Source organism: Mycobacterium sp. URHB0044, from assembly GCF_000620625.1.
GTDB lineage: Bacteria > Actinomycetota > Actinomycetes > Mycobacteriales > Mycobacteriaceae > Mycobacterium.
The window spans coordinates 1-230686 of sequence record NZ_JIAW01000010.1 but is presented as its reverse complement, the minus strand read 5'-3'; the positions used below and the strand labels follow the sequence as shown (position 1 = coordinate 230686).

Genomic DNA, 230686 nt, shown 5'->3' with positions numbered 1-230686 from the left:
TCACCCCACCCCGCTGATCGGCCGTCCGCTGCCGCGCTGGGTGAGGAGATTCAACGCATCCAATTGCGGCACGGCTATACCGTCGACGAACTCGCATTGCCACCAGATCCCGCGGCAGGTCGAGAAGAACCACGGGTGGTGGCTGCCGGCGCCCGCCGCCACGTCGGCAACCTTCCGCTGGAGCTGACCACCTTCGTCGGTCGCCGCGGCGAGCTGGCCGAGGTGAAGGGCCTGCTGTCGACGTCGCGTCTGGTGACGTTGACCGGAATCGGCGGTGTTGGCAAGACCCGACTGGCGCTGCGCGCCGCGGCCGAAGTACGGCGGGACTTCCCCGACGGTGTATGGCTGGTCGAGCTTGGTGAGCTGCACGACGGGTCGCTCCTGGTGGACGTCATGGCGGAAAGCCTTGGCATACGCGATGAGTCGACGCGATCGTTGCGCGACGTACTCGTCGACTTCCTGTGCTCGCGGAAGTTACTGCTGATCCTGGACAATTGCGAGCAGGTGGTGGAGTCGACGGCCAAGCTGACCGAGACACTGCTTCGCGCCTGCCCGGAACTGCGGATCCTGGCCACCAGTCGCGAGGCGCTCGGCATCGGCGGGGAGGCGGTGCTGCGACTGGCACCGCTGGCGTTCCCGTCCTGGCCTGGCGAGCCGACGCCTGGCACGCTGCCCGACTTCGATGCGGTGACGCTCTTCGCCGACCGAGCCGCGGCGGCCGTGCCCGACTTCCGGCTCGGCGACGACAACACACCGACGGTGGCGCGGATCTGCTCCAGGCTGGACGGGTTGCCGTTGGCGATCGAGTTGGCAGCCGCCCGGCTGCGAGCCATCTCGACCACGCAACTTCTCGATCGGCTCGACGACCGCTATGCCCTGCTGACGCAAGGCAGCCGCGGTGCACCGACGCGGCAGCAGACGCTCAGCTGGAGCGTCGGTTGGAGCTACGACTTGTGCACGCCCGCGGAGCAGCGGCTGTGGGCCGAACTGTCCGTGTTCGCCGGGAGCTTCGATCTCGAAGCGGCAGAAGGCATTTGCACGGGCGACCTAGCCCCTGGCGAATTGCTGGACCTGGTGTCGGCGCTGGTGGACAAGTCCATCCTTTCCCGAATCGACGCGGGCGGCGCGACCCGGTTCCGGATGCTCGAAACCCTGCGGGACTACGGATGCGGCCGAATCGAGGGTGACGGTGGCCTCCTGGAGCTGCATCGGCGACACGCCGATTGGTTCCGGCGATTCGTACGCGATGCTGCGGCCGACTGGTTCGGTCCGCGGCAGGTGCAGTGGATGCAGCGCCTCGACCGCGAGGCGCTCAACATCAGGGAGGCACTGGAGTTCAGCCTCACCGACGCGCCGGAGACCGCTCTTCAGATCGTCGGCACCATCCACCCCTTCGGAGTGGCCCGCGGGCGCTTCACGGAGATTCGGCACTGGCTGGACCGCACGCTGGCCGCCACACCGGCCGAGCCGACCGCAGACCGGATCAACGCGCTGTACGGGGCCGTCGCGATTGCCGCACTCCAGGGTGACCTGCCGGCCGCGGTAGCGTGGCTCGAGCAGGCGCAGACCCTCGTCGCGCAGATGTCCGACGTCGAAGCGCGCGGAAAGGTCGCCATCGCCGAGGGGTTCGTAGCGTTGGTCAGCGGCGACAGCGACCTCGCATGCGACCGATTCGAGGCTGCACTGTCCTGCATCGACGAACCGAGCCTGCGAGTTTCGGCGATGATCTTGCTGGGCTGGTGCCTCGAATTCTCCGGCGAGATCGGCCGCGCACTCCTCTGGCAGGAGAAGGCGCTTGCCGTCGCCGAGTCCCACGACGAGTCGGTCTACCGCGGATATGCGTTGTGGTCATTGGGAATTGGTTGGTGGAGGCACCGCAAACCCGACCGCGCCGCAGAACTGCTGAGGGACGCGCTCCGCCTGAACGAGGTGGTGGACGATCCGCGTCAGGCCGCCGCAAGCCTGGAGGGCCTGGCGTGGATCGCCGCGGAGAAGGACGACACCGGGCGCGCCGCCGTCTTGATGGCCGCCGCGCAGGGGCTGGGCCGCATCGTGGGTGCGTCCACGGTGGTGTTGCCGCACCTTCAGGTCTTCCACGACCAATGTGAGCGGCGCACGAGGGAAGCGCTCGACGCGGAGGCACTCGAGGCCGCCCGTCAGGAGGGCTGTGCGATGAGTTTCGAGGAGGCGGTGGCCTACGCGGTTGCGGAATCCAGCTAGCGGCGTGTGACACCGCCGCAACGGGGTATGCGCTCACAGATGACCGCACTACCGCCGGATCCCGATCCCGAAGACACCCCAAGCCTCGAGCCTGGCGGAGGCGTCGCGCCCGGGGCGACTCCCCCGGAGTCGGCACAGACCTCTGGCCTATCGGCGCCGGACCCGACCCCTACCCGCAGACTCACGCCAACGGCGATCGCCAGCCTCGTGGCGATCGCCCTCTTCGTCCTCTTGTTCGTGGTGATGGGAGTGCTGCTCGTCGTGGGCTGGTTCTGACGATCGGCAGAAGCTCAGCCTTCCGCGGGCTTGTAGAAGTACTCGCGCCAAGCCGTGATCTTTCCATCGGTCACGGTGTATGACCCCATGACCGGCCAGCTCATCTGCTTTCCGTCCACGGTCCAATGGTCCGTGCGCTCCATCAACACCACGTTCCCGTCGACGGCGAGATACCTGACCTCGAGGTCGACGCACGTCCCGCCCGCGAAGAACACCTTCATCATCTCGCGGATCGCATCGCGCCCAGCCAGCTTCGGCCAGTCTGGTCCGATGTCGAAGGTGGCGTCTTCGGCGAAGTGACTCATCACTTCTTCGACGTCGTTTCTCCCCCATGCGGCAATTTCAGCGCGCACGATCTCCTCGGCGGTCGTCATTCTCCCGTTTCCCCTCTGTCGCAGTACATTCGGAGCCCTTCGTGATTGAAGCAGTCGTTCAAGACAACACCAACGGCAGCTGTTCCCAGCCTCGAACCGTCGACGTAGGAGACAGGTTCGCGGCGTCGAGGTCCACGTCCCACTCCGGGAATCGCGTCAGCAGCTCGTCGAGTGCGATTCGGCCCTCGAGTCGTGTCAGTGCCGCACCCAGGCAGAAGTGCGCCCCCATCCCGAAGGTGAGGGGCGAGACCACCTTTCGGTGGATGTCGAAGCGATCCGGGTCGGGATAGACGCGGTCGTCGCGATTGGCCGCACCCGCCACGAAGAGGATTGCACTACCAGCCGGCACGCTCTGGCCATGGATTTCCGCGTCGCTCGCGACGTATCGTCCGATGTGCGGGGCGGGCGTCTCGTAGCGCAGGATTTCTTCGATGGCGTTCGGTATCAGTGACCGGTCCGCCGCGAGTTCGCGGCGCTGGTCGGGATGTTCGGCAAGGATTTTCGCCGTCCAACCGATCAACCGGGTAGTCGTTTCGTTTCCTGCACCCGCGACGACCTGGACGTAGGCGAGAATCTCGGCGCGCGTCAGGCGGCGCTGGGTCCCGGTCTCGTCCACGAACTCGGTGTGCAGCAGCTCGCTCATGATGTCGTCGGACGGGTGGTCCACCCGCCAGTCGAGGTAGTCGGCGAATACGCCACTTCGAACGATGTTGTCCTGCTTGAACTTCATCGCCTTTCCAGGTGCCACCCGCAGATTGGCATCGCTGCGGTCGCGGATCTTTTCCTGGTCGTCCTCCGGGATGCCCAGGAGCATCCCGATGACGCGCATGGGCATCTGTGCGGCGAACTCGGCGATCAGGTCGAACCGCTTCTCGCCGATCAAGGGATCCAGGCAGGCAGCTGAGAAGGCCCGGATCTTGGGTTCCAGCGAGGCCACGGTCTTCGGTGTGAACATCTTCGACACCAGCTTGCGGTGGATGGTGTGCGTCGGCGCGTCCTCGTAGATGACCAACCCGGGCGGCATCTCGATGCCCGACTTGATCAACTCGAGGATGTTGCCGCGGCTCGACTTGAACGTGTCTCGGTCGGACAACCCCTTCGCGACGTCTGCGTGCCTGCTCACGGCGTAGAAGTCGTGCTTCTCGTTGTAGTACAGCGGCGCTTCCTCGCGAAGCCTGCGGAACGTCGGATAGGGATCCCGGTTGATGTCGAGGTCGTATGGGTCGTAGTACACGTCGTTGACCTCAATTGCGCTGATTGGCATCTAATTACGCCCCCATCCCGCCGTCGACGGCGATCGCCTGGCCGGTGAGGAAACCGGGTGCGTCATCGCAGAGCCACACGGCGATGTCGGCGATCTCACCGGCCTCGGCGAGACGTCCGATGGGCGCCGCAGAGATCAGATTGTCGATCACCTCCTGCGACATGGACCTGCGGAACATCGGTGTGTCCACGGTGCCTGGGCAGATCGCATTGACCCGCAGACCCTGGCTCGCGTATTCGCGCGCGGCGACCCTGGTCAAACCGACGACGCCGTGTTTGGCTGCGGTGTAGGCCGACACGGTCGGTGCGGCCCGCAAGCCCGCCACCGAAGCGCAGTTGACGATGGACCCTCCGCCGGCGTCGATGATCGCGGGAATCTGGTAGCGCATGCACGACCAGGTGCCGGTGAGGTCCACGGCGATCACCCGATTCCAGTTCTCCATCGAGCCTTCGGCCGTCGGTTTGCCGTGCTCGCCGTCAATACCTGCCGAATTGAACGCGGCGTCGAGGTGACCGTACCTCGCCACCGTCTGCGCGACGGCGTCGGCGACGGTTTCGTCGATGGTGACGTCGCACTCGACGAACGAGCATGTCCCCCAGGCGCTTAGCTCCGCCTCGGCCTTGGCGCCGGCCTCCGCATCGACGTCGGCCAGCGCCACTGCGTAGCCCCGCCGCACGAATGTCTCCGCCGCTGCCCGCCCGATGCCCGAGCCTGCGCCGGTGACAAACACGACCTTCTGATACTGCGCCGTCGGCACTGTTCCTCGTTTCTGGGTTGTCATCGAGCTAGCGGGTGAGCATGCTGCTGAGCTCGAGATGCGGTCTACCGACCGCTCCGTCGCGCAACCGGTCGATGACCGACACTCCGTCGCGAATCACGACCCGCAACGCTTCATCGGGTCGAGCCAGCAACGACGGGTCCTCGACGGGGTCTCCGTCGACGATGACGAGATCTGCCAGCGCGCCAGGCTCGATCACCCCGACCCGGGCTGGCGGATCCATGAGCAGCTGACCGGCATTCGCCGTACCCCAACTGAGCACGTCTTCCGTCGAGAGACCTGCGATCTGGCTGTAGTAGGCGAATTCGCGACCGTAGTTTCCGACCTGATGGTCCAGCGGGTCGTCCTCCATGACGTCGCGGAACACGCCGCTGTAGTCGTCACCGATCAGGATTCGGACGCCAGCCGCCTGCGCCAGCGGCAACATGGCCCGCACGTGGTCGTACTGTGCTTGCGTCACCCCGTAGTCCGCGGCATAGCCGAGTTCGAGCAGGCTCCGGAGGAAGATGAGGCTCGGTACCCAGAACGTTCCGGCTTCCGCCATCGCCGCGATGACCTCTTCGTCGACCTCGTCTCCGTGATCGACGACGTCGAGTCCGAGTTCGATGCACTCCATGATCATCGCCTTGTCGGCCACGTGCGCGCGGACCTTCGCACCACGTTCGTGGGCGGCGCTGATGATTGCGGCAATTTCGGGGCGAGACATGTTGCGCGTAGTCCGATTCGGCTGTCCGTGGCCGGCGCTGGCGAAGATCTTGATGGTTTCGGCGCCGCGGTTGATCTCGGTGCGGACGAGCTTGCGCAGGTCGTCCGGACCGTCGGCGCAGACGTCGGTTCCCGGCGTTTCGTACGCCTTCCACCATCGGCCCCCGTTGTTCATGTCGCCGGTGGTGCCGAGATGGTGCCCGCACGCGCGGATTCGGGGGCCCGGAATGATGTCCTCTTCGATGGCCATCTTCAGTTGAGCGTCGATGTCGTTGGAACACGAGGCGCCCGAGAAGCCGGTGAACCCGCTCTCCAGCAGCACGCGGCAGGTCCGTACGCCGATCGCCATCAGGACGCCCGGCGGGCGTTCCTTGCCGAGCCGGTCACCGTCGGCGATGTTGAACTTGTAGAAGTCCGAGTGCAGATGACTGCTGATCAGGCCGGGCAGCAACGTCATGCCCGCGGCGTCGATGGTCTCGGCGGGCGACGCAGGCGCCGCGTCGTCGACGGCGAAGATCGTGTTGCCGTCGATCGTGACGCTGTGTGTGCCGGGGAGCAGCCTTCGGCCGTCGAAGACCTTGGCATTCGTCACTACCAACATGTTCGTCCTCCGAATTACTCTGCGGCCCTGCCCCGCCGGCTCAATCGCCAGTCCGGGGGAAACTGCCCGTCGTTGTCCTTGACGGTGTCGGTCAGGTTGTCCAGCGTCCCCTCGTCCAGCTCCATGCCGCGCGCACCTGGGTCGGGCCGAAGTTGATCGAGAGTGGATTCGAGCAGGCCGGCGACGATGCTGCCCATGTACTCACCCTGGTGCTGCTTGTAGATCTCGAAGAAGGTCTTCTGCGCGAAGACGGTGTCGGTGGGCCGACTGCGCGAGCAGGCGAGCGCATACTTGTCGGTCATCGCCTCGAGCTCGTCGAACGGCACCACCGCGTTGATGAAGTTGCAGTCGTACATCTCCTTGGCGGTGAACGGCCGGCCGGTGAACACCATCTCCATGAACTTGCGCGCGCCCATGGTGTTGCACCACTGCCATTGCCGCGCAGCGAATCCCGCGTACCGCCACGCGGCGTGGCCGAACAGGGAGTCGTCGGAGGCGATCACGATGTCGGCGTCGGCGGCCTGGTAGAAGTGCCAGCCGTAGCAATACCCACGCACTTCCAGGATGCTGATCTTCTTGAAGTCCTGCAAGCTGCGCATGCCGGCGCTCGGATCGGTGTAGAACTGCACCGTCGATGCCCGGCGTCGGTAGGAGCCCACCGGCGGATAGGTGACGTCCGCGTCGTCGGGGACCCGCACGGCACGGTTCATGCTGACGCCGCCGCGACCGGCCATGGCATCCAGCAGTTCGCTGAGGTCGGCGCCGCTGCCCAGGTTCGGCCCGTTGGCCCGGATCACCAGGACCTTCACGTCATCGTCGATGCTGGCGTTGTGAATCAGGTCGGCGTAGCGGTGCTGGGCGCCGATGGTCATGGCGTTGAGCTCGTCGGCGCGATCGAGGGTGATCGTCGCAATCTTGGTCCGCGGATCCTTGTGGTACAGCACGATGTCCTCGGCCGAGGGTCTGCCATTGTGCTCCGTCATGTGCCGCGTCTCCCTTGTCCATGTTCGTCGACGTGCCGAAGTCCGAGTGGTTTCATCCGGCAGCCGAACTGAGGTGGTGTGGGTGCGACGACCCCTCGACGTGCGCCGCGATCATGTCGGTCAGCTCGAGGACCCGCACCTTTCCGGTGGGTGTCCTGGGTATGTCGTCGTGGGTGACGAAGACGATCTTGCGTGGAACCTTGAAGCTCGACAACGTCTTTCGCAGTGACTCCTGCAGCCCTGCCTTCGTCGGGCAACTGCCTTCGGCGGGAATGACCGCTGCAGCCACGAGTTCGCCGAGCTCTGCATCCGGCAACCCGGCGACGACGGCCAGCTCCACGTCCGGCAGCGCGTTGAGCGCCGCCTCCACCTCGAGACGAGATACGTTGGCGGAGTTGGTCTTGATCATGTCGCTGGTTCGGCCCACGAAGAACGCGTAACCGTCGCCGTCGATCCGCACCAGATCGTTGGTCGGGAAGAACCCGTCCGGAGTGAAGACGGCATTCCGGTGCACCTTGTAGAACCCCGTCATCAGCGCTCCCCCGCGCAATTGCAGTTCACCGACCTCGCCGGCAGCCACCACGGCACCCGTTTGTGGGTCGACCACGCGACGTTCGATGCCGTTGACGGCGCGGCCCGCAGCGCCGGCCTTCGACTCCGGCAGCCGGGTGGTCACCGGCTCGGCGCTGTGCGGCGCGAAGCTCTCGGACATGCCCAGCATGCGGCTCTGCAGATGCGTCGGGATCGATTCGCCGTTCTCGTCCCGGGTCGGTCCGGTGGTGATCTTGACGGCATCGAGCGCTATGCCGCGAATCTTGGCCAGCGATTCGAGTTTGGCGCGCATGTGCCAGACGACGATGTTGGTGACCCGGTGGCGCTCGACGGTGTCGAGGACGACGTCGATGTCCGGGCTGCTCGAGTACACCAAAGTGCTTCCGGTGCTGAGCACCTGCAGCGCCGCCGAGATGCCACCCATCCAGAAGGACGGCAGCAGAGACAACGTGCGATCGGCGCTTCGGACGTCGAAGTAGGTGGCCAGGACCGGAGGCTGGCGGGCCACGGCCAACTGGCCGTGCACCACCGCCTTCGGGGTCGCGGTGCTCCCGGAGGTGTAGACGACGAACGCGTCGTCGCCGGGCACCACCTCCGCCTCGACCGCTGCGAGCAGAGCGGCGTCCGGCGCGTCGGCGTCGTCGGCCATCGCCAACAGCTCCTCGACCGCCCGGGCCCACGGCAACCCCTCGTTGTCATCGAGCCAGACGGAGCGCAGATAGGGCGCCTCGGGTAGACGCAGCGGGTGTGGTTTCGCCTCGACGAGTCCGGCCAGCGCAGCCTGGAGACTCACTCCATAGTCACGGGAAAGGAAGCGGCGCACACCGATCAGGATCTGGGCGTCACTCGTCCGCACGATGTGGGCCAACTCGCTTGGCGTCGTCAGCGTGCTGATCAGCGTGACCAGAGCACCGATGCGCAAGCCGGCGTAGAAGGCGGTGAGGAACAGCGCGCCGTCGGGAGCCAAGACGGCTATGCGCGTGCCCTTTCCGGCACCGGCTGCCAGGAGTGCACGTGCCATTCGGGCAGTGCGTTCATCCAATTCTCGGTAGGTCAGCACGTCACCGGCGTGGATGAGGGCATCGTGGTCGGCGCGCGCGGCGACCACCTTGGCGAACAATTGCGGGAACGTGTCCGCCGGCTCGTGAACGTCCATGGACGGTCAGAACCTGGTGATGGGATCGGCGCCGTCCCAGGCTTCGGCGGCGGCACGCATCGCGGCGAATCCTGCGTCGCGCACCGGACTCGGCTCGAGCAGCTCGACCATGAACCCGAGCGTGGGCGTGGTGTCGACCCAACAGGTGCGGCTATTGCCGATACGGCCCTCGAAGGCCAGTTCCGCTCCCCCGTCGACGTAGGCGTCACGCTCCGACTCGTAGTCCTTGCAAACCAGCGCCATGTGGTGCAAGCCCGATTGCCCCTCCTCGAAGACGTCGCGGAACACCCCAGGCTCGTCGTTGTCCTGGCACACCAGCTCGATCTGCAGATCACCCGCGTACGCGATGGCGGCGGTTACAGCGGGGAACTCGGCGGGCGCTCCTCGGTGCCGCCCGTCGGCGCAGCCCACGCCGTCGAACCAGAAGAACGGGCCCACACCGGCACTGCGAGACCAGGATTCGATGGCGCCGCGAAGGTCGGGCACCACCCAGCACACCTGCATGAAGTGCCGGTTCGGGAACGGGACTGTCGTCAACGGAGTCCTTCGCCGATCAGCGGGAAGCGCTCATCGTTCAGCGGCTGCCACGGCACCATCTCGGTGGTGTCGAAGTTCGGGCACGGCGATCCGTTCCAGCACGCGTCGGCGGGCTGAACCACGAGCAGGTAGCCCCAGCGGGGACGGTCCATCGTGTTCGCCCCGGCACCGTGGATGGTGAGATGGGTGTGCACGGTGACGTCGCCCAACTCGTAGGTCATCTGCTCGCTCATCTCCAGGTCACGCAACTCCGGGAACACCCCGAGCGCGTCGTCGCCGCCGTAGGTGGTGTAGTCACCCAGGACCCCGACGCGGTGCGACCCGCTGACGAACGACATGGTTCCGGCTTCTGGACCGTAGGGCTCCAACGGAATCCAGAACGTCATGCCTCCAGTCCGGTCGACGGCGAAGGTGATGTAGTCCTGGTGGAAGGCCGTTGCGCCGTTGCCGCCATGCCGGGAAGTCTTGGTCGACGGTAGCTTCGGCACGAAGAAGTCCGAGTAGTACCTCATGCCGACGGGTGCACCGTCATCGGCGCGGCGCCGCAGCAACAGCGTTGCGCTCTTGCCGATTTCGTCGATGACGGGCCGCAGGACCGGGCTTGCCAGACCGCCGCTGCGCTCGGCGTTGAAGTATGCCAACGCTCCCTTGGCTTCGCCACCGGCGGCGGGAGACATTCCGGCCTTCAGCGGGTTGCTGTCCGCGTCGTCACCCATCTTTTCGCGGGCGAGGTCCAACATCTTGGCCAGCACTTCGGGATCGACGAAGCGCTTCAGCTTCACCCAGCCGTACTCGTGCAGGTGCTCGACTTCCTCGGAGGTGACGAGGCGACAAGGCAACTTCAGGTCCGTGGTGTCATCCATGGTGGCGTTCATCTCCTCGTAGGCACGGGAATTGGCGAGCTGCGGAACCGGCAGCCTCAGACGAAGATTCCCGGCCCGGTCCGGAAGGCGTAGAGACCGACCACCGCATCCTCGGGCAGCTCGTAGGGCGTGCTGACCTCGTCCACCGTGGGCCCGATGCGTTCGGCGACCTTCGTCACCTTGTCGCGGTCCAGGCCGTACAGGTCGATGGCGGTGTCGCCGAGGAACCGTCGCGTGTACTTCGGATCGACGTCGGAGAACGTGAAGCGCATCGCCTCTCGCGTGTCGGGAAAGGTTCCCTCGGCATGCGGATAGTCGTCGCCCCACATGACGTTGTCGACGAGGTCGTTCTCGACCGCCATCTTGGCTTCGGCGTTCGACATGAAACTCGCACCGATGAAACAATTTTGGCGGAAGTACTCCGACGGTGGCTTCGGCAGTTTGGCGCGGATGGCTGCACCGGTCGGGCCGTGGTAGAGCCCGTCCATGTCCGCCATGGTGCTGGGCGCCCAATCCGCCCACTGTTCGGTGAGCACCAGTTTGAGATTCGGATAGCGCTCGAACACCCCGCCGAAGATCATCACCCACAGGCCGCGACGGGTCCGGAACGGTGTCTCCATCATGTACATCATCTGGGCGCCCTGGCCCTGATACGGGTAGTGCTCACCGCCGCCACCGTGTGTGTTGACGGACAGTCCGGTCTCGTTGCAGGCGGCCCAAAGCGGTTCCCACGCAGGGTCGTTGAGCATCGGAAAGTCGCCCCGCGGCGCAGGGAGGTTGATGCCCTTCAGCCCGGCGTCGGCGGCCCACTGGACCTCCTTAGCGCATGCACTCAGGTCGGAGATCGGGATGTGGGCGATCCCGGCGTGGCGTTCCGGGGCCAGCGACACGAAGTCGGCCAGCCACCGGTTGTAGATCCGCACGCCGACCTTTTCGAGATAGTCGTAGGCGGTGTCTCCCCAGCTGATCAGGCCGGTGGTCGAAAACGGGATCGATTGTCCGTTGAGGCCGCCGTGGAAGATGACGTCCGCCGCCACGCCCTGCTCGTCCATGTCGGCGATGCGCGCGTCGTGGTCCTGCAGGCCGGGCGCAAGGCTGTGCTCGTAGCTGCGTTGCAGGAAGCGCGCACCGATCTGATCGGCGTTGCGGATGCCTGCCTGCTTGCCGAACTGTTCCGCCTCGGCTTGCCCGAGCTCGTCCACCTTGGGCCGGCTGGCCTTTTCGGCCTGGGTCTTGCCTCGCTCGGCCTGCGACTTGCCCAGCGACCAGCTTTGCTTCCCACCGGATTTGGCCTCCGACGACCGCCACGACAACAGTCCCTGGCTCTCCATCTCCGTCACGAAGCGATCGAAGTCGTCCAAGTGCTTCGCGTCGCAATACGGGCGCAGCTGATCCTTGACCGACGGGCCGACGTGGCTGTCGATCGACACCACGACGTAGCGCTGGTCATCGGCGGCGCTGCCGACGGAGCCGGACTGAACTCGTGACATCTCTTCCCCCTGGCTTCTGGTCGATGCGAGTGGCTGTGGCTGGGCACCTGCACAGCTCGTTGAAGAGATCTAAGCAACATTCACCAGCTTTTGCAACGGTGTGGCATTTTTGACCCGATGTGGCAAAACACCGTCCGAACTCGCACGCTTACGTCGAGTGACTAGGGTTCTGACGATGGCATCGCGGGTTCAGGAGCGGACTAGTCGGCACGTCCTCGACGTCGCGCGGGCCTTCATCGAGGTCCACGGCGTTGAGCAACTTTCGATGCGCCGGCTAGCCGACGAAGCAGCAGTCAGCGTCCGCACGCTCTACAACCACTTCGGGGACAAGGAGGGGCTGCTCACCGCGCTCGTGCAACGGTCGCTCGACTCCATCGACGTCGCCGTTCACCACCTGACCGCGACCGATCCGATCGAACGGATCTGGGAGGCGATCGCCGTCTCGATCGACAAGACCGTGGCCGAGGTACCCAAGGCGGTCGTTCGCGCCGTCGTCATGGACGATCGCCTCCTCGACCTGGTGAACGTGCACTGGACGGGGTGGGACCTGATCGTCTCCGAGATCGGCGCCGCGACCAAAGCTGGTGTGCTGCGGCCAGATATCGAGCCGGCGGTACTTGCCGAGCATGCGGCGATGGTGTTGTTCCACCTGCAACGCCGCTGGACCTCCGGCGAGCTCGACGATGCCGGACTGCGCGCCGGCGCGCTGCATGCGTTCGACATCTGCCTGCTTGCCGTCGCTCAACCACGCGCGCGGCCGCGGATCCTCCGGCATGCGCAGTCGCTCAGCGGTGATCGACCTCGGCTCGCCGGGGCCTGAACGTCACTTCGAGCGAAGCGGGCTCAGGATGTCGTTTGTCGAGGGAACGTCGGCGCCGTCGACGTCCAGGACGGCGTCGATGTTCTCGGCGATGGCTTCCGCCGTCAGCGCGCGACTGCGCAGACCCTTCGCAGCGACGAAGGCCAACCGCGCCACACCGCCCATTCCGACTTGGAGCACCTCGCCGTTGAGCTGACATGCCTCGTGAGCCAGGTAGGCGACCGCCGGCGCGCACAGTTCGGGCGGCATACTGGCGTTGACCTGCGCCATCTTCTCCGGTGACATCCCGTGGAGGGTCGAGAGATTCTCTACGTGGTCGGCGGATAACCGGGTGTAGGCGCGGGGGGCGACGGCGTTCACGCGAATGCCCGCGGCCAACCCTTCGGTCGCGAGGTTTCGCGTCAACCCGTAGACGGCGCCCTTGGCCGATGCATAGCTGGTGAGCCCGGGTACGCCGCCGAGCATGGCCTCCGACACGGTGTTGACGATCCGGCCGTACCCGGCGGATCGGAAGTGTGGCCATGCCGCCCTGATCACGTAGAGCGCGCCGAAGAAGTGCACGTCGAGCATGGCGCGGAACTGATCGATCGACAGCTCGTCGAAGGTCGCGGGGTCGTGGATGCCCGCGTTGTTCACCACGATGTCCAACCGGCCGAATGCGTCGATTGCGGTGTCGACGATGGACGTCGCTCCCCGCTCGTCGGCCACCGACGCGCAGCACGCGACGGCGTCGCCTCCGAGATCGGTGATTTCCCTGGCCACTTCGTTGGCGGGTGCCGACGACGTGCCGTGCCCGTCGGGGTCCACGCCGTAGTCCGCGACGACGATGCGTGCGCCCTTCGCCGCCAGCAAGTGGGCGTAACCGCGGCCGATGCCGCGTCCGGCGCCGGTGACGATCGCGACGCGCTCGTCAAAACGTAACTCAGACATGCCTTTTCCCTTCGACACATAGCAGGCTGGCTCGCGACCATACTCCGTCTGCGACCTCGACATTCTGGTGATGCGAGAACACCGCACGGAATACGTTGTGCACCAGTCGGATTTGTCGCCCATTTCGCGAGCACCCTTGACCGGGCACCCGCTGGCCTGCTAAGCAGGTGCCCAGCGACCATCCCTCAGGAGACCATCCGTGTCAACCGCACCGACCGAAGCCGAGCTGTACTACGACCCGTACGACATCGACCTCAACATGAACCCCTACCCGGCATTCGCCCGGTTCAGGGAAGAGGCCCCGCTCTACTACAACGAAAAGCACGACTTCTACGCACTGAGCCGCTACGACGACGTCAACAAGGCGACCATCGACCACGACACGTTCATCTCCGGGCGTGGTGCACTTCTGGAGATCATCAAGTCGGGCATGGAGATTCCGCCGGGGACACTGATCTTCGAGGATCCGCCGATCCACAACATCCACCGCAATCTGCTGTCGCGGGTGTTCACGCCACGCAAGGTGCTGGCCCTCGAACCCCAGATCCGGGAGTTCACGACGCGCTGCCTGGATCCTCTGGTCGGGTCCGACCGATTCGACTTCGTCAACGATCTCGGTGAACAGATGCCGATGCGCGTCATCGGCATGCTGCTGGGCATCCCCGAGGACCGGCAGCAGCAGATCACCGACCACGGCGAGGAGACCCTCAACAAGGACAAGGTCGACGCGCTGGCCACCGGCGAGGTCTTCGCGGAGTTCATCGACTGGCGGACCGAGCACCCATCCGACGACATCATGACCGACCTGCTCAACGCCGAATTCGAAGACGAGACCGGCACGGTGCGCAAGCTGCGCCGCGACGAACTGCTGCTGTACTTGACGGTGATCGCGACCGCCGGCTCCGAGACCACCACCCGGATGCTCGGCTGGGCAGGCAAGACCCTGGCCGAAGTTCCGGATCAGCGGCGCGACCTGGTGGCCAACCACGGCCTGATCCCCCAGGCGATCGAAGAGATCCTGCGCTGGGAGCCGCCCGCGCTGCAACTCGCCCGCTACGTCACCCGCGACGTCGAGTACTACGGCCAAACCGTGCCGGAAGGTTCGGCGATGCTGCTGCTGGTTGGCGCGGCCAACCGCGATCGCCGCCGGTTCGCGCCGGACGGGGACGTCTTCGACATTCACCGGCAGCACCTTTCGCACCTCACCTTCGGCGCGGGCACCCACTTCTGCATGGGCAACGCCTTGGCCCGGCTGGAACTTCGCATCGCGCTGGAGGAGATCCTCAAACGCTTCCCCGAGTGGGAGGTCGATTGGCCCAATGCGGTGCCGTCGGAGACCGCCGCGGTTCGCGGCTGGGCCGCCATGCCCACGTTGTTACCCTGACCTGGAATACCCCTGGGGCCGTAGAGGACTCGCATTGCATCGCATACTGCTCAGCACGTTGATCATCGACGCCCCGTCGGACGTACACGAAGAGACGGCACGGTTTTGGGCGGACACACTCGATGCCGAGGTGGTGACCCCGCGGGGCGGCAGCGACTACCGCATCCTCGAGGGCGCGTCCAACGACTTCCGACTCGTAGTCCAGAACGTGCACTCCGACCGGGCAGGCGTGCACCTCGACATTCACACGGACAATCTCGCCGCGGAGGTCGGGCGCTTGAAAGGCCTCGGCGCGACGGTCGTCGACGACTCCTTCGCCAATCACCCCGGGCAGTGGGTCATCATGGCCGACCCGTCCGGCAAGCAATTCTGCGTGGTCTACGCGCTCAACCCGTTGCGTCCCAAGGAAGACCGGGATGCGTTCGAACGAAGGGCGAAACCGGTCAACTGACCCATCGAACGGTCGACGGCCGCTGGCCGCGAGACTCCTGAGTCACACTCGTGCCGCCAATATATCTAGCGTGCTAGTATCTAGAGCATCAGCAGATGGTCTGCTAGGGAAGTGGTCGGACTGTGTCACAGGCATCTCGTGATCACTTGGGTCAGCAGCTGTCGTTTGCGTTGTACGGGGCCGCCAACCGGATGATCCGCCTGCACAAGCCGTTCCTCGAACCGCTGGGTTTGACGTTTCCCCAGTACTTGGCGGTATTGGCGCTGCTGGATGACGCACCGGTTCCGGTCGGCACCTTGGGCGCCCGCCTCGACATGGACACGGGCACGATCACGCCCTTGGTCAAGCGCCTGGAGGCCATCGGAATGGTGACGCGGACGAGGGACGTCGCCGACGAGCGGAGGGTGTTCGTCGATCTGACCGCCCGTGGCCGCGCGCTCGAACCCGAGATCCGAGGCATCACCGACCAAATCAAGACAGCGTGCCAGCTCACCGACGCGGGCATCGACGACCTTCGGCGCACTCTCGAAGGACTCGCACACCCCGCGGTCGACTAGGCACCAGAGAAGGGAAAAGGCATGAACCCCAACGATTCAGCCACGGCGGCTGCCGTCAAACCCGACCTCGGACAGTTCGGCGTGTGGACGGTCAACCCGGTCTCCGCGGAGGTCGCCGTTGAGCTCGAGAGCCTGGGCTATGGGGCGGTGTGGGTCAGTAGCTTCGCGCCCGACGACCTGTCCTGGGTCGACCCGATCTTCGATCGGACCACCACGTTGAAGGCCGCCACCGGGATCATCAACATCTGGACTTCTTCGGCCGGACCCGTGGCGGAGGCGTTTCACCGCCTCGAACATCGTCACCCGGGGCGATTCGTGCTCGGCATCGGCGCCGGCCATCGCGAAGCCATCACCCAGTGGGAGAAGCCGTTCGACGCACTCAATGCCTATCTTGACGACCTGGACCGCTACGGTGTGCCCGCTCACCGCCGCATCCTTGCCGCACTCGGCGACGGGATCCTGAAGCTGTCAGCGCGACGCGCGGCCGGCGCGCACCCTTATCTCACGACTCCCGAGCACACTGCTCGGGCCCGCAACGTGATGGGGCCAGCCGCCTTCCTGGCCCCGGAGCAGAAGATCGTGCTGTCCGACGACGCCGAGGAGTCGCGCGCATTGGGCCGTGACGCACTCGACCTGTCGCTCGGCTTCGCCAATTACCGCAACAGTTGGAAGCGAATCGGCTTCTCCGACAACGATCTAACCAAACCCGGCAGTGACGAACTGGTCGATGGCGTCATCGCCCACGGCGCCGCTGATCAGATTGTTCAGCGCCTACATCAGCACATTGCAGCCGGTGCTGATCACGTCGCCATTCAGGTCATCGGCACAACGGATGTGTTGCCGGCATTGACGACTTTGGCTCCGGCACTTGGCCTATCGCCGCACCAGCGCTAACCCTCAACACGAGAATCCCCAAAAAGAAACGGCACATACCATGACCACCCTGGGCATCATCGGAAGCGGCAACATCGGATCGGCCGTTGCCCGGTTGGCGGTAGCCGCCGACATCGACGTCATCGTGGCCAATTCGCGAGGACCCGAGAGCATCGCGGATCTGGTCGACGAGCTCGGACCACACGCGACGGCGGGCACGATCGAAGACGCAGCGCGTGGCGGCGCGGCCGTCCTGCTCAGCATTCCGATGTCCGCCTACGGGAAACTCCCCGAGGGACTGTTGAGCGGAAAGACGGTGCTCGACACCGGCAACTACTATCCCTCGCGCGACGGCCGCGTCCCCGAACTGGACTCCGGTCAGTACACCCAACTTCAGCTCGCCCAGAAGTTGCTGCCCGGCGCGATCCTGGTGAAGGCATTCAGCAATATCCTCTCCAACCACATCCCCGAGCTGGCTCGACCATCCGGTGCGTCAGACCGGACCGCGTTGCCCATCGCCAGTGACGATGCCGGCGCGCTCGACGTAGCAGCGGATCTCATCGACCGCCTCGGATTCGACACCATCAACGTCGAACCATCCTCGCAGACATGGCGTTTCGAGCCCGAGTCGGCCGGCTACACCCAAATCTACTTGTCAGATCCGACCGTATCGTGGGAGAAATTCACGAGCACCCCGGGTGCGCCCGTCTCCAAGGACACGCTGCGCGCAGCACTGGCTTCCGCCACGCGTGTCAACGTGGCCGACCGGACGGTCTGACCGGCGATGCCCGACAACGAGACTCGCGTCAAAGCAGAGCGGGAACAGTTTCTCGCCGAACCCCGTACCGCAGCGCTGTCGGTGAGCCTCGGTGCATCACGCGGACCCCTGACGGTGCCGATCTGGTATCAGTACAGCCCCGGCGGGGAACCATGGATTTTGACCGGTGCCGGCACCCGAAAGGCGCGATCGATCGAGGCGGCCGGATTCTTCTCGCTCATGGTGCAACGGCTGGAGCCGACCAGACGTTACGTGGCGGTCGACGGCGCGGTCAGCCGGATCGAGCCCGCCACCGACGACCAACTCGTCGAGCTGACCCGGCGCCACCTCAGTGGCGACGCGGCCGACCGCCACATCGACTTCCTCAGGAACCGCGGCGAAAACCTCGCGATCTCGATGCGCCCAGAACACTGGCTGTATTCCGACGCCGAATCGTTCTGATTCGTCGGGCGCTAGGCCGGCAGCAAACCCGCCTCACGGTAGCTGTCGGTCAAGGAGTCAGGTGTAGATCCAATCCCAGTGGCGGACGTTGGTTTTTGCGAGCCACCCGTCGGCCACTGCGAGAGGGACGGCGCCGACGGAACAGACTCTGGCGGCTGAAGGCCATACCCCGACTGCGGACCGGGCGGTGGGCCATAGACCGGCGACTGCGGACCGGGCGGTGGGCCATAGACCGGCGACTGCGGACCCGGCGGTGGACCATAGACCGGCGACTGCGGGCCGTACACCGGGATCTGCGAGCCGTAGCCGGGCGCCGAATGGGCCGAGCCAGCCAGAAGCGCGGCCGCAACGAAGGCCGCAGCCTCGTCGGTGTACTCGGGGACATAGCCCTGCGTGTGCCCGCTCCAAGCGTTGCCGGGACCTGCGTGGCAAATCGGATCGCTGGGATTGCACAGGTCGATCGCCTTGGCACTGAGCGGCGAATTCTGGGCCGGCGGCGGTCCGTCGGTGCGGTCGGCCACATTTCCGAAAGTAGCCACCGCCGCAATGTTTTTCACGTACTCAGGTGGTAGCGGATCGCCCCAGTTGATACCGTCGAAACCAGCCACGATGTTGACCACACTCGCACCCTGCGAGTAACCACCCAAGACGATCCTGGTGTCGGGACACGAAGACGCGGTGGACTTGATGTGGGAGATCGCGTCTTTGGCGCCATCGCCGCCGTGCCGCTGAGTGATGGTGGCTTTGTAGTTCACCGCGTAGGCCCTGATGTTCAGGCCGTTGGTCTGCTGGCGTAGCGAATCGACGAGGGCGTCGCCGACCCGCCCCATACCGGGTGGCTCGTCAGTGCCGCGAGCGAAGACAACCTCGGCGTCGGGACAATCGTCGGCAGACGCCACAGCTGCTGTGTCGGGGATGACGAGCGGGGTCGAAAGGGAAAGCAGCGCCGACGCGCCAAGGCCGACCCAGCGAAGCGCCTCCCGCGCCCTGACCGAGCGGCAGCTACGCACGCGGTGGATCAACATTCTGAAATCATACTCGGCGACCGAGCGAATTAGGCACCGCGACCTGCGGATGGGCTCCGTGCGGGTGCGGGCATACAGATTCCATGCTCGGCGGAACCGATGTTCAGCAAAACCTTGCCTCGGATGTTGGCGACCGAGCACAGGCGAACCCGTCGACGTTGTCGCGCCGGATGTCCCCGCCACTCAAACGTCATCGGTGGCGACCAACTCGCACGGTGCCGGAGTCCCGCAGAACCCGACAGCAACCGCGGAACTCGACACAGATTGTCGTACGGCGCTTGTCGAGGTACGTGAAATCACTTCACGTGCCGGTAGAGGAGCGAACGGCGTCAGGGTCCGCTTGCTGAGCGCACTGCAGCATCGATCAACCGACGCGATGAGTTTTCGTCCGCATTCCGGTCACCACTCACATGACAGACAAACTCTTCACCGGACTCCACTGCGTCGCCGTGCCCGTCAGCGATCAGGATCGGTCGAAGGCGCTCTTCGAGGGCATGGGCTTCACCACCACGATGGACACGCATCTGCAGCCCGGCTTCCGCTGGATCGAACTGGCACCGTCGGCCGGTGGCCCGTCGCTCGCACTCGTCGCTACCGGGGACCAGCTTCCGACGGGAATCGACACGGGAATTCGACTCATCACGGACGACGCCCGCGCCGCCCACACTGCGCTTGCCGCAAAGGGACTCGAGGTGGGCGATATCCTCGACTGGGAAACGGCACCACTCATGTTCAGTTTTCGCGACCTCGACGGCAATCGCTTCTACGTCGGCCAGTCCAGCTGACTCCCCGAATTCGACCGGACCGTCGTCCCCAAAGGAGCAGCGATGAAGACGAGCACACGTCGTGCAACGACCGTGGCGATCGCCGTCCTCGCCATCACCACGGCGTGTTCGCGCGCGTCCTCCGAACCCCCTGCTGACGGGACCGGCGAGTCATCGGCGTCGAGCACCACGTCGGAGACCGCGCGCGCGTCGATCCCACCAGCAGTGTCACGGCCACTCACGGATTTCGTCGAGAACGCGTACTACCACTCGTTCGCAACACCGGGCGGTCAGATCCAGTGCCGCGTCGGGGACGATTCGCTGGCCTGCCAGTTCGAGGGGCATGGGGATTCGCTCACCGTCGCCGACAGTGCGCTGTGCGGGTTCTACCCCGGCTTGGAGCAGGGCCACACGCGGAGATTCGTCTTCTCCGGGGACCGGCCGCAACCGTGCGCGACCATCATCCAGGGCGAGGGGTTCGACTCTCCGCACACGTTGGACTACGGGCAGTCGGTGACATTTCCACTGTCGCCGGGGCGCACGGTCACCTGCGCGTCTGCCGTCGACGGACTGACCTGCACCCAGGCTGATGGGACCGGATCGCGGGGCTTCCATCTCACGGTCGACTCGTTCACCGTCATCTGACGCCGCCACCGTCGGGGGCCGCGACGATCAAAGGTGACACGAGGCCATCATTCATGCGCTGACGAGGTCCAACCAACGCCGCATCACGGTGGCCTCGGCTGCGCCGAAATGGGCACCCTGCAGGCCTTTGTCGCCGCGCTGGGCGGGCACCTGCGGATCGTCGCGCGGAGTTCGCGACCACTCTGTCGAGCTGACTGAGTGAATGTCCCAAAAGTGTTCCCCAGCCCATGAAAACGGCCCTCGGAGAATCTCACGGGACCGTTAGCTACCAGGAACCTTCGCGTATTGCTCGTTCGACCGAGGGCTTCTCACGTACCGTGCGGCGGCCACCACGAATTGCGTGTTGACCGAATGGCGTCGACGAGCGCGGTGACTGCTGGCAGTTGGTCGGGCCTGAACGGCCAGAGCCCGATCTCGCGACGTGCGAAGTCTACGGTCAGCACCGTCCCGTCGATCCGGCAGTCGATCATCAGCGCGGCGTGATAGCGCATCGAGCCTTCGCGATATGGAGTGAAGATCTCGAGCACTCGACCGTCGAATGCAGCAAGCCAGTTGTCGATGGGTGCTTCGATGGCACTGCTCATGTGGCGAGCGTAGGTCAGCAAGGTGGGCGATCGATGGCACGACGCGTTCCGCAGGCTCGGACGCCAAGCGGACGTGACCTGTCCCGACAGAAATTGATCAGTATGGTCAGGTACACAAATCCGCCGGCAACAGAATGAAAACGGCCCCCGGAGTAATCTCCGGGGGCCGTTTCCATCTAGTAGCGGGGACAGGATTCGAACCTGCGACCTCTGGGTTATGAGCCCAGCGAGCTACCGAGCTGCTCCACCCCGCGACGGGTAAACAAAAGGTTACCCAAGGTCCGGCTCACTACCAAATCGCGCCCTGACCAGCCGCGAGCGTGCGTGAACTGCTGCCGACCACGGTGTGTCGAGCAGCAGACGCGCACGCTCGCGGGGCATTACTTCGCGTCCCGGTACGCCGCGATGGCATCGTCGAGCCGCTGCAGCGCCTCGCCGTACTCGGCGAAGTTGCCGCTCTGCTGAGCCGTCCGGATCCCATCGAGCGCCGAGTTGACGTCCTGCAGCGCAGCGGCTTTCGCGGCCGACAGCTGTACCGCTCCCCCGCCCGGCACCGCCGCGACGGGCGTCGGCACCTCAGGCGCACGATTCTGCCCTGGCGGCGGCGCAGCGGGCGGCTGCCCGTTGCCCTGCGGTGACGCCGGGGGCGCCGGCTGGCCCGCTACCGGTGCCGGGCCCGTGGCCGTGGCACCCGCGCCGGGCCCGAACAACTCGTCCAGCGCATCGCTGACCGTTGGGCCGTAGCCGACCTTGTCGTTGTACATCATCGCCACGCGAATCAGTCGGGGATACGACGACGCCGCGTCACTGGCCCCCGGCGAGGCGTACACCGGCGCCACGTACAGCAGTCCGCCCTGCGCGACGGGCAGGGTCAGCAGGTTGCCCCATCGAATCCGGTTCTGATTGTCCCTGCCGATGACACCGAGGTCCTGACTGACCGCGGTATCGGTACTGATCGCGTTGAACGCCAGCTTGGGACCGTTGACCTGACCGGGAATCGTCAGCACCGTGATCTTGCCGTACGTCGCCGGATCGGAACTCGCGCTGATGTAGGCCGCCAGGAAGTCCCGTCTGAACCGGTTCATCGCACTGGTCAACTGGAATGACGCCGAATTGTCGTTCTGCGCAATGTCCTTGGCGACGATGTAGTACGGCGGCTGGTAGCTGCTCGCCGTCGGGTTGGGATCCAACGGCACGTCCCAGAAGTCCGACGTCGAGAAGAATGTCACCGGATCGTTCACGTGGTACTTGGCCAACAGCGCGCGCTGCACCTTGAACAGGTCCTCGGGATAACGCAGATGCTTGGCGAGATCGTCGCTGATCTCACTCTTCGGCTTCACCGTTCCCGGGAACACCTTCATCCAGGCCTGCAGCACCGGGTCCTGGTCGTCCTGGGCGTACAGCGTGACCGTGCCGTCGTAGGCGTCGACCGTGGCCTTCACCGAGTTGCGGATGTAGGACACCTGCTTGTCCAGAGCCAGCCGGTTGAGCGCCACCTCGCTGGAATCCGCAGTGGCCGAGGACAACGACGTCAACTCGGAGTACGGGTAGTTGTCCAGCGTGGTGTAACCGTCGACGATCCACACCATCTTCTTGTTCACGATGGCCGGGTACACGCTGCTGTCGGTGGTCAGCCACGGCGCCACCGCCTCCACCCGGTCGGCCGGGTCGCGGTTGAACAGGATCCGGCTGTTGGAGCCGATCACGTTGGAGAACAAGAAGTTCCGTTCCGCGAACTTCGCGGCGAACACCGAGCGCGACAGCCAGTTCCCGATCGGCACCCCACCGGAGCCGGTGTAGGTGTAGTTCTTGGTCTCCGTGTTGGTCTCGTAGTCGTACTCGCGGTCGGTGCCGTTGCGTCCGACGATCGCGTAGTCGTCGGCCGCGCTGGCGATGACCGGGCCGAAGTAGATGCGGGGCTGATCCAGCGGCGCCGGGCCGGGCGACACGACGGTTCCGTTCGCACCCACCACGCTGGCCAGGAACTCCGGATAGCCGCCGTTCTGGTTCGGGTCGTTGGCCACGCCGCGCACCGTGTTCGCCGGCGAGGCGATGAACCCGTTGCCGTGGGTGAACACGGTGTGCCGGTTGATCCAGTCGCGCTGGTTGTCGATCAGCCTGTCCGGGTTGAGTTCCCGGGCCGCGACGACGTAGTCGCGCAGCGCACCGTCCGGCCCGTTGTACCGGTCGATGGCCAGCTGGTCGGGGAAGTTGTAGAAGTTCTTGCCCTGCTGGAACTGCGTGAACGCGGGGCTGACGATCGTCGGGTCGAGCAGCCGGATGTTCGACGTCGTGGCCCGGTCGGCCGCCACCTGCTGGGCGGTGGTGGAGCTGTTGCCGCTGTAGTCGCGGTAGGTGACCTGCTTGTCGGTCAGCCCGTACGCCTGCCTCGTGGCGGTGATGCTCCGGCTGATGTACTCGCTTTCCTTCTGCGCCGCATTGGGTTTGACGCTGATCTGCTCGACGATCAGCGGCCAGCCCGCACCCACGATCAGCGACGAGAGCAGCAACAGCACCACGCCGATGGCGGGAATCCGCAAGTCGCGCAGCACGATCGCCGAGAAGACCGCCACCGCGCAGATCACCGCGATGGCCAGCAGGATCAGCTTCGCAGGCAGCACCGCATTGATGTCGGTGTAGCCTGCACCGGTGAACGGCTTTCCGCCGCGGGTGTGGCTGAGCAGCTCGTAGCGGTCGAACCAATAGGCGACCGCCTTGAGCAGGATCAGCGTGCCGCCGAGCGAGATCAGCTGGATGCGCGCCGACCGGCTCAGTGCCCCGGTGCGACCGGCCAGCCGGATGCCCCCGAACAGGTAGTGGCCCAACAGGTTGGCGACGAACGCCAGGAACGTCGCGACGAACAGGTAGCTCAACACCAGCCGGTAGAACGGCAGGTCGAACGCGTAGAAGCCGAGGTCCAACCCGAACTGCGGGTCGGTGACGCCGAAGCTTCCACCGTGCAGGAACAGCTGCACCCGGACCCAGTAGGTCTGGGCGACGATGCCCGCCAGGATCCCGATGGCCACGGGGACGCCGATGCCGATCAGCCGCAGCCGCGCCATCACCGCGGTGCGATAGCGGGCCACCGGATCATTCGGGCCCCCGGTGGGGACGAAGACCGGCCGCGTTCGGTAGGCCAGCGCCAACGCGGCGAACACCACGGAACCGATCAACACCGCCCCGACTACGAAGACGGCCAATCTAGTGACCAACACCGTGGTGAAGACGGAGCGGTAACCCAGCTCACCGAACCACAACCAGTCCACGTAGGTGTCGACCAGGCGTGGCCCGATCAACAACAAGACGACGACGGCCAAGGCAATGGCGATCAGAATCCGGCTACGCCGCGTCAGTTTCGGCATCCTCGCCGCGGGCCGCATACCCACTCGTCAACTCCGCTCTCGGGGGTGTCTACTTGCACACGTCGCCCTTCCGACGTGCCACAACTCTACGCACTGGTCGCCAAGCGACTTCTCAGCAATGGGGAGGTTCGCCACCGGCGGAAACCGCGTGCAACGCATCTACTGCCGTAGTGAGAGTGTCGACCTTGATCAGCTGCAGGCCGTCGTCGTGCGCCGAACGCGCCTCGTCGCAGTTGTCCGCAGGCACCAAGAAGATCGAGGCGCCCGCCTCCTGCGCGGCGACCATCTTGTGGGTGATGCCGCCGATCGGTCCCACCTTCCCGTCCCCGGAGATGGTGCCGGTGCCTGCGACGAACTTCCCGCCGTTGAGGTCGCCGGTGGTGAGCTTGTCGACGACGGCGAGGCTGAACATCAGCCCCGCGGAGGGGCCGCCGATGTTGGCGAGGTTGAAGTCGATGGTGAAGTCCGCCCACGGCGCGTCGAGCACACCGACGCCGAGGAAGCCGTAGTCACGGTCCTCGTTCTTGCCGAGCGTGATCGTCGTGGTGCCGACGCCGTCACCCTTGCGGCGGTAGTCGATCACCAGTTGGTCACCGGGTTTCGTCGCCTTCAACAGCGCGGTGAACTCGTCGAGGTTCGCGATGGGCTTGTCGTTGACCATGTCGATGGCGTCGCCGGACTTCAGCTTGCCCGCCGACGGCCCCGGATCGGTGACGTTTTCGACGGTGACCGCCATCGGGTACTTGAGGTAGGACAACGCGGCGTACTCGGCGCTGTCCTCCGACCGCCGGAAGTCGGTGTTGTTGGCCTCGTCGATCTCGTCCTTGGACTTGTCCGGCGGGTAGACCAGGTCGCGCGGCACCAATTGGTCGCGGCCCGACATCCACAACGCGAGCGCCTGGCCCAGCGTGATGCCGTCACTCTGCGACACGGTGGTCATGTTGAGGTGCCCCGACGTGGCATGGACGGTGGTGCCCTCGATGTCGACGACCTGCTTGCCGTCGACCTCGCCGAGCGTGTCGAACGTCGGACCCGGCCCCAACGCGACGAAGGGCACGGTCACCGCGGTCAGCAGCCCGAGGAACGCCACGATCGGCGCCAGCGCCACGACGAGGGTCAGAATCCGCCTGTTCACGACGCCCACATTAGGGCTCTGCTCAGCCAATCCCCCGGTCGCAGTGCTCTCCCCGGCATGCGGGGCAACACTCGACAGCGCGAATTCACTCTCAGCGTGACCCGCCGCCCCACCTGGCGTCGTGACGGTGAGTACGGTTGAAGCATGGCTGACCTGCCCTTCGGCTTCTCCCATGGGGACGACCCCGACCGCGACAAGCCCGAGAAGGACCCGAAATCGGGCTCGCCGTCCGATCCGTTCGGGTTCGGCGGGGCCGGCTTCGACATGTCCGACCTGGGCCAGATCTTCACCAAGCTGGGTGAGATGTTCAGCGGCGCCGGCAACGTGATGGGCTCCGGCGCGCAGTCCGGTCCCGTCAACTACGACCTGGCCCGGCAGCTGGCGTCCAGCTCGATCGGATTCGTCAAGCCGGTACCGGAGACCACCACCAAGGCCATCGCCGACGCGGTACACCTCGCCGACACCTGGCTCGACGGCGTGACGGCGCTGCCCGCAGGCACCACCAAGTCGGCGGCGTGGACGCCGAGCGACTGGATCGACAACACGCTGAACACCTGGAAGCGCCTCTGCGATCCGGTGGCCGAACAGATCTCGGGAGTGTGGGCATCGACGCTGCCCGAAGAGGCCAAGAGCATGGCTGGACCCCTGCTGGCGATGATGTCTCAGATGGGCGGCATGGCATTCGGTTCACAACTCGGCCAGGCACTCGGCACGTTGTCGCGAGAAGTGTTGACCTCCACCGACATCGGGCTTCCGTTGGGCCCCAAGGGCGTGGCCGCGCTGATGCCCGACGCCATCGAGGCGCTCGCCGAGGGCCTCGAACAGCCGCGCAGCGAGATCCTGACGTTCCTTGCCGCGCGCGAAGCGGCGCACCACCGGTTGTTCAGCCACGTGCCGTGGCTGTCGACCCAGCTGCTCAACGCCATCGAGGCGTTCGCCAGGGGCATGAAGGTCGACACCAGCGGGCTCGAAGAGTTCACCCGCGGGTTCAACCCCGAGTCACTCACCGACCCGTCGGCCATGGAGCAGCTGCTCAACCAGGGCATCTTCGAACCGAAGGCGACGCCCGAACAGGTCGCGGCGCTGGAGCGGCTCGAGACGCTTCTCGCGCTCATCGACGGCTGGGTGCAGACCGTCGTGAATGACGCACTGGGCGAACGCATTCCGGGGACGTCGGCAGTGAGTGAGACCCTGCGTCGACGCCGCGCGACCGGCGGACCCGCCGAGCAGACGTTCGCCACGCTGGTGGGGCTGGAGCTTCGACCGCGCAAGCTGCGCGAGGCCGCGGTGCTGTGGGAGCGGCTGACCAAGGCCGTCGGCGCCGATGCCCGCGACGCCGTGTGGCAGCACCCCGACCTCCTTCCGAGTTCCGAGGACCTCGACGACCCGTCCGCGTTCATCGACGGCATCCTCGGTGGCGACACCAGCGGCATCGAGCAGGCGATCGCCGATCTGCAGGACGACGAGAAGAAGAAGGACGACGACGAGAAGGACAGCGGCGAGTAGAGCTCAGGCTGCAGCCTGTGGATAACTAAAACGGCCGGGCCGCGTTGCGTGGCAGAGTCGTCACGTGTTGCGCCATACGCTCGATCCGGCGATGCCGGTGCTGCTTCGCCCCGACGGTGCCGTTCAAGTCGGATGGGACCCTCGACGCGCCCTGATGGTCCATCCGCCCGACGGGTTGTCCGCCGCCGCGTTGGCCGATCTGTTGCGCGTCATGCAGTCCGGCATCACGATCACCGATCTGCAGTCCCTCGCGGTGAACCGGGGCGTCGCCGATGCGGCGGCCGTGCCGGAACTCGTCACCTCGCTGGTCACCGCCGGGGTCGTCACCACCGCGCCCCCGCCCGCGCGATCGGCGTCCATCCGCATCCACGGCCGCGGGCCGTTGTCCGATCTGTTGGCCGGCGCACTGCGCTGTTCGGGAGCCAGGGTCCGGCACAGCAGCCTCAGCCACGCCGGCGTCCGGCCGGGCACCACCGACCTGGTGGTGCTGTCGGACTATCTGGTCACCGGCCCGCGGGTGGTTCGCGATCTGCACGACGCCCGCGTCCCCCATCTGCCGGTGCGGGTGAGGGACGGCACGGGCCTGGTCGGTCCGCTGGTGATTCCCGGCATGACCAGTTGCCTGCACTGCGCCGACCTGCACCGCAGCGACCGCGACGCCGCGTGGCCCGCCCTGGCCGCGCAACTGCGCGACGCCGTCGGCAGCGCCGACCGGGCCACCATGTTGGCTACCGCCGCGTGCGCGCTCAGCCAAGTCGACCGCGTCCTCAAGGCCATCCGCGAGGTCGGCGACCCGCGCCGCGCCGGCGATCCGCCCACCACGCTCGACACGACGTTGGAGTTGGACGTCAGTACCGGTTCCACGGTGCGTCGCCGCTGGTCACGTCACCCGCGGTGTGAGTGCTGACGCAATTCGCCGGCCAGAGTTGACGGGTGTTCAGGTAAGTCGTGGATGATGGTCTGGTGACGGACATCAAACGTGGGCGTGCCGCGCGCAACGCCAAGCTGGCGTCCCTTCCCGTCGGCATCGCAGGCCGCGCCGCGCTCGGCTTCGGCAAACGCCTGACCGGCAGTTCGCGGGACGAAGTCAACGCCGAGATGATGGACAAGGCCGCACAGCAACTGTTCACCGTCCTCGGTGAACTCAAGGGCGGCGCGATGAAGGTCGGCCAAGCCCTGTCGGTGATGGAGGCCGCGATACCCGAGCAGTACGGCAAGCCGTACCGCGAGGCACTGACCAAGCTGCAACGGGAAGCACCGCCCCTCCCGGCGGCCAAGGTGCACAGGGTGCTCGACGCCCAGCTCGGCACCAAGTGGCGCGAGCGGTTCAGCTCGTTCGACGACACGCCGGTGGCGTCGGCCAGCATCGGCCAGGTGCACAAGGCCGTGTGGTCCGACGGCCGCGAGGTCGCCGTCAAGATCCAGTACCCCGGTGCCGACGAAGCGCTGCGCGCCGACCTGAAAACCATGCGGCGGATGGTCAGTGTGCTGCGGCAGCTCTCCCCGGGCGCAGACGTGCAGGGCGTTGTCGACGAACTGATCGAGCGCACCGAGATGGAACTCGACTACCGGCTCGAGGCCGACAACCAGCGCGCCTTCGCCAAGGCCTATGACGGCCATCCGCACTTCGTCGTGCCGCATATCGTCGCGAGTGCGCCGAAGGTGGTGATCCAGGAATGGATCGAGGGCATCCCGATGTCGGTGATCATCCGCGAGGGCACCCAGGAACAGCGGGACCTGATGGGCGCGCGACTGTTCGAACTCACCTACGACGCGCCACGGCGGCTCGAGATGATGCACGGCGACGCGCATCCCGGCAATTTCATGCTGCTGCCCGACGACAAGATGGGCGTCATCGACTTCGGCGCCGTCGCACCGCTACCCGGCGGGATTCCCGTCGAAATCGGTCAAGCGACGCGCTACGCGCTCAATGACGACTACGACAACCTGCTGGCCACCATGCAGAAGATCGGGTTCGTCCAGCAGGGCGAGCAGGTTTCCAAGCGCGACATGGACGACATGATGCGCCAATACGTCGAGCCCCTCGAAGCCGACGTCTTCCACTACACCCGCAAGTGGCTGCAGAAGATGACGGCGGTCAACATGGATCGCTCGGTCGCGCAGATCAGGGCGGCCAGACAGATGGACATCCCAGCCAAGCTGGCGATTCCGATGCGCGTGATCGCGTCGAACGTGGCCATCGCCTGCCAGCTCGACGCGTACATCCCGACCAAAGCGCTTGCCACGGAACTGATTCCGGGGTTCGCCGACGAGGCTGCCTAGCGACCTACGCTAGGCAGCCTCGTCTGCTAAGCCGCAGCGGGGCTCTCGGTCGGGTTCTTGCGAGGCCGGCCACGCGGACGCTTTTGCGCCACGATGCTTCCGCGGTCGATGATCTCGCCGCCCCAAACTCCCCAGGGCTCTTGACGTTCCAGTGCCGAGGTCAGGCACTCACGCCGGATCGGGCAGTCAGTGCACAGCGCCTTCGCCCGCTCCAGTTCGTTGGGACTCTCGGCGAACCACAAGTCTGGATCACCGACATGACACGGCACCGTCAGCCTCCCGCGGCATGTCCGGATTGACATGTCTCTCCTGCTTCCTGGTCGTTACTTCTTGGGCCATCTGTCTTCTGATGGATCCTGCGACCAAGATTTCGGAGCTTCCGAAAACAATGGCCACGGATCCGGGTCTCGGGTCCGTGGCCTTTTCGGCTTTTTCGAGGCTTACCTAGGTAATGCCTCGATTCACGGACGCGACGGTCGCGGCGGCGCGCTGGCGCTTGGGCGGCATAATCGCCTGGGCGCCCAACGTGGCGTGCGCGGCGGCGGGGTGCGCCGCGGCAGCGGCGGATCCAGTGACATGGAGGGGCCACGACATGCCTGCAACGCCTACGCCGGAGAATTCATTGAAATTCACCATGATCTTGGTCCCCTCCTTTCTGTCTGCTGGGACGCCCCACGGGGCGTATCTGAGGTTAGACGCTAGCACGCAAAACTGACAAGCAATTTTCTGACCTGCGGTTTTGGCATGATCTTTGCGATAGGTGGCAGTTTCACGAGCGCTTCCGGACGAGCTCGAGAACGTCGGGTCCGTACTGCTCGAGCTTGCGCGCACCGATGCCCGGAATGGCGACGAGCGCGGCATCGTCGCCCGGCAGCGTCTCGGCGATGGCGATCAGGGTGTTGTCGGTGAACACGACGTAGGCGGGCACGCTCATCTCCTTGGACATGCGCAGGCGCCAGTCCTTGAGCTCGGCGAGCAGTTCTTCGTCGATGTCCGACGGGCACGTCTCGCACCGCCGCAGCATCACCGCGGTCGGGGTGTTCAGTGCGCCGTTGCACACGCGGCACTTCGGGGTGGGGCCACGTTGCCGACGGGCCCGGCTCGGTGCGGTATCCGAGCCCAATTGTGGCGCAATGCCATTGAGGAAGCGCGACGGCCGCCGGCCCTGCCGCCCGCCCGGTGCCCGAGCCAGTGCCCAGCTGAGCGCCAAATGGACACGGGCCCTGGTGACCCCGACGTAGAGCAGGCGGCGCTCCTCTTCGACCGCCTCACTGTCCGGGCCGTGCGCGAGCGCGTGCGAGATGGGCAGTGTGCCGTCGGCCAGACCGACCAGGAACACCGCATCCCACTCCAGCCCCTTCGCGGCGTGCAGGGACGCCAGCGTCACGCCCTGCACCACCGGTGGGTGGCGCGCGTCGGCGCGCTGCCGCAATTCGCTGACCACGGCGCGCAAGTCGAGTGTCGGCCGGGCGGCAACCTCCTCGTCGACCAGTTCGGCCAGCGCGGTAAGCGCCTCCCAACGGTCGCGGGCCTTGGTTCCCGCCGGCGGCTCGGCGGTCAAGCCCAGCGGTTCGAGCAGTTCGCGGACCAGCGGCGCCAACTCCGCCCCGTCCCCCGCGCCGCGCTCGGCCGCGCGTTGCAGGGCCAGCAGTGCCTGCCGGATCTCCTGCCTGCTGAAGAAGCCCTCGCCACCGCGCACCTGGAATGCCACGCCCGCTTCGGTGAGCGCTTCCTCGTACACCTCGGACTGTGCGTTGATGCGGTAGAGCACCGCGATCTCGGCGGCGGCGGTACCGGAGGCGATGAGCCGCTTGATCGCCTTGGCGACGGCGGTGGCCTCGGCGACCTCGTCGGGATGCTCGTTGAACGTCGGCACCGGCCCGGCGTCGCGTTGGCCGACGAGGTGCAGCTTGCTGCCTGCCATCCGGCCGCGGGCGGCCGCGATGACCCGGTTGGCCAGCGACACCACCTGCGGCGTGGACCGGTAGTCGCGTTCCAACCGGACCAGCGCCGCCTCGGGGAAGCGCCGCGTGAAGTCCAGCAGGTAGCGCGGCGTGGCTCCGGTGAACGAATAGATGGTCTGGTTGGCGTCGCCGACGACGGTGAGATCGTCCCGGTCGCCGAGCCAGGCGTCGAGCACCCGCTGCTGCAGGGGCGTGACGTCCTGGTACTCGTCGACGACGAAACACCGGTAGCGGTCGCGGAACTCCTGCGCGACGGCGGCGTCGTTCTCGATCGCGGCGGCGGTATGCAGCAGCAGATCGTCGAAGTCGAGCAGCGTGGTTCCGTCGCGGCGAGCCTTCAGCGCCTCATAGCCGGCGTACACCGCCGCGATCTTGGCCGCGTCGAACGGGATGTCGCGACCGACCTCGGCGACCGTGGCCGGGTACGCCTCCGGACTGATCAGCGACGCCTTCGCCCATTCGATCTCGCCTGCGAGGTCACGGACGTCGTCGGTGCTGGCCTGCATGGCGGCACGGTTGGCGGCCTGCGCGACCACGGCGAACTTGCTGTCGAGCAGTTCCCAGCCCGTGCCGCCGACCAGGCGCGGCCAGAAGTACTGCAACTGCCTGCGCGCGGCCGCGTGAAAGGTCACCGCCTGCACCGAGCCGGTGCCCGCCCCGGACCCGGTGTCGATTTCGGTGTCCAGAGAACGCAACCGGGCCCGCATCTCCCCCGCCGCGCGTGAGGTGAACGTCACCGCCAGCACCTGGCTGGGTGCGACGTGACCCGCAGCCACCAGGTAGGCGATGCGGCGGGTGATGGTGCGGGTCTTGCCCGTACCCGCACCGGCCAGCACGCACACCGGACCGCGGGGCGCCTGAACCGCCTCGCGCTGCTCGTCGTCGAGGTCGTTCAGGAGGGTGGCGGAGGGAGCCTCGAGCGGCATGGCGTCCATCTTGGCAGGGCGTTGTGACAATTGCCGCCGCGGCAGGCGGTCAGGTCGGGGCATGTATGCGGGGTCGGATATGTTGAACCCCTTATGAGTGCTGCACTGACCATGTATACGACCTCCTGGTGTGGCTTCTGCGCCCGGCTCAAGATGGCGCTGAAGGCCGAGGGAATCTCCTGGAACGAGGTCGACATCGAAGCCGAACCGGCGGCGGCCGAGTTCGTGATGTCAGTCAACGGCGGGAATCAGACCGTGCCGACGGTGAAGTTCGCCGACGGTTCGACGCTGACCAATCCGAGCGCGAAGCAGGTCAAGGCCAAGCTCGGCGGTTAGCCGGGGCTTTTCTCAAGCCTTGAGGCGGTTGGTGCCGAAGATGACGGCCGACCACACCGACAGCGCGATCGCCATTCCCCACAACGCGGCGAGCGCCGCGAGCGCACTGACGTCACCGCTGCCCAACAGGCCGATGCGTTCGACCTGCACCATCCAGAAGACCGGGTTGATCCGGCTGACCAGGTCCCAGGCCGGCGGCAACTGCCGAACGGAATAGAAGATGCCGCCGAGAAATCCCAGTGGCAGCAGGATGATCGACTCCATGGCGTAGACGTGGTCGAGGGATCTGGCGAGGCTGCCCGCGATGACGCCAGTCTGTGCGGCCACCACCAACACGCCGAGCGTGCCCAGGACGAACACGACGGGCCGCGCGATGCCGCCGTGGGTCAGCGGCAGGCCGATCGCCAGCACCCCGGCACCGACGATCACGCCGCGGGCGATCCCGCCGGTCACCAGGGCGGCGTTGATCTCCCACCACCGCAGCGGGCTGGCGAAGACGTCATTGATGTAGCGGTCGCGGCGCGCCTCGAACAGGCTCGTCGTTCCGTTGAAGAACCCAACGTTCAGGATCGCCTGCGCGAACAGGCCACCCAGGATGAACTGGCCGTAGGGCACGCCGTCGGGGCTGTCGACGTGACGGCCCAACACCGAACCGAAGACGATGACGAACAGGATCGTGGACAGTACCGGGCCTGCAATCGAGTACAGCCAAATGTTGAGGAATCGCAACACCTCTCGCTCGGCGAGCCAGAGGAACGGTGCGCGTTCGGCGCGAAACGGTTCATCGTCGGCGCGAAGCGCGACGGCGTCGACCTGGCTCACGCGGTGGGCTCCGCTGCGATGACCCGTGAGTAGACCTCGGAGATGTCGCGTGCCCCGTACTGCTTTCGGAGGGAGGCCGCCGATCCCCGTGCCACGATCCGGCCGGCCCGCAACAGTGCGATCTCGTCGCACAGCGTCTCGGCCTCCTCGAGGTAGTGCGTGGTGAGGAGGATCGTGGTGCCCGCGGCGTTGAGGCCCTTGACGAAACGCCATATCTCGGTGCGTAATTCGACGTCCACCCCGGCCGTCGGCTCGTCGAGGATCAGCAGCCGCGGTCGGTGCATCAGCGCGCGGGCGATGACGAGGCGGCGCTGCATGCCGCCGGACAGTTCGTAGCCCCTGCGGTCGGCCTTGTCGTCGAGCCGGAACAGTGCCAGCAGTTCGTCGGCACGGCGCACGGCCGTCTTCCGCCCGATGCCGTGATACCCGGCGTGGTAGATCAGGAGTTGCCGGATCGACAGAAAGCGGTCGACGTTGATGTCCTGCTCGGCGAGCCCGATGAGGCGGCGTGCCTCCCTGGTCCGGTGGTCGTGGCCGAAGACGGTCAGCTGCCCCGCGCTCGGCTTGACGATGTTGCACACCGAGCCGATCAGGGTCGTCTTGCCCGCTCCGTTGGGACCGAGCAGACCGAAGAATGCGCCGTCGTCGATCTGCAGATCGAGGTCCGACACTGCCGTGAAGCCACCGGCGTAATTCTTTCGTAATCCCTTGATGTTCAGGGCAGGTGGGCCGCCGGCGCGGCCGTCTCGGGTCGACACGCCGGAATCAGGAAACGTCACACCCCGAAGTGTGCATGGTCGGAGCCGAATTGGTTGGCCGGGGCCGCGAGGCCGTAATGCTCACGCAACGTGGCACCGCGATAGTCCTCGCGGAACAGGCCCTTGCCGCGAAGGATCGGCAGCACCTGTTCGATGAAGGTTTCCAGCGTGGACGGCAGGGCCGGCGCCATGATGTTGAAGCCGTCCGCGGCGCCACCCTCGAACCAGGCGATGATGGTGTCGGCGACCTGTTCGGGTGTTCCGATGAACGTGAAGTGCCCGCGTCCACCGCCCAGCCGGGACAGGATCTGCCGGACCGTCAACTTCTCGCGCACGGCCAACTCGATGATCAGGTCCGACCTGCTTTGGGAGCCTTCGAGTTTCGGGCGGGCCAGGATGAAGTCGGGCAGCGGCGCGTCGAGCGCGAACACCGACGGGTCGGTGTCGAAGTTCCATGCCAGCTGGCGAAGGCCGTATTCGGGGATGCGCAGCTCGTCGAAGCGCTGCGCCAGTGCTCGCGCCTCCGCCTCCGTCGAGCCGATGAACGGCACGATGCCCGGCAACACCAGCACGCCGTCCGGGTCCCGGCCCACGGCCTTCGTGCGTGACTTGATGTCGCCGTAGAAGTCGGCGGCCCGCTCAAAGGTCTGGTGCGCGGTGAAGATCGCCTCCGCGTGGCGGGCGGCGAAGTCCTTGCCGTCCTCGGAGGAGCCGGCCTGCACCAGCAGGGGGTGTCCCTGCGGCGGTCGTTCGACGTTGAGCGGGCCCGCGACCTTGAAGTGCTTGCCTGCGTAGTCGACGGCGCGGATCCGTTCGGGGTCGGCGTACCGGCCCGACGCCTTGTCGGCGACGACCGCGTCGTGCCCCCAGCTGTCCCACAGCGCCTTGGCGACGTCGAGGAACTCGCCTGCGCGCGCGTAGCGGGTGGCGTGGTCGGGGCGGGTCTCGAGGCCGAAGTTGGCAGCTTCGTCAGCACCGGCCGAGGTGACGATGTTCCACCCGGCCCGCCCCCCACTGACGTGGTCGACGGACGCCAGCCGCCGCGCCAGGTTGTAGGGCTCGTTGTAGGTCGACGACACCGTCGCGATCAGCCCGATGCGACTGGTGTGCTGGGACAGCGCCGTCAGCAGCGTCAGCGGTTCGAGCTGGCCCGGCGGCCGGAACTCGCCGGTGCCGGTGAGCGCCGGACCGTCGGCCAGGAACAGCGAATCGAACTTGGCGGCCTCCGCGAGCTGAGCCAGCTCGATCCAGTGCTGCAGATCGAAGTCGGCACGCGGATTGCTCTCGGGCAGCCGCCACGCCGCCTCGTGGTGACCGGCCTCCATGAGGAAGGCGTTGAGGTGCAGTTCCCGCTGCGTCGTGCCCATCAGGCGGCCTTGCTGCTGTCGAAGCCGTCGGGCAGCAGATTGTCGGCAATGGTGTTGACGTCGACCTGCTTGGTGATCTCCCCCGCCTCGAAGAACGCGTCACTGAGCGCCTGCTCGGCCTTCAGGTCTTCTGGCAGGAACTGGGTGATCTTGAACGGATAGGAGTCCACGGTGGTCCTGGCGTCCTCGATCGACACGCCCGTCTCCTTGGCGATGGCCTTCGCATACTGATCGGGATTCTGCTGCGCCCAATTGAATTCGCGTCCGACGCGGGCAAGCACGTCGGCGAGGGCAGCACGCCGGACCGGATCGTTGAGCGACTTGTCGCTCGCGACGTAGTAGTTGTTGACCTGGTCGATCGGCGGGACACCCTTGGCGATGATCCGCGCACCATTGCTGATCGCGAGCGCCGACTGCGGGTTCCAGATGGACCACGCGTCCACCTTGCCGGTGTTGAACGCCGTGCCGCCTGCCGCCGGGCTGAGGTAGACCAGCTCGACGTCCTTGGTCGTCAGTCCCGCGCTCTTGAGCGCCAGCAGCGCCAGGCCGTGCGCCGAGCTGCCCTGCGGAACGGCAAGCCGCTTGCCCTTCAGGTCGGCCAGCGTTTTGATCGGCGAGTCCTTCGGCACGATGATGTTCTCCGGTGCCTTGTTGGGATCGGCGCCCCGCTGGACGGCAACGATCTTGAACCCGAACTGCTTCGCCGCTCCTGTGATCGGCGGTACGTCGCCGACGGAGCCGAGGTCGATGTCGCCGGACACGGCGGCCTGCACCAGTGGTGGGCCGTAGTCGAAGCGGGCGAACTTCACCTTGTAGGGCGCATCGTCGAACACGCCGGTGATCTTCGCCAGTTCCTCGTTGCCGTCGCCGCCGTTGTCGCCGATGGTGAAGGTGTACTGGCTCCATTCCGGATGGCTGCCGCTGCCTCCCGAGCCGCTCAGCGGCCCCTTCGACGCTTCTGGCGCATTGGACGATGAGCAGGCGGCCAGTACGGTCGCCGCCGCGAGCAGCACGGCGGCGCCGACGAGGCGAATGGGTCTGCGGGACATGGGTTCTCCTGTGTTTCGAGGGGGTGAAGCGAGAGGGTTCAGTGCTGGCTGGCGAGGCCGAGGTCCGCGAGCAGCGAGGCCCGGAGTTCCTCCCTGGCCACGCTCGCCTCACGGGCGGCCGCCGACAGCTGCACCCGGTGGGCGTTGCCGATGCGTCCGTTGCTCATGACGACGATGCGGTCGGCCAGCGCGATCGCCTCGTCGACGTCGTGGGTGACCAGCAGCATGGATGCGTGATGCTTGCGGCGCAGTTCGCGAACCAGATCGTGCATCCGCAGCCGGGTGATCGCATCCAGCGAGGCGAACGGCTCGTCCAGCAGAATGAGTTCCGGCTCGGAGACCAGCGCGCGAGCCAACGCGACGCGTTGCGCCTCACCGCCGGAAAGTTCTCTGGGCCAGGCCTTCTCGCGGCCTGCCAGGTTGACCTCGCTGAGCGCCTTGCGCGCCCGCTGATCGGCATCGGAGCCGCGCAGGCCGAGCGTGACGTTGCGCAGCACGCGTTGCCACGGAAGCAACCGGTCGGCCTGGAACACGATCGCCCGCTTCGCGGGAACCTCGATCCGTCCGCCGTCCGGCTTGTCCAGCCCGGCTAGGAGGCGTAGCAGCGTGCTCTTCCCGCAACCCGAAGGACCGAGGAGGACGACGAGTTCCTCGTCACCGATCGTCAGATCGAGATGATCGAGGACGTTGCGGTCACCGAACGTGCGAACCACGCGTTCGACGAGCACACCGGTCTGCTGACGGGGTGCCTCGGCGATGGCGCTGCTCACGTCGCCTCATAGCTTGGGCGCCAGCGCAGCAGGATCCGCTCGAGCGTGCGGACCAGCTGGTCGGCGACGAGGCCGAGGATCGAGTAGATCACCAAGCCGACGAAGACCTTGTTGGTCTGCAGGTACGTCTGGGCCTGGGTGATGAGGAAACCGAGCCCCTCGTCGGCGTTGACCGTCTCGGCCGCCACCAGGCCGAGGATGCTGTAGGCGAGCGAGAAGCGCAGGCCGACAAGGAAACCGGGAAGCGCGCCGGGCAACAACACGCGGCTGACCACGCGCCAGGAACCAGCGCCCGTGGTGCGGGCCATCTCGATCAGACGCTGGTCGACACCGCGGATCGACGCGAAGAGGTTGAGGTACATCGGCACGCCTGCGCCGAACGCGATCAGCAGGATCTTCGTGAGCTCGTCGATGCCGAACCACACGACCATCAGCGGCAGCACCGCGAGCAGTGGGATGGTGTTCAGGATCTGCGCGAGTCCGTTGAACAGGTACTCACCGCTGCGCAGGAAGCCGCCGAGCACTCCGGTCACGATGCCGACACTCAGGCCGAGCGCGAGGCCAATCCCTGCCCGCTGCAAGGAGATCGCGAGATCGGGGCCGAGGACCCCGTCGCGCCACAGGGTCACGGTCGTGGCGATGATGTCGGTCGGCGCCGGTGCGTAGGTCGGCTGCAACACGCCCGCTTGGGCGAGGATCTCCCAGACGACGAGGATGACGACCGGAGTCGTGTAGATCCCGAGCGGCCAGCGCAGCCGCTGACGCAAGGCGCCAAAGACGTTCTGGTGCCTGATGCTTCCCGGCACGAAGACTTCCCGCGTTGCCGATGGCGTCGGCGCAGCGGGCGGCAGCCTCAGGGCGACCGCCGGATTCGTGGCCACACTCACGTCGGTCATGGCGCGTGTCCTTCGGCCGACGCATCCCCGGATTGGCCACATCTGGTGGCCGCCATCGATCGCGTCGTGTTGATGTCCTGATCACCATGCCGCAACCGTGGCCGCTTGCCGACCCATCAAATCGGCGGGATTCTATTGCGTCCAGCGGTTAGGCAGGGATACTCGCGATGTCGGAAGCCAGCGGCGCGATGGCACCGATGATCTGCTCGACGATGTCGGCGGGCACACCTGCAGCGGCCAGACTTTCGGTGAGGTGCCCTGCCACCAGGTTGAAGTGGTGCATGGTGATTCCGCGACCCCGGTGCACCTGGCTCATCGACGCGCCGGTGTACGGCTCGGGCCCGCCGAGCGCGGCAGCGAAGAACTCGACCTGCTTCCCCTTGAGTCGGGCCATGTTCGTCCCACTGAAGAAGCCGGCCAGTTCCTCGTCGTCGAGGACGCGCGAATAGAAGTCCTCGACGACCGTCTCGAGTGCCTCGCCACCGCCGATCTGCTGATAGATGCTGGGCATCGTCAACCCCTTTCGTGTGTGATGCCATCAGCAGACGACACGCCGATTGCTGTGTCGTTGTGCCGTGGTAGCCCCGGCGCTACGGGGACCTCACCGCCGTCATGTCCCGTCGGTGAGGTCGGCTCGGTGCTGCCCGACGGTGTCACCCCCGGCTGGCAAGATCGTCGTCCGTGACAGATCGACCGCCGCCGCCCATGAACGCCGACGAACGCGCCACGCTGGAGGGGTGGCTCGAGTTCTACCGCAGCACCCTGCTGCTGAAGTGTGACGGCCTCGACGATCCGGCATTGCGAACGGCGGCCGCACGACCGTCGCCCTTGACCCTGCAGGGCCTCGTCCAGCACCTGGCGGAGGTGGAACGCAACTGGTTCCGCCGCGTCCTGGCCGGCGAGTCAGCGCCCCCCATCTACGAACGGGGCGCCGATGATTCCCCGCACGACGGCGGCTTCGCCGTCTCCGAACACACGCCGTTCCGTGCCGCGGTGTCCACCTGGCAGGACGAAGTCGCCCATGCCCGCGCCAACTGCGCGGCGAGCGGGTTGGACGACACCAGCCCGTTCATGGGCACCGAGGTGAGCCTGCGGTGGATCTACGTCCACATGATCGCCGAGTACGCGCGCCACAGCGGCCATGCCGATTTGATCCGCGAGAACATCGACGGCGCGACGGGTGTCTGATCGAAGGCGAGGAGGCTAACTCACTCCTTCCACTTTCAACATATAGCGCACAGGGGGGCTTGCGGCAAGACCCCGGGTGTACCTCAAACTGGCTGGCCGAAGCCGGAATCTGAGGAAGTTGGGGGGACGAAATGCGGATGCGCGCACTGCAGCTCGGCGCGGAGGTGGCGGCGTGAACCACTTGACCACCAGCGCGTTCGACCTGCCCGACCGCCTCGCCGCCAAGGCCGACCCAGCCCTGATCGCGAACGACGAGCGGCACTTCGCGGCCATCGCGACGAGCCTCGAACAGACCATCGCGGACCTGTCCCACCGCCTCGATGCGACGCGGAAGGCGCCCGGCCGCTTGGGCCAGGAGGCCATGGAGCGCGACTTCGAGGTCCACCGCCTGAACACTCGGCTGCGCTCCCTGCGCCGCTTCGGTTTGGACCTGTGCCTCGGCCGCGTCGTCCGCGCGGACGATCCCGAGCCGCTGTACATCGGGCGGCTCGGCCTCCTCGACGGCGCAGGAAACCAGCTGTTGATCGACTGGCGATCGCCCGCGGCCGAGCCCTTCTTCGGTGCCACCCACGCCAACCCGATGGGCCTGGTCAGCCGGCGTCGGTATCGCTGGAGTTCCAGATCGGCGGACGGGCCACGGATCACCGACTACTGGGACGAGGTCTTCACATCGGACGGGTTGCACAACCACGCCGCACTCGACGACCAATCCGCCTTCATCGCCAGCCTCGGCGCCAATCGGTCACCGCGGATGCGGGACGTGCTCGGCACCATCCAGGCCGACCAGGACGCCATCATCCGGGCGGGATCCAGCGGTGCTCTCGTCGTCGACGGCGGTCCCGGTACCGGCAAGACCGTCGTCGCCCTGCACCGCGCCGCCTACCTGCTTTACGCCGACCCCCGACTCCGACACGGCCTGCTGTTCGTCGGCCCGCACCAGCCCTACCTGAACTACGTCGCCGACGTCCTTCCCAGCCTCGGGGAGGAGGGCGTCCAACTCTGCACCCTGCGCGACCTCGTCGCCGAGGGCGCCGCCGCACGGATCGAAGCGGACCCGGACGTCGCCCGCCTGAAGTCGTCCACGCATCTGGTCAAGGCCATCGACGCCGCCGTCAGGTTCTACGAACAGCCGCCCACCACCGCGATGACGGTCGCGACCGAGTGGTCCGCCATCCGCCTCACTCCCGAGGACTGGGCCGAGGCATTCGAAGCGCCCGAACCCGGCACTCCGCATAACGAAGCGCGGGAACAGATTTGGGACCGGCTGCTCGAGATCCTGATGGACAAGCACGACGACGACGTGCCCGCCGCCCAGCTGCGGCAGTCGCTGCTGCGCAACGACGAACTGCGCACGACCGTCGACAACGCGTGGACGTTGGTCGAGGCCGCCGACCTCGTCGGAGACCTCTGGTCGGTGCCCGCCTACCTGCGCAAGTGCGCGCCCTGGCTGAGCCCCGACGACGTCCGCAAGCTGCAGCGCGCGCAACCCCAACGGTGGACGGTGTCCGATCTGCCGCTCCTGGACGCCGCACGGCAACGTCTCGGCGACCCGCAGGCGGCGCAGCGTCGGCGCCGGCGGCAGGCCGCCACAGCGGCGCAGCAGGCGCGGATGGCCGACGTCGTCGAGGACCTCATCGAGTCCGACGACTCGGAGATAATGGTGATGTCGATGCTGCGGCGTCCGGATTTCCAGCAGAGCCTGGTCGACGAGAACGCACTGCCGAGCATCGAACCCGACGATCTCGCCGGTCCGTTCGCGCACGTCGTCGTCGACGAGGCTCAGGAACTGACCGACGCCGAGTGGCAGATGTTGTTGCTGCGCTGCCCGACTGGCAGCTTCACCATCGTCGGCGACCGCGCCCAGGCCCGGCACGGGTTCACCGAGACGTGGCAGGAGCGGCTCGAGCGGATCGGGCTCACCCATGTCGACATCGCCTCGCTGAGCATCAACTACCGGACCCCGGAGGAGGTGATGACCGAAGCCGAGCCCGTCATCCGGGCCGAGATCCCGGACGCCAACGTGCCGACGTCCATCCGCAGCAGCGGCATTCCCGTCGTCCACGGATCGACGGCGGATCTGGGCTCGGTCATCGACAGCTGGCTGACCGCCAATGCCGAGGGCATCGCCTGCGTCATCGGCCGTGACGCGCAGAGCTTCCCGGCGACGTCGCGCGTCCAGTCCCTGACCCCGGAGCTGGCGAAGGGGCTCGAGTTCGACCTGGTGGTCCTCGTCGACCCGGAGACGTTCGGCGCCGGCATCGAAGGGGCCGTCGACCGCTACGTCGCGATGACCAGGGCGACGCGCCAGCTCGTCATCCTGACGAGCACCTGACGGCTCAGTCCAGCGCTGCCCAGGACTCGATGATCTCCCTGGCGATGGAAATCGAGCCGGGTAGCAGCAATCGCGACGACGAATCGCTGCTCCAGTCACCGTGTTCGAGGGCCTCCCGAACCTGCGCCCGGGTGAACCAATCCGCTTCGGCGATCTCGCCGTCGTTGAACGCGAACTCCTGCTCCGGGTCGCCGATGGCGTGGAAGCCCACCATCAGCGAGCGCGGGAACGGCCACGGCTGGCTGCCCAGGTAGCGCACGTCGGATACGTTGAGACCGACCTCCTCGGCGATCTCGCGGACGACGCACGCTTCGAACGATTCGCCGGCCTCCACGAATCCGGCGAGCAGCGAGAAGAGCCGCTCGGGCCACAACGTCTGGCGGGCCAGCACGCAGCGGTCGTGCCCGTCGTGCACCAGGCAGATGATGGCCGGGTCGATCCGGGGAAACTCCTCGTGACCGTTGACCGGGTTGACCCGCGACCAGCCGGCCTTGGCCGACCGGGTCGGCGAGCCGTCCACCGCGCTGAACCGCGCGCTGTCATGCCAATTCAGCAGCGCGGTCGCGGTCGACACCAGCTGGGCACTGACGTCGTCGAAGATCGCACCGGCCCTGCGCAAGTCGAGAACCTCCGACTCGGCGTCTGGGTCGTCGGGCGCCTCCAACGCGCCCCGTATCCCCCACACGTGCCTGCCATCCTCGAGCCGGCCGAGGAACACCGCGTTGTCGGCGGGGGCGTCGGACAGTTTCGCCGCGCTGCCGAGCACCACCTTGCCGCCGGAGATCAGGACCTGGTTGCGCCGGTCGACGCGCAGCACCAGCGCATCCGACCAGCCTGCGATGGCGGCATCGACGTCGGTGCGCAGGACGTCCGCGCGGTCGGCGCCCACCCGGGACAGCAGTGGGACGTTGCGCAGCTGGAAGTGGGCCATGCCGCCGGTTATCTCGCCCGTCACCGCTCGGCGTCCGCGCTGCGGATGTACAGCAGCCGATCGCCCAACTCCATGGCGTCCACCTCGGGCTCGTCGACCCGCAGCAGCCTGCCGTCGCGGACCACACCCAGCACGATGTCGCCGAGGTGGCGGGGTGACCCACCGACCTCCGTCGTCTCGACGGGGCGTTCGGAGATCGCGAAGCCGGCGTCGGGGGTCAGCAGATCCTCCATGACCTCGACGACGGACGGGGTCGTGGTGGCGATGCCGAGCAGCCGTCCCGCGGTTTCCGAGGTGACGACGGTGGTGTCGGCGCCCGACTGCCGCAGCAGATGCTGGTTCTCCGCTTCCCGTACCGCCGCGATGATCTTGGCGTTGGGCGCCAGCTGGCGGGCGGTCAGCGTGACGAGCACGGCGGTGTCGTCGCGGTTGGTCGCGACGATGATGGACTTCGCGTGCTGCGCGCTGGCCAGCCGAAGTACCTCCGAGTCGGTCGCGCTGCCGCGCACGGTCACCAGACCGGCGCTCTTGGCCCGCTCCAGCGCGGCGGGGTTCTCGTCGACGACGACGATCTGGCCCGCCGCGACGTCGTCGCCGATCATCGCGGCGACCGCGGTCCTGCCCTTGGTGCCGTAGCCGACGACGACGGTGTGATTGCGCACGTTCTTCCTCCAACGCTGAATGTCGAACGCCTGCCGCGACTGGGTGGTCAGCGTCTCGACCGTGGTACCGATCAACACGATCAGGAACGCGATGCGCAGTGGCGTGACCACCAGGACGTTGATCAGCCTCGCCGACGGGGTGAACGGGGTGATGTCGCCGTAACCGGTGGTCGACAACGACACGGTCGCGTAGTAGAGGCAGTCCAGCAGCGACAGTTCGTTGTCCTGCACGTCACGGTAACCGTCGCGGTCCAGGTAGACGATGAGGACGGCCGCGAACAGCGCCAGCAGCGCGTACAGGACGCGCATCATGATGCGACGCGTGGGACTGACGAACGGCTTCGGAATGTTGAGCACGCCGACCAGGTCGGCGTCCGGCCTGGACGTCAGGTTCTGATCGATCGCCTCCAGCTGACGACGCAACCTACCCTTGGCCACGAGGGCCCATCATCCGCCGGAGGCGCAGCACAGCACAATGTAACCATGACCTCCCCCACCTCAGCAGTCGACGGCGTGCCCAGCCAGGTTCCCGCCCAGCGGATGGGCGCAATGCTGATCGGCATGGGTGTGCTGCACTTCGTCGCACCGAAACCGTTCGACAGCATCGTTCCCGCCGCATTGCCCGGCAGCGCCCGGTTCTACACGTTGGCGTCGGGTGTCGCGGAGGCCGCGACCGGCGCGGCGCTGCTGGTCCCGCGCACCCGCAGGCTCGGCGCGCTCGCGGCCGTCGCACTGTTCATCGGCGTCTTCCCGGCGAACGTCAACATGGTCCGGCTGTGGTGGTCCAAGGGCTGGCCGGCCCGCATCGGCACGATCGCGCGGTTGCCGTTGCAGGTGCCGATGATCATGCAGGCGCTCAAGGCGTACCGCAACGCGCCGCGCTAGGCGACCTCCAGCAGGGCCGCCAACTCGTCGGCCCCCGCTAGCTGATCGGGGGCCACGGTCACGCCGCTGCGCACGTAGTGGAAGACCGCCCGCACCGACGACACCGGCACGTCACGTATCGCGGCCCACGCCAGCCGGTAGACGGCCAGCTGAATCGCGTTCTGTTGCAAGGCCTCCGGTGTGGCAGGCGCTTCGCCGGTCTTCCAGTCCACCACCGTGACGCCGCCGTCGTCGTCGGCGAACACCGCGTCGATCCGCCCCCGCACCACGGTGCCGCCGAGCACCATGTCGAACGGCGTCTCCACCTCGATCGGCGACCGCGTGGCCCACGGCGACACCGCGAACGCGGCCTGCAGCTCCGCGAGGTCCTCCCCCTCGGCACGCCCCAGGTCGCCGTCCACGGCCCCGGGGAGGTCGTCCAGGTCGAACAGCCGCTCGGCGTGATAGAACCGCTGCACCCAGTCGTGAAACGCCGTGCCCAGCGCCGCATGCGGGTCGGGTCGGACCGGCAATCTGCGCTGCAGCCGCGCAGGCGCCCCCTCGGGGTCGCGGCCGATGTCCACCAACGCGCTCACCGACAATTGACCGGGCAGCGCGACCGGCGGACGTTCCAGCGCCCGCTCGCGCTCGGCCAGCAAGGCGTCGACGTCCGCGGCCCAGCCGTCCACGTCGACCGGGTCGCGGCCGGTCCCGGACTCCACGTCGGCGGCACCCGCCAGCACCGACGCCACCAATGCGGCACCCCGATCCACGTCCGGCCGGGCCGCGCCAGCCGGGTCGGTGGGCCAAGACCGCTCGGTCACCTCTTCCTGCAAGGGGTTTCGTTCGCCGTCGGCCGGGTCGGGCGCCCAAGTGTCGATGACTCCACACGGATCGCCCTCGGCCGCAGACCGCTCGATCACGTCGCGGATCTCGACGAGGAATTCCGAGGGCCCCCGTGGCTTGAGTTCGGTGGCACCCCAGTGGTGCCCCGACAACACCAGCGTGTCCTCGGCCCGCGTGAGGGCCACGTACAGCAGCCGACGCTCCTCGTCGACGCGACGCTGATCGAGCCGACGCTTGTGCTCGGTGATCTTGTCCGACAACGCCTTCCGGTCATTGACGTCGCTGGTGTCGAGGACCGGAACGCCGTGCTCGGACTCCGTCGCCCGGTCACCGCGCAGCAGCGGCGGCAGATCGGCCGGGTCGGACAACCAGGTGCGCGGCGATGCCGTGGAGGGGAACACCCGGCCGCTCAGATGCGGCACGGCCACGACCTGCCATTCCAAGCCCTTCGCGGCGTGCACGGTCAGGATCTGCACGCGGTCGTTGGAGACGGTGAGCTCCGCGGGAGCCAACCCGTTCTCCACGTCCATGGCCGCATCGAGGTAGCCCAACAGGGCAGGCACGGACGCTCCCGGGCGTGCGGCGAAGTCGGCCACCACGTCGGTGAACGCCTCGAGGTGTTCGGTTCCGCTCCACCCCGCCGATACCGACTGTGCCGCACGGACTTCGGCGTCGACGCCCAGCATGCGCCGCACCTCGGCGACGACATCGGGCAGCGGATGATGCAGCTGCCCGCGCAGCGCGGTCAGCTCGCGGCCCAATGCCACGATGCGCCGGTGCCCCTCTGGCGAGTATCGCTCCCGCGGCCCCGGATGCCCGATGGCATCCGCCAGACACGCGGTGTCCGAGTCGGGCGCGGCGGCGGCCACGATCTGCGCGACGGATCCACGGTCGGCCGCCCGGCCGGGATCGTCGAGTTCGACGGCCCGGCGCCACAGCGCGGCGACATCCGCGGCCCCCAGCCGCCAGCGCGGCCCGGTGAGCACCCGCATCGCGGCGGCGCCGGCCGTCGGGTCGGCCGCCAACCGCAACATGGCCACCACGTCGGCGACCTCCGAAATGGCCAGCAGCCCGGCCAATCCGACGACCTCGACGGGCACGCCACGCGCCGTCAACGCGTCGGCAATGGGTACCGCGTCGGCGTTGCGCCGCACCAGCACCGCGGCCGTCGGTACCGCAGTGCCCGCCTCGCGTGCGCCGTGATAGATCCGGGCCAAACCGTCTGCCAGCCAGTCCCGTTCGCTGACCACGTCGTTCAGCAAGGCACACCGGATGGTGCCGGGTTGCGCGCCGGGCCGCGGCAACAGCTCCCGCACGGCCACCGAGCGGCGCCGCGCCGCCGACGACACCGCGTTGGCCAGCCGCAGCGCGCGGGGCGGGTTGCGCCAACTGGTCCTCAGCTCCAGCGTCGGCGCCGGAGTGCCGTCCGAAAGGCAGAAGTCCGTGGTGAACCGCGGCAGGTTCGTCGCCGATGCGCCCCGCCAGCCGTAGATCGACTGGATCGGATCGCCGACGGCGGTCAACGCCAGATCGTCGTCCACCCCGCCGCCGAACAGCGCGGACAGGGCGACGCGCTGCGCGTGGCCCGTGTCCTGGTACTCGTCGAGCAGCACCACCCGGTAGCGGCCCCGCAGTTCGGCTCCCACCTCGGGGAAGGACGCCGCCAGCTGGGCGGCGGACGACATCTGCATGCCGAAGTCCATGACGTTCTCGGCCCGCATCCTGGCGTGCAGCGCGTCGACCAGCGGGACGAGTTCGGCGCGGTCGGTTTGCGTGGCCAGCATCTTCAGCAGCGACTGGTTGGGGCCGGTATCGCGCTGGCGCGGCCCCGCAGGCAGCGTGTGCACCAACCGCTCGAGTTCGAGGTGGGTGTCGCGCAGTTGATCGGTGTCGACCAGATGTTCGGCGAGCTGACCCGACAGGCGCAGCACCATCGCCGTGACCGCGGCCGGTGACTTCTCGGTGTCCAGCGGGCCGGGATGGTCGCACACCACGCGATAGGCCAACTGCCACAACTCGGTTTCACCGATCAGTCGGGTGGCAGGCTCCACCGGCAACAGCAGACCGCGCTCGCGCAGCAACGTCCCCGCGAAGGCGTGATACGTGGCCACCGTCGGGTGTTCGTCGACGGTCTCGCCCGGCCCGCCGGGAATCAGGCCCGCGCCGGCGAGGCGGGCCAACCGGGTGCGAACGCGGCGCAGCAGTTGGCCCGCCGCCTTGCGGGTAAAGGTCAAGCCGAGCACCTCACCGGGCCCGGCATAGCCGTTGGCGACCAGCCACACCACCCGCGCGGCCATGGTCTCGGTCTTGCCTGCCCCCGCCCCCGCGATCACCACCAACGGTCCCGGCGGCGCGGCGATGACGGCGGCCTGCTCCTCCGTCGGGGCGAAGATGCCGAGCGCCTCGGCCAGTTCGGCGGGGCTGTAGCCGGCGGTCACGACCGACCACCGATCGCCGCCTGCGCCGGACAGATCGCCCGCACCGGGCAGTGCGCACACCCGGTGTTGATGCGCGCCAGGAACTCTGGGCCCTGCGTGGCCGCCGCGGCCTGCCGCACCGACTCGCGCAGGAGTTCGCGTCCCTCGGCGGTCATCGGGTCCTGTTCGCGTTCGCACGGCCCTGCCGAGCCGATCTTGCCCAGGTAGACCAGCCGCGCCCCACCCGCCTGATCGCCATCCGGCACGAGCCCTTCGGCGATCGCCAACTGGTAGGCGGCCAACTGAGCGTGGCGTTGCGCGTCGTCCTTGCTGACCGGCGTCTTGCCGGTCTTGACGTCGACGACCACCAGCCGCCCCTCCGCGTCGCGCTCCAACCGGTCGACCCGGCCACGCACCCGCACCCCGGGTTGTGACCCTTCGGCGGGCACCACGACGCCGTCGACGTCGACCTCGGCGCCGGCCTCGGTGAACTCGTGCCGCGTCTGGGATCGCCAGCGGACGAACGCGGACAACATGGTGCGGTGGCGTTCCAACTCGTTGGCCGAGTGCCACTGCGAATCGAATGGCAGCTCCTCCCAATGCCGTTCGAGTTCGGCGATCATCTGCGCCTCGCTCTTGTCGGAGTCAGCGACCAGCGCGTGGATCAACGACCCGAGCGCCGAGCGCACGTCGCGGCCATCCGCACCGCCGTGGCGTTCCAACATCCAGCGCAGCGGGCAATCGGTCAGCGTCTGCAACCGCGACGGAGACAGCGTCACGACGTGACCCTCGCCCGACCACAACGGCTCGTCGGTCGACAGCGGCGTCGTACCGTACCACTGCGCGGGGTCCGCGCCCTCGATCCCGGCCGCCGCCAGACGCGCCAATTGCGTTGCCGCGCAGACCCGTGACGCCTCGTCGACCGCTTCGGCCGGCGCGCACACCACCGCGCGCAACCTGCCGACCAGCGCGGCAGGCGCCAGCACTCGCGGCGCGTGCACGGGCGCCGTGTCGGCCTGCACCGCGTCGGTGGCCAGCGCGGCGAGTTCGGCGCAGAACGGGGACGGCAATTCCGACCCGTCCCCCTCGTCGCCGTCGACGGCCGTCACGACCACGTGCGAACGCGCCCGGCCCAAGGCCGAGATCAGCAACCTGCGCTCCTCGGCGAGCAGCGGCGCCCGCGTCGACATGGCGCCGGACATCGGATCGGCGACACCGTCGAGCAGGTCGATCAGATGTTGCGTGGCGAGCACCCCGCCGCGGGGAATGGTGTTGGGCCACAACCCTTCCTGGAGTCCGGCGATCACCACGACCTCCCATTCGCGCCCGAGCGCGGCGTGGGCGCTGAGCACGGCGACGGATTCACCGACGCGCCGCTCGTCCCGGCCGCCTGCGGGCAACGCCATGGCCCGCACGTGGTCCACCAGACCGGTCACCGACGCGCCGGCCGTGCGTGACACGAACTGCTCGGCGACGTCGAACAGGGCCGTCACGGCGTCGAGATCACGGCCCGCCTGGATGCCGCCCTGACCGCCGCGTTCGGTCGACGCCAACCAGCGCCGCTGCAGGCCGCTGTGATGCCAGGCATTCCACAGTGTCACCCGGGGATCCCGCCCCGCCGCTTCACTTCGTCCGGCCGCGGTGAGAACCGCGGCGACGCGGCGCAGCGGCCGGGCCAGCTGATCGGGCAGATCGACGGGACGGCCGTCGAGCGCCTCGACGAGCAGATCAGCGAATTCGCGCGGTGGCTGGCTGCCATCGGCCCTGCGCAACGCACGACGCAACTGCCGCAACGACACCGGGTCCACACGGCCGATCGGTCCCGTCACGAGCGCCATCGCCCGCTCGCCGTCCAAGCCGTGCACGGCGACCTCGAGAACCGTCAACAACGCGGCCACGGCGGGATGTTCGGCGAGGGCCGCGCCGGACGGCTGATCCACCGGCACGCCCGCCGCACTCAGCGCCCGGGCCAGTGCCGCTCCCGTTCGCGGCACCGACCGCACGATCACCGCCATCTCCGACCACGGCACGCCGTCGACCAGATGCGCGCGGCGCAACGCGTCCGCGACGAGCGCCGACTCGGCGTGCGGTGACGCCGCGATCCGCACGCTCACCGAACCGTCGCGCTCGTCGTCCCCGGTGATGTCACGGGCGGCATCGGCACCGGGCAGCCGCCGCGCGATGCCACTGACCGCGCGGGCCACGGCAGGTGCGCACCGGTGCGACCGCGTCAGCACGACGGCGGGCACCTCGTCGTCACGCAGCAACTCGGGATCGGCGCCACGGTAACCGAAGACCGACTGGTTGGGATCGCCTGCGATGACACTGAGTTCCGCGCCTGCCGCGAGCACCCGCACCAGCCGCGCGGCCTGCGGGTCGAGGTGCTGCGCGTCGTCCACCAGCAGCAGCCGGACGCGAGCGCGTTCGGCGGCCAGGAGCTCCGGGTCGGTGGCGAACGCCTCGAGCGCGGCACCGACGAGTTCTGCCGCACCAAGGGCGGGCACGGTGGCCTGCGGCGCCGCCATGCCCACCGCGGAGCGCAGCAGCATCACCTGTTCGTAGACCTGAGCGAACCGGCCCGCGGCCACCCACTCCGGCCTGCCGGTCCGGCGGCCGATGCGTTGCAGCTCAAGCGGATCGACGCCGCGCTCCGTGCAGCGGGCCAACAGGTCACGCAGTTCGGTGGCGAACCCGACGGTAAGCAAGGCGGGCCGCAGTGCGGCAGGCCACCGAACGGACGCATCGTCGCCGTCGGCGAAGTCACCGGCCAGCAGTTCGCGGACGATGCCATCCTGTTCGGCGCTGGTGATCAACCGCGGAGGCGGATCGCCGTTGCGCCGGGCCGCCTGACCGAGCACCGCGAACGCGTACGAATGCACGGTGCGGACGAGTGGCTCGCGCACCGCCACCGGACCGGCGGTGCCCTCCCCCAACAGCGCCGACGTGATGGCGGCCCTGGCCTGCATGCCGAGACGTGCCGAACCGGTCAGCAGCAGAACGGATTCGGGATCGCAGCCCGCACTGATGCGGGCTGCGGCGACGCGAGTCAGTAGATGCGACTTGCCCGTACCCGGCCCACCGAGCAGGCGCACGCTGCCGTGCAGACCGGACTCGGTCAGCGCTGCGGGCGACAGGTCGGCGTGCGAAGTGGGCATGACGGAATGACACCACGGGGGTCCGACAGATTTTGGTCCCGAGCCGCCTGGCAGCATCGACGCCGTGACCGATGCGCTGAACACCTACCGTTACGGCCCTGCGGGGACTCCGCGGATCCTGGCCATCCACGGCCTGACCGGCCACGGCCAACGCTGGGAGACGCTGGCCAACCGGTACCTGCCCGAGTTGTCGATCGTCGCCCCGGATCTGATTGGCCACGGGCGGTCGTCGTGGAACGCACCGTGGACGATCGAGGCCAACGTGGATGCACTGGCCGCGTTGCTCGACGCGGAAGGTGGCAGCCCGGTCGTGGTGGTGGGGCACTCGTTCGGCGGCGCGGTGTCGCTGAGTCTCGCTGCGGCACGACCGGATCTGATCGACGGGGTGGTGCTGCTCGATCCCGCCGTCGGCCTCGACGGTGCGTGGATGCACGAGGTTGCCGACGCCATGTTCGCCTCACCCGACTACACGGACCGCGACGAGGCACGTCAAGAGAAGGTGTCCGGTTCGTGGGGTGAGGTCGAGCCCGCCGAGTTGGAACGCGACCTCGACGAGCACCTGATGGCGCTGCCGAACGGCCGAATGGGCTGGCGGATCAACATTCCGGCGATGATGTCGTACTGGAGTGAGCTGAGCCGGCCGTTCACGTTGCCGCGCGACGGAACGCCGACGACGTTGGTCCGCGCCACGCGCACCGACCCGCCGTACGTCACCGACGAACTCGTCGCGGCACTCGACGCGCAGCTCGGGTCCGACTTCACACTCGTCGAGTTCGACTGCGATCACATGGTGCCCCATGCCAAACCGGCGGAGACCGCGGAGTTGATCCGCCGACACGCGGTCTGACATGGCCGCCGTCACCGACGAACAGGTCGAGAGCGTCCGCGCACTGGTGGCGGCCATTCCCGCGGGACGTGTCGCGACATACGGCGACATCGCCGAAGCCGCAGGGCTTTCCAGCCCGAGGATCGTCGGGTGGATCATGCGCACCGACTCGTCGGACCTGCCGTGGCATCGGGTCATCGGCGCGTCTGGCCGGCCCGCCGCCCACCTGGCCACCCGGCAGCTGGAGCTACTCCGGGCCGAAGGCGTGCTGGCAGTCGATGGCCGGGTGCGGCTCGCCGAAGTTCGGCACCAGTTTTAGAGCACCAAGCGGACCAGCGCGGCGGTGCGCGCCAGGCCGGGGAACGCCGCAGCCGTCGACCGTGGGTGCAGCGCATGGACCGCCAACCGGAACATCAACGCCCGCAACAACATCTGCGGCCACTCCGGCAGCGACGTCCACCGCTCGACCAAGCCGTCGTCGGCGTCACCCCAGGACAGCGCGTCGACCACCACCACCCCGGCCGCCCAGGACGCCGGCCGCCAGTACGGCGTGATGTCGGTGATGCCGGGCGCGGTGGTACCCGCGAACAGCACGGTGCCGTACAGGTCGCCGTGCACCAACTGGCTCGGGCTGCGGGTCGGCTTGCGCAGTGAGGCGAGCTGGTTGATCAACTCGATCGACCGCTGCCCATCCGCCGAACCCGGCGCCACCCGTGCTCCCGGCGGAAGCGTGTGCAGCGGCCGGTCCTCCCACGCCGCGCGGTCGGCCGCGATGAAGACGTCCACGTCCGACCACGGCACCGACGGCGGCTGGGTCAGGAAGCGCGGTCGCTCCAGACGCGCGGTGGCCTCGTGCAGCCGCACCGCGGCCGAGACGACCTCGTCGTGGCGCGGCTCGGGCGTTCCGGTGACGAATGTGTCGGCGCGCCAACCGGCCACCACGTAGCGGCCGTCGGTGGAGCGCACCGGGCGGGCCAGCCGAACCCCGTCGACGAAGAGCGTCTCCCGCACCTTGGCCGACCATGCGGCGCGGGCGTGGTCGGCCACCATGGACAGCACGACCTCGCCGCAGCGCCAGCCCCCTTCCCAGCTCGAGCCGAGAAGGGTCGGCCGAAGTCCGGTGAGGCCGAACGCCACCAGCACATGTTCAGGCGGCGGGTCGACGGTCACAGAGCTCAGACTAAGCGGTGCTCCGGCTAACCAGCCGTCAGTACATGACCATGTCGGGTTCGAGTTGCTTGCCCCAGGCGACGATTCCGCCCTGCACGTGCTTGGCGTCGGAGAAACCGGCCTTCTTCACGATGGCCAGCACCTCGGCCGACCGCACGCCGGTCTTGCAGTAGAACACCGGGGTGCGGTCGACCTGCAGTTTGGCCAGCGCCTCACCCGTTTCGAACGCGCCCTTGGGGATCAGTTCCGCACCCGTGATGTGGTTGATGTCCCACTCGACGGGCTCGCGGACGTCGATCAGCGCAAGCGGCTTGCCGGCGTCGAGCATCTCGCGCAACTCGCGCGGGGTGATCGTGGAGTCGGCGGCAGCCTCCGCGGCGGCGTCGGACACCACACCGCAGAACGCCTCGTAGTCGATCAGTTCGGTGATCTTCGGCGTCGAGGGATCCTTGCGAATCTTGATGGTGCGGTACGTCATGTCGAGCGCGTCGTAGACCATCAGGCGGCCGAGGAGCGGATCGCCGATGCCGGTCAGCAGCTTGATGGCCTCGGTGCCCATCACCGACGCAATCGACGCGCACAGGATGCCCAGCACGCCGCCCTCGGCGCACGACGGCACCATGCCCGGCGGTGGCGGTTCCGGATAGAGGTCGCGGTAGTTGAGGCCCAGACCGTCGGGGGCGTCCTCCCAGAACACCGACACCTGGCCCTCGAACCGGTAGATGGAGCCCCACACGTACGGCTTGCCCGCCAGCACCGCGGCATCGTTGACCAGGTAGCGGGTGGCGAAGTTGTCGGTGCCGTCGAGGATCAGGTCGTACTGCGAGAACAGGTCGACGGCGTTCTCGGGTTCGAGGCGCACCTCGTGCAGCCGCACGTCGACGAGCGGGTTGATCTCCTTGATGGAGTCCCGCGCGCTTTGCGCCTTGGACCGTCCGATGTCGGACTGGCCGTGAATGATCTGGCGCTGCAGGTTGGACTCGTCCACGACGTCGAACTCGACGATGCCGATGGTGCCCACACCGGCGGCGGCCAGGTACAGCAAGGTGGGTGAACCCAGCCCGCCTGCCCCGATCACCAGAACGCGGGCGTTCTTGAGTCGTTTCTGACCGTCCACCCCGAGGTCGGGGATGATCAGGTGGCGGCTGTAGCGGGCCACTTCTTCGCGCGTCAGGTGGGCCGCTGGTTCTACCAGCGGCGGCAAGGTCGACACCGGGATCTCCTCATTTCGAAGTCTGCCCCTTGACGAATACGCCAAGCATCGTTGTTCAACGGTAATCCCCGCATGAACCTTCCCGCCAAGCCCGTGTGTTCGTCAGGCGATGGGGTACGGCCAGGGATTGAAGCGGCAGGTCTTGCCGTCGGGCTTGACGGAGCCCGGATCGAACTTCGCGTCATCGTCATTGCTCGTGGAGAACGTCTGTTGCATCATCACCGGCGCGAGCGCACCGTTCTCGCCACACGGCTCGTGCCGCTGATACCCGACGGCGTGGCCGACCTCGTGGTTGATCAGGTACTGCCGATACGAGCCGACGTCCCCCTGAAACGGTACGGCGCCGCGCACCCAGCGCGCTTCGTTGACGAAGACGCGGGGCTGGTCGACGTAGGCGGGGTTGTAGCACGACGACTCGAGCGGGATGTCGTAGCCGCACCCCTCGCGGACCGTCAGCGGCGAGGTCAGCGACACCCTGAAGTCCGGCTCCCCGGTGTCGATCCGGGTGAACGCCAACTGCGGATTGTGGGTCCAGCTCTTGGGATTGGACAGCGTCTCGCTGACCATCCGCGCGAATGCCTCGTCGCCACCGAACGCCGTGGTGTCGACCCCGTCCTCGACTTCGACCGTGTACGTGAACGACTTCACCGTGCCCTCACCGATCTTCGGCGTCGACCCGGGCACGACGTGCCACGTCTTGGCGCCCGCCTCGGTGTACGGGCCGCCGTCGGGCAGGATGCCGGTCGGCAGGCTCGCGTCGAACTGCGTCATGCCCTTGGGCGGCGCCCCGATGATGGCGGTGCTGGCGGGGTTGATGGTCGGTGGCCCCTGAATCGGGCCTTCCGCCTCGGCCGGCTGCGTCGTGCCGGTGCCAGTGAGGGTTTGGTAGACGACCACTGCGGTGAGCGCGACGAGCACGGGCAGCGCATACGCGCGCCAACCGTAGGTCGACACGAAGCGGCCCAGCCAGGTCTGCTTTCGCCACTGCTGGTGTTCGTCGCGGTTGGACCGCGTCCGACCCGAATCGCTCGCGACCGGATCCCGCTGCGCGCGCAGCGGCTCCCGCCACTCATTGCGCAGCACCGGTACGCGCCCGCCGCCTCGCTCGCCCCCGCTATATCCCCCGTCGCTTCGCTCGCCCCCGAAACGTTCTCCGTCGCCTCGCTCGCCCGCGCCTTGATATGCCCCGTCGCTTCGCTCGCCCCCGGCTCGATATGCCCCGTCGCTTCGCTCGCCCGCGCCTCGATATGCCCCGTCGCTTCGCTCGCCCCAGTGACGACGCCCCGGGTCGTAAGTCACCGAACCAGGATGGCACAGAGCGGTGCGCCCCTGCGGTTCCGGCGCGCCACCCGGGCGGCGCTGCGCGCCAGATCACGCGCTCACTCAAGTAGGGGTAGTAGTGTCGATTCGATGATCAGCCGGGTCAGATCGGCTCCTGCCCGGCACGCAGCACGTATCCCAGATTGAGGACTGATGAGCGATCTTGCCAACGCCTCCGGGAGGCGACGCGCTCAGTCGGCGACCGGTGACGGCGCGACTGGACGCGCCCCCGGCAACCGACGTGGCAACCGGCTGCCCCGCGACGAACGCCGCGGCCAGTTGCTCATCGCCGCAAGCGAGGTGTTCGTCGACCGTGGCTATCACGCTGCGGGGATGGACGAGATCGCGGACCGGGCGGGCGTCAGCAAACCGGTTCTGTATCAACACTTCTCGTCCAAGCTGGAGCTCTATCTAGCGGTGCTGCAACGACACGTCGACAATCTGGTGTCCGGCGTACGGCAGGCGCTGCGGACCACCACCGACAACCGGCAGCGGCTACGTGCCGCGGTGGGCGCGTTCTTCGACTTCATCGAGCACGACGGCCAGGGCTACCGGTTGATCTTCGAGAACGACTACGTCACCGAACCGCAGGTTTCCGCCCAGGTGAAGGTGGCCACCGAATCCTGCACGGACGCCGTCTTCGACTTGATCAGTCGCGATTCGGGGCTCGAGGCGCACCGCGCGCGGATGATCGCGGTCGCCCTCGTCGCGATGAGCGTCGACTGTGCGCGGTACTGGCTGCACAGCGACCGACCGATCTCCAAGGAGGCCGCGGTCGAGGGCACGGTGCAGTTCGCCTGGGGCGGCCTGGCACACGTGCCGCTCAGCCGCGGCTAGTGATCGTTCGTTAGGACTTCTTGACCGTCTCGGCCAGGATGCCGAAACCGACGCGACGCGAGTCGGATGCGCCGATCTCGACGTAACTGATCTTGGCGACCTGCACCAGGAAGAGCCGGCCCTTCTCGTCGGTCAGGCTCAGTACGCCCGAGTCTTTTCCCAGCGCATCGGTGACCAACTTCTGCACCTCATCGTGTGTCTGCGCGCTGCTGAAAACCAGCTCGCGCGGGCTGTCGGTGACACCGATCTTTACCTCCACGCTGCACCCTTTCCGTTCGTGTGCGTTCTACCTGGAGAAGGCTAGTGGACGCCGAGACCCCGTGACGCCACGGTCACTTCGCGGTCCGCGAACATCACGATCGCCGTGGGCGAACCGAGTCCGGACCGTGACCCAATGCCGCGCGTGCCAACAACATCCGTCACTTTCGCCCCGATAGCATCAGCCAAGTCATCCTCCGAACCCGGACCCCACCAACCCGGAAAGCGTCATGAGCAGGACATATCCCCCGCATTCTCCGTATTCGGCAACCACGCGAACGCGACGAACCGTCGAAACCCCCGAGCCGTACCCGCTGCGCTACGGAAACTACGGCGGTCCCGAGCGCTACGCCTCGAGCGTCGACGAGACCGAGGTGCTCAACGACGTCGAGGATTACGACGACTACAACGATGCCGACTACGACGATGACGGCTACACCGAATACCGCGATCCGATCGACCGCCGGTGGATCTGGGTTGCCGGCGTCGCCGGGGCGATCCTGCTCATCGCGGTGATCTGCACGGTGGTCATCCTCGGCGGCGGTGACAGCGGCTCGGTGTCGAAGACCATCGCCCCGCCTGCGGCGACCACCAGTCAGGTGCCCACGTCCACGGCGCCGCGGGTGGCCACGTCGGCCCCGCTTCCCCCGCCACCGGCACCGCTGACGCCCGAGACGGTCACCAGCGTCACGCCGGCGCCTACGGCAGCTGCCGAGCCCGCACCGACCGTGTCGGCGCCGGCCCCCAGCACCATCACCTATCAGGTGACGGGGAGTCGCCAACTGCTCGATCTGGTCACGGTGATCTACACCGACGCCCAGGGCGCATTGCAGACCGACTTCAACGTGGCACTGCCGTGGTCGAAGACTGTGGTGCTCAATCCGGGAGTCACGTTGGGTTCGGTGACCGCGACCAGCGTCGGGGGCCAGCTGAACTGCTCGATCACCGATGCCGGCGGCGCCGTCGTCGCGGCGCAGGCCACCAACTCGATGATCGCCAGCTGCACCAAGTAGCGGGGCTCAGGCGAGGCCGAGCTCCCGCATGCGGGAACTGTGCGTGCGCTGCAACCTGTCGAAGAACTCGGTGAGCCTGACCAGTCCCTCACCGGACGACACCACGAGGTCCACGAGTTCGTCGTGGTCGGCCAGCACGAACTGGGCCTGAGTGATGGCCTCGCCGAGCAGTCGCCGCGACCAGAGGGCAAGGCGGTGGCGCTGCTTGTCGCTCGCGGTGACCGCGGCCTTGACCTCGCCGACGACGAACTGGGAGTGACTGGTCTCCGACAGCACGGCACGGACCACGTTGGCCGCCTCGTCGGGAAGCGCATCGGCGATCTCGAGATAGAAGTCAGCAGCCAGTGCATCACCGATGTACGTCTTGACCAGTGCCTCCAGCCAGGTGCTCGGCGTGGTGAGGCGGTGGTAGTTCTCCAGCGCGGACGCGTACTTCGTCATGGCGGGCACCACGTCGACCCCGCGGCGCTCCAGCGCGTCGCGCAGCATCTCGTAGTGCGACATCTCCGCGGCCGCCATGCTCGCCATGTTGATCCGACCAGCCAGATTGGGCGCCATCCGCGCCTCGTCGGTGAGCCGGTAGAAGGCCGCGACCTCGCCATATGCCAGCAGCGCGAACAATTGGTTGACGCCGGGATGGTCGACCGACACGCCCGGTGTCACGGGGTTCACCGTCTGGTCGGGCGGGGTCGAAGTCATGGCTCAACTCTAGACGGCGAGCAGCGCGCTACCCGCTTCGCAAAGCGGGAGAGCTATGATGTAGCTGGATGCGGCTCTCTTCCGAGCTGGCCGCCCCCAAAGAAATGTGCGTGCACGGAGTTGGCTCGCCTCCTCGAAGGCCAGGGCCCGGTGCTTTCTCGTCAGACTCGTGCGCGCTTGAACGCCGCGAGGAATGACTATGAAAGGTTACGTCGGCAACGCATGACTTCATCTACTGAGACAACCAATACCGAAACCACTGAGACGGTCGAGCCCAAGACGGCCACCTTCGCCGAACTCGGCGTGCGCGAGGAGATCGTGCGCGCGCTCGCGGAGAGCGGCATCGAGCACACCTTCGCCATCCAGGAGCTGACGCTTCCGCTCGCCCTGTCCGGCAACGACCTCATCGGCCAGGCCCGCACGGGCATGGGCAAGACGTTTGCGTTCGGCGTGCCACTGCTGCACCGCATCGTCACCGACGCCGAACGTCCGCTCACCGGCGCGCCGCGCGCGCTGATCGTGGTTCCCACCCGCGAGCTGTGCCTGCAGGTCTTCGACGACCTGGCCAACGCCGCCAAGTACCTCAAGGTCGGCGACCGCAAGCTGTCGGTGACGTCGATCTACGGCGGACGCCCCTACGAGCCGCAGATCGAGGCGCTGCAGAAGGGCGTCGACGTGGTCGTCGGCACCCCCGGCCGCCTCCTCGACCTCGCGCAGCAGGGACACCTGCAGCTCGGCGGACTGTCGGTGCTGGTGCTCGACGAGGCCGACGAAATGCTCGACCTGGGCTTCCTGCCCGACATCGAGCGGATCCTCAAGCAGATCCCGACGGACCGGCAGGCGATGCTGTTCTCGGCGACCATGCCCGACCCGATCATCACGCTGGCCCGCACGTTCATGAACCAGCCGACGCACATCCGCGCCGAGGCTCCCCACTCCAGGGCCACCCACGAGAACACCAAGCAGCACGTGTTCCGCGCGCACGCGCTGGACAAGGTGGAGATGGTCAGCCGCGTCCTGCAGGCCCGTGGCCGCGGTGCGACGATGATCTTCACCAGGACCAAGCGCACAGCGCAGAAGGTCGCCGACGAGCTGGCCGAGCGCGGCTTCAAGGTCGGCGCCGTGCACGGTGACCTCGGTCAGGGCGCCCGCGAGAAGGCACTCAAGGGCTTCCGCACCGGCGATGTCGACGTGCTCGTCGCCACCGACGTCGCGGCGCGCGGCATCGACATCGACGACATCACCCACGTCATCAACTACCAGATCCCCGAGGACGAGCAGGCCTACGTGCACCGCATCGGCCGCACCGGCCGCGCAGGCAAGACCGGCATCGCCGTCACGCTGGTCGACTGGGACGAGCTGCCCCGCTGGACGATGATCGACAAGGCGCTGGGCTTGGACACCCCCGACCCCGCGGAGACCTACTCGAACTCGCCGAACCTCTACGAGGATCTCGACATCCCCACCGACGTCACCGGCACGGTCGGCGACGCGAAGGTATCGAGCCAGCGCCCGAAGCGGGAGTCCCGCGACGGTGACCGGCCGAAGCGTGAATCCCGTGACGGCGACCGGCCTGCCCGCACCCGCGACCGCACCCGGCAGCGCACCCGCGGCGGTAGTTCCGCCAGCGGGCACGTGGAGAACACCGAGCAGCAGGCCCCGGGCGCCGACGGTGACGCCGCTCCCGCCGGCGACGGCAGCCCGGCACGCCGCAGGCGCCGGCGTCGCCGCCCGAACAGCACCGCACCCACCGCCGGCTAGGCGGGGCAACTCCACTCGATGGTCTCTCCGGAACGCCGCACCAGGGCTGACGTCCTGGTGGCGCTGGCGATCGCCGCGGTCGTGGTCGTCACCGCCGGGTTGATCTGGTGGACCAGCGATGCGCGAGCGACGATCAGCCGTCCCGCCGCAACGCCGGTCCCCGCGTTCAAGTCCGCCCGTGACGTCCCCACCACGCTGCGGCAACTCTGGACCGCCGCCAGCCCCGCGACCACACAGCCGGTGTTGGCGGCCGGCAGCGTGGTGACCGGAGCCGGACGCCAGGTCGACGGTCGCGACCCCGCGACCGGAGCGGTCCTCTGGAGCTTCGCGCGGGACCAGGACCTGTGCGGGGTCACGTCGGTGTATCAGTACGCCGTCGCGGTCTATCCCGACGCTCGCGGCTGCGGCCAGGTCAGCACCATCGACGGCAAGACTGGCAAGCGCGGACCGACCCGGACGGCGTACGCCGACCCCGAGGTGCGGCTCTCGACCGACGGCACCACCGTGCTATCGGCCGGTGACAGCCGGCTGGAGCAGTGGCGTTCCGACATGGTCAGGATGAACAGCTACGGCGCGCTGGACGCCCGCATCAAGCCCGACGTCCCCGCGCAACCGCTGTGCCGACTGGTGTCCGCCGCGGCGAGCCCGTCGGCGGTGTCGGTGATCGAGTCCTGTCCCCAGCAGCCCGACGAGCGGCTCACCCTGCTGCGCCCGGACAAGGAAGAAGACCAGCCGCTGACGAAGCACGTCGCGCTGCCGGGGGTGCCCGCGGATTCCGATGCGCAGGTGATCGCCGTCTCCGATACCACTACCGCGGTGTACCTTCCGACGCCGAAGCCCACGGTGAACGTCATCGACGAGACCGGCACCACCGTGTCCAGCACGTTGATGTCCAAGCCTGCGTCGTTCGATGCGACCATGACACGGGCGGGTGACCTGATCACCTGGTGGACGGGTGACAGCGTGATGGTCTTCGCCGCCAACGGATTGCGCTACGAGTACACCGTCAGCCCCGTAGGCGGTCAGGCGCCGGTGGGTCCCGCGACGATGTTGGCTGGCAAGCTGCTGGTTCCCGTCACGACCGGCTACGACGTGTTCAATCCCGACACCGGGGCGGGCGAGAGTCACATCTCGGTGAGCCGGCCTGCCGCGTCTGCCCGGGTGGTCCCCGCGGTCGCCGGATCCACGCTGCTCGAACAGCGCGGCGACACCCTGGTGGCGTTGGGCGCCGGCTAGACCTCCGGGCTGAAGTTCTCCAGGGGCTTGCCCGACTTCCAATGCTTGAGCAGTGCCGCGGCCAACTCCCGATAAGCGTTGGCACCCTTGTTCTTTCGTCCAGCAAGTACCGACGAGCCCGACGCGCTTGCCTCAGCGAACCGCACGGTGCGCGGAATCGGCGGCCCCAGCACCACTAGGCCGTAACGGTCCGCGACGTCGAGCAGGACGTCGCGACTGTGCGTGGTGCGCGAGTCGTACAGCGTCGGCAACGCGCCGAGCAACTGCAGGTCGGCGTTGGTGATCTGCTGGACGTCGGTAACCGTGCGGAGGAACTGGCCGACGCCGCGGTGGGCCAGCGTCTCGCACTGCAACGGCACGATCACGTCACCGGCGGCCGTCAACCCGTTGAGCGTCAGCACGCCCAGCGAGGGTGGGCAATCGATGATCACGACGTCGAAGTCGCCGGAGATCTTGGCCAGCGCCCGCTTCAGCGCGTATTCACGCCCCGCTCGCATCAGCAGCATCGCCTCGGCGCCCGCGAGGTCGATGTTGGCCGGCAACAGTGTCATGCCCTCCACGGTCGGCACCAGCGCGGCGTCCGGTTCGACGTCGCCGAGCAGCACCTCGTGGATGGACACCGCCAGCTTGTCCGGGTCCTGACCGAGCGAGAACGTCAAACACCCTTGCGGATCCAGGTCGACGAGCAGGATCCGCTTGCCCTGCTCGGCCATCGCCGCGCCCAACGACGCCACCGTCGTCGTCTTGGCGACCCCACCCTTTTGATTGGCGACCGCCAGTACCCGCGTCATATTCTCCCCGTCGCTTCGCTCGCCCGCAAAAATCTCACCCCGTCGCTTCGCTCGCCCTCCGACACGTTCATCCAAGCACGCGCCCGGGGGGTCGGGCCCGCCGTGCGGCAGAATTCGCGGAGTGAGCATCCAACGGCATCGTCTCCTGCTGCTTCGGCACGGCGAGACGGAGTGGTCGAAATCCGGCAAGCACACCAGCCGCACCGATCTCGACCTCACCGACGAGGGTCGCGAGCAGGCCAGGCTGGCCGCCGAAGCACTCGGCGAGCTGCAGCTGGAGGATCCGGTGGTGATCAGCAGCCCGCGCCACCGCGCGCTGGTAACGGCCGAATTGGCCGGCCTGAAGGTCGACGAGGTGTCCCCGCTGCTGGCGGAGTGGGACTACGGCGACTACGAGGGCACCACCACCGAGGACATCCGCAAGGCGGTACCGGACTGGCTGGTCTGGACGCACGGCTGTCCCGGCGGTGAGACTGTCGCGCAGGTCTGCGAACGTGCCGATCAGGCCATCGCGATGGCGCTGGAGCGCATGGAGTCGCGTGACGTGATCTTCGTCGGGCACGGCCACTTCTCGCGTTCGGTGCTGACCCGGTGGATCGAACAGCCGCTCTACGAGGGCATTCGGTTCTCCATGGCGGCGGCGTCGATCGGCGTGTGCGGATTCGAGCATGGCGTGCGTCAGATCACCGCGCTCGGCCTGGCCGGTCACGTCAACCCGTGTCTACCGAGGTGACCGGCGAACCGTCCTTCGTGATGGCCGGCCGCGCCGGCGTGGTGGTCGCCGATGGTGTGCACACCGCATATCCGTCCCTCGACGACGCCAGGGCCGCTCTGGCCGCGGGTGACGCACCGATCGTGTTGGGCGCCTTGCCCTTCGATACGACGCGTCCGACCGCGCTGATGCGGCCGCGGGAAGCGCGCTTCCTCGACGCGCTGCCCGACTGGCCGCGACGGGACCTGCCTGCGGTGCGGGTCGCCGAGATGCTGCCCTACCCCGACGTGCATCACGCCCGCGTCGCCGAGGCGATCACGCGGTTGAACGATCCACGCTCAGGCCTGCTCAAGGTGGTCCTCGCACGGGCCCTGCGCCTGGTCGCCGACGGCCCGCTCGACGTGCTCACCATCCTCAGCCGCCTCGCCGAAGACGACACGGCCAACGCGTATTTCGCCGATCTCACCCCCGCAGGCGGAGATCACGCCGGCACCGCGCTCGTCGGCGCAAGCCCCGAACTGCTGGTGGCGCGCACCGGCGACGTGGTGACCTGCCGGCCGTTCGCGGGGTCGGCACCCCGTTCGTCAGATCCCGCCGCGGATCGGGCCAACGGCGCCGCGCTGGCCGAGTCGGCCAAGAACCTGCACGAGCACCAACTCGTCGTCGACGAGATGCGCAAGGTGCTCGATCCGCTGTGCGTCGACTTGTCGATCGCCTACCCGCCGGAGCTCAGCAGCACGTCGACGGTGTGGCACCTCAGCACGCCCATCACCGGTCGATTGCGCGAATCTTCCACGACGGCATTGGATCTCGCCGTCGCCTTGCATCCGACACCGGCGGTGGGCGGCGTGCCCACCGTGGCGGCGGCTCAGCTGATCAGCGAATTGGAGGGCGACCGCGGCTTCTATGCCGGAGCGGTCGGCTGGTGCAACGCTGCCGGCGACGGACGCTGGGTGGTGTCCATCCGTTGCGCCCAACTGTCCGCCGACCGGCGCAGCGCCGAGGCTCGCTCGGGTGGCGGCATCGTCGCCGAATCCGACGCCGATGAGGAAGTCGCCGAGACCACCACGAAGTTTCGAACCATCATGTCAGCGTTGGGAGTACCTTCATGATCCAGATTCGCCGTGTCCGGCCCGGTGACGAGGCAGAGCTGACCGCCATGGTGCACGAGCTGGCCGAATTCGAACACGCCGCGGCCGAGTGCGTGGTCACCGAATCCCAAATGCGCACAGCGCTTTTCGGCGACGCGCCGTCGGTACAGGCACACATCGCCGAGGTCGACGGGCAGCCCGCTGCCTGTGCGCTGTGGTTCCGCAACTTCTCCACCTGGGACGGCGTGGCCGGCATCTACCTCGAGGACCTGTTCGTCCGGCCCCAGTTCCGCAGGCTCGGCCTCGGCCGCAAGCTGCTGTCGACGTTGGCCCGCGAATGCGTGGAAGGCGGCTACACCCGGTTGTCGTGGGCGGTGCTGGACTGGAACGTCAACGCGATCGGCCTGTACGACGCGGTCGGCGGGCGCCCGCAGACCGACTGGATCACCTACCGGGTGTCGGGACCCGAGTTGTCCGCACTCGCGGGTGACTGAACCGCCAACCACTCCAGGGTCGGCCTGCTGAACAGCAGTACCAGGACCAACACCGCGACGATGGCGATGGGCACGCCGTAGAGCCACTGTTGTGAGCCGACAGCCATGTACCAGGCGACCGGCAGGAGCAGGAGTTGGGCGAACACCGCGATCCCTCGGCCCCACCGGCGGCCCGTCCACAACGCCCAGCCGGCCGCGAGTACGGCGGAGCCCATCACGACGAACCACCCCGCCGTGCCGTACCCGCTGAAGCCAGGAGGGTCCTCGGAGCCGCCCAGGTGGAGCACCACCAGCACCGCGGCCACGATGACGGCAGCGGCGCCCTCGAGTGCCACCAAGGCACCGGCCTGACGCACCGTCGCCGGTGCGGGAACGATCACGACGGCCAGCCTAGAGCTTGGCGACGGTTAGGCTGACGTCCCGTGCGTGCCGTGCTGATCGTGAACCCGAACGCGACATCGACCACCGCAGCGGGACGCGATCTCCTCGCGCACGCGCTGGAGAGCAGGGTCAGCCTGACGGTCGTCCACACCGACCACCGCGGGCATGCCATCGAGATCGCTCGTGACGCCACCCGCGACGGAATCGACGTGGTGATCGTCCACGGCGGCGACGGCACGGTGAACGAGGTGGCCAACGGCATCCTCGGCGATTGCGGCAGCCGCGGCCCCACACAGCGGCAGCCGGCGGTGGGGGTGGTGCCCGGCGGTTCTGCCAACGTCTTCGCCCGCGCGCTCGGCATCAGCGCCGACCCGATCCAGGCGACGAATCAGCTCATCGACGTTCTCGGCGACTATCGCCGCGGAGTGCCCTGGCGGCGCATCGGGTTGATGGACTGCGGTGAACGCTGGGCAGTCTTCACCGCGGGCATGGGCGTCGACGGTGACGTCGTCGCCGCCGTCGAGGCTCAGCGGGAGAAGGGCCGCAAGGTCACCGCGTCGCGCTACATCCGCGTCGCGGTGCGCGAAATGCTGGCCAGCGCTCGGCGGGAGCCGTCGCTGACCGTGCACCTGCCCGGTCAGGAGCCCGTCGACGGCGTGCACTTCGCATTCGTGTCCAACTCCAGCCCGTGGACCTACGCGAACACCCGACCGGTGTGGACGAACCCCACCACGACGTTCGAGACGGGGGTTGGCGTCTTCGCCGTCACCAGCATGAACGTGTGGGCGAATCTGCGGCTGGTGGGTCGGATGCTGTCCCGTAAGCCCCGGCTCGAGGCCAAGCATCTGGTCCGCGAGGACGACCTGGCGTGGGTCCGGGTGGCGAGTGAGGCGCCCGTGGCCTGTCAGATCGACGGAGATTACGTAGGTCTGCGCGAAACGATGACGTTCACCGCCGTACCGGATGCTCTGGGCGTCGTTGCACCGCCCGCAATAACCTCTTGACCTGGAGTTATGCGTTCACAGGATTCAATTAAGGGCGCAAGTGGGTTTAGTGTAGTACAAACGGGTAAGGGTTCTGGTAACGCATTGCCCCAGTGACATTGCACACGTGTTAACGCGCTTCTATTGACATCTGTTAAGCCTGTGGAAGCATCGGATGCAACAGTGCAGAAACATTCCGAATGCACGCGTTAACAGCCGAAGAAAAGCTCGTGCGTCTTGCTGCGCACACGATAAGGAGTTGGAAGCTATGGATTGGCGGCACAAGGCGGTCTGTCGTGACGAGGATCCGGAACTGTTCTTCCCGGTAGGGAATAGCGGCCCGGCGCTCGCTCAGATCGCTGACGCAAAGCTTGTCTGCAACCGCTGCCCGGTGACGACCGAGTGCCTCAGCTGGGCCCTTGAGTCCGGCCAGGACGCCGGCGTCTGGGGCGGCATGAGCGAAGACGAACGCCGCGCCCTCAAGCGCCGCAACGCGCGCACCAAGGCGCGTACAACCGTCTAGCTCTACCGCGATCTACCAAACTTACGGCCCCGGTGAAAACCGGGGCCGTAAGTCTGCGTACGCCAAGGCAACCAACGGTGGTCGGTCATTGCGCCAGCCGGGTGCGTCTGCCAATCGGCACGCGCAGCACCACTTCGGTGCCTCCGTTGGGTGCTTGGTGCATCCCCAGTGAGCCGTCCAATTCCGCACCCACGAGGGTGCGCACGATTTGCAAACCCAACCGGTCCGACTTCTCGAGGCTGAATCCCTCCGGAAGTCCGCGACCGTCGTCGTGCACCACGACGTCGAGCCAACGCGCCGAGCGCTCGGACCGAATCGTCACGCAGCCCTGTGGGGTCGACTCGTCGTAGGCGTGCTCGATCGCGTTCTGCACCAACTCCGTGACCACCATGACCAGCGCCGTGGCCCGGTCGGCGTCGAGCATGCCCAGGGCGCCTTCGCGGACGATCCGGATGGGGGTGTCCACCGATGCGACGTCATTCATGATCGGCAGGATTCGGTCCACGACCTCGTCGAGGTTGACCTCCTCGTCCACCGACATCGACAACACGTCATGCACCATCGCGATCGACGACACCCGTCGCACCGATTCGATGAGCGCCTCGCGCCCCTCCGGATTGTTGGTGCGGCGGGCCTGCAGACGCAGCAGCGCCGCCACCGTCTGCAGGTTGTTCTTCACCCGGTGATGGATCTCACGAATGGTCGCGTCCTTGGACAGCAGCGCACGGTCGCGGCGCTTCACCTCGGTGACGTCGCGGATCAGGACGGCGGCGCCGGTGGCCTTTCCGTTCGCCACCAGCGGCAGCGTGCGCAGCAGCACGGCCGCACCGCCCGCGTCGACCTCCATGCGCATGCTGGAGCCACCTGCCAGCGAGTCCCTCACGTGGTTGGCCAGCTCCTGCGCCTCGAACGGGTCGGTGATCAGTGGCCGGGTGACGGTGACGAGGTTGTGCCCCTCGAGTTCGGCGGCCAGACCCATGCGGTGATAGGCCGAGATCGCGTTCGGACTGGCGTACTCGACTCCTCCCCCGCCATCCAGCCGGATGAAGCCGTCGCCCACGCGCGGGCTCGAGCGCGACATCGCCAGATCCCCGACGTTGGGGAAGGTGCCCTCCGACAGCATGTGCAACAGGTCGCGGGCACAGTCCAAATACGCGCGCTCCAGGGGGCTGGCCTTGCGCCGGTCGGCCAATGCCGTCTGATGGGTGAGGACGGCGACCACCTGGTCGGCGTGACGGACCGGGACGGCCTCGACGTCGAGCCAGACGCCGTCATGCGAATTCCCGTGCGAATTGCCCTGTCCCGCGTCACTTTCCCGACCGATGTGGCCAGACTCGAACGCGGCGAGCACCACCGGCATGTCGTCGCCCGTGTTGAGGGTGCCGACGGCGTCGGCCAGCACCACGGTGGGCGCGGTATTGGGCCTGATCTGGGCGACGCACACCAGATTGCCGTCGTCACGGCGCACCCACATGAGGTAATCGGCGAAGGAGAGGTCGGCCAGCAGCTGCCATTCGCCAACCACCGCGTGCAGGTGGTCCACGGCGCTGCCGGGCAGGACGGTGTGCTCGGCGAGGAGATCACCGAGCGTCGACATGGGTGTCCTTCAGGGCGCTCGGCGCCCTAGCTGATGACGGCGATGAGGTCGCCCGCCTGGATGACGTCGCCGACGGAGACCTTCACCTCGGTGACCGTGCCGGCCACCTCGGCCAGTACGGGAATCTCCATCTTCATCGACTCCAGCAGAACCAGAGTGTCGCCCTCGCCGATCTGATCGCCCTCGCTAACCACGACCTCGAGCACACTGGCCACGATCTCTGCGCGAACGTCCTCGGCCATCTTCACTCCACTCGTCTTTCTCAGGTCGCCAGGGTTTCGGGCGACCGTGGAACACCTAAGCAGTGCTGCGCGTACATCGAACCACAGGATCGGATTTGTAACCGCACACCCGGGTCATGAGAGACTGTGTGTAAGCAACTGACTCGACGGAGGACCATCATGGCCAAGCGTGGCCGCAAGAAGCGTGACCGGAAGCACACCAAGGCCAACCACGGCAAGCGGCCCAACGCCGGCTCGAAGTCGGTGCGCTAACCGCGGTAGATGGTGGTGCGGCTGATCTCGATCCGCAGCCGCTGCCGGAGCCGATCCGGCGCCTTGTCACCGCTGCACTTCGTGGCGATCAGTCGCTTCACCCGCTCCTCGACGCCGTATTGGCGAAGGCACGTCGGGCATTCCTCGAGATGATGACGCAGCTTGTCGCGCGTCTCGGTGGTGCATTCGCCGTCAAGGAGCGTCCATACCTCGGCGATCACCGCCGCGCATTCGGGATGCTCGGGGTCGACCGGACCCACCGGCGGGCGGAAGTCGTGATCCTCGGGGCGCGAGAAGTCGTCGCTCATGACGTCACTCCTTCCGGCGTGTCGAGCTGCTGACCTCGTAGGAAGCCACGATCTCGCGCGACGTCCGCCAGCAATTCACGAAGCTGTTTGCGGCCGCGGTGCAGCCGGGACATCACCGTCCCAATGGGGGTATCCATGATCTCTGCGATCTCCTTGTACGGGAACCCTTCGACGTCGGCGTAGTACACCGCCATCCGGAAGTCCTCCGGCAGCGCCTGCAGCGCCGCCTTGATTTCGGTGTCCGGCAGCGCCTCCATGGCCTCGACCTCGGCCGACCGCAATCCGGTGGACGAATGCTCGGCGTTCGCCGCGAGCTGCCAGTCGGTGATCTCCTCGGTGGGATACTCCGCCGGCTGACGTTGCTTCTTGCGGTAGCTGTTGATGTACGTATTGGTGAGAATCCGGTACAGCCACGCCTTGAGGTTGGTGCCCTCGCGGAACGAACGGAAACCCGCGTAGGCCTTGACCATGGTTTCCTGCAGCAGGTCTTCGGCGTCTGCCGGGTTGCGGGTCATCCGCAGGGCGCCACCGTAGAGCTGGTCCAGTAGAGGAATCGCGTCACGCTCGAACCGTGCGGTCAGCTCGGCGTCCGTCTCCTCGGGCGCGGCGGGTATCGACCCGTCGACGTCTGTCATCTGAGGCGACACCGTCCCTTCCATAGCGGCCCCTTCGAACGGGTCCAGCAGGTCCACCGGACGTTCCAGGCAAGCCGTGTGCACAAGTTCCCCTTTCTGATCCTAGAGGTTGGGTCCGACGGAATTCGGCCGACGGCGCTGACTGCCTCCAACAACGGCATCGCGGTATGCAGTTGTTCCCGTTACTAAGGTGAGCCGGTGGCCAGCGCAGCGACTCCCGCCCTCGCCGCGCTGGTGAGCGCGGGAGTGCCCCACGAGGTGCTGCGATTCCATCACGATCCGCGCGCCGAGTCCTTCGGCGAGGAGGCCGCCAACGAACTCGTCGTCACCGCGGGCGTGCAGCCGGACCAGGTCCTCAAGACGCTGGTGGTCTCGGTGCCGCGCGGCCTCGCGGTGGCGGTGCTCCCGGTGCCGTCCAAGTTGTCGCTCAAGGCCGCCGCCGCGGCGCTCGGAGTGCCGAAGGCGGCCATGGCCGAACGGGCCGCGGTCGAACGGTCCACCGGCTACGTGCTGGGCGGTGTCTCGCCGCTGGGACAACGCAGGCCCCTCCCGACCGTGGTGGACGCCTCCGCGATGGCGTGGGACCGGGTGCTGTGCAGTGCGGGCAAGCGAGGTTGGGACGTGGCGCTGGCGCCCGGTGACCTCGTACGGCTCACCGAAGCGGTGATCGCCGACATTCGCGCATCGTAGGGTGACGCCATGTCGCTCTCTGGGAAGACCATGTTCATCTCCGGTGCCAGCCGCGGTATCGGGCTGGCCATCGCCAAGAAGGCCGCCGCCGACGGCGCCAACATCGCGCTGGTCGCCAAGACCGCCGAGCCGCACCCCAAGCTCGAAGGCACCGTCTATACCGCTGCCAAGGAGATCGAGGAGGCCGGCGGTCAGGCGCTGCCCATCGTCGGCGACATTCGCGACGGCGACTCGGTGACGTCGGCCGTCGCCAAGGCGGTCGAGCAGTTCGGTGGCATCGACATCTGCGTGAACAACGCCTCGGCGATCAACCTCGGCTCGATCGAGGACGTGCCGCTGAAGCGCTTCGACTTGATGAACGGCATCCAGGTGCGCGGTACCTACACGGTGTCGCAGGCGTGCATCCCGCACATGAAGGGCCGCGAGAATCCGCACATCCTGACACTGTCGCCGCCCATCCGGCTGGAGTCCGAATGGCTGAAGCCGACCGCCTACATGATGGCCAAGTTCGGTATGACGTTGTGCGCCTTGGGAATCGCCGAAGAGATGCGTGAAGCCGGCATCGCCTCCAACACGCTGTGGCCTCGCACGCTGGTCGCCACGGCGGCAGTGCAGAATCTGCTGGGCGGCGACGAGGCGATGGCCCGGGCACGCAAACCCTCCGTCTACGCCGACGCGGCGTACGCGATTCTCAACCGACCCGCAGCCAGCTACACCGGTCAAAGCCTGCTGTGCGAGGACGTGCTGTTGGATTCGGGCATCACCGACCTGTCTATCTACGACTGCGTACCGGGCTCGGAATTGGGCGTCGACCTCTGGGTCGACACCCCGAACCCGCCGGGCTACACGGGGTCCTGACGCCGTGTCGTCTCCCACGGTCTGGTCGTCCGGCCGCTACGAGTCGGTCGCCGAGCGCATCGCACCCATCGCCACCGAAGTCGTCTTCGCCGTGCATCGGCGCCGACCCCTCGGTGACGCCGCGTTGGCCGATCTCGCCTGTGGCACCGGAAATGCCGCCCTCGCCGCCGCAGGCCTCGGCGCACGGGTGACCGCCCTGGACATCACTCCGGACCTGATCGCGATCGGCGCGCAAAAGGCTGCCCGCGCAGGCCGAACCATCGACTGGCTCACCGGCGACGCCGCCGACACCGGGCTGCCCGCGCACGAGTTCGACGCAGTGGTGTCGAACATTGGGATCATCTTCGTCGAACCCACCGCCCAGGCTGCCGAGTTCGGCCGCCTGCTCGCGACGGGCGGCGTTCTCGGGTTCTCGTCGTGGGTGCGCGATGTCAACAATCCATTCATGAGCCCGATCGTCGCGGTTCTCGGTTCGAGCCCCGAACCGGAATACACGCCCGACCAATGGGGCGATCCCGACGTGATCGCCACACGACTGGCGACCGACTTCGTCGACGTCGAGATCGAGAATGCCTCGCTCACATGGCGATTCGACTCGATGGACGCCGCGTTGGGCTTCATGACTCGCGAGTCACCGATGCACGTCGCCCTGCTGAACAACCTCGACGCCGCACGCAGCGACCAGCTACGGGCAGCGTTCGAGGCCACGCTGCGAACGCACGTGACGAACGACGGTGTGGTGTCGTTCGAAACCCCGTACGTGGTGGTGACCGCCCGGCGACGGTGACCGCTACAGCAGCGTCGCCTGCTCGGGTTCCGGTTCGGCGGGCTCGATGAGCTCGGGGCCGTTGTTGCGGACGCTGTTCACCAGCCGCGACACCTGGCGGATGGCGATCCGGTCGAGGTCGCCGTGGCCGCGCAGCAGGCCCTCGTCGATCGGCGCGTCCGGATCCAGCCAGCGGTCCCAGTCGCGTTCACTGATGGTCAGCGGCATCCGGTCGTGGATCTCGGCCAACGGACCGGCCGCGTCGGTGGTGATGATGGTGCAACTCATCAACGGTGGGCTGTCCTTCGGCCCATCCTTGGGCCGCCACGTGGTCCACAAGCCCGCCATGAACAAGGGCTCACCGTCGGTGCCGTACATGAAGAACGGCGTCTTCGGCGCCTTCTTGCCGCCCACCTCTCCGCTGGGCCGCCACTCGTACCAGCCGTCCATGGGGACCAGACACCGCCTGCCCTTGGCCGAGGTGCGGAACGCCGGCGACGTGGTCACCTTGTCGGCCCGGGCGTTGATCAGCAGTGGGCCCTTGGTGTCCGGCGCGCCGTCCTCACCACTCTTGACCCACGGCGGGATCAGGCCCCAGCGCATCAGCCGCACGCGGCGCGTCGACTCGTCGTCGGGCTCGGCGTGGCGCTTCACCACGGTGCTGATGGTCGTCGTTGGCGCGACGTTGTAGTTCGAGGAGGGCGGATCCTTCGCCGCGTTCGTCGCCTCGTCGATCGCCTTGATCTTCTCGGCCAGCAACGCCGGGTCGGTGGTCACCGCGAATCGCCCACACATGCATCCCATGGTGGCAGACGGCACCGACGGTTAGCTCGCGAGATCGGTCACGCTGGGAGACGTGTTCGCGCCGGTGATGACCACCCCGACGCGCTCGTCCGGCTCGGGCCGATAGGCGCCGGACAGCAGGGCCGCCACACCGACCGCTGCCGCGGGTTCGGCGATCACCCGCAGCGTCTGCCACAGCTGCCGCTGCCCCTCGGCGATCGCGTCGTCGGAGACGAGCACCACCTGGCTGACGTACTTCTCGGTGATCGGGAAGACCAGCTCACCGACCCGTTTCGGCGCGAGCGCGTCAGCCGCGATGCCCTCGGTGGGAGCATCCACCGGCCGGCCCGCCGCTCTGGCCATGCTCAGCGTTGGCGCGCCCTCGGGCTCCACCCCGACGACGCGCACACTGCCCGCGTAATACGCCGCGACGCCGCCGATCAACCCGCCGCCGCCGACGGGCACCAGCACGGTGTCCAGCTCGGGCGCCTGCTCGGCGAGCTCGACGGCGAGGCTGGCTTGCCCAAGCAGGGTTTCGGTCTGGTCGAACGCGTGCACGGGCAGCGCACCGGTCGTGGCGGCGTGGTCGGCACTGGCGACGAGCGCATCGGCGTAGCGGTCACCGCCGACCACCAGGTTCGCGCCGAGCTGCCGAATCCGGTCGACCTTGGCGGGTGCCGATATCGACGGCACGAAGATCGACGCGGTGATGCCGAGCCGGTGCGCCGCGTACGCGACGGCGACGCCGTGGTTCCCACCCGACGCGGCGACCACGCCGGCCGGCCCGACCTCGCGCAGCACGAGGTTGGCGAAGGCCCCCCGCGCCTTGAATGATCCCGAGCACTGCAGCTGTTCGAGCTTCAGCACCGTGCTGCCCGTACCGGTACGGGTGAACGCGCCTGCCCCGATGTCGATCACCGGCGTGCGCCGGAGATGGCCGGCGATGGTGCGGTACGTAGCGTCGATGTCCGAGCGTGTGAGCACGCCTTGCAGTGTGCCGCTGATCGCGCAGAGACTCGGCGTCGGGGCGCCGACCTGGTGGCAGGATGTACCGCGATGGAATCCCTGAACGCCTGGCCGGCCCCCGTCGCGGCGAAACCCGTGCATGCGACGGTCACCGTGCCCGGATCCAAGTCCCAGACCAACCGGGCGTTGGTGCTGGCGGCACTAGCGGGGCCACAGGGCACGTCGACGCTCGGCGGCGCGCTCCGCAGCCGCGACACCGACCTCATGATCGGCGCACTGCAGGCGCTGGGCGTAGCGCTCGACGTGGCGGGCACCGAACTCTCGGTCAGTGGTGCGATCGCCCCCGCACGCGGTGCGACGGTCGACTGCGGGCTGGCAGGCACGGTGTTGCGCTTCCTCCCGCCGGTGGCCGCGCTGGGCACCGAGGTGGTCACGTTCGACGGCGACGAGCAGGCCCGGTCCCGGCCCATCGCTCCCCTGCTCGACGCCCTGCGTGCGCTCGGTGTGGCGCTGGACGGCGACGGGCTGCCGTTCCGGGTGCACGGCAGCGGATCCGTGGCGGGCGGCACCGTCGAGATCGACGCGTCGGCATCATCGCAATTCGTCTCCGGATTGCTGCTGTCGGGCGCCACGTTCACCGATGGGCTGACGGTGGTCCACACCGGCGAGTCCGTACCGTCGGCGCCGCACGTCGCGATGACGGTGTCCATGCTGCGCGAGGCCGGGGTCGACGTCGACGACACCCTGGGCAACCGGTGGCACGTCGCCCCTGGCGCGGTCGCGGCGCGACACTGGGCCATCGAGCCCGACCTGTCCAACGCCGTGCCGTTCCTGGCCGCGGCGATCGTCACCGGCGGCGTCGTGCGAATCCCGGGTTGGCCGCGCGTCAGCGTGCAACCCGCAGGCACCATCATCGAACTCCTCGAGAAGATCGGAGCCGTTGTCCGGCAGGAGGATTCGTACCTCGAGGTGACCGGACCGCAGGCCTTCGGCGGCTTCGAGGCGGACCTGCACGACGTCGGCGAGCTCGCGCCGTCGGTCGCGGCGATCGCCGCGCTCGCGCAGCCCGGGTCGGTGTCGCGTCTTGGCGGCATCGCACATCTGCGCGGCCACGAGACCGACCGGCTGGCCGCACTGACGGCGGAGATCAACGGCGTCGGCGGTCAATGCGAGGAGTCGGCGGACGGCCTGGTGATCACCGCGCGGCCGCTGCACGGGAATGTTTGGCGCTCGTATGCGGACCACCGCATGGCGACGGCGGGGGCCATCGTCGGGTTGCGGGCGGTCGGTGTGGCCGTCGACGACGTCGGCACCACCGCCAAGACGCTGCCCGACTTTCCGCGGATGTGGGCGGACATGCTGACCGGGCAGGTGCCCCAAATCCCTTGAAGTCCACCGACTACGACGAGTCCGACGTCCGGGTACGCGCCGGCCGGGGCTCACGGCCGCGGACGAAGACCCGACCCGGGCACGCCGACGCCCAGGACGCCATGGTGGTCACCGTCGACCGGGGCCGGTGGGGATGCGCGCTCGGTGGCGACCCCGACCGCGTCGTCACCGCGATGCGGGCGCGGGAACTGGGCCGGACCCCGATCGTCGTCGGAGACGACGTCGGCGTCGTCGGAGACCTGTCCGGCAAGCCCGACGCCCTGGCCCGCATCATCCGGCGCGGCGAACGCCGAACCCTGTTGCGCCGCACCGCAGATGACACCGACCCCACCGAGCGCGTGGTGGTCGCGAATGCCGACCAGTTGCTGATCGTCGTCGCGCTGGTCGATCCCCCACCACGAACCGGGTTCGTCGAGCGGTCGTTGATCGCCGCATACGCCGGTGGATTGACGCCGATCCTGTGCCTGACCAAGACCGATCTGGCACCACCAGAGCCGTTCGCGGCCCAGTTCGCCGGGCTGGACCTGATCGTGGTGACCACCGGCCGAGACGCCCCGTTGGAGCCCGTCACCGACCTGCTCACCGGAAAGTCGACGGTGCTGCTTGGCCACTCCGGGGTCGGGAAGTCGACGCTGGTGAACCGCATCCTGCCGCTGCAGCACCGGGCCACCGGCGAGGTGTCGGGCGTCGGCAAGGGCAAGCACACGTCGTCGCAGTCGGTGGCATTGCCGCTGCCGCAATCGGGTTGGGTGATCGACACGCCGGGCGTGCGGTCGTTCGGCCTGGCCCACATCGCCCCGGACGACGTGCTGCTGGCCTTCTCCGATCTCGCCGAAGCGATCGACGACTGCCCGCGCGGGTGTGGTCACCTGGGCCCGCCCGCCGATCCGGAATGCGCGTTGGACACGTTGACCGGCGCGGCGGCCGATCGGGTGGGCGCGGCGAGGCGACTGTTGGCGGCGTTGAAGGAAGGTTGATGGAGTTTCTGCAGCGCGCCCGCGATGGGTACGACGCGATGGCCGAAGGGTATGCAAAGCAGTTCGGGAACCACCTCGACGGGAAACCGGTGGAACTGGGCATGTTCAGCGCCTTCGCGAGCCTGGTGCGGGCGACGGGCAACACCGCCGTCGTTGACATCGGCTGCGGGACGGGTGTCGCCACCGGGATGCTTCGCGAACACGGGCTCGAACCGACCGGTGTCGACCTGTCCCCCAACATGATCGAACAGGCCCGCCTGCGCCTTCCCGACGTCTTGTTCGCCGTCGGTTCGATGACGGATCTCGACCTGCCCGACGACCAGTTCGGGGGCGTCTGTGCCTGGTATTCGACCATTCACGTGCCAGATTCGCATCTGCCGCAGACGTTCTCGGAGTTTCGCCGGGTCCTGGCCCCTGGCGGCTTCGCGCTCCTCGCCTTTCAGGTCGGCGACCAGCCGCGTCACTTGACCGAGGCGTTCGGCGCGTCCGTCGACGTGTTCTTCCACCGCAGAAGGCCCGCCGCCGTGGCCTCCGAACTGGCCGCAGCCGGGCTGCCCGTGTACGCGCAGACGGTCCGCGAATCGAACGGCGACGGCGTGGAGTCGACGCCGCAGGCCTTTCTGATCGCCAGGAAGCCCGTCGCCGGCCAGAACCGCGCGTCGGCCAGACTATAGGCGTGACTCCGATACCCACGATCGAACTGAACGACGGCGCACGCATCCCACAGCTGGGCTTCGGCGTCTACAAGGTGGCGCCGGACGAAACCGCCGACGCCGTGCGCACCGCGCTCGACATCGGCTATCGCCACATCGACACCGCCGCGATGTACCACAACGAGCAGGGTGTCGGTGAGGGCATCCGCGCCGCGGGCGTCGACCGCAGCGACGTGTTCATCACCAGCAAGCTGAACAACGGCTTTCACGAACCAGCCGATGCGCGAAGCGCTTTCGCCGCTACCCTCGCCGCACTGGGCACCGACTACGTCGACCTGTACCTGATCCACTGGCCGTTGCCCACGCTCTACGACGGCGACTTCATCTCCACGTGGCAGACGCTCGAGGAGTTCGCCGGAGACGGCCGAGCGCGCAGCATCGGCGTGTCGAACTTCCAGGTCTCTCATCTGCAGCGGTTGGCCGCCGCCACCGACACCGTCCCTGCGGTCAACCAGATCGAGGCGCACCCGTACTTCACCAACGCCGCGGTCCGCGACTACGGCAGGCAACACGGCATCGTCACCGAGGCGTGGTCACCGATCGCCCGCGGCAAGGTGCTCGCCGACCCAGTGGTGACGCGCATCGCCGAGGCGACGGGCAGGACGCCCGCCCAGGTGGTGCTGCGCTGGCACGTGCAGCGCGGCGACGTCGTGTTTCCCAAATCGGTCTCGCCGCAACGCATCGCGGAGAACTTCGCGGTGTTCGACTTCGAGCTCAGCGCCGCCGACCTCGAAGCGATCAGCGCGCTCGACCGCGGTGAGGCCGGCCGGATCGGCCCCAATCCCGACACGTTCGACCTGATTCCCGACTGACCCGACCCCCCACGCGAAACTGCGGGGAGATCGCGATACGTCCAAGAATCGCGATCTCCCCGCAGTGTCGAGGTGAGAAACGGAGGCTAGGCGGCCGCCTCGGCGCGGCGCGCACGCTTGGTGGCGCGCTTGTCATGTCGCCAGGCCCGCACCGTCGAGATCGCGGTGTTCAGGCCGCGGCGGCGACCGGTGACCGGATCCGTCGCGGCGAAGCCGGGCTCCAAGGCGTCGAACATCCGCTCACTGCGAGTCTCCGGCGCATTGTCGCGGGTGTCCTTGAGGAACTTGTCCGGCAACGACAGCTTCGCGATGGTGCGCCACGTCTTGCCGTACTGGACCGCGAAATTGCCTGTGGTGTAGGGCAGGTCGTACTTGTCGCACACCTGGCGCACCCGCACCGCGATTTCCTCGTACCGGTTACTCGGCAGATCAGGGAAGAGGTGGTGTTCGATCTGATGCGACAGGTTGCCGCTCATGAACCGCAGCGCCGGGCCGGCGTTGAAGTTGGCACTGCCAAGCATCTGCCGCAGGTACCACTGACCCTTGCTCTCGCCGACCATGTCGGTCTTGGTGAACTTCTCTGCGCCGTCGGGGAAGTGGCCGCAGAAGATCACGGCGTTGGCCCACACGTTGCGGATGACGTTGGCCACCGCGTTGGCCTTCAGCGTGGATTTGAAGGTCGCCCCGGGCGACAGCGACGTCAGCGCAGGCCATGCGACGTAGTCCTTGGCCACCTGCCCGCCCGCCTTCACGCCGAACTCCCGCACGCGAACCATGGTCGCCTTGCGGTCGTCGCGGCCCTTGGAGATCTTGCCGAGTTCGAGATGCTGCAGTCCGACGCCCCACTCGAAGCCGATGGCCAGCAGGGTGTTGAACAGCAGGTTGCCGTAGAGGTTGAACGGCTTCCACTTCGCATCGCGGGTGACCCGGATGACGCCGTAGCCGACGTCGTCGTCCATGCCGAGGATGTTGGTGTACTTGTGATGCATGAAGTTGTGGGTGAACCGCCAGTGCTTGGACGCCCCGCTCATGTCCCACTCCCACGTCGAGGAGTGAATCTCGGGATCGTTCATCCAGTCCCACTGGCCATGCATGACGTTGTGGCCGATCTCCATGTTCTCGATGATCTTGGAGACGCCCAATGTCACGGTGCCCGCCCACCACGCCGATCGGCGCGAACTCGCGGCCAGCATCAACCGGCCGGCGACTTCGAGGGCTCGCTGCGCGGCGATGGTGCGACGAATGTATTTCGAGTCGCGTTCTCCCCGGGAGTCTTCGATGTCCTGGCGGATCGCATCCAGCTCAACGGCCAGACTCTCGATGTCGGCTTCGGTCAAATGCGTGAAGGCCGGTACGTCAGTAATTGCCATCTTTTCGCCTCCTTTCAATACCTACGCTACCGTAACCTACGACTCCGTAGGTTACTAGCCAGTAAAAGTTAGACGTCCAGGACACAATCGCCGGACGCTGCGGAAATGCATGTCTGTATCCGGTTGCCCGGCTCGTGCTCGACGCCGCTGCGCAAGTCGCGGACGTGGCCATCCACCAGTTCCACGACACACGATTGGCAGATGCCCATCCGGCAGCCGAACGGCATCCGGACTCCGGCGGTCTCGCCCGCGTCCATCAACGGCGTTGCGGCGTCCACCGTGATGGTCTTCCCGCTGCGGGCGAACTGGACCGTGCCACCCTGGCCGTGCGCTGCCGCCCGCGACACCGCGAACCTCTCCAGATGCAGACGATCCTTCAGGCCTGCCGCCGACCACGTCTTCTCGGCCTCGTTCAGCATGCCCTCGGGTCCGCACGCCCAGGTCTGGCGCAGCTCCCAGTCGGGCACTTCGTCGGCGAGCCGAGACAGATCGAGACGGCCCTCGGTACGGGTGGTGCGCAGCCGGAGCTGATATCCGTCGTGCGCGTCAGCCAACTGTGCGAGCTCCGCGGCGAACATCACGTCGGATTCCGTTGGCGCCGAATGGACGTGGACGACGTCGCCGAGCTGGTCCCGACGGACCAGGGTGCGCAGCATCGACATGACGGGCGTGATGCCCGAACCTGCCGTGAGGAACAGCACGGACGGCGGCGCTGGATCCGGCATGACGAAGTTGCCCTGCGGGGCGGCCAGGCGGACCACGGTGCCCGGCGACAACCCGCCGACGAGGTGGCTGGACAGGAAGCCCTCCGGCATCGCCTTGACCGTGATGGTGATGGTCTTGGCCGAACGAACCGTCGGCGCCGAGGTCACCGGACTCGACGTCAGCGAGTAGGACCGCCACCGCCAACGGCCGTCCATCAAGACACCGATGCCGACGTATTGACCGGGTTCGTAGTCGAAGGAGAAGCCCCACCCCGGCTTGATCACCAGCGTTGCCGAGTCCTCGGTCTCGCGGCGCACCTCGAGGACGCGGCCGCGCAACTCCCGCGCCGACCACAACGGGTTGGCCAGCTTCAGGTAGTCGTCGGGCAGCAGCGGCGTGGTGATGCGTTCGGCGATGGACCGCAGCGCGTGCAAGGCGGGATGCCGATCCGCACCTGCGATGGCGGGCCGCACGGTGTCGACCACGTTGGCGGAAATCTTGATCTCGTTCTTGGCCATGAAGGCTCCTGCTCACATAATCGCGTAACTCCGAGGCCGGAGTCTGGGGCCCGATGGATTTAACCTACGGTACCGTAACTTACGGTGTCGTATCTAGGCCTGCACCAAGAACGATCAGTGCGCCAGCGTGTTCTTGAACACCCGGCCGTCCTTCATGATGACGTTGAAGTTGCGAGCGGGGTCCGCGACCAGCCGCAGGTCAGTCAGCGGGTCACCATCCACCAGCAGCAGGTCGGCCAGCGCGCCCTCGGCCACCACACCCAGCTTGCCCTTGTACGGGCTGCGCTCGCCCGACATCGCGAGAAGCTCGGCGTTGGTGCCGGTGGCCATCGTCAGCGCTTCCGCCGGCGTGAACCATTTGTCCAGCTCGGCGAGCAGCGCACCCTGCCGGGGAGCCAGCTGCGGCGAGAACAGGATGTCGGTCCCGAACGCCGTCTTGATGCCGTACTTGCGCGCCAGCCGGTACACGTTGTCCACGCCGGCAATCACTTCACGAGCCTTGGCGGCTTCCTCGGATCCCGGCGGGAAGGCGCCGATCATTTCCTCGGGCAGCGGCTGCGTGCTGAGCCAGATGTCGTTGTCCGCCAACAGTTTCGCGGTGGCGTCATCCATGAGGTGACCGTGTTCGATGCAGCGCACGCCCGCCCGAACCGCCTGGGCGATGGTGGCCGGGGTGTAGGCGTGCACGGTGACGTAGGTGCCCCAGTTGGCTGCTGCCTCAGTGGCGGCGCGCAACTCGGGTTCGGTGAAGGTGATCACGTCGAGTGGGCTATGCGGTGACGAGACGCCGCCGCCGGCGGTCAGCTTGATCTGAGACGCACCGAGGAAGAGCTGCTCCCGGGTGCGCATCCGCAGCTCGTCGGGTCCGTCGGCGACCATCGTGGCGCCCAGCTCCTCCTGACGCGAGGGCGGCCCCCCTGGCGTGCGCGGAAGGTCGGCGGGCGTTCGGAAGTCACCGTGTCCGCTGGTCACGGTGATCATCGCGCCGGATGGGAAGATCCGTGGACCGTCGATCACGCCTTCATCGATCGCCTGCTTGAGGCCGAAACTTGGACCCCCGAGATCGCGCACCGTGGTGAAACCCCGCAGCAGCGTGTCCTGGGCTTCGGCACCGGCGAGCAGGTTGACGTAACCGGGATCGGATGACATCACCTGGGCGGGCGAGGGCCGCACGAACATCGTGTGCCAATGGTTGTCGATCAGACCCGGCATCAGGGTGCGGCCGCCACCGTCGATGACCGTGATCGCCTCACCGGGCTCCGTCGGCAGCGGATCGGTGGAAATCCGGGCGATCCGGTTGCCCCTCACCAATACGTTCGACGGCGCCGACAAGTGGTCGCTGTGACCGTCGAAGACGCGGACGTTGCGGAATTCGGTGGCACGCGCCTCCGGCCCCGTCGCGGGAACGGCCGGCGACGTCTCCGGCGGCTGTTCGGGCGGCTCCGACCGACTCGACGAGGTATCACCATCCCCGGCAGTACAGCCGAACGTGGCGAAGACGAACACGAGAGTCGCGACCAGGCGCAGGTTCCTCATCGACACCCTCCCCGTCCGTCGGTGTGGCGCTTAGAGCAGCTCGAGCAGGAACGGCAGCTCCTGGCTGGCGTACCAGGCGAGGTCGTGGTCTTGGGCGTCGCCGACGATGAACTCCGAGTCCTCGTCTCCGAGATCGGCGGCGTCGACGGCCTCGACGGCGGCCAGCACGGCCGGCTCGGCCGCGGCGTTGTCGAGGTAGGTCGCGACCACGTCCGCGATGCCCACGGGACCGGCCAGGCGCACCACCGCGTCGTCGAGATCCGGCCGGGCGGTGACGTCGTCCACCTCGGCGACGAGAACCGCGCGCCTCGGCGGGAGTCCAACTTCAGTGCCCTCCGCCGCCAGTAGTCGCAGCGACGCCAATGCCGCCTCGCGCAACGCCACCTCGCCGAGTTCATCGTCGTCACCCTCGGCGTAGGACTCCCGCAACGTCGGAGTCACGGCGAATGCGGTGCCGCTGCGCGCGTGCATCGACCCGTCGGCGACGAGCTTCTGCAACATGGCCAGGGTCGCCGGGATGTAGACGCGCACCAGGCGACTGTAGCGGCACTAGCCCCGAACGCCGATTAGCGTGCAGCCTCCAGCAATTCGTCGAGCGATTCACGCAACAGAACGGGCAGCACGTCCACGTCGCTCATCGCGTCGCGGTCGGCGTTGATGCCGAAGTACAGCATGCCGTTGTAGGACGTCACGCCGATCGCCATCACCTGGTCGTGTAGCAGCGGTGGCACCGCGTAGGTCTCCAGCAGCTTGGTTCCCGCGAGGTACATCTGCTTCTGCGCGCCAGGCACATTGGTGATCAACAGATTGAACTGTCGCGCCGAGAAACTGGTCGCAACGCGAATTCCCATGGCGTGCAGCGTGGGTGGACCAAACCCCGACAGCGTGACGATCGTTCTGGCGTCGACGAGGCTGGCCGCGGTCGGGTGCGATTCGGTGGCATGGGCGATCTGCGACAGCCGCACCACCGCGTTGCCCTCGCCGACGGGCAGGTCGACCAGGAATGGCGACACCTCGCTGATGGCCTGACCCGGCCCGACCCCGTCGAGCTCACCGTCGGGATACACCGACATCGGCGCCATCGCCCGCACCATCGAGGCCGACGTCACCGGCTCGCCGCGTGACATCAGCCAGTACCGCAGGGCGCCTGCCACGACGGCGAGCACGACGTCGTTGACATCGCAGTCGTAGCGGGCGCGCAGTTGGCGGTAGTCCTCGAGCTGGTGGCTCGCGACGGCGAACCGGCGGTTTCGCGACACGGTGGTATTCAGTGGGCTGCTGGGTGCGGTGCCGCGCGCGACCGTGCGGGCGACGTCGGCGAACCGGCGCCCCACCTCGGCCAGTTGCCCGCTGTTGGTGACCACGTCCGTGACCGCGGAGCGGACAGCGGCGAGCTGGGTGGTCGGCCGGGTGACCCATTCACCGACGGCACCGGCCGTCAGCCGCGCGTCGCTGGGCTCCCGCGCGGGAATCCAGATGTCCTCCCCGAACTCGGGCGGCTTCTGGGTCCGATCGGCGATGACGTGCCCGATCTCCAGCGCCGTCATGCCGTTGACGAGCGCCTGATGCGACTTCGTATAGAGGGCGATGCGGTTCTTCGCCAGCCCCTCGACCAGGTACATCTCCCACAGCGGACGTGACTTGTCCAGCTGCCGCGACCCGAGTCGCGCGACGAGATCGTGCAGTTGGGCGTCGCTGCCCGGCGACGGCAACGCCGAACGCCGAATGTGATAGGTGATGTCGAATTCGGGATCGTCGACCCACACCGGCCGCGCCAGGCCCAGCGCCACCTCGCGCACCTTCTGGCGGTACCGCGGAATCTGCGGCAACCGTTGCTCGACGGTGGCCAGCAGGGTCTCGTAGCTCAACCCGCTGCGCGGCTTGCGCAGGATCGAGAGCGAACCCACGTACATCGGCGTTGACGAATTCTCCAGCCTGTAGAAGGCCGCATCGGACGCCGACAACCTCGTCACCATGACGGCGCTGGCCTCCCCCTTGCTCGACGTCTGAACCCCGTCACGGTAACCGGAGAAACACCTGCCCTGCATCACGGGTGCACGAGCGTGTCCGCGCCCCGTGGGATCATGAGAGCATCTGCGACTCTCCAGCAGATGCCCTCGTGTTCACCCCGACTGCTGGAGACCCACCGTGACCGCATCACGTCTACCCGTTGCTGACACATCCCCCGTCGCTTCGCTCGCCCCGCAGACATCCCCCGTCGCTTCGCTCGCCCCGCAGACATCCCCCGTCGCTTCGCTCGCCCCGCAGACATCCCCCGTCGCTTCGCTCGCCCCGGCAAATTCCTTCACCTCGCCGATCATCGACTACGAACCACCGCTCGTCGGCACGGCCGCCGTGTGTCCACCGCCGCGTCCCGCAGCGCTACACAGGCACACCCCGCGGCGGCTGCGGCCGGTCCCCGCTCCCCCGGCCCGCGAGTCACCACCACCACGCGCCGCGGCCGTCTTCACCGACACCGCGCTGCGGCGGATCCTCGAAGTGATCGACCGGCGCAGGCCCGTCGCCCAACTGCGGCCGCTGCTGGCGCCGACGCTGATCGACGCCGTCGTGGCGATGACGCGAACCAGATCTTCCGACGGCGCCGTGTTGCGCCGGGTGCGGATGCGCACGGCGGCCGACGCCGACGGTGAGGCAACGGCGGCCGAGGTCTTCGCCACCTACACGCGGGGGTCCAGGGTGCGGGCCATCGCCGCCCGGATCGAGATCGTCGGAGGGCGTTGGCTCGTCACGGCGTTGCAGATCGGTTGACGAACGCGGCCGTCCTAGCCCCGTCGGGCCTTGGGTACGTCGCGCCCCTGCTTGCGCGCGGCCTCACGCCGCTCCCGGCGCGAACCGCCGTTCGTCGGCGCGGCGTGCCTGCCGCCTTGACGCTGCACCTCTGCGGAGCCGTCCTCGGATGGCCCGGTGTAGGTCAGCGGCGGCGCGTCGCCGTCCTCGATTCCCTTGACCCGCAACGCGGGCGGCGGCTGCTTCGGACGTTCCTCGGTGGCCACGGCGCCAGAGCTGGCCTCCTGCGCCTTCGCTGCCGCGTCCGCAGCGAACTGCGCGAGGTTCGGCGGGGCCGCGACGGGGGCAACGGTGGGTGCCGCCGCCGCCTGGACCTGGGCGTTGAACAACAGCCCGACCGACTCTTCCTTCAGCCCGTCGAGCATGCCCATGAACATGTCGTAACCCTCGCGCTGGTACTCGACCAACGGATCGCGCTGGGCCATCGCCCGCAGCCCGATGCCCTCCTTGAGGTAGTCCATCTCGTAGAGGTGTTCGCGCCACTTGCGGTCCACGGTGGTCAGCAGGACGCTGCGCTCGAGTTGACGCATCGCGTTCTCGCCGCCGATCTCGGTCAGCTCCGCCTCGCGGACCGCGTACGCACGCTCGGCGTCCGCAATGAGCGCGTCGAGCAACTCGTCACGGGTCAGCTCACCGGGCTCGCCAACGGCGCCGCCGTCGATCAGGTCGTGATGGTCGATGCCGACGGGATAGAGCATCTTCAGCGCGGTCCACAACGCCTCGAGATCCCAGTCCTCGGAGTAGCCCTCCGCGGTGGCGCCGTCGACGTAGGCGGTGACGACGTCGACCAGCATCTTGTGGGCCTGGTCCTGGACGTCCTCACCCTCCAAGATGCGACGGCGCTCGGCGTAGATGACCTTGCGCTGCTGGTTCATCACCTCGTCGTACTTGAGGACGTTCTTGCGGACCTCGAAGTTCTGCTGCTCCACCTGCGTCTGCGCGCTCTTGATCGCGCGGCTGACCATCTTGGCTTCGATCGGCACGTCGTCGGGCAGGTTCAGCCGATTGAGCAAGGACTCCAACGTCTCGCCGTTGAACCGTCGCATCAGCTCGTCACCGAGCGACAGGTAGAACCGCGACTCGCCGGGGTCGCCCTGGCGGCCGGAACGACCGCGCAGCTGGTTGTCGATGCGTCGCGATTCGTGCCGCTCGGTGCCCAGCACGTAGAGGCCGCCGGCCTCGCGCACCTGATCGGCTTCTTCCTCGACTTCGGCCTTGATCTTGGGGAGCACCTGGTCCCAGGCGGCTTCGTAGTCCTCGGGCGTCTCGACGGGGTCGAGGCCGTTGTCGCGCAGCCGCTTGTCGGCGAGGAAGTCGACGTTGCCGCCGAGCACGATGTCGGTACCGCGGCCGGCCATGTTGGTGGCGACCGTGATTGCACCGCGCCGCCCGGCCTCCGCGATGATGCCGGCTTCCTGCTCGTGGAACTTCGCGTTCAACACGTTGTGCGGCACCCGCCGCTTGGTGAACTGCTTGGACAGGTACTCCGAGCGCTCCACGCTGGTGGTGCCGATGAGGACCGGCTGGCCCTTCTCGTACCGCTCGACCACGTCGTCGACGACGGCGATGTACTTGGCCTCTTCGGTCTTGTAGATCAGGTCGGACTGATCGGTGCGGACCATCGGCCGGTTGGTCGGGATGGGCACGACGCCCAGCCCGTAGATCTCGTGCAACTCGGCGGCCTCGGTCTGGGCGGTGCCGGTCATGCCCGAGAGCTTGTCGTAGAGGCGGAAGTAGTTCTGCAGCGTGATGGTGGCCAGCGTCTGGTTCTCGGCCTTGATCTCGACGTGCTCCTTGGCCTCGATGGCCTGGTGCATGCCTTCGTTGTAGCGCCGGCCCAGCAATACACGGCCGGTGAACTCGTCGACGATCAACACTTCACCGTCGCGGACGATGTAGTCCTTGTCGCGCTGGAACAGCTCCTTGGCCTTGATGGCGTTGTTGAGGTAGCTCACCAGCGGTGAGTTGGCGGCCTCGTAGAGGTTGTCGATGCCCAGTTGGTCCTCGACGAACTCCACGCCGATCTCGAGCACGCCGATGGTGCGCTTGCGCAGGTCCACCTCGTAGTGGACGTCCTTCTCCATCAGCGGCGCGATCCGCGCGAACTCGAGGTACCAGTTGGAGGCGCCGTCGGCGGGGCCGGAGATGATCAGCGGGGTTCTGGCCTCGTCGATCAGGATGGAGTCGACCTCGTCGACGACGGCGAAGTTGTGCCCGCGCTGCACCATGTCCTCGACCGAGTGCGCCATGTTGTCGCGCAGGTAGTCGAATCCGAACTCATTGTTGGTGCCGTAGGTGATGTCGGCGGCGTACGCGACCCGGCGCTGGTCGGGCGTCATCTGCGCCAGGATGACGCCGACGTCGAGACCAAGGAACCGGTGCACGCGACCCATCCACTCGCTGTCGCGTTTGGCCAGATAGTCGTTGACCGTGACGACGTGGACGCCGTTGCCGCCCAGCGCGTTGAGATAGGCGGGCAGCACGCAGGTCAGCGTCTTGCCCTCGCCGGTCTTCATCTCCGCGACGTTGCCGAAGTGCAGGGCGGCGCCGCCCATCACCTGAACGTCGAACGGGCGCTGGTTGAGCACCCGCCACGCGGCCTCGCGGGCCACCGCGAAGGCCTCGGGCAGCAGGTCGTCGAGATCGGCACCATCAGCGACGCGCTTCTTGAACTCGTCGGTCTTGGCGCGCAGCTCGGCGTCGGACAGCTTCTCGACGTCGTCGGACAAGGTGTTCACATAGTCGGCGACCTTGCGGAGGCGCTTGACCATGCGGCCTTCACCGAGACGGAGCAACTTCGACAGCACGCTAACTTCCCCTAGGGGCTCGATGGAACTAGTGGTTCGACAAAAGTCCATCGTAGGTGACTGGCCGAAGCAGCCAGCGTAAGCAGGCCAGATGGGCCGTCCGGGTCAGGCGAGAGCGATCACGCCAGCCGGATCAACCCGTAGTCATAGGCATGCCGCCGGTACACCACGGATGGCTTGTCGCTCTCCTTGTCGTGGAACAGGAAGAAGTCGTGGCCGACGAGTTCCATCTCGTAGAGGGCATCGTCGACGGTCATCGGCCGGGCGGCGTGCTCCTTGGTGCGCACGATCCGGCCGGGTTCGTGGTCGTCGACCGCGACGTCGGCCGCGGGCACCGCCTCGTAGGCGGGCGTCGCGTCGTGGCTGGGCGCCTCGTCCTGCAGCGGAATGGTGGCGGTGGCCTCGGCCACTGATACCGGCCTCTTGTCGCCGTAGTGGATCTTGCGCCGGTCCTTGCTGCGGCGCAGCCGGTTCTCCAGCTTGCAGACCGCCCCCTCCAGAGCTGCGTAGAAGCTGTCGGCGCAGGCTTCGCCGCGCACAACGGGGCCCCGACCGCGGGCGGTGATCTCGACATGCTGGCAGTTCTTGCGTTGACGTCGGTTCTTCTCGTGGTCGAGTTCGACGTCGAACAGGTAGATGGTGCGGTCGAAGCGCTCCAGGCGCGACAGCTTCTCGGAGACGTAGGTGCGGAAGTGATCGGGGATCTCGACGTTTCGGCCCTTGACGACGACCTCGGCGCGAAGCGCGGCTGCGGGCTCGTCATCGACCATGACCATCGTCGAACGGTCGGTTTCCACGGATTGTGTTGACATACTTGGCAACTCGTTTCTCTTCGGCGTCGCACGCTCAGCGTGCCCGGCTAGTGAAGGAACCGCACCGAAGGGCCGTGCTATCGCCGCCCACCGGCGCAAGGTGTCGAGGACTCACCTCCTACCGCGGTCAGGCGATGTGGCGCTGGTGTGATCAACGCCTCCGTGAGTTATTCACGGGTGGTTGGCCCCGACGGTAGTCCGTGTTCACCTGCCAGTGCCACTAATTCCGGGCACGTGTTTTGAACTCTTCACGTCGAGCTGACATCGCGGTAATTGCCGTCGCCGTCGATCGCTCCGGCCGTGCGGGTCAAGCGTGTGCGATGGCCAGGACGGCCGCGACCCGGGCGCCCGCGGCGTGCAGCACCCGCACCGACTCGTCCGCGGTGGCTCCGGTGGTGACCACGTCGTCCACCAGCAGTACGTCGCCGCGGATCTGCCGCCGCAGCACGACCCGGCCTGCGATGTTGCGCTGCCGGTCGTCCGCCGAAAGCCCGACCGAGTCGCGGGTGAACGCGCGGATCCGCAGCGCGGCCGACACGGTCGTCCCGTTGGGCGCCGAGGCCAGCGCCATCCTGGTGACGGGGTCTCCGCCTCGGCGCCGGGCAGCCGACCGGCGGGTGGGTGCGGGCACCAGGGTCAACGGTGTCTCGACGATGCCCCACGCCAGTAGCCGATCCAACCCGTCGTGCAGCGCCGCGGAGAGTGGTCGGATGAGGTCGGTGCGGCCCCGTTCCTTGGCAGCGACGATGGCTTCGCGACGGACGCCGGCGTAGCGGCCCAACGCGAAGACGGGCACGCCCGGGTCGAGCCGCGGCGTCACCAGGGCCGGCTCGTCGGGGGCGACCGCCAGCGCCCGCGCGCAGTTGTCGCACCACCGGGTGGACGGCGCGCCACAGCCACCGCACTCGATCGGCAGGACCAGGTCGACCAGCACTCCCGCAGTGTGCCCGTGGGGTCTGACGGTTCGCATCCGAGGCCGCTGCCGTATCACTTACGGTTGCGGCGTCAGTCGTGCGGGCGAAGTGGAGGCTTCAGTGACCGAGAACGGAAGCGTGCGGACGGCACTCGTCATCGGCGGTGCGTCGGGCATCGGGTGGGCGACGGCCAAGGCCCTGGCGTCGGACGGCTGCCGGGTGACGGTGACCGACCTCAACGCCGACGGCGCCGCGGCCCGCGCGACGGAACTCGGGCCGGCCCATGCCGGCGCGGGGGTCGACGTCACCGACGAGGACTCGGTGGCGGCCCTGTTCGAGAAGACCGGCCCGCTGGACGTCGTCGTCACCACGGCCGGCTTCAGCAACATGAGCCTCATCGTCGACATGCCGGTCGACCAGTTCCGGTCCGTCGTCGACGTCTGTCTGACGGGATCGTTGATCGTCGCGAAGTACGCGGGGCGTCAGCTGCGGGACGACGGTGCGCTGGTGTGGATCTCGTCGCTCAACGCCCGCCAGCCCGCCGCGGGAATGAGCGCCTACTGCGCCGCCAAGGCGGGACTGTCGATGCTCACCCAGGTCGCGGCCTTGGAGTTCGCGTCACGCGGCATCCGCGTCAACGCCGTCGCGCCGGGCTTCGTGCTCACCCCGCTGACCGAGGGCGCGGCGATGATTCCAGGAACGGTCGAGGACTATGCGGAGAACACCGCGCTCGGCCGCACCGGCACACCCGAGGACATCGCCGAGGCGGTGCTGTTCATGACCAAGTCGCCGTGGCTGACCGGTGAGGTGCTCGACCTCAACGGCGGTGCGCACCTCAAGCGTTACCCCGACGTGATGGGTCGCCTGCACCGGTTGATGGCGGGCGCGTCCGAGGCTTGACGCGGGAGGCTCAGCCCGGCAGCACCGGCAGCGCCCCGGCGATCATCAGCGGCCGGACTTCGGCCCACGCCGGATCGTCTTCGGCTGCGGCGCCCGAAAGCTGAAGCACGCCACGCTGATCGGCCACGTACACCGTCGACGGGTTGGCCGCCACCGTCGACACCGGAGCCAGCAGGTTGCGGCTCGGACCGTCGGAGTTGACGCCGTCGAGATTGACGTAGGACACCGGATGCTGGGAATCCGTGCGGCTCACCACGATGTCGTCGCCGGTGCGCCAAGACAGCGACACCGCGGTGTCGCCAAGGCCGAAGCCCAGCCGGCGCGGGTAGGTCAGGGCGTACTGGCCCCCCTGGGTCTGCTCGACGCTGGCCAGGATGACCTGACCGGCGATGACCATCGCGGCGCGGGTCCCGTCCCGTGACAGTTGCAGTTCGGCGATCGGGCCAGGGAAGCGCACGGATACGGCGGTGACGTCGACGGGGATTCGGGCGGGCAGCCCCGAAGCCGCCTCCTGGATCACCCGCACGACGTTGTTGCCGTCCACGACGACCCAGACTGCGTCGTCGAGCGACCAGCTGGGCCGCGACACCGTCCGTCCGTCCAGGGCTTGGGCCGCAACGCCGCCCACCTGTCCGACCCACAGCGACGACGCCATGTCGGGCGCGCCCGGCCGCAGCGTCACCACCGACGAGGCTTCCTGCCCGCTGCGGGACAGCGACGCGGCCGTCTGGTTCGGCATCTGCCCGAACGAGCCGGCCACGCGCGGGGCCTTCTGGCCGTCCATCGACACCATGGACCCGCCCACCAGGGCGTGCAGTCCCGCGGCGGCGCCCGCGTCGGCGCCGGGGTCGGTGGCCGCCACGTCCGAGGTGTTCCACCCGTCGGCGAACCGGTCGTCCAGCGCGGCGCCGTCGGCGTTGAGCACGTAGGGGCCGTTGATGCCCGCCCGTGACAACGTCCAGATGATCTGGGCCGCAAGCAATTGCCTGCTGTGCGGGTCGGTGGTCGACAGGTTCTCCAGGTCGACGCGCGCGCCGCCGTAGCCGCGGCCCACTCCGGTCTTGCCGCCGTCGGCGCGCGTGACCGGACCGCGCAGGCGCAGCGGCGGACCGAGCAGGTTGCGCACCGTCTTGTCCATCTCGGGCCGCGGACCGGAGACCAGCTTCGTCACCAACTCGGTGGCCAGCAGGTCCGGATCGGATACCGCCACGTAGCGCGGGTCGGGCACGACGGTCTTGCCGGTCGGGTCGACGAAGTACAGGGTGTTGCGCTTGTAGGTCTGCTGGAACTGCTGCCAATCCAGGAAGACGCCGTTGGGCAGGCTGTCGATGCGCCAGCCGCCGGGCGTCTTGACCAGTTCGATGGGGCCAGGATCGGGCAACGCGCCCTCGCCCGTCTCGAACACCCCCATGTCGGAAAGCGAGCCCAGGATGTCGGCGCGCATGTGGGCCGAAACCCGTTCCGGGCCGCGGGTTTCGACGAACACCACGCGGTCGATCAGCAGCGCGCTGCCGGCGTCGTCCCACGATCGTGACGCCGACTCGGTGAGGAACTGCCGCGCCGCGAGGTGACGGTTCGCGGGATCTGCGGTGGCCTTGAGGAATTCGCGCAGCAGCACGTCGGGATCCATGCCCGGCGTCGGGGTGGGCAGGCTGGGCGGGGCCGGCCGGTCCACGGTGCCTATGGCCTGCGGGGCCGAGGAGCTCGGCACGCCCGCACACCCTGCCGTCGTGAACACCATCAGCAGCAGCGACGCCACCGCCAGGAAGCGTCTCACGCCCGCTCCCCCGCCGGTTCGCGTTTGGGAGCCTGCCGACGCGGGGGCCGGTCGGGCCCAACGGGTTTGAGCGGCAACGGGCTGGTGGTCACCTTGTGTCCGCGCACCAGCGGCAGGGTCAGTCGAAACGACGCGCCCTTGCCCGGTTCACCCCAGGCCTCCAGCCGGCCCTGGTGCAGCCGGGCGTCCTCGATGCTGATCGCCAAGCCGAGGCCGGTGCCGCCGGAGCGTCGCACGCGTGATGGGTCGGACCGCCAGAAGCGGCTGAAGACGAGCTTCTCCTCGCCGGGACGCAGGCCGACGCCGTAGTCGCGCACCGTGACTGCGACGGTGTCCTCGTCGGCGAGCATCCGGATCCGCACCGGTTTGCGCTCGGCGTGGTCGATGGCGTTGGCGATGAGGTTGCGCAGGATCCGTTCCACCCGACGGGGATCGACCTCGGCGATGACCTCGGTCGCAGGCAGGTCGACGATCAGGTCGACGCCGGCGTCGTTGGCGAGATGGCCGACGTTGTCGAGCGCGCTCTCCACCACCGAGCGCAGATCCTCGGATTCCACCGACAGCTCGGCGACGCCGGCGTCGTGGCGGGAGATCTCGAGAAGGTCGTTGAGCAGCGTCTCGAACCGGTCGAGCTCGCTGACCATCAACTCCGTCGACCGCCGCAGCGCCGGTTCCAGGTCGTCGCTGTGGTCGTAGATCAGGTCGGCGGCCATGCGCACCGTCGTCAACGGCGTCCGCAGCTCGTGGCTGACGTCGGAGGTGAAGCGCCGCTGCAGGTTTCCGAACTCCTCGAGTTGGGTGATCTGTCGCGACAGGCTCTCGGCCATGTCGTTGAACGACACCGCCAGCCGTGCCATGTCGTCCTCGCCGCGCACCGGCATCCGCTCGGTGAGGTGCCCCTCGGCGAACCGCTCGGCGATCCGTGACGCCGACCGCACGGGGAGCACGATCTGACGCGCCACCAACAGCGCGATGGCCGCCAGCAGGCCGAGCAGCACGATGCCGCCGGTGACCATGGTGCCGCGCACCAGGGCGATGGTGCTCTCCTCGTTGTTCAACGGAAAGATCAGGTACAGCTCGAGATTCGTGACCGGTGACGAGGTGGGGCTGCCGACGATCAGGGCGGGCCCGTTGAAGCCGTCGGTGTGCACGGTTGCGTACTGATAACTGACCTGACCGGCCTTGACGAAGTCGCGCAACGTATTGGGCACCTGGGCGACGGGACCCGCTGCGGTCGCCGCCCGAGGGCCGTCGCCGGGCACCACCAACACGGCGTCGAACGCGCCGGCCAAGCCGGCACCCGAGTCGGCCTTGCGGTCGATCAGCGTGTTGCGGGCCAACTGCAGGCTGCTATCCAGCGAGCGGGTCTCCTCGCCGCCGACGATGCCGCTGACCGTATTGCGGGCCCGCTCGATCTCCTCGGTCGCGGCGCGCACCTTGACCTCGAGGATGCGGTCGGTGACCTGACTGGTCAGCACGAAACCGAGGACCAGGATGACGGCCAGGGACAGCCCGAGGGTCATCGACACCACGCGCAGCTGCAGTGAGCGGCGCCACGCGAAGCTCAACGCTCGACTAAGCGCTCCGAGCCCGCGCAGCATTGGCGCCGAGCGACTGCGGATGCGCCGCCTCGAGCCCCAAATCATGGGGGTCCGGCCTTGTATCCCACTCCTCGAACGGTGAGCACCACCTGCGGGTTCTCCGGATCCTTCTCGACCTTCGCCCTCAACCGCTGGACGTGCACGTTCACCAAACGGGTGTCAGCGGGGTGTCGGTACCCCCACACCTGTTCGAGCAGCACATCCCGAGTAAACACCTGCCGTGGTTTGCGCGCCAACGCCACCAACAGGTCGAACTCCAGCGGCGTCAGCGAGATCTGCTCGTCCATCCGAGTGACCTTGTGAGCGGGGACGTCGATGTCGATGTCGGCGATCGACAGCATCTCGGCGGGCCCGTCGTCGTTGCGACGCAGCCGTGCCCGCACCCGCGCGACGAGTTCCTTCTGCTTGAACGGCTTCATGACGTAGTCGTCGGCGCCGGACTCCAGACCCAGCACCACGTCGACGGTGTCGGTCTTGGCGGTGAGCATCACGATCGGCACACCCGAGTCGGCGCGCAGCACCCGGCATACGTCGATGCCGTTCATGCCGGGCAGCATGAGATCGAGCAGCACGAGATCGGGCCGCAGCTCGCGGACGGCGGTGAGGGCCTGGGTGCCGTCGCCGATGACCGCGGTGTCGAACCCTTCCCCTCGCAGCACGATCGTCAGCATCTCGGCGAGCGATGGGTCGTCATCGACGACCAGGATCCTTTGCCTCATGGTGTCCATGGTGTCACCGAATCGCGATAAAGCCGGGATACCACACCGCGTGTTTTGCCCGCTGGGGCCGGTCAGCCGGCCAGGGTCCGCGCGAGTTCCAGTGGATCGACGTCCGGTCCGGCCACGACCCAGCGCCCGCCCCAGTCGGCGGCGGCCAGCGCGGCGTACGCCTCGTTGGTGCGGCGCTGCAGGCCGTCGTCGCGTTCGTAGGCGTCGCGGGCACGGTCGGCGTCGGTGTCGGCACGGTTTTGCGCCCGTTGCGCGGCCAGCTCGGTCGGCACCGCCAGCAGCACCTGCCAGTCCGGGATCGGCATGGCGAACCTGTCGAACTCGAGGGCGCGCACCCACTCCACCACGTCGCCGTCGACGGGCTGGTGCAGCCGCGCAGCGCTGTAGGCGGCGTTGGAGGCGACGTAGCGGTCGAGGATGACGACGTCGTACTCGGCGCACAGCCGGCCGATCTCGTCGCGGGCGTCGGCCCGGTCGAGGGCGAACAGCATCGCCATGGCGTAGACGGATTGGGCCAGGTCGCCGTGCGCGCCGTGCAAGGCCTCGGCGGCCAGATCGGCGTGCACCGATTGCTTGTAGCGCGGGAACGCCAGGCTCGTCACCGACCGCCCGGCCGCTTCGAAGCCGGCACGCAACCCCTGGGTAAGGGTGTTCTTGCCCGCGCCGTCGACGCCTTCGATCGCGATGAGCACGGGCGAAGCGTAACTGCCGCATCGGACCCCCCTTGACCGCCGATAGGCTTTCCTCAGCCAGCCGTCTAGTCACTGGAGGTCCGTCGGGGTGGGGCAGTCGGTCGAGGTCGTCGTGTCCGAGTTGCACCTCGCAGCAGCACGTCTGGACGACGCCGCGGGCCGTCTGCGGGACGGTTTGGCGAGCGTGGACGACGAGACCAAGCAACTGCTGGGCTCCGGCTGGAAGGGCGGGGCGGCGTCGGCGTACGGGCCCGTGTGGGACCAGTGGCACAGCGGGGCGGAGCAGGTCGTCACGGGCTTGCAGCGGATGTCGGAGCTGTTGACGATCGCAGGCAAGGAATACGCCAGGACCGATGAGTCGGGCGCCGAGGCCATCGGCTCGACGGTTCAGGGTTCGAATGGGTCGACGGGCAGCGGCGGCGGTAGCCCAGCAGGTGGCCCGCCCGACCTCGGGCTGGGCGACGGCGGTGGCGCGAGCAACACCGGTGGCGCAGCCGCGACGGGACAGTCGGCTGGTGGCGTGCAGCAGGCGATGTCGTCGGCGTCGCAACTGGGACAGGCCGCCGTCCAACCACTCACTCAGGTCGGGCAAGCGGCCGCCGGTTTCGTGCAGCAGGCCGCGCAACTGGCGGCGGGGCTGGCGCAGCAAGCCGCCCAGGCTCATGACCAAGGCGACGCGTCTGCCGAGAAGGATCCCGAAGGCGCGGCGGGCGATGGACGCGAGCGTCCCAATCAATCCGAGAAGCGTGACGGCGAACCCGACAGTGCCGCAGCACCTTCCGGTGACCTATCGGTCGGAACCGCGCCGGTCACGCCTCCATCCGCCGATCGCGGTGCCCCGACGCCGTCGAGCGACCAAGCGATCAAGAGGACGCGATGAGTGAGCTGATAGTCGACTTCGCTCAGATGCTGGCCGCCATCGATCGCATGCAGAAGTTCCAAAAAGACGTCACCGAGGTCCTCTCCGACGTTGACCAGGCCATGGCCAAGTTGCGGGCGACGTGGCACAGCGAGGCGTCGGACCAGCAGGCGCAGGCACAGCAGCAGTGGGATACGGGCGCCGAGCAGATGAATACGTCGCTCGAGCAGTTGAAGAAGATCGCCCAGGCAGCGGAGAAGAACTACGCGGACGCGGTCAAGAAGAACGGGGAGATGTGGGCGCAGTAACCGCCGGCCGGATCGAGATCGATCCGGAGGTGCTGCTGCGTGCGGGCCAGCGGATGAGTTCGATTGGCACGCAGCTCGATGCGCTGTCGACTGCTCTTGGCGCGGCGCTGGGTAGTGGAATCGCTTCGGGGTGGGATCCGGCCGGGGCCCACTTCGGGTTGACCTATGGGGACGATGCGCAGAAGTTCGCCGATGCGCTGGCCTGGGCAGCGAACGCCTTCAAGTCCACCGGGCGCCGCGTGGAGGCGACGGGTTACAACTACAAGAACGCCGACGCTGCGTCGACCATCGGCGGAGGCGGGCCCATGGGCTCCGTGGGTCCTGAACCGAGTGAGACGAAGGCAGTCGACGCGCCTACGGGCCCGAGCGGGGCGATCGTCACCCCGCCGGCGAAGTGGTGGCTGATCGAGGGGTTTCTCAACGCGATACCGGGGATAGGGCCATTTGCGGGCGCGGTCATGACGTGGCCGACGGGCAATCCGTCGCTGATGCACCTCACCGCGGCACAGTGGAAGAACTTTGCAACCGGCCTGTCTGCGTTCGACACCGAGCTCACCGAGTTGAAAGCCGCACTGTCGCAACTACAGATCCCCGAGGCGGGGCAAATCGGGAAGGCGCTCGGGGCGATCGGTGAGCAATTGTCGGGGATGTCGACGCTCGCGTCCGCCATCGCGACAAACACCGACGATTTCGCCAACGGCGTGCAGAAGACCCAGGACGCCATCCGCCGCCTCTTGGACAGGATCTCCCTCGACGGTCTGGTGGACTCGATCACGGGCATCTTCACCGGCGAAGCTGACGACATCCTGCGCCAGGTCGCCGACGACGTCGGCACGGTCCTGGAGAACTTCCAGAACGAGGTCAAGGGAATCGTCGGACTGCTCTCCGATCTCACCAAGGCCCTCGGCGACGCGTTGGACGTCTTCCAGAAGTACGTACGCGAGGCTTTGGTCGCAACGTTCGGCGATGAAGTGGGAAACGCACTCGCCGACGGCGTCACCTACTACACCGACTTCCAGCTCGGTGTGGTCAACGGCCTGATTGGCACCGTGTCGGGTTTGGTGTCGCTGGCCGATCCCGACACCTGGAAGGGCATGGCCGAGATGGCCATGTCGGTGGCAGAGGATCCATCGACGCTCGACGACGTGCTGCTGAACATGGGCAAGCAGTTCATCGCCTACGACCAGTTGACGGGTGACCACCCGGGCAGGGGCGTCGGCGAAGCGGGGTTCAACATCGGAATGCTCTTCGTTCCCGGCGGCGCGGCGACCAAGACGGGTGCCATTGCGAAGGGCCTCAGGTACGGCAGCAGACTTGCTGAGGAGGGACGACTCCCCAGGCTCTCGGACCTGCCCGGGTTGGGACGCGGCGACAGCAACCTGCCGACATTCGAGAACGTCCCAGGGGCCGGGCCTGGGCGTCCGGAGATCCCCGAGTTCAAGCCAGGGGCGGTCCCCGACTCGCTCGTCGGCCCGTCCACACCCAACGGCATCGACGCGCCCAAGTCACCAGCGGGCGTCGGCGCCCCGGCCGGGCCGCCCGACCCGCCGGGACCCTCGGGCACGCCGGGAGGCGGCAACGGTCACGGATCCGGCGGGGGCGCTGGACCACCCGATCCGCCGGGTGGGCAGCACGTCGGTCCGTCGGATTCGGGGCCGGGGCGTGTGGACGGACCCGCTCCGACGTCTAGTTGGCCGGGTCCCGTTGACCCACCGCGTGTTTCGGAACCGTCGACGCCCAGCCACGCGCCTTCTCCTGGTGACTCGACGCCACCCAGCACCCAGCATGCGCCCGAATCGTCGAGCCCTACGCCTGATAGCGGCAGGTCCCCATCCGAATCCGGACCGGCACCGTCAGAGCACTCGCCGGCGATCCCGGAATCACACGGGAATGGTGTGGCCGAGCCGAGGGCCGACGGCAACTACGCGCCGAGCGAGAGTCACCAGCCAGCCGACGGCAACACCGGAGGGCCGGGCAACGGTGCCCAAATCCCCGCCGACCATCAGCCTGCCGCTCACACGCCCACGACCGAATCTCCGGCAGCGCACGAACCGACACACGCGCCGGGCTACGCCGACGCCCGGCCGCATGAGCCGGCAGCAACCGGGCCCACTCCCATGGCAGGCGGCATGCCGATGGCGCCGCACACCGGGGGTGGGGTGCACAGCCCGTCGGACGGCCCGGCCAACAAAGGGCCGAACTCGGAGTCTCCGACACGCACGCCCGAATCCAAAGCACCGCAGGCGGGTTCATCGGAGATTCCGCGGACGCCGACGCCGGCCAGTGCGGGACCAGGCCCGGGGAGCACTCCGGCAGCACCTGTCAGTCCGGCGTTGGGCAACACCCCGTCCGCACCGGTCAGTCCCGCAGCGGCACAACACCTGTCGCCGGCAAGTGAGACCGCACGTCCGGGTACGGAGTCATCAACGCCGAAGTCAGGCGACGGTACGCGAGATGGCGCGCCGCCATCGCACCCAACCTCTCACGCCACACCAAGTGCGCCCATCGCCCATCAGCCCGATCCTCCTGGTTCACATCCGAACCACGACGCCGGGAACACACCTAACCAACCCACGAATCCTCCTGGACCCGTAGGCAACCCGGCGGATGCGCGGACGTATGGGCCGGGTGAGCTTCGGCGTGTGGAGAATCCCGCCTACCAGCGTGCGGTCGAGGATGCACTCCGAGACCAACAGGGCAACTACATCGCCCACGCCGACCCGAGGACGAACGACTACGGACAGCTCGTCAACGATGGCGGACCGTCAGTTCCGGGGCGCGACAACAACTGCCTCGATAGCTCGCTCTCGGCCCTCTCCTCGTTCAGGGGAGATCCGACAGTCTCCGCCCCACGGCATCCAGATAGGTTGCCCGACGGCACGATCGACAGGCGATCGGGTGAACAGGGCGGGCTACGCCGGGCAGAGGACTGGCTCGGTGGCGGGCTGCTCGAGTTCAAACACATCCCTGAACACACGTTCTTGAATCCCACCATCGCGGACCACTTCAATGCTCTTCATCAGTACATCGACAATCTCGGGCCGGGGTCGTCCGCCTTGGTCGTCAACGGTTGGCATGCGCGCGATTTCCATACCGGGGACCGCCTTTACCACCCCGATGGCAGGCCGGTCACTGACGGTTCTCACGCAACGGTCATCGTGTATCCCGAAGGAGCAAGCCACCCCGTGTGGTGGGACCCCCAGCAAGGGATCACCTCCGATCATCCACCTGCCTGGATGGTCGAGGAATCGTCGTACCTGAATTTCACTCCGATCGAACCCAGTGGAGGAATGCACCATGGTGGAACTGGAAACCAGGGAACAAGCGCTGGCATATCTGGCGCAGATGTCGCCCACCGAGACGTTCCAGGTGCGACAGATCCCGCAGGGATGGGTGGCGACGAAAGTCCTGAGCCCAGAACAGATGGCGACGGGCCAGGCGGTGGGACTGGGCCGTCTGGTGATCGATTCGGAGACGGGGATCGTGTATCAGTACCCGAGTTGGTCGGAGAGGATGGTGGCGGACGCGTACACGACGTTCAAGCAGACGGGGATCAAGCGAGCGGGCAGCCAGATCTATCCGTACCTGTGGACGATCACGGTTCAGCGCATCCAGGAGAACGACCAGACGATCACGTACCAGCTGACGGCGGAGTCACTGACCGATCCCCCGGAACCGACCCAACACCACCCACTCACGATCGAGAAGCGCACCCTGGCAACGGATCCGACGGACTGGTTGTCGAGCGTGGCGATGTCGCACGCGGAGTGGATGAGCCGTCAGAACCAGGGAGTGTGGCCGGAAGTGGACACGACCCAGGTGTAGCCCGCGACGGATCTGCGGGCGATGCCTGGAGACCGGACCCCGCTGCCAAGAGCGGCACGGGGCAAATGCTGGAAACGGATACACATTCCTCAGGCCGACCGGCTCACGACATGCCAACGGCTGATCCCCACGCGCCGACTGGTGCGGGCAATGGGCACGTCGAGCATGCGCCGGATTCCGCTGGTGGCTCAATTGATAACGCAGAATCACGTCGACTTGATGTTGAACCAGCGGACCGTACAAACCGCGACCCAGATAGCTTGCATCCCGCGGGAGCGGAACATCAGGCGGGCGCGCCAGAACATCCGGCGCATTCGCCGGATACCATCCTTCGCGACTTGCGCCCATGGGACCTAGAGCGTGTCGAACGTGCAATAGACCCCGACGGAGTCGAGCAGGACCTTCTCGCTCACAAGGCGCCGCCCGAACTAGCCAGAAGCGCACTCCAAAACCCGTACGTTGGCATGTCGCCCGAAGATATCATTGAGAGATATTGGGATCCCGAACGCAATACCTGGAATTGGCCGCCACACTCCGGATTTCGAGATGGTAGCCACGATGTCGCACGCGCATTCCCAAAAAACCTCGTCCTCGATCGAATCGGTTTGGTGACAGATTGGACAGGCGACTTCTTGTCTTCCGCAGGCGATAGCTACCCATCTCGCGCGCTCGCACCGGGAACGTCAGGCGACTACCACCTCTTCCAAGGCACTGGCACCCCACTCCCTCCGGAGTGGGAGCTGCATTTCGGCGAGGCTGGACCCGCATTCGACCAGCCGGGCGGAAGCACACAGTGGGTAGTCGTCGACCAGGAGGGCAATCACGTTTTGATCGACCAACTTGTCAACGAAGGTTATCTGAGGCGCATTCCGCGCCAAGCGTAGGAAGATCATGTCGGTGGAGCCAATGAGTCTGTCACGAAGCAGTGAACTACCCGCGGTGCTTACTGCGCTGGAATTCGTCCGGGCCGTCCAACGGTGCGCTGGAACAACGCCACACGACAGTCCCGAAATCACACAAGAGCGGCTGAACTTTCGACTCAATTATCAGAAGGGTCTCGACGAGGGTTGGACCCGTTGGGCCGAGACCGGCGATTGGTCGGCTTACGTCATTGCACCGACAGAGCAGGGTCTTTTCGAAGTTCTCTTCGCCCGATTGCCAGAGAGAACCGGTGCGCGTAGTGAATCGTCTCGCGCGGTCTTCTCGACTCTGACGGATGCGGCCAAGTTGGTTATGGTCAGTGTGCTCGACTCCGTGCGAACGAACTTCGGACTGGACTCCCTTTTCGTGATCTTCCGGTCGCGCGGTCTCGACGACCGCTTGGTCAAGAGTTCCGCGCACGCGTCGGAGATTGCACCGTTGGTCGCTCGACTGTCTCCCGAACGAGCACAGCTTGCCGACCAAATACAGCGCATCTCTCTGAGGGAGGACCCATCAACGGCGGCACTCGGATTTCCCGGTGTCGAGCCATATATGAACGTGCTTCCACTTTCACTGGGCGAAGTCGCGGGCGCCCTCATGTCGGGTTTGCCCGCAGAGGTTGCGGAATGCGTGGATACATTCATCGCCGACCGCGATGCTTAGTTGCACGCAGTGCGGAACCTCTAGCCAGGGCTTTCAGCTGTGAATCTGACTGAGCTGGCGCGCGTCCTGACCGCGATAGGGATCGCCTCGGAGGCCTTGGCTCTCGGTGGTCGCGCGGATTATTCGTGGTGTGTCGAGCACTCTTCTGATGGTGCCTGGGAAGTTTATTGGTACGAGCGCGGTAATAAGAACGACCTAGCCCGCCTAGCCACTGAGTCAGATGCGTGTTTCCAGCTGCTGGGCCGGCTTTCTTACAGTCAGCTGCTCGCGGGGACTATCGGCCCCAAATAGTAGTCGCGGGTTCATGGCGAACGGAGGCGCCCGCTTGCCGACCGTTCCATGGCTCCCGTACTGCGAGCCAGCACCCCACGTTTGAAGGCAGGGAGGCCGGAACACGATGACTAGCCCTACGGACGCCGCGGGATTCCAAGATCTTGTCGAGCACTACAACGGGTGGCGTGCGATCTACCGACGAGCGGGCAAGCCACCTCGAAATGAGCCAGCTTGGGTAGACGGGGCGCTGTGGCTTCGCGACGGGTATCCGCATCCCGACTGGACTGCTTTCGTGATCGAACCACAGGTCGACGGATTCAAGGTTTACCAAGCATCGACTGAGCGCCGGATCGAACCGGTTCTGAGTTATCAGGGTTTCTTTTCACGGCTACAAGACGCTGGAAAATTCGTGATTGCTGCGGTCGGCGACTACTTGCGAATCCATTGTCGACTCGATCCAATCAGCTGGATTTGGATGGATCAGGGTCTGCACCCCGGGGTCGAAGAAGACGTAATGAGCGACAGTGAAGTCAGGTACCGACTTCGCAGTGATCATGGCGTTTACTGCATCATGATGCTGGGAGATCGCCCAGTAGCCACATCCTGCCCATGACATTCGACCAGTTGACGGCTGCAGGGGTTCCCCGACGACGTCGTTTGATGCTCCTTAGCTCGCAAAGTCGCGGTAGTAAACCAACGGTGAGCTTTTCGGCCCGGCACCTAGCGTCCGAGCCCTCACCACAGTCGCTCGTCCGTGAGACCACCGACCACGACGACAACGGGTAGCGAGAGCACCAACAACGACGCCAGCACAGCCGGCAGCGTCATCGCACCGAGCATGGCGGTCTCAGCACCGATCACCGCGGCGGCGAACAGCTGCAGAATCCTCACCGCGAGGAACTGGCGTTGCCGCAGAACCGATTTGAGCGTCCGGCGCGGCAGTCGGTGCATCACTCGGGTATGGGTCACCAGCAGCAACACAGCCCCAACGCCGGCGACGATCCGCGGGATGACCGTGGCATTGCCGCCCTCGTGCAGGTTGTACGTCGCGATCACCGCGATCGCCACGATCAACACCAGCCAGATGGACCGGCGCAGCACGCCGGTGAGCACCACACCTACGTTCTGGCGCACCACGTCGCCATACGCTGGGTCGAGCCGTCCGGCGCCCAGAAATCCGTAGATCGCGCCCCATCGCCGCCCACGCGCGTACTTAAGCCTCGCCAGATTGTGCACGGCGGTAGCGTCTTCGGGGTTCAGCTGCAGCGCTTGCCGATAGTCGGCCTCGGCCGGATCGATCTGACCGAGGTCGACGTAGATGTCGCCACGGAGGTTCAGCGCGTCGACGTCGAACGGGTTCAGCCGAAGCGCGTCATTGATGGCCGTCATCGCCTCGGCCGGGTGACCCGCTTCCTCCAGCAGTCGCGCGTAGTTGTGGTGCGCCAAGTCGCTGAGGGGATGAGTCGTCGCCGTACGCCACGCCATCCAGAGCGCCTCGGGTATTCGGCCCTGCAATTCGAGTGCGCGAGTGTAGACGCGCATCGCGTACTCGTTCTCGGGAGCAACGGCAAGTGCCGCATGCGCGCTGATCGCACCCGACGCGTAGTCGGACTGGCCCAGCTTGGCACGCGCGTACGCCGTCAGCAGTCGAGGATGCTGCGGGTCGGTGGCGAGCGCAGCGCGCAGCGTGTCCTCGGCGCGCCGGTAATGACCTGTTGAGAGGTAGGCGTCGACGACGTTCAGCACCGAGTCGGCATCGCTGAACGGTGCCGTCACGAATCCTCCACCATCGCCGACTCTCATTGCCGCCGTTGTCGATCCTAGTCGGCGTCGGCACGGTGATCATGCAGCAGATTCTTCCGTCACGTCACCAGAGGTAGATCGCCAAGATCCCACCGAACATCACCACGAGCCACGCGTCGGTCGCCGCACGCAGCCACGCCGGCGCCGTCCGCACCTCCATGAACTCCCGAATGATCAAGCGTGACTTGATCAGCGCCATCGCGAGGACGGCCACCGTGATCGGCACGCTCGCCACCACGGATCCGTGCTCGCGTCCCGGCGCCAGCGCCCAGGACGCGCACGTCAGCCCCGCGAGGGCCAGCCAGACGACGGTCAGCCGGTTCTTGACGGAAAGCACGTTCACCTCATCACGTAGAGCAGGCCGAAGATGACGATCCAGAGCAGGTCCACCATGTGCCAGTAGGTGGCACCCGTCTCCACCATGGACGGCCGGCGCTTGGCCGGGTTGCGCAGTTCGGCGACGACCACGCCGAGGAACACCAGCCCGAGCAGTACGTGGAAAAGGTGGATGCCGGTGAGCATGTAATAGAACATGTAGAAGTCGTTGTGCGGAAACGTCAGTCCCGCATTGATCTTCGCGCCCCACTCGTATGCCTTGACGATCACGAACAGCACCCCGCACCCGCCGCCGCACCACGTCATCGTCAGCGCCCGGCGGTACTCCCCCGCCCGGGTCGCAACGACGCCGTTGGCGACGAACCACGAACTGGTCAACAACAGCAACGTGTTGATGGTGCCGACGGTGAGGCTGAGATGACGCTGCGAGTCCAGGAACAACTGATGCTCCTGGTTGCGGTAAACCATGAAGATCAGGAAGTAGCCCCCGAAGATGACGAGATCGCCGAGCACGAACACCCACATGCTGCCGTCAGCCGGAAGGTGCGTCTCACGGCCCGAAGGGGTTTCGACCGTCTCCGTCACATTGGCCATGTCAGTCCTGGATCCGCTCGTCGGTTGATTGGCGGTTGATCGCGGTGCGCATCAGCCAGATGATGCAGACCTCCCACAGCACGAAAACCACCGTCCCCATGTAGAAGCTGATCGAGCCGTTCCACGCCAGTGGTCCCGACTTGAAGATGAACACCGGCCCCGCGAGCAGCTCGGTGACGATCATCCAGATCGACATGTAGGCAAGCCATTTGGGGAAGATCTCGTTGCGGTCCAGAAAGATAGCCAGCGCAAGCACCATGTTCTGGGTGGCGAAGCAGCCCAGTGACCCAACGAACGACAACAAGCACCAGTCGTAGAGCATCACCATGATCTCGGGATCACGGTCCGGCCGAAATGCCGCAGCCACGAACGCGAACGCCGGGAGCACGCAACCGGGGATGGCGCCGACCACGAGGGACGCGATGTATGCATAGGCAAACACCGGCGCCACCGACATTCGCTTGATCAACAGTGCGATCAGTCCGTTGGCCACGGCGGTGAATCCGATGACCAGCATCAGGATGCCGAACCCTATCCGGATGGTCAGCGAATGGTCGTGGAAGAACGCCACGATCTGGTCGGGTCCGACGTCCGGCCGAGGTGGCGGCATCACCCTGGTGAGGACGACGAAGATGAGCCCGAAGACGTTGTAGAAGATCGGGATCGTCCACCACGCGATCCGTTGGTCGATCTTCGGAATTCGGGTCCAGTGCCGGGCCACCGCAGCGGGCGTCTCGATCGACACCGCTCCACTCACTGCGAAACCCCTTGCGTCAGCATGTCCTCAGAGTCGGCGGGTTCTCCTTCGGCGGCTTGTCGGTTGATCGCCGACCGCAGGACGACGAACATCACGGCGACGTTGAGGACGAAGGCCCCGATCCTGAGCCAGAAGGACACCGCGCCGTCCCAGGCCAGCGGACCCGTCGTGAAGATGACCGCGCAGGCTGCAGGCGTCATGGCTGCGGCGGTCACGATGTTGACGTAGGCCACCCAGCGGGGAAATATCGGCTGGGCCCGCGCGTCGAGCAGGATCGCCAGTGCCAGACAGAGATTCGCCACGACGACCATGCCGACCGGTGCGATGAAGATGAGCCAGGCCATGTCGTTCAGCAGCAGGACGAGCTCGGGATTGCGGTCGGGTCGGTATGCAGCGATGAGCCAGAAGATGTCAGCTATCGCGAATAGCGTTGCGCCGCCGGCAATGCCGCACAGGTAGCAGTACGCGAGGAGATGGCTTGGCAGCGCCATCCGCTTGATCTGCAGCACGATCGTCATGAAGAACGGGACGAGCATGATGGCGCACAGGTTGAACGTGATCATGCTGAACCGGATCATCGCCGCGTTCTGCTGGTAGAACTTCGCCACGTCCTCGGCGGGCGCCTGTGGCGACATCGGCGGCAGGAACCCCGGAAACGACACGAACGCCAGGAGCAGGATCGCGCCGAAGACCGGTGTGATCCACAGACTTATCCGCTGAGCCCGAACATCCACGTCCCGACACTCCGTCCCGCCGACCGCTAGCCGATCGACTATCCCGCAGAGTAGCCGATCGGCTACCCTCGCGACAAGGGCGTCAGAAGGTGCCGCAGTTCGGGGCGGTCGGCACGCCGTTGAATCGGCCGGCGATCCACTGCATCGCGGCTTCCCCGTCGACGAGCATCGGCAGCGCATGGTTCACCACCAGCTTGTTCAGGAACGGTGGCTGCTCATTGGTGCGGAACTCCACGTCGACCCCCTGCGCGCACCAGTCCCGCCCGAGTTGATTGGCACCGGTCCAAGGCACCAACGGGTCGAAGCGGTTGCTGTTGATCAACACCGGCGAATTCGGCTTCAAATGCCCGATGCGTTGCATGTCGAAGAGCGTCTTGAACGGCTCCTCGTTGACCAACTGGACGATGTCCTCGTTGAAGTACGGCTGCAGGTGCCTGAACATGAACTTCGTGACGGTCTCCGCGATGCACTGGTCCTGCACCTTGTTGAGCAGATCCGCGCCGCGCGGAGTCATCTTGTCGCGGATCGTCTGCTCGAACTCCGGATACGTGGTGATGACGGAGTTCAGCGCGTAGCCGACGACGCCCACCAGCGCGCTGCCGTCGGCATAGGGAAAGAGTTCCTTGAGATCTGCCGGCGGCGCGCCCGCGTAGGTGCCGACGACGTGCAACTCGGGAGCGTAAGACGGCGCCAGCTCGGCCGCCGACGCGGCCGCGCCACCACCCTGCGAATATCCCCAAAAGGCAAGCGGCCCATGCGGATCCAGCGACGTCCCCGGCAGCCGCATCGCGGCGCGTCCGGCATCGAGCATCGCGTTGCCCTCGGCGACCCGGTTGACGTAGGTGTGCAGCCCTGGCGTTCCGAGGCCCTGATAGTCGGTCATCACGATCGCGAAACCGCGGGCCACCATCGTCGAAACGAAGAGTTCCTCGTAGTTGAACGCCAGGTCCAACCACGGCGCCCAGTGGATGCCCTGGTTGAACTGCCGCGATGGCGCGCACTGATCACCCTGCCCCTGGGTGCCGGGGCCGTAGACGATCAGCGGCCGCGGGCCCTGTCCGGGCCAATCGTTGAACGGCTCGAAGTAGGTGCCCGTCACGGCCATCGGGTTTCCGCGAGCATCGGTGCTGCGGTACATGATTCGTGTTCCGGTCGCCATGATCGCGCCCAGCTGACCCGACGGCTCGAGCACCAACCGTGACGGTTCGGTGCGAATCAGGTCACCAGGCTGACCCGGGGGCAGCGGGTCGGGCGGGGTGTAGAACTCGGCGTATTCGTCTTCGTTGAAGTACGGATCGTGGCCGTCATTGCTCGGGTCCGCCCGCGCCAGCGGCGTAATGCCAAGCGTGAAACCAAGAACGACGACGACGACGAACCCCACGAATCCCCGACCCACCCGGGAACCGTAACAGATCCAGTATGACCAACGGGGCATTACCTACTTATGGGTAAGGTCAACCCCGCCGCTTACCCTCAAACGCCGAAACTGCGGGCAGATCGGCCTTTTCGGCGTTTTCGCGATCTGCCCGCAGCTTCGAGGCGTTGCTAGAGAGGGAACTTAGTAGCGGTAGTGCTCCGGCTTGTACGGGCCGTCGACGTCGACGTTGATGTACTCGGCCTGCTCCTTCGTGAGCCGGGTCAGCGTTCCGCCGAGCGCCTCGACGTGGATCTTGGCGACCTTCTCGTCGAGGTGCTTGGCCAACCGGTAGACCTCGTTGTCGTACTCGTCGTTCTTGGTCCACAACTCGATCTGCGCGATCACCTGGTTCGAGAAGCTGTTGCTCATCACGAACGACGGGTGGCCGGTCGCATTGCCCAGGTTCAGCAGGCGTCCCTCGGACAACACGATGATCGAGTGACCGTCGGGGAAGACGAACTCGTCGACCTGCGGCTTGATGTTGATCCGGCGGATGTCCTTGTCACGCTCGAGGCGTGCCATCTCGATCTCGTCGTCGAAGTGCCCGATGTTGCCGAGGATTGCCTGGTGCTTCATCGACCGCATGTGCTCGAGGGTGATGATGCCCTGGTTGCCGGTCGCGGTGATGACGATGTCGGCCCAGCCGATCGCCTGCTCGACCGTCTTGACCTCGAAGCCGTCCATCAGCGCCTGCAGGGCGTTGATCGGATCGACCTCGGTGACCGCGACGCGAGCACCCTGCGCCTTGAGCGCCTCCGCGCAACCCTTCCCGACGTCGCCGTAGCCACAGACCAGCGCGGCCTTGCCGCCGATCAGCACGTCGGTGCCGCGGTTGATGCCGTCGATCAGCGAGTGCCGGGTGCCGTACTTGTTGTCGAACTTGCTCTTGGTAACCGAGTCATTGACGTTGATCGCCGGGAACGCGAGCTCACCGGCAGCGGCGAACTGGTAGAGCCGCAGCACGCCAGTGGTGGTCTCCTCGGTGACGCCCTGCACCGACTCGGCGATCTTGCTCCACTTGGTCTTGTCGGTCTCGAACCGCTTGCGGATCAGCGCCAGGAACACCTTGTACTCATCGGACGCGTCGTCCTCGGTGGGCGGCACGACGCCGGCCTTCTCGAACTGCGCGCCGCGCAACACCAGCATGGTGGCGTCACCGCCGTCGTCGAGGATCATGTTGGCCGGCTCGTTCGGCCAGGTGAGCATCTGCTCGGCGGCCCACCAGTACTCCTCCAGCGACTCGCCCTTCCAGGCGAACACCGGGGTGCCCTTGGGCTCCTCCGGCGTGCCGTGCGGGCCGACGACGACCGCAGCCGCGGCGTGGTCCTGCGTGGAGAAGATGTTGCACGACGCCCATCGAACTTCAGCACCGAGGGCGACCAGCGTCTCGATCAGCACCGCGGTCTGCACGGTCATGTGCAGCGAACCCGAGATCCGCGCGCCCTTGAGCGGCAACACGTCGGCGTATTCGCGGCGCAGCGTCATCAGACCGGGCATCTCGTGCTCCGCCAGCCGGATCTCCTTGCGGCCGAACTCGGCCAGGCCCAGATCGGCCACCTTGAAGTCGATGCCATTGCGGACATCGGGAGTGAGCCGCTGCTCGGTCGTCGTCATATGGGTTTCCTTTTCCTGCGCGCGTAGCAATTAATTAGCTTGGTTACACATTAGCGCGCGCAGCTGAGGGGGTTTTTCCGTCGGCGCGGGCTAATCCGTGTCGATCACACCGTATCGTTCGGCAAACGGCGTCATGAGCCGGGCTAGGTCTCTGGCGACGTCGTGGTCGGCCTCCGGGGGCATCGACACGTAGCTCATCGCCAGCCGGACGATGGCCCTGGCCAGCACTCCGGCGTCTTCGTCACTGCAGCGCACCCAGCTGTGCATGAAGGTCTCCGTCAGCCGCTGCGAGGCACGGGAGATGATCGGCGCGCTGTCGGTGGTGATGAGCTGCAACAGGTCGGGCTTGGTGGTGCCGGTCAGAAGCGAGATGACCAGCGGGTCGGCCGCCGACTCCATGAAGAAGTCGCGGAAGCCCTGAAGGAACGCCGCGTAGACGTCCCCGATGTTGCCTCCGATCGCGTCCTCGATCTGATCCACCAGCCGGTCGGCGAGCCGCAGCGCGTAGCCCTGCGCAAGACCTTGCCGCGATCCGAATTCGTTGTAGATGGTCTGCCTGCTGATGCCCGCGGCCTTGGCGACGTCGGAAAGGGTGATCGACGACCAGTCGCGGCTGAGCAACATTTCCCGCATGCCGTCCAGGATCGAATCGCGCAGCAGCACCCGCGACGCTTCGGCGTATGGGATGCGCTGCGCGGTTCGTGGGTCGCGCGGGCTGATCACACGCGCAACGCTATCTCTTCCCGTCGCTGCGCTCGCCCAAGCCACCGTCACACCCCGTCGCTCCGCTCGCCTCGGCAAGTCACGAGCCTGCGACCTCCACCATCTCGAAATCCGACTTGGCCGCGCCGCAGTCGGGGCAGCTCCAGTCGTCGGGGATGTCGTCCCAACGGGTACCGGGCGCGATGCCGTCCTCCGGCCAGCCCTTTTCCTCGTCGTACTCGAATCCGCACTGGACGCAGACGAACAGCTTGTAATCCATGTTTCTTCCTTCCTGTGTCGACTCTGCGGTGAGGGCGAGCGTTACTCGCACTTTCGCGCCACAAGCGCAGAGTCAATGGGTCTATACGGTTTCGAAGTCGACCTTCTCGCGTACTGCGCAGTCGGGGCAGGACCAGTCCTCGGGTATGTCACTCCAGTTGGTCCCGGCCGGGAACCCTTCTCGCGGTGCGCCTTTCGCTTCGTCGTAGACGAAGTCACAGCCGGGGCACCGGTAGGCGCTCACGCCTCTGCCCCGTACTTCGCGAGCACCTTGTCGCGCATCCGCGGATGAATGTTCACCCGGCTCAGGTCGCCGTCGTAGTGGTCGAGCACCCGGTGGTCCATCACGCGGCGCCACAGCGGCGGGAAGTAGGTCAGCCCAATCATCGATGCGTAGCCGCTCGGCAGGTTCGGTGCACCCTCCATGCTGCGCAGCGTCTGATAGCGCCGGGTCGGGTTGGCGTGATGATCGCTGTGGCGCTGCAGGTGGTACAGGAACAGGTTGGTCACGATGTGATCGGAGTTCCAGCTGTGTGACGGCGCGCACCGTTCGTAGCGACCGCTCTCCAGCTTCTGCCGCAGCAGGCCGTAGTGCTCGAGATAGTTCACGGTCTCGAGGAGGGTGAACCCGAAGACCGCGGAGATCATGACGTACGGGATGAGTGCCAGGCCGAAGACCGCGATCAACATCCCGTAGAGCACCACCGACATCGCCCATGCATTGAGCACGTCGTTCGACCAGTGCCAGGGGCTCTTGTCCTGCCTGCGCAGGCGGGCGGCCTCCAGCTCCCATGACGACTTCAGGCTGCCCCACACGCTGCGTGGCAGGAACTCCCAGAACGTTTCCCCGAAGCGCGCCGACGCGGGATCCTCCGGCGTAGCCACTCGCACGTGGTGTCCGCGGTTGTGCTCGATGTAGAAGTGGCCGTAGCAGGTCTGCGCCAACGTGATCTTGGCCAGCCAGCGTTCCACCTCGTCCTTCTTGTGGCCGAGCTCGTGCGCGGTGTTGATGCCGACGCCCCCGAGCATCCCGACTGACAGCGCCAGACCAATCTTCGCAGCCCAACCCAGGCCGCCGTCGAAGCCCAGCCAGGTCAGGTCCGATGCCGTGAACAGGTAGGCGCCGAAGATGAGGCTGGCGTACTGGAACGGGATGTAGAGATAGGTGCAGTAGCGGTAGTACCTGTCGTTCTCGAGCCGCTCCATCACCTCGTCCGGCGGATTCTGCCCGTCGGGGCCATATCGCAGGTCGAGTGCCGGCAGCACGACGTAGAGCAGGATCGGGCCGATCCAGAAGGGCACCTGGGCCGCTACGTGCCAGCCGAGGTGGTTGGACGCCCACACCAGCGGCAGCATCACGAACAACGCCGTCGGCGCGATCAGGCCCATGAGCCAGAGGTACCGCTTCCTGTCACGCCATTGGTCGACGGCGGGCCCGGATATCTCGGACAGATCTGATGCCATCGCTGGCTACCTCCTTTGAGAGCTGCATCACTGTTCCAGGTTGACGATACGCGCGGATTTGTACTATGTCTAGACACAGAGCGGCTCTTTGTAAAGCGGTGGGTCATTGTGCGCAACTTCGGGTCAGTGCCGCGCCCGCTCAGTACTGTCGGGGGCCATGCAGCGGTATGGAGCTCGCGCCGTGGTGATCGGCGCCAGCCTCGCCGGCCTGTGCGCCGCGCGGGTGCTGTCGGACTGCTACGCCGAGGTGACGCTCTACGAGCGTGACGATCTTCCCGATGAACCAGCGAACAGAGCAGCGGTGCCGCAGGGCAGACACGTCCACCTCCTGATGGCCCGCGGCGCCATGGAGTTCGACGGGCTCTTCCCCGGCCTGCTCGACGACATGAAGGCCGCCGGGGTGCCCGTGCTGGAGAACCGGCCTGACTGCATTCACTTCGGGGCCGCCGGCCACGTGCTCGGCACCAAGGCGACCTTGCGCGACGAGTTCACGGCCTACGTGCCGAGCCGGCCGCACCTGGAGTGGCAGATTCGACGCCGCACCTTGGCAATTCCCAACGTGGAGCTGGTGCGCTGCGGCGTGGCAGAACCGCGGTTCGACCCCGTGCAGGGCCGGGTGACGGGTGTGTTGCTCGACGGCGATGACGGTTCGAACGCGGTGCCTGCCGATCTGGTGGTCGACGCGACCGGGCGCGGAACCCGCCTGCCTGCTTGGTTGGGACAGTGGGGATTCCCCCGGCCTGCCGACGACACCATCGACGTCGGCATTGGTTATGCCACCCACCAGATTCGCATCCCGGACGGTCTGCTCAAGGAGAAGGTGGTCGTCGCGGGCGCCTCCCGCAACCAGCCGCTCGGGCTCGGAATGCTGTGCTACGAGGACGGCACGTGGGGCCTGACCACGTTCGGCACGGGCAAGGTCGCGCCGCCGCAGAACTTCGACGAGATGTGCGCGCTGGCCGACGAGATCCTGCCGCCGCACGTGAGCGCCGCTGTGCGGCAAGGGAAACCGATCGGTGACGTCGCGTTCCACAAGTACCCGGCCAGCAGATGGCGCCGCTACGACAAGTTGAACCGCTTCCCCCAGGGCATCATCCCGTTCGGTGATGCGGTCGTGAGCTTCAACCCGACGTACGGCCAGGGCATGACGATGACGTCGCTACAGGCCGGAAACCTCCGCACGGTGCTCCAGTCCGGGACCGACGACCTCGCGGCGCGGCTGGCCACGGCAACGGCGAAGACGACGTACCCGGTGTGGACGATGAACGCGATCGGCGATCTGGCCTTCCACAATGCGGGTGGTGAGGCGCCACGGTGGCACATGCTCGTCGGCAATCTGTTCGACCAGTTCCTCGGCGCCGCCGAGGCGGATCCCGTTCTCGCCGAATGGTTCCTGCGTCGGTTCAGCTTGCTGGACAGCTTGTACATGGTGCCGTCGGTGCGGCTCGTTGGGCGCACGATCCGGCACAACGCGCGCCTCTGGCTCGCCGAGAGGCGAACGCGACCCACTACCGAGCTGATCAGACCCGGACTTCGCGCGCGGTAGCCGTCTCGTCGGCGGGATAGAACTGCGTCGCCCAACGCCGAAGTGACCGGAATCCCTTGCCTTCCGACGTGGCGAGTGCCGGCGGGTCGGTGTAGCGCTGGTGTTGCCAGATGTTCAGGTCGGCAAGGTACTGATTGTTGGCCATGCGTTGGCGGCGTTGCAGCGACGACGGCTGGTGCGGGCTCTCGTCGCCAGGAAGCCGGTCGAGCCACACGCTGGAGCGGATGTCGGAGGTCTCGTCGTCCACCGGCGTCACGGTGACGATGGTCCGCATGTTGTCCGGTCCCCAAAACTTCGCCATGCCAACGCCGATGCCCACGTTGACGGCCTGCACGCCCCCGATCATGGCGCCGTTGGGCGTCAGCACCGTCGCCTCCTTGGTGCCGCCGAACAGCATCTCGAAGTCCGCGTAGGCGATTGGCCCTTCGAACTCCTGCCGGGTGAACTCCGGCACGTTGGCGGCTCGGTGGACGAACTTGAAGTGGGCGAAGTCGACCCCGTTCTCCATCACGTACTGCGGGTGCAGTTCGAGGCGTTCGTGGTGCAGGACGCCCTCCGGGTAGGCGAGGTAGTAATCCTTCGCGGTGCGGCCGTCATCGTAAGCATCGAAGACGTCGGGCACCTCGAAGTACGGCTCGCATCCTTTGAGGTCGTGCCAGACGTAGACGCTTTCATTGCGCTCCACCACCGGCCACGTCCGGATCTTGCGGGCATTGTTGGGCCGGTCCTGATAAGGGATGCAGACGTTGCGGCCCTGCTGGTTCCACTCCCACCCGTGGAATGGGCAGACGATCCGGTCGCCTTCGACATGTCCGCCGAAACCCAGGTGCGCACCGAGGTGCTCGCAGTAGGCGCCCATCACCGTGAGCGAGCCGTCGCCGGCGCGCCATGCGATGAGCTCTTCGCCGAAGTACTTCATCTTGTGGATCGCGCCGGTCTCGATCTCGGCGGACCAGGCGACCTGGAACCAACCGGTCGGCTTCATCGACAGTTCGGGCTTGGCCATCATTGGACCTTTCGTTGATCAGAGGATGTCTGGGTGGCGAATTTGCCGTCCGGGCGGGCGAACTCGTCGATCAGGCGGCGTAGGTGAAGTTGGGCCATGGCGGCGTCACCGCCGATCACCGCCTCGACGATCTCCTCGTGCCGCGCGTGCAGCCACGCCAGCACGGGCTGAGGATCATTGCCCGGGGCGAACTGGCTCAAACACAGTTGCGTGAGCACCTCGACGAACAGCTCCAGCGCGCGATTGCCTGCCTGCCGAGCGATCTCCATGTGGATGTTGGGCAGGTCCTGCCAGACATGGGAGCGGTGCTGGTCCTCGCGGCGCAGCACCGCGCGGAGTCGTTCGGCGCCAACGGGTTCGATACCGGCGGCCAACTTCCTGATCGCGAGTTGCTCGAGGGCCAGCCACACCGCGAACAACTCGTCGCGTTCGACACCGACGTGCTCGAGGTGACGCCGGGCTGCGTCGGTGACCAGTCCGCGGTCGGGCGTCGTTACGGACAAACCGCCGCCCGGCCCACGTCGGACCCGCGCCAAGCCTCGCGCCTCCAGGATGCGCGACGCCTCCCTGACCGCGGCGACGCCGACTTCGAATCTCGTGGTCAGTTCGGATTCCGAGCCGATCAGATGTCCCTCGCGCCAGCCCTTTCGGCGAATTTCTTCCTCGATCTTGTTCGCGAGCTGTGCGCCCAAGGTGCCGCCGACGTCCTGGGTTGATTGCGTCACCACCTGCGTCACTCGAGGCCTCCTGCTAGCCACTCATTGCGGATCTCGGCCTCGTGCTCGTTGAAGTCAGGCGGCTGGGCCAGTCCACTGCCGGCCCGACCATCGCTGCCCAACCATCGGACTGCCGTCGTGACGAGCGGCCACTCGCCGGGCTGACCCTCGATGATCTTGCGGTCGGCGAAGTGTTCGGTCGCCATGAGCGCGGGAACGTCGTAGACGGGGCCGCCGGGGACGTCCCAGTCGATGAAGCGTTGCAGCCACTCCTCGGAGCGGGCCTTGGCGAACTCGGTTTCCAGTTCACCGCGTAGCAGCGTGTCGTCATCACCAAAGGCGATTTCGGCACCATCGTGGTACTTGATCAGGTCCGCCCTTCCGATTCCTTCGCAGAACCGCCGCCAGAACTTGGGTTCGAGCGTCCCAAGCAGGACCGGGCGGTCGTCGCTGGCCAGATACGTCGTGTACAGCGCCTGCGACGGTGTATTGCGCAGTGAGAACGGCTCTTTCGTTTGTGTGTTCATCGCCAGTTCGGTGCGGTGCGACTCGACCAACGCGTCCCAGCACGACACGTCGATCCATTCGCCGGGGCCTCCCGCGCGAACCGACACCAGCGCCGCACACACCGCCATGGCGGCGGACAGCGTGCCGAGTTCGTTGGCCCAGCTGGTATAGGCCGCGGCGCGGTGCGGTTGGCCGTCCTTCCAGTCGACGGTGAGTCCGTCCCCGAGCGCGTCGATGTTCAGACCGTGCGCGGGCAGTTGGGACCAACTCCCGTCTTGCCCGAAACCGGTGATGGAGCAGACGATCAACTCGGGCCGCTGGGTACGCAAGGCAGCGAAGTCGACGCCGACCCGGGCCCAGAAGCCCGCCAGCTGGTTTTCCACCACGACGTCGGCGGCGGCGATCAGTGCGAGTATCAGCTCGCGTCCCTCGTCAGTCTTGACGTCGACGCCGATGGAGCGCTTCCCCCAGTTCTGTGCCATGTGCTGCGGACTTTGCCCGTCGTCACCATAGGGCGGGATCAACCGGATGCGGTCGCCGCGCGGCGGCTGCTCGACCTTGACCACGTCTGCGCCGAGAGCGGCGAGCCTGCCGGACGTCAGCGCCGCCGGGACCAGGATCCCGAGGTCGAGGACCTTCACGCCGGCCAGTGGTGCATATGCGTTCACTTCACAACCTCTGTCTTCTCGCGTTCGACGGGCAAGCTGCTCTCCCGGAGAGCCGGAAGTACTTCCTCTGCAAGGTGATCCATGCAGCTTCGCCACGCGACGGGGTCGCGAGGACCGGCGAAGATGACCGTGTCGGCTCCGGCATCGCGATACTCCAGCAGCCGCGACGTCACCTGAGCGGGTGTACCAGTGACCAGGTAGCGATCGGCCAGTCCACTGAAATCCTGCTGGTAGGTACTGCTCGTCGCGGCCACTGCGTCGCGTCGTGCCACCGCGGCATCACGATCGATCGAGCCCCAACAGAAGATGGCCCCGCGTACGCGGTCGGATCTGCCTGCCGCGGCTGCACATTCGCGTACCGTGGTGAGGCTGTCGGCCAGCTGATCCGGGCTGTAGAGGTACGGCATCCATACATCCGCGAAGCGCCCGGCCCGGCGAAAGGCCGCGCGCCGCCGCCCGCCCACCCACACCGGTGGTCCCGGCACCTGCACGGCCGCAGGGTCCAGCGCCAACCCGGGGACCACCGTCCACCTGCCGCGGAAGTCGAGTCGCTCGCCGCTGAGTAGGCGCGAGACCACTTCGAGGGCTTCGTCGGTACGTGGCCCACGTTCGGCCACCGGCACGCCGACGGACTCGAACTCGGGCGGATACTCGCCGCCAACCCCGACGCCGAGGTCGAAGCGCCCGTTCGACACCTGGTCGAGCGTTGCCGCCAGCTTCGCCGCCAGGACCGGCGGGTAGACGGGAAGGATCGTCAACGCGCTGAGCAACCGAATGCGTTCGGTCGCACCGGCTGCGGCTGCAAGGGCGACGAAGGCGTTGGGTGTCGCTCCGTGGAAGAACAGGTGCTCGCCGCAGGCGAGGTAATCGAATCCGGCCTCCTCTGCCCACCGCGCGGTGGTGACGAGTTGCCGTTGATCCGGCGTCAAGGAGATGCCGACGCGCATGCTAATTCCGCTCTGTCATGGGACGGGAAATGGTCATGGGGCGCTGCTGAGCTCGAGCGCATAACGGGTACGCAATTCACGCTTGAGGACCTTGCCGGTAACCGTCTTCGGCAGGGCTTCGGCGACGAACACGTGCCGCGGAACCTTGAATCGGGCCAGTTCCTCGCCGCAAGCGGAGATCAACTCCGACCCGTCGATCGTCATCCCTGCGTGCGGAACCACGACGGCGGTGACGGTTTCGCCCCATAGCGGGTCCGGTAGACCGATCACCGCCACCTCGGCGACCGCCGGATGTCGTTGCAGAACCAGCTCGACCTGCGTGGAGTAGACGTTCTGGCCGCCCGAGACGATCATGTCCTTCTTGCGGTCGACCAGGAAGACGAACCCCTCGTCGTCCTTCGTGACGACGTCGCCGGTGTGCAACCAACCGCCGGCGTAGGCCGCGGCCGTCGACTCCGGGTCGTTCCAATACCCTCCGAAAGTCAAGTCGCCGCGGATGATCAGCTCACCGGGTTCGCCGGGCGCGGTGTCGCGCATCGCGTCGTCCACGACGCGGAGGCCGATGAAAGGCAACGCCCGCCCGCACGAGGTGAGCAGCCGTTCCTCTCCCGAGAGCGCGCGTACGTGGTCGTCCGGCGAGAGGGCCGTGACCCAGCCGGTCGATTCGGTTTGACCGAATCCCGTGACGAGCACCGGACCGAGCCGATCGATCAGTGCCCTTGCGACGGTCGGCGGCATCGGCATCCCGCCGTAACCGACGCTTCGCAGCGACGAAAGGTCGTGCTGGTCGAGGTCGGGGTGATCGAGGACGAAGGCCGCCATGGTTGGAGCCAACGAAGTGAGCGTAATGCGTTGCTGGTCGATCGTTTTCAGGAAGGCACCCGCCTCGAAGGTGGGCATCAGCGTGATCGGGACGCCGCAGGCATGATAGGTCGGCACCTGGAATGCCGATACATGACAGAGCGGGAACGTCATCAGATACCGGTCGACGTCCCGCGGGTGTACCGAGAGCATGGTGCCCGCTGCCGCGGCGATGATCCCACGATGCGTGATCTGCGCCCCCTTGGGGAAACCGGTTGTCCCGCTGGTGTACACCAGCCACGCGGGGGTGTCGTCCGACACTTCAATCGGTGCGTCAAATGCGCCAGCCGCGGCGATCGCGGCGTCCAACGAGCGGTCCTGGTCGTCCGCATTGCCGATCACCAGGACGTGGTCGAGGGCAGCCACGTCGTCGAGGAACGGTCGGATCGACTCCAAGAGTTCGGGGTCGACCAGCAGCACCCTGGCGTCGACCGCATTCATGATGTCGACCCATTCCCTGGGATGCAGCCGATAGTTCAGCAGCGTCAAGATCATGCCTGCGGAGGGCACGGCATACAGTGCCTCGACGTACTCGGGGACGTTGCGCGCCAAGATGGCCACTCGATCACCCGTGTCCGCGAGTTCCGACAGTGCACCGGCCAGCCGAAGCATCCTCGCGTTCAGCTCGGCGAAGGTCCAGTGGACGTCGCCAGCGATGACGGCGGCCCGGTCGGGCCAGTTCGTGGCGGCGTCCGCCAACAATTCACCGATCAGCATGCGACGCACCGGACGACGTGATGGGCGAGCTCACGTGGGGCGGTGAACATTGGTTCGTGTCCGGAGTCGATCGTGACCACGGTGTCGACGCCACCCAACTCGCGGATGAACTTGCGCTGCAGGCGCGGCGGCAGTGCCCGATCATGCTCGGTCAGTATCCAGCTGGTGGGCACGCTCGGGGGCAGCCGCACCATCGACGTGCCGGTGACGAGCGCCGAACTCTCCGCGCAGAGGTTGGCTCGCATGGCGACACGTTGCGCAGGGGTGGCCCGGTTGCCGAACATGTACCGCACCAACGCCCGCGGGGCCTCGATGATCGGCGCTCGTTCGACGATGCGCCGAGCGAATCGGTCGAGCGGAAATGGAAGGGTTTGCAGGACGCTGCGTCCCGGTGGCGGCATGCAACATGCCACGAAGACGACGCGCTGCACACGGTGCACGCCGAGGCGGTGCACGAGTCCGGGTATGACGACACCGGCGAGCGAATGACCGACGATCACCACAGGGCCGCCCCCGGGCCCAACGCGTTCGGAGATCTGCTCGGCCAGGCTGTCCACGCAGCCTTGGCGGGTCAGGGTGGCCAAGTCGCCGGGAATGTCACGGCGTCCCGGCAAATCCACTGCGAACGCCTCGGTGGAGGGCAGGAGCTCCCGGATGGTGGTGATGGTGTCATCCCAGCACCGTCCGGTGTGCACTCCGCCGTGGATGAATGCCACCGCGGCAGGTGTCGCGGAACCGTTGGTCATGGTGTCGCCGCTACCGGTTGCGCGTGGGTTTCCAGTTGGGGGCGTCGGTTTCGCGATCCCAAGTGGCCGAGGTGTTTCCGCGTTCGCGAAGCTTGAACTTCTGCACCTTGTTGGTCGGTGTCATGGGTAGGGCGTCGAGCACGTCGACGTAGCGGGGCACGAAGAAGTACGGCGCCTTGGCATCCATGAACTTGCAGAACTCGAGCGGATCGATGTGCTGGCCCTCGTGGGCGACGAGGCAGATCTTGAGCTCCTCCTCGCTCGCGAAGTCCTCGACCGCGACCCCCACCGCCGCAACCTGGGCCACCGCTGGGTGTTGGCGTGCAATGTGTTCGACTTCGAAGGTCGACGTGTTGCGTCCCTTGTGCCGAAGCGAGTCCTTCTTGCGGTCGACGAAGAACAGTTCACCGTCCTCGTCGACGCGGCCGAGGTCTCCGGTGTGATGCCACATGTTGCGCCAGGCGGTGATGGTTTCTTCGGGTTGATTGAAGTAGCCGGAGTACAGGGCGTACGGCTCGTTGGGCCGCACGCAGATCTCCCCCACTTCGCCGACCGGTACGGGGCGGTCGTCGTCGTCGAGTACCGCGGTCTGCACCGGGTCGCCGTCGCGTACGTATCCGCAGGAACCGGGCTTCAACCCTGGCATGTCACTGTGATACGTGGTGGCGCCCATGATTTCGCTTTGCCCGTAGCCGCCGAACACGCGATCGATGCCGAAGCGTTTCATGAAGGGCTCGAGAATGGCGGGGATCACGGGGTTCGTCATCATCGTGCGCAAGGGGTTGTCGGAGTCGTCGGCGCGCTCCGGCGCATTCCACAGATAGAGGTGCATCGTGCCAAGCGTCATCACGTGGTTGGCATCGTAGAACCGCACCCGATCCCAGAAGTTCGACACCGAGAACTTCTTGTCGATGCACGCCGCCGAGCCAGAAACCAGCGCCGGGTAGATGTTCATGATCCAGCCGCCGGAGTTGTACATCGGCGTACACCCGTAGAAGCGCTCACCCTCGCGGATTCCGTCGCGGAACACCTCATTGTGCCGTCGGCTCCACAGCAGCCAGCTGTGATTGCTCTGCATGACGCCCTTGGACTTGCCGGTGGTCCCCGACGTCCACAACACCGCCGTGGTGTCGCCGATGCGAGTGTTCAGCTGGCCGGGAAACTCGGGGCGGCCATCCAGCGAAGCCAGCTCGTGGAACGTCGCTCCCCCGGCCGGCGGGAGGTCTGTCGAACCGTTGATGATGACGTGCTTGAACGACACGGCACTCAACTCGTTGACCAAGGGCAACAGGTGAGCGTCGACGACGAGCACGTCGGAGGCGATGTCCATCAGGTTCGACGCGAGCCATTCGCCACGATAATCGACGTTGGCAGGCGACCAGATTCCGCCAAGCATGTTCACTGCGAACGATGAGATAACTTGCTGCGCAGAGTTTTCCATGAAGAATGCGACGGTGTCGCCGCGGCCGATGCCCATCTCGGCAAAGGCCGACGCGCGCCGTTTCGCCAGCGTGTGGACGTCGCCGTAGCTCCACTGGGCTGCGTCGTCGACGAGGAAGGGCGCATCACCCCGGCACTCGGCCTGGAGTTGCAGCACGCCGATCACCGATTCCGGTTCAGCGGAAGTGGGCGTCACTCGACCTCTTAACTCCGGTCATCAGCCGGATACCTTCGATGTCTCTTTGTAGCGCACAGCCGGAAAGAGGTCAATAGTTCGCCGATATGGGCAATACCATCGACGGATCTAGTGCACGGGCGCGTCGGTGATCCCCGAGGCGTCGTGACCGGTCCAGAACGACGACCAGGTGGGGTTCGAGCCCGGCAGGTTCGGCGGACCGGACGGGATGTCCCAGCCGTCGAACGCCACGGACTGGGGTTGATCGGTCACGTCGGCGGCATACCAGTGGCGCTCGCGGCGGCGGCTGAACAGCCACTGTCCGTCCATCTTTCGATAGTCGTCGTCGTACCGGATCGCCATCACGACCCACTGCTGACCGACCTCGTGTTCGGCGCGACAGTAGACGTGACCTCGCGCCGTATCGGGACCGAGCAGTTCCACCCGATGCCCGACGATCTGGTGGATCGAGCGGTAGAACCACCGCAGCTGGGGAGTGATGACCTCGCGAAGTGCTTCCCGTCCCGTTGCCTCCCGCCCGACGTGGACGTCGGGCACGAACAGCGCAAGCCAGGAATCGACGTCGCGCGCATCCACCGCGAGCGCATAGCGGATGGGCAGCTGGTCGATTTCGAGGCGGTCCTCGATGCGGGCGATGCGGTCGAGGAGGTCCGCGTCACTCATCAGGCCCCGCCGGTCAGCATGAGCGTTTGGGCCGACATGTAGGTCAACTCGTCGGACGCCAGTGCCACCACCGCCCTGCCGATGTCGAGTTCCGGGTCACCGACCCGCCCGAGCGGGATGCGGGCCTGCATGCGCGCGAACCGCTCGGGACTGCCGTCACGGAAGCTCTCCGCTGCCGGTGACAACGCATTCGGCACGATGACGTTCACCCGGATGCCGTAGCGTCCCCACTCCCTGGCGGCCACGCGGGACAGCCCACGGATTGCCTCCTTGGCCATCGCGTAGGAGCCGAAGGTCGCATTGCCCTCGATCGCCGTACTGGACCCGAAGTTCACGATCGTGCCGCCGCCGCGCTCGCGAAGATGCGGCAGCGCTGCCTGCATGGCATACAGGGTGCCGAGGGCGCCCGTCTGCCAAGCCAATTCGACGTCGGCGTCGGTGGTGTCCTCCAAACTGCGCTGAACGGAAGTCTGCGCATTGTTCACCAGCACGTCCAGCCCGCCGAACGCCTCGACCGTCGCGCTCACCGCCTGTGCGACCTGCGACCGCACACTCACATCGCACGCGAGTGGAAGTGCCTCGCCGCCAAGCGCTCTGATCTCTTCCGCAACGGCCTCGCACTTCGCCAGGGTCCGGCCCGCGACAGCCACCATCGCACCCTCCTTCGCGAGGGCCAGCGCGACACCGCGGCCGATCCCCTGACCTGCGCCGGTGACCAGTGCGACGTGTCCGTTCAGTCGATCCGTCATCACGTGCCTAGGCGTTGGCCGTGGCGACACCGAATGCCTGGCCTGCACCGTAGGCCTCGAGGAAGTCCGACATGTAGGGCGCGTGACACAACATGCCGCCGTCGACGTTGATGGCGATTCCGGTGATGAACGCCGCGTCGTCGGAGGCGAGGAACGCGACCGCGGCCGCGATGTCCTCGGCCTTGCCGAGCCGCGGCACCAGGGTGTTGCGTTCCATGATCGGCAACATTGCGTCGGGCACGTTTCCCTTGTTGCCGTCAGTCCGGATGAGGCCGGGATTGATGGCGTTGCAACGGATTCCCTGCGACCCATAGATCGTGGCGACGTACCGATTCAGACCGAGGATCCCCGCCTTCGACGTCCCGTAGGCGATGTTGGACAGGTCACCGAAGACCGCGGAGCCGGATGCGGTGAGAATGATCGAGCCGCCGCCCGAGCGGATCATGTGCGGTATCGCGTACTTGCAGCCGGCCAGGTAGCCGCGCAGATTCACCTCCATCGTCTTGTCCCACACCGAGAAGTCGATGTCCACCGGGTTGGTGTCGTTGCCGATGACCTCGGGGGCCATGATCGCGGCGTTGTTGTGCAGGATGTCGAGGCGGCCGAACCGGTCGACGGTGCGTTCGACGAGGTGTTCCACCGATGTGACGTCACCTGCGTCGAATTGGATGCCGACCGCGGCGTCGCCGATCTCGGCCGCCAGCAGCTCGGCGCGGGAGCCGTTCAGGTCGCCGATCGCCACGCGGGCGCCTTCGGCCACGAGACGCCGCGCGGTGGCGGCGCCGATTCCCGACGCGCCTCCGGTGACGATGGCGACTTTGCCCTCGAGCCGTCGAATGGATGTCATGCTGCCTCCTTGGATCGAATCCCTATAGAACGTCTGTTAATTCGCGGATGAGTGCCGACTTCGACTTCGCGCCGACGATGCGTTTGACGACGGTGCCGTCGGTGATCAGGCACAGCGCCGGTATCGACTGAACGGAATAGGCATCGACCAGTGCGGGGTTGTCGTCGATGTTCACCTTGACCACCGCCAGCCGGCCGGCGAAGTTCTCGGCGATCCCGTCCAGGATGGGGGCCATCATGCGACAGGGGCCGCACCATGGCGCCCAGAAGTCGACCAGTACGGGGACGGCACTGTCCGTCACCGCGGCGTCGAAGTCGTCGTCCGTCAACTCCGCTACCGTCACGGTGCCGCAACCTCGGACGGCGCATCGACCGTAAAGCCACGACTGCGCAGCTCTTCGACCGCCTCTTGCAGGTCAGGTGAGTATCCGTAGACGTCCTCGGTGGGATAGAACTGGCGCGAACTCGCTTCTTCGCCCGGGTCCAGGCCGAGGGTGATGGTGGCCTTGCTCGCGGTGGTGTGCATCGAGAGCAGCACGATGTCGACGAGTTCCTTCTCGGAGAAGTAGGTCAGCGCGTCGTCCCACAGCTCGTCGGTGAAGAGTCCCGGATTCGTGGCCAGCGCAGAGGTGATCCGCAACGCCGCCTTGACGTCGCCGGCCAGGTTGCTCTCCTCGAAGTGCCCGAGCGCATCGACCATGTCTTCCTCGAGGCCGTTCTGCACCGCGATGGTCTGGCGTGCATTCTGGCAGTACTGGCAGTCCTGATACTTCGCGTTGTAGAGCCGAATCAACTCGTGCAGAACGGGATTGAGCCGGAAGGACCGCTTCGTCTGAATGGGAATGCCGGCCAGCCGACTGAGTTCGACCGGAATCGCGATGGCCGCGGCGGGGCTGCCGTCATCCTCGCCCTGCATGAAGAAGCCTTCGAGGAGTTCGGCCGGGATGCGTGGAGTCGTTGACATCGATCCGCCTTTCTATGCGGCTACGGTCTGGACGAGTGCGAAGTCGGGCATCGTCGGCGGGACGACTTCGGCGGGCTCGATGGCGAAAATGGCGTTCGCACGGGCGAATTGGTCCACCACGCTGAGGGCTTTGCAGAAGTAGACGAACTCCTCGGGGCTGAGCGCAGTCAGTAGGCGCTCGACGTCCTCGTCGGTGATGCTGCTGGACTGAATCACCCACTGTTCGGTGAACTCCAACGCCGTCCGCTCGCGGTCGGTGAACAGCGGCGACGTCGGATAGTCGGCCAATGCCGCGACCTTTTCCTCGGGCAAACCCGCATCGGTGGCGGGTGAATAACGCACGCTCAGGTCGAAGGAGCTTTCCACCATTTGTGCCACCCGCACCCGACAGAGCTCGACGAGCACCGGGTCCAGGTTGCCCAACGCCTTGCGGTAGTCGGCCATGAACAATTGGTAGTAGTCGTCGCGGCGGCCCCAGACGCGGTCGAGCTCCGTCGGGCCGATTGCCAAATCCTTGACGCGGGTCATTGAATCTCCTGCGGATAACCGAACCCTGTGATGTGCGACCTCGATGAGGTGCACTGTGATGGCGGTAACTATACGATATAAAGTTAACACCGTCAACCGCCTCTGACCAGGGATGGTGCTACGCTAAGCACCGCCTTGTCGGACGCGGGGCGAAGCCGTCGATGACGTATGGAGCCGACCGGACATGGAGTCGAGAGAGAATCTGGTGCTGAGCGCGCCGGAAATCGTTCGCGTAGCGCTGGCGCTCCTTCGTGCCGGACAGGCGCCGATTTCGATGCGGAAACTCGCCGCCGAGTTCGACGTGTCGGCGACCGCGCTGTACCGCTACTTTCCCGACCGCCGATCGTTGTACGAGGCGCTTTCGGATGAGGTCATCAAGGAAATCGTCGAGGCCGACAAAGGCGGCGAATGGACGGCGCGACTGCGTGCGCTCATCGTCGCCCAACAACGCACGTTGACCAGAGCGCCTGGAGTCGCCCAGTTTCTCTTCGAGAATCAGGACAGCGTCCCCGCGATGCGTTGGATGAACGCGATCCTGCGCGTGCTGCTCGACGCCGGCTTCGCTCCATCCCGAGCCGTCCGCGCGCTCACGACGATCATCTTCTACGTGAATCCGGCGTTCTTCGTCGGAGAGGACGGCCAACCGCGTGGCGAAACCGTACGGGGCACATCGCCGTTGTTTCGGTCCGAGCACAACCGAGAGAGGTTTCCTGCATTGGCAACCGTCGTCGACGAGCTGGCCGAACTGTCCTACGAGGACCAGTACGTCGTCGGCGCCGATCGACTGATCGCGGGCCTTGCCGCCGAACTCAGCCAACCGCCGACGTCTGAACATGCTCCGCCGGCCCGTGACTGACGCGCTGGTGAATCCCGTTGCTGGTCAACTCATCCCCCGTTTCGAGCCCGCCGGTGTGACTACGTCGTCGAGGACTCGTGCGGACCGCCGGACACTGTGCGCCAAGGCGCAGCCGCCAGCGCACGAAGCAGGCGAGGAGCACTCCGAGCGCGCCGAGCACGGCGATGTCGAAGACCCACCAGAGTGCGGAGTGCGACCACAGTGCCTCATCGGGCACCAAGGGGGCGATACGACGAAGATCAGCCGTGGCCGCGGTCGCCGCGAATCCCCAACGCGCAGGCATCAGCCAGGACAGCTGGTCGAGGACGACACGGCCACTCACCGGAATCAACCCGCCGGAGAACACCATCGAAGCCATGATCGATACGACCAGCATCGGCAAGACCTGCTCGGTGGATCTGGCCAATGACGACAATGCCAGACCCAGAATCGCCGCGACGATTGCGGTGGCGGCCAGCGTCAGATACAGCTCCAGGACGGCGTTTCCAGCCACTACCGCACCCTGCGTAGGCCCTCCCTTTCCCAATACTGAGATGGCGGTGAGGATCGCCGCCTGGACGGCGGCAGCGACACTGAAGACGGCAATCTTTGCGCCGAGATAGGCACACGCCGAAAGGCCGACCGATTGCTCGCGGCGAAATATCGCGCGTTCACCGATCAAGTCGCGGATCGTCAGGGCAACACCCATGAAGACGGCACCGGTATTGAGCAACATCAGGATTTGCGCCGGTTCGTCGGGCACGCGGCCGTGCGGATCCGCCACGCCCAGTCCGGCGTTGCCGGGAACCAAGAGCGTCAACGCACCCAGGACGAACGGCAGCAGCGCCAAGAAGGCAAGGTAGCCGCGATCCGCCACGATCAGGCGGACTTGCCTGCGCGCCACCGTCGACAGCTGCCGCAGCAGCCCCGTCTGCGGTTGCCGCACCGGAGGTGACCCGGCGGCCGGCGGCGGACAGGCCAGGGAGAGAGCCGCGACCGTCCCCGAAGTTGTTGCCATGTCGGCATCCGCACTGACCTGAGTGAATATGTCGGCCCAATCCGTGGTGCCCATCGCCCGGAAGAGTTCGTCCGGTGGACCGCAGAACGCGGTCTTGCCCCCGGGGGCCAACAACAACACTTGGTCGCACACGTTCAGATAGGTCAGCGAATGTGTCACCACGAGGACGACTCGGCCCGCATCGGCGAGCTGCCGAAGCATCGTCATGACCTGACGGTCGAGTGCCGGATCCAAACCGGTCGTGGGTTCGTCGAGGATCAGCAGTGACGCGCCGGTGAGCAATTCCATTGCGACGGAGGCGCGTTTGCGCTGCCCGCCCGAGAGGTTGTCGATGCGTGTGCCGGCGTGCTCGGTCAGGTCCAGTTCGTCGAGCGCCCGGGCCACCGCACGGCGCCGGTCCGCCCTGGTGTTGTCGGGCGTCAATCGCCACTCCGCGGCGTAGCTCAGCGCTTGCTCGACGGTGAGTTGACGGTGGACCACGTCGTCTTGCGGCACCATGCCGATGCGAGCCCGCAACGCGCCGAACTGCTCGTGCACGTCGTGCCCATCGAGCGTCACGGCGCCGATCGTCGGCTGGGAGGTACCGCCGATGAGCTTCGCCAACGTCGACTTGCCCGCGCCCGACGGGCCGATGATCGCCGTGAGGGTTCCCGGCCGCGCCGAAAAGGAGATGTTGTTCAACAACGCGAGCCGTTGTTCGACCGTGAGGCTGACGTCATGAACGTGCAGGGACCGGCGGTGACGGGAACGAGGCTTGGTGCGTTCGGTAACCACGCCGGTGTCCGCACAGTCGCCGATGCGGACGATCATCCCGTGTTCCAGCCTGATGCTGCTAGTCATCGAGCGCACCCCTCATCGAGCGATCCATCCGCGCACGGGAAGTCCGACAAAACATGTGAGTAGCTAATTTTCGCCCCGATCATAGGACTGTGATGGCAGTCACTATACGGTATATAGTTAACAGCGTCAACTGCCGGTTGCCAGCAAGGAAGCAGCGATACGGATCCATCGTTTGGTCTCTACGGCACGCACATGGATGAATTCAAGAGATCTTGAATTCACCTCCCCCGGCACCGCCGGAGGACCAGCCGGTGGCCGGCCGCGCGGAGTCCTAGAGTCCTACCGTCGCCCGGAACAACTTCGTCGGCTCTTCGGCGAAGAGCCGGATGGGCCCGTCGTCAGCCGCCACCCAGGCGGCCGCGCCCTTTTCCAGCCTCAGCACGTTGGTCTTGGCGTGCACCGTCACGGCGCCCTCGGTACACAGCAGGATCTGCGGCCCGTCGTGGTGTGCGGGAGCGTCGACCTCGTGGCCCAGTGCGTCGCGGTCAAGTCGCAGCACCGATACCGCGAATTCTGGTGCAGGCGTGGCGTAGACGAGCTCCATGCCGTCACCGACCACCGCGGGGCGCAGCGCCGACTCATCGGTCGGGGTGAAGTCCAACACCCGCAACAGCTCGGGAACGTCGACGTGCTTGGGAGTCAAACCGCCCCGCAACACGTTGTCGGAGTTGGCCATCACTTCGAAACCCACCCCGTGCAGGTACGCGTGCAGGTTGCCGGCGGGCAGGTAGATGCCCTCGCCGGGAGCCAGGCTGATGCGGTTGAGCAACAAGGAGCACAGCACGCCCGCGTCGCCGGGATAGCGTTCACCCAGTTCGAGCACCGTCTTGGCTTCTGCGGTGAATGTCGTTTCCCCCGAACGGAGATAGTTCACGGCACCGTCGAGCACACCGGTCACCAAGACGTCCAGATCGGGTTGCGGCGCAGTGATCCACGTCGTGAAGAGTGCGCGCAGTCCGTCGGCTTCGGAACCGGACAGCAGGGCGATGAACGGGTCGAGGTCGGATACCGCCAGCGCTCGCATCAGCTCGACGCTGCGCGCGACGGGGCGGAAACCTGCGAGCGCCTCGAACTGGCTCAGCGCCACGATGAGTTCGGGCTTGTGACTGCGGTCGCGGTAATTGCGGGTCGGCGCCGTCACCGGGATGTCCAGGCGGTCCTCCCGGGCGAAGCCCTCCACGGCCTGCTCTGCGCTCGGATGCGCCTGCAGCGAGAGCGGTTCGTCGGCGGCCAGCACCTTGGCCAGGAACGGCAAGGCGTCGCCGAAGCGCGACCTGGTGGCCGAACCCAACTGCCCTTCGGGGTCGGACTTGATGACCTCGAGCAGCGATTGCTCACCACGTTCGGTCTCCAGCTGTGCAGGGTCCCCCGGGTGGGCGCCCAGCCAGAGCTCCGCTTCGGGATGCGCTGTCGGACTTGGCCGTCCAGTGAATTCAGCGAGCGCAGTGCGCGAACCCCATGCATAGGTCCGCACCGCGCCACGTAGCAGGTCCACTATTCCTAACCTCGAACCAGTCGCAGGTAAACCGCTGCCATCTCCAAGCGCAGCGCCAACGTCGCCAGCTGTTGCTCGAGGCGACGGCCCGTCGGCGTGGGGACGTCCGGAACGTCCTCCGCGCTGACGACGACGATGCCCTCGTATCCCGAGACCTTCGCCGCGATCGCGGACCGCTCGTCGTCGACCGCCAGCACGAGTGCGCGTAGCCGCGTCGGAAGTGGCCCGTCGAGTTCCTCGTCGTGGTACAGCGACGTCTCGTAATCATCTGCGCCACTCGCGATTCCGCCGCGCAGCGCCACGGCGAGGTCGGCGAGTCCAACGGCCGCAACGGGTTGGTGGCCGACTCGCAACAGCACCGCGCCGGCGTGTCGGGCCAGTGCCAGGGTGGCCGCGTTGTCACCGGCCACCACGACGTCACGCCCGCACATGCGGTCGGCGAGCGTCTTGGCGGGATTGGTGAACAGCTCACGTCCTGCGCTGTTGCCAAGCGCCTCGGCGTCGAGTTCGTCTGCCAGCGCGGCGATGTCGACCTGCATCCCCGGATCCACGACGCGCAGGGTGGCCAACCCGGCCGCGAAGTATCGGACGAAGGCGAAGCCGTCCGGGACCTGTAGTCGCGGCGCAAGCACCACCGCGCGGCCTGCGGTCACATCCTGCAGAGGGCCCTCGTCGGGCGCCACGACGATCACGCGCGCGCCCCGCCGGACGCCGGTCGCGGCGGCCGACACCAGCACCGGATCGAGCGCATCGTCACCCGCAACCACCAAGACGTCCAGCGCGCCCACCCAGGCCGGCACTTCCGGTGCGACGACGATCGGTGCCGCCGTCGAGCCACCGAGAGCGGCAGCAAGGACCAGTCCAGCCGTCTCGGCAGGCCCACGGCTGGCCACCCAGATCACGGTGCGCGGCGGCATGTCGGACCGCAGCGGATCGAGCGCGCCCTCGTCCAGCGCCGCGGCCGTCGATCGAACCTGTGCGCCCGCCATCGACGCGGCGCGCAACAGACCCTCGCGGTCGGCGGCGATCAGCCCCTCCGCGTCGTCGAGATCGATTGCCGCTGCCCGTGCACGGGGATCTGCGCTCACGTGGCCGTCCCGGTTTGAGCGGCAATCAGTTCCCCGACGTGCTCGACGATCTGCTTGACGTCATCGGTGCTGCGGGCCTCGACGTTCAACCGCAGCAGCGGCTCGGTGTTGGAGGTCCGCAGATTGAACCAAGTGCCGTCACCCAGGTCGACGGTCACGCCGTCGAGGTGGTCGATGGAGTGGATGCGACTGCTGTACGACTTCAGCACCGCCTCGACGCATGCCGGCGCATCGGCAACGGTGAAGTTGATCTCGCCCGACGCCTCGTAGCGCTGGTAGTCGGCCATCACTTCCGACAGCGGCCGATCCTGCTCACCGAGGGCGGACAGCACGTGCAGCGCGGCCAGCATGCCGGAGTCGGCACCCCAGAAGTCACGGAAGTAATAGTGCGCGGAGTGCTCGCCACCGAAGATCGCACCCGTCTCGGCCATCAGCGCCTTGATGTAGGAGTGGCCGACGCGCGCCCGCACCGCGGTGCCGCCCCGTTCGACGATCAGCTCCGGCACCGCCCGCGAGGTGATCAGGTTGTGGATCACGGTCGCTCCGATTTCACGGCCGAGCTCGCGAGCGGCGACCAGTGCGGTGACCGCCGACGGCGAGACGGGGCGCCCGAGTTCGTCGACGACGAAGCAGCGGTCGGCATCCCCGTCGAAGGCCAGGCCGATGTCCGCCCCGGTTTCGAGGACGTGCGCCTGCAGGTCGACGAGGTTGGCCGGATCCAGCGGGTTCGCCTCGTGATTCGGGAACGTACCGTCGAGTTCGAAGTACAGCGGCAAAAGCGTGATGGCCGCGATGGGGCCCAACACGGCGGGTGTGGTGTGACCGCCCATTCCGTTGCCCGCGTCGACGGCGACCCGCAGTGGGCGGCCGACGGAGACGTCGACCAGCGATCGCAGGAACTGGCCGTAATCGTCGAGCACGTCGCGATCGCGGATCACGCCGGCGGGCCCGTCGTACTCAGGCACCCCGTCGATCACCTCGCCACTGATCGTGACGAGTCCGCTTTCCTTGCCCACCGGCTTGGCGCCTGCCCGACACAGCTTGATGCCGTTGTAGGCGGCGGGGTTGTGGCTGGCGGTAAACATGGCGCCGGGGCAGTCCAACAAACCGGACGCGAAGTACAGCTGATCGGTGGAGGCCAGGCCGATCCGGGTGACGTCCAGGCCCTGGGCCACCACGCCCTCGGCGAACGCGTCGGCAAGCGTCGGCGAGCTGGACCGCATGTCGTATCCGATGACCACCTGGTCGGCACCGGGCGACGTCTCGTCGCGCACCAACCGCGCGAACGCGCCACCTACGTCGGAGACGAACGCCTCGTCGATCTCCTCGCCGACCAGACCTCGCACGTCATAAGCCTTGATGACGCGGTTGACAGCCGCAGCGGGCCGAGACATAGATCTCCTTGGAATCCCCTAGCAGGAAAAGCTCCTGGCGCCAGCCTATCGGCTCGCCAATCCTGGTGCCGACGGTCACACCCGGCGTGGTTCGAATCGACTGTGGATGTTATTCGGCGGGGTCCGGCAAAACGCGTAGGTGCCCGCGCCGGCGACCGTTCTGCTCCGCGCGGGGCGCCGCGGGCGCCAACAGTGCACCGCCGTGGACGCCCGTCGAGGGGTCGGTGAAACCGGCGGTGACGGCGCCCATCGGCGAACCGCCGTCGCGCCCCTCCCGGACCGCGTCGGCCAACGCCACCAGGTCGTCGTCATCGCTGTGAGTGGGCAGCGGCCCGGCGTGCCGTACGAGCTCCCAACCACGCGGGGCCGTGATCCGGCTGGCGTGCAGGACACACAGATCCCAGGAGTGCGGTTCCGAGACGGTGGCCAGCGGACCGACGACCGCCGTGGAGTCGGAGTAGACGAAGGTCAGCGTCGCCACGCCATAGTGCGGGCACCCGGGCCTGCAGCAGCGACGGGGAACGTTCACGCAAGCGAGGCTATCGCGCGGCGACGTCACGAGCGGACGACACGCGCAGCCGGGTAGTGGCCGATCTCCAACCGTTACGATCTGCCCATGGCCGACCCACGATCACGCCGTGGCCGGGACATGCGCGGCCCGCTGCTGCCGCCGACCGTGCCAGGTTGGCGCAGCCGAGCCGAGCGCTTCGACATGGCGGTGCTGGAGGCCTACGAACCGATCGAACGGCGTTGGCAGGACCGCGTCTCGACATTGGACGTCGCGGTCGACGAAATCCCGAGGATTTCTCCGAAGGACCCCGACAGCGTGCAGTGGCCGCCCGAGGTGATCGCCGACGGGCCGATCGCGTTGGCACGGCTGATCCCTGCCGGGGTGGATGTGCGGGGCAATGCCACACGCGCACGAATCGTATTGTTCCGCAAGCCGATCGAACGGCGGGCGAAGGACACCGCCGAACTCGCCGACCTGCTGCACGAGGTGCTGGTGGCTCAGGTGGCCACCTACCTCGGCGTCGAACCCTCCGTCATCGACCCGACGATCGACGACGACTGAGCTCCGGCCGCAGCCGGACGGGTCAGATGATGCCGCGCTTGAGGCGGCGGCGTTCGCGCTCGGACAGGCCGCCCCAGATGCCGAACCGCTCATCGTGGGCCAGCGCGTAATCGAGGCACTCGTCACGCACCTCGCAGCCCAGGCAGATGCGCTTGGCCTCGCGGGTCGAACCGCCCTTCTCGGGGAAGAACGCCTCGGGGTCGGTCTGCGCGCACAGCGCGCGTTCCTGCCACTGTTCGTCTTCCTCGATTGCCGGATCGGGCTCCATCGGCACGGGCACGACGCTCAACTGAGGCCGCCCCTCCGCGATGGTCTGAGCCGGCCCTGTATTGATATGCGGGGTGGCGCCTATTGAGCCGAGCATCCGACTGTCAAATCGGACGACACGATCGAAATCAACGTGCTCATAAGACATCTTCCGCCTCCTCATCTAGTGCCGTAGATCCCCCTGGAGCCCCACTACTGAGCTGTGTGACGCCTTCAATTCGAACATGTGATCGAATCTCGGTCTGCGACACCGGAACCGGCCGGCCAACCGGGAAATGACACTGATGTGATTAGACACGTGTTAGCTGCACCGGTCAAGCGCTAGAACGGAATTTCATACCATCCCGTGACCGAAAATCGGCGCGTCGGTTATCCGGCGTGTCGTCAAAACGACCCCACGGACGACGCTACTGCAGCACGAGGGCCTAGTCTCGGTCGATGTGAAGGTCTGCGTTCTGGTCGGCGGCGTCGGTGGCGCCAAGTTTCTCCTCGGCGTCCAACAGTTGCTGGGGTTGGGGCAATTCGCTGGCGCAGGCACCGGTCCCGTTGGCGACCACGAACTCACAGCAATCGTGAACGTCGGTGATGACGCATGGATGCACGGCGTGCGGATCTGCCCCGACCTAGACACGTGCATGTACACCCTTGGCGGCGGCATCGATCCGGTGCGGGGTTGGGGGCACGCAGACGAGACGTGGAACGCCAAGGCCGAACTCGCCGCATACGGCGTGCAACCCGACTGGTTCGGCCTCGGCGACCGAGATCTCGCCACGCACCTGGTCCGAAGTCAGATGTTGCGCGCGGGCTATCCCCTCTCCCAGGTGACCGAGGCGTTGTGCAAGCGCTGGCAGCCCGGCGCGCGCCTGTTGCCCGTCACCGACGACCGCTGCGAGACCCACGTCGTGGTTTCCGATCCAGAAGATCAGTCGGGCACTCAGCGGGCGATTCACTTCCAGGAGTGGTGGGTGCGCTATCGCGCCCAAATCCCCACGCACGGCTTCGCCTTCGTCGGCGCAGAGGACGCTTCGGCGGGCCCAGGCGTCACCGACGCCATCGCCGAGGCCGACGTCGTATTCCTCGCGCCGTCCAATCCGGTCGTCAGCATCGGCGGCGTCCTGGCCGTACCCGGCATCCGGGCGGCGTTGCGCTCGACGCCCGCGCCCGTCGTCGGTTACTCCCCCATCATTGCGGGAAAGCCGTTGCGCGGGATGGCCGATGAGTGCCTGTCCGTGATCGGCGTCGAAACCACCTCTGCGGCCGTCGGGGCCCACTACGGCGCCCGATCGTCGGTCGGCATCCTCGACGGCTGGCTCATCGACGAAGGCGACGAGGCGACGGTCGACGGTGTCGAGGTGCGAGCGATACCACTTCTGATGACCGATCCGAAGGCGACCGCCGAAATGGTGCGCAGCGGACTGGAGTTGGCGGGAGTGGACCAGTGAATGCCGACCACGGCTCCGCCGACATCATCGAAATCCTGCCCGTGCCAGGGCTTCCCGAATTCCGGCCGGGAGACGACGTGGCGACCGCCATCGCCGCCGCGGCGCCGTGGCTGCGCAACGACGACGTCGTCGTGGTCACCAGCAAGGTGCTCTCGAAGTCGGAGGGCAGGATCGTCGCAGCGCCGACGGACCCGGAAGAGCGGGATGCCCTGCGCCGCAAACTGATCGACTCCGAGGCCGTGCGCGTACTGGCCCGCAAGGGCCGCACGTTGATCACCGAGAACGCCATCGGATTGATCCAGGCCGCCGCGGGCGTGGACGGCTCCAACGTCGACGCCGCCGAATTGGCCCTGCTGCCCGTCGATCCCGACGGCAGCGCGGCAGCGCTGCGGAGTCGGCTGCGCGAACTGCTTGGCGTCACCGTCGGCGTGGTGATCACCGACACGATGGGTCGAGCCTGGCGCAACGGCCAGACCGACGCCGCCATCGGTGCCGCAGGCGTTGCGGTGCTCCACGGCTACGCGGGCGCCCACGACCAACATGGCAACGAACTGCTCGTCACCGAGGTGGCCGTCGCAGACGAGATCGCGGCCGCCGCAGATCTGGTGAAGGGCAAGCTGACCGGCGTCCCGGTCGCGGTGGTCCGCGGCCTGAAACCCGGCGACGACGGCTCCAACGGCCGCACCTTGGTGCGCGCGGGCGAGGAGGATCTGTTCTGGCTGGGCACCGAGGAGGCGTTGGCCCGCGGCCGCGAGGAAGGCCTACGCCAGGCGCAGCTGCTGCGGCGCTCGGTCCGTCGGTTCACCGCGCAGCCGGTCGACCCCACCACCGTGCAGGAGGCCGTGAGCGAGGCGCTCACCGCGCCGGCCCCGCACCACACCCGCCCGGTGCGGTTCGTCTGGATCCGCGACCACGCCACCCGGGTGCGGCTGCTCGATCGGATGCGGGACCAGTGGCGCGCCGACCTGACCGCCGACGGACGGGCCGCCGACTCCGTCGAACGCCGCCTCGACCGAGGGCGGATCCTCTACGACGCGCCAGAACTCGTCATCCCGGTGATGGTGCCCGATGGCGCCCACGCCTATCCCGATGCCGCGAGAACGGCCGCCGAGCACACCATGTTCACCGTCGCCGTCGGCGCCGCGGTGCAGGCGCTCTTGGTGGCGCTGGCCGTCAGGGGCGTTGGCAGCTGCTGGATCGGCTCGACGATCTTCGCTCAGAACCTCGTGCGCGAAGAACTCGATCTGCCAGCCGACTGGGAGCCGCTCGGCGCCGTCGCGATCGGCCATCCCGAAGAGCCGGCAGGGCCACGGGATCCGGTGCCGACGACCGATCTCCTGATAGAGCGATGAGCGCTCGCGCGAAGAGCAGAACGCACCGATGACACTGCACGACTCGGTCGTCAGCACGCTCACCCATTGGCCGGCACCCGATTTCACGCAGGACTCGCTGCGCCACGCCATCCTGAGCTTCGTCCTCGCTCGCCCCGACGCGTGTCTGCGAGAGTGCGTGCCGGGCCACATCACCGCCTCGGCACTGGTGCTCGATCACACGGGCACGCAGACGCTGCTCACCCTGCATCCGCGCCTGGGCCGCTGGGTGCAACTCGGCGGGCACTGCGAAGCCGACGACGCGGACATCGCCGCCGCGGCGCTGCGTGAGGCGACGGAGGAATCCGGCATCGCCGGGCTCACCGTCGACTCCGTGCCCGCGGCGCTGCACGTGCACCCCGTGACGTGTTCGTTGGGGGTGCCGACGCGCCACCTCGACGTCCAGTTCGTCGCCCGCGCCGCCGAGGGCGCCCAGATCACGTGCAGCGACGAATCGCTGGATCTGCGGTGGTGGCCGTTGGACGGCCTGCCCGAGGGGGCAGACGACGGGCTACGACAGTTGGTGCGGGCGGCTCAGACGTCCGTGGAGTAGCGAATTCCGCCGTCGGGGATCTGCACTCCCGGCCACACCCTCGCTCCGCGCAGCAGCTCGCACCGCGCCCCGATGCTTGCGCCGTCGCCGATGACGCCGTCACGGATCAAGGCGCGCGGGCCGATGCGGGCGCCGAACCCGATGATCGACCGTTCGATGACCGACCCCGCCTCGATGCGCGCCCCGTCGAAGATCACCGCGCCGTCCAGCCGGACGCCGGGGCCGATCTCCGCACCGCGGCCGACCACGGTTCCGCCGATCAAGAGTGCACCGGGTGCCACGGCGGCTCCGTCGTGCACCAGTTCCTCGCCCCGATGGCCCTTCAGTGCGGGCGACGGCGCGATGCCGCGGACGAGATCGGCTGAGCCACGGACGAAGTCGTCGGGAGTGCCCATGTCGCGCCAGTACGTGGCGTCGACGTAGCCGCACACCTTGAGGCCTTCCGACAGCAGCGCCGGGAACACCTCGCGTTCGACGGACACCGCGCGCCCGGTGGGGATGCGGTCGATGACCTCGCGCTGGAAGACGTAGCAGCCCGCGTTGATCTGGTCGGTTGGCGGATCCTGTGTCTTCTCCAGGAACGCCGTCACACCACCGTCGGAATCCGTTGGCACACAACCGAATGCGCGGGGATCGCCGACGCGCACCAGGTGCAGGGTGAGATCGGCTTCGCGCTCGTAGTGGCTGGCAAGCAGCGCGCCAAGGTCGGAGCCGGACAGCACGTCGCCGTTGAATACCAGCGCGGTGCCGTACCGCAGCTTCGACGCCACGTTGGCGATGCCACCGCCCGTTCCGAGCGGCTGGTCCTCGACGACGTAGTCGATCTCCAGGCCGAGCTTGGAGCCATCGCCGAACTCGGCTTCGAACACCTCGGCCTTGTACGAGGTGCCGAGCACGACGTGCCGGATGCCGGCATCGGCGATGCGGGAGAGCAGGTGCGTCAGGAACGGCAAACCCGCCGTCGGCAGCATCGGCTTGGGCGCGGACAGCGTCAGCGGACGCAGGCGGGTGCCCTGCCCGCCGACCAGAACGACCGCGTCTACCTGAGACGGATCCACGGAAGTTGCCACGTCATCGCCTTCCTTTCGCCAGCTTGCGCCGAGAGCTCCCGACCACTATCCGAGCGCGAGCGGCGAGAGCCGACCTGATGGCCCATCGCAGCGGCGCCTGCCACCAGCCACGATGCCGATCGGCGAGGAAAGTGTAGGTGCTTTCGTGATGCGCCGCCAAGTTGCGGGCTGGATCGCGACCCGTGGCATGTCCCTTGTCGTGCAAAATCTCCGCCGACGGCACATACACGTTCAACCAACCGGCCCGTTCGAGGCGATCTCCCAGGTCCACGTCTTCCATGTACATGAAATACCGCTCGTCGAAGCCACCGACCTCCTCGAACGCGGCCCTGCGCAGCAAAAGGCAGGACCCCGACAACCAGCCGACGGCGCGTTCGCTGGGCTGGAGACGCTCCTGGCGGTACGCGGCGGTCCACGGGTTGGATTTCCAGAACGGTCCGACCACGGCGTGCATGCCACCGCGGAGCAGGCTGGGTTGGTGACGAGCGGACGGATAGACCGTGCCGTCCGGATCGTGGATCAGCGGGCCGAGCGAGCCGGCCCGGGGCCACCTGGTGGCCGCGTCCAACATGGCGTCGATGCTGTGCGGACCCCACTGCACGTCGGGGTTGGCCACGATGAAGAACTCGGAGTCACCCGAGATCGTGGGATCGGCGAGCACCTCGGCGACCGCGCGGTTCACGGCGGTGCCGTAGCCGAGGTTGCCACCGGTGCGCAGCAACCGCGTGTTGGCATGACGCTCCAGGGCTTCCTCGGGGGCGCCGTCGGTGGAACCGTTGTCGGCCATCACCACCGTGACGGGCCGCTCCGTGGCGTGCGACAGCGTGGCGAGGAACCTGTCGAGATGCGGCCCTGGTGAATACGTCACCGTCACCACGACCAGTTCGTCACTCACGGCGTAAAGGGTAGCGGGATGGGCATCGGAGTCCCGCTTCGTGCCGCGCCCGTCAGCGCGCCAGCACCCCGGCCGTGAACTTCGGCTGCCAGTCCGAGGTGAGAAGCGCGCCGACGTTGGACTCGCGGTCGCCGCGGTTCGCCGTGTCGGTGTCGCGGATGCTGTAGATGAAGGCGGGGCCGCTGTAACCGGTCGCCGCGGCCGCGGCGAGCACGTCGGTGATCTGCTTGGCCTGTTCCTGCGGGCTGACGCCGTCGGCGCAGTCGCAGGTGGGAGCCCCCAACTCGGTCATCCAGATCTTCTTGCCACCGTCACCGTTGCCTGCCATGACGTCGTGCATGGCGCCGACGTCCGACCAGCCGTTCTCGGGATTCGCCGCAAGACCGGTGGGAAAGACGTAGGGGTGCGCCGCCGCGGCATCGAAGCTGCCCTTGGCACCCGCTGCGTACATCTTCTCCAGGAACGCCGGCGGCGACTCCTCGCCCGGCAGTCGGCTCAGTCCGGCGAGGACGACGGTGCTGCCTGGCTGCACCGCCTTGATCGCCGGGTAGGCGGCCTTCACCAGCTCGGTGTAGCGCGGGGCGTTGCGCGGCGTACCACCGAAGAACAACGGGAGGTTCGGCTCGTTCCACAGCTGCCAGTTCGACACTTGCGCGCCGTACCGCTGCACCACGGCGGTGGCGAAGTCGGCGTAGTCGGACGCGTTGTTCGGCGGTGTGGTGAAGTAGCTGCCCGGTGGCCGGGCCCAATCCGGCGAGTAGGCGATGACGCCGAGCACCCGCAGGTTGCGCGCCGCTGCGGCGTTCATCACGACGTCCTGCTGGCCCCAGTTGTACTGGCCCTTCGCCGTTTCGATGTTGGTCCACGGGATGAGCACCCGCAACCAGGTCGCGTTGGTCTTGGCGACGGCATCGAGTTCGCGGTTGACGTCTTCGGCGCCGAGCCACGTCATCTGGGCCCCGTCGCCGAAGCCGTAACCCGCTGCCGGGATGACAGGTGGCGCGGCACTTGCCGTCGGTGACACGGCGAAGCCGACGACGACCGCCAGACACGCCAAGAAACTTGCTGCCCGTTTCGTCATGACCAGAAAACTACCGCACCGGCGAATTCGTCACGCCTCCCGAACGGCCGCCGTGGCGGGCGAAATTCAGCCAGGCGAGGACGCCAGCGCCGCCGCGAGCGCGTCGCGCCACGGCCGTAGCGGGGTCAGGCCCGCTGCTGCGGACCGGCGACCGGACAGCGCGGAGTACGCCGGTCTTGGCGCGGGGCGGGGAAACCGGGCGGTGTCGACCGGACGCACCCGTGCCGGGTCGGCGCCGAGCAGCTCGAACACGGCCTGCGCCTGTTCGAAGCGACTGGCCTCGCCCTGATTGGCGGCATGCAGCACGGGTTCGGAGATCGTGCCATCGGCGACCTCGAGCAGCGCCGCCGCCAGGTCGCCCACATACGTGGGCGTACCGATCTGGTCGGCCACCACGTCCATCGTCTCGTCGCCGGCCGCTCGCCGTCGCACGGTCGCCACGAAGTCGCCACCGTCACCGCCGGAGAAGATCCAGGACGTGCGGACGACGTGGGCGTCGGGCATCGCTGCCAGCACCGCGAACTCACCCGCAAGCTTGGTCTCGCCGTAGACGCTCAGCGGGCCCGTCTCGTCGTCGATCTCGTACGGTCGGGGCTCGCCGCCACCGAAGTCACCACTGAATACGTAGTCGGTGGAGATGTGCACCAGGCTTGCCGCGACACGCGCGCAGGCGTGGGCCACGTTCTCCGCGCCCGTGACGTTGACGGCGCGCGCTCTTTCGGCGTCACGCTCGGCGTCGTCGACCTTGGTGTAGGCGGCGCAGTTGATCACCACGTCACCCACGGAGATGTGCCGCTCGGGCGCCGTCGCGTCGGTGACGTCGCACTCCGACGACGTCAGGGCGAGCACGTCGCGCCCCTGCTGCGTGGCCTGAGCTGCCAAGACGGAGCCGACCAGGCCTCCTGCCCCGATGATCACGATCCTCTGCGACATGGTTGAAGAGTCTGGCACGCCGACCCGCCCTACCCGCTCTGCGGCCGCCTCGCCAGTAGCCTGGGCTGATGCCAGGTCGCCTCGTTCGCACCGTTGCCGTCGTCTCGGCACTGGTCGTCGTCCTCGGCACGGGCGTCGCCTGGAGCAAGATCCGCTCGTTCGAGTCCGGCATCAACCACATCTCCTCGGCGTCGCTCGGTGGCGGCGGCGAGGACGGTGCCATCGACATCCTGCTGGTCGGCATGGACAGCAGGACCGACGCGCATGGCAATCCGCTGTCGGCCGAGGAGTTGGCCATCTTGCGGGCCGGTGACGACGTGTCGACCAACACCGACACCATCATCCTGGTCCGCATCCCCAACAACGGGAAGTCGGCCACCGCCATCTCGATCCCGCGCGACTCCTACGTCGAGGCGCCTGGTCTTCGCAAGATGAAGATCAACGGAGTCTTCGGCGAGGTCAAGCTGGACAAGATGAAGCAGCTCGTCGAAGAGGAAGGCATGGATCCCGCGCAGGCCGAGCCGCAAGCGAATGCGGCGGCCCGCGAGGCGCTGATCGCGACCGTCGCCAAGCTGACGGGGGTGACCGTCGACCACTACGCGGAGATCGGCCTGCTCGGCTTCGCGCTGATCACCGATGCGCTCGGCGGAGTCGATGTCTGCCTCAAAGACGCCGTCTACGAACCACTTTCGGGTGCCGACTTCCCTGCCGGCTGGCAGAAGCTGGACGGCCCGCAGGCCTTGAGCTTCGTCCGGCAACGGCACGACCTGCCACGCGGTGACCTCGACCGGGTGGTGCGCCAGCAGGTCGTAATGGCATCGCTTGCCCACCAAGTGATCTCGGGCAAGACACTGTCCAGTCCGGCCACGCTCAACCGGCTGCAGGACGCCGTCCAGCGCTCGGTGGTGATCTCCGATGGCTGGGACATCATGGACTTCGTCACGCAGCTGCAGAAGCTGGCGGGCGGCAACGTCGCGTTCGCCACGATTCCGGTCCTGCAGGAGGACGGCTGGAGCGACGACGGCATGCAGAGCGTCGTTCGGGTGGATCCGGAACAGGTGCACACCTGGGTGTCGGGCCTCTTGCAGGACCAGGACGAGGGCAAGACCGAAGAGCTGGCCTACTCGCCGGCGAAGACCACCACGGAAGTGGTGAACGACACCGACATCAACGGTCTCGCCGCCTCGGTGTCGGAAGTGCTGTCCAGCAAGGGCTTCACTCCTGGCGACGTCGGCAACACCGAGGCCGAACACGTCTCGCGCAGCCAGGTCCAGGCAGCCAAGTCGGACGATCTCGGCGCCCAGGCCGTCGCGAAGGAACTGGGCAACCTGCCGGTCGTCGAGGATGCCACGGTGGCGCCCGGATCGGTGCGGGTGGTGCTTGCGGCCGACTACACCGGCCCCGGCTCCGGCCTCGGCAACGAGGACCCGTCGGCCGCCGACACCCAGACCGCCGACCCTGCCGCCGCCGAGTCCTCCGAAGCCCCTCCCCCGCCGTCGCCGATCATCACCGCGGGTTCCAACGATCCGGAGTGCGTGAGCTGAGCACCGTCAGTGCCGCGGTGCTCGATCCGTTGCTGCGCAACAACCCCGCCGGGCCACGCATCACCTACTACGACGACGCGACGGGCGAACGCATCGAGCTGTCCACCGCGACACTCGCCAACTGGGCGGCCAAGACCGCCAACCTCCTGCGCGACGAACTGGGCGCAGGCCCGGGCAGTCGTGTCGGCATCCTGCTCCCCGCGCATTGGCAAACCGCGGGCGTCCTGTTCGGAGTCTGGTACATCGGCGCCGAAGTCGTTCTCGGACAAGCCGATTGCGACATCGCTTGCTGCACACCGGCGCGCCTCGACGAGGCCGACGCCGCCGTCGGAGCGTCCGGCGGCGAGGTGATCGCCCTGTCGCTGGACCCGTTCGGCAAGCCGGTTCCCGACCTCCCCTTCGGCATCACCGACTACGCCACGTCGGTGCGGGTGCACGGAGACCAGATCGTGCCCGAGCGTCAACCGGGTCTCGCCCTGGCCGGGCGGTCGACGGACGACGTTCTCGCCGCGGCTCGGACGTCAGCCGCGGCAAGGGATTTGACGGCGACCGACCGCATACTCTCGACCGCCGGATGGGATACACCAGACGAGCTGATCGACAATCTGCTCGCGATCTACGTCGCCGGCGCATCCCTCGTGCAGGTGGCCAATCCGAATAGCGATCCCGACGCGCAGGCGCGGCGCAGGCTGACCGAGAAGGTCACCCGCGGGTAGCCGTCACCGGGCTCACTTCAGCAGCGCACGTGACATGACGACGCGCTGAATCTGGTTGGTGCCCTCGTAGATCTGAGTGATCTTGGCGTCGCGCATCATCCGCTCGACCGGGAAGTCCACGGTGTAGCCGTAGCCGCCGAACAGTTGCACGGCATCGGTGGTGACCTCCATGGCGACGTCGGAGGCGAAGCACTTGGCCGCCGAGGAGATGAACCCGAGATTCGGCTCGCCGCGCTCGGCCCGCGCCGCGGCGCTGTAGACCATCAGCCGGGCGGCCTCGATCTTCATCGCCATGTCGGCGAGCATGAACTGCACCGCCTGGAAGTCACTGATCGCCTTGCGGAACTGCTTGCGCTCCTTGGTATATGCGATCGCGGCATCCAGGGCGCCCTGCGCGATGCCCACGGCCTGCGCCCCGATGGTCGGGCGGGTGTGGTCCAGTGTCGCCAGCGCGGTCTTGAACCCGGTCCCCGGTTCACCGATGATGCGGTCCCCAGGAATCCGGCAGTTCTCGAAGTACAGCTCGGTGGTGGGCGATCCCTTGATGCCCAACTTGCGTTCCTTCGGCCCGACGACGAACCCCTCGTCGTCCTTGTGCACGACGAACGCCGAGATCCCGTTCGCGCCCTTGTCGGGATCGGTGACCGCCATGACCGTGTACCAGGTGGAGTGACCGCCGTTGGAGATCCAGCACTTCGACCCGTTCAGAATCCAGTCGTCACCGTCGGCCTTGGCCCTGGTGCGCATGGCTGCGGCGTCGCTGCCGGCCTCCCGCTCGCTCAATGCGTACGACGCGGTGGCCTCCCCCGCGCCGATGGACGGCAGCACCTGCTTCTTGAGTTCCTCCGAGCCCTTCATCAGCATGCCCATGGTGCCGAGCTTGTTGCAGATCGGGATCAGCGACGACGACGCGCACACGCGGGCGACTTCTTCGATGACGATGCACGCCGCCACCGAGTCGCCCCCCTGACCGCCGTACTCCTCAGGAATGTGGATCGCCGAGAAGCCCGAGGAGTTCAGAGCCGCGAGCGCTTCGTCTGTGTAGCGCGCCTTTTCGTCGACGTCGGCCGCGTACGGCGCGATCTCCTTCTCGCACAGATCACGCAGCACGGTGCGCAAGTCGTCGTGCTCCTCCGACAGCTTGAAGACGTCGAATGAGGGGTTACCGATGGCCATGAGAACTCCTTGCTACTCGCCGGTAACTTTACCTGGTGCTGCCGCGTCGCCCAGCAGCCGATCCCGCAGCGCCGCGTCCTTCTGCAGCACCATGGCCTCCAGATCGGCCTGGAAGCCCTCCATGCGGGCGCGCAACGCGGGATCCGACGAGCCGAGGATGCGTACCGCCAGCAGACCCGCATTGCGGCCGCCGCCGATCGACACCGTCGCGACCGGTACGCCCGAGGGCATCTGCACGATCGACAGCAACGAATCCATGCCGTCGAGGCGCGCGAGTGGCACCGGTACGCCGATCACCGGCAGCGGCGTTGCGGCGGCGACCATGCCGGGCAGATGCGCTGCGCCACCCGCTCCGGCGATGACGACCTCGAGGCCGCGGCCCGCCGCGTTCCGCGCGTAGTCGAGCATCCGACCGGGCGTGCGGTGCGCCGACACCACGCCGACTTCGAAGGGCACGTCGAACTCGGCCAGCGCGGTCGCCGCGTCTTCCATGACCGACCAGTCGCTGTCGCTGCCCATGATCACGCCAACTCGAGGGCTAGGCATGTTCGTCCCATCCATCCGTCCACTCACCGTGCGAGAGGTAGTGCGCGGCGCGTGCCGCCCGCTCCCGTAATTCCGCCACGTAGTCTTCGTCGGCGGCCGATCCGTCGGGCGCCCCGAGCAGGTTCACGTGCCCGATCTTGCGCCCCGACCGCTCCGACTTCCCGTACAGGTGCACCTTGGCGTCCGGCATCCGCGCGAACAGGTGATGCAGCCGCTCGTCCATGCTGATCGCCGGCGCAGTCGGCGCGCCGAGCACGTTGGCCATCACGGTCAGCGGCGCGATTGCACCCGTCGCGCCGAGCGGATAGTCCAGAACCGCACGCAGGTGTTGTTCGAACTGGCTGGTCCTGGATCCGTCCATGGTCCAGTGCCCGGAGTTGTGCGGGCGCATCGCCAATTCGTTGACCAGCAGCCCGCCGTCCTTGGTCTCGAACAGCTCGACGGCCAGCACGCCGACCACCCCGAGCTCCTCGGCCAGCCGCAGACCCAGAGCGCCTGCGGCACGACCCAACTCGGGATCCAGGGCGGGCGCGGGCGCGATGACCTCGACGCAGATGCCGTCTTGCTGGACGGTCTGAACGATCGGCCAGGCCGCGCCCTGCCCGAAGGGCGAACGGGCCACCAGTGCGGACAGTTCACGCCGCATGTCGACGCGTTCCTCGACGAGTACCGCCACGCCGTCGGCCAGATACCGGCCCGCTGCCTCACGCGCCTCGGTGACGTCACGGGCGAGGATGACGCCGCGGCCGTCGTAGCCGCCGCGCACCGTCTTGACGACGATCGGGCCGCCGACCAGCGCGGCGAAGTCGTCGACGTCGTCGACCTTCGTCACCTCGGCGAACCGCGGCACCGGCGCCCCAAGCGCGTGCAGTCGTCGCCGCATCACCAGTTTGTCCTGCGCGTGGATCAGCGCCTCCGGCGGCGGAGCCACCTTGACGCCCTCGGCGACCAACTTCTCGAGCAGCTCGGTGGGCACGTGTTCGTGGTCGAAGGTCAACGCATCCGCGCCCTTGGCCGCTGCGCGCAACGCATCGATGTCGGTGTGCGCGCCGAGCACCACGTCGGGGCTCACCTGAGCGGCCGGATCGTCGGGAGCAGCAGCGAGCACGCGCAGCGTCTGGCCGAGCGCGATTGCCGCCTGATGGGTCATCCTGGCCAGCTGGCCGCCACCGATCATGGCTACGACTGGGGGTGCACTCACGCTGCTATGTTGTCACGGCCGGAACCGGCCGCCACCTGCGCGGGTACACGTCGGGTGCCGGATTTCCGTAGACTGCGCTCTTGTGTCTTTCACTGATGCCACCATCGCGCGGCTGCCGGGTGTGATCCGGCCATACGCCGAACAGCATCACGAGCTGATCAAGTTCGCCATCGTTGGTGGGACGACGTTCATCATCGACTCCGCGATCTTCTACACGCTGAAGTTGACGATCCTCGAACCCAAGCCGGTGACCGCCAAGATCATCTCGGGCATCGTCGCGGTCATCGCGTCCTACATCCTGAATCGGGAATGGAGCTTCCGCGACCGCGGCGGGCGGGAACGCCACCACGAGGCGCTGCTGTTCTTCGGCGTCAGCGGTGTCGGCGTGCTCCTCAGCATGGCCCCGCTGTACTTCTCCAGCTACGTGCTACAGCTCCGGGTGCCCGACGTATCGCTGACCATGGAGAACATCGCCGACTTCGTCTCGGCATACATCATCGGCAACCTGCTGCAGATGGCATTCCGGTTCTGGGCGTTCCGCCGTTGGGTGTTCCCCGACGAATTCGGCCGCAACCCCGACAAGGCGGTCGAGGCGACGATGACCGCAGGCGGCATCGCCGAGGCGATCGAGGACGGCTACGAGAGTCGGGCTCTGAAGGATCAGGACGGCACGGTCACGCCGCTGCGCGGCAGGAAGGCCCGCAAGTCGGATCAGCTCGGCGATTCCTCGGAACCGAGGGTGTCGAAGACTTCGTGATAGAGCAGGGAGTGCACCTGCTCGACGCGCGGAATGTCGTGAAACTCTAGGGGATCCTGGCTCGCCGATTCGATGATCAGCGTGCCCGTGCGCAGCATCCTGTCGAGCAAGCCGTGCCGGAACTCGACGCTGTTGATCCTCGCCAGCGGGATGTCGATCCCGGCGCGGGTCAGCAGGCCGTGGCGGAACATCACCCGGCGGTCGGTGATGACGAAATGCGTTGTGCGCCAGTTCAGGAATGGCCACAGGACCAACCATCCGACGATGATCAGCCAGACCGCTCCGATCACGGCCATCACGACGTTCTTGGCCGTGCCGCTCCAGTCGGTCTGGTTGACCACCGCGGCGCCGAACGCCGCAAGTGCGGTCGCGAGCAGAAGCACGAGGACGGGTCCGATCAACCGCTTCCAGTGCGGATGCCGGTGCAGCACGACGCGCTCGTCGGCGGCCAGCACGTTATCCGGGTATCCCACGGTGCGACTCTACCCAGACCCGGCGCTCTCGAAGGGCCGAAGATGCACGATGTCTCCCGCCGCCACCACGACTGTCTCGTCGCCGCTGTCGATGCGCAGTCGGCCCTGGTCGTCGACGCCCGCCGCGTCGCCGATGATCTCGCGGTTCCCGGGCAGCGTGGCGCGGACACGCATGCCGATGGTGAGACTGCGCGCGGTGTACTCGGACACCAGGGCGGGATCGGCGCCGCCTGCCGCCCGCAGCCCGTCGAGCCGGCGCGCCAGACCGTCCAGCAGTGCGACGACGAGCTCTCGGCGGTCGGTGGGACGGCCGCCGAGGATGGCCAGCGACGTCGCGCCGGGATCGGGCAGTTCGTCGGCCCGCAGCGATACGTTCAGTCCGATGCCGATCACGATGACGGGCGCGGGCGCCGCCACCTCGGCCAGAATGCCTGCCAGCTTCCCCGTGGCGGGCGGTCGCGCCAGTACGTCGTTGGGCCACTTCAGGCCTGCCTCCGCGCCAGCCACTGCCGCGACGGCGTCGAGCACGGCCAAACCGGCCACCAACGGGATCCATCCCCATGCCTGGTTGGGGATGTCCTCCGCATTTACGCCGACCGACATCGTGACCTGGGTACGGGGAACGGCCGACCAGGTGCGGCCATTGCGGCCACGTCCCGCGGTCTGATGTTCGGCGATGAGCACCGCGCCGTCGATGTCCTCGCCCGCCGCCGCGCGCGCGATCAGATCGGCGTTGGTGGAGCCGGTCTCTGCCACCACGTCGATCCGCCGCCACCGTGCGCCGCGAGAAGCGTCCCGCAGCGCGGCGGCATCCAGGGGATTTCGCCAGTCGTCAGTAGTCATGGTGCGACAGCCTATTGCGGTGTGTTTCCGGTCACGAACGGCCGGTCTCGGTATGAGTTCGCGAGCTTCGACCGATACGCTCGGTTACCGCGTAGATCTCGTGAAGATCTCGTGCGTTTGGGAAATTCGACTGCAGCCGAATAGCGGCGCATCTTCTCATTTTGCGGTGACGTCCGAGTAACTCCCCGAGGGAGACCGGCTGGGCCGCGTGACGATGGTTGCTGGCCGGAGCCCGTGTGCCTGCCTCAGCCGGCCGACGCTCAGTAAGCGCCGGATCCGGTGGCGACGGTGCGAATGGTCTTCACGGCGATGAGCACGTCGTTGGTGATGGACCAGTTCTCCACGTACGACAGGTCCAGGCGGACCGAGTCCTCCCATGACAAGTCCGAGCGACCGCTCACTTGCCACAGTCCGGTGATGCCGGGCAGGACGAGCAGCCGGCGGCGAACCTGGTCGTTGTAGGTGTCCACCTCGCGGCGCAGAGGCGGGCGCGGGCCCACGACGCTCATGTCGCGGCGCAGGACGTTGAAGAACTGCGGGAGCTCGTCGATGCTGTACTTGCGCAGCAGGCGGCCGACGGCGGTGATGCGCGGGTCGTCCTTGATCTTGAAGAGGACGCCGCCCACGCTCTCGTTGATGTGGACCAGACTGTCGACCTGCTTGTCGGCGTCTTCCACCATCGTCCGGAACTTGATCATCTGGAACGGCGTGCCCTCGAGACCGATGCGTTCGGAGCGGTAGAACACCGGGCCCCTACTGGTCAGCTTGATGGCGACGGCCGCGGCGATCATCACGGGCAGCGCACCCAGCAGCACCGAGATCGACACGAAGTAGTCGAACGCCAGCTTCTGGATCTTCTTGGTGCCGCTGTATTGCGGCTTCTCCACGTGGATCAGCGGCAGACCGGCGACGGGGCGCATGGTCAGGCGCGGGCCTGCGACGTCCACGACACCGGGCGTGACGACCAGGTCAACGCCAAGTGTGTGCAGGTCCCAGGACAGTTCCCGGACGCCTTCGGGGCCGAGGTGGTCAGTGGTGGTCAGCGCGACCGTATCGGCGTTGGTCTTGAGGATCGCGTCGTGGACCTTGCCCTCGTCGCCGAGCACGGGCAGCGTGCCAACACCCGGAATGTCGATGGTGCCGCCCGAACTACGCCCGGTGAGGCAGACGCCGACGACCGAGTAGCCGTAGCCCCAGCCACGGGTGAGCGACTGAACCAGGCTGCGCACGGCGCGGGCATCGCCAACCGCGAGCACCGTGACGACGCACTGCCCCCGACGACGCTGCCTGGCCAGATAACCGCGGCAGATGTTGCGGCTGACCATCAAACCGGCGAGGCCGAGCGGGAACGCGACGGCGAGGTAACCGCGGGCGTACTCCGGGCGGAAGATCATCAGGGCGACGGCGACGACGCCGATGGTCGCGAGCGTCGCGGACACCACCCGCCGGTATTCCTCGACGCCGGCGCCGACGATGCGCGGCGAACGGGTGCGGTAGGCGGCCAGCAGTGCCAGCCAGATCGCGGCCACGAAGACCGAGAGAATCGAGAAGTAGATCGAGGCCGGATCGAGGGCCGTGATCGGCCGTCCGAGCTTGATCATCTGAGCGCATGCCATCGCCGCCATCACCACGAGCACGTCGGTGACGATGAGCGCGTGCACGTAGCGCCGCTGCCATCGCGGACCTGCCGAGGGAGTGACCGCCCTAAGGGGCGTCCTGGCGGGAGCGTAAACCTCTTCTGCCACCGACACTGGTCGCCGTACCTCCTGTTTGCTGGCAGCTTTCGCGATGGGGTTCCCCCTCATGCCCCGTAACACTATTGCACTGTTTGCCAGCCGACGCCACATATTCGGTGAATAGCCTGGTCACGAACATTCACCCCGTCAGACCGCTTTCGCGAGGAGGCTAAATGGATAGGTGTAAACGAAGTCCCATCCGTGTAACGACTATCGGTAGCGCCGCGATGCGACCAGCCGGACGGTCGACACCGGTCCGTCGGACAATCATCGGTGAAATATGCGCAGGGCGCGCGACGGGCGATATCGCCGGCTGACAAACGTTCCGAATCGTCTCCGCACGATGACGACCCGACCGCTCAACAAGCCTTCAACGCAAGGCAACCGTTCATCGGCATTCGTTCGTCACCGGCGTGCCGGTGAATCGGTCCGCGATCCACGACAGAGCCTGGGTGAAGTCGATGTCCCCGTGCCCCTTGCCCGGTTGTAGGTCCCAGTCGATCGTGCCGCCCAGCGCGCATGCCCTTGCGATGGCATCGGTGGTCCATTGCGCGTCGATGAGGGTGTCGCTGGTGCCGTACACGACGTACATGGGCGCTGACAGCGCCTGCTGAGGTAGCGCCCAGCGGTGAAGCAGTTCGCGTGCCCGCGCCGCCGCGACCGGCGTGTCCGGTGCGACGTCGGCAGGCACCAGGCCCACTGCCGCCTCGGCCCGCCGATCGACCAGCGGTCCGGCACAAGCGCTGAGCACGTCCCAAGATCGCCGTGCGGCCCCATGCCGGTAGTCGTCACGGTTCACATCGGGGAACCGGCGTGCGAGCGATTCGACGACCAGCACGAACGCCAGCGTCTGATCCGGCGTCAGGGTGCCCGCCTGCGCCTTGTCGACGAGTTTGGTGACGTCGGCGGCGGGCGCCAATGCCGCCGCGCCGACGAGGTCGAGCTCGGGGGCATACTCGCGGGCGCGTTCATCCGCCGCCCACGCGGCCGCGCCGCCTTGCGAGTGTCCTATCGCCGCCCACCGCGCTGAGACGTTCTTGAAGGTGGAACGCAGCGCACGAACCGCGTCGATCATGTTGAGTCCAGCCGTCCGCGCGTCGGTGTACGGGTGCACGCCCGGCGTACCGAGACCCTCGTAGTCCGGCATCACGACCGCGAAGCCCTTGCCGGCAAGCCCCGCCACCACGCCGGACATCCCCATCAGGGAGTCGGACGTGGACGGCGCACATTCTTCGTCGATACCGGTGGTGCCATGCCCGAACGCGACGACAGGCCAGCCGCCCGACGGCGCGGCGCCCAGTGGGACGAAGACGCTGCCCGACACGACGGTGGGCGATCCGCCGTCACCGGACGTCGACCGGTACACCACCCGCGCCGCTTGCAGGTGGAGGCCGTTCGACGATGCGGCCAAGCCAGGCATGGTCATTGCGCTCACCAGCGATCCCGGTCCCGCCCCGGTGAGGTCGGCGGATTGAATCGGCACGGCTTGCGACCCGGATCTCGTGATCGATCCGAGCAGCCCGTTGACCATGGTCCAGGAGATGGGCAGCGATGCAGCCAACAAGATGACGCCGACCGCGGTGGTCAGCGTCAGCACGACCCCCCGCAGCGACTTCTGCATCACGTCATCCCGTACCGATATCGTCTCGCCCAGTTCACCGCGGGCCGTTCCACGGCGTAGTACGTCACCGTGGAAATCAGTATCGCCGCGGTGAGGCCGATCGCCACGTTCCACAACAACCCGCTGAGCGTGTCACTTGCCATCAGGCCTGCACGACCGAGAAGCAACATCACCGGGAAATGCCATAGGTATGCCGACAGGGAGATCTTACCGACGAATCGAAAGGGCGCAGTTTCCAACAGGTTTGCAATGTGCGAAGTCTCGCCTCGGATCAAGGGCACCACGATGACGAGAATCGCCAGTCCAGCCAACAGCGCGACCCCACTGACGCCGAACAGCGCCGGCACTCCGCCCGAGGCGAGCAGCACCGCGCACAGCAGCCCCGCGGGCAGCACGGCGATCATCGAGGCCATCCGCACGCGGCGGCTGACCGACTCGGGCAGCATCCGCCGTTCGATCGCCACCACGACGACGGCGGCAAGCATTCCGAACGCGAAGTTGTCGGCGCTGGCGACGAAACTCCGGAGGAATACCGCGACCCAATTGGGTCCCCAGTCCACCAATAGCGGATCCGTCACGTGGAAATGCGCCATCAGCAATGGCACGAGCAACTTGCCGACGAACCCGATGACGAGCAGCAACCCGGGCGCGACGAGTGCAATACCGAATGGGGGCATCGACGTCCGTCTGCGCAGCATGAACAACAGCGCACCGAGTGCGGGCAATGACGCGTAGAAGGCAAATTCCAGAGTCAACGACCACGAGGGATTCAGGCCGGTCTGGAAGTACTTCGGCACATAGGACTGAAGCAGGGTCAGGTTGGCCAGAAGCTGCCACACGTCGGTGATAGTTCCGGTGCCGTCATCGGTTCGTGGGGCCTGTATGGCGGCATTCTGGACGTAGGCCACGCTGAAGACGTAGTTGCAGAGCAGGAAGATGACCAGGTAGCCCGGCATGATGCGGGCGAGCCGGTGGATCGCGAAGTTCTTCACGCTCGGAGACCTGGCTGCCTCCCGATCGGCCACGAGGTTCCGCAGGTAGGGCAGGAACAACAGGAATCCACTGAGGACGTAGAAAAAGATCAGGCCCGTTCCGAACAGATTGGTCCGGTACTCGGATGCCGTGTTCGGCGAATAGTGACCGCCGATGTGCATGATCGCGACGCCGAGGCAGGATAGACCGCGCGCACCATCGAGACCGATGATTCGGGTCCTCGATGCCGTGACGGCTTCCTTGGGGGAAACGAGAGACGACACTTGAGTCATTACTCAGGCGCCTCGGATGCCTCGGGACCATCGGTCGCCTCGGGCGCCGCAGGCGGCTCGGTCGGCCCGATGAACGCGGGGCAGTCGTTGCGAGCTGGATCTCCAGCAAACCGTGCATTCAACCACGGGAACGCTGATCCGCCGTCTACGTCGGCGTGTCCCCTATCGACTTGCAGCTCGATTTGAATGGTGTCCCCCTTCCGGCAGGCCTCGTCCAACACGCGGTCAGTCCACGTCGGCGGAACGAGTTGGTCCTGACCACCATAGACGACCAAGATCGGCGCGGTAGCTGGGAGGTGGGGCAAAGACATCTCTTGGAGTCGCGCTCGAAGCGAATCCGCAGCTTGTGGGTCCGCAGGCTTCAAATCGTCACTCGACAAGTTCTTCGCTAGGTTTGCGCTTTCTGTAGCTTCCTGTCCCTTGCACGCAAGGAAAACGTCCTGCTTCTCCCGTGCCAGACCGCTGCGGTAGTCGTCGAGCCTGAAGTCCGGCGACTCCTCGGCGAGGGACGCCAGAATCTGCAACAGGGCAACCCTTTGCTCCGGCCCAAGGGTCCCGTCGATCGCAGCATCGGCGAAACCGTCGATGGCAAGGGGCGCGGAATAACTGGCCGACCCGACCAGTTCCAGGTCCCCGGCGTACTCGGCGGCCAGCTCGTTCGCGGCCCACGCAGCCTGACCGCCTTGGGAGCCACCGAACGCGGCCCAACGGTTGGAGGTGTCGGGTACGAGTTTGCGCGCTGCCCGCACCGAATCGATCAGGTTGTAGCCCTCGGTCGTGGAATCCAGATACGGGTGATAGGTGCGGTCCAGTCCCAGACCTTGATAGTCCGACATCGCGACGACGAAGCCCGCCTTTACCAAGCCCGTCACCGTGCTCGAAAGACCGAGGAGCATGGGGTCGAGCGAGGGCGCGCACTCCGACCGGATGCCGGTGGTGGGGTGACCGTAGGCGATGATCGGCCAGCCACCATCGGGTGGCGTGCCCTTGGGCGCGAAGACCGTTCCGGTCACTTCCTGCCGGCTGCCGTCGATGCCGGATATCGACATATAGCTGATCCGCGCCGCAATCGACGATGCCCCGCTGAGTCGCCGATCGACCGTGGGCATGTCCTTCGCAGAGATCAACGAACCGGGATCCTGGCCGCCGTACTGACCGGGCAGCGACATTCCCTCCGCCGGAGGAGGCGGCTTCGGTTCCACTGGGGCGCGCTGACCGCACCCCGTCACGATCAATGCCGCCGACAGCAGGCATGCAAGCAGAGCGCCACCGCGCATCACTAGCCCTTCCGTTCGCCGACGGCCCGGTATTGGGCAAGCTCGGCGGGACACATTGCGCAGTATGCCGCCCACATCCGTTCCGCGAGCTCCCGTTGACCAGCGGCGCTGTAGTGCCGATCGGCGTCGCTGTTGAATGCCGACCGGGGTCCGGGGGCAAATGCCGTGCGCTGCCGGCGATTTGGCGTGTCCTGATGTACCGCGTCGATTCCGGAGTAATCCTTGTGGCTGCGCTCCATCTCCTCGGGCACCATCTGACCGAGGATGAACGGCGTTTCGCTGCCATATCGCTCACGCAACGCGTCGATCAGAGTGTCGAGCTTGTCCTGGTATGCCGGAGCCGACATCAGCGGTACGTCGGTCTCGCCCTGGTGCCAGAGAACCGCCGCCACATGACTGCCCGGATACCGGTCGAGCGCGGCATCGATGGCAGCAATGGCTTGCCGGTAGAGGTTGACCCTGGTCGAGGTGTCGCTGCCGTCCCACGTGTAGCCGTTCTTCGGGGTGAAGGACGTGTCGCCACGGGCGCCAGGGATGAGCAATACCGCCCTGCCGGTTTCGTCGGCCAACCGCTTGGCGAAGGTGACACCGAAGCCGACCCTCTTGCAAGGGATTTCGTGCAACAGCGGGTCGACGCCCGCGACCACGGTCCCCTTCGAAGGCCCGCACATGGCCCACTGGTGGACCAAGGGGTGTGGACGGTCGAGCCCCGTGGGGTCCAGCCCGAGCCCCATCCCGAACGCGTTGGACTGGCCGAGGATCGGTACCACGAGATAGGGCAGTTCGGGCTTGGCCACCGAGATGCCTGGCTTGGCGATGCGTCGCTTGACGATGCACTTCGCCTCGATCAGCAGCCGCCGCCCGAGTGGACTGTCCCCATCGGGATTCCTATTCCTACGGGCACTCATTGACCGCGGGCTTCCCCTCGAACCGGGCGTCCATCCATGCCAGGGGGCCGGCCCAGTCGATATCCCCGTGGCCGGCGGTCGGGTCCTCTTGCCATGACACGTTCCCACCGAGTGCGCAGGCACGCTTGATCGCCGCGATGGTCCAGGCCGGGTCGATGAAGGTGTCCTTGGCGCCGAATGCGAGGTACAACGGCGCAGACAGTTTGCGTTGGGGCAGCGCCCACCGGGCCAGCAGCTTGCGGAGTCGGTCAGCCGCCTCTGGAGTGCTCGGCGTGAAGTCCCGAGGGCCCAGCTTCTTCGCGGCCGCCGTGCGCGCATGCACTTCAGGTCCACCGCACGAGGCCAGTACGTCCCAGTAGCGGATCGCCGCACCGTGCCGATAGAGGTCGAGGTCGAGGTCGGGGTGCAGGCGTGAGAGCGAGTACAGGATCGCCTGCATCACCGGCGCCTGATCTTCCGTCAGAGTGCCTGCCACGGCCTTGTTCACCAGCCCTGTCACGTCGGCAGCCGGTGAAAGCCCAACGGCACCAACCAACTTGAGTTCGGGCGCGTAGATGGCGGCCTGTTCGTTGGCCGCCCAGGCGGCTCCCCCACCCTGGGATCCGCCGAGTGCGGCCCATCGGTCCGAAACTCCGTCGAACGTGTGCCGCAGTGCCCGCACGGCGTCGATCATGTTGAGCCCGGCGGTCTTTGCGTCACTGTAGGGGTGAACACCGGGCGATCCCAGGCCCTGGTAGTCGGCCATCACGACGGCGTACCCGCGCTGGGTGAATCCGTCGATGACGGGCGCCTGCCCCAGCAGGGTCGCCGACAGCGATGGGCCGCACGGTTCCTGCCAGCCCAGCGTGCCGTGTCCGAAGGAGACGATCGGCCATCCGCCGGCGGGTGGCTCGCCCAACGGCGTGAACACGGTCCCGGACACCACCGAGGGTGAGCCGTCGTCACCCGACGTGGAACGGTAGACGACTCGCGCCGAGCGGACCGCCCGTCCGTAGTTCGTGCGCGAATAGTCGTCCATGGTCGTGGCACTCACCAGCGAGCCGGGGCCGGTTCCGCTCAGATCGGCCGTGGCAATGGGGTCCCCGATCTTCGAGTCGTCCGACCGAGAACCCGACACCAGCCGGTCAAGGGCCGGGCGACCGACGGTCAACGACGCCAGGACCACGACGATGACCACTATCAGGACCGGCACGGCAACCATGAGAATCTTTCGACGTGTCACCCGCCACCGGGCCTGTTGAAGTCCGTTGTCATTCCTCGTACCACTGTTTGGGGCTCAGTCGCAGCGTCGGTCCGTCTTCGACGTCGCAGGAGTTGTGCGCCTCCACGCCGGCGAAGCGCTGCTGGATCCAGCCGAGAGCGAGGGATCCGTCGATGTCGTCGTGCCCCCTATTGGGCACCAGGTACGCCTCGACGACGTCCCCGAGTTCGCATGCTCGACGCACGGCAGCGTCCGTCCACGGGGGCGACACCACCTTGTCGAGTTCGCCGTAGAGGATCAGCATCGGCGCCGCGGTGCGCGTCTTCGGCAGGCTCATCTGCGTCAGGTAGTCGCGTAGCCGGTTGACCGCATCGGGGGTCGCCGGCCGCAGATCGTCGGGGGTCACCTGTTTGGCGATGTCCGTGCGCTCGGCGACGAGCGGACCGGCACATGCCGACAGCACGTCCCACTTCTCGGCGACGATGCCACGTCGGTACTGGTCGAGGTCGAGGTCCGGATGCTCTTCCTTGAGCGCGACCAGTACCCACTGCAGCGCCGACGCCTGCTCCAAGGTGAGGGTGCCCGCGGCCGCGGCGTCAGCGAGTCCGGCCACGTCGGCGGCAGGCGACACACTCGCCGCGCCAACGAGATCGAGACCAGTTCCGTACGCTCCGGCCAACTCATTCGCTGCCCACGACGCCTGCCCACCCTGCGACGAGCCGACGGCCAACCACCGGTTCGAAGCGGTCGGGACGACCTTGTGTGCCGCGCGGACGGCGTCGATCATGTTGTAGCCGACGGTCGTCGAGTCCAGATACGGGTGATAGGTCCCGTCCATGCCGAGGCCTTGATAATCCGGGAGCGTGACCAGAAAGCCGTTGTTCACCAGCGTTGCCACCGGCTCGGCTGCGCCAAGCAGACTCGGCCACTGGGAAGGTCCACAGTCATGTTGAATGCCCGTCGTCCCGTGTCCCATCGCGATGACCGGCCAACCGCCCGGCGGGGGGTTTCCCTTCGGCACGAAGACCGAGCCCGACACGAGCTGTGGACTTCCATCGATCCCGGACGTCGACTCGTAGACCACGCGGGCAGCCAAGGACGTGACCTTGAGAATGCGGCGATCGACCGTCGGCAGCGTGGCGGCCGACTTCAGCGTGCCGGGTCCGGAACCGGACATGTCCGCCTCCACCGGCACGCCCGACATGCTCGACTCGCTGTTGGACGGTGGCGGACTGGGCGGCTGTGGCCGCGCGCAGCCCCCGAGCACCGGCACGCAGACGGCGACGGCGGCAAGGAAGCCAAGGGTCGACCGGCCCGTGATCACGCCGGCCCGTCCGTCCATGCGTTGCCCGTCTCCTGCGCGACGACCGCGAGCTGGGCGCTACTCAGAATCCTGTCGCGGGCGATACCCATCGCCAGGACGGCGACGCAGCTGAGCGCGATACCCCATGCGGCACCTATCCCGGCGCTATAGAGCAAGGGCTGGCGCGCCTGGGCCGCCGACTTCGCTTCGTCGACGATTACCAGCGCAGGACCGGACTCGGAACCGTTCCACTCCAGTTCCTGCGTCGCGGCGGAGAGGTTGCGTGCGACGGCGTTGGCGACGTCGACGGTGCGGCCCGGATCGCTACCACTGACCTGGACGTTGAGCAGCCCGGACATCGGAAACGAGAACTGCGACAACGTGTCCGGCACAGATGTGACCGTGATGCGCTTCGCCAACTCCTCGGACGACTCGGTGAGCCCGAGTTCATCGATCGTCCGCAGGGTCACCATCGTCGAAGTGGCGAGTTGTTTGTAGGTGTCGATCCTGACGGATGCGGCGCGGTTGCCCTCATACGCCGCGTGCGTTTGAGCGTCTCCTGGTACCAGTGCGAACAACTGCGTGGAGGCCACGTAGACGGGATCTTGAAGATAGCGGTCGACGGCTACCGCCGAGAGGGCGGAAAGCACGGTCGCGCAGAGAATCAGGACCCATCCGCGCGCGAGCATGCGCAGATAGTCCCGCCCGCGCGGAGCGCCGACGGGCGGCCTCACGTCCCACCCGGACAGGAGTTCGGAATCGCCTGCCCCGTAAGGCGATCGCGCAACCACGGCAGGCCGTAGGTGCTGTCGAGATCGCTGTGCCCTTGACCGATGCTCTTCTCGATCTGAATGCGGTCTCCTTGAGCGCACGCCCGTGACAGCGCCTGCTCGAACCACGCCAGGTTCACCAAGGTGTCCTCGGTGCCGTAGACCACCATCAACGGCGTGGTGAGTTTGTTCAGCGGCAGCGCCATCTGTGCGAGCATGTCGCGCAAGCGGTCCCGGTCCGCGGGCGTTTCCGGTTTCAGATCGGAATTCAGCATCTTCGAACGCACCCTGAGGATGTCGTCGAGGTTGGGCGGCAGGCAGTCCAACAGTTCGTCCCAGTGCTCGGCGGTATAGCCGCGCCGGTACTTGTTCAAGTCCAGCTCGGGATGTGACCACGACAGCGACTGCAAGGCGAAGACCATCGCCACCCGTTGGTCGGCGGTCAGGGTGCCATCCCACGCCGCGTCGGCCATTCCTGCCATGTCGGCGGCCGGGGCCATGGACAAGGTGCCCTTCAGGTCGAGGCCCTGACCGTAGGTGTCCGCTCGGTCCGCTGCGGCCCATGCCGCCATGCCACCGAGGGAATGGCCGAACGCCACCCATTGGTTGCTGAGGTCGGCGCCGATCCGCCTGGCTGCGCGCACGGCGTCGATCATGTTGTTGCCGAACGTCTTTGCGTCGAGGAAGGGATGGTAGTAACCCGGCACGCCGAGTCCCTGGTAATCCGTCATCGTGACGGCGAAGCCGTTCAGGACCATCGCCTGCATCATGAAGCCGTTGCCCGGGAGAGTGGGGAACCGGCTCGGAGCGCACTTGTTGAGGACGCCCGTCGTGCCATGGCCGAACGAGATGATGGGCCAACCGCCCTTCGGGGGCTGACCGGGCGGAACCGCCACGACACCCGAAACCTCCGTGGGTGCGTCGTCGATTCCCGACGTGGAGCGGTAGACGATGCGGGCATAGGTGGCGTTGGCGTCTTCGAGTTCCTCGTTGCCATGCATCACCTCGACCGACACCAACGAACCCGGTCCGTCGTCGGCGAGATTGGGCGGGCCGAGCTCGACGGCACCGCCGAACGGTGGCTCGAAGGTCTTGACCGTCGACGACGCGTCCTCAGCCTGAGGAGGCGCAGCAGTCGGCGCGGCGGGCCCGCATGCCGAGACGAGCGTCACGGTCGCTACCGCGCAAGATAGAAACCGCCAGACGGCCACCAGGTCACCGACTTTCGTGCTTCACGCCCGACATGCGATGCGCCCCTGCCTGATTGATCGCCTCTGTCGTCGCGTCGCCGTTGGTACCGCCTTGGGCGGGTGCGCCCTCGCGGCCTTCCTTGGCGGGAACCTCCGGCGCGGACTTTTGGTTCTTTTCCCGCGGCGCGACGGCCGGGGCCGGCGCATCGCCGGACTGCTTGGACAGTTCGCGCTTGTGACCCGGTTCGCACGTCACGACGGTTCCGATGAACTCGGCGTTGGCCGCCTCGAGTACCTGGAGGGCCGAGCGCAGAGCCTTCGTGGTGGTGTGGTCGATGCGCGCGAGCACGATCGCGCCGTCGCCGAGCGCGGCGCTGACCGCGCCGTCGGACGTCGCGTTCAACGGCGGAGTGTCGATGATGACGTACTCGTAACCCTGCCGCAGCGTCTCGATCACCTGACCCGCCGCATCGTCGCCCCACAGCCGTCGACGCGTCGACGCGGACGGGCCCGCGGGCAGCAGCGCGAACGGTGCACCACCGGCGGAATCGATCACCGCTGCCAGGACGTCGTGGTCGCCGGCAAGCGCGGTACCCAGACCGCGCTGCACCGCTCGAACGCGTTCGGCCTCGGACAGCGCGAGGCGATCCACCAGCACGGGGTTGACGAAGTCGCCCTCGACCAGCACGACCGAGCGGCCCGCCTCGGCGAAGGTGGCCGCGAGGTCGATGGCCGTCGTGGTGCGCCCGTCGCCGTTCGATGGGCTGGTGACCGCGATGACGGTTGGGCGTTCTCCCGCGCGGGTGCGGGCGAATTGGAGATTGGTCCGGAGTTCACGCAGCCGCTCGGCCGCGAGTCCGCCCGCCGCGAGGTTGGCGACCGACACGTCGGATCTGTGCGGATCGGCGACCAAGGCCCCGAGCGCATTGGAGCGGGTGACCGCCTCGACCTTGTCGCGGGCGCGCAGCCTGTTGTCCAGCGCCCCGATCGACACCGCGATCAACACGCCGACGATGAAACCGCCGACGGCACCGAGTGCGACCAGAGTCAGCAAAGACAGGCCCGCGGGTGAAGTCGGGTAGTTGGCGTCGTCCAGCAAGATCGCACCGGCGGCTGGTGTGCCGCCGCGGCGCGATGTCTCGAGTTCGCTGACCAGCTGTACGAGCTGATCGGCGACCGCGTTCGCATAGGTCTGCGCCCGAACCGGGTCGGTATCGGTCACGCTGATGTCGAGCAGGACCGTCTTCGGCAACGGCGTCGCGGTGATCTTCGACCGCAACTCGTCCGGGGTGATGGGCATCTTGAGTTGGTCGACGGCACGTGCAGCCACCTGCTCGCTGGTCGCCAATCCTGCGTAGGACACGACCCTTTCCTGCGAGAACAGATTGTTTTGGTAGGCGTCGCCGACAGAGGTGCCGCTCTGCGTCGTGACGAACAGCCGGGCGGTCGACTGGTACTGCGGCGTGCTCATGAAGGTGGTGCCGTAACCGATGGCAGCCCCGACCGCGGTAGCGACTACGATGAGCCACCAGAAGCGTCGAAAAGTCCGTAGGTAATCCCCGATTGCCAACGGGATCTCCATTCGCTCGTAGTTTGCCGCAACTTACTAACCATAGCTGCCCGAGCAACACAAAGCACACCGCTGGCTCAGCGCGGGCAGTTGCATTCAGCGAACTCGCCGCCGAGTATAGATTACGCAAGATCGGCGACGCGGACGCATTCACAACGGGTAACTGACATCGCCATTGTAGTCGCGTGTTCGATCGTTGCCCTGCTTGCCATGCCCGGCGGAGAAAATTCACTGTCCGTCATCGGCACTAGGGCAATGCCGATCGTCGGATGCGTGTGGACAAGCGCGACCACCAGTGGTTGGCACGGGGTTTGGCCGCACCGATCGGGTTTCTCGTTTTCGGGGCACTCCCCCGACTTCCAAGTGCACCTCTACCTTCCGTTTGCTGCTGAAGCGCCTGCCCTCGGCGGTCGTCCACCGGCGCACGCCAGCGCGGATTCATCAGCTCGAAAAGCGGTCGACAATCTTGATTCCGGCGTCCGGCGCGCCCCTTATCGTCACGTGGACCAGGCCACTGACCCTGGCGAATTCATCAACTGGACAATTTCCGAGGTCACGATCTTCGGTTTGCTGTGGGGTTTCGGAGAGCATCTCGCATGCTTTCAACTGGCTCGTCGCCACTTTGCGGGACAGAACGCCGGCTTCGATTGTCTGTGAATCGGCTGAACGTCGCCCGCAACCCCCTGACGACCAATCGGGCGACGGAACTCGTGTTGCTGCTGACGTCGCAGACACCGCCGATGCCGCGTCCGCATCAAGATCACCCCAGATTGCGACACGCCCGTTGAGCCGCCGGGCAAGCACTCCACGACGCGGCATACTCGCATTCGGTTCACATGCCGATGTAGTCGAAGCGGGTTCTGCCCAGAAAGCCTGAGGTGACCCGTGCGGGGACGCAGACGCCCTACGCGCCGTCGAATCCTCCAGACACTGGTCGCGAGCTTCACCGTCGGCGTGATGACGTTGGCCGCGATCTGGTTGGGGCTTCCATCCCTCCGGCCACGCGTGGTCACCGTGACCGAATCGGCACGCATAACGCCATTGCCGACCACCGTCGGTTTTCACGACCCGGACATGTACTTCATGTCGGACGCCGACGTGAAGAAGACCCTGGACCAGATGCTGGCAACCAACGTCAAATCGGTTCGGCTGATGATTCCGTGGGCAGGCGTCGAGCAGGTGCAGAACCAGTTCGACTGGTCGGCCGTCGACCGCACCGTGAACGCCGCGGCAGCCAAGAACATGGCCGTCATCGGCATCATCAATGCGACACCCGCATGGGCCGTCGCACCGAACCTGCCGCCGATCACCGGTCGGCCTGCATCGCCGGCGCAGTACGCCGACTTCTGCGCGAAGGTGGCCGCGCGCTACAAGGGGAAGGTTTCGGCCTACGAAGTCTGGAATGAGCCCAACGGGGCGCAGTTCTTCGCGCCGGCTCCCGACCCTGCCGGCTACACCGAGCTACTCAAGGCAGCCTATCCCAAGATCAAGAAGGCAGATTCGAGCGCCACGGTGATAGGGGGCGTGCTCGGCTCGGTGATCGACTGGGGCACATGGCTGATGAACCCCGTCACGTTCCTTCAGCAGATGTACACCGCGGGCGCCAAGAACTACATGGACGCCGTCTCGTTTCATCCCTACCACTACTCATTGAAGTTCTCCGACGGGTACGCGATCGCCAACTCACCCATGGACCAGGCGATCGCGATGCGCAAGATCATGCTCGCCAACGGTGATGGCAGCAAGAAGATCTGGGCCACCGAGTACGGCGAGCCGATGACGGCGACCGACGAGGCCGGCCAGGCGGCGTTCATCTCCGACTTGATGACCAAGTGGCAGGAGATGCCGTACGCCGGGCCCATCATGATCCACACCACGCGGGACCGGGCTACCGGAAGCACCAACCTCGAGGAAGTGTTCGGCGTGTTCCGGACCGACTGGACCCCCAAGCCCGCTCAGCAGGCCATGAAGACTGCCATCGCGGCCGGTATCCCGAAATCCCCTGAATACCAACGCTTCAGGGCGATCACGGAGCCGTCCTACGGCGAGGTGCTCAGTCCCGTGTTCCGCGCCATACCGACGGTGTGGGCGCAGGCACGCACCAACAGCACGCTGTACGAGACCTCGACCGGGATCATCGCATCGCCGAATCCGGTCGCCGAGAAGGCCCGCCAATTCGGCGTGGTACCGAAGACGCCGTTCAAGGACGGCTACCAGGACATGGAAACGCCCGCGGGCATGCGGGTGTGGTGGTCACCAGCCACGGGAGCGCACGCGATCGGTGGTGGCATCGTGGTCGCCTGGACGCCGCAGCTCGGCCTCGCGGTGACCGACGAGGTGCACGAGGGCTGGAACGTAAAGGTGACGTTCGAACACGGTTACATCACCTGGCAGCCGTGGATCGGTCCCACGGTCGTATTCACCTGAGGCGCAGCGGATCAGCCGCCGAGACCCGCCTGCACCAGCGACTCGACGGCCCGGTACGGCCGCTTCTCGTCCCAGTGCTGCCGGTTCACCTCGTACAGCTGATTGCCCGCCGCGACGGCCGCGTCGCGGTCGAGCAGCATGCGCCGGCACTCGGCGACGAATTCGTCGTCGTCGTCGAACGTCGACATGCCGAACAGCGTGCGCAACGAGCCGACGGCCGGCCCGCTGCCCACCACCGGCAGACCCTGGCTGGCCGCGTCGAGCAGCTTGACGCGCACGCCACCGCCGGTCCTGATCGGCGCCATCAGGGCACGGCAGGTCTTCAGGAACTCGGGCAGGTCGTCGACGAACCCGAGATCGCGAACCTGGTCCGGATACACGGGATCGGTCGATCCGGTCTTCTTGGCGCCGACGATGCACAGCTCGGCGTCGGGTATGCCCGCCGAGATCTGGGGCCACAGCCGCAGGGCGGTCAGGAACGCCTCCTGGTTCGGCGGCCAGTCACGCCCACCGAGGAACACCAACCGCCGCGGCGTCGCCGAGATGTCGATCTGCTCGATCGGCGGAAGCGTCACCTCCATGAACCGGGCCCCGGAAACGCCGTGCGACCGGTACATCTCAGACTCTTCGATCTCATAACACCCGACGGCGTTGGCGAGTTTCGCCACGCGAAGCTCATCGCGCAGCAGGCGCGGCGCTTCGATGCGACCCAACGCGCCCCGCGTCGACAACCACACCTGCGACTCGGTGTTGATGGTGTTGATGACGAAGCCCTTCTTGCCGTAATGACTGCTACGGATGAAGGATTCGGCCATATAGCTGTGCTCGCAGAAGAAGACGTCTTCGTCGCTCTCCTCGATCGCCTGAAGCAGTTCAGGGGTGTCGAATCGGACGTGCACCAGGCTGCGGCGCAGCCGGAGCGAATCGGTGAGCAACCGCGCCCGCTGCACCGGATGCTGCGCAACCCGCAACATCGGCAGACCGCCGGCCACGACGTCGCTGACCAATGGGCCCGACGGCTCGTCGGAAAGGCAGATGGCACGAATCTCGAATGCCTCTGCGGCAAGCCGCAACACGACTCTGGCCAGCTCGATGTCGCCGCCGTGCTCCGTCACCGGATCCTTCGAGACCAGGAATGCGACTTTAGTCATGCGCGATCCAACATCTCAGTCCATTCCTTGACGAACGCCTCGGCCGTACGCGGAATCGAGCGCTCCTCGCGCGTGCGATCGGCATTCCTACCCAATTCGGTGAGCCGCGCCGGGTCGTTGACGACCGACGCAATGGTGTCGGAGAACCCGCTGGGCAGCGCGTTGGGATCACCGTTGCCCATCGGGACCACCACCGCTCCCGTCTCGACGTCGAACTCTGCCAGCGACCCGTAGTCGGTGGCGATGATCGGCGTGCGGTAGGCCAGCGCGTGCGCCGCCACCGACGACGCCGGGAAGGTGTCGGCGTAGAAATGCCGCTTGCCGTAGGGAATCACGATGGCGCGCACCGACTCGAAGAACGCGTCTTCTTCCGCGCCGTCGACGCCACCGACGATGTCGATGCCCTCGGCACGTGGCAGTGCTTCGGTACCGCGACCGGCCACCCGGATCAGGATGTCATCCGGCAGCTCGCGCCGAATCTGGGCGATCTGCTCGAATCCCTTGCCGCGGTAGACGAGTCCGAAGAAACCGACCGCCTTGGGTCGGTCCTCGGGCGGCAGGATCGGCTTCTTCTCCGAGACGCGGTACGGCACGTAGTGGGTGCGCGTGTTCGGATACGTGCGGTCGATCGAGGCCTGCCCGGTCTTGCTGAGCGCGAAGATGTCCCGGCGCCCGTTGATCACGCCCTCCAGCCATCGCGAGAACGGACGCATGGGGTAGTGGAAACCGTGCATCAGCAGTTTGCGCGGCGCGACGAACTTCGTGCGGGCGATGAACCACAGCGCCTGCGGCGGGTCGTGCACGGTCAACGTGACCGGAACGTCCTTCAGGCCTGCGATCGACCAGAACGGCGACATCATGCCGCACGCGATCTCCGAGTGCACCAGGACCCGGCCCGCCGGCCAACCGGCGATCTTGTCCCGCACTTCCCTTCGGACCCTGCGGATGTCGGCCAACGTCTCATCGCCGGGACCGGAGACGCGGACTTCGGCGACATCGCCGAAGTGCGGACGGAACGCCTCCACCAGGTCTTCGGTGTAGTCGCCGACCGCCGTGACGTGGTTGCGCGGCCCGATGTAGATCAGGCGGTAGCTCTTGAGGTCGACGGACATCAGAAGAACAGGGGGCGGTAGTGGCCGCTGTACTGCAGGGCGTCCGGATTGCGCTTCGTCAGAAGCTTGGCAGGCACTCCGCCGACGACCTCGAGTTCGCCGACGTCCTTGGTGACCAACGCATGCGCGGCGACGACGGCACCGCGCTTGATGTGCGACGGCAGGATCATCGTGCGGCTGGCGATCCAGACGTAGTCCTCGATCACGGTCGGGACCGGCATGGGCAGGAAGTCGGGGTGATTGATGTCGTGCCCACCGCCGATGATGTGGGTGTCGCTGGCGATCGTGACGTTGTCACCGATCGAGATGCCGGCCCGCGAATCGAGGAAACAGCGGAAGCCGATCGCGGTGTCGTTGCCGATCGACAGGAACTCCGGATCGAACACGGTGGTGCCGCGCATGATCGTCGACCCCTTGCCGATCCTCGCCCCGCCGAACCACCGCAGGAAGTTCTGCCGGATGAAGTGCGACGGAATGTAGGTGACGATCATGTTGAACAAGATCGTCGCGATGCGGTTGCGCGCCTTGCGCGCAAACGAGATGGACTGCATCCTGTACCACTTCACCCGGCCATCCGGTCCCAGTTCCCATTCGGGATCCGGCGGCAATTTCAGGTTCGGAGCGGCAGCCAACTTCCTGGCCCGGTCCTCAGGATCTGCAACGAACAGTTCTGGAATCACGATTCTCGCTCCCGGTTCACGTCGGATTCGACGATAGCAACATCAATATCCTGGAATGACTTCGTCGGCTTTCCGCCGTTGATCACCATTTCCCGTCGATCGCCTATGCCGCCGATGGCGAATGCGGCGCCGGCACTAGTCCCGCTCAAGCTGGCCCTCCCACGAGTTCATCCACCGCCGCGTACAGCGCTTCGGCGTACCGCTCCTCGGTGAACTGCTCGACGTGGGTGCGCACCTTGTCCGGGTCGAATGACGACGCCTCGAACCGGTCGAGCGCCTCGGCGATGGACGCCGCGGCGGGCTCGTCGAAGTAGATCCCGGTGATGCCGTCGTCCACAGTGTCCAGGAAACCGCCCCACCTCAGCACGACGCTGGGCCTACCCCAGACGCCCGCCTCGATCGGCGTCAACCCGTAGTCCTCGTAGCTCGCCGCGACCAGCGCGCGGCAGTGTCGGTACAGCCATGCCATCTGGCCGTCGGTGAGATCGCTGAGCATCAGTACGTTCGGCGTCTTGGCGGCCGCGATGCGCTCCGCGTCCGGGCCCCGACCGACCACCACGAGTCGCTGCGAGCGGCCCGCGAAGGCTCCGACCACGGCGTCGACGTTCTTGTACGGCAATAGACGGGACACGCAGAGGTAGAACGCCTCGCGCGGATCTCGTTCGCCATCGTCGGCCAACCACGCCACCACCTCGGGCACTGGTTCGGTCGCCGAGTTGCGCGACATCGCGACGGGAGAGGGCAGCACGTCGGCCGAGATGCCGTACGCGTCGGCGATCCGCTGCTGCACGACGGTCGACACGGCCAGGTAGCGATCACACGACAGCGCCGCCCGACGGTCCCAGGCCCGCAACCTTCCCGACGTCGCGGCGAGCACGGCGCGTTTGAGCAGGCCACTGTCTTCGCCCAGGTACATGCCGCTCAGGTACAGCCAGCGGGCCGGCGAATGGCAGTGCACCAGCTTGTGGCCATCGGTCTTGAATCCGTGGGCCCAACCGCTCGAACTGGTCACCACCACGTCGGCGTCGACCCGCATGGAGTTGGCGGCAAGGGGCAGGATCGGCAGTGCCGCGCGATGGTGCCTGCGAAACACGCCAAACGAATTCAACCGAGAAACCCGTATGTCGCGCTCAGCGAATTCCGGATAAGTGTTGGCGGGGTCGTACAGCAACGTGTAAATCGGGGCATCGGGAAAGGCGCGACTCATCGAGAGGACGACCTTCTCGGCGCCCCCACGCTGAGTCAAATAATCGTGGGCAATAGCGACGCGCGGACCGTCAACCCCGTTGTACCTGCGGACAGGACGCACGCTGGACTTCCTTCTCGAACATGTCTTTTTAGGGTGACGCCGCGGAACCGAAGTCGGCCGCGCATCGATGGCCTCTATAAAACCGCAAAATGGAACCAGTTACAACTCCTGGCAAACTCTCGCTGGTCAGCCGGGCATGTCGTCAGCCCCGCTCGACGCGGCCTTCTTAAGACCTGACTAAGAGCGCGGGCCGCTTTGTGACTACCATCGCTACCCATGACGAGCGTTACCGAACCGGCGGCGGAACACGAGATCGACATCCACACCACTGCAGGCAAGCTGGCCGATCTCCGCAAACGTACCGAAGAGACGCTGCACCCGGTCGGTGAGGCAGCCATCGAGAAGGTGCACGCGAAGGGCAAGCTGACTGCGCGTGAGCGCATCTACGCGCTGCTCGACGAGGACTCGTTCGTGGAACTCGATGCGCTGGCCAGGCACCGCAGCACCAACTTCGGGCTCGGCGAGAACCGTCCCCTCGGCGATGGCGTGGTGACCGGTTACGGCACCATCGACGGTCGCGACGTCTGCATCTTCAGCCAGGACGCCACGGTGTTCGGCGGCAGCCTCGGCGAGGTGTACGGCGAGAAGATCGTCAAGGTCCAGGAACTCGCCCTCAAGACCGGCCGCCCGCTCATCGGCATCAACGACGGCGCCGGCGCGCGCATCCAGGAGGGCGTCGTCTCGCTCGGCCTCTACAGCCGGATCTTCCGCAACAACATCCTGGCGTCCGGTGTCATCCCGCAAATCTCGCTGATCATGGGTGCCGCTGCGGGCGGGCACGTCTACTCCCCCGCGCTCACCGACTTCGTCATCATGGTCGACCAGACCAGCCAGATGTTCATCACCGGCCCGGACGTCATCAAGACCGTCACCGGCGAGGAAGTGACCATGGAGGAGCTGGGCGGCGCCCACACCCACATGGCCAAGTCGGGTACGGCGCACTACGTCGCCTCCGGCGAGCAGGACGCCTTCGAGTACGTCCGCGACCTGCTGTCCTACCTGCCGAGCAACAACTACGCCGACCCGCCGCGCTACCCGGCACCGCCGCATCCCGGCGCGATCGAGGACAACCTCACCGAGGAGGACCTCGAGCTCGACACGTTGATCCCGGATTCGCCGAACCAGCCGTACGACATGCATGAGGTGATCGCACGCATCCTCGACGACGACGAGTTCCTCGAGGTGCAGTCCGGTTACGCCACCAACATCCTGGTCGGGTTCGGCCGCGTCGACGGCCGGCCCGTCGGCATCGTCGCCAACCAGCCGACTCAGTTCGCCGGCTGCCTGGACATCAACGCCTCGGAGAAGGCCGCGCGGTTCGTGCGGACCTGCGACTGCTTCAACATCCCGATCGTCATGCTGGTCGACGTGCCTGGCTTCCTGCCGGGAACCGACCAGGAGTACAACGGCATCATCCGGCGCGGCGCGAAACTGCTGTACGCGTACGGCGAGGCCACCGTCGCCAAGATCACCGTGATCACCCGCAAGGCATACGGCGGCGCCTACTGCGTGATGGGATCCAAGGACATGGGCTGCGACGTCAACGTCGCGTGGCCCACGGCCCAGATCGCCGTGATGGGCGCCTCCGGTGCCGTCGGCTTCGTCTACCGGCCTCAGCTCAAGGAGGCGGCCAACAAGGGCGAGGACGTCGACGCGCTGCGGCTGGAACTGCAGCAGGACTACGAGGACACGTTGGTGAACCCGTACATCGCGGCCGAGCGTGGCTACGTCGACGCGGTGATCCCGCCGTCGCACACCCGCGGTTACGTGGCTGCGGCGCTTCGGCTGTTGGAGCGCAAGGTGGTTCAGCTTCCGCCGAAGAAGCACGGGAACATTCCACTGTGAGTGAAAAGAGCGCAGGCGTCATGAGCGACGAGCCCACCAGCCACGACGGCGAAGTCCACGACCCCGTGATCAAGGTCCTCAACGGCAAGCCCACCGACGAGGAACTGGCAGCGCTGGTCACCGTGCTGGCCGGTGCGTCCGGCGGCGGTCAGGTGGACGCCAGCCCGCAGCCAAGGGACCTGTGGGGACATCCGGTGGACAAGCTGCGCTATTCGATCTTCAGTTGGCAGCGCGTGACCCAACTGGAGCGCACACACATGCGTCGATGACGCGAGTCGTATTGGCCTCGGCCTCCTCGGGCCGACGGCGGGTGCTCCGCCAGGCCGGAATCGACCCGATCGTCATCGTCTCCGGTGTCGACGAGGACGCCCTGACCGCAACGCTGCGTGCCGACGCGTCCCCCGGTGAGGTGACGGTCGCGCTGGCGACCGCGAAGGCCGATGCGGTAGCCCGCTCGCTGGGTGCCGAACTGGCCGCCGACGCGGTGGTCATCGGATGCGATTCGATGCTCCATCTGAACGGCACGCTGCGTGGCAAGCCGGCGACGGCGCAACGCGCCCGTGCCGCCTGGCAGGAGATGGCAGGCGGCGCCGGTGAGCTCGTCACCGGCCACTGTCTGGTGCGGGTACGCGACGGCGACGTCATCGACTCGGGTAGCGAATTCTGCTGCACCACAGTGCATTTCGGGACTCCGAGCGCCGAAGACCTGGACGCCTACGTCGACAGCGGCGAACCGCTGGCCGTGGCGGGCGCCTTCACCCTCGACGGGCTCGGCGGGTGGTTCATCGACGGCGTCGACGGCGACCCGTCCAGCGTCATCGGGATCAGCCTGCCGCTGACGCGCCGCCTGCTCGAGCGGGTCGGACTGTCGATTCCCGTTCTGTGGCAAGCGAATCCGCCCGCCTGAGCGCTTACATCAGCTGATTGGCCGGCCTGTTGTTGCGGTTGGCGCGGTACCAGTCCACGGTGCGTTCCAGGCCGTCGTCGAGGTCCACGTCGAGCGACCAGCCCAGTGAGCGCATCTTCGTGATGTCGGGGCAGCGGCGCTTGGTTCCGCCCGCGGGAGATTCGCCGGGTTGGATGTCCAGGTCGACGCCGACGATCTTGCCGATGCGGCTGGCCAGGTCGCGAATGCTGATCTCCACATCGCTACCGATGTGGTAGATCTCGCGGTGGCCGCCGTCGGCATACATCCGCAGGATCCCCTCGACGACGTCGTCGACGTAGCAGAACGACCGCGTCTCGGTGCCGTCACCCTGGATCGGGAAGGCGGGATTGCCGGCGTCCTGACAATCCAGGGCCCGCAGGATGAACTGCGGCTCCACGTGCTTCCAACCCATGTTGGGCCCAAACACGTTGTGCGGACGGAAGACCTGCACCTGCCGGTAGTGGTCTTGGCCGTAGTTGAAGGCGATCAGCTCGCTGACGATCTTGCCGCCGCCATACGAATACCGCGGGTTGAGGCTGTCGGGCAGCATCAGCGGAATCGTCTCGGGGGTGGGGATCACCGCCGGTGTTTGGTACACCTCCGCCGTCGACGCCACGACCAGATCGGGCACGCCGGCGACGCGGCCGGCGTTCACCACGGCGAGCGCGCCAAGCATGCCGACGTCGAGCACCAGTTCGGGCTGGGTGTAGAAGTTCTCGGTGCCGTTGATCGCCGCGAGGTGCATGACCACCTCGGCGCCGACGAACGCCTTCTCCAGCGCAGCCTGGTCGCGCACGTCGCAGGTGAACAACTCGACGTCGTCGGCCACCTCGGCGAACCGGCTGGCATCGCCGCGCACCATGCTGTCGACCACGGCGACGCTCCAGCCGTCGTGCACGAGGCGCTTGACCAGGTAGGCCCCGATGAAGCCGCCACCACCGGTGACGACGATCCGCTTGCTCATTCGACGACCACCGCTCCGCTGCGGCCGACGGCGAAGTAGGAGTCGCCGAGTTCGGAGGTGGGCAGGTGGCTGTAGTGGTTCCAGTAGTCGAAGACGAATCCGTTCGGGCTCATGAACTCGCTGATGGTGCGCGGCGAGATCTGGCCGAGCGCGGGATGGTTGTTGGCGATCACCACCACGTCGGCACCGCTCACGGCGTCGCCGAAGCGGCCGAAGGTGCGCTCATCGGCGAACTCGCTGGCCAGCACGTCGCGCGGGGTGACCGGATCGAAGACGCCGATCTCGGCGTTGGGATGCGCCTTCTTCAGCGCGTCGAGGACCTTGATCGACATCGAGCCGCGTAGGTCACTGGTCTCCGGCTGTCCCTTGAACGCCATGCCGAGGATGTTGATCTTCACCGGGTCGGATCCCGCCAGGCCACGTCGTTCGATCTCCCTGGTGATGAAGCGCACCGTCTCCTCGGGCTGGCGCTCGTTGACCAGCCGGCCCGCCGAGGTGATCTCCAACGAGATCCCGCGGGTGCGCGCACTCTCCATCAGGATGTGCGGATCCTTCTCCAGGCACGGGCCGCCGACGAGGCCGGGGAGCGGGATGTTGGTGCGGTTGTAGCCGAGCTTGCCCGCCGAGATGACCTCGTGGGCGCTGACACCGAAGGCGTCGCAAATGCGCGCGACCTCGTTGGCGAATGCGAATTGAACGTCGCGGAACGTGTTGCTGACCAGCTTCATGATCTCCGCGGTCTCGATTCCCGACACCTGAACGATGGAATGCGTGAGTTTGCGGAAAACGGCGGCCGCGCGGTCGGCGACGACCTGTGTGTCGGCACCGATGATTTGCGGCAGTTCGCGCAATTCCTGCAGTGCCTTGCCTTCGAGCGTGCGCTCGGGGCACATCGCGATGTCGAACTGCTTGCCGCTGGCCTCGAGGATGGGCGACACCACGTCGCGGGTGGTGCCCACCTTGACCGTCGAGCGCAGGATCACCAGCGCCCCGTCCTTCATGTTCGCGGCGATGTCACGTGCTGCGGCCTCGATCATGTCCACGCGTGCGACGCCGTCCGGTGACAGCGGCGTACCCACCGTGATGATGTAGGTGTCGCAGGAGAAGCTGTCGTCGAACTGCTCGGCGGCCACCAGCTTCTGCGACCGCGTCACCCCGGCAAGCGCGTCGGGCAATCCGGTTTCGGTGAAATGCGGAGTGCCCGAATTCGTCATCTCCACGATGTCGGGGCGCTTTTCCACACCGATCACGGTGTTCCCCGCCTCGGCGAGGACGGTCGCCAGGGTCAACCCGACGTAGCCGAGTCCGACAATTCCGACGTCATAATTTGCTGGGCCAGCCATCATTCCTCAAGTTCCTACCGCACGGGACGTTGCGACAACAAGTTTCGACCTTACGACGAGTGAGCGCATTTCGGCGTGAGTAGGCTCTTGGTGTGCCGTTGCCTGTCGACCCAAATCCCGCCCTGGCCGCCTACGCCCACCCCGAGCGGCTGGTCACCGCCGATTGGCTGGCCGGCAACCTCGGGCGCCCCGGTCTTGCCATCGTCGAGTCCGACGAGGACGTCCTGCTCTATGACACCGGTCACATCCCCGGCGCGGTGAAGATCGACTGGCATGTCGACCTCAACGACCCGCACGTCCGCGACTACATCAACGGCGCGCAGTTCGCGGAACTGATGGACCGCAAGGGCATCGGACGCGACGACACCGTCGTGATCTACGGGGACAAGAGCAACTGGTGGGCGGCATACGCGCTGTGGGTGTTCACGCTGTTCGGTCACCCCGACGTCCGCCTGCTCGACGGCGGACGCGATCTGTGGGTCTCCAACAGCCGGGACACCACGCTCGAGGTGCCGAGCAAGCAGACCACGGGTTACCCGGTGGTCGAGCGTCAGGACGCCGCGATTCGGGCCTTCAAGGACGACGTCCTCGGCATCCTTGGGAAGCAGCCGCTGATCGACGTGCGTTCGCCGCAGGAGTACACCGGCGAGCGGACGCACATGCCCGACTATCCCGAAGAGGGCGCGTTGCGGGGCGGACACATCCCGACCGCGAAGTCCATCCCATGGGCGAAGGCAGCCGACGACAGCGGGCGGTTCCGCAGCCGCGCCGAACTCGACGAGCTGTACGGGTACCTCAGCCCGGAGGACAAGACGATCGTGTACTGCCGCATCGGGGAACGATCCAGTCACACCTGGTTCGTGTTGACGCATTTGCTCGGGCTGCCCGGAGTGCGCAACTACGACGGCTCTTGGACCGAGTGGGGCAATGCCGTGCGGGTGCCGGTGGCCGTCGGACCCGAACCAGGTGCGGCGCCCGGCTCGTCATGACGTCGATGCCGGCCGAGCTGGCCGAGGTGGTGTCGGACTTCGCCGACATGCAGGGCCAGGACAAACTGCAGCTGCTTCTGGAGTTCGCCAACGACTTGCCGCCCTTGCCGGGCGATCTCGAAGAGGCGGCCATGGAGCCGGTGCCCGAATGCCAGTCCCCGCTGTTCTTGCACGTCGATGCGGCCGACCGGGAACACGTCCGGCTGTTCTTCAGCGCGCCCGCCGAGGCGCCGACGACGCGCGGCTTCGCCTCGATCCTGGCAGCCGGTCTCGATGACCACAGCGCCGACGAGATCCTGGCGGTACCCGACGACTTCTACACCGAACTCGGGTTGGCCGCGTTGATCAGCCCGCTGCGGCTGCGTGGGATGTCCGCCATGCTGGCCCGGATCAAGCGGCGGCTGCGCGAAACCGGATAAGTGCACGAAAACCCTACCGACGAGTAAGGGACACCGCGTGTCCCGGCACTCCACGCTGCCGCTTAAACTGCCTCCGATACATTCTTAAAGACGTTTCTTAGAGACAGACGCATGCCATCAGGAGGCGCAGTGCCCAGTCACGCTAGCTCGCAGATCACCAAGGTCCTCGTCGCCAACCGCGGTGAGATCGCCGTCCGGGTGATTCGCGCAGCCAAGGACGCCGGGCTGGCCAGCGTGGCCGTGTACGCCGAGCCGGATGCCGACGCGCCACACGTGCGGCTCGCCGACGAGGCGTTCGCCCTCGGCGGCCAGACGTCCGCCGAGTCGTACCTGGTGTTCGAGAAGCTGCTGGACGCGGCCGAGCGGTCGGGCGCCAACGCCATCCACCCCGGCTACGGGTTCCTCTCGGAGAACGCCGAATTCGCGCAGGCCGTCATCGACGCGGGCCTGATCTGGATCGGGCCGAGCCCGCAGTCCATCCGCGATCTCGGTGACAAGGTCACCGCCCGGCACATCGCCGCCAAGGCTCAGGCGCCGCTGGTGCCCGGCACGCCGGACCCGGTCAAGAACGCCGACGAGGTCGTGGCGTTCGCCCAGGAGTACGGCGTGCCGATCGCCATCAAGGCGGCCTTCGGTGGTGGCGGCCGCGGCATGAAGGTCGCCCGCACCATCGAGGAGATCCCCGAACTGTTCGACTCCGCCACCCGCGAGGCCGTCGCGGCGTTCGGCCGCGGCGAGTGCTTCGTCGAGCGCTACCTCGACAAGCCCCGCCACGTCGAGGCGCAGGTGATCGCCGATCAGCACGGCAACGTCATCGTCGCGGGTACCCGCGACTGCTCGCTGCAGCGCCGCTTCCAGAAGCTGGTCGAGGAGGCTCCCGCGCCGTTCCTGACCGACGCCCAGCGCAAGGAGATCCACGAGTCGGCCAAGCGGATCTGCAAGGAAGCCGGCTACTACGGCGCAGGCACCGTCGAATACCTCGTCGGCCAGGACGGCCTGATCTCGTTCCTCGAGGTCAACACCCGCCTTCAGGTGGAGCATCCGGTCACCGAGGAGACTGCGGGCATCGACCTGGTCCGGCAACAGTTCCGCATCGCCAACGGCGAAAAGCTCGACATCACAGAGGATCCCACGCCGCGCGGGCACTCCATCGAGTTCCGCATCAACGGCGAGGACGCGGGCCGCGGCTTCCTGCCCGCTCCGGGCCCCGTCACCAAGTTCGAGCCGCCGACCGGTCCCGGCGTGCGGCTGGACTCCGGCGTGGAGACGGGCTCGGTGATCGGCGGACAGTTCGACTCCATGCTGGCCAAGCTGATCGTCAGCGGCGCCACCCGCGAGGAGGCCCTGGACCGCTCCCGCCGCGCGCTTGCCGAGTTCAATGTCGAGGGCCTGGCCACCGTCATTCCGTTCCACCGCGCCGTGGTGTCCGATCCCGCCTTCATCGGCGACGAAGACGGCTTCACCGTGCACACCCGCTGGATCGAGACCGAGTGGGACAACACCGTCGAACCCTTCACCGGTGGTGAGCCGCTCGACGAGGACGACAACCTCCCGCGCCAGAAGGTCGTGGTCGAGATCGGTGGCCGCCGCGTCGAGGTGTCGCTGCCGGGCGACCTCGCGATCGGCAACGGCGGTGGCGGTGCCGCGGCGGCCGGCGTGATCCGCAAGAAGCCCAAGGCCCGCAAGCGCGGCGCTCAGGGCGGTGCGGCCGCCTCCGGTGACGCCGTCACCGCTCCGATGCAGGGCACCGTGGTCAAGGTCGCCGTCGAGGAGGGGCAGCAGGTGTCCGCCGGCGACCTCGTCGTGGTCCTGGAGGCCATGAAGATGGAGAACCCGGTGACCGCCCACAAGGACGGCACCATCACCGGGCTCGCCGTCGAGGCCGGAGCCGCGATCACGCAGGGCACCGTCCTCGCCGAGATCAAGGACTAGCGAGCCGCACGACTATCCCCGAGACTGCGGGGAGATCGCGAATTACTCGAGTTCTGCGATCTCCCCGCAGTTTCGGCGTATCGGAAGGGGTCGGGAGCCCATGGAACCCGTCGAGATCAACACCGGACAGTGGTATCTGCGCGCATTGCGCTGCGACGACCGGGTGGACGACCGGCCCGCGCTCGCCGACCTCGGCGAGACCGACCTCGACTACGTCCACGACGCCGAAGACGACTGGGCCTCCGACACCCGGTACACGTGGGCGGTGTGCGAGCCGTCCACCGGCGAGTTGCTGGCCGAGATCACGCTGGACCCCAAGTCGGCGTACATGCACAGCAGGTCGCGGCCCGGCCACGAGGATGCCGGGGCGATGGCCGAGGACACCGTCCGCGCATACGCCTCGGAGGTTCTGAACCTGCGGGTCATCACGTGAGCCCGAAGGTCGTCACCGTCACCGGTGCGGCCGGCCACATCGGCTACGCCGCGCTGTTCCGGATAGCTGCGGGCGCAATGCTCGGGTCGAAGGTGCCCGTGGTGCTACGACTGCTGGAGTTGCCTTCGGCGGTGCGGGCCGCCGAGGGCGTGGTGATGGAACTCGTCGACAGCGCCTTCGACCTCCTCGCCGGTGTCGAGATCCACGACGACCCGGTGCGGGCGTTCGACGGTGTCGACGTCGCGCTGCTGATCGGCGCCAAGCCACGGGCCAAGGGCATGGAACGCGCCGACCTGCTGGCCGCAAACGCCGCCATCTTCGCCGAGTCGGGGCGCGCCCTCAACGCGGGTGCTGGCGCCGACGTCCGGGTGGTGGTGGTCGGCAACCCGGCCAACACGAACGCGCTCGTCGCGGCGGCCCACGCGCCCGACATACCCGCCGAACGCTTCACCGCCCTCACCCGGCTCGATCACAATCGGGCGGTCGCGGCGCTGGCCGCGCATGCCGGTGTCCACGTCTCCGAAGTTTCCCGAATGACGGTGTGGGGCAACCACTCTCCCACCATGTACCCGGACATCTTCCACACCGTCGTCGCGGGCAGGCCCGGCGCCGAGTACGCCGCCGACACGGATTGGCTGACCCGAGAATTCATCCCCACCGTGGCGAAGCGGGGCACCGCGATCATCGACGCGCGCGGGACGTCGTCGGCAGCGTCGGCCGCCAACGCGGCGATCGACCACGTCCGGGACTGGGTCGATGGCACCGACGCGGACGACTGGACGTCGGTGGCCCTGCCCTCCCCCGGTGTGTACGGCATCCCGGAGGGCGTCGTTGCCTCGCTCCCGGTGCGTGCCGTCGACGGTGCGTGGCAGGTGGTCGAGGGGCTGACGATCAACGACTTCTCCCGGACGCGCATCGACGCATCGGTGGCCGAGCTGGCCGAGGAACGTGCGGCCGTCGCTGCCCTGGGGCTGCTTCAGCAGGTCTGAAAGTCGGGCGTGGCGGTCACCCCGATGCGTGCCGTCGATTGCGATGATTCTGGCGCCGCACGCGCCGCTGGCAAACACTCCAAGTCGTTTCCAGGGCGTCGATGACGCTATGGTTTATGCGGATCTAGGAGAGGAACAAGACACGTGGCCCTCGAACCCGCCGCCGCCGATCCCGCTGACGTCGCCAGGAAACGCGCTGCAGCCCCTGGGCTCAAATTGCCGCCCACTCCCGAATGGGTGCTCGACGCCGACGGCCGCATCTTGGACCTGAAGATGGAGGGCATGACGTTCTTGCGCCAATTGCGCAATTACCTCGGCATGGTCCTCTTCAACACCTACGTCACCTACATTCCGTCGCACACGATCCGGCAAGGCGTCTTGCGGATGTTGGGCGCCACCATCGGCAAGGGCTCGACGATCATGCGCGGCACGACGGTGTTCGACGTCGAATTCCTGACCATTGGGAACAACAGCACGATCGGTTTTCGCTGCTTTCTCGATTCCCGCGCCGGGCTTTACATCGGCGACAACGTCACCATTGCCAGCGACACCCACATTCTCGGCGGCGGTCACGACATCGATCACCCCGACTTCCCGCCCGTCCCGATCCCGACCGTCATCGAGGACTACGTCTGGATCGCGAGCCGCGCGTTCATCTTGCCGTCCCACATCAAGCGCGGCGCCGTCGTCGCCGCGCAGGCCGTGGTGAACAAGGACGTCGGCGAACTCGAAGTCGTCGGAGGCGTGCCCGCCAAGGTGATCGCGAAGCGCAATCCCGACGCCCTGGGCTACAGCGCCCACTACCGGCCACTGTTCTTCTGATGACCGACGGCACCAGCGTGTCTGAGCCGTCCACCCCGAAGGCCGCGCCCAGCAACATCGCCAAGACCCTGATGGCGATGCTGTGGATGTATGGCGGGCGCGGCGTCGGCATGCTGTGGACGCTCGCCATCGTGGGGCGCCTCGGCGTCGCCAACTACGGCCTGTACGGCATGGGCTACGCACTGTCTGCGGTGGTTGGCCCTCCACTCGACCAGTCGTTCAACGTCCGTGCGATGCGGGAGTCCGAGGACCGCTTCCTTGCCGAGCGCACGACGCGCTACCTGCTCGGGGCGACGCTGACGGCGACCGGCGTGGCGCTCATGGGCGTGAACTACATCGCCTGGCTCGGGCTGGTCGTCGCCGGCGGTGAAATGGCTTGCAACGCATGGCTGAGCCAAGCCGTTCGCGATGGCCATGCCGATCGCTACTGGCGCGTCGGCACGATCCGCCAGTGCGCCAGCGTCGCGCTCGCCTGCGCCTACATGTTCGGCACACCCCATCCGAGCCTGCAGGTCGCGACCATGCTGTACTGCACGCAGTACGTGGTGATCTTCATCGTCGGCGGGCTGCGCATCCTGGGGCATCGCCCTGGGATTCCCGGGCAGCCGAAGCTGATCGCGGCGCTCACCGGCGAAACGCTGGGCATGTGCCTCTATCTTCAGGGCGACGTCCTGCTGCTGGGCTTCCTCACCGACAACACGACCGTCGGTTACTACACGCTCACGGTCACCGTGACGGTTGCACTCGCGGCAGTCGGCCAGGCCTTCGGCATGACCTACCACGAACCACTGCGCCTCAGCGGCGGTGAACTGTCCAGTGGGCCACCGCTGCGCACCACGCTGCTCATCGGCGGCGGCACAGGCCTTTTGGTGCTCATCACCGGAATCGTGCTGCTGATCTCGCCGGCGCCCACCGAACTGGCCGTCGCGATGCTCCTCATGGCCGCCTTCTGCGCCATGCGGACGATCAGTTCGATTCTGCAAGTGATCCTCTACGCGCAGCGCCGCGACGTGATTCGGCTGGTCGCCAACCTCGGGCTGGTGCCGGTCAAACTGGGCCTGCTGGCCGCACTGGTCGCCGTACTGTCGGGCTCCGGCGCCATCGCCGCAGCCATCGCCACCGTCATCACCGATGCGATACTGCTGGCGATCTACGCCACGGCGATCTACGGACCGAAGCGATCGAAGGCGGAGGCCTGAACGACGTCTCTACGTCGCAGGGGCAGGTGCCCGCCTGACATCCGAGGCGACCACCTCTTCGTCATCCAGCGGCGGGAGTTGCGTGGGACCGGGCAATTGCCGCGCCCTGTCGACGAAGACCAGATACGCCAGGAGAAACCCGAAGGCGATCACGCTCTGCGGAATGTCGACCACGGGATGGTCGAGTTGCAATGCCACGACGCAGAACCCGATGAAGACGCCACCGTAAATCGCGGCAGGCAGTGAGTCGGAGCGCAATGCTCGATAACTCATGATGCAGCCCATGACGAGAATCGCGATGAAGATCAGCCCGACGATGATTCCGGCGCGATAAATGGCGATCAGGGGCGAATTCGACACGAAATTCAAGTTGAACGCGAAGGCGCCGTCGACGAATTCCCGCCTACCCCAACCGAGCCCGAACGGCCAGTGCCCCGCCATATGGCCCGGCCACTCGGCTAGGGCGCGCCCCCGATCCGACGCGCCCTGGTCGTCGCTGCCGAACGAGGACAGGATGCGAGTACGGACGGCCGGCACCATGAGCGCGCCGACGGCAGCAAAGCCCACCGAACCCAACAGGACCAGCCGATGGCGGGAGCGCATCGTGTGGAAGAGCGCGACCAGGACGATGCCCATCAGCACGCTGAAGATCGCGGCGCGGCTCAGCGTCAACACGATCGCCGCCGAGAGGATCGCCGTCACGGCAAGGCGCAGCTTGCCCTTGAGCAGGACGACGCCCATCACGAGCGCCGGCACCAATCCGATTCCGGCGATGTTGGGATCGACCCACGTCCCACCGAGCCTGGCAAATCTGCTTGCCCCCTCATCGGTGAAGATGAATCGACCGGTCTCCTCGCGGGCGTAGTCGAAGATGCTGAGGACCTTGATGAACTGGTGATTCGGGTCCGCCGCCACGATGGCGATGCCGAAGAGCGCGTTGGCCGTCGCGGCATAGACGTAAATCCGTCCGAAGCGGGCGAGGTTGTCCCGCGACAGTCGAAGCATCGCGATCATGACGAGCGTCGCGATGACCCACCGCACGAACACCGTCACGTCGACGAGGTCGCGGCCGGTGAAGATCAGCGACACCCCCGACGACAGCAGCAGGAGCACCACGGCCTTTTCCAGCGGATGGAACGGCACGTGGTTGGACTCGTGGACGACTGCGGCCAGCAACGCGCCCGCGGCGAACGGCAAATACAGGGGTACGTGGACGCCAGGAAAGTACCCGAACGGCAGTGCGCCCATCACGAACGCCAGGCCCCAGAACAACCACAACGGGTGACGTATGCCGATGTAGACACTGATCAGCAACGCGATCACGCCCGCAACGGCAAGCGTCACCGGTTCACCGCCGATGATCGCCAGTGCCGCGACTACGGGGCAAACCAACAGGATGCCGATACCGGTCGCGGCTTCGGACCGTGAGCTGATGCCGAATGTCACGCCATACATCCTCGCACTGAGTTCGCTGAATGCAACAATTGACTCCCCGCGGCGAGGCGCTTGTCTCTTGCCAGCCAGCATTCTCGCGGAAATCCGACCGCGTGCCTGATTTCGGAATGCGGCCGAATTCGGCGCCCTTGCAACGAACCTCGTTTCGGCTCCGTTCGGGTGCCGTTGACGCGGCTCGGCCCGTCCTCGCAGCGACGTTTGCTGTAACCGCCGTTTGCGGTGCTGTGGTCGCACCTTCCAGCCACGCGCCCACCGCGGCGACTACGGTAACCTTGTCCGCGATGAACCACCCATTCGTAGCGAAACCCGTGCTGAACGTTGCAAACGGACTGCGGCCGAAGTCCGCGAGTGCGTAAGCCCGTAATCCGTGAGCGTCGAAGTGCCGTGCACGACGCCGCCAACGACGGTCTTTGCCGCGCAGTCCGATCGCACCGCCAACGTTGCTGCCGCACCTTCGGTCCATCCAGCCCTTTCCGCGAGCGATGGAATGGTGACCGCCACGAATCCGGTCCCATGAGGTCGTCGTCGGTGAACGCGATGCCGACGCTCGCTCGGCGGCCACGGGTGGCGCCATGGGTCACGTCCCACATTTCCGACAACTCCTTTGCCGGCGCGACGGTGTGTGAAAGCGTTTTCATCGCACCGGAAAACCCGTGCGGCGAGTTTGCCCACAGGCAACCGGTCCCTGCCAGCATCGACCGGCGAGGCTAAGTGTCAGAAGAGACCGAACAGATCCACGACGACGATTCGATGGTCGACGGGGCGCTGCCGATGCGTCCCGCCCCGCGTCGTGACATCGGCCTGCCGGCTCGCGTTGCTCGCGTGTTCCTGATCGCAGTGTTGGTAGTGACCACGTTGTTGGGGCTGATGGGCACGAGTGGCTACATCCTCTTCACCGCTGCCCGATCCGACCCGTTGCAGCGGGCGGACGCCGTGATCGTGCTGGCGGGCGAACACGACGGCCGAGAGGACTATGGGATCGCCTTGGCCCGAGATGGCTGGGCGCCCAACGTGGTGTTGTCCAATCCCTATCCGGACGACGACTCCGTCATGGCCAGGGCATGCACGCCGTCAACCCCGCGGATCAACGTCATCTGCGCCCGGCCATCCTCGTTCACCACACGCGGGGAGGCCGAGATGATGCAGAAGCTGGCCGCCGAGAAGTCATGGACCACGATCATCGTCGTCACGTGGAACTACCATCTGCCACGCGCCAGATTGGTTTTCCGCCAGTGCTTTTCGTCCGCGACCAACGTCGCGGTGATGCGCGGGGTTCCCCGCAGCTACGACTTCTCGCTGGCACACTGGGAGTTGGTCTACGCCTACCAGTTCGGCGCGCTCGCGAAGGCATACGCCCAAGGCGACTGCGACTGAGATGACGCTCCCTCAGGCGGGCTTGCGCAGGACGACAGTCGCGAAGCTCGTCAGGGCGGGTACCGGATGGTCAAGCAGGTAGCGCGTTTTGGCGCGTTCCGCCACGTTCAAGCCGGGAATCTTCTCGTAGTAGAGGTGTCCGAACGCAGCGTTCCACGCCTCGACCTTGAAACCCACGCTCTCGTAACGCTTTATGGCCCGCTGCGTGGGTCCGGTGCACCACCGGTAGTACGCGGGGAACTTCTGCAGCTTGGGATCGGTGAAGCGCACCGGCTGCACCCTGCGCAGCATCGACCGAGTCAGATTCTCCGGCACGAGCCGGTTGATCACGAAGGGCAGCGTGAAGAGCGTCGGGAAGAAGTGCACCGACAATCCGCCTGGCCGAAGGATCTTGAAGCAGTTCTCGTGAAAGGCGCGGGCGTCGGGGAGGTGCTCGCACAGCATCTTGGAGAACACGAGGTCGTACGCCTCGTGATCGTCCTCGATTGGCTTGCACAAGTCGGCGACGCGTGTCTTCACGTCGCCGTCGGCCTTCTCCAGCTCAGTCGCCGAGATGTCGACGACGACGCGCTCCTGTGCGAAACCCCACCTGTCGGTGTCGGCCACCATCGGATTGGCGCCGCCCCCAAGCTCGGCGACGGAGCCAACGCTTTCCCGCTTCGCGAGGTCGACGAGCAAGTCGTCATAAGCCTGCCAGAGCTCATCCAAACCGGTGTACGTGACTTCGACGGCCTGGTTTCCCATATTCACACTCCAAGATGTAGGGCTGCAGCAAATCATACATGGCAGATTGCGCCTCGCACGGAATGGTATCCGAAGGCAGCGTTGCCTCGGCAAACGGCACGTGGACGATGGATTTCGGCGTGATCGGGATTGTCATGACCCATCCCATTGATGCTGCACAGTAGCAAATGATCTTGCGCGTAAGAACTCAGTCGGGGCCGCACTTCCTACCGCACATCGACGTCCACCCCGGTAGCAAGATCTCCACACTCGACGGCCAGCACGTCGGCGCGACCAGCGAGGAACGTCCGGGCACCCTCGTCGCCGTGCAGCGTCTCGATCAGCGCATCGACGTGCCTTCGGGCGATCACCACCGGATGGCCGGGGCGCCCGCCGTACGTCGCCCTGGCCAGGCCGGAGGACGTGGACCGGGCGGCGGTCAGCACCCGGGCGATCACGTCGGGACCCACGTCGGGGAGATCGACGAGGTGCAGCACCACGTAGTCGGCACCGTCTGTCGCCGCGAGTCCGGCACGCAGTGACGCGCTGAGCCCGTCCTCCCAATCCGCGGTCTCGACCGCCCGTGCCGGCGCAGGCACGTCGACGACGGCCGCCCCCAGCACCACCACGATGTCGCCGCACCCGCCCTCGCTGAGCGCGTCGACCGCCTTGCGCAGCCACTCCCCGTGTTCGGCAAGCACTTTCGGCATTCCGAAGCGCGTACCGGCCCCGGCGGCGAGCAGCACACCGGCGACGGAGCTGGACCTCGACATGCGAACAGTGTGAACCTGCCGGATTCTGGGACGCATGTCCGCCCCGCCTGCCGAAGAGGCCGAGAAGCCGAAGAAGCGCTTCGGCCGGCTCGGCGAGTTGCCATAGTCGACGCTGTGACGACGCCACCCGCACTCGGCCTCGACGGCTTCAACCGCATTGGCGAACGGCAGCGCATGCACCTGCTGTTCGGGGTGTGCGCGTCGCCGATCTGGGCGCGCCGCGTGCTGGCAGGCGCTCCGTTCGCCGACGTCGACGCCCTGCTCGAGCGCGCCGATCGGATACTCGCCGAATTGCCCGACGCCGAGATCGACGCCGCGCTGGACGGGCATCCCCGCATCGGCGACCGGGTGGACAACGATGCATCGGCCCGGGAACAAGCCGGCGTGGCGTCGGCCGGCGACGATGTGCGGGCGGCGCTGGCCGCGGGCAACCGGGCATACGAGGAAAGGTTCGGCTACGTGTACCTGGTGTGCGCCAGCGGCCGCTCCGCCGACGAACTGCTGGCGATTCTCATCGAACGGCTCGGCAACGATCCCGAGACCGAACGCCGCGTGATGCGCGACGAACTTGCGAAGATCAACAGGCTTCGGTTGCAACGGCTGCTGAGCGCGCCGGCCGACGAGGCAGGATCGAACGCATGACCGTCTCCACGCACGTCCTCGACGCCGTATCCGGCGGGCCTGCCACGGGAGTGCCCGTCACGCTGCTCGATGCGCACGACGCGGTGTTGCACAGCGCGACCACCGATGCCGACGGCCGCGTCGCCAACCTCGCCGACCATCTCGCCGCCGGGGTGTACCGGCTGCGCTTCGACACCGCGCACTACTTCGCCGCAGCGCGGATCACCGGCTTCTACCCGGAGATCGTGATCGCGTTCGAAGTCACCGACGCCTCAGCCAAGTACCACGTGCCAGTGCTGTTGTCGCCATACGCCTATTCGACCTACCGAGGGAGTTGAGCACGTGTCGGGCATCATCCTTGGCAAGAACCAGTACGGCAAGGCCGAGAATCGCGTGGTGCGGATCTACCGCGACAACCCTCGGCACGAGATCCACGACGTCAACGTATCCACTTGCCTGCGTGGCGATTTCAGTGCAGCGCATCTGGCGGGTGACCAGTCCGACGTGTTACCCACCGACAGCCAGAAGCAGACCGCGTACGCCTTCGCCAAGGAGAAGGGCCTGCAGTCGATCGAGGACTACGGGCTCGCGCTGGCGCGGCACTTCGTGCACGACGTCGCACCCGTTGAGGGCGCGCGCATCGAGATCGAGGAATACGCGTGGGAACGCGCGGTGGTCGACGGCACCGAGCACGATTACACCTGGATGCGGAAGGGGCAGGAAGTGCGCACCGCCGCGATCACGGTCGACGGCACCGGTGAGTGGGTGGTCGGCGGACTCAAGGATCTGGTGATCCTCAAGTCGACGGGTTCGGAGTTCGCCGGCTTTCTGACCGACCCGTACACAGTGCTGGAGCCCACCCACGATCGAGTGATGGCAACGTCGCTGGTCGCCCAGTGGCGGTTCGACACCACCGAGGCCGATTGGGAGGAGACCTACGTCGGTGTGAAGGCGCAGTTGGTCAAGCAGTTCGCGGTGGTGCAGTCGCTGGCGCTGCAGCAGACCCTCTACGAAATGGGCAAGGCCGTGCTGGAGGCCTACCCCGCGATCGTCGAGGTCAGGCTGTCGGCGCCCAACAAGCACCACTTCGTCTACGACCTGTCGCCATTCGGGCTGGACAACCACAACGAGGTGTTCCACGCCGACGATCGGCCCTACGGCCTCATCCAGGCGACGGTCACCCGCGACGACGCGCCTGCTCCAGGACCGGCCTGGGACCAGCAACGGGGATGGCTGGCTTGATTCACTAGAGATTCACCTCGTCGGTTTGTCGATGCATGGCGAGCGGCGTACCGTTCGAAGCAAGGTTGAAACAACCAGCCGATTGGAAGCGTCATCACACGGCTTTGAGACGCAGGGCCCATCGATTCTTGACGTGAACCACAGTACGAAAAAAGTCCTACTGATGGAGTCACAATGTCTACGTTCGAATCCTCCCGTCCGGCTGCGCCGGAATCCGAAATCACCTGCCACACTGCCCGTCTCGCGACGCGCTGGCTACACCCGTCCGTCGTCGTGGTCGTCGCGAACGGCGAACTCGACGCCGCGAACGCGCAGGACTTCGTCTCGTACGCGCTTCGCCACGCCGACGCGGTGAATCACCTGGTGCTCGACCTCGAAGGCATCGAATTCTTTGGGGCTTCCGGCTTTTCGGCCCTCCACACCCTCAACGTGCGGTGTGCTGCGGATGGCACGGAATGGGCCATGGTGCCCGGCAAGGCGGTGACTCGCCTACTGCAGATCTGCGATCCGGATACGACGCTGCCCGTGGCGGCTGACCTCGACGCCGCACTCGACATCGTCCACGGCGCGCAGCGTCGGCTACTGCAGCTGGTCCCGCAGGCGCGCTAGGGACTTCGCCAACAAGCGCGACACGTGCATCTGGGAGATGCCGACCCGCTCGGCGATCTGCGTCTGCGTCATCGACTCGAAGAACCGCAGGATCAGCACGGTGCGCTCACGCTCCGGCAGCGCTTCGAGCAGCGGACGTAGGGCTTCCCGGTTCTCGATCCGGTCGAGGTTGGTGTCGACGTCACCGAGTGTGTCGGCGATCGCGGGAGCCTCTTCGGTGCCGCTGCCGCCGTCGATCGACATCGTGTTGTAGGAGCTGCCGGCGATCAGGCCCTCGACCACCTCGTCGCGGTCCATCTCGAGCTCCGCGGCCAGTTCCGAGGGGGTCGGGGCACGGCCCAGGCGCTGGGACAATTCCGCCGTCGCCGCGCCAAGCCGCAGATGGAGTTCCTTGAGCCGCCGCGGCACCTTGACCGACCAGCTGTTGTCCCGGAAGTGCCGACGGACCTCACCCATGATGGTCGGCACCGCGAACGACACGAAGTCCGAGCCGGCCTCCACGTCGAACCGGATCACCGCGTTCACCAAGCCGACCCGGGCCACCTGCACCAGGTCGTCGCGGGGTTCACCTCTGCCGTCGAATCGCCTGGCGATGTGGTCGGCGAGCGGCAGGCACCGCTCCACGATGGCGTCGCGCTGGCGGGTGAACTCAGCCGCGTCCTCGTCGAGTTCCCGTAGCTCGCGGAACATGTCGACGACATCGGCATATTCAGAGTTCGATCGCGACGCCGAACCCCGAGAGGGCGAAGACGTCACCGCAGCGAGCTCGCTCGTCTCGTCGTCATGGAGATGCCGAAGACCGCGCCTTCGTCGATCGCCTCGCCGTTCTGGAAGGTCTTCACCTCGTCCGTCAACGAACTCAAGACGTGCCAGCTGAAGCTGCCGGGAGCCATGATGTCCCGGGACGTGCAGGTCGTGGACGCGTCGATCACCAGTTCGTCGTCACTCGGACGAACCGCGAGAACGAGGGTGGAGCCGGCAACGGCGGACCGGATCAGCCGGGTGCAGGCCTCATCGACGGCGAGGCGCAGGTCGGCGACGGTGTCCATGTCGAGGTCTTCGAAGGTGCCGACAGCCGCGATCAGTGTGCGCAGCATCGCAAGGTTCTCGAGCTTGGCAGCAACCCGGAACTCGACCTCGTTGTCCACACGCCCTCCTGGTGATGTCTGAATGAGACTACCCTTGGAATTCCAGCTAACCACGCACCCTCCGCTCAGCAGCGCGTGCGAGTTCGCGGCTACCGCCGGTCACGAATTCCGCAATTTGGAGATCGACTTCGCCGTGGCGATCAAAGCTGCCATCTGCTTCGAACCGCCGTGCCGTCGCAGCCCCTCATACGTCGTCTCGTCGTTGATTGATGCTGCGGGCATGTTGCGACCTCCTGGTTGAAACTTCAGGCACCGGATGCCCATACCGGTGCCCGCCGAAACACCGTTCCGCCCCGAACGACGCACCACGTGGGCGCTTGCGTTTACGCCCGCGTAAGTAAAGTCGGTGTAGGCGGTTAATCCCTTGCTACACAAGGCAATTCGTGCCCTGCTTTGCTAGGTACGTTTGACGGTCATGCGAGCCGGGAAACCCGTGGTTGCACGCAACGACCGAGAGGTAGTCATGACCGAGAAGAACAGCGGACCCGAAGAAGCCATCAAGGGCGTCGTCGAAGACGTCAAGGGCAAGGCCAAGGAGGCCGTCGGCACCGTAACCGGCCGCAACGACCTCATCCGCGAGGGCCACGCCCAGCAGGACAAGGCCGAAGCGCAGCGTGACGTCGCCCGCAAGGAGGCCGAAGCAGAGGCCGCCCGAAGCAGCGCCGCCGCCGCCGAGAAGAAGCAACAAGCCGAGCAGAACTGATTGACGACGCCGTCTGCGCGTGGACCCTCAGGAGTCCACGCGCAGATGCGCGGTCAGTAACAACCGGTCGTATTCCGGCCGAGTGGGCAGGACTTCGTCATAGACGAGGCCCAGGAAGTCCTTCGTGACCTGCTCGGCCAGCACGCGCAGCTTGACGTTGGACTCCTGGGATCGCCACTTGAGCAGCTCGAACGCCGAGTCGGCCGAGATCCGATAGATCAGCATCAACATGCCCTTGGCCTGTTCGATGCCGCCGCGGGCCTCGGCGATTTCCGCGACCGCTTCGGTGACCTTCTCTTCCCTGGCCTCGGTGACGGACGGCGTGACGTCGACGTAGAAGCCGTCGGAACCGACGACCGCATCGCCGTCGTCGCGCATCTGCTGGCCGATCACCACCACGTGGTGGACTTCGCCGTGGGTGTCGATGATCCTGTGCCGGGTGCTGAAGGCACCCGCCGTGCGGCGGATCTCCTCGATGGTCGCGGCTACCTGGCGGTAGTCGTCGGGATGCTTGTGCGAGAGCACCAGTGCGGTGGTGGGTTGGACGGAGCCGGGCTGGTAGCCGTGCATGAGCTCGACTTGCGGCGACCATTCCCAGCGCTCGTCGGCGAAGTAGAAGCGGAACCAGCCGACACGCTGCGGCGCGCCGCCAGCCAAGGCGTATTCGACGGACGGCAAGTCAGCTGGTCCGTCGACGCCTCCCCCCGAGAACTCGGCGACCTCGTCCGTCATGATCAGAGATTAAACTGAATCCGGCCTCTCGGCGATGCGCTTGATCGCTTCCAGTCGCCGGTCCCATCGTCGGCCGATCGTTTCGAGTTCACCGGCCAGCGCGCTGAGGCACGCCCCGATTGCGCGGTACCGGATCTCGCGGCCCGCGCGAACGGATTCCACCAGGCCTGCCTCGGCGAGCACGGCGAGATGTTTGGCGATGGCCTGCCGGCTCACGGGCAGCCGGCCGGCCAACGCACTGGCCGACAGGTCACGGGCGCCGATCTCGGACAGAATGCGCCACCGGGTCTCGTCGCCTAGCACCGAGAGCATCGCAGGCACGTTCGCCGTGTCGGTCACCGCGATTCCAGGAACTCCACGAGTTCGCCGAGTTCGGCGCGCCAGCCGGCGGTGTTGCCGTCGTGCGCTGCCTGAGGATCGTCGAGCTCCTCGAAGCCGGTCTCCAACAACGTCAGCCGGGTGCCTCCTTCGGATTCGGTGAGGTCGAACCGCACGAGTGTCGAATTGCCCGGCACGGGATCGACGTTCTCTTCCCGGGCCCAGCGGTAGATCAGGGTCTTGGGCCGGTCGGCGTGTTCGATGGCCACGCGGAACGTGCCGTGCGCCGCCGAGCCGAAGGAGCCCTTGCCACCGGGCGTCGGGTCGAATTCACACGTGTCGCCGAACCATTGGACGATCAGTTCGGGTTCGGTGAGGGCGGCCCACACCTTCTCGGCGGGTGCGTTGATGTCGATGGTGCGGGTGATGTCGAGCGTGGTCACGGGTGCCTCTCGGGTGGGGAGTCGATGTGCAACTTCAGAATTGCACATCCGAATCTTTGGCGCAACCGCGGAGTTGCAGTTCGTTTCGCGGATATCGCATCGAGCGTGCGGTGACGCCAACGCTTGATTACCGTCGATAGGTGGATCTCAACACCGTCGAGGCGGTCGTCACCCCCCGCCGCCGCGATGAGGTGTGGCCGCTGGGCCCCCACGACGCGTTGCTGGCAGGCGGGACGTGGTTGTTCTCGGAACCTCAACCGCACGTGCGCAGGCTGGTGGACCTCACGGGACTGCGCTGGCAGCCGATCACCGTGGGCGACAACGAGATCGAGCTCAGCGCAACCTGCACGCTTGCCGAGGTGTCGGCGTTGTCCACCCAACTGCTGCGCAGCAGGCCGGACTGGCTGGCGGCTCCGCTATTCCACCAGTGCTGCACGGCACTTCTGGCGTCGTTCAAGATCTGGCGCACCGCGACCGTCGGCGGGAACATCTGCCTGTCCTTTCCCGCGGGCGCGATGATCTCGTTGGCCTCGGCACTCGACGGGCAACTCGTCGTGTGGCGCGCCGATGGGAGTGACTATCGGCTGCCGGTCACCCAGTTCGTCACGGGCAGTGCCGCGAACCTGCTGGCTCTCGGCGACGTCATGCGTTCGGTACACCTGAGCGCCAAGGCACTACGGGCACGTACCGCCTACCGCAAGCTTGCTCCGTCGCCGCTGGGCCGGTCCGGCGTGGTGGTGATCGGCCGTCGTGACACCGACGCGGACGGCGGCGGCTTCATGGTGTCGGTGACCGCCGCGACGGTGCGGCCGTACGTCTTCGAATTCGCGTCTCTCCCCGGCGACGACGAGCTCGTGGCCGCCCATGCCGGCATCCCGGACGACGCCTGGACCGAGGATCCGCACGGCGACCCGGACTGGCGCCGTGCCATGACCCTGCTCCTGGCCCGACAGGTGCGGGAGGAGCTGTCGTGACGATCATCGTGAACGGCCAAGCGCTGCAGGATGATCCGTGGCCAGGGCAGTGCCTACGCACGTACCTGCGCGATAACGGTCACGTCGAGGTGAAGAAGGGCTGCGACGCCGGCGATTGCGGTGCCTGTTCGGTGCTGGTCGACGGCTCCCCCGTGCACTCCTGCGTGTTCCCCGCATTCCGGGCGGCCGGCCGCACCATCACTACCGTGGCGGGCCTCGGCAGCCCCGACGACCTGCATCCGGTGCAGCGCCGGTTCGTCGAGGCGGCGGGGTTCCAGTGCGGCTTCTGCACCGCGGGGATGATCACCACCGCAGCTGCGCTCCCCGACGACCAAGTCGCCGATCTGCCACAGCAGTTGAAGGGCAACCTGTGCCGCTGCACCGGATACCGGTCGATCACCGACGCGTTGGCCGGGCGAACCAACACCGAGAAGTCCGGCGGGACGGCCGACGCGGGGCGTTCGATCGGCGCGCCCGCCGGTGTGCGGGTGGTGACCGGGACCGAGCAGTACACCATGGACCACCTGCCGGAGGGGTTGCTGCACATGGCCGTGCTGCGCGCTCCCCTGCCGCACGCCCGCATCGTCGCCATCGACACCTCTGCCGCCGAACGGATGGCTGGCGTGCGGCTGGTCCTCACGCACCGCGACAGTCCGCCGGTGGCGTTCTCGACCGCCCGGCACGAGGACCGGCTCGACGATCCCGACGACACCTACCTGCTCGACGACACGGTGCGGTTCGTCGGTCAGCGGGTTGCCGCCGTCGTCGCCGACAGTGCTGCGATCGCCGAGAACGCCTGCCGTGCAATCACCGTCGAGTACCAGGAGCTGCCCGCGGTATTCGACCCCGAGGCTGCGCGGTCACCCGGCGCGCCCCTGGTGCACGGCGACAAGGGCGCCGACTCCCGCATCGCCGACACCTCGCGCAACGTCGTCGCCGAACTGCACGGTGGCGTCGGTGACGTCGACGCCGGGGAGGCAGCCGCTCGGGCCAGCGGCGGTGCCGTGGTGAGCGGCCGCTGGACGACGCAGCGGGTGCAGCACGCGCACCTGGAGACCCACGGCAGCACCGGATGGCTGGACGAGCGCGGACGCTTGGTGATCCGGACCAGCTCGCAGGTGCCGTTCCTGGTCCGCGACGAGTTGTGCCACGTGTTCGGCCTGGACCGCGCGCAAGTGCACGTCTTCACGCGGCGGGTGGGCGGAGGCTTCGGCGGCAAGCAGGAGATGCTGACCGAGGACATCGTCGCGTTGGCAGTCCTTCGGCTCGGCTGGCCGGTGCGCTACGAGTTCAGCAGGACCGACGAATTCGTCGCGGCGCCGTGCCGACACCCGTTCCGCGTCGACGCCACGGTGGCCGCGGGCCCCGACGGAGTGCTGACCGCGCTGGCGGTGGACGTCCTCGTCGACGCGGGCGCGTACGGCAACCACAGCCCCGGCGTGATGTTCCACGGCTGCAGCGAGTCAATCTCGGTCTACCGCTGCGCGAACAAGCGCGTCGACGCCCAGACCGTCTACACCAACAACATTCCGTCGGGCGCGTTCCGCGGCTACGGGCTGGGGCAGATGATCTTCGCCGTGGAGTCCGCGCTCGACGAATTGGCCGCTCGGCTCGGCATCGACCCGTACGACTTGCGGCGGCGCAACGTCGTGGTGCCCGGCGACGCGTTCACCGATTCGCATGTGCTGTCCGACGATCTGACGTTCGGCAGCTATGGGCTCGACCAGTGCCTGGACCTGGCGCAGCAGGCGCTGGCGACCGGCAACGGGGTGGCGGCCCCCGACGGTCCTTCGTGGCGAGTGGGCGAGGGCATGGCGATCGCGATGATCGCGACCATTCCGCCGCGGGGTCACTTCGCCGAGGTGACGATCTCCGCGGACGCCGACGGTGGCTTCACGTTGTCGGTGGGCACGGCGGAATTCGGCAACGGCACCACCACCGTGCATGCCCAGCTCGTCGCGACCGAGTTGAACACAACGGTCGACAAGGTGCGCATCCAGCAATCCGACACGGATGCAACGGGTTACGACACGGGTGCGTTCGGCTCGGCAGGCACCGTGGTGGCCGGGCTCGCAGTGCAGGCGGCCTGCCGCGACCTGCGGGCGCAGATCGCCGCCGGCGCCGACGCGCCGCTGGTCGGCCGGGGCCGCCACGACGGCACCCCGCGGTCGGTGGCGTTCAACGTGCACGCGGTACGGGTCGCCGTCGACGTCGACACCGGCCGGGTGCTGATCCTGCAGTCGGTGCAGGCCGCGGATGCCGGCGTCGTGATGAACCCCGAGCAGTGCCGCGGGCAGGTCGAGGGCGGCGTCGCCCAGGCGATCGGCTCGGCGCTGTACGAGGAGATGCGGGTGAGTCCCGACGGCGTCGTGCTCACGAAGGACCTTCGCAATTACCACATTCCGCAACTCGCCGACGTCCCCGTGACCGAGGTGTACTTCGCCGACACCTACGACGAACTGGGACCGCTCGGCGCGAAGTCGATGAGCGAGTCGCCGTACAACCCGGTCGCACCCGCGGTGGCCAACGCCGTCGCCCGTGCGTGCGGTGCGCGACTTCGGCAGTTGCCGATGACGCCGGCCCGGGTGTGGCGCGCGCTTCAGCACGGTGGGGATTAGCCGCTCGGGTTGTCGCACCCCCGTTGACTCTGCGTTGGCGGCGGTGGGCACTCGCACTTTTACGCCCAGGACGCAGGGTCAACGCAGCCGGAACAAACAGACCCGCTTCTGCCCAGCTCACTCGAAAAAGCTGGGCAATTCGGCCACTGGTCTACCAAGGGGCATGGGGACCGTTGCTGCGATACGGCGCTCCGGCCACCGCTCGGGTTGTCGGAGCCCCCGCCTACGATTCCGGCGTGGCTCTACGGCTGAGGATGTACGCGGCAATGGCCATCGCGGCGGGACTGGCCGCCTACCTGCTCGGGTCGAGCGTGCCGTGGAGCGTCGTGGTCGGCGTCGCCGCGCCGGTCGTCCTGGCCGCCATGCCGCAGTTCCTCCTCGGCGCGTTCCGGGGAGCCACCACGCTGGTACCCGAGACCGCGGAGATGTCCGGCACGGACTTCGAGGACCACGTCGCCAGGATCGCCCGCAAGTGCGGTGCCCCGGTCATCATGACGCCCGTGACGGGCGACTGGGGTGTCGACCTCATCGTCGGCTGGCGGCCGAATCGGATTGCCATCCAATGCAAACGGCAGTCCCGCCCCGTCGGCACCAGCGCGGTGCAGGAGGTGGTGGCGGGTGCGCCGATGCAGGACTGCACTCAGACGATGGTCGTGACGAACCACGACTTCACTCCTGCAGCACGCAAACTCGCCGAGTTGCACGGCTGCGTACTGGTGGGCGGGAGCGAACTCACTCGGCTCGGGTCGACCATCCGCCGGCTCACCGCGCCGGACGGCGTCAGGTGAGCGCGGCGCGCACCGCCTCGACGGCGGCGTCGAGTTCCTCGCGCGACGCCGTCAGCGCCGGCCGGAACCGCACGCTGGTGGCACCGCTGGGCAGCATGATCACGTGCTGGTCCCACAGCCGTTGGACCAGTTCGTCGCGCTGCTCGGAGTCCGGCATGCTGAACGCGCACATCAGGCCTCGGCCCCTGGGGTCGAGCACCCGTCCAGGGAACTCCTCCGCGAGATCGGTCAGCCGGTCCAGCAGGTGACGTCCCGCCTTGGCGGCGTGCACCATCAGCCCGTCCGCCTCGATGGTCTCGAGGATGCGCCGCGAGCGCACCATGTCGACCAGGTTGCCACCCCAGGTGGAGTTGATCCGCGAGCTGACGTGGAACACGTTGTCGGCGACCTCGTCGACCCGCCCGCCGGCCATCACGCCGCACACCTGCGTCTTCTTGCCAAAGGCAACGACATCGGGCGCGACACCCAATTGCTGGTAGGCCCAAGCGGTTCCGGTCATGCCGCAGCCGGTCTGCACCTCGTCGAAGATCAACAGCGCGTCGAACTCGTCGCACAACTCCCGCATCGCGGCGAAGAACTGCGGACGGAAGTGCCGGTCGCCGCCCTCCCCCTGGATCGGCTCGGCGATGAAGCACGCGATGTCGTTGGGGTGCGCCTCGAAGACCGCGCGCGCCTGGCGCACCGACTCGGCCTCGACGGCGTCCATATCGGCGTCGGGGCGGATGAAGGGCGCATCGATGCGCGGCCAGTCGAACTTGGGAAACCGCGCCACCTTGTTCGGGTCGGTGTTGGTCAACGACAGCGTGTAACCGCTGCGGCCGTGGAAGGCACCGCGCAGGTGCAACACCTTGGTGCCCAATTCGGCGTCGATCCCGCGCGACTCGTTGAGCCGGCTCTTCCAGTCGAAGGCGACCTTGAGGGCGTTCTCGACGGCCAGGGCTCCGCCGTCGACGAAGAACAGGTGTGGCAGCGCCGGGTCACCGAGGACACGCGCGAACGTCTCGACGAATCGAGCCATGGGGACGCTGTAGACGTCGGAGTTGCTCGGCTTGTTCACCGCCGCTGCCGCCAGTTCCGCGCGGAATCCTTCGTCGTCGGCAAGCGCCGGATGGTTCATGCCGAGGGCGGACGACGCGAAGAACGTGAACATGTCCAGGTAACGCGCGCCGGTGCGGGCATCGACGAGGTAGGAGCCCCTCGAACGGTCGACGTCGAGGACGAAGTCGAGGCCGTCGGCCAGGATGCTGCGCGCCAACACGTCGCGCACGTCGTCGGGGGCGATGGTCGAAGCACGGTGCGCGCGCGGCGAGAGAACGGCAGTCATGCTGCCATCGTAACGGATTATTTACGGGGCTACACCTGACATACCGGATTATCTACGGTACGCAGTCGCGTCCCTCGTAAAATGTCTGTAAGATGATGGTGCTTCGGGTGCGAACATTGGCTGCCGTGCGGATCTGTTGCAGCAGGTCTTCCAGGGCCCGCGCGGACTTCACCCGCACCAGGAGCACGTAACTTTCGTCGCCGGCCACGGAGTGGCAGGACTCGATCGCATCGATGTGTTCGAGCCGCGCGGGGGCATCATCGGGTTGAGACGGATCGAGAGGGGTGATGGCGACGAACGCCGACAGCATGTTCCCCACTGCCTCGGGATTGATCCTCGCCCGGTACCCCGTCACCACTCCGCGGGACTCGAGCCGTCGCACCCGCGACTGCACCGCGGACACCGACAGACCGGCGCTCACCGCGAGGTGGGCCAGCGTCGCGCGACCGTCGGCCACCAGCTCACGCGCCAAGATCCGGTCGATGTCATCGAGCTCCTCGCCGGCGTCCGTCATGGCCGGAGACTATCGCAGCAACCACGATCAGAAAGCGGCATCATGACCACCATGCAGACACCGACGACCGCATTGCCCACCGCAGACGACCTGCGCGGCCGGGTGCGAACCGCGCTGCAGGCCATCGGCGCCCACGCGCAACTCGGTGCGCCCGGCACGACGGGCATGCCCGCCAGTACGCCGATCACCGGCGACGTGTTGTTCAGCATCGTCGAGACCACCACCGAGCAGGCCGACGCGGCGATCGCCGACGCGGCAACGGCATTCGCGACCTGGCGCGTCACGCCGGCGCCAGTGCGTGGCGCGCTGGTGGCACGCCTCGGCGAGCTGCTGGTCGAGCACAAGGCGGATCTCGCGACGCTCGTCACCGTCGAGGCAGGCAAGATCACCTCCGAAGCGCTCGGCGAGGTGCAGGAGATGATCGATATTTGCCAGTTCGCCGTCGGGCTGTCGCGCCAGCTGTACGGCCGCACCATTGCCTCCGAGCGTCCGGGCCACCGGCTGATGGAGACTTGGCATCCGCTCGGCGTGGTCGGCGTCATCACCGCATTCAACTTCCCGGTCGCCGTGTGGGCATGGAACACCGCGGTGGCCCTGGTCTGCGGCGACACCGTGGTGTGGAAGCCGTCGGAACTGACGCCGTTGACCGCAATCGCCTGCCAGGCACTCATCGAGCGGGCTGCTGACGACGTCGGCGCGCCGCGCGGGGTCGCCCGCCTCGTTCAGGGCGCCCGCGAGATCGGCGAGCAACTGGTTGACGACCCGCGGGTGGCACTGGTGTCGGCCACGGGCTCGGTGCGGATGGGCCGGCAGGTGGGACCCCGCGTGGCGCAACGGTTCGGCAAGGCGCTGCTGGAACTCGGAGGCAACAACGCGGCGATCGTCACTCCGTCCGCCGACCTCGATCTGGCCGTGCGCGGCATCGTCTTCTCCGCCGCCGGCACGGCCGGTCAACGCTGCACCACGTTGCGCCGCGTCATCGCGCACAGCAGCGTCGTCGACACCCTCGTCGAACGGATCGTCAAGGGGTACGCCAGCCTGCCCATCGGCGACCCGTCCTCGGACGGCACGCTGGTCGGGCCGCTGATCCACGAACGCGCCTACCGCGACATGGTGGGCGCGTTGGAGCAGGCCGCTGCCGACGGCGGCGAGGTGATCGGCGGCGACCACGTGAACCTCGGCGACGGCTCGTACTACGTCAGGCCCGCCGTGGTCCGGATGCCCGCGCAGACCGCCGTGGTGCACGACGAGACCTTCGCGCCCATCCTCTACGTGCTCACCTACGACGACCTCGACGAGGCAGTCGCTCTGAACAACGCGGTACCGCAGGGCCTTTCGTCGGCGATCTTCACCACCGACATGCGCGAGGCTGAGCGGTTCATGGCGGCCGACGGTTCGGACTGCGGCATCGCCAACGTCAACATCGGCACGTCCGGGGCCGAGATCGGCGGGGCGTTCGGCGGCGAGAAGCAGACTGGCGGAGGCCGCGAGTCAGGGTCCGACTCGTGGAAGGCCTACATGCGGCGCGCCACCAACACCGTCAACTACTCCTCCGAGCTGCCGCTCGCCCAAGGGGTCCAGTTCGGCTAGCACGTCGTCGGTGTCCGCGCCCAGTTCGGGCGCAAACCCGGCCACATGGCCCGGTGTGCGCGAAAACCACGTCGGCACACCGGGAAAGCGCACCGGCCCGTACTTGGTGTTCACCGTCTCGAACAGCCCGACGGCGTTGAGGTGCGGGTCGTCGAACAACGCGTCGGGGGTTTGGATCGGCGCCGCCGGAATTTCGAGCTCCCGGAACAACGCGAGCCATTCGGCGGTGGTGCGTTCCTTCAGCGTCTGCGCCACCAAACCGTAGACGACGTCGATCTGCTTGGCCCGCCGTTCCAGCATCGAGTACAACTCGCTGTTCCACGCGGGCTGCACGGCGGCGATGAACGCGTTCCAGTGCTTGTCGTTGTAGATCAGCGCGGCGACGTGACCGTCCTTGGTCTCGTACGGTTTTCGGTTCGGCGCGACGGTGCGCGGATACACCGCAGGGCCCAACGGCGGATCGAACATGGCGCCGTTGGCGTGCTCGACGAGCATGAACGAGGCCATGGTCTCGAACATGCTGACCTCGACCTCCTGCCCCTCGCCGGTGCGCTCCCGGTGGAACAGCGCCATCATCGTCGCGTACAGCGCGGTGAGGCCGGCGACCTTGTCCGCCATGATGGTTCCGACGTAGTTCGCCTCGCCCGTGAGCTGTTCCTGCACGGCGGGGATGCCGCACTCGGCCTGGATGGTGTCGTCATAGGCGGGACGATCGGCCTCCGGGCCGCGCCTGCCGTACCCGTAGCAGTTGGTGTAGACGATGTTCGGGTTGATCGCCGCCACGTCGTCGTAGCCGAAGCCCAGCTTGATGATCGCCTTGGCGCGCATGGAATGGATGAACACGTCAGCACTTTCGATCAGCGCGCGTAGTGCTTCGGCGCCCTGCCCGGTACGCAGGTCGAGTACGACGCTGCGCTTGCCGCGGTTGACGTTGACGAACACACCGCTCATGCCAGGCGCGGGGCCCACGGAGATGTAGCGGGTGTTGTCGCCTGCGGGCGGTTCGACCTTGACGACGTCGGCGCCCATGTCGGCCATGATCTGCGTGCAGTACGGGCCCATCACCATCGCGGTGAGGTCGATGACGCGCACCCCGGTCAGCGGGCCGCTAGCCACGGTTTACGCCCTGGTTGGCCATCGCGAAGCTGTACCCGATGTGCTCGGCGTGCCCGTTGGGCAGGACGGGGAAGATCACTGGGGCCGACGCGTCCCGGATGGCGTCGACGTTCGCCGCGACGTCCTCGACGGTCCACGACTCCCGGTGTACGCCTGGTGTTTCGGCGACGACGGCCCGGGCCACCCGGCCTGCGATCGCGATGAAGAGCTCACCGCTTGCGGTGCAGGACTCGTGCGACAGCCAGCCGACGGTCGGCGCGACCAGTGCCGGGTCCATCGGCGGGTAGGCCGACGTGTCGAGCCCCTCGGCCATTCTGGTCACCGCGGCGGGGACGATGGCGTTGCACGTGACGCCGTGCTCGGCGCCCTCCAGCGCCGCCACGTTCACCAGTCCGATCACCCCGGCCTTCGCCGCCGCGTAGTTGGCGACGTCGGCGTTGCCGTACAGGCCGCCGATCGACGACGTCAGCACGATGCGTCCGTAGCCGGCGTCGCACATCGGGCCGAACGCGGGACGCACGACGTGGAAGGCGCCACGCAGGTGGACGTCCAGCACGGCGTCGAAGTCCTCGTAGGACATCTCGCGCAGTGGCGCCCGCCGCACGTTTCCGGCGTTGTGCACCAGAACGTCGACCCGGCCGAATCGTTCGAGCGCGGCGCCGATGATCGCTTGACCGCCGGCCGCCGTCGTGACCGATTGGGTGCAGGAAATCGCTTTTCCCCCGGCGGCATTGATCTCGGCGGCGACGTCGTGTGCGGGTCCCTCGTCGACGCCCTCGCCGGTCAGGCTGCCGCCGATGTCGTTGACCACGACCTTCGCGCCGCGCGACGCCAGCAGCAGCGCGTACGCACGACCCAGGCCGCGCCCGCCGCCGGTGATCACGGCGACGCGGCCGTCGTAGCGCAGTTCGGCCGTACTCAAGCGAAAGATTCCTCACCGGCGAGCTTGGTGCGTTGCAGCAGACGGCCCGCGGTGGGGTCGTAGGGCGTCGCGCGGTGCATGGTGCCGGTGTTGTCCCAGATCACCAGGTCCCCGACCGACCACCGATGACGGTAGGTGAACTGCGGTGAGGTGGCCCAATCCCGCAGCCGGACCAGCAGTTCGGCGCTGCGGCGGTAGTCCATGTCGACCACGTGGCGGGCGGTGGCACCCAGCACCAGCGACTTGCGGCCGGACCGGTGCGTCCAGACCAGTGGCAGCTCGCGGTCTCCGATGGCCTGCATCTGGCGCAGCGTCCTGACGTCTGGTTCCGGCTCGTAGTAGAACAGCGTGTTCCACGCCGAGTGCATCACCCGCAGCGGTTCGATCGCGGCCTTGTCATCGTCGGACAGGTCGTCATAGGCGGCGTAGGTGTTGCAGAACTCGGTGTCGCCCTTGCCGTCCGAACCCAGGGCGACGCTCTGCAGCAGCGACGCCAGGATGGGGACGTCGTTCATCGTGCCGTCGAGATGCCAGTACAGCGAGCCCTTCAAGTAGTCGGCCTGGCGGTTGACGCCCTCGTCCAACGACACCTTGTAGAGCTTCTCGCCGCTGTTCTCCGGCGCGAACGTGCCGAGCGTCTCGGTGAAGGCGATCTGCTCGGCGTCGGTGAAGCCGATCTTCGGAAACACCAGCACGCCACGCTCTTCCAGCAGACCGCGGATGGCACCGGCATGCTCACCGCTCAGCAGGGCCCGCTTGTCGGCACGGATCTCGGTCCCGATGCGGGGACTGAGGTCGTGTACGTCCAGCGCCGTCTTCGCGGTGGTCACTTGCCGACCTCCAGTCCGTCGAGTTCGCCCTTGTCCCGCCACTCCTTCAATAGATCACCGAAGGCGTAGAACCCGGGACCGTAGGGCTCGCCGAGGTGGCTGCGGATGCCCTCGCCGCCACCGCCGCCCTCGTTGTTGTAGTACCCCGGTGTGCATTCCGCGTCGAAGGCCGAGTTGTCGATCGCGTTCTCCCGGATCGTCGCACACCACTGGTCCTGCGCTTCCTGGGTGGGCTCGAGCGCGGTGACGCCCCGGTTGAGCGCCTCGGCGATGACGTAGGCGATGTGCTCCCCCTGCAGTTCGTAGTTCGCGGCGATGTTGGCCGAGATCCCCACTTGGGTGAAACCGGTGAAGAACTGGTTGGGAAAGCCGCGGCTGGTCATGCCGTGCAGCGTCTTGAACCCGTCGGCCCAGTGGTCGTAGAGTGACACGCCGCCGCGACCCTCGATGGCGTCGATGGAGTAGCGCCGACTGATCTCGGTGGTGATCTCGAAGCCGCTGGCGTAGATGATGCAGTCCACGTCGTATTCGACGCCGTTGGCGACGAATCCCGTTTCGGTGAGCCGCTCGACGCCCTTGGACTCCGACACGTCGACGAGCGTGACGTTCGGGCGGTTGAACGTCGGCAGGTAGTCGTCGTTGGAACACGGCCGCTTGCACAGGAATCGGTAATAGGGCTTGAGCGCTTCGGCGGTGTCGTCGTCCCGGACGAGGGCACCGACGCGGCGGCGCAGCCGCTCCATCAGCTTGTAGTCCTCCTCCTCGCGGATGCCCATGAACTGCTCGGGCGTCAATGAGGCGGGATCGGGCAGCGCGAGCACCCGGGCCGCGGTGTTGCGGCCGAGTTCGGTCCAGAAGTCGCACACCAGGTCCGGCTGGCCCAGTGCCATGCCCTCGAACGTCCAAGAGTGGAAGTTGCGCTGTCGTTCCTTCTGCCAGCCCGGTTGCAGCGACTGCACCCACTCGGGATCGGTTGGCGCATTGTTGCGCTCGTCGACGGTTGACGGCGTGCGCTGCACGACGTAGACCTGCTTGGCGTACTTGCCGAGGAACGGCACGATCTGCACCCCGGTGGCGCCGGTGCCGATGATGGCGACGGTCTTGTCGGCGAGCTTGTCGAGCACCGGTTCCGCCGAGGTGCCGCCGGTGTAGTCGTAGTCCCACCGCGACGAGTGGAAGCTGTGTCCCTTGAAGTCGTGGATACCGGGAATGCCGGGCAGTTTGGGCCGGTTGAACGGACCCGACGCCATCACCACGAAGCGGGCGCGTAGGTCGTCGCCCCGGTTGGTGGTGATCCGCCACCGTTCGATCCCGTCGTCCCACTTCAGGTCCCGCACCTGGGTGGAGAAGATCGCCCCGTCGTACAGGCCGAAGTGCTTGCCGATGTTGCGGCAGTGCTGGTAGATCTCGGCGCCGTCGGCGAACTTCTTGCTGGGGATGAAGTCGAGCTCCTCGAGCAGGGGCACGTAGCAATATGATTCGTTGTCACACTGAATGCCCGGGTAGCGGTTCCAGTACCATACGCCGCCGAAGTCGCCGCCCATCTCGATGATCCGGACGTCGTCGACGCCGGCCTTCTTGAGGTAGGCCGCCGAGAGCAGCCCGCCGAAACCGCCGCCCAGGACGGCGACGTCGAGGTCCGTGTCGATGGGATCGCGCGCCACGTAGGGCGTGTGCGGGTCGATCTCCGCGAATTCGGCGTAGCCGTCGCCAGTCTCGACGTACTGCTTGGAGCCCTCCTTGCGCAGTCGCTTCTCCCGCTCGACGCGGTAGCGCTCGCGCAGCGCGGGGATGTCGACGTCCTCGGGCGTCTGCGTGGGACCGCAGGGCTTGGCCGTCGTCATGCAAGCGCCTTCGCAGGCAGCGCTCCGGGATGCAGCGGGGCGGCCATCTCGTGCACGGCGGGCAGCACCTCTTTGGCGAACAGCTTGGTGCTCTCGATCGCGTCCTCGTACGGCATGGTGCCGAACTGCGGGACGATGGTGACCTCGGAGAACGAGCACGCTTCCTGGGCGGCCTTCAGCTTCTCGAAGATCACCTCGGGCGTCCCAATCAGTAGGTTCGACGCGTGGTAGCCGGGCATCTTCTTGGTGCCGGGTTCGGGCTTGTCACCCTGTACGGCCTCGGCGAGCACCGCGGTCGCCGACGCTTCGCGGTTGGCGTAGGCCTCATAGCCCTTGACGCCCTTGAAGTTCGACGCGTCGGCGAAGCCGTAGTGCACGGTGACGTCCCGGTTGGCGGTCCAGATCCACTCCTCGGTGGCGCCGAGGTCGGTGCCTTCTGGTGCGCAGTACATGAACATCACGTTCTTCGGCTGGCAGGGTTCCAGGCCTTCCTCGGCGCGGAAGGTGTTGACCTTCTGCACCTCCAGGCCCGCGTCCCAGATCGGCTTGTTGCCGACGAACAGCGGCACCATGCCGCGGCGGGACAGGATCTCCAGGGATTCAGGGGTCGAGGATGAGCTGTAGATGCGCGAGAACAGGTCCTTGCTGACCGGCTCGGGCCGCAGTGACATCTCCGGGAAGGAGAAGATCTCTCCGTCGTAGGAGAACCGCTCGCCGCTGAAGGCCAGCTTCAGGATGTCCAGGCACTCGTTGAACCGGTCCCGGCTCTCCTCACGGGGAACGCCGACCGCGTCGAATTCGGACTTGGACACGCCGCGTCCGATGCCGATCGTGGTGTACCGGCCCTTGGACAGGATGTCGAGGTAGGCGATCTGATGTGCCAGCCGCACCGGGTTCCACCACGGCGCCACCGCGACGAAGGTGCCGAGACTGACCCGCTCCGTCCGCCCGGCGAAGTAAGACAGCGCCTGAATCGGGTTGGGCGTCATGCCATATGGCGTGCCGCAGTGCTCGGGGAACCAGATGCCGTCGAAGCCGAGGGGTTCGGCGAGGTCGCCGAGCGCCAGCGCGCCGTGCACGCACTCCCAGTCGGGGGTGGCAGGCGGAGTGCTGAAGTCACCGGCGAGTACCCGGTCCCAGTCGTGGGAGTTCTGCGCACCGGTGCCCAGGTTGACTTTCATGTGATCGTTTCTCCTTCTCAGGTAAGGTCTTCGGGCTCGCCGACGCCCATGTACTTCGACAGTTGGTAGTGCAGGTTGACGGTGCTGCGTTCGCGATACGGGTTGGGTTTGGTGCCGGGGAACCCGAGCGACTTCATGCCCTGCTGGACGGCGGCCATGTTCGAGAAGTCCTGCGGCAGCACCGAAAGCCAGTTCGGGTCACCGACCGGGGTGTAGGCCCATTCCGTCTGTGGCTCTGCGCCCTTCGGGTACAGCTCGAAGACGGCGACCTCGAAGATGCACTTGTCGGGGTTGTAGCTGGGATCAGGCCGCGCGCTGTAGCACAATGCGCTGGTCACCCCTTGGCCGATCTGGAAGTTGGGGAAGATCTGCCACGCGGTGCCGCTCTGGCCGAGGATGTCGGCGGGGATGGTCGGCCAGATCACGCCGCGCGCCGCGTCGTCGTTGCGGGCTGAGGTCAACCAGTGTTCGAGCACCTTGTCGGCAGGCGTGCCCTCTGGCAGTTCGTCGACGAGCCGTTTGGCCGCGTTCACCAGTGTCTCGGTGGTGGTGGCGTTGGTCTGCTCCCACGTGTACATCTGCATCTCCGCGGTGGAGACGCGCGGATCGTCACCGGTACCGAGCCGGATCTTGGACTTCGTCGCCTCCATGTCCTTTGGCGCGTCGTAGCCGATGTTGCTGTGCTTCCCCTGCGCCTTCGCCCAACCCTTGAACTCGCCGAACTTGTTGAACTCCGGATGGGTCGTGAACACGTGGTAGGTCTCGTTGAAGGCCTCCATCGCGACCTTCCAGTTGCAGTCGAAGTTCAGCCATTTGCGCCACTTGTAGCGCATGTTCTCCAGACCGAACGGATCGAGGATCTTCGCTGCGGGAAACAGGAAGTCCGCCAACGGTTCACATTCGGGGTCCATGTTGATCCACAGCCAACCGCCCCAGGTGTCGACGTTGACGTGCGCGAGATGGGTGTTCTCTTCAGTCAGCGCGCCCCGCCAGTCGTCCTGCTCGCGGATGTGGGTGCACGCGCCCTGCAGGTCGTAGGTCCAGCCGTGGAATCCGCAAACGAACGACTTCCTGGTCCGGCCGCACGCGTTCTTCGCGCCAGCGGGAGCGTCGACGAGGCGGCGGCCGCGGTGCATGCACACGTTGTGGTGCGCGCTGAACTCATTGGGTCCCGTGCGCACCACGATGATCGAGTCGTCGAGGATGTCGTAGGTCAAGTAGCCGCCCACCTCGGGGATCTCCTCGACGCGCCCGACCTGTTGCCACACCTTGCGCCACAACTTGTCTCGCTCGGCACGGGCGTAGACCTCGGAGGTGTAGGCCTGCACCGGAATGGTGGTCGGAGCCGAAAGCTCCTCGGGCACCTCGACCGTCTTGTCGTCGATGTCAGTCATCGCTTCTCCTCCGGGGCCTGCTTCATGGCCGTTTGATTTCTGCACGGAAGGCCTCGTCGGCGAGGAACAACGACGTGTGATCGGGGGCGAGGTGGCTCCACTTGAGGTCCAGGCCACCGTCGACCAGCAGCGTCTGCCCCGTGACGTAGCTCGAGAGATCCGAGAGCAGGAACAGGATGGCGCCGGCCTGCTCCTCCGGCGTTCCCCGGCGCCCCATCGCAATGGCGCTGCGGTCCCGTTCGGGATCGGGGTCGACGTAGGTTCGCGAGGCGGCCGTCTCCGTCACTCCCGGTGCCACCGCGTTGACGCGGATGCCGTGGGTGGCGAGCTCCAGGGCCATGGTGCGGGTCATGGCGATCACTGCCGCCTTGGCGGTGCCGTAGGCGATGTGAAACGGCGCGGTGTTCATCCCGCTGATCGAGCTGATCGACACGATCGAACCCGGCTTGCCGGTCGACACGAGTTCGGCGGCCACGGCCTGGCTGGTGAAGAAGGCGGTTTCGAGGTTGGCGGCGAACAGGTCTCGCCAATCAGAACGCGTCACGCGGGTCGCGGGCATCCAGGTGGCGGGCGCCGCGCCGCCTGCGACGTTGACCAGTCCGTACAGCTGGCCCTCGGTGCGGCGGACGTGATCCATGACCGTGGCGATGCCGTCGTCGGTGGATGCGTCGGCGGCCACGGGCACGACCGCGAGGCCGCGTCGAGCGAGCGGAACGACGTGCTCGTCGAGGTTTTCCTTGGACCTGCTGACCGCGATCACGGTCGCCCCAGCCTCGGCGGCCATGGCGGTCACAGTGGTACCGATGCCTCCACCACCCGCGCCGGACACCACCACGATGCGGCCGTCCAAGCTCAGTAGATCCGACATGACCCGCTTTCTCTGGCGGACTATTTGTCCGGACAACATATGGTCCTCTGCCAATTGGAGAACACTATTCCGCAGGTGCGATGCGCTCGTCAAGGCTGGATTCGGGGGACCGCTGTCTATTGTCTGGACTAGCTGGCCTTGCTATGGTCCGTTCCGTGAACGGCGGACCGACGACGCGCTACCCTGCCCCGACCTCCCCGACGGTCGCCGACGGCTGGCGGTTGGAGCGCGTGACCGCGCCGAGCCGGCTGTTCGGCGCCAATGGCCTGCGCACCGGTCCCGAAGGTCGCATCTACATCGCCCAGGTCACGGGCAGCCAGATCAGCGCGCTGAACATCAGGACGGGCGACGTGGAGGCCATCAGCCCCAAGGGCGGCGACATCGTCGCGCCCGATGACGTGGCCTTCGATCCGAGTGGAAACCTGTTCGCCACCGAGGTGATGGACGGCCGGGTCAGCGTGCGCGAGACCGATGGAACCACCCGCGTGCTGCGCGACGACGTCCCGTCCGCCAACGGCATCACCTTCCACCAGGGCCGGTTGTTCGTCGGCGAGTGCCGCGAAGGTGGCCGGCTGATGGAGTTCGACCTGACGGGCGGACCACCGCGGATCCTGCTGGAGAACGTACCGTCGCCCAATGCAATGGAATTCGGTCCCGACGGGCTGTTGTACTTCCCCGTGATGGGCGCCAACGAGATCTGGCGGATCGACCCCTCCGGCGGCGAACCCGAAACCGTTGCGAGCGGCCTCGGCGTGCCCGACTCGGTCAAGTTCGACGCCGACGGCTTCATCGTCTCCACCCAGGTCGCCAGCGGCCAGGTGCTACGCATCGATCCCCGCACCGGTCAGCAGACCGTGTTGGCTCAGCTGACACCTGGCCTCGACAACTGCACGATGGTCGACGGAAGGCTGTTCGTCTCGAACTTCACCGGCGAGATCACCGAGATCCTCGACGACGGCGAAACCCGGACCACGCTGCCCGGCGCCATGAACTGGCCACTGGATCTGGCCGTCGGGCACGACGGACGGGTCTACGTCGCCGACGGCACCTATTTCTACGTGCTGCAGCCGGACGGCTCGCTGCAGACCGTCGGCATGCTCTTCTCCCCCGGCTATCCGGGCTTCCTGCGCGGCCTGGTGGCGTCGGGTCCCGGCGAGTTCGTGGTCTCCACGTCGGGCGGCCAGATCGCCCGCTACCGGCCCGCGGCCGATGAATGTGACTATCTGGCAGACGGTTTCGATCAGCTCTACGGCGTGGCTTTACGGGGCGATGACGTCATCGCGGTCGAACAGGGCACCGGCCGGGTGATCTCGGTCAACGCGGGCGGCGTCGAAACGCTCGCCAGCGGTCTCGACGAACCGGTCGGGGTGACGGTGACACGCGACGGCGCGATCCTGGTCGCCGACACCGGCCGCGTCGTCGAGGTGCGCGGGTCGGGTACGGAAACCGTGGTCTACGGTCTTGGCTGCCCGCAGGGCATTCTGGCGTCCGACGGTCAGCTGTTCGTCGTGGACGCCGGCGAGAAGAGCGTGATCGCCGTCGACCTCGCCACCGGGGCGCGCACCACGATCGCCGCGGGATTGCCGATCGGTCCGCCGCCCGGCGTGCAACCCAAGCCGCTCAAGGGCATGCCGCCGTTCTCAGGACCGCAGGGCCCCTTCGCAGGGATCACCGCAGGGCCGGATGGCACGCTGTACGTCTCGGCCGACGGCGAGGGCAGTGTCATTGCGCTGCATCGGAGTCGATCGACATGACCGTCGCGCCGGCCGATCACAGATACCTGCAGGTGGCACGCACGCTGCGCAAGGAGATCGTCGACGGGGTCTACCCCGTCGGCTCGCAACTGCCCACCGAACACGAACTGTGCGAACGGTTCGCGGTGAGCCGCTACACCATTCGCGAGGCACTGCGCCGCTTGCGGGACGACAACCTGGTGGCGTCGCGGCCCCGCACCGGGACCACGGTCATCCCTCGCGCGGCGTCGAACTCGTACGCGCAGGACAACATGACGATCAACGACCTTCTCGCGTTCGCGAGCGGCGCAGAACTCGACATCGAATCGACCCAGATGGTCGCGCTCGACGCCGAACTCGCTGCGCGTACAGGACTTCCCGAGGGTGATCAGTGGCTGGCGGTCCTCGGCTTCCGGCAAGCGGTCGACGCCGATTACACCCACTGCTGGACCGAGTACTACATCAACCGGGCGTTCGCCGCCGTCGGCAGGATGTTGCAACGTCACACCGGTCCGATCTTCCCGCTCATCGAGGACCTGTTCGGTATCAGCGTCGTCGAAGTGCACCAGGAGATCGGCGCGGTTCTGGTTACGCCGGAACTCGCGGAACGCCTCAACGTCGCCGCGGGTTCGCCCGCCGTCGAGGTGCGCCGGACCTACAAGACGTCGGACGGCGAAATCGCCCAGGTCACCATCAACACGCACCCGGCCTCTCGCTTTCGGCACACGATGACCTTGCGTCGGGTCAAGGGTTAGATCGACGTGGCGAGCGGCCGCAAATCGACTGGCGGACGGTCGATCCGGTGGGACGACGAACGCGCGGCGGATGCCTACGATGCCGGGCTGTGGGTACGCGGCACCTTGGCCGACACGTTGCGGGAGGCGGCGCGCTGCACACCCGACCGCATCCTGCTGGTCGACGGCGACACCCGTCTGGACTGCCGCGGGCTGCTCGCGAAGGCCGAAGCGTTGGCCACCGCCCTCGTCGAGCGCATGCCCGAGGGCAGCGTCGTGTCATTCATGCTGCCCAACTGGCCCGAGGCGGCAGTGGTGTACCTCGCCGCAACACTGGCGGGGATGGTGGTCAACCCGATTCTGCCGTCGCTGCGTGAGCACGAACTGCGCTTCATCCTCGGCGATGCCGGTACCCGGATGATCCTCGTGCCCAGCTGTTTTCGCGGACACGACTACGCCGCGATGCTGACCCGGGTCTCCGACGCCATGGAAACCCCGCCGGAGGTCGTGGTGGTGCGCGGCGAGCCCGGCGCGCACACCGCCTATGGCGATCTGTTCGGCGCGTCCGCCGGCGACCGGCTTCCTGCGCTCGACCCCGATGCGTTGCGCATGATCCTCTACACGTCGGGCACCACGGGAAGGCCCAAGGGCGTTCTGCACTCGCACAATTCGATGCATGCGCTGATCTGCCAGATCCGGGACCACTGGCTGGTACAACCGGGGGACAAGTTCCTGGTGGCATCACCGATCGCGCACATCGGCGGCTCCATCTATGCCTTCGAGTGCCCGCTGCTGCTCGGTTCCACCGCGGTGCTGATGGAACGGTGGGACGCTGCCGACGCAGTCGACCTGATGAGCGCCGAGGGCTGCACGCACATGGCTGGGGCAACGCCGTTCCTCGAGCAGATCCTGGTGGCGGCCGAGCGTGCGGGTACGCACCTACCGGATCTCAAGGTGTTCATCTGCGGGGGTGCCTCGGTGCCGCCGTCGTTGATCCGCAGAGCGACAGCATATTTCGACCGTGCCGTGGTCACCCGGGTGTATGGCTCGACGGAGGTGCCGGTGACGACGGTCGGTGCACCGCACGACGCCGAGCGGGCCGCCGACACCGACGGCCGACCGGGCATCGCGGACGTCAGGTTGGTCGAGGGTGAGATACGCGCGCGCGGTGCCCAGATGCTGGTCGGGTATCTGCACGCCGCAGACGAAGCGGGTTCATTCGACGACGAAGGCTACTTCCGCACCGGCGATCTCGGCCGCTGGGACGGCGACTGCCTGGTGGTCACCGGCCGCGCCAAGGATCTCATCATTCGCAATGGGGAGAACATTTCTCCCAAGGAGGTCGAGGACATCCTGGTGGGCCATCCCGGTATCGCCGAGGTGTCGGTCGTGGGTCTGCCGGACGAGCGGACCGGTGAGCGAGCTTGCGCGGTGATCGTCACAGCCGATACCACCGGTCCCGACGTCGCCGATCTGCGCGACTTCCTGGAGGCACACGGTGTGGCCAGGTTCAAGGTGCCCGAGCAGGTCGCCATCTGGGATGCGTTGCCGAAGAACGACGCGGGAAAAGTGTTGAAGCATAAGATCCGAGCGACGCTGGTGTCCACGGGAGGCAGTGCGGATGAATGAGACACCCGTAGCGATCGTCACGGGCGCCAGCAGCGGGATCGGCTTCGGCACCGCGCTCAAGCTCGTCGAGCAGGGCATGGTCGTGCTGGGCACCGGACGTGATGAGGCGCGTTTGGCCGAACTGGCCGCTGCCGTTGGCGATTCCGACAAGCTGGCGACACTCGCCGTCGACCTCACCGCCGACGACGGGCCCAGCCGCATCGTCGGCGCGGCGGTCGAGCGGTGGGGCCGCATCGACTTCCTGGTGAACAACGCCGGCGTCGGCAGCCCGAAGCCGTTGCACGAAACCGACGACGAATCGCTGGACTACTTCCTCGGCCTGATGCTGCGGGCTCCGTTCCGGTTGGCGCGCGACGTCCTACCGCACATGCGGCCGGGTTCGGCGATCATCAACGTGACGTCCACGTTCGCCGTCGTCGGCGGCCTGCGCGGCGGCGCGTACTCGGCGGCCAAGGGCGGGCTGACGGCGCTCACGACTCACATCGCCTGCCAGTACGGTGCCGCAGGAATCCGCTGCAACGCAGTGGCTCCCGGCGTCACACAGACGCCGATGGTGGCGCAGCGCCTCGAAGACGAGCGGTTCCGCAAGATCAACACCGAGATGACACCGCACCAGCGCCTCGGCACCGTCGAGGACATCGCGAGCACCGTGGCGTTCCTGTGCTCACCAGGTGGCAGTTTCATCAACGGCCAGACCATCGTGGTCGACGGCGGCTGGAGTTCCACCAAGTATCTGTCCGACTTCGCGTTGTCGTCGCAATGGGTGGCGCGTTGAATCTGTTCGCCGTTCTCGATCAGACCGCGTCCCGGCATGGGGATCGAGGTGCGGTCTTCAGCGGTGAGCGCCAGGTCTGCACCTGGGCGGAGTTGCGCGACCGGGCGTTGCGCCTGGCCGCCTCGATTCGGGCGTCGCATCCCGCGGGTGCGCGCATCGCGATCGCCAGTGAGAACCGGCCGGAGATCGTGGAACTCATGTTCGCGGTGTGGGCCGCGGAATGCATCGTCGTCCCCATCAACTACAAGCTGCACGCACTCGAGATGGCGCAGATTCTCGAAGATGCAGGCGTTGCACGGGGTTTCGCGTCGCCCAAGATCGGCGCCGAGCTGTCGACCGTCACCGGCGCTCCGATCGAGGTCGTCGCATCCGAGGCGTACGCACGCCGGCTGGAATGTGCGCCTGCCCCCGTGCCCAACACCGACTCTGCCGAACTCGCGTGGCTGTTCTACACCAGTGGCACCACCGGTCGATCGAAGGGCGCGATGCTGTCGCACCGCAATCTGATGGCGATGACGGTCTCCCATCTAGCGGACTTCGACGATCCGGACGTCGACGGCAGTCTGCTGCACGGCGCCCCGATGTCGCACGGCTCCGGCCTCTACATCGCGCCGTACGTGCTGCGCGGTGCGCGCCAGGTGATTCCGGAGTCGGGCGCCTTCGAGCCGGACGAGTTCCTGGACCTGTGCGAGCACCATCCGGGGTGCAGCGCCTTTCTCGCGCCAACCATGGTGCAGCGGCTGGTGCAGACCGGGCGCCAACGTCCAAGCAATCTGCGCACCGTCGTCTACGGCGGCGGACCCATGTACGTGGACAGCCTGAAGAAGGCGATGGCGGCGTTCGGGCCGATCTTCGTCCAGCTCTACGGCCAGGGCGAGGCGCCGATGACGATCACCGGCCTGCGCCGGGCCGACCATGTGAACGCGGACGACGCGACTCTTGGCTCGGTCGGTTACGCCAGATCCGGGGTGGACGTCGCCGTGCTGCGCTCCGACGGTACGAAAGCACACGTCGACGAGATCGGCGAGATCGCCTGCCGCGGTGACGTCGTCATGTCCGGATACTGGAACAACCCTGGCGCCACAGCCGAGACCTTGAAGGACGGCTGGCTGCACACCGGCGACATGGGTTCCTTCGATGCACGCGGCAACCTGACGCTGCGCGACCGCTCCAAGGACGTGGTGATCAGTGGCGGCAGCAACATCTACCCGCGTGAGGTGGAAGAGGTACTCCTTCAACACCCCGACGTCACCGAGGCCTGCGTGGTGGGCGCTCCCGACCCGGATTGGGGCGAGGTGGTGGTCGCCTTCATCGTCGGAACCGCCGCCGAGTCCGAACTGGACGCCCATCTGCTCGAGCGCATCGCCAGGTTCAAACGGCCCAAGCGCTACCTGTACATCGACGAGCTGCCGAAGAACAGCTACGGCAAGGTGCTCAAGCGAGAACTGCGAGATCGCCTGACCCTGTAACAATGGCGCCATGCAGATCGAGGGCAGCGTCGCCATCGTCACCGGAGCCGGTTCTGGCATTGGCCGTGCGCTGGCCGTCACGCTGGCGGCGGCGGGGGCGTCGGTGGTGGCGGGCGACATCGCCGGCGCCGGTGTCCGGGAAACCGCCGAAGGCATTCGCGCGACTGGCGGTGCCGCCGTGGGAGTCCGGGCGGATTCCGGGTCTACCGAGGGTGTGGGCACGCTGATCGACACCGCCCGAGCGGAATTCGGTCCCGTCGACCTCTACGTGGCCAACGCGGGCATCATCGGCGCAACGGGGTTGGGCGACGACGAGCGCGACTGGGACCGCATCATCGACGTCAACGTGCGCGGGCACGTCCGGGCGGCGAAGGCGCTGGTGCCCGAATGGCTGGAACGCGGCGCAGGGTACTTCGTCAGCGTCGCGTCGGCCGCAGGACTTCTCACGCAGATCGGCGCGGCCGGCTACTCGGTGACCAAACACGCCGCGGTCGGGTTCGCGGAGTGGCTGTCGATTACATACGGCGACAAGGGAATCGGGGTGACGTGCGTTTGCCCGATGGGCGTCGACACTCCGCTGCTCCATGCGATCAGCGAATCCACCGACTCGGCCGTGCGAGTGGCCGCTGCTTCGGTCACCAGTGCGGGCGACGTCGTGGACGCGGGTCGAGTTGCCGAGCTGACCGTCGAGGCGGTGCGCGACGGGACGTTTCTGGTGCTGCCGCACCCGCAGGTGCTCGACATGTACCGGCAGAAGGGTGCGGACTACGAGCGGTGGCTTGCGGGCATGCGGCGGTATCGGGCTCGTCTCGAGCGTTGATCCCTCGTGTCAACGGTCGAGGGCATCCCGATCGGCAGCACGATCTGGCTTCTTCACGCTGATCGACTCACGAGGATTGACTGGGTCATCCGACGAGCGGAACGTTGACGAGATGTTCGAGCGATTCACCGACCGGGCGCGGCGCACCATCGTGTTGGCCCAAGAAGAGGCCCGCGCACTACAGCACGACTACATCGGCACTGAACACATCCTCCTGGGGCTGCTCGGCGAGACCGACGGCCTGGCAGCTCGCGCGCTTGGCACACGTGGGGTGTCACTGGACTCGGTGCGCAAGGACGTCATCGCGCGCGTCGGCCGCGGGAACGAGGAGCCCACGGGGCACATCCCGTTCACCCCGCGCGCCAAGAAGACGCTCGAACACGCACTGCGCGAGGCCATCGGCCTACAACACGACTACATCGGCACCGAACACATCCTGCTTGGGCTTCTCAGCGAGCCTGACGGCGTCGCCGGCGAAATCCTCGCCGCCGTGGCCGGTGACCTGGCCGACGTGCGCACTGCCGTCCTCGACCTCGCGCCGGCAGACACTGTGCGCGCGCCCCAACCACGCCGCATCACGACTCGCGCAGGCACTGAGAACCTGCGGATGACCCCGGCCGCCGACACCAGCATCACCGAAGCTGCTCGGCTGGCCGGCACGCACCCGGTCGGCTCGCACCACCTGCTGCTCGCCGCCCTCACCGACCCCGCCAGCGCGGCGACGCGTGCCCTAAGTGCGCTCGACATCGATCTGGAGCAGATCCGCGGCGCACTGCAGCGCGTCGACCTCGCCGACACCAGCGACGAAGCACCCGAAGACGCCGGACGACGCCACTTGCGGCTGCGTGCAACCGAGGACAAGCTCACGCTCGAAATCACCGACAAAGCCCTCATCGACCTCGCCCGCAAAGCACAAGAGGGACTATCGGTCGACCAGATCGGCGGCGAGGTGCCCGAGGCCACCAGCCTCGGCAAGGTTTGGCGCACGCTGCACGACAGCCTCGTCGACATCTGCCGCCGCACGGCTTCCGCACCGCCATCGGGCGCGACTCGGTCTGACCGCACTACGGAATCGGGAACCGAGAGCCCAGCCGGGTAACCGACCAGCTGTTGCACACGTGCCAATTACGATGTGACGATGGCTGAGCCACGCAGGCGTCTATCTCCGGAAGACCGGCGCAACGAATTGTTGATGCTGGGCGCCGAGGTTTTCGGTCAGCGTCCCTACGACGAGGTCCGCATCGACGAGATCGCGGAGCGGGCCGGCGTCTCCCGTGCACTGATGTACCACTACTTCCCCGACAAGCGGGCCTTCTTCGCGGCGGTGGTGCGCGCCGAGGGTGAGCGACTGTTCGAGGCCACCAACACGCCGCCGCAACCGGGCCTATCCCTGTTCGAGCAGTTGCGGGCCGGGGTGCTGGCCTACGTGCACTACGACGAGCAGCATCCCCACGGTGCCTGGGCGGCCTACATGGGGATGGCCCACTCGGACCCGGTGCTGCGCGGCATCGAGGACATCGACAACGCCCGGCAGGCCGACCGCATCATGGCCAGGCTCACCGAGTCCGCCGGTGCCCCGCTGGACTCCAAGTTGGAGCGCGACGTGCGGGTCATCGTCTACGGCTGGCTGGCCTTCACGTTCGAGATGTGCAGGCAGCGCATCATGGATCCCTCGATCGACGCCGGCTACGTGGCCGATTCCTGCGCACACGCGCTGCTCGACGCCGTCGCGCGCGTCCCCGGCATCCCCACCCTGGAGTGATTTCGCGCGGGACGTGTCGGTGGGTGAGGGCAGTATGGCGACATGGCCCGCAAGACCACCGTCGATCCGCTGGGGCGCTTCAGCGCGCTCACGCGTGAGTGGTTCACGGGCACCTTCCCCGCGCCAACGGCCGCGCAGGCAGAAGCCTGGTCGGCGATCGCCGGCGGCAACAACACGCTGGTCATCGCGCCCACCGGCTCTGGCAAGACGCTGGCCGCGTTCCTATGGGCCATCGACCAGCTCGCCGCCTCCGAGCCGCGCCCCCCGAAGGCCGGCACGCGAGTGCTCTACATCTCCCCGCTCAAGGCACTGGCCGTCGACGTCGAACGCAACCTCAGTACGCCGCTGACCGGCATCACCCGCGTCGCCGAACGGCTGGGCGTACCGGTGCCCGACATCAGCGTCGGCGTTCGCTCGGGCGACACGCTGCCCGCCCAGCGGCGGCAGCTGATCACCAATCCACCCGACATCTTGATCACCACGCCCGAGTCGCTGTTCCTGATGCTGACCTCGGCGGCCCGGGAGACGCTCTCCGAGGTTCAGACGGTGATCGTCGACGAGGTGCACGCCGTCGCGGCCACCAAGCGCGGCGCACACCTTGCACTGTCGCTGGAGCGCCTCGACCAGATGCTTGAGCGCCCCGCTCAGCGGATCGGCCTGTCGGCGACCGTCCGCCCTGCCGAGGAGGTCGCCCGCTTCCTGGCAGGCACCGCCCCCGCGACGGTGGTCGCGCCGCCGTCGGGCAAGACCTTCGACCTGTCGGTCCAGGTGCCGGTGCCCGACATGGCCAACCTCGTCGAGAACTCGATCTGGCCCGACGTCGAGGGCCGCATCGTCGATCTGATCGAGTCGCACAACTCGTCCATCGTGTTCGCCAACTCCCGCCGGCTGGCCGAGCGTCTCACGGCCCGCCTCAACGAGATTCACGCCGAGCGCACGGGTGTCGAACTGAGCGACGAGCGCAACCCCAAGGTCGGCGGCGGCTCCCCCGCACACATCATGGGCAGCGGCCAGACGTACGGCGCCGAGACGGTGCTGGCCCGCGCCCACCACGGTTCGGTCAGCAAGGAGCAGCGCGCCGCCGTGGAGGAAGAACTCAAGAGCGGCCGGCTGCGAGCGGTGGTCGCCACCTCCAGCCTGGAGCTTGGCATCGACATGGGTTCGGTCGACCTGGTCATCCAGGTGGAGGCCCCGCCTTCGGTGGCAAGCGGGCTGCAGCGTATCGGCCGCGCCGGTCACCAGGTCGGTGAGATATCCAGGGGCGTACTGTTTCCCAAGCACCGCACCGATCTCATCGACTGCGCGGTGACCGTGCAGCGCATGCTCGCGGGTCAGATCGAGACCATGCGGGTACCCGCCAACCCGCTCGACGTGCTCGCCCAGCACACCGTCGCCGCGGTTGCACTGGAACCGCTGGACGCCGATCGCTGGTTCGACGCGGTGCGACGGAGCGCACCCTTCGCCACGCTGCCCCGCAGCGCGTTCGAGGCCACCCTCGACCTGCTGTCCGGCAAGTATCCGTCCACCGAATTCGCCGAGTTGCGCCCGCGGCTGGTGTACGACCGCGACGCAGGAGTACTGACGTCACGGCCGGGCGCGCAGCGGCTCGCCGTCACCTCCGGCGGCGCCATCCCCGACCGCGGCCTGTTCACCGTCTACCTCGCGTCCAACGCCGATACCGAAAAGCCGTCCCGCGTAGGCGAACTCGACGAGGAGATGGTGTACGAGTCGCGGCCCGGCGACGTCATCTCGCTCGGTGCGACCAGCTGGCGCATCACCGAGATCACGCACGACCGCGTACTCGTCATCCCCGCTCCCGGCCAGCCCGCCAGGCTGCCGTTCTGGCGCGGCGACGGCGTGGGTAGGCCCGCCGAATTGGGCGCCGCCATCGGCGCGTTCACCGGTCGGCTGTCGGGCATGGCGCGGGAGGAGTTCGACGCGCAGTGCCACACCATGGGTTTCAACGACTACGCGACCGACAACCTCTGGCAGTTGCTCGACGAGCAGCGCCAGGCCACCGGCACCGTACCGACCGACACGACGTTCATCGTCGAGCGGTTCCGCGACGAGCTCGGCGACTGGCGGGTCATCCTGCACTCCCCCTACGGACTTCGGGTGCACGGTCCGCTGGCGCTGGCGGTCAGTCGCCGGCTGCGCGAGCGGTACGGCATCGACGAGAAGCCGACCGCCTCCGACGACGGCATCATCGTGCGGCTACCCGACACCGAAGACGCCGCGCCGGGGGCGGACCTATTCGTGTTCGACGCCGACGAGATCGATCCCATCGTCACCGACGAGGTCGGCGGCTCTGCCCTGTTCGCGTCGCGGTTCCGGGAATGCGCGGCCAGGGCGCTGCTGCTTCCCCGCCGTCATCCCGGCAAGCGGTCGCCGCTGTGGCACCAACGCCAACGCGCCGCGCAACTGCTCGACGTGGCCCGCAAGTACCCCGACTTCCCCATCGTCCTCGAGACCGTCCGCGAATGCCTTCAGGACGTCTACGACGTACCGACCCTGCGCGACGTCATGAGTCGCGTTGCGCAGCGGCGCATTCGGCTGTTGGAGGTCGAGACGGCGACACCGTCGCCCTTCGCCGCGTCGCTGTTGTTCGGCTACGTCGGCGCGTTCATGTACGAGGGCGACAGTCCCCTCGCGGAGCGCCGCGCCGCCGCGCTGTCGTTGGACAGCGTGCTGCTGGCCGAACTACTCGGCCGCGTCGAACTGCGCGAGCTGCTCGACCCCCAGATCATCGAGTCGACCTCAGCTCAGCTCCAACATCTGACCGCCGAGCGCGCGGCGCGTGACGCCGAAGGCGTGGCGGACCTGCTGCGGCTGCTCGGCCCTCTGACCGAGGACGAGATCGCAGAACGGTCCACCGCGGCCGACGTCGGCGGGTGGCTGGAGGGGCTTCGGGCTGCGCGACGGGCGTTGACCGTGACGTTCGCGGACCGGACGTGGTGGGTGGCCATCGAAGACCTCGGTTTGCTGCGCGACGGCGTCGGCATCGCCGTCCCGGTCGGCGTACCGGCCAGCTTCACCGAGTCCGTGACCGATCCGCTCGGCGAACTGCTCGGCCGATACGCCCGCACGCACGGGCCGTTCACCACCGGCGACGCCGCGGCCAGGTTCGGGCTGGGGTTGCGGGTCACCGCCGACGTACTGGGCCGCATGGCGGTCGACGGCAAGCTGGTGCGCGGCGAATTCAGTGACACCGCCGAACAGTGGTGCGACGCCGACGTATTGAAGATCCTGCGCCGCCGGTCGTTGGCTGCGCTGCGCGCACAGGTCGAACCGGTGAGCACGGCGGCGTACGCAAGGTTCCTGCCTGCGTGGCAGCAGGTGGGCACGGCACGGGTGTCGGGCATCGACGGTCTGGCGGCGGTCATCGAACAGCTTGCGGGCGTGCCGATGCCGGCGTCGGCGGTGGAGCCGCTGGTGTTCGGGCAGCGGGTTCGGGACTACCAGCCAGCCATGCTGGACGAGCTGCTCGCGGCCGGCGAAGTCACCTGGTCCGGCGCGGGGCAGATCGGCGGCAACGACGGCTGGATCGCCTTCCACTCCGCCGACTCGACGCCCATGACACTCGCCACCCCAGCTGAGATTGACTTCACCGACGTCCACCGGACCATCATGGAAACGCTGGGCCACGGTGGAGCCTACTTCTTCCGGCAGCTCGACGCCGACGGCGCGGCCGGTACCGAGCAGCTGAAAACCGCGCTCTGGGAACTGGTTTGGGCCGGCTGGGTCACCGGCGACACCTTTGCGCCCGTACGCGCCCTGTTGCAGGGCACCGGACGGCGCGGCGGTGCGCACCGCCAGCGGCAGCGGCCGCCGCGGCTGAGCCGCTACAGCGTCGCGCATGCCCAGACACGCACGTCCGAGCCGACCGTTGCCGGCCGGTGGTCCGCCCTGCCGACACCCGAGCCCGAGTCGACCATCCGTGCCCACTTCCAGGCCGAATTGCTGCTCAACCGCTATGGCGTGCTGACCAAGGGGTCGTCCGAGGGGGTGCCCGGCGGGTTCGCGATGCTCTACAAGGTGCTCAGCGCGTTCGAGGATGCCGGCCGGTGCCAACGCGGCTACTTCGTCGAGTCGTTGGGCGGGGCCCAGTTCGCGGTCGCCTCCACCGTGGACCGGCTGCGCACCTACCTCGACGACGTCGACCAAGAGCGCCGCGCCTATCAGGCGGTCGTGCTCGCGGCGGCCGATCCGGCCAACCCGTACGGCGCCGCACTGCCATGGCCGGGCGACGGCACGCACCGACCGGGCCGCAAGGCCGGTGCCCTGGTCGTGTTGGTCGACGGTGAACTGGTGTGGTTCCTCGAGCGGGGTGGACGCACCCTGCTGTCCTACTCCGACGACGCGGAGGCCAATCGGTCCGCGGCAGCAGCGCTCGCGGAGTTGGTCGGAGGTCGGGTGCTGCAGTCGCTGCTGGTGGAGAAGGTCAACGGGGTGACCGTGCTCGATCCCGCATCCGACGACCGCCTGACGACCGTCCGCGACGCGTTGACCGGCGCGGGGTTCTCCCGCACGCCGAGGGGCATGCGGTTGCGCTGACACATTGTCAAAAATGACAAAACCTGGCCCAGGTCGTTCCATACTGAGGCCATGGTCTCGCTCATCGTTCATGCCCTCCTCGGCGTCGCCGTCATCGCCTGGATCGTCCGCGCCAATCAGCAGGTCTTCGCCCGCCCCGCCAGCGGCCCCGCCTTCTCGGCGCTGGAGATCGTGTTCTACGTCGTCGGCGTCGCGTCGATCGCGCTCGGCTACTACTTCAACCACCAGTTCGTCGCGCAGTACGCCGTCGAAGGCGGCAATCCGATCTGGGGCCCTGGCAGCTGGGAGCAATTCATCCGCCTCGGCTACGTCAACCCAGCCGCGGCATCTGCCAGCCAGGACTACACCATCATCAACGTGATCCTGCTGCCGCTGTTCACGATCGTCGACGGATACCGACGCGGCATCAAACGGCCGTGGCTGTTCTTCGTCTCCAGCCTGTTCACCAGTTGCGCGTTCGCCTATGCCTTCTACTTCGCGGTGATCGAACGCCAGCATCGCCACGACAACGCGACGAAGGGACTGGACGTCATTCCCGCCTGAAGGCCCGCTGCCTACAGTGGTGACATGGCCTTGCGGACAGCGGTTACCGAGATGTTCGGGATCGACCACCCGATCGTGCTGGCGCCGATGGGCGGCGTGGCTGGCGGCCGGCTGACGGCCGCGGTCTCCGAGGGCGGCGGCCTCGGCATCATCGGTGGCGGTCCGGGCCAGCGGGACTGGCTCGAGCGGGAATGTGCCATCGCCAAGGAGAGCACCGAGAAGCCTTGGGGCATCGGGCTATTGACGTGGGCGATCGACCAGTCGATCGTCGAATGGGTAGTCGAGCAGCGCCCGGCCGCGGTCGTGCTGTCGTTCGGCGATCCGGCGCCGTTCGCCAGCACCGTCCGTGACGCCGGAATTCCGCTGATCGTCCAGGTCAACACCATCACCGAAACGCGGCACGCGCTCGACGTCGGAGCCGACGTCCTGGTGGCGCAGGGCTCGGAAGCGGGTGGCCACGGCGGAGGGCGGGCGACGCTGCCCTTCGTCCCTGCCGTCGTCGACGTCGCAGGCGCCACTCCCGTGCTGGCCGCCGGAGGCATCGCGGACGGTCGCGGGCTGGCCGCCGCGCTGATGCTGGGCGCGGCCGGAGCGGTGATCGGCACACGCTTCGAAGCGACGCCGGAAGCGTTGATCGACGAGCGAGAAGCGAAGTCGATCACCGCGGCCGAAGCCTCCGACACCGTTCGCGGCCGCGTGGTCGACATCGCCGCCGAGGCGGCGTGGCCGGCCCGGTATCCGGCCCGCACGCTGCGCAACGCCTTCATCGACAGGTGGCAGGACCGCGAGGAGGAGCTGAGTGCCGATGCCGAGGCACGCGCCGAGTTCCGCCGCGGCGCCAAGCGCGCCGATCCCGACTATGCGCCCATCTGGGCGGGCGAGGCCGTCGACCTGATCGCCGAAGTGGAGAGCGCTTCCGCGCTGGTGGGCCGGATCAGCGACGAGGCCACTCGAGCGATCGATGCCGTGCGCCGGGAACACAGCCCGTCGGGTCCGCGTTGCGGTGGGTCATGAGCGACGACCTGATCACCACACCGTTCGGATTCCAATCGACTGCCGCCGAGGTGATCGCCGGCGTCGACCTGTCGGGGAAGCGCGCCATCGTCACCGGCGCGTCGTCGGGAATCGGCGTCGAAACTGCGCGGGCTCTCGCCGGCGCCGGCGCGGAGGTCACCCTCGCGGTGCGCGACGCAGAAGCCGGTGAACGGGTGGCCCAGCAGATCGGCGGCCGGGTCGGAGTGGCCCCGCTCGACCTGAGCGACCTGTCCAGCGTGCGGGCGTTCGTCCAGGCGTGGAGCGGACCGCTGCACATCCTGGTCAACAACGCAGGCGTCATGGCCATCCAAGAGTTGACCATGTCAGCCAGCGGGCACGAAATGCAGTTCGCCACAAATCATCTTGGCCACTTCGCACTCGCGAGGGGACTGCACCGCGCCATGGCCGCTGCCGGCGGCGCACGCATCGTCTCGGTGAGCTCCGGCGGGCACCTGCGCTCCCCCGTCGTGTTCGACGACATCGACTACGCGTTCCGCGATTACGAACCCTTCGGCGCGTACGGGCAGTCCAAGACCGCCAACGTGCTGTTCGCCGTCGAAGCGACGCGCCGTTGGGCATCCGACGGCATCCTCGCCAACGCCCTGATGCCCGGCGGCATAGCGACACCGCTCCAGCGCCATCTGCCGGCCCACTACGCGGAGGACGCCCTGGCGGCGTTCCGCGCGGCCGGCACCGACTTCAAGACCGTCGAGCAGGGCGCCGCAACGTCGACGTTGTTGGCGGCCTCGCCGCTGTTGGACGGCATCGGCGGTCGCTACTTCGAGGACTGCAACGAAGCGCGGGTGGTCGACCGTCGTGGTGGTCCCGGACGCGGCGGCGTCGCTCCGTATGCGCTGGATCCCGGCAATGCCGAACGGCTGTGGGACCTGTCGGTGGATTTCACCTCGTAGTCAGCCATCGGCGGCGAGTTTCGGCGACTGCCTGCGCAACCGTTCGACGTGCTCCTGCTGTAAATCTCCTGCACGGGTGAGGAAGTCGGCAACGAGGGCCAACTGCTCGGCGCTGTATCTCGAGATCAACCCCTCGTTGGCTTCGGCCAAGAGCGGCTCGATCATGTCTCGTGTTTGCCGCACCACGATGTCCGTCGGGGTGACGATCACCTTGCGGCGGTCGTTCGGATGCGCGGCGCGGCGGACGTAGTCGAGCTTCTCCAACCGATCCAACATCGCAGTGACGCTGCCACTCGTCAGTCCGAGACGCGCCGCCAGCAACCGCGGCGTAACCTCGGCATCCTCTTGGATGAGGATCTCCAGGCAACGTAGGTCCGTCTCGTTGACCCGTAGGATACGGGCCATTTCACGGTCGAAGTCGTCGACGGCCGCCTGATACCGCTCGATCGCCACACCGAGCAATGCATCACTGGCAAAGTCTCTTGACATTCAAGTAACTCGACTTTCATACTACTTGCGTGAAAGGCCAACATACCGAAGGACGAAGATGCGCGCACTCGTGATCGGCGCCGGCGTGGCCGGGCCGGTGCTGGCGGTGGCACTACGACGGGTGGGCATCGAGGCAGACGTGTTCGAGCGCAACATCGGACCGGAGGATCTCCGCGGATCATGGCTGACCTTCCAAGCCAACGGAATGGACGCCCTGCGCGCGATCGACCTGGCCGAGCCCATCGAGTCGCTCGGTTTCGAACTGGAGACGATCAGCTTCGTCAACGGCAAGGGCAGACGACTCGGCAGCATGCCGCTCGCCGCGCCGCGAGCGGACGGGCAACTGTCCCAGATGATGCGTCGCGGCGATCTCTACGGTGCGCTGGCGAAGCTCGCCGCAGAACACGGACTTCGGATCAGACACGGCGCGGAGTTCGTCGGCGCGACAGCGACGGCGCACGGGATCGAAGCCAGCTTCGCCGACGGCAGCAAGGCCACCGGGGATGTCCTCATCGGCTGCGACGGAATCCATTCCAGCGTACGAACGGTCATCGATCCCCAAGCCGCGACGCCGCGTTACGTGCCGGTGCTCAATGTCGGTGGCTATATCCCCGACTTCCGTGTCGACGTGCCAGCTAGGGAATTCCGGATGCAGTTCGGGACGCGCTGCTTCTTCGCATGGATGCCGACGCCCGATGGTGGCACGGTGTGGTTCGCCAATCCCCCGATGGCCAGGGAACCGCAGAAGGGCGTCCTCTCGGAGATGGACGACGCCCAGTGGCGCGAATGGCTCCACCAATTGATGGATGGCGACGCCGGCCCTGCCCACGAGATCATCGACGCCGCCCCCGGTCCGATGCTCGGGTGGCCGACGTACGACATGCCCGTGGTGCGGCACTGGCACCGCGACCGCATGATCATCATCGGCGATGCTGCCCACGCCACCGCGCCGTCGGCCGGCCAGGGTGCCGCAATGGCGCTCGAGGACGCGGTGATCCTGGCCATGTGCCTGCGTGACTGCGCGACGGTGCCCGACGCGTTCGCCACGTTCGAGTCGCTCCGTCGCGACCGCGTCGAACGGATCGTCAAACATGGTGCTCGATCGGCGAACTCGAAGGCCGCCGGACCGATCGCACGCGTGCTCCGCGATGCCATCCTCCCGATCGCGTTCCGCCGCGCGGCCCGCGACGGTGGGCGGTCGATGACGTGGCTGCAAGGCCATCACATCGACTTCGAGGCACGGCAACGCATGTAGCGTGCTATCAGGACATCGAAGCCGCGAGCGGAGGTAACGGGAATGCCCGAGGGCGACACCGTCTACCGGTCCGCGGCCAAGCTACGGGAGGCGCTGGAAGGCAAGGCACTGACCCGTTGCGACGTCAGGGTGCCCCGGTTCGCCACCGTCGACCTGACGGGGCAAACGGTCGACGAGGTACTGAGCCGCGGCAAGCACCTCTTCATCCGGGTGGGCGACGCCAGCATCCACTCGCATCTAAAGATGGACGGCGCCTGGTTGATCGGCGGCCAGATCCGCCGGGTACAACCGCACAAGGTGCGGATCATCCTGGAAACGGCCGACTCTCGCGTTGCGGGCATCGACCTCGGTGTCCTGGAGATCTTGGAACGGAAACGCGACATGGATGCCGTCGCACACTTGGGCCCCGACCTACTCGGCCCCGATTGGGAACCGAGGACGGCGGCCGCGAACCTGATCGTCGACCCGGACCGCCCGCTGGCCGAGACGCTGCTGGATCAGCGGGTGATGGCGGGCGTCGGCAACGTGTACGCCAACGAGTTGTGCTTCATCACCGGTCACCTGCCCACCGCGCCGGTGAGCGCGGTGCGGGATCCGCTTCGGATGGTGCAGCGTGCCCGGGACATGCTGTGGCTCAATCGCTCCCGCGTCAATCGCGTGACGACCGGCGACACCAGAGCTGGCCGTGACCTGTGGGTCTACGGCCGGGCCGGAGACGCGTGTCGCCGCTGCGGAACCATCATCGAGATGGACTACGCGGACGCGAGGAGCAAGAAGGGCTTGAGCGGCGAACGCGTCATGTACTGGTGCCCGAACTGCCAGACTTAAGTCCAGGGCAGCGCCAGCCTGCAGATCTTGCGGACCACGGTGGCGAACTGCTTGGGCAGCGGTCCCGTGTTGTAGGGCACGCCGTACCGCTCGCAGATCTCCTGAACTTCCTTGGAGATCTCGTCGTGCCGGAACGCCGGGAGGTCGGGGAACAGGTGGTGCTCGATCTGGAACGACAGGTTGCCGCTCATCAGGTGGAAGAGCTTTCCGCCGGTGAGGTTCGCCGAACCGAGCACCTGGCGGAAGTACCACATCCCGCGGCTCTCGTTTGCCGTCTCCTCCTTGCTGAATTCCTGTGTGCCTTCCGGAAAGTGGCCGCAGAAGATGATCGCGTAGGACCACACGTTGCGGATCAGGTTGGCCGTCAGGTTGCCGGTGAACACCCACGGCGCGAACGGGCCCGCGAGCAGTGGGAACGCTACGTAGTCCTTCAAGGTCTGGCGCTTCACCTTGCGCCAGATGCCCCGGATCGTGTCGCGCTTGTCGGCGACCGTGATCTCACCCGAGCGGATGCGCTCGGTCTCCAACTCGTGCAGCGCCACGCCGTACTGGAAGAACACCATCAGCAGGAAGGCGTAGACCGGGTTGCCGAGGTAGTACGGGTGCCAGCGCTGGTCCTCGCTCATCCGGAGGATGCCGTAGCCGATGTCGCGGTCCATGTTGACGATGTTGGTGTAGGTGTGGTGCATGTAGTTGTGCGAGTGGCGCCACTGGTCGCTCGGGCAGGCCGAGTCCCATTCGAAGTTGCGGCTCGTCAGTGCGGGATCGCCCATCCAGTCGTACTGGCCGTGCATGACGTTGTGCCCGATCTCCATGTTGTCCAAGATCTTCGACACCGCGAGCATCGCCGTCCCCGCCAGCCAGGCCGGCGGCAGGATGCCCGCGAACAGCAGGGCCCGGCCGCCGACTTCGAGGGCACGCTGGGCCTTGATGACCCGGCGGATGTAGGTGGCATCGCGGTCGCCGAGGTCGGCGATGACGCGTTCCCTGATCGCGTCGAGCTCGCGGCCGAAGTTCTCGGCCTGCTCGGGCGTCATGGTGACGGTCGTGCCGCCGACGGTCTTGGTGATGGCCTGTTGAGTGGCAGGTGTCTTCGTGTCGACGGTGGTGATGGGCTCAAGAATTGCAGTCACGGTGAATCCCTTTCCTAGAGTGCGAGTTCGACGTCGCCGACGGGGGCCGTGATGCAGATCTGCACGTCCTCCCCGTCGATCGTGGATACGGCGCCGGTGATCAGGTTCTTGACCGCGCCGCTGGTCTTGCGGCGGGTGCAGGTGTGGCAGATGCCCATGCGGCATCCACTTTCGGGCGACAGGCCGGCGGCTTCGGCCTGCTCCAGCAAGGAGCGTCCGTCGTCGGTGACGTCGATGCCGGAGTCGGCGAACGCCACCCGGCCGCCCGATGCCTCGGTGGGCGCCGTGAACACCGGTGGGACGAAGCTCTCGAACAGTGCGTCCGGGCAGTGGTCGCGCACCGCGTCGACGAGAGCTGGTGGGCCGCAGACGAACACCTGGTCGGGTGACGGCATGGCCGCCGTCAGATGGTCGGCGCCGAACCGCCCCACGAGGTCGGCGGGTGCGGCACTGCGGGTGAAGCCGTGCAGCACGCGCACGCCGGGCAGCGCAGCGAGTTCGTCGCGGTAGCACGCCTCGTCGGCGCTGCGTGCGTAGTGGACGAAGGCGACCTCACCGGTGTGGCCCTCGGCAACCAGCGTGCGCAGCATCGACAACACCGGGGTGATGCCGCTGCCGCCGGACACGAAGAGGATGCGCCGCGGCCGCTCGGTCGGTAGGACGAAGTCCCCACCGACGCCGTCGAGTCCGACGACCATGCCGGGACGGGCGTTGCGGTACAGGTGCGTCGACACCACACCGCCGTCGTGCACCCCGATGGTCAGCTCGATGAGCCGGTCGTTCTCGGCGTTGGCCGGTGAGTAGCAGCGGGTCTGCCTGCGCCCGTCGACCTCGATGGAGAGGTTGACGTGCTGGCCGGCGCGCAGGGCGGGATATTTGGCCCGGAAGGCCGCGTTGGGTTCCAGCGTCAAGGTGACGCTGCGTGGGGTCTGGCGCCGCACCGCGACGACCTTCGCCCTGGCGTCGCCGAGGGTCCAGGTGGGCTCGACGAGCTCGGTGTAGCGGTCGACGCCGTGCGGGCCGGTGAGCAGGTCGACCAGCGGTGACCGCATCACCCTCTTCCGCAGGTCGAGCGACAAAGTTTGAGTGAACATGTGTACACCGTGCGCTTGGCTCACCCATTTCGTCAATGGATTGACTGCTGGCTGTGGTAGGTTTCACACAGTGAACAGTCGTACGCCTAGTTCACGAACGTCTCGATCAGGACGCTCGGGGTCCAAGCGTTCCTCGCGGGACGCTCCGTCGCGTGAAGAGCGCAAGGAAACGACGCGGCGGGCCATCGTGGCGGCGGCGTTGCGGCTCCTGGAGGAGCGCAGCTTCAGCGCGCTGAGCCTGCGTGAGGTGACCCGCGAAGCCGGCATCGTCCCCGCCGCGTTCTACCGGCACTTCGAGACCATGGAAGCGCTCGGACTGGTCCTCATCGACGAGTCGTTCCGCGCACTGCGCGACATGTTGCGCAATGCGCGCGCCGGCAAGCTCGACCCCACCCGGGTCATCGAAGGCTCCGTCGACATTCTCATCGCCGGGGTGAACGAGCGCCGTGAGCATTGGCGGTTCATCGTCCGCGAGCGCAACAGCGGCGTGACCGTCCTGCGCTACGCCATCCGCACCGAGATCCGGCTCATCACGTCGGAGCTCGCGATCGATCTGGCCCGGTTCCCGGGGCTGAACACCTGGAGCGCCGAAGACCTCAACATCCTGGCGAGCCTCTTCGTCAACTCCATGATTTCCATCGCAGAGGCCATCGAGGATGCCGTCGATCAGACCGCGCTCGACGAGATCCGGCGGATCGCCGTCAAGCAGCTCCGGCTGATCGTCGTCGGGATCATCGGATGGCGAAGTAGCGACTGACCCGACCCCGGGAGATACCCGGCGCATAGTGTCAAACCCATGCCGCATCTGGAGCTGACCCACCCGCGTCCCGACATCGCGCTCATTACGCTGAACCGGCCGGAGAAGCTGAACGCGCTGAATTACGGCCTGGTCGAAGAATTGCACCACACGCTGGAAGCGATCCACCGTGACGACGAGTGTCGCGTCGTCGTGCTGACCGGCGCTGGCCGCGGCTTCTGCTCCGGCCTTGATCTCACCGAACCATCCCCCGACGAGGCGACCCGCGGACTGGAATTCCCGCGTTCGGGAATGCGGTGGCAGGAACGCATCGCCGACCTGACCACGCGGCTGATTCGTCTGCGCCAGCCGGTGATTGCGGCCGTCAACGGACCGGCCTACGGCGGCGGCTTTGCGCTGGCGTTGGCCTGTGACGTTCGCATCGCCTCGGCGTCGGCCCGGTTCTGCACGCAGTTCATCAAGCTGGGGTTGGGCGGCTGCGACATCGGCGTCAGCTACACGCTGCCCCGCATCGTCGGTGCCGGGCAGGCATTCGACCTCATCCTCACCGCGCGCACGGTCGAGGCCGGAGAGGCGCTGAGGCTGGGCCTGGTGTCACGGCTGTCCGACGATTCCGTGCTCGACGACGCGCTGGCGATCGCCGAAACCTTGTGCGGTTACGGCAAGTTCGGGGTGGAGTCGACCAAGCAGGTGCTGTGGGCCAACCTCGAGGCATCCAGCTTGGAGGCGGCACTGCACGTCGAGAACCGCAGCCAGATCCTGGCGTCCACCAGCGGTGAGATGCGGCAAGCGAGCGCCGCGTTCGCGAGCCGCAAGGGCTAGCGGGGCGTACCGCCGCCGTCGACGATGACAACCTGCCCGGTGATGTAACTGCCTGCGTCAGAACACAACAACAGGGCGGTACCGACCATCTCGTCGGGTGAAGCGAGGCGCTTGACCAACGTCCCGCCCACCATGTGGTCGATCGCTTCCTGCGGGTTGCCGCGCATCATGTCGGTGTCGACCGGACCCGGGGCGATGGCGTTGACCCTGATGCCGTCTGTCACGAATCCCGCCGCCATCGACCGGGTGAACGACATCATGGCCGCCTTGCCTGCGGCGTACATCGAGACGACGGGGGCAAAATGAAACGCACCGACGGACACCATGTTCAGCACCGCCGCGTGCTCGCTTCGCTTCAGGTGTGGCAGCGCCTTCTGCACCAGGAATACCGGACCGCGCAGATTCACCTCGTACGACTTGGTCCATGCGTCCACGGTCATCTCGCCAAGCGGCTGGGCCAGGGCATTGGCCGCGTTGTTCACCACCACGTCGATGCCGCCGAATTCGGCGACGGTGCGCTCCACGAGAACGTCGAGATCGTCCATGCTGCCCGCGTGCGCCGCAACGCCGATCGCGCTGCCGCCGAGATCGCGAAGGTGTTTGGCGGCTTGCTCGCAGGCGTCGGCCTTGCGACTGGCGACCACGACGCGGGCGCCGGCGAGCACGAACCCCTCCGCCAGCGCGAGTCCGATGCCGCGACTCCCGCCCGTGACGATGACGGTGCGGTCGGTCATGTCGAACAGTCGGTCGAATGTTGTGCGATCCACGTGGTCAGTAGAACACGCTGCAGAAGACGTCTAGGAGAACAGGTCTGGATGGGCCGACACGTACTGTTCGACGGTCTGGGCCGGACGTCCGGTGATTCGTTCGACGTCGTCGGTGGCCCGGTCGTACCGACCGTCGCGGTGTAACCGCGCCATGGTCGAGATGTGTTGTGCCACATGTTCGGAGAGCCCCGAATGTGCCAGCACGTCGCGCAATCGATCGGCGGGAAGGTCCTCGGGGGCGACGGGGCGGCCCAGCGCCCGGGCGAACTGCTCGGCGAGACCCGCCACATCGAGTACCTGCGGCCCGGTGAGCTCGTACACGGCGCCGAACGTCGGAGCAGGGTCGCTCAGCAGAGCGGCCACGACGCGAGCCACGTCGTCGGCGGCAATGGGCGAGGTGCCCCCATCGCCGAAGGGCAGTGCGAGCACACCGCGGTCGCGGACCGATGCGGCGCCGACGACGGTGAACAACGGGTTGTCGAGGAACACCGTCGGCCGCACGTGTACGACGGGTATGCCCGACCAATTCATGATCCGCTCCGCGAGCCAGTGCAGGCGGTGCTGACGGGATTCCTCGGTGCTGGTCAAGGTCATCTGCGACACCGTCATCTGCGACATGTTCACGACCAACTCGAGGCCGCCGAGTTCCTCGACCACCGCGCTCACCACGGCAGCGGCCTGCACGTACTCGGGCGACACGCTCATGTTGAAGAACATCCGCGTGACGCCGCGCGTGGCCTGCGCGACGTCGAGTGGTGACGTCAGGTCACCGACGACGACCTCGGCGCCGAGGTCGCGTAGCCGCTCGGCGCGTTCGTCGTCCCGACGGACCAGCGCACGCACCGGCTGGTCGGTCCGACGGAGCTCCTCGACCACGCGACGGCTCACGCTGCCGACGCCCCCGCCCGCACCGGTGATAAAGAACATGTCCATATGACGTTGAATCGCGCCGTTGCATTCCGCATCCCCTCACGCACCCCGGCGCGCCGTGGCAGCAAAGCCACGGTCCACGATTGACCTGCTGGCTGTCGGCGGTTGGGAACGGCGTCCAAATGCCGTCATCCTTAGGCCTTCGAGGTGCATGAGCCGGAGGACTGATCGACCGTTCAAGCACCGTGGGTCGGGACTCGACCTGCGCTTTCCAGACCCGGTCCCGCGAAGCACAGCAATTTATAACCCGTTTTATTGTTTCGAGCGTAAATTAGGTAGAGAGCACTCGCACCGCCCACGGCAAGTCCTCGGAACGTTGCAACCGCAAACGAATGCACGGCTTCGCGACACAACCGTGGACGAGTGGGTGCGAACTGACGGCATCGCGGCCAAACATCGGGACTGCGCTGCTCCGAGATGTCCTGAGCAGCGCGAGGTGACACCATGGCCGACCACACGCGCCGTGGTAGTGGCCGAACGAAACCGCGTCACCGCACGACGCGACATCCCAACGCCCCGCAGGCCACATTCCCCAATTTTCGGATTGCGGAATTACCTCCACTTCCCTTCAGCGAAGGCACTGCGACATTCTCGATTGCCGGTCCGAGTAAGTACATCGGTCGAGTAGGGGCGTTGGCGATCGCACTCGGGGTTGGGGCAGCAGTCGCCACCGGCCATGGCCTGGGTCTTGGCCAGGCTCGCGCGGACACTGGCTCTGAGCCCTCCGGCACGTCGACGCCCGAATCCTCATCCGACACCTCGCCCACGGCGCAGTCCGGTGCGGAGCTTTCTGCTCCCACCGAGCAATCGGGTGCGACGAGTTCCTCGCCGACGGCGACTCCGCCAGTCACGTCGGACGGAAACACCCCGCAACCGACCCACGACAACGAGTCGGCGCCCGCCATGCAATTCGCCAGCTCTGGTGGCGCGGACACCTCGACGAACGACCGAGGGCAGTCCACCGATCACGAAAGCGCGGTGGAGACCGCACCGGTGTCGTCCGACGACGTCGTGGCCCCTGCACCGGACTCTCCTGCGACCGAAGTTCCCGTTACGGCGCATATCCCCGATACTCAGAACGCTGCGACGACGGAGCCGACCACGACCGGTGCCACCGTTGCGTCACCAACCGCCGAGGCCGGGCCGCCGAATGCGGCGGAGCAAGCAGGCGATGCATTCCACCCGGTGGACTCGACGACGCCGATCGTCGAGTCGAGCGAGCACGTTTCGCTCCCACCGCCGTCGACGCTCGAGTTCGAGGGCTCCGTCGCAACCGAAGCTCCGAAACCACTGTTGGCAAGCGCAATGCATTTCGCTGCCCTCGGGGCTCCGAGTTTGCCGTTGGCGCCGCCGCTCGAGTTCCACCCTCTGATGACGATCCCGGCAGCACTGGTGAACATCGCCGCCACGCTGGTTGCAGCCGTCTTCTCCCCTTTCCTGGCGCCGGGACCGATCGCTCCGGCCCATCCCCCACTGCTCTGGGCAGTCCTTGCATGGGTGCGCCGCGAGATCCAGTACACCTTCTTCAATCGGACTCCACACGTACGGCCCCAGGAAGTCACCGTCGCGCTGGATCCAGGTGAAGTCAGTGATCCGATCGCGTTCGACGCCCACGACTCGGATGGCGACGCCCTCATCTACCGGGTGCCCGATCGCGGCGATTGCGGTGGGCCGGCCCATGGCACGGTGATCGTCGATCAGTCCACTGGCACATTCACCTATGACCCCGACGACGATTACGTCGGAACCGATCAGTTCACCGTCACCGTCAGCGATGCCGCGAACTGCTTCCACTTTCACGGTCTGCTCGGATTCCTGCTTCCCCACTTCGGCCATACCGACAGGGCCACCGTCACGCTCAACGTGGCCGGTAACAGTGCGCCGATCGGGGCTGGCGACGCCTTCAGCGGCGCCGAGGACAACCCCGTGTCCGGCAATGTGCTGACCAACGACACGGATCCCCAAAACACCCCGCTCACTGCGATATTGGGCACCGGTCCGGCCCATGGCACGGTCATGCTCGCCACCAACGGGTCGTTCACGTACACCCCGGCCGCGAACTACAGCGGCGTGGACTCGTTCACCTACCAAGCTTCAGACGGCACCGCGGTCAGCGAGTCGGCGACGGTCACCATTACCGTCACTGCGATCAACGATGCCCCGGTGGCCGGTCCAGATGGGTTCTCGACGTATGAGGACACGTCAGTGTCGGGCCACGTGCTCGGCAACGACGTCGACCTCGACGGTGATCCGTTGGTTGCGAGCCTGACCATCCCGCCCGCCCACGGCACCGTGGCACTCAACCCAAACGGGTCCTTCACCTATACCCCGAGCACAAACTACTACGGCGTCGACTCGTTTTCCTATGTTGCTACCGACGGCGTTGCCGTGAGCGCTCCCGCCCTCGTAACGATCACCATCGGCGCGGTGAACGACGCCCCCGTCGCGGTTGGTGACAGCGTCTTCACCAACGAGGACACCGCCCTGACAGGCAACGTGCTGACCAACGACACCGATGTCGAGAATGCGCCTCTGACAACGATACTCGACTCCGGACCGGGTCACGGTTCACTGAATCTCAACGCCGACGGCACCTTCACCTACACTCCGGTCGCCAACTACAACGGGCCGGACTCGTTCACGTACACGGCCACCGACGGGAGTGCGACCAGTGCAGCTGCCACGGTGTCTATCACCGTCACCGCGGTCGACGACACCCCCGTCGCCATCGACGACGGCTTCACCACCAACGAAGACACCCAACTCACCGGCAACGTCCTCACCAACGACACCGACATCGAGGCAACGAACCTCACC

General features: G+C 66.9%; 221 protein-coding genes, 1 tRNA gene and 2 pseudogenes (1 of these 224 cut by a window edge). 93 read left to right on the top strand and 131 right to left on the bottom strand.

The features are described from left to right. Together N536_RS0121250 and N536_RS0121245 are read left to right on the top strand one after the other, a co-directional pair. A protein-coding gene (locus N536_RS0121250) for a protein kinase (RefSeq protein ID WP_051574668.1) crosses the window boundary here: on the top strand, positions 1-2220 show its 3' portion. 786 nt of this gene lie to the left of the window's left edge; 2220 of the gene's 3006 nt are visible here — the last part of the coding sequence; its start codon lies off the left edge, out of view; it ends in the stop codon at positions 2218-2220. 39 nt (positions 2221-2259) lie between these two features. Then, the gene (locus N536_RS0121245; protein ID WP_029115449.1) at positions 2260-2496 is read left to right on the top strand and encodes a DUF6480 family protein; all 237 of its coding nucleotides are present in this window, start codon (positions 2260-2262) and stop codon (positions 2494-2496) included. Between the two features lie 14 nt (positions 2497-2510). Here N536_RS0121245 and N536_RS0121240 read toward each other — a convergent pair whose 3' ends face one another. From N536_RS0121240 to N536_RS39085, 9 genes are read right to left on the bottom strand one after another with little or no spacing between them, the layout of a single operon-like run. Next, complete coding sequence (locus N536_RS0121240; RefSeq protein ID WP_029115448.1) at positions 2511-2870, bottom strand: limonene-1,2-epoxide hydrolase family protein; 360 nt, start codon at positions 2868-2870, stop codon at positions 2511-2513. A gap of 58 nt (positions 2871-2928) precedes the next feature. After that, a complete protein-coding gene (locus N536_RS0121235) occupies positions 2929-4128 on the bottom strand; it encodes a cytochrome P450 (RefSeq protein WP_369798453.1) in 1200 nt (399 codons plus the stop codon). Positions 4129-4138: 10 nt separating this feature from the next. After that, complete coding sequence (locus tag N536_RS0121230) at positions 4139-4891, bottom strand: SDR family oxidoreductase (protein WP_029115446.1); 753 nt, start codon at positions 4889-4891, stop codon at positions 4139-4141. A gap of 28 nt (positions 4892-4919) precedes the next feature. Beyond that, positions 4920-6209: an amidohydrolase family protein gene (locus tag N536_RS39095; protein ID WP_197040188.1), complete on the bottom strand. Its 1290-nt coding sequence runs from the start codon at positions 6207-6209 to the stop codon at positions 4920-4922. Between the two features lie 23 nt (positions 6210-6232). After that, on the bottom strand, positions 6233-7201 hold the full coding sequence (locus N536_RS0121220) for an enoyl-CoA hydratase/isomerase family protein (RefSeq protein ID WP_029115445.1): 969 nt from the start codon (positions 7199-7201) through the stop codon (positions 6233-6235). Positions 7202-7253: 52 nt separating this feature from the next. After that, positions 7254-8909 carry a class I adenylate-forming enzyme family protein gene (locus tag N536_RS39090; protein WP_051574654.1) on the bottom strand — a complete coding sequence of 552 codons (1656 nt, stop codon included), beginning with the start codon at positions 8907-8909 and terminating at the stop codon, positions 7254-7256. A gap of 6 nt (positions 8910-8915) precedes the next feature. Next, positions 8916-9446 (bottom strand): VOC family protein, encoded by a 531-nt coding sequence (locus tag N536_RS0121210; RefSeq protein WP_155948673.1) that lies wholly within the window; start codon positions 9444-9446, stop codon positions 8916-8918. Continuing rightward, a complete protein-coding gene (locus N536_RS0121205) occupies positions 9443-10309 on the bottom strand; it encodes a phytanoyl-CoA dioxygenase family protein (protein WP_029115443.1) in 867 nt (288 codons plus the stop codon). Before N536_RS0121205 ends, N536_RS0121210 begins: the two co-directional genes overlap by 4 nt. Positions 10310-10365: 56 nt before the next feature. Continuing rightward, the gene (locus N536_RS39085; RefSeq protein WP_029115442.1) at positions 10366-11799 is read right to left on the bottom strand and encodes an amidohydrolase family protein; all 1434 of its coding nucleotides are present in this window, start codon (positions 11797-11799) and stop codon (positions 10366-10368) included. A gap of 175 nt (positions 11800-11974) precedes the next feature. Between N536_RS39085 and N536_RS0121195 the strand changes: the two genes are divergently transcribed. Continuing rightward, positions 11975-12619: a TetR/AcrR family transcriptional regulator gene (locus N536_RS0121195; protein WP_029115441.1), complete on the top strand. Its 645-nt coding sequence runs from the start codon at positions 11975-11977 to the stop codon at positions 12617-12619. A gap of 3 nt (positions 12620-12622) precedes the next feature. Here the strand turns inward: N536_RS0121195 and N536_RS0121190 are convergent, their stop codons facing one another. Next, positions 12623-13549 carry an SDR family NAD(P)-dependent oxidoreductase gene (locus tag N536_RS0121190; protein WP_029115440.1) on the bottom strand — a complete coding sequence of 309 codons (927 nt, stop codon included), beginning with the start codon at positions 13547-13549 and terminating at the stop codon, positions 12623-12625. A 259-nt stretch (positions 13550-13808) separates the two neighbouring features. Here N536_RS0121190 and N536_RS0121185 point away from each other — a divergent pair, with 259 nt between their 5' ends. The 6 genes from N536_RS0121185 to N536_RS0121160 all read left to right on the top strand — a co-directional run bounded on the left by N536_RS0121185 (position 13809) and on the right by N536_RS0121160 (position 18033). Then, entirely contained in the window at positions 13809-14933 is a 1125-nt protein-coding gene (locus N536_RS0121185) for a cytochrome P450 (RefSeq protein WP_081809317.1), read from the top strand. A gap of 34 nt (positions 14934-14967) precedes the next feature. Beyond that, positions 14968-15384, top strand: a complete 417-nt coding sequence (locus tag N536_RS40830; RefSeq protein WP_051574653.1) for a VOC family protein — start codon at positions 14968-14970, stop codon at positions 15382-15384. Between the two features lie 146 nt (positions 15385-15530). After that, positions 15531-15941 carry a MarR family winged helix-turn-helix transcriptional regulator gene (locus N536_RS0121175; RefSeq protein ID WP_197040187.1) on the top strand — a complete coding sequence of 137 codons (411 nt, stop codon included), beginning with the start codon at positions 15531-15533 and terminating at the stop codon, positions 15939-15941. A gap of 21 nt (positions 15942-15962) precedes the next feature. Beyond that, positions 15963-16835, top strand: a complete 873-nt coding sequence (locus tag N536_RS0121170; protein WP_029115437.1) for an LLM class F420-dependent oxidoreductase — start codon at positions 15963-15965, stop codon at positions 16833-16835. Beyond that, positions 16810-17592: an NADPH-dependent F420 reductase gene (locus N536_RS0121165; protein ID WP_255358467.1), complete on the top strand. Its 783-nt coding sequence runs from the start codon at positions 16810-16812 to the stop codon at positions 17590-17592. Before N536_RS0121170 ends, N536_RS0121165 begins: the two co-directional genes overlap by 26 nt. 6 nt (positions 17593-17598) lie before the next feature. Then, positions 17599-18033: a pyridoxamine 5'-phosphate oxidase family protein gene (locus N536_RS0121160; RefSeq protein ID WP_029115435.1), complete on the top strand. Its 435-nt coding sequence runs from the start codon at positions 17599-17601 to the stop codon at positions 18031-18033. 11 nt (positions 18034-18044) lie between these two features. Here the strand turns inward: N536_RS0121160 and N536_RS39075 are convergent, their stop codons facing one another. Then, complete coding sequence (locus tag N536_RS39075) at positions 18045-19058, bottom strand: cutinase family protein (protein ID WP_081809310.1); 1014 nt, start codon at positions 19056-19058, stop codon at positions 18045-18047. A gap of 410 nt (positions 19059-19468) precedes the next feature. On the opposite strand from N536_RS39075, the gene N536_RS0121150 reads away from it, so the two are divergent. The 3 genes and pseudogenes from N536_RS0121150 to N536_RS43060 all read left to right on the top strand — a co-directional run. Next, entirely contained in the window at positions 19469-19843 is a 375-nt protein-coding gene (locus tag N536_RS0121150; RefSeq protein WP_029115434.1) for a VOC family protein, read from the top strand. Between the two features lie 42 nt (positions 19844-19885). Continuing rightward, complete coding sequence (locus N536_RS0121145) at positions 19886-20467, top strand: hypothetical protein (RefSeq protein WP_029115433.1); 582 nt, start codon at positions 19886-19888, stop codon at positions 20465-20467. Between the two features lie 87 nt (positions 20468-20554). Beyond that, positions 20555-20669: pseudogene (locus tag N536_RS43060) on the top strand (transcriptional regulator); the annotation flags it as partial. Positions 20670-20775: 106 nt separating this feature from the next. Here N536_RS43060 and N536_RS0121135 read toward each other — a convergent pair. The 4 genes from N536_RS0121135 to N536_RS0121120 form a co-directional block, all read right to left on the bottom strand. After that, complete coding sequence (locus N536_RS0121135) at positions 20776-21051, bottom strand: hypothetical protein (protein ID WP_029115432.1); 276 nt, start codon at positions 21049-21051, stop codon at positions 20776-20778. 180 nt (positions 21052-21231) lie between these two features. Continuing rightward, a tRNA-Met gene (locus N536_RS0121130) sits at positions 21232-21305 on the bottom strand. Between the two features lie 126 nt (positions 21306-21431). Continuing rightward, the gene (locus N536_RS0121125; RefSeq protein ID WP_036437118.1) at positions 21432-24437 is read right to left on the bottom strand and encodes a UPF0182 family protein; all 3006 of its coding nucleotides are present in this window, start codon (positions 24435-24437) and stop codon (positions 21432-21434) included. Positions 24438-24525: 88 nt separating this feature from the next. Next, entirely contained in the window at positions 24526-25548 is a 1023-nt protein-coding gene (locus tag N536_RS0121120; RefSeq protein WP_029115430.1) for a PDZ domain-containing protein, read from the bottom strand. Between the two features lie 144 nt (positions 25549-25692). Here N536_RS0121120 and N536_RS0121115 point away from each other — a divergent pair, with 144 nt between their 5' ends. From N536_RS0121115 to N536_RS0121105, 3 genes are all read left to right on the top strand, one after another. After that, a complete protein-coding gene (locus N536_RS0121115) occupies positions 25693-27054 on the top strand; it encodes a zinc-dependent metalloprotease (RefSeq protein ID WP_029115429.1) in 1362 nt (453 codons plus the stop codon). 91 nt (positions 27055-27145) lie between these two features. Continuing rightward, complete coding sequence (locus N536_RS0121110; RefSeq protein WP_029115428.1) at positions 27146-27961, top strand: cyclodehydratase; 816 nt, start codon at positions 27146-27148, stop codon at positions 27959-27961. A gap of 41 nt (positions 27962-28002) precedes the next feature. Then, positions 28003-29337: an AarF/ABC1/UbiB kinase family protein gene (locus N536_RS0121105; protein WP_029115427.1), complete on the top strand. Its 1335-nt coding sequence runs from the start codon at positions 28003-28005 to the stop codon at positions 29335-29337. A gap of 26 nt (positions 29338-29363) precedes the next feature. Here N536_RS0121105 and N536_RS41650 read toward each other — a convergent pair whose 3' ends face one another. Both N536_RS41650 and N536_RS0121100 read right to left on the bottom strand, forming a co-directional pair. Beyond that, complete coding sequence (locus N536_RS41650; RefSeq protein WP_036437115.1) at positions 29364-29639, bottom strand: WhiB family transcriptional regulator; 276 nt, start codon at positions 29637-29639, stop codon at positions 29364-29366. A 467-nt stretch (positions 29640-30106) separates the two neighbouring features. After that, the gene (locus tag N536_RS0121100) at positions 30107-32227 is read right to left on the bottom strand and encodes an ATP-dependent DNA helicase UvrD2 (RefSeq protein WP_231514595.1); all 2121 of its coding nucleotides are present in this window, start codon (positions 32225-32227) and stop codon (positions 30107-30109) included. 93 nt (positions 32228-32320) lie between these two features. On the opposite strand from N536_RS0121100, the gene mrx1 reads away from it, so the two are divergent. Next, a complete protein-coding gene (gene mrx1, locus N536_RS0121095; RefSeq protein ID WP_029115425.1) occupies positions 32321-32563 on the top strand; it encodes a mycoredoxin Mrx1 in 243 nt (80 codons plus the stop codon). Positions 32564-32575: 12 nt separating this feature from the next. Here mrx1 and N536_RS39065 read toward each other — a convergent pair whose 3' ends face one another. From N536_RS39065 to N536_RS0121060, 7 genes are all read right to left on the bottom strand, one after another. Continuing rightward, positions 32576-33385 (bottom strand): ABC transporter permease, encoded by an 810-nt coding sequence (locus N536_RS39065; RefSeq protein ID WP_051574652.1) that lies wholly within the window; start codon positions 33383-33385, stop codon positions 32576-32578. Next, positions 33382-34164 carry an ABC transporter ATP-binding protein gene (locus N536_RS39060; protein ID WP_051574651.1) on the bottom strand — a complete coding sequence of 261 codons (783 nt, stop codon included), beginning with the start codon at positions 34162-34164 and terminating at the stop codon, positions 33382-33384. The genes N536_RS39065 and N536_RS39060 overlap by 4 nt, the downstream gene beginning before the upstream one ends. Further along, complete coding sequence (locus N536_RS0121080) at positions 34161-35510, bottom strand: LLM class flavin-dependent oxidoreductase (RefSeq protein WP_029115424.1); 1350 nt, start codon at positions 35508-35510, stop codon at positions 34161-34163. The genes N536_RS39060 and N536_RS0121080 overlap by 4 nt, the downstream gene beginning before the upstream one ends. Next, the gene (locus tag N536_RS0121075; RefSeq protein ID WP_029115423.1) at positions 35510-36559 is read right to left on the bottom strand and encodes an ABC transporter substrate-binding protein; all 1050 of its coding nucleotides are present in this window, start codon (positions 36557-36559) and stop codon (positions 35510-35512) included. Before N536_RS0121075 ends, N536_RS0121080 begins: the two co-directional genes overlap by 1 nt. A 38-nt stretch (positions 36560-36597) precedes the next feature. Continuing rightward, positions 36598-37329, bottom strand: a complete 732-nt coding sequence (locus N536_RS0121070) for an ABC transporter ATP-binding protein (RefSeq protein ID WP_029115422.1) — start codon at positions 37327-37329, stop codon at positions 36598-36600. Next, positions 37326-38225 carry an ABC transporter permease gene (locus tag N536_RS0121065; RefSeq protein ID WP_029115421.1) on the bottom strand — a complete coding sequence of 300 codons (900 nt, stop codon included), beginning with the start codon at positions 38223-38225 and terminating at the stop codon, positions 37326-37328. Before N536_RS0121065 ends, N536_RS0121070 begins: the two co-directional genes overlap by 4 nt. A gap of 148 nt (positions 38226-38373) precedes the next feature. Next, a complete protein-coding gene (locus tag N536_RS0121060) occupies positions 38374-38736 on the bottom strand; it encodes a group 1 truncated hemoglobin (protein ID WP_029115420.1) in 363 nt (120 codons plus the stop codon). Positions 38737-38930: 194 nt separating this feature from the next. Between N536_RS0121060 and N536_RS0121055 the strand changes: the two genes are divergently transcribed. Continuing rightward, on the top strand, positions 38931-39413 hold the full coding sequence (locus tag N536_RS0121055; RefSeq protein WP_029115419.1) for a DinB family protein: 483 nt from the start codon (positions 38931-38933) through the stop codon (positions 39411-39413). 172 nt (positions 39414-39585) lie between these two features. Further along, positions 39586-41745, top strand: a complete 2160-nt coding sequence (gene helR, locus N536_RS0121050; protein WP_029115418.1) for an RNA polymerase recycling motor ATPase HelR — start codon at positions 39586-39588, stop codon at positions 41743-41745. Positions 41746-41749: 4 nt separating this feature from the next. Here the strand turns inward: helR and nudC are convergent, their stop codons facing one another. Together nudC and N536_RS0121040 are read right to left on the bottom strand one after the other, a co-directional pair. Next, the gene (nudC, locus tag N536_RS0121045; RefSeq protein WP_029115417.1) at positions 41750-42676 is read right to left on the bottom strand and encodes an NAD(+) diphosphatase; all 927 of its coding nucleotides are present in this window, start codon (positions 42674-42676) and stop codon (positions 41750-41752) included. A gap of 20 nt (positions 42677-42696) precedes the next feature. After that, positions 42697-43776 carry a TrkA family potassium uptake protein gene (locus tag N536_RS0121040; RefSeq protein WP_029115416.1) on the bottom strand — a complete coding sequence of 360 codons (1080 nt, stop codon included), beginning with the start codon at positions 43774-43776 and terminating at the stop codon, positions 42697-42699. 45 nt (positions 43777-43821) lie between these two features. Here N536_RS0121040 and N536_RS0121035 point away from each other — a divergent pair, with 45 nt between their 5' ends. Then, positions 43822-44223 (top strand): membrane protein, encoded by a 402-nt coding sequence (locus N536_RS0121035; protein WP_029115415.1) that lies wholly within the window; start codon positions 43822-43824, stop codon positions 44221-44223. Here the strand turns inward: N536_RS0121035 and N536_RS0121030 are convergent. Next, the gene (locus N536_RS0121030; protein ID WP_029115414.1) at positions 44220-47486 is read right to left on the bottom strand and encodes an ATP-dependent DNA helicase; all 3267 of its coding nucleotides are present in this window, start codon (positions 47484-47486) and stop codon (positions 44220-44222) included. The genes N536_RS0121035 and N536_RS0121030 overlap by 4 nt on opposite strands. Beyond that, on the bottom strand, positions 47483-50620 hold the full coding sequence (locus N536_RS0121025; RefSeq protein ID WP_029115413.1) for an ATP-dependent DNA helicase: 3138 nt from the start codon (positions 50618-50620) through the stop codon (positions 47483-47485). Before N536_RS0121025 ends, N536_RS0121030 begins: the two co-directional genes overlap by 4 nt. Before the next feature lie 64 nt (positions 50621-50684). Here N536_RS0121025 and N536_RS0121020 point away from each other — a divergent pair, with 64 nt between their 5' ends. Together N536_RS0121020 and N536_RS0121015 are read left to right on the top strand one after the other, a co-directional pair. Beyond that, complete coding sequence (locus tag N536_RS0121020) at positions 50685-51467, top strand: alpha/beta fold hydrolase (RefSeq protein ID WP_029115412.1); 783 nt, start codon at positions 50685-50687, stop codon at positions 51465-51467. Between the two features lies 1 nt (position 51468). Further along, on the top strand, positions 51469-51765 hold the full coding sequence (locus N536_RS0121015; protein WP_029115411.1) for an MGMT family protein: 297 nt from the start codon (positions 51469-51471) through the stop codon (positions 51763-51765). Here N536_RS0121015 and N536_RS0121010 read toward each other — a convergent pair. The 3 genes from N536_RS0121010 to N536_RS0121000 form a co-directional block, all read right to left on the bottom strand. Beyond that, complete coding sequence (locus N536_RS0121010) at positions 51762-52616, bottom strand: TIGR02569 family protein (protein WP_029115410.1); 855 nt, start codon at positions 52614-52616, stop codon at positions 51762-51764. The genes N536_RS0121015 and N536_RS0121010 overlap by 4 nt on opposite strands. 37 nt (positions 52617-52653) lie before the next feature. Continuing rightward, positions 52654-53829, bottom strand: coding sequence for an adenylyltransferase/sulfurtransferase MoeZ (gene moeZ / locus N536_RS0121005; protein ID WP_029115409.1), 1176 nt, complete (start codon positions 53827-53829; stop codon positions 52654-52656). A gap of 102 nt (positions 53830-53931) precedes the next feature. After that, entirely contained in the window at positions 53932-55128 is a 1197-nt protein-coding gene (locus tag N536_RS0121000; protein WP_369798452.1) for a DUF3152 domain-containing protein, read from the bottom strand. A gap of 174 nt (positions 55129-55302) precedes the next feature. On the opposite strand from N536_RS0121000, the gene N536_RS0120995 reads away from it, so the two are divergent. Beyond that, positions 55303-55986: a TetR/AcrR family transcriptional regulator gene (locus tag N536_RS0120995; protein WP_029115407.1), complete on the top strand. Its 684-nt coding sequence runs from the start codon at positions 55303-55305 to the stop codon at positions 55984-55986. Between the two features lie 10 nt (positions 55987-55996). On the opposite strand, the gene N536_RS0120990 is transcribed toward N536_RS0120995, so the two are convergent. After that, entirely contained in the window at positions 55997-56245 is a 249-nt protein-coding gene (locus N536_RS0120990) for a DUF3107 domain-containing protein (RefSeq protein ID WP_029115406.1), read from the bottom strand. A gap of 229 nt (positions 56246-56474) precedes the next feature. Between N536_RS0120990 and N536_RS0120985 the strand changes: the two genes are divergently transcribed. Continuing rightward, entirely contained in the window at positions 56475-57257 is a 783-nt protein-coding gene (locus N536_RS0120985; protein ID WP_029115405.1) for an MmpS family transport accessory protein, read from the top strand. Positions 57258-57263: 6 nt separating this feature from the next. Here N536_RS0120985 and N536_RS0120980 read toward each other — a convergent pair whose 3' ends face one another. Continuing rightward, complete coding sequence (locus N536_RS0120980; protein ID WP_029115404.1) at positions 57264-57956, bottom strand: ferritin-like fold-containing protein; 693 nt, start codon at positions 57954-57956, stop codon at positions 57264-57266. 222 nt (positions 57957-58178) lie between these two features. On the opposite strand from N536_RS0120980, the gene N536_RS39055 reads away from it, so the two are divergent. Both N536_RS39055 and N536_RS0120970 read left to right on the top strand, forming a co-directional pair. Further along, positions 58179-59717: a DEAD/DEAH box helicase gene (locus N536_RS39055; protein WP_081809307.1), complete on the top strand. Its 1539-nt coding sequence runs from the start codon at positions 58179-58181 to the stop codon at positions 59715-59717. Between the two features lie 18 nt (positions 59718-59735). Further along, the gene (locus N536_RS0120970) at positions 59736-60953 is read left to right on the top strand and encodes a PQQ-binding-like beta-propeller repeat protein (protein ID WP_029115403.1); all 1218 of its coding nucleotides are present in this window, start codon (positions 59736-59738) and stop codon (positions 60951-60953) included. Here N536_RS0120970 and N536_RS0120965 read toward each other — a convergent pair. Next, the gene (locus tag N536_RS0120965) at positions 60950-61744 is read right to left on the bottom strand and encodes a ParA family protein (protein ID WP_029115402.1); all 795 of its coding nucleotides are present in this window, start codon (positions 61742-61744) and stop codon (positions 60950-60952) included. The genes N536_RS0120970 and N536_RS0120965 overlap by 4 nt on opposite strands. A gap of 121 nt (positions 61745-61865) precedes the next feature. Between N536_RS0120965 and N536_RS0120960 the strand changes: the two genes are divergently transcribed. Genes N536_RS0120960 through N536_RS0120950 form a run of 3 tightly spaced genes read left to right on the top strand, consistent with a single transcriptional unit; the run spans position 61866 to position 64041 of the window. Next, positions 61866-62477, top strand: coding sequence for an acid phosphatase (locus tag N536_RS0120960; protein ID WP_029115401.1), 612 nt, complete (start codon positions 61866-61868; stop codon positions 62475-62477). Further along, positions 62474-63568 carry an isochorismate synthase MenF gene (locus N536_RS0120955; protein ID WP_029115400.1) on the top strand — a complete coding sequence of 365 codons (1095 nt, stop codon included), beginning with the start codon at positions 62474-62476 and terminating at the stop codon, positions 63566-63568. The genes N536_RS0120960 and N536_RS0120955 overlap by 4 nt, the downstream gene beginning before the upstream one ends. Beyond that, entirely contained in the window at positions 63565-64041 is a 477-nt protein-coding gene (locus N536_RS0120950; protein WP_029115399.1) for a GNAT family N-acetyltransferase, read from the top strand. Before N536_RS0120955 ends, N536_RS0120950 begins: the two co-directional genes overlap by 4 nt. On the opposite strand, the gene N536_RS0120945 is transcribed toward N536_RS0120950, so the two are convergent. After that, the gene (locus N536_RS0120945; RefSeq protein WP_029115398.1) at positions 63996-64421 is read right to left on the bottom strand and encodes a hypothetical protein; all 426 of its coding nucleotides are present in this window, start codon (positions 64419-64421) and stop codon (positions 63996-63998) included. The two genes, N536_RS0120950 and N536_RS0120945, sit on opposite strands and share 46 nt — an antisense overlap. A gap of 42 nt (positions 64422-64463) precedes the next feature. Here N536_RS0120945 and N536_RS0120940 point away from each other — a divergent pair, with 42 nt between their 5' ends. Continuing rightward, entirely contained in the window at positions 64464-65426 is a 963-nt protein-coding gene (locus tag N536_RS0120940) for a diacylglycerol kinase family protein (RefSeq protein WP_029115397.1), read from the top strand. 247 nt (positions 65427-65673) lie between these two features. After that, positions 65674-65928 carry a transcriptional regulator WhiB1 gene (whiB1, locus tag N536_RS0120935; RefSeq protein WP_029115396.1) on the top strand — a complete coding sequence of 85 codons (255 nt, stop codon included), beginning with the start codon at positions 65674-65676 and terminating at the stop codon, positions 65926-65928. 85 nt (positions 65929-66013) lie between these two features. Here whiB1 and N536_RS0120930 read toward each other — a convergent pair whose 3' ends face one another. Both N536_RS0120930 and N536_RS0120925 read right to left on the bottom strand, forming a co-directional pair. Further along, positions 66014-67525: a sensor histidine kinase gene (locus tag N536_RS0120930; RefSeq protein ID WP_029115395.1), complete on the bottom strand. Its 1512-nt coding sequence runs from the start codon at positions 67523-67525 to the stop codon at positions 66014-66016. 26 nt (positions 67526-67551) lie between these two features. Next, entirely contained in the window at positions 67552-67767 is a 216-nt protein-coding gene (locus N536_RS0120925) for a biotin/lipoyl-binding carrier protein (RefSeq protein WP_029115394.1), read from the bottom strand. Positions 67768-67926: 159 nt separating this feature from the next. On the opposite strand from N536_RS0120925, the gene N536_RS43600 reads away from it, so the two are divergent. Next, positions 67927-68019, top strand: a complete 93-nt coding sequence (locus N536_RS43600) for a 50S ribosomal protein bL37 (RefSeq protein WP_090355725.1) — start codon at positions 67927-67929, stop codon at positions 68017-68019. Here the strand turns inward: N536_RS43600 and rsrA are convergent. Further along, positions 68016-68327, bottom strand: a complete 312-nt coding sequence (gene rsrA, locus N536_RS0120915; protein WP_029115393.1) for a mycothiol system anti-sigma-R factor — start codon at positions 68325-68327, stop codon at positions 68016-68018. The genes N536_RS43600 and rsrA overlap by 4 nt on opposite strands. Continuing rightward, entirely contained in the window at positions 68324-68962 is a 639-nt protein-coding gene (locus tag N536_RS0120910) for a sigma-70 family RNA polymerase sigma factor (RefSeq protein ID WP_029115392.1), read from the bottom strand. Before N536_RS0120910 ends, rsrA begins: the two co-directional genes overlap by 4 nt. Before the next feature lie 198 nt (positions 68963-69160). Between N536_RS0120910 and N536_RS0120905 the strand changes: the two genes are divergently transcribed. From N536_RS0120905 to N536_RS0120895, 3 genes are read left to right on the top strand one after another with little or no spacing between them, the layout of a single operon-like run. Continuing rightward, positions 69161-69652: an aminoacyl-tRNA deacylase gene (locus N536_RS0120905; RefSeq protein WP_029115391.1), complete on the top strand. Its 492-nt coding sequence runs from the start codon at positions 69161-69163 to the stop codon at positions 69650-69652. 9 nt (positions 69653-69661) lie between these two features. Next, a complete protein-coding gene (locus N536_RS0120900) occupies positions 69662-70510 on the top strand; it encodes an NAD(P)-dependent oxidoreductase (protein ID WP_029115390.1) in 849 nt (282 codons plus the stop codon). 4 nt (positions 70511-70514) lie between these two features. Continuing rightward, positions 70515-71297 (top strand): class I SAM-dependent methyltransferase, encoded by a 783-nt coding sequence (locus N536_RS0120895; protein ID WP_029115389.1) that lies wholly within the window; start codon positions 70515-70517, stop codon positions 71295-71297. 3 nt (positions 71298-71300) lie between these two features. Here the strand turns inward: N536_RS0120895 and N536_RS0120890 are convergent, their stop codons facing one another. Next, positions 71301-72071 (bottom strand): SOS response-associated peptidase, encoded by a 771-nt coding sequence (locus tag N536_RS0120890; RefSeq protein ID WP_029115388.1) that lies wholly within the window; start codon positions 72069-72071, stop codon positions 71301-71303. A gap of 30 nt (positions 72072-72101) precedes the next feature. Beyond that, entirely contained in the window at positions 72102-73043 is a 942-nt protein-coding gene (locus N536_RS0120885) for a threonine/serine dehydratase (RefSeq protein WP_197040186.1), read from the bottom strand. A 72-nt stretch (positions 73044-73115) separates the two neighbouring features. On the opposite strand from N536_RS0120885, the gene aroA reads away from it, so the two are divergent. Genes aroA through N536_RS0120860 form a run of 4 tightly spaced genes read left to right on the top strand, consistent with a single transcriptional unit; the run spans position 73116 to position 76916 of the window. After that, complete coding sequence (aroA, locus tag N536_RS0120875) at positions 73116-74414, top strand: 3-phosphoshikimate 1-carboxyvinyltransferase (RefSeq protein ID WP_029115385.1); 1299 nt, start codon at positions 73116-73118, stop codon at positions 74412-74414. Next, positions 74411-75391, top strand: a complete 981-nt coding sequence (rsgA, locus tag N536_RS0120870) for a ribosome small subunit-dependent GTPase A (protein WP_029115384.1) — start codon at positions 74411-74413, stop codon at positions 75389-75391. The genes aroA and rsgA overlap by 4 nt, the downstream gene beginning before the upstream one ends. Further along, on the top strand, positions 75391-76065 hold the full coding sequence (locus N536_RS0120865) for a class I SAM-dependent methyltransferase (RefSeq protein WP_064751571.1): 675 nt from the start codon (positions 75391-75393) through the stop codon (positions 76063-76065). Before rsgA ends, N536_RS0120865 begins: the two co-directional genes overlap by 1 nt. Before the next feature lie 2 nt (positions 76066-76067). Further along, positions 76068-76916: an aldo/keto reductase gene (locus N536_RS0120860; protein WP_029115382.1), complete on the top strand. Its 849-nt coding sequence runs from the start codon at positions 76068-76070 to the stop codon at positions 76914-76916. Positions 76917-77002: 86 nt separating this feature from the next. On the opposite strand, the gene N536_RS0120855 is transcribed toward N536_RS0120860, so the two are convergent. The 5 genes from N536_RS0120855 to N536_RS0120835 form a co-directional block, all read right to left on the bottom strand. Next, the gene (locus tag N536_RS0120855; RefSeq protein WP_029115381.1) at positions 77003-78286 is read right to left on the bottom strand and encodes a fatty acid desaturase; all 1284 of its coding nucleotides are present in this window, start codon (positions 78284-78286) and stop codon (positions 77003-77005) included. Positions 78287-78354: 68 nt separating this feature from the next. Then, on the bottom strand, positions 78355-79509 hold the full coding sequence (locus tag N536_RS0120850; RefSeq protein WP_029115380.1) for a ferredoxin reductase: 1155 nt from the start codon (positions 79507-79509) through the stop codon (positions 78355-78357). A gap of 114 nt (positions 79510-79623) precedes the next feature. Next, entirely contained in the window at positions 79624-81045 is a 1422-nt protein-coding gene (locus N536_RS39050) for an amidohydrolase family protein (protein ID WP_081809304.1), read from the bottom strand. A 30-nt stretch (positions 81046-81075) separates the two neighbouring features. Continuing rightward, the gene (locus N536_RS0120840; RefSeq protein ID WP_029115379.1) at positions 81076-81579 is read right to left on the bottom strand and encodes a hypothetical protein; all 504 of its coding nucleotides are present in this window, start codon (positions 81577-81579) and stop codon (positions 81076-81078) included. Positions 81580-81611: 32 nt separating this feature from the next. Further along, positions 81612-83021, bottom strand: coding sequence for a wax ester/triacylglycerol synthase family O-acyltransferase (locus tag N536_RS0120835; RefSeq protein WP_029115378.1), 1410 nt, complete (start codon positions 83019-83021; stop codon positions 81612-81614). Positions 83022-83361: 340 nt separating this feature from the next. Here N536_RS0120835 and N536_RS39045 point away from each other — a divergent pair, with 340 nt between their 5' ends. Next, positions 83362-83814 (top strand): Rv3235 family protein, encoded by a 453-nt coding sequence (locus N536_RS39045; protein WP_051574665.1) that lies wholly within the window; start codon positions 83362-83364, stop codon positions 83812-83814. Positions 83815-83828: 14 nt separating this feature from the next. On the opposite strand, the gene secA is transcribed toward N536_RS39045, so the two are convergent. The 3 genes from secA to N536_RS0120815 form a co-directional block, all read right to left on the bottom strand. Further along, a complete protein-coding gene (secA, locus tag N536_RS0120825) occupies positions 83829-86660 on the bottom strand; it encodes a preprotein translocase subunit SecA (RefSeq protein WP_029115377.1) in 2832 nt (943 codons plus the stop codon). A gap of 119 nt (positions 86661-86779) precedes the next feature. Further along, positions 86780-87436 carry a ribosome hibernation-promoting factor, HPF/YfiA family gene (hpf, locus tag N536_RS0120820; RefSeq protein ID WP_197040192.1) on the bottom strand — a complete coding sequence of 219 codons (657 nt, stop codon included), beginning with the start codon at positions 87434-87436 and terminating at the stop codon, positions 86780-86782. Between the two features lie 343 nt (positions 87437-87779). Continuing rightward, positions 87780-88403: a ComF family protein gene (locus N536_RS0120815; RefSeq protein ID WP_029115375.1), complete on the bottom strand. Its 624-nt coding sequence runs from the start codon at positions 88401-88403 to the stop codon at positions 87780-87782. Positions 88404-88506: 103 nt separating this feature from the next. Here N536_RS0120815 and N536_RS0120810 point away from each other — a divergent pair, with 103 nt between their 5' ends. Further along, positions 88507-89286: an SDR family NAD(P)-dependent oxidoreductase gene (locus N536_RS0120810; protein ID WP_036437107.1), complete on the top strand. Its 780-nt coding sequence runs from the start codon at positions 88507-88509 to the stop codon at positions 89284-89286. 10 nt (positions 89287-89296) lie between these two features. On the opposite strand, the gene lpqB is transcribed toward N536_RS0120810, so the two are convergent. The 4 genes from lpqB to N536_RS0120790 all read right to left on the bottom strand — a co-directional run bounded on the left by lpqB (position 89297) and on the right by N536_RS0120790 (position 94084). Then, complete coding sequence (gene lpqB / locus N536_RS0120805) at positions 89297-91051, bottom strand: MtrAB system accessory lipoprotein LpqB (protein WP_255358473.1); 1755 nt, start codon at positions 91049-91051, stop codon at positions 89297-89299. 8 nt (positions 91052-91059) lie between these two features. Continuing rightward, positions 91060-92709: an MtrAB system histidine kinase MtrB gene (mtrB, locus tag N536_RS0120800; RefSeq protein WP_029115372.1), complete on the bottom strand. Its 1650-nt coding sequence runs from the start codon at positions 92707-92709 to the stop codon at positions 91060-91062. Then, positions 92706-93392 (bottom strand): two-component system response regulator MtrA, encoded by a 687-nt coding sequence (gene mtrA / locus N536_RS0120795; RefSeq protein WP_029115371.1) that lies wholly within the window; start codon positions 93390-93392, stop codon positions 92706-92708. Before mtrA ends, mtrB begins: the two co-directional genes overlap by 4 nt. Positions 93393-93454: 62 nt before the next feature. Next, on the bottom strand, positions 93455-94084 hold the full coding sequence (locus tag N536_RS0120790) for a dTMP kinase (RefSeq protein ID WP_029115370.1): 630 nt from the start codon (positions 94082-94084) through the stop codon (positions 93455-93457). An 88-nt stretch (positions 94085-94172) separates the two neighbouring features. Between N536_RS0120790 and N536_RS39040 the strand changes: the two genes are divergently transcribed. The 5 genes from N536_RS39040 to N536_RS42260 all read left to right on the top strand — a co-directional run bounded on the left by N536_RS39040 (position 94173) and on the right by N536_RS42260 (position 101546). Next, positions 94173-94964 (top strand): WXG100 family type VII secretion target, encoded by a 792-nt coding sequence (locus tag N536_RS39040; protein WP_051574650.1) that lies wholly within the window; start codon positions 94173-94175, stop codon positions 94962-94964. Continuing rightward, a complete protein-coding gene (locus N536_RS0120780; protein WP_029115369.1) occupies positions 94961-95251 on the top strand; it encodes a WXG100 family type VII secretion target in 291 nt (96 codons plus the stop codon). Before N536_RS39040 ends, N536_RS0120780 begins: the two co-directional genes overlap by 4 nt. Next, on the top strand, positions 95239-99960 hold the full coding sequence (locus tag N536_RS41640) for a toxin glutamine deamidase domain-containing protein (RefSeq protein WP_081809303.1): 4722 nt from the start codon (positions 95239-95241) through the stop codon (positions 99958-99960). The genes N536_RS0120780 and N536_RS41640 overlap by 13 nt, the downstream gene beginning before the upstream one ends. A gap of 55 nt (positions 99961-100015) precedes the next feature. Then, positions 100016-100660 (top strand): hypothetical protein, encoded by a 645-nt coding sequence (locus N536_RS42265; protein WP_231514594.1) that lies wholly within the window; start codon positions 100016-100018, stop codon positions 100658-100660. Between the two features lie 397 nt (positions 100661-101057). Further along, positions 101058-101546 carry a hypothetical protein gene (locus N536_RS42260; RefSeq protein ID WP_155948668.1) on the top strand — a complete coding sequence of 163 codons (489 nt, stop codon included), beginning with the start codon at positions 101058-101060 and terminating at the stop codon, positions 101544-101546. A gap of 122 nt (positions 101547-101668) precedes the next feature. Here N536_RS42260 and N536_RS0120730 read toward each other — a convergent pair whose 3' ends face one another. The 11 genes from N536_RS0120730 to N536_RS0120685 form a co-directional block, all read right to left on the bottom strand. Then, positions 101669-102709, bottom strand: coding sequence for a tetratricopeptide repeat protein (locus tag N536_RS0120730; protein ID WP_231514593.1), 1041 nt, complete (start codon positions 102707-102709; stop codon positions 101669-101671). Positions 102710-102800: 91 nt separating this feature from the next. After that, a complete protein-coding gene (locus N536_RS0120725) occupies positions 102801-103073 on the bottom strand; it encodes a cytochrome C oxidase subunit IV family protein (protein WP_036437162.1) in 273 nt (90 codons plus the stop codon). 2 nt (positions 103074-103075) lie between these two features. Continuing rightward, a complete protein-coding gene (locus tag N536_RS0120720) occupies positions 103076-103666 on the bottom strand; it encodes a cytochrome c oxidase subunit 3 family protein (RefSeq protein WP_036437104.1) in 591 nt (196 codons plus the stop codon). Position 103667: 1 nt separating this feature from the next. Beyond that, positions 103668-104423 (bottom strand): hypothetical protein, encoded by a 756-nt coding sequence (locus N536_RS0120715; protein WP_231514592.1) that lies wholly within the window; start codon positions 104421-104423, stop codon positions 103668-103670. After that, the gene (locus tag N536_RS39035) at positions 104420-105157 is read right to left on the bottom strand and encodes a hypothetical protein (RefSeq protein ID WP_051574648.1); all 738 of its coding nucleotides are present in this window, start codon (positions 105155-105157) and stop codon (positions 104420-104422) included. Before N536_RS39035 ends, N536_RS0120715 begins: the two co-directional genes overlap by 4 nt. 82 nt (positions 105158-105239) lie before the next feature. Further along, positions 105240-106592, bottom strand: a complete 1353-nt coding sequence (locus tag N536_RS0120705) for a lipase family protein (RefSeq protein ID WP_051574647.1) — start codon at positions 106590-106592, stop codon at positions 105240-105242. A gap of 123 nt (positions 106593-106715) precedes the next feature. Further along, positions 106716-108188, bottom strand: coding sequence for an adenosylhomocysteinase (gene ahcY / locus N536_RS0120700; RefSeq protein ID WP_029115356.1), 1473 nt, complete (start codon positions 108186-108188; stop codon positions 106716-106718). 90 nt (positions 108189-108278) lie between these two features. Next, positions 108279-108911: a TetR family transcriptional regulator gene (locus N536_RS0120695; RefSeq protein ID WP_029115355.1), complete on the bottom strand. Its 633-nt coding sequence runs from the start codon at positions 108909-108911 to the stop codon at positions 108279-108281. 79 nt (positions 108912-108990) lie between these two features. Then, positions 108991-109170, bottom strand: a complete 180-nt coding sequence (locus N536_RS0120690) for a rubredoxin (protein WP_029115354.1) — start codon at positions 109168-109170, stop codon at positions 108991-108993. 81 nt (positions 109171-109251) lie between these two features. Then, a complete protein-coding gene (locus N536_RS41635; RefSeq protein ID WP_081809302.1) occupies positions 109252-109413 on the bottom strand; it encodes a rubredoxin in 162 nt (53 codons plus the stop codon). Continuing rightward, entirely contained in the window at positions 109410-110633 is a 1224-nt protein-coding gene (locus N536_RS0120685; RefSeq protein ID WP_029115353.1) for an alkane 1-monooxygenase, read from the bottom strand. Before N536_RS0120685 ends, N536_RS41635 begins: the two co-directional genes overlap by 4 nt. Positions 110634-110790: 157 nt before the next feature. Here N536_RS0120685 and N536_RS0120680 point away from each other — a divergent pair, with 157 nt between their 5' ends. Beyond that, positions 110791-112179 (top strand): NAD(P)/FAD-dependent oxidoreductase, encoded by a 1389-nt coding sequence (locus tag N536_RS0120680; RefSeq protein ID WP_029115352.1) that lies wholly within the window; start codon positions 110791-110793, stop codon positions 112177-112179. Here the strand turns inward: N536_RS0120680 and N536_RS0120675 are convergent. From N536_RS0120675 to N536_RS0120615, 13 genes are all read right to left on the bottom strand, one after another. Next, a complete protein-coding gene (locus N536_RS0120675; protein ID WP_029115351.1) occupies positions 112154-113185 on the bottom strand; it encodes a Rieske 2Fe-2S domain-containing protein in 1032 nt (343 codons plus the stop codon). The two genes, N536_RS0120680 and N536_RS0120675, sit on opposite strands and share 26 nt — an antisense overlap. Then, a complete protein-coding gene (locus N536_RS39030; RefSeq protein WP_051574646.1) occupies positions 113185-113922 on the bottom strand; it encodes a FadR/GntR family transcriptional regulator in 738 nt (245 codons plus the stop codon). The genes N536_RS0120675 and N536_RS39030 overlap by 1 nt, the downstream gene beginning before the upstream one ends. Continuing rightward, positions 113919-115076, bottom strand: a complete 1158-nt coding sequence (locus N536_RS0120665) for a CaiB/BaiF CoA-transferase family protein (RefSeq protein WP_029115350.1) — start codon at positions 115074-115076, stop codon at positions 113919-113921. The genes N536_RS39030 and N536_RS0120665 overlap by 4 nt, the downstream gene beginning before the upstream one ends. Then, positions 115073-116023, bottom strand: coding sequence for an LLM class flavin-dependent oxidoreductase (locus N536_RS39025; RefSeq protein WP_051574645.1), 951 nt, complete (start codon positions 116021-116023; stop codon positions 115073-115075). Before N536_RS39025 ends, N536_RS0120665 begins: the two co-directional genes overlap by 4 nt. A gap of 33 nt (positions 116024-116056) precedes the next feature. Beyond that, positions 116057-117601: a class I adenylate-forming enzyme family protein gene (locus N536_RS0120655; RefSeq protein WP_029115349.1), complete on the bottom strand. Its 1545-nt coding sequence runs from the start codon at positions 117599-117601 to the stop codon at positions 116057-116059. Beyond that, complete coding sequence (locus tag N536_RS0120650) at positions 117595-118347, bottom strand: alpha/beta fold hydrolase (RefSeq protein ID WP_036437100.1); 753 nt, start codon at positions 118345-118347, stop codon at positions 117595-117597. Before N536_RS0120650 ends, N536_RS0120655 begins: the two co-directional genes overlap by 7 nt. Positions 118348-118357: 10 nt before the next feature. Beyond that, on the bottom strand, positions 118358-119983 hold the full coding sequence (locus N536_RS39020) for an AMP-binding protein (protein WP_051574644.1): 1626 nt from the start codon (positions 119981-119983) through the stop codon (positions 118358-118360). 108 nt (positions 119984-120091) lie between these two features. Further along, positions 120092-120646 (bottom strand): nuclear transport factor 2 family protein, encoded by a 555-nt coding sequence (locus tag N536_RS0120640; protein ID WP_155948667.1) that lies wholly within the window; start codon positions 120644-120646, stop codon positions 120092-120094. Then, positions 120646-121395 carry an SDR family NAD(P)-dependent oxidoreductase gene (locus tag N536_RS0120635; RefSeq protein ID WP_036437098.1) on the bottom strand — a complete coding sequence of 250 codons (750 nt, stop codon included), beginning with the start codon at positions 121393-121395 and terminating at the stop codon, positions 120646-120648. The genes N536_RS0120640 and N536_RS0120635 overlap by 1 nt, the downstream gene beginning before the upstream one ends. A 7-nt stretch (positions 121396-121402) precedes the next feature. Further along, the gene (locus N536_RS39015) at positions 121403-122242 is read right to left on the bottom strand and encodes an SDR family NAD(P)-dependent oxidoreductase (RefSeq protein WP_051574643.1); all 840 of its coding nucleotides are present in this window, start codon (positions 122240-122242) and stop codon (positions 121403-121405) included. Between the two features lie 22 nt (positions 122243-122264). Continuing rightward, positions 122265-122585, bottom strand: a complete 321-nt coding sequence (trxA, locus tag N536_RS0120625) for a thioredoxin (protein WP_029115345.1) — start codon at positions 122583-122585, stop codon at positions 122265-122267. Continuing rightward, positions 122582-123205, bottom strand: a complete 624-nt coding sequence (locus N536_RS0120620) for a carboxymuconolactone decarboxylase family protein (RefSeq protein WP_029115344.1) — start codon at positions 123203-123205, stop codon at positions 122582-122584. The genes trxA and N536_RS0120620 overlap by 4 nt, the downstream gene beginning before the upstream one ends. Before the next feature lie 12 nt (positions 123206-123217). Continuing rightward, positions 123218-123733 (bottom strand): carboxymuconolactone decarboxylase family protein, encoded by a 516-nt coding sequence (locus tag N536_RS0120615; protein WP_029115343.1) that lies wholly within the window; start codon positions 123731-123733, stop codon positions 123218-123220. A gap of 184 nt (positions 123734-123917) precedes the next feature. Between N536_RS0120615 and N536_RS0120610 the strand changes: the two genes are divergently transcribed. After that, the gene (locus tag N536_RS0120610) at positions 123918-124589 is read left to right on the top strand and encodes a TetR/AcrR family transcriptional regulator (RefSeq protein WP_029115342.1); all 672 of its coding nucleotides are present in this window, start codon (positions 123918-123920) and stop codon (positions 124587-124589) included. Between the two features lie 97 nt (positions 124590-124686). On the opposite strand, the pseudogene N536_RS39010 reads toward N536_RS0120610, so the two are convergent. The 5 genes and pseudogenes from N536_RS39010 to N536_RS0120585 all read right to left on the bottom strand — a co-directional run. Next, a pseudogene (locus N536_RS39010) lies at positions 124687-126438 on the bottom strand (ATP-binding cassette domain-containing protein); the annotation flags it as partial. 259 nt (positions 126439-126697) lie between these two features. Beyond that, positions 126698-127921 carry a mannose-6-phosphate isomerase, class I gene (manA, locus tag N536_RS0120600; RefSeq protein ID WP_029115341.1) on the bottom strand — a complete coding sequence of 408 codons (1224 nt, stop codon included), beginning with the start codon at positions 127919-127921 and terminating at the stop codon, positions 126698-126700. Between the two features lie 5 nt (positions 127922-127926). Continuing rightward, a complete protein-coding gene (locus tag N536_RS0120595) occupies positions 127927-129009 on the bottom strand; it encodes a TobH protein (protein WP_029115340.1) in 1083 nt (360 codons plus the stop codon). Next, a complete protein-coding gene (locus tag N536_RS0120590; protein WP_029115339.1) occupies positions 129006-130403 on the bottom strand; it encodes a phosphomannomutase/phosphoglucomutase in 1398 nt (465 codons plus the stop codon). Before N536_RS0120590 ends, N536_RS0120595 begins: the two co-directional genes overlap by 4 nt. 109 nt (positions 130404-130512) lie before the next feature. After that, positions 130513-130932 carry a DUF3499 domain-containing protein gene (locus tag N536_RS0120585; protein ID WP_029115338.1) on the bottom strand — a complete coding sequence of 140 codons (420 nt, stop codon included), beginning with the start codon at positions 130930-130932 and terminating at the stop codon, positions 130513-130515. 120 nt (positions 130933-131052) lie between these two features. Here N536_RS0120585 and N536_RS0120580 point away from each other — a divergent pair, with 120 nt between their 5' ends. Beyond that, a complete protein-coding gene (locus N536_RS0120580; RefSeq protein ID WP_029115337.1) occupies positions 131053-131475 on the top strand; it encodes a metallopeptidase family protein in 423 nt (140 codons plus the stop codon). 22 nt (positions 131476-131497) lie between these two features. Here N536_RS0120580 and N536_RS42635 read toward each other — a convergent pair whose 3' ends face one another. Beyond that, the gene (locus tag N536_RS42635) at positions 131498-131743 is read right to left on the bottom strand and encodes a WhiB family transcriptional regulator (protein ID WP_197040190.1); all 246 of its coding nucleotides are present in this window, start codon (positions 131741-131743) and stop codon (positions 131498-131500) included. Between the two features lie 439 nt (positions 131744-132182). Between N536_RS42635 and cofD the strand changes: the two genes are divergently transcribed. The 3 genes from cofD to N536_RS0120560 are packed head-to-tail and all read left to right on the top strand — an operon-like array spanning position 132183 to position 135107. After that, complete coding sequence (gene cofD, locus N536_RS0120570) at positions 132183-133184, top strand: 2-phospho-L-lactate transferase (RefSeq protein ID WP_029115335.1); 1002 nt, start codon at positions 132183-132185, stop codon at positions 133182-133184. After that, entirely contained in the window at positions 133181-134536 is a 1356-nt protein-coding gene (locus N536_RS0120565; RefSeq protein ID WP_029115334.1) for a coenzyme F420-0:L-glutamate ligase, read from the top strand. The genes cofD and N536_RS0120565 overlap by 4 nt, the downstream gene beginning before the upstream one ends. 28 nt (positions 134537-134564) lie before the next feature. Beyond that, positions 134565-135107 (top strand): NUDIX hydrolase, encoded by a 543-nt coding sequence (locus tag N536_RS0120560; protein WP_029115333.1) that lies wholly within the window; start codon positions 134565-134567, stop codon positions 135105-135107. Here the strand turns inward: N536_RS0120560 and N536_RS0120555 are convergent. The 4 genes from N536_RS0120555 to rfbD form a co-directional block, all read right to left on the bottom strand. After that, entirely contained in the window at positions 135089-136165 is a 1077-nt protein-coding gene (locus tag N536_RS0120555) for a sugar phosphate nucleotidyltransferase (RefSeq protein ID WP_029115332.1), read from the bottom strand. The genes N536_RS0120560 and N536_RS0120555 overlap by 19 nt on opposite strands. A 13-nt stretch (positions 136166-136178) precedes the next feature. After that, entirely contained in the window at positions 136179-137072 is an 894-nt protein-coding gene (locus tag N536_RS0120550) for a glycosyltransferase family 2 protein (RefSeq protein ID WP_029115331.1), read from the bottom strand. A gap of 52 nt (positions 137073-137124) precedes the next feature. Then, entirely contained in the window at positions 137125-138153 is a 1029-nt protein-coding gene (locus N536_RS0120545) for a cellulase family glycosylhydrolase (RefSeq protein WP_029115330.1), read from the bottom strand. A 66-nt stretch (positions 138154-138219) separates the two neighbouring features. Next, positions 138220-139086: a dTDP-4-dehydrorhamnose reductase gene (rfbD, locus tag N536_RS0120540; protein ID WP_029115329.1), complete on the bottom strand. Its 867-nt coding sequence runs from the start codon at positions 139084-139086 to the stop codon at positions 138220-138222. A gap of 68 nt (positions 139087-139154) precedes the next feature. On the opposite strand from rfbD, the gene N536_RS0120535 reads away from it, so the two are divergent. Together N536_RS0120535 and N536_RS0120530 are read left to right on the top strand one after the other, a co-directional pair. Then, the gene (locus tag N536_RS0120535; protein ID WP_029115328.1) at positions 139155-140630 is read left to right on the top strand and encodes an LCP family protein; all 1476 of its coding nucleotides are present in this window, start codon (positions 139155-139157) and stop codon (positions 140628-140630) included. Then, positions 140627-141346 carry a TIGR03089 family protein gene (locus N536_RS0120530; protein ID WP_029115327.1) on the top strand — a complete coding sequence of 240 codons (720 nt, stop codon included), beginning with the start codon at positions 140627-140629 and terminating at the stop codon, positions 141344-141346. The genes N536_RS0120535 and N536_RS0120530 overlap by 4 nt, the downstream gene beginning before the upstream one ends. Positions 141347-141358: 12 nt before the next feature. Here the strand turns inward: N536_RS0120530 and N536_RS0120525 are convergent, their stop codons facing one another. Genes N536_RS0120525 through N536_RS0120515 form a run of 3 tightly spaced genes read right to left on the bottom strand, consistent with a single transcriptional unit; the run spans position 141359 to position 144269 of the window. Continuing rightward, a complete protein-coding gene (locus N536_RS0120525; RefSeq protein ID WP_029115326.1) occupies positions 141359-142522 on the bottom strand; it encodes an acyl-CoA dehydrogenase in 1164 nt (387 codons plus the stop codon). A 12-nt stretch (positions 142523-142534) separates the two neighbouring features. Then, positions 142535-143068: a 5-(carboxyamino)imidazole ribonucleotide mutase gene (purE, locus tag N536_RS0120520; protein ID WP_029115325.1), complete on the bottom strand. Its 534-nt coding sequence runs from the start codon at positions 143066-143068 to the stop codon at positions 142535-142537. Continuing rightward, a complete protein-coding gene (locus N536_RS0120515) occupies positions 143061-144269 on the bottom strand; it encodes a 5-(carboxyamino)imidazole ribonucleotide synthase (protein ID WP_369798451.1) in 1209 nt (402 codons plus the stop codon). Before N536_RS0120515 ends, purE begins: the two co-directional genes overlap by 8 nt. An 82-nt stretch (positions 144270-144351) precedes the next feature. On the opposite strand from N536_RS0120515, the gene N536_RS0120510 reads away from it, so the two are divergent. Then, positions 144352-145026, top strand: a complete 675-nt coding sequence (locus tag N536_RS0120510; RefSeq protein ID WP_029115323.1) for a GtrA family protein — start codon at positions 144352-144354, stop codon at positions 145024-145026. Here the strand turns inward: N536_RS0120510 and N536_RS0120505 are convergent. From N536_RS0120505 to N536_RS38995, 12 genes are all read right to left on the bottom strand, one after another. Next, positions 144981-145499: a PH domain-containing protein gene (locus N536_RS0120505; RefSeq protein WP_029115322.1), complete on the bottom strand. Its 519-nt coding sequence runs from the start codon at positions 145497-145499 to the stop codon at positions 144981-144983. The two genes, N536_RS0120510 and N536_RS0120505, sit on opposite strands and share 46 nt — an antisense overlap. A 9-nt stretch (positions 145500-145508) precedes the next feature. After that, complete coding sequence (locus N536_RS0120500; protein ID WP_029115321.1) at positions 145509-146342, bottom strand: biotin--[acetyl-CoA-carboxylase] ligase; 834 nt, start codon at positions 146340-146342, stop codon at positions 145509-145511. Positions 146343-146602: 260 nt separating this feature from the next. Beyond that, a complete protein-coding gene (locus tag N536_RS0120495) occupies positions 146603-148147 on the bottom strand; it encodes a sugar transferase (protein WP_081809299.1) in 1545 nt (514 codons plus the stop codon). Positions 148148-148466: 319 nt separating this feature from the next. Continuing rightward, positions 148467-149699, bottom strand: coding sequence for an alpha/beta fold hydrolase (locus tag N536_RS0120490; protein WP_029115319.1), 1233 nt, complete (start codon positions 149697-149699; stop codon positions 148467-148469). Next, positions 149699-150964 carry an acyltransferase gene (locus N536_RS0120485; protein WP_029115318.1) on the bottom strand — a complete coding sequence of 422 codons (1266 nt, stop codon included), beginning with the start codon at positions 150962-150964 and terminating at the stop codon, positions 149699-149701. Before N536_RS0120485 ends, N536_RS0120490 begins: the two co-directional genes overlap by 1 nt. Beyond that, positions 150964-152241 (bottom strand): lipase family protein, encoded by a 1278-nt coding sequence (locus N536_RS39005; RefSeq protein ID WP_051574641.1) that lies wholly within the window; start codon positions 152239-152241, stop codon positions 150964-150966. Before N536_RS39005 ends, N536_RS0120485 begins: the two co-directional genes overlap by 1 nt. 2 nt (positions 152242-152243) lie before the next feature. Next, positions 152244-153149, bottom strand: coding sequence for a sialate O-acetylesterase (locus tag N536_RS0120475; RefSeq protein WP_029115317.1), 906 nt, complete (start codon positions 153147-153149; stop codon positions 152244-152246). Further along, the gene (locus tag N536_RS0120470) at positions 153136-154350 is read right to left on the bottom strand and encodes a lipase family protein (protein WP_036437089.1); all 1215 of its coding nucleotides are present in this window, start codon (positions 154348-154350) and stop codon (positions 153136-153138) included. The genes N536_RS0120475 and N536_RS0120470 overlap by 14 nt, the downstream gene beginning before the upstream one ends. A 49-nt stretch (positions 154351-154399) precedes the next feature. Further along, on the bottom strand, positions 154400-155692 hold the full coding sequence (locus N536_RS39000; RefSeq protein WP_051574640.1) for a lipase family protein: 1293 nt from the start codon (positions 155690-155692) through the stop codon (positions 154400-154402). Continuing rightward, the gene (locus tag N536_RS0120460; RefSeq protein ID WP_155948665.1) at positions 155671-156387 is read right to left on the bottom strand and encodes a YveK family protein; all 717 of its coding nucleotides are present in this window, start codon (positions 156385-156387) and stop codon (positions 155671-155673) included. Before N536_RS0120460 ends, N536_RS39000 begins: the two co-directional genes overlap by 22 nt. Then, a complete protein-coding gene (locus tag N536_RS0120455; protein WP_051574639.1) occupies positions 156384-157595 on the bottom strand; it encodes an alpha/beta fold hydrolase in 1212 nt (403 codons plus the stop codon). Before N536_RS0120455 ends, N536_RS0120460 begins: the two co-directional genes overlap by 4 nt. A gap of 43 nt (positions 157596-157638) precedes the next feature. Then, positions 157639-159195 carry a polysaccharide biosynthesis tyrosine autokinase gene (locus tag N536_RS38995; protein WP_064751570.1) on the bottom strand — a complete coding sequence of 519 codons (1557 nt, stop codon included), beginning with the start codon at positions 159193-159195 and terminating at the stop codon, positions 157639-157641. Positions 159196-159393: 198 nt separating this feature from the next. On the opposite strand from N536_RS38995, the gene N536_RS42255 reads away from it, so the two are divergent. Both N536_RS42255 and N536_RS0120435 read left to right on the top strand, forming a co-directional pair. Beyond that, complete coding sequence (locus N536_RS42255) at positions 159394-159840, top strand: hypothetical protein (protein WP_155948664.1); 447 nt, start codon at positions 159394-159396, stop codon at positions 159838-159840. Positions 159841-160140: 300 nt separating this feature from the next. Beyond that, on the top strand, positions 160141-161610 hold the full coding sequence (locus N536_RS0120435; RefSeq protein ID WP_064751569.1) for an endo-1,4-beta-xylanase: 1470 nt from the start codon (positions 160141-160143) through the stop codon (positions 161608-161610). Between the two features lie 11 nt (positions 161611-161621). Here the strand turns inward: N536_RS0120435 and N536_RS0120430 are convergent, their stop codons facing one another. The 4 genes from N536_RS0120430 to N536_RS0120410 form a co-directional block, all read right to left on the bottom strand. Beyond that, positions 161622-162761, bottom strand: coding sequence for a glycosyltransferase (locus N536_RS0120430; RefSeq protein ID WP_029115312.1), 1140 nt, complete (start codon positions 162759-162761; stop codon positions 161622-161624). Continuing rightward, a complete protein-coding gene (locus N536_RS0120425) occupies positions 162758-163873 on the bottom strand; it encodes a glycosyltransferase family 4 protein (protein WP_029115311.1) in 1116 nt (371 codons plus the stop codon). Before N536_RS0120425 ends, N536_RS0120430 begins: the two co-directional genes overlap by 4 nt. Then, positions 163873-164553: an acyltransferase gene (locus N536_RS0120420; RefSeq protein ID WP_051574638.1), complete on the bottom strand. Its 681-nt coding sequence runs from the start codon at positions 164551-164553 to the stop codon at positions 163873-163875. Before N536_RS0120420 ends, N536_RS0120425 begins: the two co-directional genes overlap by 1 nt. 145 nt (positions 164554-164698) lie before the next feature. Next, on the bottom strand, positions 164699-165862 hold the full coding sequence (locus N536_RS0120410; protein WP_029115309.1) for a glycosyltransferase: 1164 nt from the start codon (positions 165860-165862) through the stop codon (positions 164699-164701). 216 nt (positions 165863-166078) lie between these two features. Between N536_RS0120410 and N536_RS0120405 the strand changes: the two genes are divergently transcribed. Genes N536_RS0120405 through N536_RS0120395 form a run of 3 tightly spaced genes read left to right on the top strand, consistent with a single transcriptional unit; the run spans position 166079 to position 168614 of the window. Beyond that, positions 166079-167707, top strand: a complete 1629-nt coding sequence (locus N536_RS0120405) for an acyl-CoA carboxylase subunit beta (protein WP_029115308.1) — start codon at positions 166079-166081, stop codon at positions 167705-167707. A gap of 20 nt (positions 167708-167727) precedes the next feature. Next, positions 167728-167976: an acyl-CoA carboxylase subunit epsilon gene (locus tag N536_RS0120400; RefSeq protein ID WP_051574662.1), complete on the top strand. Its 249-nt coding sequence runs from the start codon at positions 167728-167730 to the stop codon at positions 167974-167976. Further along, positions 167973-168614: a nucleoside triphosphate pyrophosphatase gene (locus N536_RS0120395; protein WP_029115306.1), complete on the top strand. Its 642-nt coding sequence runs from the start codon at positions 167973-167975 to the stop codon at positions 168612-168614. Before N536_RS0120400 ends, N536_RS0120395 begins: the two co-directional genes overlap by 4 nt. A gap of 4 nt (positions 168615-168618) precedes the next feature. Here the strand turns inward: N536_RS0120395 and N536_RS0120390 are convergent, their stop codons facing one another. Both N536_RS0120390 and N536_RS0120385 read right to left on the bottom strand, forming a co-directional pair. Further along, entirely contained in the window at positions 168619-169599 is a 981-nt protein-coding gene (locus tag N536_RS0120390) for an NAD(P)-dependent oxidoreductase (protein ID WP_029115305.1), read from the bottom strand. Continuing rightward, the gene (locus tag N536_RS0120385; protein WP_036437140.1) at positions 169596-170942 is read right to left on the bottom strand and encodes a nucleotide sugar dehydrogenase; all 1347 of its coding nucleotides are present in this window, start codon (positions 170940-170942) and stop codon (positions 169596-169598) included. Before N536_RS0120385 ends, N536_RS0120390 begins: the two co-directional genes overlap by 4 nt. A gap of 92 nt (positions 170943-171034) precedes the next feature. Between N536_RS0120385 and N536_RS0120380 the strand changes: the two genes are divergently transcribed. The 7 genes from N536_RS0120380 (at position 171035) to N536_RS0120350 (ending at position 177725) form a co-directional block, all read left to right on the top strand. Continuing rightward, entirely contained in the window at positions 171035-171931 is an 897-nt protein-coding gene (locus N536_RS0120380) for a sulfurtransferase (RefSeq protein ID WP_029115303.1), read from the top strand. Continuing rightward, positions 171928-172350: a SufE family protein gene (locus N536_RS0120375; protein WP_036437084.1), complete on the top strand. Its 423-nt coding sequence runs from the start codon at positions 171928-171930 to the stop codon at positions 172348-172350. The genes N536_RS0120380 and N536_RS0120375 overlap by 4 nt, the downstream gene beginning before the upstream one ends. Positions 172351-172479: 129 nt before the next feature. Further along, a complete protein-coding gene (locus N536_RS0120370; RefSeq protein WP_029115301.1) occupies positions 172480-174282 on the top strand; it encodes an acetyl/propionyl/methylcrotonyl-CoA carboxylase subunit alpha in 1803 nt (600 codons plus the stop codon). 100 nt (positions 174283-174382) lie between these two features. Beyond that, the gene (locus N536_RS0120365) at positions 174383-174715 is read left to right on the top strand and encodes a hypothetical protein (RefSeq protein WP_029115300.1); all 333 of its coding nucleotides are present in this window, start codon (positions 174383-174385) and stop codon (positions 174713-174715) included. Then, positions 174712-175704, top strand: a complete 993-nt coding sequence (locus tag N536_RS0120360; protein ID WP_029115299.1) for a malate dehydrogenase — start codon at positions 174712-174714, stop codon at positions 175702-175704. The genes N536_RS0120365 and N536_RS0120360 overlap by 4 nt, the downstream gene beginning before the upstream one ends. 144 nt (positions 175705-175848) lie before the next feature. Next, positions 175849-176526: an acyltransferase gene (locus N536_RS0120355; RefSeq protein WP_029115298.1), complete on the top strand. Its 678-nt coding sequence runs from the start codon at positions 175849-175851 to the stop codon at positions 176524-176526. Then, entirely contained in the window at positions 176526-177725 is a 1200-nt protein-coding gene (locus tag N536_RS0120350; RefSeq protein WP_051574637.1) for a hypothetical protein, read from the top strand. The genes N536_RS0120355 and N536_RS0120350 overlap by 1 nt, the downstream gene beginning before the upstream one ends. Before the next feature lie 9 nt (positions 177726-177734). Here N536_RS0120350 and N536_RS38990 read toward each other — a convergent pair whose 3' ends face one another. Continuing rightward, on the bottom strand, positions 177735-179171 hold the full coding sequence (locus N536_RS38990; RefSeq protein ID WP_155948663.1) for an O-antigen ligase: 1437 nt from the start codon (positions 179169-179171) through the stop codon (positions 177735-177737). Positions 179172-179891: 720 nt separating this feature from the next. Here N536_RS38990 and N536_RS0120340 point away from each other — a divergent pair. Further along, a complete protein-coding gene (locus tag N536_RS0120340; protein ID WP_231514589.1) occupies positions 179892-180554 on the top strand; it encodes a YdcF family protein in 663 nt (220 codons plus the stop codon). A 12-nt stretch (positions 180555-180566) separates the two neighbouring features. On the opposite strand, the gene N536_RS0120335 is transcribed toward N536_RS0120340, so the two are convergent. Together N536_RS0120335 and N536_RS0120330 are read right to left on the bottom strand one after the other, a co-directional pair. After that, positions 180567-181298, bottom strand: coding sequence for a bifunctional 2-polyprenyl-6-hydroxyphenol methylase/3-demethylubiquinol 3-O-methyltransferase UbiG (locus N536_RS0120335; RefSeq protein ID WP_029115295.1), 732 nt, complete (start codon positions 181296-181298; stop codon positions 180567-180569). A 206-nt stretch (positions 181299-181504) separates the two neighbouring features. After that, positions 181505-182050 carry an NTP transferase domain-containing protein gene (locus N536_RS0120330; protein WP_029115294.1) on the bottom strand — a complete coding sequence of 182 codons (546 nt, stop codon included), beginning with the start codon at positions 182048-182050 and terminating at the stop codon, positions 181505-181507. Between the two features lie 114 nt (positions 182051-182164). Here N536_RS0120330 and uraD point away from each other — a divergent pair, with 114 nt between their 5' ends. The 4 genes from uraD to N536_RS0120310 all read left to right on the top strand — a co-directional run bounded on the left by uraD (position 182165) and on the right by N536_RS0120310 (position 184522). Further along, positions 182165-182692, top strand: a complete 528-nt coding sequence (gene uraD, locus N536_RS0120325) for a 2-oxo-4-hydroxy-4-carboxy-5-ureidoimidazoline decarboxylase (RefSeq protein WP_029115293.1) — start codon at positions 182165-182167, stop codon at positions 182690-182692. Continuing rightward, positions 182689-183009 carry a hydroxyisourate hydrolase gene (gene uraH, locus N536_RS0120320; protein WP_029115292.1) on the top strand — a complete coding sequence of 107 codons (321 nt, stop codon included), beginning with the start codon at positions 182689-182691 and terminating at the stop codon, positions 183007-183009. The genes uraD and uraH overlap by 4 nt, the downstream gene beginning before the upstream one ends. A gap of 4 nt (positions 183010-183013) precedes the next feature. Then, positions 183014-183913 carry a factor-independent urate hydroxylase gene (gene pucL, locus N536_RS0120315; RefSeq protein WP_029115291.1) on the top strand — a complete coding sequence of 300 codons (900 nt, stop codon included), beginning with the start codon at positions 183014-183016 and terminating at the stop codon, positions 183911-183913. A 174-nt stretch (positions 183914-184087) separates the two neighbouring features. Then, entirely contained in the window at positions 184088-184522 is a 435-nt protein-coding gene (locus N536_RS0120310; RefSeq protein WP_029115290.1) for an STAS domain-containing protein, read from the top strand. On the opposite strand, the gene N536_RS0120305 is transcribed toward N536_RS0120310, so the two are convergent. The 3 genes from N536_RS0120305 to N536_RS43365 all read right to left on the bottom strand — a co-directional run bounded on the left by N536_RS0120305 (position 184493) and on the right by N536_RS43365 (position 185892). Continuing rightward, positions 184493-185212, bottom strand: a complete 720-nt coding sequence (locus tag N536_RS0120305) for an RNA polymerase sigma factor SigF (RefSeq protein ID WP_029115289.1) — start codon at positions 185210-185212, stop codon at positions 184493-184495. The two genes, N536_RS0120310 and N536_RS0120305, sit on opposite strands and share 30 nt — an antisense overlap. Before the next feature lie 62 nt (positions 185213-185274). After that, positions 185275-185670 carry an ATP-binding protein gene (locus N536_RS0120300; RefSeq protein ID WP_231514588.1) on the bottom strand — a complete coding sequence of 132 codons (396 nt, stop codon included), beginning with the start codon at positions 185668-185670 and terminating at the stop codon, positions 185275-185277. 99 nt (positions 185671-185769) lie between these two features. Next, the gene (locus N536_RS43365; protein WP_255358464.1) at positions 185770-185892 is read right to left on the bottom strand and encodes a hypothetical protein; all 123 of its coding nucleotides are present in this window, start codon (positions 185890-185892) and stop codon (positions 185770-185772) included. Positions 185893-186133: 241 nt separating this feature from the next. Here N536_RS43365 and N536_RS0120290 point away from each other — a divergent pair, with 241 nt between their 5' ends. After that, on the top strand, positions 186134-186373 hold the full coding sequence (locus tag N536_RS0120290) for a CsbD family protein (protein WP_029115287.1): 240 nt from the start codon (positions 186134-186136) through the stop codon (positions 186371-186373). 27 nt (positions 186374-186400) lie between these two features. Here the strand turns inward: N536_RS0120290 and N536_RS0120285 are convergent, their stop codons facing one another. The 3 genes from N536_RS0120285 to N536_RS0120275 are packed head-to-tail and all read right to left on the bottom strand — an operon-like array spanning position 186401 to position 187866. Further along, complete coding sequence (locus tag N536_RS0120285) at positions 186401-187105, bottom strand: PAS and ANTAR domain-containing protein (RefSeq protein ID WP_029115286.1); 705 nt, start codon at positions 187103-187105, stop codon at positions 186401-186403. A gap of 9 nt (positions 187106-187114) precedes the next feature. Continuing rightward, positions 187115-187417 (bottom strand): helix-turn-helix transcriptional regulator, encoded by a 303-nt coding sequence (locus N536_RS0120280; protein ID WP_051574658.1) that lies wholly within the window; start codon positions 187415-187417, stop codon positions 187115-187117. Positions 187418-187440: 23 nt separating this feature from the next. After that, complete coding sequence (locus N536_RS0120275; RefSeq protein ID WP_029115284.1) at positions 187441-187866, bottom strand: SRPBCC domain-containing protein; 426 nt, start codon at positions 187864-187866, stop codon at positions 187441-187443. 140 nt (positions 187867-188006) lie between these two features. Between N536_RS0120275 and N536_RS0120270 the strand changes: the two genes are divergently transcribed. The 3 genes from N536_RS0120270 to N536_RS0120260 all read left to right on the top strand — a co-directional run bounded on the left by N536_RS0120270 (position 188007) and on the right by N536_RS0120260 (position 192246). Further along, positions 188007-188840, top strand: a complete 834-nt coding sequence (locus tag N536_RS0120270; RefSeq protein WP_029115283.1) for an FAD binding domain-containing protein — start codon at positions 188007-188009, stop codon at positions 188838-188840. Next, the gene (locus N536_RS0120265; protein ID WP_029115282.1) at positions 188837-191458 is read left to right on the top strand and encodes a molybdopterin-dependent oxidoreductase; all 2622 of its coding nucleotides are present in this window, start codon (positions 188837-188839) and stop codon (positions 191456-191458) included. The genes N536_RS0120270 and N536_RS0120265 overlap by 4 nt, the downstream gene beginning before the upstream one ends. Before the next feature lie 266 nt (positions 191459-191724). After that, positions 191725-192246, top strand: a complete 522-nt coding sequence (locus N536_RS0120260; RefSeq protein ID WP_029115281.1) for a restriction endonuclease — start codon at positions 191725-191727, stop codon at positions 192244-192246. On the opposite strand, the gene lat is transcribed toward N536_RS0120260, so the two are convergent. Both lat and N536_RS0120250 read right to left on the bottom strand, forming a co-directional pair. Next, on the bottom strand, positions 192239-193570 hold the full coding sequence (gene lat, locus N536_RS0120255; protein WP_029115280.1) for an L-lysine 6-transaminase: 1332 nt from the start codon (positions 193568-193570) through the stop codon (positions 192239-192241). The genes N536_RS0120260 and lat overlap by 8 nt on opposite strands. Before the next feature lie 52 nt (positions 193571-193622). Beyond that, positions 193623-194084 carry an Lrp/AsnC family transcriptional regulator gene (locus N536_RS0120250; RefSeq protein ID WP_029115279.1) on the bottom strand — a complete coding sequence of 154 codons (462 nt, stop codon included), beginning with the start codon at positions 194082-194084 and terminating at the stop codon, positions 193623-193625. 42 nt (positions 194085-194126) lie between these two features. Between N536_RS0120250 and N536_RS0120245 the strand changes: the two genes are divergently transcribed. Continuing rightward, positions 194127-195674, top strand: coding sequence for an aldehyde dehydrogenase family protein (locus tag N536_RS0120245; protein ID WP_029115278.1), 1548 nt, complete (start codon positions 194127-194129; stop codon positions 195672-195674). Here the strand turns inward: N536_RS0120245 and N536_RS38985 are convergent. From N536_RS38985 to N536_RS0120210, 7 genes are read right to left on the bottom strand one after another with little or no spacing between them, the layout of a single operon-like run. Beyond that, positions 195576-196790 (bottom strand): CaiB/BaiF CoA-transferase family protein, encoded by a 1215-nt coding sequence (locus tag N536_RS38985; protein ID WP_155948662.1) that lies wholly within the window; start codon positions 196788-196790, stop codon positions 195576-195578. The genes N536_RS0120245 and N536_RS38985 overlap by 99 nt on opposite strands. Further along, complete coding sequence (locus N536_RS0120235; protein WP_029115277.1) at positions 196783-197712, bottom strand: SDR family NAD(P)-dependent oxidoreductase; 930 nt, start codon at positions 197710-197712, stop codon at positions 196783-196785. The genes N536_RS38985 and N536_RS0120235 overlap by 8 nt, the downstream gene beginning before the upstream one ends. Further along, entirely contained in the window at positions 197709-198542 is an 834-nt protein-coding gene (locus N536_RS0120230) for a TauD/TfdA family dioxygenase (RefSeq protein WP_036437080.1), read from the bottom strand. Before N536_RS0120230 ends, N536_RS0120235 begins: the two co-directional genes overlap by 4 nt. Next, positions 198539-200386 (bottom strand): NAD(P)/FAD-dependent oxidoreductase, encoded by a 1848-nt coding sequence (locus tag N536_RS0120225; protein WP_029115275.1) that lies wholly within the window; start codon positions 200384-200386, stop codon positions 198539-198541. The genes N536_RS0120230 and N536_RS0120225 overlap by 4 nt, the downstream gene beginning before the upstream one ends. Continuing rightward, a complete protein-coding gene (locus N536_RS0120220) occupies positions 200383-201567 on the bottom strand; it encodes an LLM class flavin-dependent oxidoreductase (protein WP_029115274.1) in 1185 nt (394 codons plus the stop codon). Before N536_RS0120220 ends, N536_RS0120225 begins: the two co-directional genes overlap by 4 nt. Before the next feature lie 17 nt (positions 201568-201584). Then, positions 201585-202961, bottom strand: a complete 1377-nt coding sequence (locus tag N536_RS0120215; protein WP_029115273.1) for an SRPBCC family protein — start codon at positions 202959-202961, stop codon at positions 201585-201587. A gap of 22 nt (positions 202962-202983) precedes the next feature. Then, positions 202984-203829, bottom strand: coding sequence for an SDR family NAD(P)-dependent oxidoreductase (locus tag N536_RS0120210; RefSeq protein WP_029115272.1), 846 nt, complete (start codon positions 203827-203829; stop codon positions 202984-202986). A gap of 143 nt (positions 203830-203972) precedes the next feature. Here N536_RS0120210 and N536_RS0120205 point away from each other — a divergent pair, with 143 nt between their 5' ends. From N536_RS0120205 to N536_RS0120150, 12 genes are all read left to right on the top strand, one after another. Next, positions 203973-205583 (top strand): SMP-30/gluconolactonase/LRE family protein, encoded by a 1611-nt coding sequence (locus tag N536_RS0120205; protein WP_029115271.1) that lies wholly within the window; start codon positions 203973-203975, stop codon positions 205581-205583. Further along, a complete protein-coding gene (locus N536_RS0120200; RefSeq protein WP_029115270.1) occupies positions 205580-206317 on the top strand; it encodes a GntR family transcriptional regulator in 738 nt (245 codons plus the stop codon). Before N536_RS0120205 ends, N536_RS0120200 begins: the two co-directional genes overlap by 4 nt. A 42-nt stretch (positions 206318-206359) precedes the next feature. Beyond that, positions 206360-207925 carry an AMP-binding protein gene (locus N536_RS0120195; protein ID WP_029115269.1) on the top strand — a complete coding sequence of 522 codons (1566 nt, stop codon included), beginning with the start codon at positions 206360-206362 and terminating at the stop codon, positions 207923-207925. After that, positions 207918-208700 (top strand): SDR family NAD(P)-dependent oxidoreductase, encoded by a 783-nt coding sequence (locus N536_RS0120190; protein WP_029115268.1) that lies wholly within the window; start codon positions 207918-207920, stop codon positions 208698-208700. The genes N536_RS0120195 and N536_RS0120190 overlap by 8 nt, the downstream gene beginning before the upstream one ends. Next, the gene (locus N536_RS0120185) at positions 208697-210169 is read left to right on the top strand and encodes a long-chain fatty acid--CoA ligase (RefSeq protein ID WP_029115267.1); all 1473 of its coding nucleotides are present in this window, start codon (positions 208697-208699) and stop codon (positions 210167-210169) included. The genes N536_RS0120190 and N536_RS0120185 overlap by 4 nt, the downstream gene beginning before the upstream one ends. 10 nt (positions 210170-210179) lie before the next feature. Continuing rightward, the gene (locus N536_RS0120180) at positions 210180-210989 is read left to right on the top strand and encodes an SDR family oxidoreductase (RefSeq protein ID WP_029115266.1); all 810 of its coding nucleotides are present in this window, start codon (positions 210180-210182) and stop codon (positions 210987-210989) included. Between the two features lie 112 nt (positions 210990-211101). After that, on the top strand, positions 211102-212088 hold the full coding sequence (locus N536_RS43595; RefSeq protein ID WP_051574634.1) for a Clp protease N-terminal domain-containing protein: 987 nt from the start codon (positions 211102-211104) through the stop codon (positions 212086-212088). A gap of 39 nt (positions 212089-212127) precedes the next feature. After that, on the top strand, positions 212128-212751 hold the full coding sequence (locus N536_RS0120170; protein ID WP_029115265.1) for a TetR/AcrR family transcriptional regulator: 624 nt from the start codon (positions 212128-212130) through the stop codon (positions 212749-212751). 42 nt (positions 212752-212793) lie between these two features. Further along, positions 212794-217305, top strand: a complete 4512-nt coding sequence (locus N536_RS0120165; protein ID WP_029115264.1) for an ATP-dependent helicase — start codon at positions 212794-212796, stop codon at positions 217303-217305. 51 nt (positions 217306-217356) lie between these two features. Next, positions 217357-217848 carry a DUF2834 domain-containing protein gene (locus tag N536_RS0120160; protein WP_029115263.1) on the top strand — a complete coding sequence of 164 codons (492 nt, stop codon included), beginning with the start codon at positions 217357-217359 and terminating at the stop codon, positions 217846-217848. Between the two features lie 24 nt (positions 217849-217872). Beyond that, positions 217873-218862, top strand: coding sequence for a nitronate monooxygenase family protein (locus N536_RS0120155; RefSeq protein WP_029115262.1), 990 nt, complete (start codon positions 217873-217875; stop codon positions 218860-218862). After that, complete coding sequence (locus N536_RS0120150) at positions 218859-219794, top strand: SDR family NAD(P)-dependent oxidoreductase (RefSeq protein ID WP_029115261.1); 936 nt, start codon at positions 218859-218861, stop codon at positions 219792-219794. The genes N536_RS0120155 and N536_RS0120150 overlap by 4 nt, the downstream gene beginning before the upstream one ends. Here N536_RS0120150 and N536_RS0120145 read toward each other — a convergent pair whose 3' ends face one another. Then, the gene (locus tag N536_RS0120145; protein ID WP_029115260.1) at positions 219795-220283 is read right to left on the bottom strand and encodes a MarR family winged helix-turn-helix transcriptional regulator; all 489 of its coding nucleotides are present in this window, start codon (positions 220281-220283) and stop codon (positions 219795-219797) included. Positions 220284-220341: 58 nt separating this feature from the next. Between N536_RS0120145 and N536_RS0120140 the strand changes: the two genes are divergently transcribed. Both N536_RS0120140 and nei2 read left to right on the top strand, forming a co-directional pair. Continuing rightward, entirely contained in the window at positions 220342-221538 is a 1197-nt protein-coding gene (locus N536_RS0120140) for an NAD(P)/FAD-dependent oxidoreductase (protein WP_029115259.1), read from the top strand. Between the two features lie 42 nt (positions 221539-221580). Then, complete coding sequence (gene nei2 / locus N536_RS0120135) at positions 221581-222366, top strand: endonuclease VIII Nei2 (protein WP_029115258.1); 786 nt, start codon at positions 221581-221583, stop codon at positions 222364-222366. On the opposite strand, the gene N536_RS0120130 is transcribed toward nei2, so the two are convergent. Further along, the gene (locus N536_RS0120130) at positions 222363-223403 is read right to left on the bottom strand and encodes a fatty acid desaturase (RefSeq protein ID WP_081809311.1); all 1041 of its coding nucleotides are present in this window, start codon (positions 223401-223403) and stop codon (positions 222363-222365) included. The genes nei2 and N536_RS0120130 overlap by 4 nt on opposite strands. Positions 223404-223513: 110 nt before the next feature. Next, the gene (locus tag N536_RS0120125) at positions 223514-224593 is read right to left on the bottom strand and encodes a ferredoxin reductase (RefSeq protein WP_029115256.1); all 1080 of its coding nucleotides are present in this window, start codon (positions 224591-224593) and stop codon (positions 223514-223516) included. Positions 224594-224663: 70 nt separating this feature from the next. Here N536_RS0120125 and N536_RS0120120 point away from each other — a divergent pair, with 70 nt between their 5' ends. Further along, the gene (locus tag N536_RS0120120; RefSeq protein WP_029115255.1) at positions 224664-225350 is read left to right on the top strand and encodes a TetR family transcriptional regulator; all 687 of its coding nucleotides are present in this window, start codon (positions 224664-224666) and stop codon (positions 225348-225350) included. Between the two features lie 39 nt (positions 225351-225389). Further along, a complete protein-coding gene (locus tag N536_RS0120115; protein ID WP_029115254.1) occupies positions 225390-226172 on the top strand; it encodes an enoyl-CoA hydratase/isomerase family protein in 783 nt (260 codons plus the stop codon). Here the strand turns inward: N536_RS0120115 and N536_RS0120110 are convergent. Further along, a complete protein-coding gene (locus N536_RS0120110; RefSeq protein WP_029115253.1) occupies positions 226169-226939 on the bottom strand; it encodes an SDR family NAD(P)-dependent oxidoreductase in 771 nt (256 codons plus the stop codon). The two genes, N536_RS0120115 and N536_RS0120110, sit on opposite strands and share 4 nt — an antisense overlap. A gap of 30 nt (positions 226940-226969) precedes the next feature. Then, on the bottom strand, positions 226970-227872 hold the full coding sequence (locus N536_RS0120105) for an NAD(P)H-binding protein (protein WP_036437076.1): 903 nt from the start codon (positions 227870-227872) through the stop codon (positions 226970-226972). Between the two features lie 630 nt (positions 227873-228502). On the opposite strand from N536_RS0120105, the gene N536_RS38975 reads away from it, so the two are divergent. Continuing rightward, on the top strand, positions 228503-230686 hold a 2184-nt coding region (locus N536_RS38975; RefSeq protein WP_155948661.1), incomplete at its 3' end, for an Ig-like domain-containing protein.

Coding starts and splice junctions, on each gene's coding strand:
- N536_RS0120395 (WP_029115306.1), top strand. CDS start 167,973: ATGACGCGAGTCGTATTGGCCTCGGCCTCCTCGGGCCGACGGCGGGTG.
- N536_RS0120365 (WP_029115300.1), top strand. CDS start 174,383: ATGGAACCCGTCGAGATCAACACCGGACAGTGGTATCTGCGCGCATTG.
- N536_RS0120970 (WP_029115403.1), top strand. CDS start 59,736: ATGGTCTCTCCGGAACGCCGCACCAGGGCTGACGTCCTGGTGGCGCTG.
- N536_RS0120200 (WP_029115270.1), top strand. CDS start 205,580: ATGACCGTCGCGCCGGCCGATCACAGATACCTGCAGGTGGCACGCACG.
- N536_RS0120205 (WP_029115271.1), top strand. CDS start 203,973: ATGGTCCGTTCCGTGAACGGCGGACCGACGACGCGCTACCCTGCCCCG.
- N536_RS0121205 (WP_029115443.1), bottom strand. CDS start 10,309: ATGGATGACACCACGGACCTGAAGTTGCCTTGTCGCCTCGTCACCTCC.
- N536_RS39005 (WP_051574641.1), bottom strand. CDS start 152,241: ATGCGCGGTGGCGCTCTGCTTGCATGCCTGCTGTCGGCGGCATTGATC.
- N536_RS0121150 (WP_029115434.1), top strand. CDS start 19,469: ATGACAGACAAACTCTTCACCGGACTCCACTGCGTCGCCGTGCCCGTC.
- N536_RS0120105 (WP_036437076.1), bottom strand. CDS start 227,872: ATGGACATGTTCTTTATCACCGGTGCGGGCGGGGGCGTCGGCAGCGTG.
- N536_RS0120965 (WP_029115402.1), bottom strand. CDS start 61,744: ATGACGCGGGTACTGGCGGTCGCCAATCAAAAGGGTGGGGTCGCCAAG.
- rsrA (WP_029115393.1), bottom strand. CDS start 68,327: ATGAGCGACGACTTCTCGCGCCCCGAGGATCACGACTTCCGCCCGCCG.
- lat (WP_029115280.1), bottom strand. CDS start 193,570: ATGACTGCCGTTCTCTCGCCGCGCGCGCACCGTGCTTCGACCATCGCC.
- N536_RS0121185 (WP_081809317.1), top strand. CDS start 13,809: ATGAACCCCTACCCGGCATTCGCCCGGTTCAGGGAAGAGGCCCCGCTC.
- N536_RS0121065 (WP_029115421.1), bottom strand. CDS start 38,225: ATGACCGACGTGAGTGTGGCCACGAATCCGGCGGTCGCCCTGAGGCTG.
- N536_RS0121110 (WP_029115428.1), top strand. CDS start 27,146: ATGCCGGTGCTGCTTCGCCCCGACGGTGCCGTTCAAGTCGGATGGGAC.
- hpf (WP_197040192.1), bottom strand. CDS start 87,436: ATGGTCATGGTCGATGACGAGCCCGCAGCCGCGCTTCGCGCCGAGGTC.
- N536_RS0120490 (WP_029115319.1), bottom strand. CDS start 149,699: ATGCAGAAGTCGCTGCGGGGGGTCGTGCTGACGCTGACCACCGCGGTC.
- N536_RS0120215 (WP_029115273.1), bottom strand. CDS start 202,961: ATGACTGACATCGACGACAAGACGGTCGAGGTGCCCGAGGAGCTTTCG.
- N536_RS0120995 (WP_029115407.1), top strand. CDS start 55,303: ATGAGCGATCTTGCCAACGCCTCCGGGAGGCGACGCGCTCAGTCGGCG.
- N536_RS0120485 (WP_029115318.1), bottom strand. CDS start 150,964: ATGACTCAAGTGTCGTCTCTCGTTTCCCCCAAGGAAGCCGTCACGGCA.
- N536_RS0120390 (WP_029115305.1), bottom strand. CDS start 169,599: ATGAGCAAGCGGATCGTCGTCACCGGTGGTGGCGGCTTCATCGGGGCC.
- N536_RS0120650 (WP_036437100.1), bottom strand. CDS start 118,347: ATGACCAACGGTTCCGCGACACCTGCCGCGGTGGCATTCATCCACGGC.
- N536_RS0120685 (WP_029115353.1), bottom strand. CDS start 110,633: ATGGCATCAGATCTGTCCGAGATATCCGGGCCCGCCGTCGACCAATGG.
- N536_RS0121245 (WP_029115449.1), top strand. CDS start 2,260: ATGACCGCACTACCGCCGGATCCCGATCCCGAAGACACCCCAAGCCTC.
- N536_RS0120900 (WP_029115390.1), top strand. CDS start 69,662: ATGTCGCTCTCTGGGAAGACCATGTTCATCTCCGGTGCCAGCCGCGGT.
- N536_RS43600 (WP_090355725.1), top strand. CDS start 67,927: ATGGCCAAGCGTGGCCGCAAGAAGCGTGACCGGAAGCACACCAAGGCC.
- N536_RS0121115 (WP_029115429.1), top strand. CDS start 25,693: ATGGCTGACCTGCCCTTCGGCTTCTCCCATGGGGACGACCCCGACCGC.
- N536_RS0120475 (WP_029115317.1), bottom strand. CDS start 153,149: ATGAGTGCCCGTAGGAATAGGAATCCCGATGGGGACAGTCCACTCGGG.
- N536_RS0120780 (WP_029115369.1), top strand. CDS start 94,961: ATGAGTGAGCTGATAGTCGACTTCGCTCAGATGCTGGCCGCCATCGAT.
- N536_RS39055 (WP_081809307.1), top strand. CDS start 58,179: ATGACTTCATCTACTGAGACAACCAATACCGAAACCACTGAGACGGTC.
- N536_RS0120130 (WP_081809311.1), bottom strand. CDS start 223,403: ATGACGCCCGAGCAGGCCGAGAACTTCGGCCGCGAGCTCGACGCGATC.
- N536_RS0120290 (WP_029115287.1), top strand. CDS start 186,134: ATGACCGAGAAGAACAGCGGACCCGAAGAAGCCATCAAGGGCGTCGTC.
- N536_RS0120190 (WP_029115268.1), top strand. CDS start 207,918: ATGAATGAGACACCCGTAGCGATCGTCACGGGCGCCAGCAGCGGGATC.
- N536_RS0120225 (WP_029115275.1), bottom strand. CDS start 200,386: ATGACGACGGCCAAGCCCTGCGGTCCCACGCAGACGCCCGAGGACGTC.
- purE (WP_029115325.1), bottom strand. CDS start 143,068: ATGCCTAGCCCTCGAGTTGGCGTGATCATGGGCAGCGACAGCGACTGG.
- N536_RS39090 (WP_051574654.1), bottom strand. CDS start 8,909: ATGGACGTTCACGAGCCGGCGGACACGTTCCCGCAATTGTTCGCCAAG.
- N536_RS0121015 (WP_029115411.1), top strand. CDS start 51,469: ATGGCCGCCGTCACCGACGAACAGGTCGAGAGCGTCCGCGCACTGGTG.
- N536_RS0120260 (WP_029115281.1), top strand. CDS start 191,725: ATGGCCATCGCGGCGGGACTGGCCGCCTACCTGCTCGGGTCGAGCGTG.
- N536_RS0121135 (WP_029115432.1), bottom strand. CDS start 21,051: ATGAGCAGTGCCATCGAAGCACCCATCGACAACTGGCTTGCTGCATTC.
- N536_RS0121075 (WP_029115423.1), bottom strand. CDS start 36,559: ATGTCCCGCAGACCCATTCGCCTCGTCGGCGCCGCCGTGCTGCTCGCG.
- N536_RS0121035 (WP_029115415.1), top strand. CDS start 43,822: ATGACCTCCCCCACCTCAGCAGTCGACGGCGTGCCCAGCCAGGTTCCC.
- rfbD (WP_029115329.1), bottom strand. CDS start 139,086: ATGTCGCAGAGGATCGTGATCATCGGGGCAGGAGGCCTGGTCGGCTCC.
- N536_RS0120930 (WP_029115395.1), bottom strand. CDS start 67,525: ATGTCGACGCTCGGTGATCTCCTCGCCGAGCACACCGTCCTGCCCGGC.
- N536_RS0120835 (WP_029115378.1), bottom strand. CDS start 83,021: ATGGTGACGAGGTTGTCGGCGTCCGATGCGGCCTTCTACAGGCTGGAG.
- N536_RS0120855 (WP_029115381.1), bottom strand. CDS start 78,286: ATGGCAATTACTGACGTACCGGCCTTCACGCATTTGACCGAAGCCGAC.
- N536_RS39015 (WP_051574643.1), bottom strand. CDS start 122,242: ATGACATCCATTCGACGGCTCGAGGGCAAAGTCGCCATCGTCACCGGA.
- N536_RS39085 (WP_029115442.1), bottom strand. CDS start 11,799: ATGTCACGAGTTCAGTCCGGCTCCGTCGGCAGCGCCGCCGATGACCAG.
- N536_RS0120375 (WP_036437084.1), top strand. CDS start 171,928: ATGACGTCGATGCCGGCCGAGCTGGCCGAGGTGGTGTCGGACTTCGCC.
- N536_RS0120850 (WP_029115380.1), bottom strand. CDS start 79,509: ATGGCCAAGAACGAGATCAAGATTTCCGCCAACGTGGTCGACACCGTG.
- N536_RS0121170 (WP_029115437.1), top strand. CDS start 15,963: ATGAACCCCAACGATTCAGCCACGGCGGCTGCCGTCAAACCCGACCTC.
- N536_RS0120655 (WP_029115349.1), bottom strand. CDS start 117,601: ATGCTGATCGGTGAATTGTTGGCGGACGCCGCCACGAACTGGCCCGAC.
- N536_RS43365 (WP_255358464.1), bottom strand. CDS start 185,892: ATGCCCGCAGCATCAATCAACGACGAGACGACGTATGAGGGGCTGCGA.
- N536_RS43595 (WP_051574634.1), top strand. CDS start 211,102: ATGTTCGAGCGATTCACCGACCGGGCGCGGCGCACCATCGTGTTGGCC.
- N536_RS0120335 (WP_029115295.1), bottom strand. CDS start 181,298: ATGGGAAACCAGGCCGTCGAAGTCACGTACACCGGTTTGGATGAGCTC.
- mrx1 (WP_029115425.1), top strand. CDS start 32,321: ATGAGTGCTGCACTGACCATGTATACGACCTCCTGGTGTGGCTTCTGC.
- N536_RS0120535 (WP_029115328.1), top strand. CDS start 139,155: ATGCCAGGTCGCCTCGTTCGCACCGTTGCCGTCGTCTCGGCACTGGTC.
- N536_RS0120980 (WP_029115404.1), bottom strand. CDS start 57,956: ATGACTTCGACCCCGCCCGACCAGACGGTGAACCCCGTGACACCGGGC.
- N536_RS0120305 (WP_029115289.1), bottom strand. CDS start 185,212: ATGTTCCGCGAGCTACGGGAACTCGACGAGGACGCGGCTGAGTTCACC.
- N536_RS0120890 (WP_029115388.1), bottom strand. CDS start 72,071: ATGTGTGGGCGATTCGCGGTGACCACCGACCCGGCGTTGCTGGCCGAG.
- N536_RS0121060 (WP_029115420.1), bottom strand. CDS start 38,736: ATGCCCAGCATCTATCAGCAGATCGGCGGTGGCGAGGCACTCGAGACG.
- N536_RS0121055 (WP_029115419.1), top strand. CDS start 38,931: ATGAACGCCGACGAACGCGCCACGCTGGAGGGGTGGCTCGAGTTCTAC.
- N536_RS39000 (WP_051574640.1), bottom strand. CDS start 155,692: ATGGACGGACGGGCCGGCGTGATCACGGGCCGGTCGACCCTTGGCTTC.
- N536_RS0120950 (WP_029115399.1), top strand. CDS start 63,565: ATGATCCAGATTCGCCGTGTCCGGCCCGGTGACGAGGCAGAGCTGACC.
- N536_RS0120500 (WP_029115321.1), bottom strand. CDS start 146,342: ATGACTACTGACGACTGGCGAAATCCCCTGGATGCCGCCGCGCTGCGG.
- N536_RS0120640 (WP_155948667.1), bottom strand. CDS start 120,646: ATGAGTGACGCGGACCTCCTCGACCGCATCGCCCGCATCGAGGACCGC.
- N536_RS0121195 (WP_029115441.1), top strand. CDS start 11,975: ATGGCATCGCGGGTTCAGGAGCGGACTAGTCGGCACGTCCTCGACGTC.
- N536_RS0121080 (WP_029115424.1), bottom strand. CDS start 35,510: ATGGGCACGACGCAGCGGGAACTGCACCTCAACGCCTTCCTCATGGAG.
- N536_RS0120285 (WP_029115286.1), bottom strand. CDS start 187,105: ATGACGGACGAGGTCGCCGAGTTCTCGGGGGGAGGCGTCGACGGACCA.
- N536_RS39050 (WP_081809304.1), bottom strand. CDS start 81,045: ATGAGGAACCTGCGCCTGGTCGCGACTCTCGTGTTCGTCTTCGCCACG.
- N536_RS41650 (WP_036437115.1), bottom strand. CDS start 29,639: ATGTCAATCCGGACATGCCGCGGGAGGCTGACGGTGCCGTGTCATGTC.
- nudC (WP_029115417.1), bottom strand. CDS start 42,676: ATGGCCCACTTCCAGCTGCGCAACGTCCCACTGCTGTCCCGGGTGGGC.
- N536_RS0120675 (WP_029115351.1), bottom strand. CDS start 113,185: ATGGCCAAGCCCGAACTGTCGATGAAGCCGACCGGTTGGTTCCAGGTC.
- N536_RS0120220 (WP_029115274.1), bottom strand. CDS start 201,567: ATGAAAGTCAACCTGGGCACCGGTGCGCAGAACTCCCACGACTGGGAC.
- N536_RS0120245 (WP_029115278.1), top strand. CDS start 194,127: ATGACCACCATGCAGACACCGACGACCGCATTGCCCACCGCAGACGAC.
- N536_RS0121190 (WP_029115440.1), bottom strand. CDS start 13,549: ATGTCTGAGTTACGTTTTGACGAGCGCGTCGCGATCGTCACCGGCGCC.
- N536_RS0120635 (WP_036437098.1), bottom strand. CDS start 121,395: ATGACGGATCGACTGAACGGACACGTCGCACTGGTCACCGGCGCAGGT.
- N536_RS0120180 (WP_029115266.1), top strand. CDS start 210,180: ATGCAGATCGAGGGCAGCGTCGCCATCGTCACCGGAGCCGGTTCTGGC.
- N536_RS0120145 (WP_029115260.1), bottom strand. CDS start 220,283: ATGTCAAGAGACTTTGCCAGTGATGCATTGCTCGGTGTGGCGATCGAG.
- N536_RS0120405 (WP_029115308.1), top strand. CDS start 166,079: ATGACGAGCGTTACCGAACCGGCGGCGGAACACGAGATCGACATCCAC.
- N536_RS0120720 (WP_036437104.1), bottom strand. CDS start 103,666: ATGGCCAATGTGACGGAGACGGTCGAAACCCCTTCGGGCCGTGAGACG.
- N536_RS0120330 (WP_029115294.1), bottom strand. CDS start 182,050: ATGTCGAGGTCCAGCTCCGTCGCCGGTGTGCTGCTCGCCGCCGGGGCC.
- N536_RS0120580 (WP_029115337.1), top strand. CDS start 131,053: ATGCGCGGCCCGCTGCTGCCGCCGACCGTGCCAGGTTGGCGCAGCCGA.
- N536_RS0120435 (WP_064751569.1), top strand. CDS start 160,141: ATGACGTTGGCCGCGATCTGGTTGGGGCTTCCATCCCTCCGGCCACGC.
- uraH (WP_029115292.1), top strand. CDS start 182,689: ATGACCGTCTCCACGCACGTCCTCGACGCCGTATCCGGCGGGCCTGCC.
- N536_RS38995 (WP_064751570.1), bottom strand. CDS start 159,195: ATGGAGATCCCGTTGGCAATCGGGGATTACCTACGGACTTTTCGACGC.
- N536_RS0120280 (WP_051574658.1), bottom strand. CDS start 187,417: ATGCTCTCGGTGCTAGGCGACGAGACCCGGTGGCGCATTCTGTCCGAG.
- N536_RS0120680 (WP_029115352.1), top strand. CDS start 110,791: ATGCAGCGGTATGGAGCTCGCGCCGTGGTGATCGGCGCCAGCCTCGCC.
- N536_RS0121025 (WP_029115413.1), bottom strand. CDS start 50,620: ATGCCCACTTCGCACGCCGACCTGTCGCCCGCAGCGCTGACCGAGTCC.
- N536_RS0120430 (WP_029115312.1), bottom strand. CDS start 162,761: ATGACTAAAGTCGCATTCCTGGTCTCGAAGGATCCGGTGACGGAGCAC.
- N536_RS0120865 (WP_064751571.1), top strand. CDS start 75,391: ATGGAGTTTCTGCAGCGCGCCCGCGATGGGTACGACGCGATGGCCGAA.
- N536_RS0120690 (WP_029115354.1), bottom strand. CDS start 109,170: ATGGATTACAAGCTGTTCGTCTGCGTCCAGTGCGGATTCGAGTACGAC.
- N536_RS0121220 (WP_029115445.1), bottom strand. CDS start 7,201: ATGACGGAGCACAATGGCAGACCCTCGGCCGAGGACATCGTGCTGTAC.
- N536_RS0120545 (WP_029115330.1), bottom strand. CDS start 138,153: ATGACGAAACGGGCAGCAAGTTTCTTGGCGTGTCTGGCGGTCGTCGTC.
- N536_RS0121145 (WP_029115433.1), top strand. CDS start 19,886: ATGAAGACGAGCACACGTCGTGCAACGACCGTGGCGATCGCCGTCCTC.
- N536_RS0120350 (WP_051574637.1), top strand. CDS start 176,526: ATGACCGACGGCACCAGCGTGTCTGAGCCGTCCACCCCGAAGGCCGCG.
- N536_RS0120125 (WP_029115256.1), bottom strand. CDS start 224,593: ATGTTCACTCAAACTTTGTCGCTCGACCTGCGGAAGAGGGTGATGCGG.
- N536_RS42255 (WP_155948664.1), top strand. CDS start 159,394: ATGCCCGGCGGAGAAAATTCACTGTCCGTCATCGGCACTAGGGCAATG.
- N536_RS0120385 (WP_036437140.1), bottom strand. CDS start 170,942: ATGGCTGGCCCAGCAAATTATGACGTCGGAATTGTCGGACTCGGCTAC.
- mtrA (WP_029115371.1), bottom strand. CDS start 93,392: ATGGACACCATGAGGCAAAGGATCCTGGTCGTCGATGACGACCCATCG.
- N536_RS0120140 (WP_029115259.1), top strand. CDS start 220,342: ATGCGCGCACTCGTGATCGGCGCCGGCGTGGCCGGGCCGGTGCTGGCG.
- mtrB (WP_029115372.1), bottom strand. CDS start 92,709: ATGATTTGGGGCTCGAGGCGGCGCATCCGCAGTCGCTCGGCGCCAATG.
- N536_RS0120615 (WP_029115343.1), bottom strand. CDS start 123,733: ATGACCCGCGTCAAGGATTTGGCAATCGGCCCGACGGAGCTCGACCGC.
- N536_RS0120150 (WP_029115261.1), top strand. CDS start 218,859: ATGAGCGACGACCTGATCACCACACCGTTCGGATTCCAATCGACTGCC.
- N536_RS0120560 (WP_029115333.1), top strand. CDS start 134,565: ATGACACTGCACGACTCGGTCGTCAGCACGCTCACCCATTGGCCGGCA.
- N536_RS0120250 (WP_029115279.1), bottom strand. CDS start 194,084: ATGACGGACGCCGGCGAGGAGCTCGATGACATCGACCGGATCTTGGCG.
- whiB1 (WP_029115396.1), top strand. CDS start 65,674: ATGGATTGGCGGCACAAGGCGGTCTGTCGTGACGAGGATCCGGAACTG.
- N536_RS42635 (WP_197040190.1), bottom strand. CDS start 131,743: ATGGAGCCCGATCCGGCAATCGAGGAAGACGAACAGTGGCAGGAACGC.
- N536_RS0121240 (WP_029115448.1), bottom strand. CDS start 2,870: ATGACGACCGCCGAGGAGATCGTGCGCGCTGAAATTGCCGCATGGGGG.
- N536_RS39075 (WP_081809310.1), bottom strand. CDS start 19,058: ATGTTGATCCACCGCGTGCGTAGCTGCCGCTCGGTCAGGGCGCGGGAG.
- N536_RS0120525 (WP_029115326.1), bottom strand. CDS start 142,522: ATGGCCATCGGTAACCCCTCATTCGACGTCTTCAAGCTGTCGGAGGAG.
- N536_RS0120400 (WP_051574662.1), top strand. CDS start 167,728: ATGAGCGACGAGCCCACCAGCCACGACGGCGAAGTCCACGACCCCGTG.
- N536_RS0120705 (WP_051574647.1), bottom strand. CDS start 106,592: ATGCCCCGTTGGTCATACTGGATCTGTTACGGTTCCCGGGTGGGTCGG.
- N536_RS0120910 (WP_029115392.1), bottom strand. CDS start 68,962: ATGACAGACGTCGACGGGTCGATACCCGCCGCGCCCGAGGAGACGGAC.
- N536_RS39025 (WP_051574645.1), bottom strand. CDS start 116,023: ATGCGCGTCGGCATCTCCTTGACGCCGGATCAACGGCAACTCGTCACC.
- N536_RS0120310 (WP_029115290.1), top strand. CDS start 184,088: ATGTCTACGTTCGAATCCTCCCGTCCGGCTGCGCCGGAATCCGAAATC.
- N536_RS0121100 (WP_231514595.1), bottom strand. CDS start 32,227: ATGCCGCTCGAGGCTCCCTCCGCCACCCTCCTGAACGACCTCGACGAC.
- N536_RS0120165 (WP_029115264.1), top strand. CDS start 212,794: ATGGCCCGCAAGACCACCGTCGATCCGCTGGGGCGCTTCAGCGCGCTC.
- N536_RS0120115 (WP_029115254.1), top strand. CDS start 225,390: ATGCCGCATCTGGAGCTGACCCACCCGCGTCCCGACATCGCGCTCATT.
- N536_RS0121160 (WP_029115435.1), top strand. CDS start 17,599: ATGCCCGACAACGAGACTCGCGTCAAAGCAGAGCGGGAACAGTTTCTC.
- nei2 (WP_029115258.1), top strand. CDS start 221,581: ATGCCCGAGGGCGACACCGTCTACCGGTCCGCGGCCAAGCTACGGGAG.
- N536_RS0120620 (WP_029115344.1), bottom strand. CDS start 123,205: ATGTCAACGACTCCACGCATCCCGGCCGAACTCCTCGAAGGCTTCTTC.
- ahcY (WP_029115356.1), bottom strand. CDS start 108,188: ATGACGACGACCGAGCAGCGGCTCACTCCCGATGTCCGCAATGGCATC.
- aroA (WP_029115385.1), top strand. CDS start 73,116: ATGGAATCCCTGAACGCCTGGCCGGCCCCCGTCGCGGCGAAACCCGTG.
- N536_RS42260 (WP_155948668.1), top strand. CDS start 101,058: ATGACTAGCCCTACGGACGCCGCGGGATTCCAAGATCTTGTCGAGCAC.
- N536_RS0120160 (WP_029115263.1), top strand. CDS start 217,357: ATGGTCTCGCTCATCGTTCATGCCCTCCTCGGCGTCGCCGTCATCGCC.
- N536_RS0120155 (WP_029115262.1), top strand. CDS start 217,873: ATGGCCTTGCGGACAGCGGTTACCGAGATGTTCGGGATCGACCACCCG.
- N536_RS0120610 (WP_029115342.1), top strand. CDS start 123,918: ATGGAGTCGAGAGAGAATCTGGTGCTGAGCGCGCCGGAAATCGTTCGC.
- N536_RS0120210 (WP_029115272.1), bottom strand. CDS start 203,829: ATGTCGGATCTACTGAGCTTGGACGGCCGCATCGTGGTGGTGTCCGGC.
- N536_RS0120170 (WP_029115265.1), top strand. CDS start 212,128: ATGGCTGAGCCACGCAGGCGTCTATCTCCGGAAGACCGGCGCAACGAA.
- N536_RS0120925 (WP_029115394.1), bottom strand. CDS start 67,767: ATGGCCGAGGACGTTCGCGCAGAGATCGTGGCCAGTGTGCTCGAGGTC.
- N536_RS0120470 (WP_036437089.1), bottom strand. CDS start 154,350: ATGGTTGCCGTGCCGGTCCTGATAGTGGTCATCGTCGTGGTCCTGGCG.
- N536_RS0120985 (WP_029115405.1), top strand. CDS start 56,475: ATGAGCAGGACATATCCCCCGCATTCTCCGTATTCGGCAACCACGCGA.
- N536_RS0120425 (WP_029115311.1), bottom strand. CDS start 163,873: ATGTCCGTCGACCTCAAGAGCTACCGCCTGATCTACATCGGGCCGCGC.
- N536_RS0120590 (WP_029115339.1), bottom strand. CDS start 130,403: ATGTCTCGGCCCGCTGCGGCTGTCAACCGCGTCATCAAGGCTTATGAC.
- N536_RS0120495 (WP_081809299.1), bottom strand. CDS start 148,147: ATGAGGGGGAACCCCATCGCGAAAGCTGCCAGCAAACAGGAGGTACGG.